The following is a 230686-nucleotide window of genomic DNA, read 5'->3' on the forward strand; positions in this document are numbered from 1 at the left end:
CCGGCAGCCAGATCTCGTCGAGCACCGTCACTTCGTTCTCGAACTCCAGCAGGCGGCGCACCTGCACGACCGGATCGGCCGGCTTCAGGTCGAGCTGCCGCGCGATCTCGGCCGGCGCGCGCAGGCGACGGCATTCGAGCAGGCGGCTCACGTGCGGATGCTCGGCACCGTCGTCGGCCAGCAGCCGCAGGAAGCGGAACTGCGCGCGATCTTCATTGTGCGTCGCAACAAAAGTGCCCTTGCCCTGCCGCCGGACCACGAGGTTTTCGGCGGCCAGCTCGTCGATCGCCTTGCGGACGGTGCCCTGGCTGACCTTGTAACGGGCCGCCAGCTCCACCTCGCTCGGGATGATCTCGCCCGGCTTCCACTCGCCGGTTTCGAGACTTTGCGTGATTAATGACTTAATCTGCTGGTATAACGGGCTGAACGTCGGCGACGGAGCCGCCGCGGGCGAAGGTGCGGGATCGCTCGCGCCCGGCTGCCCTGGGCCGCCTGCGCCGGTCTGATTCGCGGTATTCGCCTGGTTCGATGTCATGGCGCGCATTTCATCACAAACCGCACTTTTAAGTCCACTCAATTTCCGCAAAACATCTGTCTTATATAAGACATATGATACCGTTTGACTTTGAGCCGGACGGCTCCTACACTCCGGGTCGAGCAAGGGTTCGCGGGTGCAAAAGCGCGTCCCCGGCTACGTGCCACGGCCGTCTCCAGGTTCACCGCGTCTGCCATCGCGAGTCCTCCGCCCTGCTTCAATGCAACACTCCGCACAACGCGCATAGAATGGCGTTTTCGCGAGTGTCCAACGCTTTACCCGTCCTGGAGATTTTCAATGGCTAAGCCCGCAAAGCGTGTTGCCGTCACCGGCGCCGCAGGTCAAATCGCTTACTCCCTGCTGTTCCGCATCGCGAACGGCGACCTGCTCGGCAAGGACCAGCCGGTCATCCTGCAACTGCTCGACCTCCCGCAAGCCCAAGGCGCCGTCAAGGGCGTCGTGATGGAACTCGACGATTGCGCGTTCCCGCTGCTCGCGGGCGTCGTGATCACCGACGATCCGAAGGTCGCATTCAAGGATGCCGACGTCGCACTGCTGGTCGGCGCACGTCCGCGCTCGAAGGGCATGGAGCGCAAGGACCTGCTGTCGGCAAACGCCGAAATCTTCACGGTTCAGGGCGCTGCGCTGAACGAAGTCGCGAGCCGCGACGTGAAGGTGCTGGTCGTCGGCAACCCGGCGAACACGAACGCCTACATCGCGATGAAGTCGGCACCGGATCTGCCGAAGAAGAACTTCACGGCCATGCTGCGCCTCGACCACAACCGCGCGCTGTCGCAGCTCGCAGCGAAGTCGGGCAAGCCGGTCGCATCGATCGAGAAGCTCGCCGTGTGGGGCAACCACTCGCCGACGATGTACCCCGACTTCCGCTTCGCGACCGCCGAAGGCGAATCGCTGCTGAAGCTGATCAACGACGACGTGTGGAACCGCGACACGTTCATCCCGACCGTCGGCAAGCGCGGCGCGGCGATCATCGAGGCGCGCGGCCTGTCGTCGGCAGCGTCGGCAGCGAACGCAGCGATCGACCACGTGCGTGACTGGGTCCTCGGCACGAACGGCAAGTGGGTCACGATGGGCATCCCGTCGGACGGCTCGTACGGCATCCCCGAAGACATCATCTACGGCGTGCCGGTCACCTGCGAAAACGGCGAATACAAGCGCGTCGAAGGCCTGGAAATCGACGCGTTCTCGCGCGAGAAGATGGACGGCACGCTGGCCGAGCTGCTCGAAGAGCGCGATGGCGTCGCCCACCTGCTGAAGAACTAAGCATCAAGCACCTCGCCGGGCGGCCCTCGGGCAGCCCGGTTTCGGCCCGGGCCGGCAAGCCGCCGGCCCGGCCGACCGATCCGATCCGCGCACGTTTTGCCGCCCCGCGCTTGCCGCGCCCCCGCCCAGAACGCGTCCGAATCCGATTTTCTCCACGTTGACCCGCTTCCCTGACGTAGACGAGATGGCCGCGCTCACTCCCGCACAAGTGCTGTACGACGGGGCGTCCCCGCCCGCGATCCTGCCCTGCTGTGATCACTACGCGGGCAGCGAAAAGCTGATGCGCAAGTCGCTCGCGCTGCAGGCCGAGCTGGGCCCCGTGTTCGACATCACGCTCGACTGCGAAGACGGCGCCGCCGTCGGCCAGGAAGCCGCGCACGCGGCACTCGTCACCGACATCCTCGGCAGCGACGAGAACCGCTTCGGCCGCGTCGGCGTCCGCATCCACGACTTTTCCCACCCGCACTGGCGCGACGACGTCCGCATCGTGCTGCGCGCATCGCGTGCACCCGCCTACATCACGCTGCCGAAGATCGCCAGCGCCGCCGATGCCGCCGAAATGACCGCGTTCATCGAAGGCACGCGTCGCGAGCTCGGCATCGCGCAGCCGATTCCGGTCGACGTGCTGGTCGAGACGCACGGCGCGCTCGCGCAGGCGGCCGCCCTCGCCGCGCTGCCGACGGTCGGCACGCTGAGCTTCGGGCTGATGGATTTCGTCTCCGCGCACCACGGCGCGATTCCCGAATTCGCGATGCGCTCGCCCGGCCAGTTCGAGCATCCGCTCGTGCGCCGCGCGAAGCTGGAAATCGCCGCGGCCTGCCACGCGCACGGCAAGACGCCGTCGCACAACGTGACGACCGAGGTGCGCGACATGAGCGTCGTCGCCGCCGATGCACGCCGCGCGCGCGACGAATTCGCGTTCACGCGGATGTGGAGCATTCACCCCGCGCAGATCCGCCCGATCGTCGACGCGTTCGCGCCGCGCACCGACGAAGTCGCGCTGGCCGCCGAGATCCTGCTGGCCGCGCAGGCCGCCGACTGGGGCCCGACGCGCCACGGTGATACGCTGCACGATCGCGCGAGTTACCGCTATTACTGGTCGGTGCTGCGCCGCGCACGGGCCACCGGCCAGCCGGTGCCGGCCGAGGCCGCGCCGCTGTTCGGCCCGACCGCCGCGGGCAGCGCGCGGTAAGCGCGCGCCGCCGGCCGATACACGAGTTTCATGCATTCGACGACGCGTGAACCGGATAGAGGTTTGCGAAACGACAAAAAACGTAACGGAGCCCGAAAACCTGATATACACGCGGCCAAATAGGTGAAAATAGCGGCCGCTGCGCGCTTTCGGGGCGCGTGCAGTTTCAACCCGGCCGGCGGCGCAGATTGCCGGCCCTTGTCAACTGATTATCGAAAGGTTCTGACTCCATGAAGAAACTCCTGATCGCTACCGCCATCGGCGCCTTGTCCGCCACGATGCTGGTGTCGGCTCCGAGCGCGTTTGCCCAGGGTACGACCACGACGACCGCGAAGAAGGCAGCGGCCAAGCGCCCGGCGCCGGCCAAGCGCATCATCCCGCGCAGCAAGAAGGCACAGGCACGTGCCGCAGCGAAGGTCGATCCGGTACCGGACGGCGCAGTCAAGTGGTCCTGCAAGGAAGGTCTGTCGTTCGACCTCGCCGGTGACATGAAGCGCGACCAGGTCGTCACGGTTCACTGGGCGAAGAAGAACTACAAGCTGCCGCGTCAGGCCACGACGACGGGCGCCGACACGTTCTACGATCCGGCCGCAGGCTTCAAGCTGGTCGTGATCCCGACCAAGGCGATGCTGTTCTCCGACGCGAACGGCGGCGAACGCCTCGCGGACGAATGCGTGACGCCGGAAATGGCGCAAGGCACGCCGGCACCGACGCAGTCGAACGAGCTGAAGCCGGCAACGAACTAAGCGCGTTCCCATCGGCCCCTCGATGTCCGCCCCGGTCTCCAACGTCCGCCCTGCTCCGGATACGGTACTCGTCGATATCGTCGACTACGTGCTGAATACCGGCATCGACAGCGCGCTCGCGCTGGAGACGGCGCGTCATTGCCTGATCGACACGCTCGGATGCGGACTCGAGGCGCTCTCCTACCCTGCCTGCACCAAGCTGCTCGGCCCCGTCGTGCCCGGCACGATCGTACCGAACGGCGCGAAGGTGCCCGGCACGTCCTTCCAGCTCGATCCCGTCCAGGCCGCCTTCGGCATCGGCGCGATGATCCGCTGGCTGGACTTCAACGACACCTGGCTCGCCGCCGAATGGGGTCATCCGTCCGACAATCTCGGCGGGATCCTGGCGACGGCCGACTGGCTTTCCCGCACGGCCCGCGCGGCCGGCCGCAAGCCGCTCGCGATGCGCGACGTGCTGGTCGCGATGATCCAGGCCCACGAGATCCAGGGCTGCCTCGCGCTCGAGAATTCGTTCAATGCAGTCGGGCTCGACCACGTGCTGCTCGTGAAGGTCGCATCGACGGCCGTCGTCGGCCGGCTGCTCGGGCTCGCGCGCGACGAGCTGATCAACGCTGTGTCCAACGCGTTCGTCGACGGCCACGCGCTACGCACCTACCGCCACGCGCCGAACACGGGTTCGCGCAAGTCATGGGCGGCCGGCGACGCAACCTCCCGCGCGGTGCGCCTCGCGCTGATCGCGAAAACGGGTGAAATGGGCTACCCGTCGGCGCTCACCGCCAGGACCTGGGGCTTCTACGACGTGCTGTTCGACGGCAAGCCGTTCCGCTTCCAGCGCCCGTACGGCACGTACGTGATGGAAAACGTGCTGTTCAAGATCGCGTTCCCCGCCGAATTCCACGCGCAAACGGCCGCCGAGGCCGCGCTGCAGCTGCACGCGCAGCTCGCCGCCGCGGGCCGCACGACCGACGACATCAGCCGGATCACGATCCGCACGCACGCGGCCGCGATCCGCATCATCGACAAGCAGGGCCCGCTCGCCAATCCGGCCGACCGCGACCACTGCATCCAGTACATGGTCGCCGTGCCGCTGCTGTTCGGCCGGCTGACCGCGGCCGACTACGAGGATTCGGCCGCCGCCGATCCCCGCATCGACGCGCTGCGCGCGAAGACCGTGTGCGTCGAGGATCCGCAGTTCACGCAGGATTACCACGACCCGGACAAACGCTCGATCGCGAATGCACTGACGATCGAGTTCACGGACGGGTCGACGCTTGCCGAGGTGGCGGTCGAATACCCGCTCGGCCACCGGCGGCGCCGGGCCGAAGGCATCCCGCTCTTGGTCGAGAAGTTCAGGACCAACCTTGCCCGCCGCTTCCCGGCCAAGCAGCAACAAGCGATTCTCGACGTGTCGCTGGACCAGGCAAAGCTCGAAGCGATGCCGGTCGATGAGTACGTCGATCTGTACGTGATATAGCCGTCATTTACAGGACACGTAGTTTCCTAGCCTTAAACCCAGGAAAATCACCATGGCCCACAATCTCCACAAGACCCTCAAGGAATTCGACAGCGGTTCCGGCAAAGGCAAGTTCTACTCGCTGCCGCAGCTCGGCAAGGAACTGAAGACGAAGATCGAACGCCTGCCGGTGTCGATCCGTATCGTGCTCGAGTCCGTGCTGCGCAACTACGACGGCAAGAAGATCACCGAAGAGCACATCCAGCAGCTCGCGAACTGGAAGCCGAACGACAAGCGCGTCGACGAGATTCCGTTCGTGGTGTCCCGCGTCGTGCTGCAGGACTTCACGGGCGTGCCGCTGCTCGCCGACATCGCGGCCATGCGCGGCGTCGCGGAGCGTACCGGCAAGAACCCGAAGAAGATCGAGCCGCTGGTCCCGGTCGATCTCGTCGTCGATCACTCGGTGCAGATCGACTACTTCCGCCAGAAGGACGCGCTCGACCTGAACATGAAACTGGAATTCCAGCGCAACAACGAGCGCTACCAGTTCATGAAGTGGGGCATGCAGGCATTCGACACGTTCAAGGTCGTGCCGCCGGGCGTCGGCATCGTCCACCAGGTGAACCTGGAATACCTCGCGCGCGGCGTCCACAAGAAGGCGGACGGCGGCGACACCGTGTACTACCCGGACACCCTCGTCGGCACCGACAGCCACACGACGATGATCAACGGCATCGGCGTGGTCGGCTGGGGCGTGGGCGGCATCGAGGCTGAAGCGGGCATGCTCGGCCAGCCGGTGTACTTCCTGACGCCGGACGTCGTCGGCGTCGAGCTGAAGGGCAAGCTGCGCGAAGGCGTGACGGCCACCGACCTGGTGCTGACGATCACCGAAATGCTGCGCAAGGAGAAGGTCGTCGGCAAGTTCGTCGAGTTCTTCGGCGAAGGCACGAAGTCGCTGTCGCTGCCGGACCGCGCGACGATCGGCAACATGGCGCCCGAATACGGCGCGACGATGGGCTTCTTCCCGGTCGACGAAAAGACGATCGAGTACTTCGAAGGCACCGGCCGCACGAAGGCCGAAATCGCCGCGTTCGAAAACTACTTCAAGGCGCAGAAGCTGTTCGGCATCCCGAAAGCCGGCGACATCGACTACACGAAGGTCGTGACGCTCGATCTGACGACGGTCGCGCCGTCGCTGGCCGGCCCGAAGCGCCCGCAGGACCGCATCGAGATCGGCCACGTCAAGTCGACGTTCACCGACCTGTTCTCGAAGCCGGTCGCGGAAAACGGCTTCGCGAAGAAGGCGGACGACCTGGCCGCGCAATACACGACGAGCAACGGCGTCGACGTGAAGAACGGCGACATCCTGATCGCCGCGATCACGTCGTGCACCAACACGTCGAACCCGAGCGTGCTGCTGGCCGCCGGCCTGCTCGCGAAGAAGGCGGTCGAGGCCGGCCTCACGGTCGATCCGAAGATCAAGACCTCGCTCGCGCCGGGATCGCGCATCGTCACCGAGTACCTGACGAAGACGGGCCTGCTGCCCTACCTGTCGAAGCTCGGCTTCGAAGTCGCCGCCTACGGCTGCACGACCTGTATCGGCAACGCGGGCGACCTGACGCCGGAACTGAACGAAGCGATCACGAAGAACGACATCGTCGCGGCAGCCGTGCTGTCGGGCAACCGTAACTTCGAAGCGCGTATCCACCCGAACATCCGCGCGAACTTCCTCGCGTCGCCGCCGCTGGTCGTCGCCTACGCGATCGCCGGCAACATCACGCGCGACCTGATGACCGAACCGGTCGGCAAGGGCAAGGGCGGCCGCGACATCTACCTCGGCGACATCTGGCCGACGAGCGAAGAAATCCACGCGCTGCTCAAGTTCGCGCTCGACCCGAAGAAGTTCGAGGACAACTACTCGAAGCTGACCAAGAAGGGCGACCTCTGGAGCAAGATCGAGGGCGAATCGGGCCAGGTCTATGACTGGCCGAAGTCGACGTACATCGCCGAGCCGCCGTTCTTCGGCAACGACTTCTCGATGGAACCGGCTGCGTCGATCCCGACGGTCAAGGGCGCGCGCGCACTGGGCATCTTCGGTGACTCGGTCACGACCGACCACATCAGCCCGGCAGGCTCGATCAAGGAAGACTCGCCGGCAGGCAAGTGGCTGAAGGAAAACGGCGTGCAGAAGGCCGACTTCAACAGCTACGGCTCGCGCCGCGGCAACCACGACGTGATGATGCGCGGCACGTTCGCGAACGTCCGGATCAAGAACCTGATGATCCCGCCGAAGGCGGACGGCACGCGCGTCGAAGGCGGCCTGACGATCCACCAGCCGAGCGGCGAACAGCAGTCGATCTATGATGCAGCGATGCAGTACGTTGCCGCCGGCACGCCGACGGTCGTGTTCGCAGGCGAAGAGTACGGCACGGGCTCGTCGCGCGACTGGGCCGCGAAGGGCACGCAACTGCTCGGCGTGAAGGCCGTGATCGCACGCAGCTTCGAGCGCATCCACCGCTCGAACCTGGTCGGCATGGGCGTGCTGCCGCTGCAGTTCAAGGGCGCGGACAGCGTCCAGTCGCTCGGCATCACCGGTGAAGAAACGTACGACATCGAAGGCCTCGGCGACGACTTCAAGCCGCAACAGGACGTCACGCTCGTGATCCATCGCAAGAACGGCGAATCGCAGCGCGTGCAGGTGCTGCTGCGCATCGATACGCCGATCGAAGTCGACTACTACAAGCACGGCGGGATCCTGCCGTTCGTGCTGCGCTCGCTGCTCGCAGCGTAAGCGCCCTGCACCTTGCAGGTGCCGCAGCCGCCTCGCGGGCGGTTGCGGCCGATTTGGATGCCCGACCTCGTGTCGGGCTTTTTTTGCCTGCGCGCTACGCCGCGTGACCGGTCGTGCGGCGCGTCACGCCGCCTTGTCGGCCCGCGCCTTCGTGCCAGCGCCCGCTCGCCGGGTGTTCTTCTTCAGATGCGTGCGGTTGTAGTCGATCGCCGCGCGTACCAGATTCTTCAGTGCCCGCTTGTCGAGCTTGTCGCCTTCGAAGAAATCGATCGCACGCCGCGCATTGCCGTCGAGGCCGTCGTTAAAGAGCTTGTCGGGATCGGGCAACTGCGCGCCGTGCATGAAGGTCAGCTTCACCTTGCCCTTGTGCGCGTTCGCCACCGCAATCATCCCGTCGCACGACCATACGGGGCTGCCCATCCATTTCCATTCCTCGACGATGCCCGCTTGCGCGTCGAGGATCGTCTGGCGCAGGTCGGCGAAGGTCTTGCCGCGCCAGTCGGCGATGCCGGCGATCAGCGCGTCGATACGCTCCGACGGCGTGAGGTCGGTTGGGCTCATGCGCGGGCCTCCGTGCCTTCGTCGGGGCGGGCCAGCACCTGTTCGAGCGAGTCGAAGAAGCGGACCCAGCCGTGCTGCGCACCGCGGTACGCCTGCTCCTGGTCGGTCCGGAAGCCGACCTGCTCCATCCGCAGGTGCGTGCCGTGCGGTGTCGGCGTGAGCGTCCACGTGACGACGCTTTCGAGGCCGTATGCGGCCCACGTATAGGACAACGCATGCGGCGGCTCGATCGTCAGGACCGTGCAGTCGACCGAGCCCCAGTCCGCACGGAAGCTGAAGGCGCGGCCCGCGACGGGCTCGAAGTCGCTCTTCATCAGCCACGCCTCGATCAGGTGCGGCTGCGTGAGCGCGCGCCAGATCTTCTCCGGCGGATGAGGCAGCTCCCGGTCGACGACGACGGAGCGCGTTTCGGTGGTGGCCTGGTTCATTACTGGTCCATCCTTTTGAGAAGATCTTCGAGGGCATCGAACCGGGTCTGCCAGAAGCCGGCCATCTGGCTCGTCCAGTCGATCAACGGGGCCAGCGCTTGAGGCTGCGCGCTGTAGTGCGTCTGCCGGCCTTCGTGACGGTCGCTCACGAGCCCGGCCTGCTTCAGGACGCCCAGATGCTTCGAGACGGCCGGCTGCGAGACGCCCGCATGGGCCGTCAGCGCGGCAACCGTCAGCTCGCCGTCCGCGCACAGCCGCTCGAAGAGCGCGCGGCGCGTGGGATCAGCCAGTGTCCTGAAAAGCATGTCGTGTGCGTTCTGCATGTCCAAATCCATAACCCGATGGTTATGGATTGAAGCATATCCGCTGATCGACGCACGTCAAGGCGGAATCTCGCGAACGACGCCACGCGATCTTGCGCGTGCCCGCTATCCGCCGCGCCGGGGCGTCCACGCCACCGAATTCGAAGCTTTCCTCTAATCCGCAATTGCCGCATGCGATCCGAAAGACACCCGCAAGACTGCCGGAAGCACCGTTCCACAGTTCGGGAAACGTTTGCGCTCGAGCGACCCCAATTTTGTGCACGCGCGAATCCGTTCCTGCCGTGTCGCGGCGTTTGACCACATAGTGCGACGCGGCATGCGACAACGACCGGTCGCGTACGATGCGTTCACACGGCGATTCGCTCCGCGATCGCGCACGTTCCGGCGTCGCGGCGAGCGACTCGTGCGCGCGAGCGTCGCGCGCCGCTGCGCCGCCGTATCGCGAACCGGTTCCGCTCGCCGCTGCCGCAATTCGCATACGCGCATGACGCAGCACCGGCGTGCACCCGCGCCGATGTCAGAACTGACAGCTATGGAAAATGGCAGCTACCCGAACGGCACCGACGCCCTACGCTCGTCACCGCTCGCGGCCCCACAAGGGCCGGGGGTTCCAGTAACGTCGCCTCTCCTAAAAAAGGACTCCCGATGAAAAGGAACACCTGGTTTGCCCTTCCCCTTCCGTCGCCCCGCCGCCTCGCGTGCGTGGCACCGTTCGTGTTCGCCGCCGCCGCGGCGCATGCGACGACGGATTGGGTCGATACGCATACGAAGGCCTTTCTGACCGGCCCGCAGTTGATGGCGCGCAGCGCGGCGCCGTCGCTCGAACTGGCAGGCGGTGAAACGACCAACGTCGTCGTCAGCCTGAAACTGCGCAACGCCGCGCAGCTCAAGCAACTGGCACGCGACGTGAACCGGCCCGGCAGCGCGCATTACCGCCAGTACCTCACTCACGAGCAGTTCCTCGCCAACTACGCGCCGACCGATGCGCAGGTCAAGTCGGTCGTCGACTATCTGCACAAGAGCGGCTTCGTGAACGTCGAGGTTGCGCCGAACCGCCTGCTGGTCTCCGCCAGCGGCACGGCCGCCACGGTGAAGACCGCATTCAACACGTCGCTCGTGCACTTCGACTACGCGGGTCACTCGGGCTTCGCGAACACGTCGACTGCGCAGGTGCCGCGCGCGCTCGGCGACGTCGTCGGCTCGGTGCTCGGGCTGCAGAACGTTGCACACGCGCGGCCGCTGCTGCGCATCGGCAACGTGTCGAAGCCGCAGGCGCTCGCGGCCGGCACGGCGACCGGCCACTATCCGAAGGAATTCCCGGGCCTCTACAACGCAACCGGCGTGCCGACCGCAGCCGGCGTCACCGTCGGCATCATCACGATCGGCGGCGTGTCGCAGACGCTGCAGGACCTGAAGCAGTTCACGTCGAGCAACGGCTACGGCACGGTGTCGACGCAGACCATCAAGACCAACGGTACCGGCGGCAGCTACACCGATGACCAGGAAGGTCAGGGCGAATGGGATCTCGACAGCCAGTCGATCGTCGGCTCGGCCGGCGGCCAGGTCGGCAAGCTCGTGTTCTACATGGCCGATCTCAATGCGAGCGGCAACACGGGCCTCACGCAGGCGTTCAACCGCGCGGTGTCGGACAACACCGCAAAGGTGATCAACGTATCGCTCGGCTGGTGCGAGACCGACGCGAGCGCGGACGGCACGCTCGACGCCGAGGAACAGATCTTCACGACTGCCGCGGCGCAAGGCCAGACGTTCTCCGTTTCGTCGGGTGACGAAGGCGTGTACGAGTGCAACAACCGCGGCTATCCGGACGGCTCGAACTACACGGTGTCGTGGCCGGCATCGTCGCCGCACGTGCTCGCGATCGGCGGCACGACGCTCTACACGACGTCGTCGGGCGCGTTCTCGAGCGAGACGGTGTGGAACGAAGGGCTCGACGGCAACGGCAAGCTGTGGGCGACGGGCGGCGGCGTCAGCACGATCCTGCCCGCGCCGTCGTGGCAGTCGGGCAGCAACCGCCAGTTGCCGGACGTCGCGTTCGACGCCGCGCAAAGCACGGGTGCGTACATCTACAACTACGGCCAGTTGCAGCAGATCGGCGGCACGAGCCTCGCCGCGCCGATCTTCACCGGCCTCTGGGCGCGCCTGCTCGCAGCGAACGGCACGGGCCTCGGTTTCCCGGCCGGCAAGTTCTACGCCGACATTCCGTCGAACCCGTCGCTCGTGCGCTACGACGTGGTGTCGGGAAACAACGGCTATCAGGGGTATGGCTACAACGCAGGCACCGGCTGGGATTACACGACCGGCTTCGGCAGCCTGAACATCGCGAACCTCAACCAGCTGATCAAGTCGGGCGGGTTCTAAGCGAAGCGTGAAGGCCGGCGCGTGGCGGTGGTGGGCCGCGCGCCGGCTCGAGACGTTCCCGCGATCGTCGTTCGGTCATCGGCTTGCGCCGCAACCGAACCCCGCCCGCTACTCCGTCGCCCGCTCGCCTACGCGCTCCGACGCGGCCGGCACACCGGCCCGATGCGACGGCGCAAAGAGCCGCAATCCGCTCGCGATACTCGCGGCCCCGGCGAAGCCCGCGCCGAGCATCAGCGCGAGCGTCGGCCCGTGGCGCCCCGCGATCCCGAACGACAGCGCGACGAGCGCCGCGCCCGTCGCCTGCCCGATCAGCCGCGCGGTCGCGATGATCCCGCTCGCGCCGCCGCTGCGCTCGGGCGGTGCGCTCGACATCAGCGCCTTCAGGTTCGGCGACTGGAAGAAACCGAAGCCCGCGCCGCACAGCATCATCCGCCAGCCGATGTCGATGACGCCGGGCGCCGCCGGCAACGCGGCAAGCGACACCATGCCCGCGCTCAGCAACGCCAGACCGATCGCGCCGAGCAGGCCCGGCGGATAGCGATCCGACAGGCGCCCTGCGATCGGCGCGGCAAGCGCGACGATGACCGACCACGGCGTCATCAGGAACCCCGTCTCGACCGCGTTGCGATGCAGGACGGTTTCGAAATAGAACGGCAGCGACACGAACGCGAGCCCCTGTGCCGCGAACGCGCACACTGCGGTCAGCGCGGACAGCGTGAACACCGGCCGGCGAAACAGATCGACCGGCAGCATCGGCGCCGGGTGCCCCGCCTGACGGCGAATCAGCAGCCAGCCGAAGGTGAGCGCGACCGCCGCCGCCGCGAACACGATGGAAAGCGGCCCGCGCTGCGCGAATTCGCCGAGCGCGAAGATCAGCGATGCAAACGTGATCACGTTGAACAGCGCCGCGACCGGATCGAACGCATGCTTGCCGCGCGCCGTCTGCGGCAGCGACGGAATCGCCACGGCAAGCGCGAACACGCCGAGCGGCACGTTCACCGCGAACAGCCACGGCCATGCGGCGACCGACAGGATCAGCGACGCGATGGTCGGCCCCACCGCGAACGACACGCCGACGACGAGCGCGTTGAAGCCGACGCCACGCCCGAGCCGGTGCGCGGGAAACAGGCCGCGGATAAGCGCGACGTTCACGCTCATGATCGCGCTCGCACCGAAGCCCTGCACGATCCGCGCGGCCGTCAGCATCGGCAGCGTCGACGCGAGCGAGCAGCCGAGCGACGCCACCGTGAACACCGCGAGCCCGGCGACATACACGCGCTTGTGGCCGACGATGTCGCCGAGCGACGCGAACGGCAGCAGCGTCGCGACCATCGCGAGCTGGTACGCGTTGATGATCCAGACGGACGCGGCCGGCGACGCATGCAGGTCGGCGGCAATCGCGGGCAGCGCGGTGTTCGCGATCGCGGTGTCGAGCGTCGCGAGCGCGACGGCCAGCAGCACGGCGGACATCGCGCGCCAGTTGACGGCCGGCTCATGCGCGCCGGCGGGGGAAGCGAATTCGGACAAGATGAGGCTCGGCTGACGAGCGACGCGTTGCGCCGCGTCGCGGATTGGACTCGCGGCGGCGTTCCGGACGCACCGCACGGAACGCGCGCCGCCGCGCCCCGTATTGTTGCAGAGCCGCATCGAACGTGCAGGCGGCCACCTCGTCAGTCAGCGAAATGAAAGCAAATGCGTGGCCGCGCAGGATGCACGGCCACGCAGGCTCGCCGCGTCAGCTCACCGCGCGCCGCGCATTGCGACCGCGCAGCCATTCGAGCGCCAGCAGCAGGCTCGTCGAGAAGATGATCAGGATCGTTGCGAGCGCAGCGATCGTCGGGCTGATGTTCTCGCGGATGCCGGTGAACATCTGGCGCGGCAGCGTCGTCTGGTCCGCGCCCGCGAGGAACAGCGTGACGACGACTTCGTCGAACGACGTCGCGAACGCGAACAGCGCGCCGGACATCACGCCCGGTGCGATCACCGGCAGCGTCACGCGGAAGAACGTCGACACCGGATTCGCGCCGAGCGACAGGCTCGCGCGCACGAGGTTCTGGTTGAAGCCCTGCAGGGTTGCCGCCACCGTCGTCACGACGAACGGGACGCCGAGCGCCGCGTGCGCGGCGATCAGCCCCGTGTAGGTGTTCGCGAGCCCGAGCGGCGCGAAGAACAGGTACATGCCGACGCCGACCACGACGACCGGCACGATCATCGGCGACAGCAGCACGGCCATCAGCAGCCCCTTGCCGCGGAAGTCGGCCTTCGTGAGGCCGATCGCGGCGAGCGTGCCGAGCACGGTCGCGACGACGGTCGCCGACGGTGCGACGATGAAGCTGTTCTTCGCGGCCATCCGCCACTCGTCCGATGCGATCAGGTTCTCGTACCAGCGCATCGAGAAGCCCGGGATCGGATAGACGAGGAACGTGCTCGACGAAAACGACAGCGGCACGATCGCGAGCACCGGAAGGATCAGGTACAGCAGCGTCAGCACGACGAGCACGCGCAATGCGACGTACCACGCGCGCTCGACGAACGACATGTGCGGCGCGAACAGCGGCCTGGCGAGTTTCATGGTTCGAATCCCCTTCCCGTTTCGTTGCACGCGGCGCTCAGCCGAGGCTCACGTTGGTGCGCGTGAAGCGCCCGTACACCGCGTACAGCACGAGCGTCGCCGCGAGCAGCAGCCCGCCGAGCGCGCACGCCATGCCCCAGTTGATCGTCACGTTCGTGAAGTACGCGACGTAGTAGCTGACCATCTGGTCGTTCGGCCCGCCGAGCAGCGCGGGCGTGATGTAGTAGCCGATCGCAAGAATGAACACGAGCAATGCGCCGGCGCCGACGCCCGGGTAGGTCTGCGGCACGTACACGCGCCAGAACGCGGCGAACGGATGGCTGCCGAGCGACACGGCCGCGCGCTGGTAGGTCGGCGGGATCGACTTCATCACGCTGTAGAGCGGCAGGATCATGAATGGCAGCAGGATGTGCGTCATCGAGATATACACGCCGACGCGGTTGAACAGCAGCGTCAGCGGATGCGAGATCAGCCCGCTGCCGATCAGCGCCGTATTGATGAGCCCTTCGCTCTGCAGCAGCACGATCCACGCGGCGACGCGCACGAGCACCGATGTCCAGAACGGAATCAGCACGAGGATCATCACGAGGTTCGCGCGCCGCTCCGACAGCGTCGAGATCCAGTACGCGAGCGGATAGCCGAGCAGCAGCGCGAACAGCGTGACGGCGACGCCGATCACGAACGTGCGGCCGAAGATCGCGAGATAGATCGACTGGTCGGGCTCGGCCTGCACGATGTGGCCGAAGCCGTCCTGCTTGTGGTCGAGCGCGGCGAGCAGGTAGAACGGCGAATACGCGCTACCGTTCTTCGCGATCGCCTGCCAGTAGGCGGCGTCGCCCCAGCGCGAATCGAGCTCGACCAGCTTGTCGCGCGTCTGCGCGGGCGTCAGTGCCGCGTCGCCAGCCCCACCCTCGCCCTTCAGCGGCATCGCGCGCGCCGTCTTCGCGACGAGCGAGCGATAGCCGGGAATCTCGGTGTTCAGCCGCCGCGCGAGCGCACCCATTGCCTCGCTGTCGGCCACCTTCGTCATGTCGGCCGCGAGTGCGACATACGCGGCGTCGGCCGGCGGCGTCTTGCGGTCCCAGCCCGACAGCGCCCTGACCGTGTTCGGCAGCGCTGCGGCGATCTCGGGGTTCTGCACCGCGCGCGTGAGCAGCGCGCCGATCGGCACGACGAAAATCAGCAGCAGGAAAATCGCGAGCGGCGCGACCAGCAGCAGTGCCATCGTGCGCTTGCGGGCCTCGGCGGCCTTCAGCTCGCGCTTGAGCGCGGCGTTCGACGGCGAGGAAGGCGCGATCGTCATCGTATTCAACGGTTCTCTCCGGCCGGGCACGATCCGGCGGAAGGCCGCGCGACACGATCGACGTATCGCGCGGCCGGTTGCATCAGGATGCCTGAACGACGGTTACTTCGTCGCCCACGCGGCGAAACGCTGCTCGAGCTCGTCGCTGTGGTCGGTCCAGAAGCCGATGTCTTCCAGCACCGCGTTCTTGCCGTTGGCCGGCGAGTTCGGCAGGTTCGCGAGCGTCTTCGCGTCGAGCGACTTGATCGCCGCGATGTTGGTCGGGCCGTACGCGATGTGCTGCGCGTAGCCCTGCTGCGGCTTCGGCGTCAGCGTGTATGCGATGTACTGCTCGGCCAGCGCCTTGTTCGGCGAGCCCTTCGGAATCGCCCAGTAGTCGAGGTCGTAGATACTGCCGTTCCACACGACCTTCAGGTTCTTGCCTTCCTTCTGCGCGGCGTCGATGCGGCCGTTGTACGCGGTCGACATCACGACGTCCCCGGCCACGAGGAACTGCGGCGGCTGCGCGCCCGCTTCCCACCACTGGATGTACGGCTTCAGCTCGTCGAGCTTCTTGAACGCGCGATCCTGGCCGGCCTTCGTGCCGAGCACCTTGTACACGTCCTTCGGCGCGACGCCGTCGGCCATCAGCGCGAATTCGAGGTTGTAGCGCGCGCCCTTGCGCATGCCGCGCTTGCCGGGGAATTTCTTCACGTTCCAGAAATCGGCCCAGCCGGTCGGCGCCGATTTCAGCTTGTCCGCGTTGTACGACAGCGCCGTCGACCACACGAAGAAGCCGACGCCGCACACCTGCGGCGACTCCGGAATCAGGTCGGATTTCTTCGCGATCTTCGACCAGTCGAGCTTCTCGTACAGCCCTTCGTCGCAGCCGCGGTTCAGGTCGCCCGATTCGACTTCGACCACGTCCCAGTTGACGTGCTTCGCCTCGACCATCGCCTTCACTTTCGCCTGCTCGCCGTTGTATTCGACGGCCGTGACCTTGTTGCCGGTCGCCTTCTCGAACGGCTGGTTGAACGCGGCCTTCTGGGCGTCGCCGTTCGCGCCGCCGAAGTTGACGACCGTGAGTTCGGCAGCCGATGCCGATGCGCCGACGACGGCGAGCGCCAATGCCAGCGCGGTGCGCCGTGCGGTAATGCGTGCTCGGTTCATGGTGGTTCCTCTCCTCTCGTGGTGGAAGTGGGCAGTTGTTGTTGACGACGTGCTACGGAAAATCGGGAAAACCCTGCTCAAGCGAACACGCGCAGGTGTTCGGGCGAGAACGCGAGCGCGACCGGTGCGCCGGGCGAGAACGCATCGAGCGCGCCGGTGCCGAGCGGCACCTTCACGAAGCATTCGTCCTGGCCGGGCAGCGCGCAGCGCATGCGCACGTGGTCGCCGAAATAGATGAGGCTGCGCGCCTCGCCGCTCAGCTGGTTGGCGGCCGCGCCGTTCGCGTGTCCGTTCGCGCCGTGCGCGGCGAGGCTCATGCGTTCGGGGCGGATGCACGCGACGGCCGGGGCACCCTCGGCTGCATCGCCGATGCGGCGACCGACGAGCTTGGTGCCGTCGTCGAGCCGGAATTCGCAGAATTCGCCGTCGACGCGCGCGATGGTGCCGCGCAGCCGGTTGCTGTCGCCGATGAAGTTCGCGACGAATTCGTTGCACGGCGATTCGTACAGGCGGTCGACGGTGTCGAGCTGCTGTACGATGCCCTTGTCGAACACGGCGACGCGATCGGACATCGTCAGCGCCTCGCCCTGGTCGTGCGTCACGTACACGAAAGTCACGCCGAGTTTTTCGTGCAGCGCCTTCAGTTCGTACTGCATGTGTTCGCGCAACTGCTTGTCGAGCGCGCCGAGCGGCTCGTCCATCAGCACCAGCTTCGGCTCGAACACGAGCGCGCGCGCCAGCGCGATGCGCTGCTGCTGGCCGCCCGACAACTGCGCCGGGTAGCGCTTCGCGAAGCGCTCCATCTGCACCATCTTCAGCGCGTGCGCGACGCGTTCCGCGCGCTCGGCCGCCGGCAGCTTGCGCACGGTCAGCGGATACGCGACGTTCTGCTCGACCGTCAGGTGCGGAAACAGCGCGTAGTTCTGGAACACCATGCCGATGTTGCGCTTGTGCGGCGGCACGTTGTTCAGCAACTCGCCGTCGAGGCGGATCTCGCCGCCGGTCGGGAATTCGAAGCCGGCCAGCATCATCAGGCAGGTGGTCTTGCCCGAGCCCGATGGCCCGAGCAGCGTCAGGAATTCCCCGCGGTGGATATCGAGGTCGAGCGATTTGACGACCAGCGTTTCGCCGTCGTAGGTCTTCCGCACGCCGCGAAAGCTGACGATCACATCATCGGACTTCATCGTGGCTGTCCCCTTGCTTCGCGACAATTGATTTTGAGATGCGAGCCACTATACGGCGCCCACGGTTCTACAATAGGGAACCATTTCAATATTACTAGTAGGACCACTTTGGATACCGTGATCCTCGCCGACTGGCTCTCTGCCCGCCTCGACCGCAGCTCGCCCGAGCCGATGTACCGGCAGTTGCTGCAGCAGATGCAGCAGGCCATCCTGACCGGGGAATTGGGGCCAGGGACAAAGCTGCCGAGTTCGCGCACGCTCGCGGCCGACCTGTCGATCGCGCGCAATACCGTGCTGCACGTGTACGACCAGCTGACGGCCGAAGGCTACGTGCTGACGACCACCGGCAGCGGCACCTATGTGGCCGACACGCGGCCGGACGCCGCCGCGATCCACGTGCCGGGCTCCGCGCCGCCGCCGTCGAGCGCCGATGAACCACCGCTGCCGGACGCGCAGGGCGGCCTGTCGATGCGGGGCCGGCAACTGATCGAGCATGCGGGCGTGTCGCGGCGCCAGTGGGGTGCGTTCATGCCGGGCGTGCCTGACGTGTCGGAATTCCCGAGCCGGACGTGGAGCCGCCTGCAGGCGCGGCTGTGGAAGGAGGCGAATCCCGAGCTGCTGACCTATGCGCCGGGCGGCGGCTACCGGCCGTTGCGGCGGGCGCTCGCCGATTACCTGCGCGTCGCGCGCTCGGTCAAATGCTCGCCGGACCAGGTGATCATCACGACGGGCATCCACCAGTCGATCGATCTCGCGGTGCGGCTGCTGTCCGACATCGGCGATCGCGCATGGGTCGAGGAGCCGTGCTACTGGGGCGTGCGCAGCGTATTGCAGGCGGCCGGCCTCACGCTGACGCCGGTGCCGGTCGACCAGGAAGGGCTCGACCCGCGTGCCAGCGACATGCAGCATCCGCCGCGGCTCGTGCTCGTCACGCCGTCGCATCAGTACCCGCTCGGGATGGTGATGAGCCTCGCGCGACGCCGGATGCTGCTCGAATACGCGCGCCAGCACCGCTGCTGGATCATCGAGGACGACTACGACAGCGAGTTCCGCTATGGCAGCCGCCCGCTCGCATCGCTGCAGGGGCTCGACGACGGCGGCCGCGTGATCTACGTCGGCAGCCTCGGCAAGATGCTGTTCCCGGGGCTGCGGATGGGCTACATGGTCGTGCCCGAGCATCTGGTCGACACGTTCCGCACCGGGCTGTCGGAGCTGTACCGCGAGGGCCAGCTGATGCAGCAGGCCGTGCTCGCCGAATTCATCATGGACGGCCACCTGACTTCGCACGTCAGACGAATGCGCACGCTGTACGGCGAGCGCCGGCAACTGATGATCGATGCGATCCGCGCGCGCTTCGGCGACGCGCTGCCCGTGATGGGCGACGAGGCAGGCCTGCATCTCGTGCTCGGCCTGCCCGACGCCTGCGACGATCGCGCGGTCACGCAGAGCGCGTTCGATGCGGGCGTGATCGTGCGCCCGCTCACCAGCTACTACAGCAGCCTCGACACCGCGCGGCGCGGCCTGTTGCTCGGCTATGCGTGCGTCCCGCACGAAGGCATCGGCCCCGCGTTCGACACGCTCGCGAACACCATCGAGCGACACCTGCCGCGGGACCTCACGCGCGCGGCATAGCGGCGCTCATGCGCCGCGCCGCCCGCGCTTCTCACCTTACCGCGCGCTGCCCGCCCCGCGATCGAGCGATGCCGCGCGCACGGCTTCGCCGGGCTTCGTGAACACGCGCTGCCGCAGCGCGGCGATCTGCGCGTCGCGATCCTGCGGCGACAGGCCCGCCGACTCGATCTGCGCACGCTGCGCCGCATAGTCCGTATAGCGGCTTTGCCACGATGCGTCGTCCTGCTGCAACTGCGCGACGCGCGCGGCGGCTTCGGCGCCGAGCGTCTGCGTCAGTTGCGCGCGCATCGCATCGGGCGTCGCCCCGCTCTTCTGCAATTGCGCGATCTGGTCGATCGCGGCGCGCTGCTTATCGATGCGCTGCTGCGCGGCGCGCTCGTCGGCCGGCATCTGCTGTTCGAGCGCCGCGAGTCGTTCGGCCTTCTGCACATCCGTCAGCGTCCGATCCTGCGTGATCTTCAGCCGCGCGAGGTCGTAGCGCTGCCGCCACTGCTCCGCGCCGAAAAACGGCTGGCTCCAGTCACCGAGCGTGCGATATGCAATCGACGCACGCTGGTCGAGCGCGAGCTGCAGCGCGCCGAGATCGGACTTGTCGACCGCGCCGGCATCGCGCAGCTTCGCGAGTGCGTCGAGATAGGCGCGATAGCGGTGCCATACGTCGAGCGCCTCGGCCTGCGCCACGGTGCCGTCGAGTTGCGCGGCAATCTCCCGCGCGACGAACGCATCGAGCGCGGTCGCACTCAGGTCGCTCTGCGCGGTCAGGCAGTAGTCGAAGAAGTCGCGCACCGCACGCGACTTCGCGAGATGGCCGCCGACATCGAGCGGCAACCGGGGCGCGCTGGAGCCGGCGAGCGACGGCGGCAGGCCCGCGCTTGCCGGCATGGCGGCCTGCGGCGGTGCGGCAGCCACGCTACCCACCGCCGCCGCATCCGGCGACTCGCCGCCGGCGCCTGTCCCTCGATGCCAGCCCGCGCCGCTCCACATCGCCACACCGGCAATCGCCGCCAGCCCCACGACACCGTAGACCACGGCACGCCGCGCCAGCGGCGCGCGTCCTTCACGTGCCGTCATCGATTACACGCCCGCCAGCTTCAGACGGTTCGCATGCGTGCGGATCACCGCGACCGGATCTTCCGCATACGCGCCGCGCACGCCGAGCAGCTGGTTGATCTCGTCGAGATGGTTCCACTTGTAGCTCGTGCTCAGCACCTTGCCGTACAGCGCACTGCACTTCGACACGACCCCGTCGTTCTGCCCGGAGCCGCGGTTGATCATCACCGTGCCCGTGCCGAGCAGCGCGAGCGTCGACAGATCGAGTGTGTTCGCCGGATCGACGACCGGAAGGGTGCTCGTGTCCGTGGCGCCCGTGACACCCAACACGGAGAGTGTCGGCTGGATCGCCGTGCCGGCCCACGAGTACAGCAGGTGCGTGTTGCCGCCGACGGTTTCGGTCGGCGCGCCGGTCTGGCAACTGCCCGGCGCACCCAGGCCCGCACTCGGGTAGTTCTGGTTATACGTGGCGGCCCGTGCGGTGGTCAGCGTCTGCAGTGCGGCGAGCGCGTCCTGGTTCGTGTTGTGGGTGCTGCTCGTCAGGATCCCGAACACATTGACGAACGCGGCGATCACCGATGACGAAAGTCCGGTCGGATCGTACGCAAGCACGTTCTGCACGAAGTCGGCGAACTCGGAGCCGCGATGCGGCGTGCCGATCGTCGTCACCGACGCGACGAGATCGGGCGCGACGGCCGCGACATAGCGCGACGAGAGGCCGCCCTGGCTGTGGCCGACGAGATTGACCTTGGTCGCGCCCGTCGCCGCGAGCACCGTCTTCACGTAAGCGAGCAACTGCTCGCCGCGCCCGTTCGGGCCGTCATCGCTCTGGAAACCCGACAGGTTCGCGACGTAGACGGACGCCCCGTTCTGCTGCAGGTCTTCCTGGATGCCGTACCAATAATCGAGCACGCCGGCGTACTTGTCGGTACCGGTGAGCCCGTGCACGAGGATGATCGGATAACGCGTCGCCGCGTAGCCGTCGGCGGGCGCGGTCGCCGCCATCGCCGCGTGCGTCGTCGCGAGCGTCATTGCCGCAGTCGTCCCCGCGAACGGCGCGATGCTCATCGCGCATGCCACTGCCCCTGCCACCACCCTGGAACGCGTCGTATTGGCCATGCATGTTCTCCTGATTATTGTGCTGCCGGTGCGAATGAAGCCGGATCGATACGCACTATGCGTCGCCCACATCGCGACCACCGTGTGCGTCGAATGCGGGAGTGAATCACGAGTCGCGAACGTTTGCGCCCTGACTAGACACGGTTCTCTAATCGGTTGACGCGGCCCACCGGTTCGGGCGGGGCCGCGTTCATGCGTGCGCATGCTGCAATGCACACGCGCGATGCGTCAAAGCTTCGCACTCACACGCACCCATGCGGTCCGGCCCGGCTCCATCACCGGCGAGTTCGCCGGATAGCCGAAGCCCGCGTTGCCGGCGAGATTCAGGTGCTCGGTATAGGCCTTGTTCAGCACGTTGTCGACGCCGACCGAGATCTGCACGGTCTTGCTGACGTTGTATTGCGTATGCAGCGAGAGCACACCGAATCCGGCGCTCGGGCCGAAGTCCTTGCCGACCACGTTGCCCTCGTTCAGGGCATAGCGATGCTGCGGCGCAACGATGCGCCACAGCCCCCCTGCCGACCACGCACCCCGCGTGTACTCGAGCCCGATGCGCGCCTCGAGCGGCGGCATCTGCGGCAACGGATCGCCGGTTGCGACGTTGCGCCCCCACGCATACGCGAGCGACGTCTCGACGCGCAGCGGCGAAACCGGTTTCCACGACACGCCCGCTTCGCCACCCATGATCTGCGCGTTGACGTTGGTTGCCTGCGTGGTCGGGCCCATCATGCCGGCCGCGTAGTTGAACAGGATGAAGTCCTGAACATAACCCGCATACGCCGACACCCACGCATCGAGCCGTTCGCTCTTGTATTGCGCGCCGATGTCGAGCTGCGTGGTCTTCTCCGGTTGCACCGCCGAGAACGCGTTGATCGAACCGGCCGGCCCGCGCTTCGCGGAAAACAGCTCCCAGTAGTCGGGATAGCGTTCCGTATGGCCGACGCCCGCGTACCACGTGACCGGCAGCGACGCGAGATCGCGCTCGTAGCGGACGAAACCGCTCGGCAGCACGCGCGTGCGATCGTCGTCGAAGGTCGGGTTCGGCATGCGCTTCATCATGCCGCTCGTCGTCGCGCGCTTGTCGCGTGCGCTCGCATAGTCGATGCGCGCGCCGCCGATCACGCGCGACACGTCGCTCGCGTACCACGTCAACTCGCCGAACACGCCCGCGTTCCACATCGTCGCCTGCGCATCCCACGGCTTGTCGCCGTAGTTCTGCCGCCCCATCGCCGAGCGCGAGTCGAGCCGGTTCGATTGCGCATCGACGCCCGTCACGAGCTTGAAGTCGTCGGCAAAGCGGAACGTCGCGGCCGCGCGCGCGCCGAACGTGCGCCGCCGCACTTCCGACGCCATCCGCATCGGCATGCTGCTGGTCGGGTCCGGTTGCCGCAACGTATAGTTGTCCATCACGTGATCGGCTTCGTTGTAGTACACGCGCGCTTCGATCCGGTCGAGCACGTCGCCGAGATGCTGCTTGTCGAACGACAGGCCGAACGTCTCGCGGCGGAAATGCGCGCCGTCCATTCCGCGTCCCGCGTAGCGCGCATAGCCGTCGCCGGTGCCGGCGGTCAGCTCGACGCGTGTATGGTCGTCCGGCGTCCAGCCGAGCGCCGCATCGGCGTTCCACTTGTCCCACTGCGACGGCACGGTGTTGCCGTTGCCGTCCTTGTAGTCCTGCGAATGCGCGTGGTTCGCGGTCACGCGACCATAGACGTCCGGCGTGCCGGCCGTCACGTCGATGTTCTGGTCGTTGCGGCCGAACGACCCGCCGACCAGGCTGCCGTCGAAGCGCATGCCGGGCTTGTCGAAGCGCGGCGTCACGCGCTCGAACATCACGGTGCCGGCCGACGCGCCGGGACCGTACAGCACGGTCTGCGGCCCCTTCACGACGGTGACCTTGTCATGGCTTTCCGGCGCGATATACGACGTCGGCGCGTCCATCCGGCCCGGACATGCGCCGAGCGTCGACATCCCGTTCGCCAGGATGTTCAGCCGCGAGCCGAACATCCCGCGCAGCACGAGGTCGCCGTTGGTGCCGCCGCTGCGGATCGACGTGAAACCGGGGATCGTTTTCAGGTAATCCGCGCCGTCGCTGGCGGGCAGCGGCTGACGCGGAGTCTTCGGATCGGTGACGACGACGAGCGGCGTCGACAGCGGCGATGCGACGACTTCGATGGCCGGCAGCGGTGCGGCCGTATCGCCGGTCGGCGCGCCGGATGCGCGCGCCGTTTCGGCGGCCGCGGCGCTCGCGGCCAATGCGCCGACAGCGAGCGCGGGAACGGTGAGTTTCAGCACGCGCGGCATGCGCCGCGCACCGGCATTGCGTGACGCCCGCGGCGTACGCAACTGGAAAATGGTCATGATCGAAAGCCCGAGTGACGCCCTCCACGCGGCCTCGACGGGCCGCACGGATATCGGCGATGAATGGAACGGAAACAGCGCGTCAGGCGCGCTCGGGCGGGGCGCGCGGGTACGCGCGCGGATAGCGGTCGGCGCGCGCCGCGACGGCAGGCGGCGCGACGGCGGAAACGGAAACGACGGGAATGGAAGCGAGTGCCGCGGCGGCTGGCGCGCCGATCGCGGGGCTGTGCGCGAAGAAACCGCAGTAGCCGCACGCATCGAGATGCAGCGCATGATCGTGCAGGCGGCCCGCGTCGGGCGACGGGTGCGCGCCATGCTCCGTACTGCAGACGATTGCGTCGGGCGTGGCCGCCTGCGCGACGCGCCACTGCGACACCAGCGGCGCCGCGATCGCGAACCAGATCGCGAGCACGCCAAGCCAGGCGGTCAGGTGACGATGTCGGTGCAGCATGCTCGGCAACGAGTAAGCGGAATGTAAAAACAGCCGAGATGTTACAGAATGTTCAACGCGATGGCCAGCGCGGATGGCGGTAAACGAACCGGGGGCGCATGGTTGTCAACACAACCAAGCGCCCCCGCCTGCTGCATGCTTGCGGAACGTGGCGTTCAGGGCGCCATGCGCCGCAGCACGTCGTCGCGCCGGATGAAATGATGGTAAAGCGCGGCCAGCGCGTGCAGGCCGATCACGAAGTAGAACGCGTTGCCGATCAGCTCGTGCGCTTCCTTGATCGTCGGCCGCAGCGCCTTGTCGGGGCCGAACAGCGTGAACGAGATGCCGAGCCAGTCGAGCGACACCGGCTTGCCGCCCAGGTTGATCATCATGATGCCGAGCAGCGGCTGCGCGATGATGAACACGTAGAGCGCGACATGCGCGAGCTTCGACAGCCAGCGCAGCAGCGCCGCTTGCGCAATGGCCTGCGGCACACGGCTAACGGCTCGCCACAGCACGCGCAGCACCGACAGCACGAGCACGAGCGTGCCCGCGGTGAGATGCACGTTCATCCAGAACACCCGGCTGTCGCTGCCTTTCGGCCCGCGGATCTCGATGGCCAGGTAGGCCAGCGCCACCAGCAGGAAGACGGCCCAGTGGAAGAAGATCGCGGGCGAGCTGTAGCGCGTCTGTTTCGCGAGGATGTTTCTCATGCTTCGTCTCGTGTTGTATGCGGGGAGGAGCGCATGCAGCCACCGGCCGGCGCCCGGCAAAACTGCCCCGATTGTAGCCGCACGGGCGTCCGGTTTTGCACGACGCGCGCAAATATCCGACGAATCGTCCACGCGCGCCGAGCGGGGCTTCATATGGAAAGTCCGCATCGCGCGCCAGAACGGCTGTGGCACGATGAAGCTTTGGTGCGACGGCGCGCGGGCATCATGAGCAAGGCGTTCTTCGTTGCGGCCTATCGGCTGACCGCCGCGTTGCTCGCGGTATCCACCACGCTGCACAGCGTCGCCGACTACTGGCACCTGCCGGGCTTTCATCTCGGCAACTACCTCAGCTACTTCACGCAACTGAGCAGCCTCTACGCGGCCGCGATGCTCGCCGTCGGGCTCTGGCGCATCGCGCGCCCCGGCTCGGCCCGCTACGAATCGATGCGCGGCGCCGCGGTGCTGTACGTATTGATCACCGCGATCGTCTACGAACTCCTGCTCGCGCGGCTCGATGCGCTGCACCACGTCACGCCGGCGTTCAACAACTGGGTGCTGCACCGGATCGTGCCGCTCGTCGTGCTGTGCGACTGGCTGTACGTGGAGCCGCGCCTGCCGATCCCGTGGCGCAGCGCGTTCGCGTGGCTCGCCTTCCCGATCGTCTATCTCGGCTATACGTTCGTGCGCGGCTCATTCGAGAACTGGTATCCCTACCCGTTCGTCGATCCGCGGCCGCACGGCTACCTGCCGGTCGCGATCCAGTGTTCGCTGATCGCGCTGGGCGCGGTGGCGCTCGCAATGGGTATACGCTGGCTCGGCAATCACGCGAGGCAATCCGGTGCGGTGACGCTCAGGAAAGGATGAAGGCGGGAGCGTGTGCGCCGCCCGGCGCACACGGGATGAAGCGGACGATCAGCCGCCGTTGCGCGGCAGGAAGTTCATCGGATCGACGACCTTGCCGTTCTGGCGGACTTCGAATTCGAACGTCGAGCGGCCGCTCGCGTCCGTGCCCATTTCGGCGACCGGCTGGCCCTGGCGTACCGCGTCGCCTTCGTTGACGAGCAGCTTGCCGTTGTGTCCGTAGGCCGTGATGAGCCCGTTCTCATGTTTGAGGATCACGAGCGGGCCGTAAGCCTTGACGCCGGACCCGGCGTACACCACGCGCCCGGCCGCCGCTGCCCGCACCGAATGGTCGGGCCCGGACGCGACGATCACGATGCCGCGCGTCTTGCCGGCCGAGAACGGCGTCGCCACGGCACCGGTGGCCGGCCAGGCGAGCGAGCCCGGCTGTGCGGCCGCCGCGGGCGGCTGCCCGAGCGACGTCGCGGCAGGCGGCGGCGCGACACGCAGCACCTGGCCGGGATACACGGCATCGGTCGGCGCCATGTGGTTCCAGCTGGCCACGTCCTGGACGCGCTGCCCGTAGGCGTTCGCGACGCCCGCGAGCGTATCGCCCGGATTCACGCGGTAATAGCCGGCGATCACGCCCGGCGTCGCGGCCGACGTGGGTGCCGGCTGACGCGCCGGCTGCCAGCTGTCGGTCCACGGCGTCATCGTGCAGCCCGTCAGCGCGATGGCTGCGCCAACGAGCGCCGCCTGCGGCAGCCAGCGCGTCAGCGCATCGTGGATGGGAATAGTTTCTCTCAAGGGTCCTCCCGGATTTGCGTCGTTGCGCCGCCCACCGCCCCCCGGCGCGCGACGCACGATGTCCGGCCGAACGGCCGGATCAACCAGTATCCGACCGCGCTCGCGGTCGTCAGTTTCCACAGCGGGACGTGGGTGCGAATGAGCTCACCGGCCCCTTTTTCGCTTCGTCCCGACCGGCAAAGATACCATTTGTGGCGGTCGAGGCCGCGTCAGGTGCCTGATCCGGCAACAATCTTGCGGGGTCGCACCGGCGTGCCGGTGGCCTGCAAGCCGCGCCGCGCGGGCCGTCGGGCGGGGCTGTGGCGGCGCTTCCGCACGCCGTGCCGCCGTCGCGGGCGGTATCGATTCCGTCACATTCTCCCCGTCGTTCGCCACCTATACTCGGTGATGCACTGCGCGATCCAACGACAACGAGGAGCATGACAATGAACAACGCGACGTTTCTTTCCGTGCAGCTCAACGCCGACGACTTCTCCGGTTCCAGCGGCCTGGTCGAATTGCTCAACCGGCACCTGCTGTTCGCGACCGACGTCGCCGAGGCGGCCGATGCGCTCGTCCAGTTGGCGAGTGTCGCGCATATGACGGGCGCCACGCGCCACAGCGTCGAGCTGCCGGTCCTCGCGATCGAGCGGCTGCGCGACGCGCTCGACACGTTGAGCGGCTACGACGAAACGTGGCTGCAGGTACTGGAACCGGCCGAAGCGCTGTTCCGGGATATCGGGCACCGCCGGCACGCGCTGCACTGAACTGGCGGCTGGCACGATAGGCGCGCCGCCAATGAAAACAGCCCGCCGTTCCGCATGACGGAACGACGGGCTGTTTGTACTTCCAGGGTCGGATCAGGCCGCCGATGCGGCCGCACCATTAACGACCCTTGTAGATCGGGGCGTCGTCAGCGATACGCTTGACTTGCCAGCCGGTCTTGGCCTTGGCCGGCGCGCCGGATTCTTGCGCGGCAGCCGGTTGCGCGCCGTAGCCGGTCGTGTCGGCAGCGGCGACGTTCTGTTGCGGGTTCAGGCGGGCTTCAGCAGCCTGGATGCCTTCCGGGTAGTTCGTACGGTCGCTGCCCAGCTTGTAGCCGGCCTGTTGCACGGCGACCAGATCGGCCTTCACTTGTGCACGGGTGACGGGCGCGTTCTGTTGGGCGAACGAGACGGCGGGAACGGCGAGGACGGCAGCTGCGGCGAACGTTGCGATCAGCGATTTCATGATTACCTCCGGGATTTTTTTGCTCCGCCGCACACACCATGTCTGCAGCGATGGAACAGAGTTTAGTCCCGGCAGCACCTAGGGAAAACCATGAAACGACGAAAACACTATTTCCCAGGAACCAACAATCCCGGCATCCGGTATCGAAAAACCCTATCGATAGAATAGATTTTCGCAACAATGCCGCCCTCGCCAGCCGGTTACGACCAGTTCGCGTGGAAGCTGCCCGGCTTGTCGGTACGCTCGAACGTGTGCGCGCCGAAGAAATCTCGCTGCGCCTGCACGAGGTTCGCCGGCAGCCGCTCGGAGCGGTAGCTGTCGAAGTACGCGACCGCCGACGCGAACGCCGGTACCGGCACGCCGGCCTTCACCGCGGCGACCACGACGTCGCGCAGCGATGCCTGGTAATTCGCGGCGATGTCCTTGAAGTACGGGTCGAGCAGCAGGTTCGCGAGCGCCGAATCCTTCGCGTACGCGTCCGTGATCTTCTGCAGGAAACGCGCGCGGATGATGCAGCCCGCACGGAAGATCTTCGCGATCGTGCCGAGATCGAGGTTCCAGCCGTACTCTTCCGACGCCGTGCGCAGTTGCGCGAAGCCCTGCGCGTACGAGATCACCTTGCTCAGGTACAGCGCGCGGCGCACCGCTTCGACGAACGCGGCGCGATCGCCTTCGAACGGTGCGGCGGCCGGGCCCGCTAGGACCTTGCTGGCCGCGACGCGCTCGGTCTTCAGCGACGACAGCACGCGCGCGAACACCGATTCGGTGATCAGCGGCAGCGGCACGCCGAGATCCAGCGCATTCTGGCTCGTCCACTTGCCGGTGCCCTTCTGCGCGGCGCGATCGAGGATCACGTCGACCAGGTGCTTGCCGGTTTCCTCGTCCTTCTTGCCGAAGATCTTCGACGTGATCTCCATCAGGTAGCTGTCGAGCTCGCCCTGGTTCCACTCGGTGTACACCGCGCCGAGTTCGTCGTTGGTCAGGCCCGCGACGTCCTTCAGCACCGCATAGCTTTCGGCGATCAGCTGCATGTCGCCGTATTCGATGCCGTTGTGGACCATCTTCACGTAATGGCCCGCACCGTCCGGGCCCATGTACGCGACGCACGGCTCGCCGTCCGACGGCGCCTTGGCGGCGATCTGCTTGAGGATCGGCTCGACGAGGTCGTACGCATCACGCTGGCCGCCGGGCATGATCGACGGGCCGCGCAGCGCGCCCTCTTCGCCCCCCGACACGCCCGTGCCGATGAAGTGCAGGCCCGATTGCGCGAGCTCCTGGTTGCGGCGGATCGTGTCGGTGAAGTGCGTATTGCCGCCGTCGATCAGCACGTCGCCCTTCTCGAGCAGCGGCTTGAGCGACGCGATCGTCGCATCGGTCGCCTCGCCGGCCTTCACCATCATCAAGATCCGGCGCGGCGTTTCGAGCGACGCGACGAATTCCTCGAGCGTATAGGTCGGCACCAGATTGCGGCCGGGGAATTCGGCGATCAGTTCGTCGGTTTTCTCGCGGCTGCGGTTGTACACCGACACCGCGTAACCGCGGCTCTCGATATTGAGTGCGAGATTGCGGCCCATCACCGCGAGCCCGATCACACCGATTGCTTGTTTGCCCATTAGTCAATTCTCCGGAAAAAACGGGGCGCGACCCGAGCCGGGTCGCGCGCACAGGCGAAAGGATAGTGGAAACCCGGCGGCGATGCGCGCTTGCCTGTCATTGCTCCGCGTGCGGCAGCCGCCGGAACACGACGCTCAGGTTGTTCGCCGGCATCTCGACCACCTCGATGCAGTCGAGCCCGCGATCGAGGCCGAGCGCGACGACGGTCTCGAGATCGCGCACGCCCCACGACGGGTCGCGGCCGCGCAGCTGCAGGTCGAACGCTTCGTTCGACGGCGCCGTATGCCGGCCCTCGCGGCGATACGGCCCGTACAGGAACAGCACGCCGCCCGGCCGCAGCAGGCGCGACGCACCCGCGAACAGCGCGTCGGTGCAGGCCCACGGCGAGATGTGAATCATGTTGATGCAGACGATGGCATCGAGCGTGTCGACCGGCCAGGACGCGTCGCGCACATCGAACGCGAGCGGCCCGGCAAGGTTGGCGAGGCCGGCATGGGCAACCCACGCGGCGATCGAGCGCCGCGCGTGCGCATCGGGATCGCTCGGCTGCCAGTGCAGGCCCGGCAGCGCCTGCGCGAAGTGGACCGCGTGCTGCCCCGTGCCGCTCGCGATTTCGAGCACGCGGCCGCTCGCCGGCAGCACGCGGCGCAAGACGTCGAGGATCGGCCCGCGATTGCGTTCGGCCGCCGGCGCCGACAGCCGCGCGGACGGATCGGGCGAAGAGGTCGGATCGGTCACGATGCCTGCTCCGGTGCGTGGTTCGCGAGGCCCAGCCGCGCGGTCAGCGCGTCGAGCGCGGGTGCGCAGCGCGCCTCGACCTTCAGCGTCAGCATCGGATCGGCGCGCGTATGGCCGAGATTGAGCGCGGCGACCGGCTTGTTCTGTGCCTGCGCCCACACGCAGAAGCGATAGCCGGAATACACCATCAGCGACGAGCCGACGACCAGCAGCGCATCGGCCGCCTCGAGCGCCTGCGACGCGAGCGCCACGCGCTCGCGCGGCACGTTTTCGCCGAAGAACACGACCGCCGGCTTCAGCAGCCCGCCGCACGCGGGGCATGCCGGAATGCGGAAGGTGTCGAGCGCGGCCCATTCGAGGTGCGCGTCGCCATCCGCGGCCGGCTCGGCCTGCGCGCCCAGCAGTTCGGGATTGTCGGCCTCGAGCATGACCTGGATCGTCGCGCGCGCATGATGCGCGCCGCAGCCGAGGCACGTGACGCCGTCGATTCCGCCGTGCAGTTCAATCACGTCGCCGCTGCCCGCGCGCTGGTGCAGGCCGTCGACGTTCTGCGTGACGAGCCGCTCGATCCGTCCCGCGCTGCCGAGCCGCGCCAGTGCCACGTGCGACCCGTTGGGCTGCGCGCGGCCGACGACCGGCCAGCCGATCATGCTGCGCGCCCAATAGCGCCGCCGCGCGGCATCCGAGCCGAGGAATTCGTGGAGCTGGATCGGCGGCGAGCGCATCCATTGGCCGTTGCGGTCGCGATAGCCGGGAATGCCGGAGTCGGTGCTGATGCCCGCGCCGGTCAGCACCAGCAGGCGCGGATGACGCTCGACGAACGTGTGCAGCGCATCGAGTGCGGCCGGTTCGAGGCCGGCGGTTGAAGGGTCGTGCAGGGCTTTGTCGTTCATGTTGGCAACGCGTGATCGGGCGCGCCGGCAAGTACCGTGCGCCCGCACGGGCAGCCAGGCACGCCAGCACATGATACAGAACGCCGCGCGATCGGGCCGATGGCTCGCGTCGCAAACCTGCGCACAAAAAAAGACGCCCATCGCCACGTGGCGATGGGCGCTTCAACAATTGATCCATCGGGGTAGTGGATCAACTGACAGCACAATTTCGCGGCGTCCGCCTTGCTGCGGCGGGTGAACGCTTCCCCTGGACTCCATGTGTTCCGCGATGCCGAATGCATCGATGCGCTGCCGGCTTTCCGGTGCGTTCCGGTTCGGCCCCGTCGCGCCACCGCAATGCACGGCACGCACACGTCTACGCCGCACGACGACTTGCGTTGCGCGCGGCAGATTGACGATCCGGGATCCGGGCCGGGCCATCCGCAGGCATTCACGGTTCATCCCCGACGGCCGACCGGCACCAGTCGGCCTCGTGCGTCATGCCTGCACGTCGTCGTTCAGAACAAACCCGATTGCGCGGATGGAACGGAAAGCCGCGCGCTCACGTCGCCTCGATAAACGGCGAAGCGAATGGCCCGGCAGGTCGGCGATTCATGTTTGCAACACGACACGTTGCGATTCGGTCTGTTTTCATTCTCTTGTCCCCGTCTCCGATACGTCCGACCCACTGAAGCGATCGCCGGACCGACTGCGTCCGCGACCGCGCTCACGGCCTGCACAGATACGCAAGGAGCGCACCATGCTTCACGCCGCAAGGCCGCGCGGGTCAAAACGGGGCCATCGACGCGCATCGCGCACCGGCAAACAGCGCGAACGTTTCGAAACTGAAACGCCTGCCGGATCGGCTGCCGTCGGCCGGGCGAGCCGTCACGCCGCACCCGCCCGGCCCCGGCGGACAGCGCGACGTTGCATCGACGCGCGACCGCCGAACGGCTTACAATCGCCCCACAGTGCCGCATGAACCGGCGCGCGGCGCCGTCCTGGCCTTCCTCGCGCGGCGCGCACCACCCGACCGGAGCCCACTACCCGACGCATGCCTGACGCACACGACTGGCTGGATACCGACTACCGCACGCTGTTCCGCCTGCATCCGGATCGCCGGATCGAACGCGAGAACGATCCCGACTGCTCGCCCGGGCCGCGCTTCTGGCTCGGCCGAAGCGCCGACGGCAACCTGGCGGGCATACGCGCCGACGTGCCCACTGCTGTTGCAGACGAACTCGCGCACCTGGCCGGCAGCGAACCGCCGTTGGCGGACCACATGCAGCCCGCGCACCTCGATCGCTATCTCGCGCTGCTCGCCCCTGTTCCGCACTGGAATATCGGCCTTGTCTAACCGCTGCCGCACGCGCTCGGTTTCGACACCGACGCGCGCGTCGCGCTGATCGACGGCGACAGCGACGCGGGCCGCCATCTGCTGCATGCGCTGTCCAAGCACGGGATGCCCGAAGGCCTGTACTCGATGGGATTTCGAAGCGCCGCCGATCTGTGGGCGCCGTGGTGCGCGGCTGTCGTCGATGGAGAAGTCGCGTCGGTCGCGTTTGCCGCGCGGCTGTCCGAAGTCGGTGCCGAACTCGGTCTCGCGACGGCCCCTGCATTTCGTGGGCGCGGGCTCGCGGCGGCGGTGACCGCGGCGTGGTCGCGACTGCCGTCGCTTCAAACGCGCACGCTGTTTTACAGCACCGACAGCGACAACCGCGCGTCACGACGCGTGGCGTCGCGCCTCGGCCTCACGCTGCGCGGCACGACGCTGCGAGTGGCATAGCACTGGAGCCGGCGCGACACCTCAACGAAAGGCGTCGATCACCTTGATGCGACGCTCGGTTTCGTTGACGAAGCAACTGTCGACCTCCACGAGCCCGAGCGTGCCGCCCGCATCGGGCTGCCGCGATTCGGCGCACTTCGCGTCCCGCGCCTTGAGCCAGCGGCGCTCGTCGTTGCGCAGTCTCGCCTGGCCTTGCGCATCCAGGTTCGCCATCTTCGTCTTGTAGACCGCATTCAAGCGCTTGTCGGCTGCTTCGTATTTCAGTCCGAGGCAATTGCGGATGTCGGCCGTGTAGCCCGTTTCCTCGGCGGTCTTGCAAATAGCGGCGCGCTGCGCATCGTCCGCGAGCGCGTCCGACGCGACCGCGAAAAGCATCGCGCTTGCCGCCAGACCGATCGCCATGTGTCGAAGCATGTTCATCCGGATTTGTTGTTTTCAATGACGGAAGGCCCCGATTATGCCCGGCCCGCAGCCCGCATGACCTGCGTTGCCTCGACGTCAACCGGTCACCGCGCATGCCATACCGGGCAACCGTCGTGCAAACACGCTAGCATTCGAACACGCAACGTCGCGCGTTCGCTTCGCGCTGCCTCCAAGGACTCGACATGACCACGCCCGCCCCTGCCCGCCCCGATGTCGCGCATCGCGTCTTTTCGGACGGACGGTTGTCGATCGGCCTCACGCTTCCGCTGCTTCGCACCGGCCATATCGTCGCCGACTTCGACGAGCAGCTCGAACTCGCGGCGCTGGCCGACGCGCTCGGCTTTCGCGCGCTGTGGATTCGCGACGTGCCGCTGAACAGCGCCGACTACCCCGATCCGGTCGGCCACCTCGACCCGTGGGTCCTGCTCGGCGCACTGGCGGCACGCACGCGCCGGATCGCGCTCGCCAGCGGCGCGATCGTGCTGCCGCTGCGTCATCCGCTGCATATCGCGAAAGGCGCGTTGTCGGTCGCGACACTGTCGGGCGGCCGCTTCATCCTCGGGCTCGGCTCCGGCGACCGCCCGCCTGAATATGCAGCGTTCGGTGTCGATGCGGAGACGCGGCGCGACCGCTACCGCGCCCACTGGGACGTCGTCGCGGCCGCGCTCGGCGTGCCATCGCGCGTGCTGCCCGACGAAGCGCCGCCCGATGCGCCCGAATTCACGCTGCTGCCGCGCGGCACCGACGCCGTGCCGATGCTGGCGGTCGGCTCCGGCGGACAAAGCGTCGACTGGATCGCACGGCACTCGCTCGGCTGGATGACGTACCACCGCGATCCGGACACGCAGCGCGCACGCTATTCGATGTGGCGCGCGGCGGTCGACCGGCTCGCGACGCCCGCCTTTCGCGCGTTCGGCGTCTCGATGCGGCTCGACCTCCTCGCGGATCCCGATGCGCCCGCCACCGCGTTGCCGCTCGGCTATGCAACCGGACGCCGGGCATTGATCGACATCCTGCGGGACATGCACGCGGCGGGCACGCACCACGTCACGCTGAATCCCGGCTCGGACCGGCCCGTGCGCGAAGTCATCGAGGAAATCGCGGAACACGTTCTGCCGGTTTTTCACGACGAGCCCGCGTGATTCGGCAGGATTCCAGATTAATTCGATCCGATGCGTGCGTGGTGCATCGTAGTCGACGAGCCGACATTACAAATGTCTTGCGCGCCGACAATTGAAACGCCCGACCTGTCTGGCGACCCACAGTCCGCGTCGGACACATGACTGCGCAAACGCGCCGCAAACGCCCGCGCCGCGTCGGGTATGCCCGATTCGAATGATCGTCGACGGAACTATTCGGTTCCAATCGCAATCATGTTAACTTCCGTCCATCGTTCAGCCTGGCGGGCCGCGCGCCGAAGCGCGCCCGCATGCCTACTCCATGCGACATTTCCTCCTCGGCTGGCTGCTGGCCGCCGTCGTATCGGCCGCCCATGCGGCCGCTCCCGCCCCGGCCGCCGCGTCGGCCGCTTCCGGCACCGCGCCCGCGTTGACGCCGCAACAGGCGCAGCAGGCACTCAATGTGCTCGAAAATCCGCGCGATCGCGCGCAGGTCGAAACGACGCTGCGTGCGATCGCGGCCGTCGGCGCGTTGAGCGCACCCGCGATCGCGGCGAGCGATGCGGCTGCGGCCAGCGCCGCGTCGGCCGCCGCGGCTCCGGCGGCACTGACGTCGAACGGGCTCGCATCGATGCTCGTCCGGCAGGGATCGCGCTGGACCATCGAAATCGGCGGTGCGCTGAAGGAATCGCTGCACTCGCTGCTCGATGTCGGCTCGGTCGGCAACTGGTGGCACGACAAGCTGGTGCGCGCCGACGAGCGCGCGGATCTTGCACACGCGCTCTGGATCATCATCGCCGTGCTCGTCCCCGCGCTCGTCGTCGAATGGTTCGCGAAGCGGCTGCTGCGACGTGCGCTGGCCGCAGTGGCTGCTCGGCGCGCCGACACGTCGCGCCGCACCGAGTCCGAGTCCGAGTCCGAGTCCGAGTCCGAGTCCGAGTCCGAGTCCGAGTCTGAATCCGTTACGCCCGACTCCGCGACGCTCGACGACGGCAACGCACCACCGGGGGCAGCCGCCCCACCAGACGCTTCCAACGTCCCCGACGCCGCGCCCGCATCGTCGCAAGGCCGCGGCCACGCGCGCCGCCACACCACGCTGCTGCACCGGATGCCGCGCGCGCTCGTCAGCCTTGCGTTACGTGCCGTGCCGCTGCTCGTGTTCGTCGGCGTCGCGAGCCTGACGATGTCGGTGATCGGCGATACGGGCGCCCCGGTCGAATACGCACTCGAAGCGCTGATCGACATCTACGTGATCTGCCGGCTCGTCACGATCGTCAGCCGGCTGTTCTTCCAGCCGGATGCGCGGCAATTGCGCTTGCTGCACATCAGCGACGCGTGGGCCGACTTCGCGCAACGCTCGATCGCGCGGATCGTGATCGTGGTCGGCGCCTGCACGGCCGCGGTCGAGATCGCCGCGAGCTTCGGCCTCAGCGACGCCGGTCACGTCGCGCTGCTGAAAGCCGTCGCGCTCGTCGGGCACCTGATGGTCTCGGCGCTGATCCTCCAGTGCCGCTTGCCCGTCGCCGCGCGGATCCGCGCGGCCGGCGAGGATCGTCCGTCCTTCGCGATGGTCGCCAACGCGCTCGCGGACGCGTGGGCGCCCGTCTCGGTCTTCATCGTGATGGCCCTGTGGTTCGTGTGGGCGCTCGACGTCCACAACGGCTACCGCGTGCTGATCACGCTCGGCGGCCGCTCGATCGCCGTGATGATCGGCATGCGGATCGTGTCGATCGTCGTGTTCGGCGCGCTCGCGCGGCTGTTCCAGGGCCGCGACGAAGATCGCACGATCGTCCATGCGCACGCGTACCGCTACTACCCGCTGCTGCGCCAGATCGTGTCGGGCGCGATCGGCATCGTGACCATCGTGCTGCTGCTGCAGATCTGGGGTATACCGATTTTCCGCGCGTTCGAGACCGGCACGATCGGCCACCGGCTCGCGTCGGCGCTGGTGACGATCGCCATCGCGGCCATCGTCGCGCTCGTCGTGTGGGAAGCCGCGAACATCGCAATCGAGCGCCGCCTGCAGCGCTGGACGCGCGAAGGCAATCTCATGCGCGCGGCGCGGCTGCGCACGCTGCTGCCGATGCTGCGCACGCTGCTGTTCGTGATGATCGCGCTCGTCGTCGTGCTGACGGGCCTCAGCCAGCTCGGCGTGAACGTCGGCCCGCTGCTTGCCGGCGCCAGCATCTTCGGTGTCGCGCTCGGCTTCGGCTCGCAGAAGCTCGTGCAGGATTTCATCACCGGGATCTTCCTGCTGATGGAAAACGCGATGCAGGTGGGCGACTGGGTCACGCTCGCCGGTGTGTCGGGCACGGTCGAGTACCTGTCGATCCGCACCGTGCGGCTGCGCGCCGGCGACGGGTCGTTGTACACGATTCCGTTCAGCTCGGTGACGACCGTCAACAATACGAATCGCGGGCTCGGCAACGCGGCCGTCAAGATCAGCATTGCCTACGGCGAGGATATCGACCGCGCGATCGCGACGCTGAAGGAGATCGGTGCGGCATTGCGCGACGATCCGAAGTACCGCGACGGCATCCTGTCGGACTTCAGCTACTGGGGTATCGACCAGGTCGACGGCGCGACGCTCGCGCTGGCCGGGCAGATGCAATGCACGGACTCGACGCGCTGGAGCGTGCAGCGTGAATTCAACCGGCGGATCGCGGAGACGTTCCGCGAACGCGGCATCCGGATCGCCAATCCGCAGCGCAGCGTCGTTGCGTACGCGGACGGATCGCGGACGGTGGTCGATGACGAAAACGGCACCCCCGGCGACAGCAGCCATGCTGCCGAAGTGACGGCCCGCCCGCCGTCGCCGGCCGCACCGGCGCGCAAGCCGGGTTGACCGGCCGGGGCCGACGGCGCGCCGCGTTCAACGCGCGGCGGGCTTGCTCCCGCGCCGCGGGCCTTGCGCGGCGGGCGTCGACGCCCCCGCCTTCGCCGTGCGTTTCGCCGTCGCACCCGGCTCCCGCTTCGAGCCGGCTCCAGATTCGGCCGCCCATGCGTCGCGCTGCACGTGCCATTGCTGGAGCAGCACCCGAGTCTGCTCGGCAATCGTGTCGATCAGCAATTTCGCGCGCTCGCCTTCGAATGCCTCCCATTCGAGCAACTGCAGCGCCGAACGCTGCGCGATGTGGAACACCGTGATCTGCCCGAACAGGCTCAGTGCACGCAGGCGCGTGACGGGATCGTTGGCCGGCCGCCCCGAGATGCGGCCGATCAGCTCGGCGCTCACGTCGTTCAGCGGCTTGCGCATGCGCTTCATCAGGATTTCGCTCGCGCTCGCCGGCTCCTGGCCGCCTTGCTCGCGTGCAAAGAACATCCGCTGGTTCATCGTCTTCGGCGCCGTGAACATCCGGTCCGACAGCGCGCGCAGCAGCCCGACGAACGCATCGATCAGCACGTCGACGTCCGCGTCCGCATCGAGCATCGCCCACGCATGGCCGACCGCCGGCGCGAACACTTCCCAGCCGTGCTCCGCGATCGTCTCCACGCACGCGCGGTACACGCCTTCCTTGTTCTCGAAGTAGTACTGGAGCGCCGGCGCGTTCACGCCGGCCATCGCGGCGATCTCGCGTGTCGATGCCCCCGCGAACCCGCGCTCGCCGAACAGTTCGATCGCCGCCTCGATGATCCGCTGGCGCGTTTCGTCGCCGCGGGCGTAGCCGCCCGCCGACGTACGGCGCAGCTTCTTCGCTTCGTTCATGCCTTCCTCGTCATTCGATCGATCGACATTCTACTTGACACAATTTTATCAACTGGAATAATTCTTCCACTTGGAATAAATTGGATGCCAGCATGTCGACGCCGCAAGACCCGCCACAGAAAGCAGATCGTCAGGAAAACGGAACAACCCGGCGCAACGGCAACGGATCGAAACGGCGCATCCTGCTCGTCGTCGCCGTGCTTGCGGCGATCGGCGGCGCCGTCTGGCTCGGCCGCTGGTGGACGGTCGGCCGCTTCATCGAAAGCACCAACGACGCGTACCTGCAGGCGGACAGCATGACCGCCGCGCCGAAGGTCGCCGGCTACGTGACCGACGTGTACGTGCGCGACAACCAGGCCGTGAAGGCCGGCGATCCGCTCGTGCGGCTCGACGTCCGCCAGTACCAGGTCGCGCTCGCGCAATCGCTTGCGACCGTCGACGCGCGCCGCGCCGACATCGCACGCGCCGAGGCCGACATCAGCCAGCAGCATGCGAATCTCGAACAGGCCGATGCACAGGCGAAGGTGTCGCGCATCAATGCGCAGCACGCCAGCGACGAATACACGCGCTATGCGCCGCTCGCCGCGACCGGCGCGGAAACGCACGAACGCGTGGCCGACCTGAAGAGCACGCGCGATCAGGCGGCCGCGACGCTCGCCGCGAACAATGCGTCGATCGCTGCCGCCCGCACGCAGATCGCGTCGTACACAGCGCAGCTCCAGCAGGCGCGCGCGCAGCTCGAAGCCGCGCAGGCCAGCGCCGCACAGGCGCGGCTCGACCTCGACAACACGATCGTGCGCAGCACCCTCGCCGGCCGCGTCGGCGATCGCACCGTGCGCGTCGGTCAATACGTGCAGCCCGGCACGCGCCTGCTGACCGTCGTGCCCGTCGACTCGATCTACCTCGTCGCGAACTTCAAGGAAACGCAGATCGGCAACATGCGCATCGGCCAGCCCGTTGAACTGCACGTCGACGCGCTGCCGGACGGCGCGCTGTCCGGCGTCGTCGACAGCTTCGCCCCCGGCACGGGCGCGCAATTCGCGCTGCTGCCGCCCGAGAATGCGACCGGCAACTTCACGAAGATCGTCCAGCGCGTGCCGGTACGCATCCGCCTCGCCGCGGACGCCCGCGCGCAGCGCATGCTGCTGCCGGGGCTGTCGGTGACGGTCGACGTCGATACGCGCTCGGCCCGCGACGAGACGCATCATGGCTGAACCGTCCGCCACGATGCCGATGCCGCCGCACGAGGGCCGTGCGAGCGCGACCGACTGGATCGCGGTCGCGGCGGGCGCGCTCGGCGCGCTGATGGCGACCCTCGACATTTCGATCACGAACTCCGCGCTGCCGCAGATCCAGGGTGAAATCGGCGCGACCGGCACCGAAGGCACGTGGATCTCGACCGGCTACCTGATGTCGGAGATCGTGATGATCCCGCTCGCCGCGTGGCTCACGCGCGTGTTCGGGCTGCGCAATTTCCTGCTGACGAACTCCGCGCTGTTCATTGCCTTCTCGATGATGTGCGGCTGGTCGCATTCGCTGCCGATGATGATCGCCGGCCGGATCGGCCAGGGCTTCACCGGCGGTGCGCTGATCCCGACTGCACAAACCATCATCCGCACGCGGCTGCCGCTGTCGCAGTTGCCGGTCGGCATGACGCTGTTCGGCCTGATCGTGCTGCTCGGGCCGCTGTTCGGTCCCGTGCTCGGCGGCTGGCTCGCGGAGAACGTCAGCTGGAGCTGGTGCTTTTTCCTGAACCTGCCGGTGTGCCTGTTGCTGATGGCGTTGTTGATATTCGGGCTGCCGTCGGACCGCCCGCAATGGCATGCATTCCTGAACGCGGACTGGCTCGGGATCTTGGGTCTCGCGATCGGTCTGAGCTCGCTCACCGTCGTGCTCGAGGAAGGCCAGCGCGAGCGCTGGTTCGAATCGCAGATGATCGTCACGTTGAGCCTCGTATCGCTTGCCGGAATGATCCTGATCGCGTTGTCGCAGCTCTTTGCAAAGCGGCCGATCATGCGGCTGTCGCTGATGCGCAACCCGCGCTACGCGAGCGTGATCGTGATCGTGTCCGCGGTGGGCGCCGGGCTGTACGGCGTGTCCTACCTGCTGCCGCAGTTCCTGGCGATCGTCGCCGGCTACAACGCGGAACAGGCAGGCGCGATCATGCTGCTGTCGGGGCTGCCCGCGTTCCTCGTGATGCCGATCCTGCCGCGCCTGCTCGGCAAGGTCGATTTCCGCATCCTCGTGATCTCGGGGCTGTTGCTGTTCTGCCTGAGCTGCATGCTCGACATCAGCCTGACCGCGCAGAGCGTCGGCCACGACTTCGTCTGGTCGCAACTGATCCGCGGCGTCGCGCAGATGCTCGCGATGATGCCGCTCAACCAGGCCTCGATGGCGGCCGTCGCACGCGAAGACTCGGGCGATGCGGCCGGGCTCTACAACATGGCGCGCAATCTCGGCGGCTCGATCGGGCTCGCGATCATCGGCACCGTGATCGACCGGCGCACGACCTTCCATACGGCCGCGCTCCGCGAATCGGTGACGGCGAACTCGCTGATCGGGCAGGACCGGCTGTCGGCCTACGCGGCCAACTGGTTCTCGCACACCGGCGACCTCGCGTATTCGAACATGCGCGCGCTCGGACAGCTGGCGCAGCAGATCCAGATCCAGGCCGTCGTGATGACCTATTCCGAAACCTTTTATCTGCTGGGCCTCGCGCTGCTTGCCTGCGTGCCGCTCGCGCTGCTGCTGAGAACGCCGCGCGGGCCGCAGCCGATGTCGTCCGGCCACTGAACCGTCTTACGCGATGAAACCCTTCTCCCTGCCCCGCCGCCCCGCGCTCACGCTGTGCGCGGCCGCGTGCCTGCTCGCCGGCTGCACGGTCGGCCCCGACTATCGCGGCGCGCCCGCCGCGCCGGATGCGCCGACCTTCGTGCGCGCGCCGGCCACCGGCGTCGACCCCGCGGCGCCCGCGCCGAGCGCATGGTGGCACGCGCTCGACGATCGCCAGCTCGACGACCTGATCACCGCCGCGCTCGCGTACAACCCCGATCTGCACGCGGCACAAGCCCGCTTGCGCGCATCGCGCGCGCAGCTCGCGCAACAACGTGCGGCCCAGTTGCCGAAGTCGTCTGCCACCGTCGCCGCCATCCGCATGCGCGAGCCGGACGTCAGCGCACTCGGTTCGCTGCTGCCGTCGAACGGTTCGAGCCAATCGGGCGGCACCTCGCCGTCGCTGGGTGGCTCGGGCCCGCTGCAGCTCTATTCGGCAGGCTTCGACGCAACCTGGGAAATCGACCTGTTCGGCGGCACGCGCCGCGCGGTCGAAGCGGCATCTGCGCAAGCGGAAGCGGTCGACGCCGATCTCGCCGACACGCAGGTGTCGATCACGGCCGAAGTCGCCAACGCGTACATCGACCTGCGCGATCAACAGCGGCGGCTTGCGCTGTCGCGGCGCACTGCCGAGCTGCAGCAGAAGATGCTCGAACTCACGCAGCAGCGTCGCGCGCGTGGCGTTGCCGCCGATGCCGACATCGAGCGCCTGACGACGCAAGTCGAAAACACGCGCGCATCGCTGATCCCGCTCGACGCGCAGGTGACGGAATCGCTCGACCGGCTCGCGATCCTGACGGGCCGCGCGCCCGGTGCGCTCGACGCGGCACTGTCGACATCGGATGCGACGCTGCCGACGCTGCCCGGCAGCGTCGCGATCGGCGATCCGGCCGCGCTGCTGAAACAGCGCCCCGACATTCGCGCGGCCGAGCGCCGGCTCGCATCGAGCAATGCGCAGATCGGCGAGCACGTCGCCGACTATTTCCCGAAAGTGACGCTGCTCGGCGATCTCGGTTTCAGCGCGACGGACCCGGGCCACCTGTTCCGCAAGCAGAACTTCACCTGGGTCGGCGCGCCGTATCTGCAATGGAACATTCTCGACTTCGGGCGCACGCGCGGTGCGGTGCGCGCGGCCGAAGCATCGCGAGACGAGGCGGAAGCGAACTATCAGAAGGCGGTGCTCGGCGCCCTGCAGGATGCCAACACGGCATTGCAGCGTTACGGGCACCAGCGCGAACACGTCGTTGCGCTCACCAAGGTGCAGACCTCGGCCGTGCATTCCCGATCGCTGATGGACGAGCGCTATCGCGCGGGCGTCGCATCGATGATCGACCTGCTCGATACGCAACGCGAAGCGTTGGCCGCGCAGCAGAACGTGATCGCCGGGCAGGCCGAGCTGATCAAGGACTACGTGTCGTTGCAGAAGAACCTCGGGCTCGGGTGGCAGGCGGGCGCGGGTTGATGTCCGGTTGATCGGTGCCGCTCGGCCAGGTTTGTCGAGACTGCGGCGGCGCCGATGCTCGAAATGTGGATCGCAAGTCCAAAGCGCCCGCGTTCGATACTTGTGGATCGCCTCACGGCGCGCGACGCAACAACTCATTGCGCACGCAACAATATTCATCGCCTGCGTCGATGAGAGCCGCACCCACGCCGCATCGACGCCGTCGCTATCGGAAACATATCGAATATCAATTAGCCAATCGTCTGACGATCTCTTCTAATTCAGTCGGCTTCCCCACCACCGATCGGATTCAAGGAGTTCCATCGTCATGTCCTCATCCTCCCATCGCGTGCTGAGACACGCGGTCGCCGCGATCTGCGTTGCACTTTCCGCGTCCCCCATGCCGCCGAACTCACGCGAGACACGGGCGCCCCCGTCGGCGACAACGAGAATTCGCAGACGGCCGGCCCTGCCGGCCCCGTGCTCCTGCAAGACTCCGCACTCATCGAGAAACTGCAGCGCTTCGATCGCGAGCGCATTCCGGAACGGGTCGTGCATGCACGCGGCACCGGCGCATTCGGCGAGTTCGTGCCGACCGCCGACATCTCGAACCTGACGAAAGCGAAGGTCTTCACACCCGGCACCCGCACGCCCGTGTTCGTGCGCTTCTCCACCGTGATGGGCTATCGCGGCTCGCCTGAACAGGCGCGCGATCCGCGCGGTTTCGCGGTGAAGTTCTATACGCAACAGGGCAACTGGGACATGGTCGGCATCAACTGGCCCGTGTTCTTCATTCGCGACGGCATCAAGTTCCCCGACTTCGTTCACGCGAACAAGCCGAGCGCCGTGACCGGCGTGCAGGATCCGAACCTCGCATTCGACTTCTTCGCGCACACGCCCGAAGCGACGAACATGCTGACGATGCTGTACACGAATGCGGGCATGCCCGATTCGTATCGTCACATGGACGGCTTCGCGGTGCACGCGTTCAAGTTCGTCAATGCGCACGGCGACGTGCACTACGTGAAGTTCCACTGGAAGAGCCAGCAAGGCGTGCACGGCCTGCGTCCGCACGACATCAATGCATCGATCGGGCGCGACTGGAACATGATGACGAACGACCTGTACGGCGCGCTGAAGCAAGGGGACTTCCCGAAGTGGGATCTGTACGTGCAGGTGCTCACGCAGCAGGACCTGAACCGTTTCGACTTCGATGCGCTGGACGACACGAAGGTGTGGACCGGTGTGCCCGAGCGCAAGATCGGCACGATGACGCTGAACCGCGTGCCCGACAACTACTTCCAGTCGACCGAGGAATCGGCGTTCGCGCCGTCGCGACTCGTGCCCGGCATCGAGCCGTCCGAAGACCGGATGCTGCAGGACCGACTGTTCGCGTACGCCGACACGCAGATGTACCGGCTCGGCGCGAACTACATGGACCTGCCGATCAACCGGCCCGTCGTGCCGGTGGTCAACAACAACCAGGACGGCAAGATGAACGCCGGCGACCGCAAGGGCGAGGTGAACTACGAACCGTCGACGCTGCATGAACTCGCGCCGGATCCGCAATACAAGTCCGTGCGCATGACGCTCAACGGCACGACGCAGCAGGAAGCGATCCACAATAAGCTGCGGTTCCGTCAGGCGGGCGAGTACTACCGCAGCCTGTCGCAGCAGGACAGGGACGACCTGATCACCGCGCTGTCCGGCGACCTCGGCAAGGTGACGAACGCGCACAACCAGTACGCGATGCTGTCGTACTTCTACAAGGCCGATGCCGACTACGGCACGCGTCTCGCGCAGGCCGTGCACGCCGACGTCGGGCAAGTGCAGGCGCTCGCCGCGAAGCTGAGCGAGAACTGATCCCGCGACTCCGGTCGCCGTCGACGTGCGGGGTTGCGCCGCGCACGTCGACCTTACCCACCCATCAGGACATCCTCATGCAATCCGAACGCCTGACGCGCGCGATCCGCGCCACCGCAGCAGTCCTGGCGCTGGCCGCGCTCGCCGGTTGCGCGCACCTTCCCGAGCAGCCGGCGTATGCGCCGGCCGACCCCGCCGCGCTGCGCCGCTACGACGGCGACTGGTTCGACGCCGCCCGCGTCGGACGCGTCGACATCCTGCGCGCATTGCACGACGCCGGCTATCCCGTCGATGCCACCGACAGCCATGGCTTTACGGCCGTGATACTCGCGTCCTACGACGGCCGGCCCGCCGCGCTCGACTACCTGCTGTCGGCCGGCGCAAACGCATGCGCCGGCGACCGCCACGGCAACACGGCGCTGATGGGTGCCCTCTTCAAGAACGAACCCGATATCGCACGGCGCCTGATCGACACGCCATGCCCGATCGACCAGGCGAACGGCGCCGGGGCAACCGCACTGGGATTCGCCACGCTGTTCAATCGATTCGACCTGATTCCGCTCCTCGTCGCGCGTGGCGCGAATCCGAATCATGTCGATCGGCGCGGTCAGTCGCTGCTGCAGCTCGCGCGGTCGCACGACAACACGGAAGCCGTGGATGCGCTGCGGCATGCAGGTGCGAGGCAGTAGCTTCATGCCCCGCTTCCTGATGCCCGCGGACTCGCCTCGCTTCACCGCGTCCGGCGATTCGAGTCCCGCCTCGAATACGATCGGCCAATTGCCCCATTACGCATCAAACCGGAAACGATCGGCAAATCGCATTCCGCATTACTTTCTTTAGCGGCCCTGGACATTACAAAACACTGCCAATATTTTCAAAAACATTGCACCTATTCGCTTTAATTTAGTTTCATATAATCAAAAAAAGTTTGACACCTCGCTTTCGTTCTTGATACCGTCCGATGCAAGCAATCTGACGAATTGCTCACTACGCAATCGCTTCCGCTCTACGATTTTTGCTTCCGCCGTACCGCAATGCTCGCCGCCGGCCACATCGTTCGCGCGCCGACGGATGCAACATCCCGATGCATCTCATTGGACAACTGCCATCCGGCAGCGGGCCGAAGGATCGAATCAAATGAGCAGGACAACGAAACTGTTGCTCTAGCAATCTCGCCCGCGCCCCGTCCGGCGCAGTTGCGTCGTATCGCGGCGCAGCCTTCCCGTTACCGCGTTTTCCGTATTTCGCTCCCGGAGACAAGACACCTTTCCGGATCGGGCGAAAGGCCCTGTCGCGTCCGTGCCATCCGCATGCGCGCGACAGAAATCGGCGGTGCATGACCCGCACCGCTGTCGACCGTTGTAGTTCGTGCTGTTCGATGTTCAACCGGAGGGGTAATTCAAATGAATCAGGTTGCAGACAAGAATCAAAAGCACAATCGCTTCGTCAAACTCGCCTTCGCCGCCGCAGCCGCATCGTTCGGCATGGCGACGGCCCACGCCGCGCCTGCGGCCGGCTGGACGGAAACGCACACCAAGGGTTTCCTGCCGCTCGTGCAGCAAAGCGAAGCCGGTACGGCCGGCGCGCCCGCCGCGAGCACGGCGGCGGCTGCAGCAGCAGCCGTCGAGATGGCGCCGGGCGAGTCGGTGGACATCGTGCTCGGGCTGAACCTGCGCAACGAGGCGCAACTCGACCAGTATCTGCACGACCTGCATACGCCTGGTTCGCCGCACTACCGGCAGTTCCTCACGCCGGCGCAGTTCGCGTCGCAATATGCGCCGACCGACCAGCAGGTCGCCTCGGTCGTCGCGCATCTGCGCAAGGCAGGCTTCGTGAACATCGTCGTCGCGCCGAACCGTCTGCTGGTCTCCGCGTCCGGCACCGCGGCCACCATCAAGTCCGCGTTCCGCACGACGCTCAAGCGCTTCACGCGCAACGGCCGCAGCGTCTACGCGAATACCGACGCCGCGCAAGTGCCGAACGCGATCGGCGGCGTCGTGGGTTCGGTACTGGGCCTGCAGAACGTCGAGCTGATGCACACGGGCGCGGGCAGCCAGCCGCAAGGCAACACCAGCAACCTGACGATTCCGGCCGGCGCATCGGCGGTGCCGCACAACCCGACCGAATTCTCGTCGATCTACGGCGGCGACGGCACGCCGACCGCCTCGCAGACCACCGTCGGCATCATCTCCGAAGGCGACCTGTCGCAGACGGTAAGCGACCTCAATACGTTCGCCGCAAACAACAGCCTCGGCACGATCAGCAGCAGCATCGTGAAGACGGGCCCGTCCGGCAGCTCGTACACCGACACCGACGGCACCGTCGAATGGAACCTCGACAGCCAGTCGATCGTCGGCGCGGCCGGCGGCAGCGTGAAGCAGGTCGTGTTCTACGTCGCACCGTCGATGACGCTCACGGCGATCACCGCCGCGTACAACAAGGCCGTGACCGACAACGTCGCGAAGGTGATCAACGTATCGCTCGGCGTGTGCGAATCGTCCGCGAACAGCACCGGCTCGCAGGCCACCGACGACACCATCTTCAAGCAGGCAGTCGCGCAGGGGCAGACCTTCTCGGTATCCGCCGGCGACCATGGCGCGTACGAATGTGCGAGCGGCACGCCGTCGCGCTCGACCTACACGGTGAGCGAGCCGGCAACGTCGCCGTACGTGATCGCCGTGGGCGGCACGACGCTGTTCACCAATACGTCGACCAACGCGTACAACAGCGAGATCGTCTGGAACGATCCGAGCTGGCAGCCGGGCACCGTGTGGTCGACGGGCGGCGGGTACAGCAAGTACGAAGCCGCGCCGTCGTGGCAATCGTCGAGCCTCACGGGATCGACCAAGCGCGCACTGCCTGACGTCGGCTTCGACGCGGACCTGCGCACCGGCGCGATTCTCGTCGTCAACGGCCAGACGTCCAACACGCTGTGGGGCTCGGGCTACCTCAACAACGAAGGCGGCACGAGCCTCGCCGCGCCGATCTTCACGGGCATCTGGGCGCGCTTGCAGTCCGCCAACAACAATGCGCTCGGGTTTCCCGCGTCGAGCTTCTACAAGTACTTCCCGAGCAACGCGGCACTGCTGCACGACGTCACGTCCGGCAACAACGGCAGCGGCACCTACGGCTACAAGGCAAAGGCCGGCTGGGACGCGACGACGGGCTTCGGCAGCGTGAACATCTCGAAGCTGAACACGTTCATCCAGAGCACGTCGGATTTCGCACGCTGATGGATCGATGACTGCCCCGGTTCCGCGTGCGCACCGCAACGCATGCATGGAACCGGATGTGATCGCTTGAACAACCCGTGGGGGCCGCAAGGCCTTCGCGGGTTTTTTGTATTCCGCGCAGTCTCGAGGCGCAGCCTTCGGCGCGGCGATGCCCTCGCCAACCTTGCAATCGTTGCGCAAGCAACTTTCATGTCCATTACCCGGGCAGCATCGACCCGCTTACGGACTGCAAGGTACACACTGTTACACAACACGCAGACAACTTCCGCGCGTGTCGTGCGTTTAACTGGATATATCGATTCGTCGCGGGACAACCACCCTGCGAGCACGACCCTGCCGCCGGCCCCGGCCGATGCCCCCGGAGCATGCGCTGACGGCCGCGGCACAGTGCTCAAGCCGATCGCGCGGCCCGCGTGCCTGCCAACGCCGACACAACCCTGAACGAACAACATGAACAACACACGTGCACACCGCCCCGTCAGAACGCTGCTCGCGTCGTCCCTCATCGTGTCGCTGCTCGGCCTCTCGGCCTGCAACAAGAACGGCGACAGCAGCGCCGCCGCTCCGGCCAGCGACGCAAGCGCGGCCGCCGCGGCCCAGCCCGCCTCGACGCCCGTCGCCTACACGCCGCCGACTGCCGACCAGCTCTACCAGATGGTCGCGCCGATCGCACTGTTCCCCGACAAGCTCGTCGCGCTGGTGCTGGCGGGTGCAACGTATCCGGACCAGGTCACGGCCGCCAATAACTGGGTCATGCAGAATCCGTCGTTGAAGGGACAGCCACTCGCCACCGCCGCCGATACGCAGCCGTGGGATCCTTCCGTCAAGGCATTGACCGCGTTCCCAGCGGTGCTGTCGCAGATGGCATCGAACCCGGCCTGGACCACATCGCTCGGTCAGGCCTACTACAACGACCCCACCGACGTGATGAACGCGATCCAGGTGATGCGCCAGCGCGCGCAGACGTCCGGTCATCTCCGCTCGGGCGGCCAGATGCGGGTCACGCAAGTCGCGCAGGCCGCACCGACCGGCTATACGCCGGCCAACGATGCGCCCGTGGTCTACGCCGGGCCGGCGATCGTGCCGCCCCCCGCGCAGGCCATCGAGATCGAATCGGCACAGCCCGACGTCGTCTATGTCCCGTCGTACAACCCGACGGTCGTCTACGGCGAGCCGGTTTCGGCGTACCCCGGCTACGTGTACCGGCCGCCTTCATACAGCACGGGGGAAGTCGTTGCGGCCGGCGTGATCACGTTCGGCGTCGGCATCGCCGTCGGCGCGGCGATCTTCGGGCACCACGACTGGGGCTGGCATGCATGGGGCATGAACTGGGGCGCGCCGCGTCCGGAAGGCCCCCGCTGGAACGACGGCTGGGAGCGCCCGGCCGTGGTGTACAACCACACCACGTACGTGTCGAAGTCGACCACCGTGATCAACAACATCACCAACATCCGCAACACGCGAATCACGAACAACTACGGCGGCAACGTCACCAACAATACGACGAACACGACGATCGAACGCAATACGATGCAGCCGGGTGCGGCGCCGATGCGCAGGCAGGCCATGGAGCAACGCCCGGGCGCCGTGCCGATGACGATGCCGCACTTCGGCGCGAACGACGCGCGCCCCGGCACGCGCCCGTCGCCTGGCGCGTTCGCACAGAACCGTGTGAGCGAACCGCATGCCGAGGCACCCGCGCAGCATGCGCCCGGCGCGATGCGCGAAGAGCGGCAGCAGGCCATGCAGCAGGCACACGCCGCGCAGGAAAACCGTGCGGCCGCCCAGCAACAGCAATTGCAGCAGCAACAGCGCAACGAGGCTCAGCAACAACGCGAAGCGATGCAACAGCACAACGCAGTACAGCTGCAGCAACGCGAGGAAATGCAGCAACACAACGCAGCGGAGCAACAGCAGCGCGAGGCGTTGCAGCAACACAATGCGGAACAGCAACGGCAGCGCGAAGCCATGCAGCAACGCAACGAGACTCAGCAGCAAGTGCGCAAAGAGGCGCCACCGCACAACGAAGCGCAGCCGCAGGAACACGCGGCAGCGCAGCCGCGGCAACCGGCCCCCGAGCACGCACCGGCACCGCATCCGCACCCTGCGGCGTCGCATCCGCCACACGAGACGCATGAGCATCGCGCCGAGTGAAATGCACGCCAGCCGGCAGCGCGGGTTTCGCACTGCCGGCTGGCGACACCGCGTCTCGTTGGCGTGCGAACCCCGCTCGGCACGACATTCCGCGCGCCACCGTTTTCAGCGAAACCGCACGGCGGTGCCGTGCAACTTACTCCTCCCAGTTCCGGACATAATCCGGCACCGGCACGCTGCCCTCGGCATGGACCGGCGCACCGCGCGTCATCTTCAGCGGCAGGATCCCCGTCCAGACAGCAAGCGCGAGATCTTCGTCCTTGTCGGACGGCATTGAGTCGCTGACCTTCACGGCTGCTTCCGCAAGCGCAATCCGCAGCACGCTGGTCGCATTGATTTCCTTGTCGTTGCCGGGCCGCGCGTCATGCTTGCGACCCGGAGCGATCTTGTCCATCAATGCATCCAGCGCCGCCAGCTTGTCCGCACTACGCTCCACCATCTCGAACCGCCCGTAGATCACCGCGGATCGGTAATTCATCGAATGGTTGAAGGCCGACCTGGCCAACACGAGACCGTCCAGCAACGTCACCGCGACGGAGGCCGGCATGCCCGCCGCCAGCGCCTTGATCATCCGGCTGCCGTTCGACCCGTGAATATAGAGGTAATCGCCCCGTCTCCAGTGCGCGGTCGGGATGCAGTGTATGTCCTCGCCCGAACCGAATGCGATGTGGCACACGTAAGCCTCGTCCACGATGCGATGAAGCACCTCGCGATCGCGGCTTGCCAGCTCCGGCAGGCGGCGAATGGTGGTGCGGGATGTGGGGGAGATGACGGTCTGGTCTTGCATGTTTCGTTTTCCTGTTTGCACGCCCTTGCGCGCATCGAGCGGCCCGCGTTTCGGCAACGCGCAGGCGTTCACTCCAAATATATTGGCACTACGAAGTTAACGACATCGAACACTACAGCTTGCACGCGCGAATGACCGGTCGATCGGCCCATCGACAGTCGCTTTCCAAATCGATCAAAATACGCACACGCGCCTATCCGTGACGATCGCTGCACATGCCCGCGCACCGACTGGCGCCACGGGAACGTGAACGATACGACGCGCATCGGATCTTCAAAAGAACCAGCTCACCAAAAAATTCTGGAACCAGCCCATGGATCTCGCGCTGCTCGTCTCATCGCTTTCCAGACAGGACGGCACGACACGCCACAGCCAGCAGGAAGCCCTGTACCGGAGCCTGCGCAACATGCTGCTGGACGGGCACATCCCGCCCGGCACGCGGCTCGTGTCGACGCGCGTGCTCGCGGCCGAGCTGGGCATCGCGCGTAACTCGGCGGTCTATGCGTACGAGCGCCTTGCCGAAGAAGGCTTCGTGGCGGCCACGCGCAACGGGACGATCACACTATGGGACGGGTGCGACCGTTCCAGCACAGAGCCCGAACGCGGCCCGGCCTCGGTTCGATTGTCCGAGCGTGTGCACGGGCTGGAGAACGCCGACCCCGAACCCGAATGCATGCTGCCGTTCGTGCCCGGCCTCCCTTCGCTCGATGAATTCCCCGTCGCCCAATGGCGCCGTTGCATCGAGCGCGCATGGAAAGTCATCAAGCCCGCGCAGCTCGCCTACGGCCCGGTCGAAGGGCTGCCCGAATTGCGGCGTGCCGTGGCCGCCTACATCCGGGTCTCGCGCGGCGTGCGCTGCGAAACAGGCCAGGTATTCATCACCGACGGCACGCAGAGCAGCCTCGAACTGTGCGCGCGCATGCTGGCGAATCCCGGTGAATATGGCTGGCTAGAGAATCCCTGTTACAACGGCGCCCGAACCGCATTCCGGTCGACCGGCCTGGATCTCGTGCCGATCGAGGTCGATCACGAAGGCATGGCGCCAACCGACGAACAATGGCACACCCGGCCGCCCCGGCTGATCTATACGACACCGTCGCACCAATACCCGCTTGGCGCACTGATGAGCCCCCAGCGGCGCACGGCGCTTGTCACGCGCGCACGTGCGTGCGGCGCGTGGATCATCGAGGACGATTACGACAGCGAGTTCCGCCACGGCGGCCAGCCGCTGCCCGCGATCCAGGGCCTCGATGCCGACGCACCGGTCTGCTATCTCGGCACCTTCAGCAAGACGATGTTTCCCGCCCTTCGACTCGGCTTCATGGTGGTACCGCCGACGCTGGTCGACCGCTTCACCCGCACGCTGCGCGAACTCGTCCATCGCGGCCACTCGGCCGATCAACTGGCGATGGCTGAATTCATCGACACCGGCCTCTTTGCACGACACCTGCGCCGAATGAGGACGCTGTACGCCGAGCGGCGGAGCAGCCTCGAAGCCGCACTCGCCTGCCACCTCGGCGCCGTGCTGAGCGTTCGCGAAAGCCCGGGCGGCATGCATCTGTCGGCGGATCTCGCGATGCCGCTGCAGGATACCGACGTCGCCCGCGCCGCAGCCGCGCATGGCCTGCTGCTACAGCCGCTGAGCCGCTATCGGGTCGGCGACGGCCGGCCGTACAACGGCTTCGTGCTCGGATACTCGGGGCTGAGCGACACGACGATCGAGACCGCGACGAGGCAGCTCGCGGCCGTCATCGAGCAGCACGGCCGCACGCGTTGCTGAATGGTGCGCGCGGCATCGGTGCTCACAGTTGCGACTCGAGCGGAAACAGCCCGAGGAACCAGACTTCCATCCGCCGCGCCGCGGACACTTCCGGTTCGTGATCGAGCTCGGTGACCTTCCCGTCCGAATCGGTCTGCATCCACTTGAGCCGCCCTTTGCCCGCCGGATCGGTCCTCGGCTCTACCCGCCACGCGATGCGATCGAGCCGTGCCTCCAGATCGTTGGCCACCTGCGACGCAATCGCCGGACTCTCGCAGTAAACGCCGATCTCCGTATTGAGGTTCAGCGAGCGCGGATCGAGATTCATCGACCCGATGAAAATACTCTTGTGATCGAACACGTAGGTCTTCGCATGCAACGACGCACGCGACGACCCGATGATGACCTGCTTCGAAATGCTCTTGTCACCCGACGGCCGCCGCTCGTAAAGCCGCACGCCGGCGGCCACGAGATCGCTTCGGTAGTGCCGGTAGCCCGCATGGACGGCCGCTACGTCGGTCGACGCGAGCGAGTTGGTCAGCACCGTGACGCGCACACCGCGCGCCGTGAGCGCGCGCAGCCGCTCGACGACCTCCTTGCCCGGCACGAAGTACGGCGACACGATCAGCAGGTCATGTTCGGGCTGCAATGCGAGCGCCCGCAATTGCGGCATCAGGTGTCCGTCGCTGTCCTTCGGCGCGTGTGCGATCTTCGACGGATCGTCGTACAGCACCGTCGCGTGCCCCCACGACAGTTCGGTGCCCTGCCCATGAACGATCCGGTCGAGCCGCTGCCTGGCCTCGAGCACGTACGGATTGTCTTCCATGGCTCTCAGGTAGTCGCGCAACCGTTCGCGCTCGCGGTCCAGCCCGCCCGGCGCCGCATCATGCCCGACCAGCGCGCTGATCGGATACGCGTACGGGGAATTCCAGAACGTATCGAATTCGGTCGAGATGTCCTTCACGACCGGGCCGTGAACGACAACGTCGAGATCGCCGAACTCCAGCATCGACGATGCGCCGAAATACTCGTCGCCGATATTGCGGCCACCGACGATCGCCGCCTGGTTGTCCGCGATCATCGCCTTGTTGTGCATGCGCCGGTTGACGCGCGAGAACTCGAACACGGTGCCGATCTTCTTGAACCGGCGCGTGGCAACCGGGTTGAAGAGCCGGATCTCGATGTTCGGATGTGAACTGATCTCGAGCAGCTTGCGGTCGTCCGCGTTCGTGCCGAGGTCGTCGAGCAGCGCGCGGACGCGCACGCCGCGATCGGCCGCGCGGATGATCGCGTCGGCCAACTCGTGCCCGGTCAGGTCGTCATGCCAGATGTAGTACTGAAGGTCGAGCGAGCGGTCCGCGCGATCGGCGAGCAGCACGCGCGCATCCAGCGCATCGACCGGATCGGTCAGCAGATGAAACGCGTCCTGCCCGGGGTGCACACGGGCCTGCTTCTGGAACGCGACGCCCAGCCGAGTATTGTCCGTATCGGTGTACGCGTGCGTCGGCACGCGCTCGGCCTGCGGGGGCAGGCTCGCGCATGCAACGAGCGCCAGCAACGAAAGAAGCGCACCCCACGAACGCAGCATGGTCATGATTGCCGTCCCACTCCCGGCCGAAGTCTGTTTGTTCTCGCCGCCGGATGGATCGCGGGGCCGTTTGGCTTGCCTTGGGCCGCAATCGGTATCGCGTGTGAAACGGCCGCGCTACAGCATACTTCGATTGACGACGACGCGGCACCCTCTCGGTACTTTCCTGATTACGACGTTCGTCTCGCATCCGCACAAAGAAAAACCCGCGACGCATGAAGCCATCGCGGGTTTTCAGCATGCCGCGCGAACGCGCGCATGAAATCTGGTGGGCCCGGCGGGGTTCGAACCCGCGACCAATCGATTATGAGTCGACTGCTCTAACCGCTGAGCTACAAGCCCTGATGAGAAGCGAAGCGTGTCACACGCTGCCCCGACGAAGAAGCCGGGCCGGCATTGTAACAACAAAGGAGAGAAACGCCACCGGCATCACGCGGATGCCGGCGGCGTTCGCAGCAGAGACGCTGGAAATCAGTTCCCTTCGAGGAACGACTTCAGCTTGTCGGAACGGCTCGGGTGACGCAGCTTGCGCAGCGCCTTGGCCTCGATCTGACGGATCCGCTCACGCGTGACGTCGAACTGCTTGCCGACTTCCTCGAGCGTGTGATCGGTGCTCATCTCGATACCGAAGCGCATCCGCAGCACCTTCGCCTCGCGCGGCGTCAGCGAATCGAGCACGTCCTTCACGACGTCACGCATGCTCGCATGCAGCGCGGCATCCGCCGGCGCGACCGTGTTGGTGTCCTCGATGAAGTCGCCGAGATGGGAATCGTCGTCGTCACCGATCGGCGTTTCCATCGAGATCGGCTCCTTCGCGATCTTCATGATCTTGCGGATCTTGTCTTCCGGCATCTCCATCTTCTCGGCGAGCGTTGCCGGATCCGGCTCGAGACCGGTTTCCTGCAGGATCTGCCGCGAGATCCGGTTCATCTTGTTGATCGTCTCGATCATGTGAACCGGAATACGGATCGTGCGCGCCTGGTCCGCGATCGAACGCGTGATGGCCTGACGGATCCACCACGTCGCATAGGTCGAGAACTTGTAGCCACGACGGTATTCGAACTTGTCCACCGCCTTCATCAGGCCGATGTTGCCTTCCTGGATCAGGTCGAGGAACTGCAGGCCGCGGTTCGTGTACTTCTTCGCGATCGAGATCACGAGACGCAGGTTCGCCTCGGTCATTTCGCGCTTCGCCTGGCGCGCCTTCAGTTCGCCGGCCGCCATCTGACGGTTGGTTTCCTTCAGGTCCTTCAGCGGCAGCACGACGCGCGCCTGCAGGTCGAGCAGGCGCTGCTGCTGTTCGCGGATCGCCGGGATGTTACGCGACAGCACCGCGCTGTACGAATGGCCTTCGGCCATGATCTTCTCGGCCCAGTCGAGATCGGTCTCGCTGCCCGGGAAGCGCGCGATGAATTCCGAGCGCGGCATGCCGCACTTGTCGACGACGATGTGCAGGATCTGGCGTTCGACCTGACGCACTTCGTCCACCTGCGCACGCAGCGTGTCGCACAGGCGTTCGACGGTACGCGCGGTGAAGCGGATCGTCATCAGTTCGGTCTGGATCGTTTCCTGCGCCTTCAGGTAGGCCTTCGACTTGTAGCCTTCCTTTTCGAATGCGCGGCGCATCTTGTCGAACCACTCGCTGATCTGCGAGAACTTCTCGAGCGACGCACGCTTGAGGGCTTCGAGCTGGGCGGCGTTGGCCGATGCCTGCGCGGCACCGTCATCTTCCTCCTCTTCCTCTTCCTCCTCTTCCTCTTCGGCTTCCTCGTCCTCGTTCTCGATGGCTTCCGCTTCCTTCGCGGAGAAGCCGTCGGTATCGGCGGAGTCCGAAGCATTCGGATCGAGCAGGCCGTCGACGAGCTCGTCGACGCGGATCTCTTCGTTCGCGACGCGTTCGGCCATCGCGAGGATGTCGGCGATCGTCGTCGGGCACGCGGAGATGGCCATCACCATGTGACGCAGGCCGTCCTCGATCCGCTTCGCGATCTCGATTTCGCCTTCGCGCGTGAGCAGCTCGACCGTGCCCATTTCACGCATGTACATCCGGACCGGATCGGTCGTGCGGCCGAATTCCGAATCGACGGTGGACAGCGCGACTTCCGCTTCCTCTTCGACTTCATCGTCCGACGACGCGGCGGGCGCGTTGTCGTTCAGGAGCAGCGTTTCCGCGTCCGGCGCCTGCTCGTAGACCGCCACGCCCATGTCGTTGAACGTGCCGATGATGCCCTCGAGGGCTTCGGTCTCGGTGAAGTTGTCCGGCAGGTGGTCGTTGATTTCGGCGTACGTCAGGAAGCCGCGCTCCTTGCCGAGCTTGATCAGCGCGCGCAGTTTCACGCGGCGCTCTTCGAGCTCCTCGGCCGTACCCGGCGTGCTCGTCGCGAACGCTTCCTTCAGCAGCGCCTTTTCCTTGGCGCGACGATCGCGCACCTTGGATTTGCCCGGTGCAGCCGCCGCTGCTGCGGGCTGCTCGTCGCTCTGATTTGCGTCGTCTTCGACGGATACTTCGTTCAGCTTTTTGGTCATGGAGTTCGCCGTACCGGCTATATCGACTCGCGGCTGCTGGACGACAGCCGGTTGAACCGTGGGTGCATGAGTAGTACGTACTGCCGTTTCGTCCGCGGCGGCAGTCGTGTCCCTTGCGCTTTTCGCACTTGCCCGCTTCGCCGCCGGCTTGGCCGGCCCGGAGTCGGGTCTGGCGGCAGCCCGTGTTCTGGCTGCCGGCGCCGGCGCAGCCTGAGCAGTGCCGGCCGCGGTTTTCTTTCCTGCTGGGGCTGACGTGGCTGAAGACGTTGTCCTGGTGGAAGAAGCAGACTTGGCCGCTGTGACCTTTTTGGTCGGCTCCGTCGAGCCCTTGCCTGTTGCTTTCTTTCCGCCTGTCGTCTTTGCCATCGCGATTCTCGCCTCTGCTTAGAAAACAAACCGCTGGAAACCTTATATTATAGCACGCTGGGGAGCCCTCTCTAAGCTCTCCAGCCGCCTACAGCCCGAGCCGACGCTTCATGTCGGTCCGCTGCTGGTTCAATTCCGTCAATTCGGCCAATTCCTCGGGTGTGAAGGCAGATTGCCGCGCCAGCCTGTCAAGCCGGTCGCAGCAAGCGTCGTAACGCATCTTGAGTACCGCCGCCTGCAGTTCCTCCCCCGCGATCCGTTCCTGTTCACGCTGCCGCTCGGGCACCGTCTCGTCTTCCGGATTCTGTAACAGCAAGTCGCGGACGTTTTCATCATAGTCCAGAATTTCGCGGAAGATTTCCTCGTAAGTCGCTCCATTCGAGGACGTCCGCAGGACATCCGACAGCAGCCGGAACTCCGCGCCCTCGCCCAGCGCGCGCGCATGATCGACGACTTCCGCGAACAGCTCACCGATGCGCGGCAATGCGCGCAGGGTCGCCAGCTGCTCATCGTCGAGCTGCGACGCGATGCGCGGATGCATCACCAGCGTGCGCAATGCCCGCTTTTCACTGTCCGTCACGCGGCGCCGCTCGCTGCGCGGGGGCGCCTGGCGCGGCGGTGCCGCGATCCGCGTATCGACGTCGGACAGCGCCGCGACCTCTTCGAACGGGATGTCGAGGCGGTCGGCGAACATGTGCATGATCTGCGCGCGCAACGCGTTCGCGGGCAGCGCCTGCAACAACGGCTTCGCATCGAACAGCGCCTTCGCGCGGCCTTCCGGCTGATCGAGCGCCTTGCCGGCAATTGCTTCGTTCAGCAAAAATTGCGACAACGGCATCGCGCGCTCGACCTGCTCGGAGAACGCCGCCTCGCCGAACTCGCGCACATAGCTGTCCGGATCGTGCTCGGCCGGCAAAAAAAGGAACCGGATCGTGCGGTTGTCCCCCGCATGCGGCAAGCAGGCCTCGAGCGCTCGCCGGGCCGCTCGCCGCCCGGCCGAATCGCCGTCGAAGCTGAAAATGACCGTATCGGTCTGGCGCAGCAGCTTCTGCACGTGAATCGGCGTGCACGCGGTGCCGAGCGTCGCGACCGCGTTCGGGAACCCGAGCTGGGCGAGCGCGACGACGTCCATGTAGCCTTCGACGACCAGCACGTACTTGCGCTCGCGAATCGCGAGCCGCGCCTCGAACAGGCCATACAGTTCGCTGCCCTTATTGAACAGCGGGGTTTCAGGCGAATTCAGGTACTTCGGCTCGCCGCTGCCGAGCACGCGCCCGCCGAAGCCGATCACCTGGCCTTTCACATTGCGGATCGGGAACATGATCCGCTCGCGGAACCGGTCGTAGCGGCGCGCGACGCCCTGCGCATCGGTCTTCTCGCTGACGATCACGAGCCCCGACTCGACGAGCGACTCGTCGCGATAGTCAGGGAACGCGGCTTCGAGGTTCTGCCAGCCGTCCGGTGCGTAGCCGAGCCCGAAGCGCGCGGCAATCTCGCCGGTCAGGCCCCGGTTCTTCAGGTACTGGATCGCGACGGTCGCGCCGCGCAACTGCTTGCGGTAGTAATCGCACGCGGCGGTCATCGCATCGGACAACGCAGTCGCGACCGATTTCGACACGGGCGCCGGATAGTCACCGCCACCGCCGCCGCTCCCACCGCCGCCGCGCATCGACGGCTCGTGCGGCACGGTCAGCCCGACGGACTGCGCGAGATCCTGCACGGCCTCCGGGAATGTGAGCCCCGCGTGTTCCATCAGGAAGCCGATCGCCGTGCCGTGAGCCCCGCAACCGAAGCAGTGATAGAACTGCTTGGTCGGGCTGACGGTAAACGACGGGCTCTTCTCGTTATGGAACGGGCACAGCCCCATGAAATTGGCGCCGCCCTTCTTGAGCTGCACGTACTTGCCCACCACGTCGACGATATCGACGCGGTTCAGCAAGTCCTGCAGGAACGAATGCGGAATCACCGTGGGATCGAGCGAAAAAAGACAATACGACACCCCCGCGCATGCATCGCACGCGCCGGGGAAACAGGTGTTACTTCGTGAGCGCGGCCTTGACCAGCGCGGAAATGGCCGTCATGTCGGCGCGGCCGGCGAGCTTGCCCTTCAGCACGCCCATCACCTTGCCCATGTCCTGCGGGCCGGCGGCGCCCGTCTGCGCGACCGCTGCCTGGACTTCGGCGGCCACCTCGGCCTCCGACAGCTGCTCGGGCATGTAGCCGCTCAGCACGACCAGTTCGGCCTGCTCCTTCGCGACGAGGTCGTCACGGTTGGCTGCCTGGAACTGGCTGATCGAATCCTTGCGCTGCTTGATCATCTTGTCGATCACGGCCGTGATGCCCGCATCGTCGAGGGTGATCTGATCGTCGACTTCGCGTTGCTTGATCGCGGCCATCAGCAGGCGAATCGTTGCCAGGCGCTCGCTGTCCTTCGCGCGCATCGCGGCCTTCATGTCTTCGCTGATCTGCTCTTTCAAACTCATCTTTCACCCGGGAAGGAAACGTGAATCCGACGCCCGCCAAGGGCGTCAACACAAAAACCCGCTTGGGACAATGTCTCAAGCGGGTTGCTCGAATCCGGCATCGGCGGCTCGCCCGATCGGTCGCACGATCATGCTCGATCTTTCGCGATCACCTGATCGCACGGAGTCGCCGGTGCGCCGCTCAGCGAACCGCGCGGCGCCCAATCGTTCAGTACAGCTTCTTCGGCAGTGTCTGGCTACGGATGCGCTTGTAATGACGCTTCACTGCAGCAGCCTTCTTGCGCTTGCGCTCCGCGGTCGGCTTCTCGTAAAACTCGCGCGCACGAAGCTCGGTCAACAGACCATTCTTCTCGATCGTACGCTTGAAGCGACGCATTGCAACTTCGAACGGCTCGTTCTCTTTAACGCGAATGATCGTCATGATCCGACACGAATAAAGGTTTGCAAGGAAAGACTACCGAGTATAGCAGAGCGATTGCCTAAAGGCACGGGGCCCGGCCCCGCCAAAACGGCGTCGGCCCAGCCCCGTCAGGCGCCGCGCGCATACTCCGCCGCGGCCTGTCCGGCCGCCGTGCCGGACGCCCACGCCCACTGGAAGTTGTAGCCGCCGAGCCAGCCCGTCACGTCCACCGCCTCGCCGACGAAGAACAGCCCCGGTACGCGCGCGCTCATCATCGTCGTCGACGATAGATCACGCGTATCGACCCCGCCCTTCGTTACCTCGGCCTTCTTGTAGCCCTCGGTGCCGTTCGGCGTCAGCGTCCAGCCGGACAGCGCATCGCCGATCTGGCGCAGCGTCTTGTCGGGCAGATCCGCGAGCCGTGCGTCGGCCGCGACGCGATGCGTGTCGAGCCACGCATGCGCGAGGCGCGACGGCACCCAGTCCGCGAGCAGCGAACCGATCTGGCGCTTCGACGTGCGTTTCGCGTCGAGCAAGTCGGCCACCGTGTCGCGCTGCGGCAGCAGATCGACGCGAATCGGGTCGCCAGGCTGCCAGTAGCTCGAGATCTGCAGGATCCCGGGCCCGGACAGGCCGCGATGGGTCAGCAGCAGATCCTCGACGAATTCGCCGCCGCGCTTCCTGTCGCCGGTCGAGACGCGCACTTCGAGCGACACGCCGGACAACGCCGCGAACGGCTCCCAGTCCTGCTGCGCGAACGTCAACGGCACGAGCGCGGGCCGCGTATCGATGAGCTTGTGACCGAACTGCTTGGCGATCCGGTAACCGAAGTCGGTCGCGCCGATCTTCGGGATCGACAGGCCGCCGGTCGCGATGATCAGTGCGCGCGCACCGATCGTCCCGGCCTGCTGCGTGTCGAGCGTGAAGCCGTCGGACGGCGCGTGGCGCACCGCGTCGACGACGACGGGCCGGCGCCACGCGATACCGCCCGCGTCGCACTCATGCTTCAGCACGTCGATGATCGCGTCGCTGCCGTGGTCGCAAAAGAGCTGGCCCTTGTGCTTTTCGTGCCAGGTCACGTGATGGCGCTTGAGCAGCCCGAGGAAGTCGCGCGGCGTATAGCGCGCCAGCGCCGAGCGCGCGAAATGCGGATTCGACGACAGATAGTTGTCGGGGCCGGCGTACAGGTTCGTGAAGTTGCAGCGGCCGCCGCCCGAGATGCGGATCTTCTCGGCGAGCCGCGGCGCGTGATCGATCAGCACGACGCGGCGGCCGAGCTGCCCGGCCACCGCGGCGCTCATCATTCCGGCGGCGCCCGCGCCGATCACGGCGATGTCATAAGTTTCCATGGCGCGGATTGTACCTGCCCGGCATGCGGCCCGGGCCGCTGCCAGCGGGGGCGGGCCCTCGCCTGCTATACTTTCTGGTTACGTTGACCTTCCCGCGGCGCGCCCGATACGGCGTGCCCTGCCCGTACCCATGCTCGTTCTCGGCATCGAAAGCTCCTGCGACGAAACCGGCCTCGCGCTCTACGACACGCAGCGCGGCCTGCTCGCGCACGCGCTCCACTCGCAGATCGCCATGCACCGCGAATACGGCGGCGTCGTGCCCGAGCTCGCATCGCGCGACCACATCCGCCGCGCGCTGCCGCTGCTCGAGGAAGTGATGGCGCAAAGCGGCACGCGCCGCGACGACATCGACGCGATCGCGTTCACACAGGGCCCCGGCCTCGCCGGCGCGCTGCTGGTCGGCGCGAGCATCGCGAATGCGCTCGCGCTCGCCTGGAACAAGCCGACCGTCGGCATCCACCACCTCGAAGGCCACCTGCTGTCGCCGCTGCTCGTCGACCAGCCACCGCCGTTCCCGTTCGTCGCGCTGCTGGTGTCCGGCGGGCACACGCAACTGATGCGCGTGACCGACGTCGGCGTGTACGAGACGCTCGGCGAAACGCTCGACGACGCGGCCGGCGAAGCATTCGACAAGACGGCCAAGCTGATTGGCCTCGGCTACCCGGGCGGCCCGGAAGTGTCGAAGCTCGCCGAGACCGGCACGCCGGGTGCGGTCGTCCTGCCGCGCCCGATGCTGCATTCGGGCGACCTCGACTTCAGCTTCAGCGGCCTGAAGACGGCTGTACTCACGCAGATGAAGAAGTTCGAAGCGGCCAGGCTCGAAGGTGAAGCACTCGAACGCGCGAAGGCCGACCTCGCGCGCGGCTTCGTCGACGCGGCCGTCGACGTGCTCGTCGCCAAGTCGCTCGCCGCACTGAAGAAGACAAAGCTCAAGCGTCTCGTGGTCGCGGGCGGGGTCGGCGCGAACCGCCAGTTGCGCGCGGCACTGTCGGCCGCCGCGGCCAAGCGCGGCTTCGATGTGCATTACCCCGATCTCGCGCTCTGCACCGACAACGGCGCAATGATCGCGCTCGCAGGCGCGTTGCGGCTCGGCCGCTGGCCCGAGCAGGCGAATGCCGACTACGCATTCACGGTGAAGCCGCGCTGGGATCTCGCGTCGCTCGCGCGCTGAGCCGCGCCACGCACGCGACGCAACGTCGCACCGGCAAACAGAAAGGCCGCTCAAAAATGAGCGGCCTTTCTTCATCGACGCAACAAAACGCCGCGGCGTTATGCAGCCAGTCGCTTGTCGCGTTCGATCAGCGCATACGCGCTGTGATTGTGGATCGACTCGAAGTTCTCGGCTTCGAGCACGTATGCCACCACACGCTCGTCCGCATCGAGACGCTGCGCGACGTCACGCACGAGATCCTCGACGAACTTCGGGTTCTCGTAAGCGCGCTCGGTGACGAACTTCTCGTCCGGACGCTTCAGCAGGCCCCACAGCTCGCACGACGCCTCTTCCTCGGCGATGCGGATCAGCGCCTCGACCGGCAGGTCGGCCGCGAGCTCCGCGTCGATCGTCACGTGCGAACGCTGGTTGTGCGCGCCGTACTGCGAGATCTTCTTCGAGCACGGGCACAGGCTCGTCACGGGCACGAGCACCTTCAGGAACAGGCGCGTATCGCCGTTGCGGCTTTCGCCCGCGAGCGTCACTTCATAATCGAGCAGGCTCTGCACGCCCGACACCGGCGCCGTCTTGTTCACGAAGTACGGGAACGTGACTTCGATGCGACCGGCTTCGGCTTCCAGCTTCTCGAGCATCGATGCGAGCATCGCGCGAAAACGCTCGACCGTCAGCGGTGCACGGTTCTCTTCGAGCAGCGCGACGAAGCGCGACATGTGCGTGCCCTTCTGGTCGGCCGGCAGGCGGACATCGAGGTTCCAGACACCGACGGTCGGCTGCACGTCGCCGCTTTCAGTGCACACCGTCAACGGATGCCGGACCGCCTTCACGCCCACACGCTGAATCGGAATCTGGCGGGTATCCACCGTGCTCTGCACGTCGGGCATCACGAAGGCGGGATTCATCTGGTTCATCTTGTTCAATCCTTGTAAGCCGCGCGTTCGACGACGCGCACGCCGCGTCATGCGGCAGCCGGAAAAGCAACATGGGCCCGCAGGCCCATGTTTTCCGCATCAATGAAGACCGGTTGCGCCAGTCGCACCGACATCGCCCGCGGGCGGCGCCAGCTTATGCGACGCGCTTCGCCTGACCGGCGACGTCGGCCGCCGGATTCAGAAAGCGTTCGCGAATCGATTTCGCGATACCCGCGCCGTCGAGGCCGCATTGCGACAGCAGCTTCGCGGGGTCGCCGTGATCGATGAACAGGTCAGGGAGGCCCAATTGTAGTACGGGCCGGATAACCCCACTCTCCATCAGGGCTTCCACGCAGGCCGAGCCCGCGCCACCCATCACGCAGCCTTCCTCGACCGTGACGAGGTAGTCATGCGTCTCGGCGAGTTCGCGCACGAGCGCCGCATCGATCGGCTTCACGAAGCGCATGTTCGCGACGGTTGCGTCGAGCTCCTCGGCCGCGGCGAGCGACGGCGCGACCATCGTGCCGAACGCGAGGATCGCGACGCGCTTGCCTTCCGGCTGCGACGTCTGGCGACGCACTTCACCCTTGCCGAGCGGGATCTCGGTGAATTCCTTCACCGTCGGCACACCCGTGCCCGCGCCGCGCGGATAGCGCACCGCGGTCGGGTTCGGCTGCTGCAGCGCCGTGTGCAGCATCTGGCGGCATTCGTTCTCGTCGGACGCAGCCATGATCGTCATGTTCGGGATGCAGCGCATGAACGCGAGATCGTACGCGCCCGCGTGCGTCGCACCGTCCGCGCCGACGAGGCCCGCGCGGTCGATCGCGAACACGACCGGCAGGTTCTGCAGCGCGACGTCGTGGATCAGCTGGTCGTATGCACGCTGCAGGAACGTCGAGTAGATCGCGACGACCGGCTTGAGGCCTTCGGTTGCCATGCCGCCCGCGAACGTCACCGCGTGCTGCTCGGCGATGCCGACGTCGTAGTAGCGATCCTTGAAGCGCTTCTCGAACTCGACCATGCCCGAGCCTTCGCGCATCGCGGGCGTGATGCCGACGACGCGCGTATCGCGCTCGGCTTCGTCGCACAGCCACTCGCCGAACACCTGCGTGTACGTCTTCTTCGCGGGCGTGGTCGACGGCTTGATGCCTTCGGCCGGGTTGAACTTGCCGGGGCCGTGGTAGAGCACGGGATCGGCTTCGGCGAGCTTGTAGCCCTGGCCTTTCTTCGTCACCACGTGCAGGAACTGCGGGCCGCGCAGTTCGCGGATGTTCTGCAGCGTCGGGATCAGCGAATCGAGATCGTGACCGTCGATCGGGCCGATGTAGTTGAAGCCGAACTCTTCGAAGAGGGTAGCCGGCACGACCATGCCCTTCGCGTGCTCTTCGAGCTTGCGTGCAAGTTCGAGCACCGGCGGCGCGACGCTCAACACGCGCTCGACGCCCGCGCGCGCAGCCGCATAGAAGCGGCCCGACATCAGGCGTGCGAGATGGCGATTCAGCGCGCCGACCGGCGGCGAGATCGACATGTCGTTGTCGTTCAGGATCACGAGCACTTTCGCATCTTCCGACACGCCCGCGTTGTTCATCGCCTCGAACGCCATGCCGGCCGTCATCGCGCCATCACCGATCACGGCGATCGAGAAGCGGTCGTCGCCGTTCAGCTGACTGCCGATCGCCATGCCGAGCGCGGCCGAGATCGACGTGCTCGAGTGCGCGGTGCCGAACGTGTCGTATTCGGATTCGCTGCGGCGCGGGAAGCCCGAGATGCCGTCCTGCTGGCGCAGCGAATGCATCTGGTCGCGGCGGCCCGTCAGGATCTTGTGCGGGTAGGTCTGGTGGCCCACGTCCCAGACGATCCGATCGTTCGGCGTGTTGAACACGTAGTGCAACGCGATCGTCAGCTCGACCGTCCCGAGGTTGGACGACAAATGGCCGCCCGTCTTCGACACGCTGTCGAGCACGAACGCGCGCAGTTCATCCGCGAGCGGTTGCAGTTGGCGACGATCGAGGCGGCGCAAATCCGCCGGGTCGTCGATGGTTTTCAGCAAGTCGTACATCGTCGTTCCATTGTAGGAAATCAAACGCGCCCGCATTCTGATGCACGCACCGTAGCATGTGCGCGGCGGCGGGCTTTCGCGTCAGCTGACCCGGTTCACTACCAGGTCGGCAAGTTCGGCCAGACGCTGTGTGCGCGCGCCGAACGGTTTCAGCGCGTCGTGCGCTTCGGCGCGCAGTTGTGCTGCGAGCTCGCGCGACGCGTCGAGGCCGAGGATAGATACATAGGTCGGCTTGTCGTTCGCCGCATCCTTGCCGGCCGTCTTGCCGAGCGTCGCCGAATCGGTCGTGACGTCGAGAATATCGTCGACGACCTGGAAAGCCAGACCCACGGCCCCCGCGTATACATCGAGCGCCGCCATCGTTTCCGCGGACGGCGCCTCGCCGGCCAGCGCGCCCATCCGCACGGCCGCGCGCAGCAGTGCGCCGGTCTTCTTCCGGTGCATCGTCTCGAGCTGCTCGAGCGTCAGCTTGAGGCCGACGCTCGCCAGGTCGATCGCCTGCCCGCCGGCCATGCCGATCGAGCCGCTTGCCAGCGCCAGCTCGCGCACGAGCGCGGCCTGCTGCACCGGCGACAGCGCGGCGGCATCGGTCAGCGCAACGAACGCCTGCGACTGCAGCGCGTCACCGACGAGCAGTGCCGTCGGCTCGTCGTACTGCACGTGCACGGTCGGCTTGCCGCGACGCAGCGCGTCGTCGTCCATGCACGGCATGTCGTCGTGCACGAGCGAGTAGACGTGGATCATCTCCAGTGCGGCCGCCGCCGCATTGCGGGCCGCTTCGGTCGCGCCGGTCAGTTCGCCTGCTGCATGGCACAGCAGCGGGCGAACGCGTTTGCCGCCGCCGAGGACCGCATAGCGCATCGCCTCGTGGAGTTTCTCCGGCACCGCGGTTTCAGCGGGCAAATAGTGGCCGAGTGCGTCCTCGACACGGTCAAGCACGGACCGCATCCATTGTTCGAATGTCATAGATCGTCGTCTTCGCCGTCCGTGGCGGCCGTTCCGGACGAAAGCGGCTTCAGCGTCGCGCCGTCGAGCACGCGAACCTGCTGCTCCACTTTCTCGAGCTGCTGTTGGCAAAACGCAACGAGGGTCGCACCGCGGCGATATGCCGTCAGTGAATCCTCGAGGCTCAACGCGCCGCCTTCCATCCGGGCAACCAGCGTCTCGAGTTCCGCGAGCGCCGTTTCGTAATTGTCCGGCAACGGTTCGGTACCATTGCCGGGCGGCGTGGCGCCTGGGGATGCGGTTTTCGCCATGGACGAGGGTGTCAAATTTCAAAACAAGTCGGACATTCTACGGCAAAAGAGAATTTTCCGACCTGCCGTCGTGGCACGTGGGTACATATTCCGGCCCCACCTTCGACACACATTGTGCGCCTGCCGATTGTCGCCCGACAAAAAATTGACACAAATCAGGCACTTAATCCTAGCCTTGCGAGGCGAACCGGGTATAATTCCCCGTTTCCCTAAATCGATTTTTCGATGGTTGGGTTGTTCACTGCTTTCACGCTAACACCGGGAGTGGGAATGTCCAATCTGAGCGATGCGCTTCAGTTGAAGTCGGCTCACAGCCAGCTTCCAGTCACTGCATACTTCGATGAGGCGCTACTCGAGCGCGAGATCGAAACCCTCTTCAAGAAAGGACCTCGTTACGTCGGGCACGAATTGATGGTGCCCGAGGCGGGGGATTATTTTGCGCTGCCGTCCGAGCAGGAAGGCCGCGTGCTGGTCCGCAACCAGGCGAACCAGATCGAACTGCTGTCGAACGTCTGCCGCCACCGGCAGGCGATCATGCTCAATGGGCGCGGCCACACGCAAAACATCGTGTGCCCGCTGCACCGCTGGACGTACGATCTGGAAGGCGAGTTGCTCGGCGCGCCGCACTTCCCCGACAAGCCGTGCCTGAACCTCGGCAAGAGCCCGCTGCAGAACTGGCAGGGGCTGCTGTTCGAGGCCGAAGGCCGGAATGTCGCGCGCGACCTCGCCCACCTCGGCACGAAGCATCACTTCGACTTCTCCGAGTACCACTTCGATCACGTCGAAGTGCACGAGTGCGATTACAACTGGAAGACGTTCATCGAGGTCTACCTCGAGGATTACCACGTCGTCCCGTTCCACCCGGGCCTCGGCAGCTTCGTGTCGTGCGACGACCTCAAGTGGGAGTTCGGCGACTGGTACAGCGTGCAGACGGTCGGCGTGCACAACGCGCTCGCGAAACCGGGCAGCGCGACTTACCAGAAATGGCACGAGCAGGTGCTGAAGTTCCGCAACGGCGTGCCGCCGGAGTTCGGCGCGATCTGGATGGTCTACTACCCGGGCCTGATGATCGAGTGGTATCCGCACGTGCTCGTCGTGTCGTGGCTGATTCCGCAAGGCCCGCAAAAGACGACCAACATCGTCGAGTTCTATTACCCCGAGGAAATCGCGCTGTTCGAACGCGAGTTCGTCGAGGCCGAACGCGCCGCCTACATGGAAACGGCCGTCGAGGACGACGAGATCGCGATGCGGATGGACGCAGGCCGCCGTGCGCTGATGGCACGCGGCGAGTCGCAGGTCGGCCCGTACCAGAGCCCGATGGAAGACGGCATGCAGCACTTCCACGAGTTCCTGCGCCGCCACCTCGGCGACATCTGATAACCGGTGCGGCGCTTTGACGCCGCACGGTATCCGGCAGACGAAAAGACGGGCTTCGGCCCGTCTTTTTTTGTTTAGACTTGGAATGTCAGGCCATTCGCACTCCAGGGAGCCGTCATGCCACACACTCACTACACCACGCTCATCTCCGCCGCCAATCTCGCCGAGCGCCTGGCGGCGGCGCCCGGCAGCGTCGCGCTGTTCGACTGCCGCTTCGATCTCGTCGATCCCGCCGCCGGTGAGGCCGCCTATGCGGCCGGCCATCTCCCCGGCGCCCAATACCTCCATCTCGACCGCGACCTGTCGGGCCGCAAGACGGGCACCAACGGCCGCCATCCGCTGCCGACCCGCGACGCACTCGCCACGCTGCTCGCGAGCCGCGGCCTCAAGCAAGGCCAGCAGGTCGTCGCGTACGACGCACAAGGCGGCGCCTATGCGGCGCGCCTGTGGTGGCTGCTGCGCTGGCTTGGGCACGATTCGGTTGCCGTGCTCGACGGCGGCCTGCAGGCCTGGGAAGCGGCCGGCCAGCCGCTGACGGCCGACGTACCGCACCCGGCAGCCGGCGATTTCCGTGCGGCCGCGCCGCTCGAATCGACGGTCGACGCGGCAGCCGTGCTCGCCAACGTGAACGCACCCACGCGTGTCGTGATCGATGCGCGCGCACCCGATCGCTACCGCGGCGAAAACGAAACGATCGATCGCGTGGGTGGCCACATTCCCGGCGCACGCAACCGCTTCTTCAAGGACAACCTCACCGCCGACGGCCGCTTCAAGACCGGCCATGAACTGCGCGAGGCGTTTTCCGCCGTGCTGGCGGGCACCGAACCGAACCGCGTGATCCTACAATGCGGCTCCGGTGTGACCGCATGCCACAACGCACTGGCGCTGGAAGTTGCGGGCCTGCACGGCGCATCGCTGTATCCGGGCTCGTGGAGCGAGTGGAGCGCGGACCCGTCGCGGCCGATCGCGACCGGCCCGACACCGTAAGCGCCGGCGCGGCGCAGTCGCAACGAAGCGGCGGCCCATGCCGCCGCTTGCCGTTTACATCACGCCGTACTTGCGGAGCCACGCGATCGCGCGCTTCCAGCTCTCCTCCGCGTCGGCCTTCACATAACTCGGCCGGTAATCGGCAAAGAACGCGTGACCGGCATCCGGGTACACGACGATCTCCGATTCGCGCGCGAGCTTCGAATCGCTCGTCTGGATTGCCTTGCGCATGTCGGCGAGCGACGCCTGCGTGATGTTCGCATCCTTCTCGCCATACAGCCCGAGCACGGGCACCTTCAGCAACGATGCATGATCGACCGGGTTGAACGGCGTCATCTCGTCGGTCTTGCCTTCGACGAACCCGTACCATGCGACGGCCGCACGCACGTGCGGATTGTGCTCCGCATACAACCAGCTCTGGCGGCCGCCCCAACAGAACCCGACCACGCCGAGACGCGACAGGTCGCCGCCGTTCTTGCCGGCCCACGCGACGGTCGCATCGAGATCCTCGGTCACCTGCCGGTCCGGCACCTTGCTGACGATGTGCTCGACCAGGTCCTTGATCGTCGGATACTTCTCCGCATTGCCCTGCCGCGCGAACAGGTCCGGCGCGATCGCGAGATAGCCGAGCTTCGCGAAGCGGCGGCAGACATCGGCGATGTGCGCGTGCACGCCGAAGATCTCGTGGATCACGATGACGACCGGCAGGTTCGTCTTGTCCTTCGGCTGCGCGCGATACGCGGGCACGCTCGCGTCGCCCGAGCGGATCTCGACGGTGTCGACGTCCAGCCCTTCGCTGTCGGTCGTGACCGTCTGCGCCGACACGGGCAGCACGGCCGCCGCGAAGGCACCGCCCAGCGCGGCCTGCATGAACTTGCGGCGCGAGAACGGAACGTGGGGAACCAGGCTGTCGACTTCGGGTTTCAACATGAATGCACTCCTCGATTGGGGGCCGCCGTCACGATCACGGACACGGCATGACGGGGCATCGCGCCGGCGCACGGCGCGGATGTCGCAGCGGTTGGCACCCCGCCGCGAACGGAAACCCGGACAAGATGCCCAATAATCCGTTGTCGCGTCAACTGTCGGATATGTAAGACTCGATTACGGCGTGTTGAATCGCCACGTCGATCGTCGCGCCAAACACCGCGGGCACCCCGTCGAATCGCGATGCAACAGGCCGCATGCCGATCGCCGTTGCGCGATCGGATGCTTGCCGATTGAATCGAAAAACACGCGGTCGATGTTGCCCGTCACACGCCGGCACGACAGCCCGGCTGCCCGCAAGGAACAACGGGCGGAGAACGACGCCCGACCTGCGCGCTCCCCGCCCGCCTCACGCGCGAACGCGCGCTCAGTGCAGCTTGACGCGCGGCAGCGTCGTGCGCCGCAGCCAGTGCGCGACCGTGTCGAGCATCATGCGCGGATAGCCGTGCAGCGCGGCGATGTGCATCCGGTACAACGACATGTACATGAAGCGCGCGAACAGCCCTTCGATCAGCATGTTGCCGCCGATCAGCCCGCCCATCAGGTTGCCGACCGCGCTGAAATGGCCGAGCGACACGAGCGAGCCCAGGTCGCGATAGGTGAATTCGGGCAGCGGACGCCCATCGAGCCGGCAGCCGATTGCCTTCAGCAGGAAGCTCGCCTGCTGGTGCGCAGCCTGCGCGCGCGGCGGCACGTTGCGCTCGTTGCCGGGCCATGCGCATGCCGCACAATCGCCGAGCGCGAACACGTTGTCGTCGGTGAAGGTCTGCAGCGTGCGGCGCACGTCGAGCTGGCCGAGCTTGTTGACCTGGAGGCCATCGAGATTGGCGAGCACGGCCGGCGCCTTGATGCCCGCGGCCCAGACCGTCAGGTCGGCACGTATTGTCTTGCCGCTCGCCGTATGGACGGCCCCGGGCGCCACCTCGGTCACGCGCTCGGCGAGCATCAGCCGCACGCCGATCTTTTCGAGCAGTTCGGCCGTCGCCGACGACACGCGCTCCGGCAACGCCGGGAGGATCCGCGGCCCCGATTCGATCAGCACGATGCCGACGTCGTGCCGCGGGTCGAGCTTGTGCAGCCCGTAGGCCGACAACACCTGCGCGGTGTTGCGCAGCTCGGCGGACAGCTCGACGCCGGTCGCGCCGCCACCGACGATCGCGACCTGGATGCGCGGCTCGGCCGCTTCACCCGGCGCGGTCGGCGCCGGCGCCTGATGCTCGGCGCGCATGCACGCGGCGATGAGCCGCTTGCGGAAGCGCTCGGCCTCGCCCACGGTATCGAGCGCGATCGCGTTTTCCGCCGCACCCTGCACGCCAAAGAAGTGAGTCGTGCTGCCGATCGCGATCACGAGCGTGTCATATTCCAGCTCGCGCGCCGGCAACAACTCCTCGCCGTCGCTGTCGTTGACGGGTGACAGCGTGATGCGCTTCGCCGCGCGATCGAGCCCGGTCAACCCGCCCTGCTGGAACTCAAAGCCATGCCAGCGCGCCTGCGCCGCGTATTCGAGCTCCTGCGTGAACGGGTCCATGCTGCCGGCCGCGACCTCGTGCAGCAGCGGTTTCCAGATGTGGGTCGGATTGCGGTCGACGAGCGTGACAAGCGCACGCGCAGAACGATTGCCGCGCGCGCCGTAACGGTCGCCGAGCCGCGTCGCCAGTTCCAGGCCGCCCGCGCCTCCACCTACGATGATGATCCGATGCATCTGTTCCCCCTTTGCGATTCGAAACTGCTGCCGCCGGACGATGCGAACGCGATGCATTCGCGCGACCCGGTGGATTAACCGGTTCGGACATCATCGATGTGCAGTTCGAAGCACTTCGATTCGCCCAATCCGGAACGCGGGGCGCGCTGCCCCCGCGTCAATGACATGCATTGTCCGGGAGCTTGCGCGTTGACCACAAGCAAACCATCTCGATATTCAGCATCCCTGCAACAATATGCCGCAGGAATCGGGAACCGCGCAACGGTGCGTCAGTGTGCCTCTTCCCAGTTCGCGCCGGCGCCCACTTCGGCCACCAGCGGCACCTTCAGCTTCGCCACGCCGCACATCATTTCGGGCAGTTTTTCGCGCACCAGCGACAGCTCGCCGTCGGGTACCTCGAGCACCAGTTCATCGTGCACCTGCATGATCATCCGCGACGCGAGCTTGTCGCGCGTGAGCCAGTCGTCCACCGCGATCATCGACAGCTTGATCAGGTCGGCCGCCGTGCCCTGCATCGGCGCATTGATGGCCGCGCGCTCCGCCGCCTGGCGGCGCGGACCGTTGCCGCCGTTGATCTCGGGCAGCCACAGGCGGCGGCCGAAAACGGTTTCGACGTAGCCCTTCTCCTTCGCAACCGAGCGTGTGTCTTCCATGTACTGCGCGACACCCGGGTAGCGGGCGAAATAACGGTCGATATAGAGCTTCGCCGCATCGCGCGTGATACCGAGGTTCGACGCAAGCCCGAACGCGCTCATCCCGTAGATGAGCCCGAAGTTGATCACCTTCGCAATCCGGCGCTGGTCGGAATTGACCTCCAGCGGCGTCACGCCGAACACCTCGGCGGCCGTCGCGCGGTGGATGTCCTCGCCCTGCGAGAACGCGCGCAGCAGCGACGCGTCGCCCGAGATGTGCGCCATGATCCGCAGTTCGATCTGCGAATAATCGGCCGACACGATCCGGTGGCCCGGCGAGGCGATGAACGCCTCGCGGATCCGCCGCCCCTCGGCCGTGCGCACCGGAATGTTCTGAAGATTCGGATCGTTCGATGCCAGGCGGCCCGTGACCGCGACGGCCTGCGCGTAGTTCGTGTGCACGCGACCCGTTGAAGGGTTCACCATGCGCGGCAGCTTGTCGGTATAGGTCGACTTCAGCTTCGACAGCCCGCGATGCTCGAGCAGCAGCTTCGGCAGCGGGTAGTCCTCTGCCAGCTTCTGCAGCACTTCTTCGTCGGTCGACGGCGCGCCGCTCGGCGTCTTTTTCACGACCGGCAACTGCAGTTTTTCGAAGAAGATCTGCCCGATCTGCTTCGGCGAGCCGAGATTGAATTCGCCGCCCGCCAGTTCGTATGCCTGCGCTTCGAGCTCGATCAGGCGCGTCGCGATTTCGGTGCTCTGCGCCTGCAGCCGCGCGTCGTCGATCAGCACGCCCGTGCGCTCCATCTTGCGCAGCACGAGCGACACGGGCATCTCGATCTCGCGGTACACGCGCAAGAGGCCCGGTTCGCGCGCGACCTGCGGATACAGCGCGTGATGCAGTTGCAGCGTGATGTCCGCGTCTTCGGCCGCGTATTCGGCGGCCTGCGTGAGCGCGACTTCGTCGAAGCCGATCTGCTTCGCGCCCTTGCCGGCCACGTCTTCGTACTTGATCGTCTTGACACCGAGATGACGCAGCGCGAGGCTGTCCATGTCGTGCGTGCGATGCGATTCGACCACGTACGATTCGAGCAGCGTGTCGTGCTCGATGCCGTTCAGCGCGATGTCGTAGTTCGCGAGCACCTGCGCGTCGTATTTCAGGTGCTGGCCGACCTTCTTGCGATCAGCCGATTCGAGCCACGGCTTCAGGCGCGCGAGCACTTCGTCGAGCGGAAGCTGTTCGGGCATGTCGGGGCCGCGATGCGCAACCGGCAGATACGCCGCCTTGCCCGGCTCGACCGAGAACGACAGGCCCACGAGCCGCGCGAGCATCGGGTCGAGCGCGGTCGTCTCGGTGTCGAATGCGGTGAGCTCGGCCGCGTCGATCTTCGCGAACCACGCGTCGAATTGCGCCCAGGTCTGGATCGTGTCGTATTCGCGCACGATGTCGGCCGCCACCACCGGCGCCGGCTCGCCTTCCGGCGCGTCGGCGCCGCCGCCTTCCGCCGGCGCGCTGTCGACTTCGCGCAGCCAGGTCTTGAAGCCGTAGCGCGCGAAGATGTCGCGCAGCAGGTCGCGTGCCTCGCCGTCGGTCTTCAACGACGCCTCGATCGATTCGAGATGCGGCGCGAGATCGCAGGCCGTCTCGACGGTCACGAGCTTGCGGCCGAGCGGCAGGAAGTCGAGCGCGCGGCGCAGGTTGTCGCCGACCACGCCCTTTATCTCGCCCGCGTGCGCCATCACACCGTCGAGGCTGTCGTATTGCGCGAGCCATTTCACGGCCGTCTTCGGCCCGCACTTCTCGACGCCCGGCACGTTGTCGACGGTATCGCCGATCAGTGCGAGGTAGTCGATGATGCGCTCGGGCGGCACGCCGAACTTCGCGATCACGCCATCGCGGTCGAGCGTCTCGTTGGTCATCGTGTTGACGAGCGTGACGTGGTCGGTGACGAGCTGCGCGAGATCCTTGTCGCCGGTCGACACGATCACGTTCATCCCATGCCGCTCGGCTTCGCGCGCGAGCGTGCCGATCACGTCGTCGGCCTCGACGCCTTCGACCATCAGCAGCGGCCAGCCGAGCGCGCGCACGGCGCCGTGGATCGGTTCGACCTGCAACGCCAGGTCGGGCGGCATCGACGGACGGTTTGCCTTATAGTCGGCATAAAGGTCGTCACGGAACGTCTTGCCCTTTGCATCGAACACGCAAGCGCTATACTCTGCACTGACTTCCTTGCGCATACGGCGCAGCATGTTGATGATTCCGTAGAGCGCTCCGGTCGGCTCCCCGCCAGGGCCACGCAAATCAGGCATCGCATGGTAAGCCCGATACAGATAGCTCGAACCGTCAACCAATAGCAGGGTCTTACCTTCCAGATTTCGTTCTTCAGGCATTATGAACAAGAGAAAAGTGATTCCGAGTCTGCGTTCGCTCGCAGATCAAGAACGCGCGACGGCCAAGAAGGCGCGCGCATCGTGGCAGATGTTCACGATTATGGCAGAGTTTATCGAGGCGACCGAGTACCTGTCGGAGATCCGCCCGGCTGTCAGCATCTACGGTTCTGCCCGCCTCAAACCCGACACGCCGCACTACAAGCTCGCCGTGCAGATCGCACGCAAGCTGTCCGACGCCGGCTTCGCCGTGATCTCCGGCGGCGGCCCCGGCATCATGGAAGCGGCGAACAAGGGCGCGCACGCCGGTAAAGCACCGTCGGTCGGCCTGAACATCGAGCTGCCGCACGAGCAGGCCGGCAACCACTATCAGGACATCTCGCTGCGCTTCCGCCACTTCTTCACGCGCAAGGTCACGTTCGTGAAGAATTCGGATGCGGTGATCGTGATGCCGGGTGGCTTCGGCACGCTCGACGAACTGTCGGAAGTGCTCACGCTGATCCAGACGAAGAAGTCGCGCCTCGTGCCGATCATTCTCGTCGGCAGCGAGTTCTGGAAGGGGCTGCTGCAGTGGTTCCGCGACCAGTTGATTCCGATGGGCCTCATCAATCCGGAAGACATGGACCTGATGCAGGTGATCGACGATCCCGACCAGGTGCTCGACGCGGTGCTCGCGTTCTACGAGGACAGCGGCGAGGAAGAAGGTTCGGACGATGAAGGCCATCCGCCGCGCCCCGAAGAAGACCGGATGTTCTACCTGTAATCCATCCATGACGACCGCCGGCCCGACGGCCGGCGCGCCCCTCCCGCGCGGCAGACGTGGCGATTCCGCCGTCTGCCGCGTGTCACTTTGTAACGCGCCATTAATCGCGCTTCGTGGCCTCGCGCCGCCGAATGTCAAATCCGCGCAGCCGGTGCCGTGCGGCGCGCGCCGTCTTCCGCACACGCAGGCCGCCATTGTCAAATGACACGGCCCGACGCCCGCATCCGGCGCCTGCCGACCGCCAATCCTCCGTAACAACCCCGCCTCGCATTTTCCGTCGCGCGCCAGCACACTGCATGTGTCGGTGCGGCGTTCCCCCGGTGGAACGGTCCCCCTCGCTTCCATCGCGTCGCGCCGGCCTTTTATAACGACACCACGGAAAAGAACATGCAACGCTCGCTGATCGCCCTTGCCTTCGCCGGCCTCGGCCTTTCGCTGTCCGGCCTCGCCCACGCCGTCAACGTCGACGTCAATATCGGCACGCCCGCACCGGTCGTCGTCGCGCCCGCGCCCGTCATGGTCGCTCCGGCACCCGCGGTGATCGTCGGCTGGCATGGCGACCGCTACTGGGACGGCCGCCGCTACTGGGAACGCCGCGAGTGGGAAGATCACGAACGTCATCACGGCCACGGCGATCGCGGCTATCACTGCCCGCCGGGACACGCGAAGAAGGGTGAATGCTGAGCGCATGACCGCCGGGCCGTTCGGCCCGGGCACTGAAGCACTGGCAAAAAACAAAAGGCCGCACGCGAACCAACGTTCGCGTGCGGCCTTTGCCGTTGCGGGCGCTACGGCGCGGTGCCGTCGACGTTACTGGAACGCCACTTCCGCAAAGCTCCGCAACTTCCGGCTATGCAGCTTGTCGAGCCCGTTCGTGCGCAGGATCTCCATCGCCTTCACACCGATCTGCAGATGCTGGTCGACCTGCCCGCGATAGAACGTATCGGCCATGCCCGGCAGTTTCAGCTCGCCGTGCAGCGGCTTGTCCGACACGCACAGCAGCGTGCCGTACGGCACGCGGAAACGGAAGCCGTTCGCGGCGATCGTCGCGCTTTCCATGTCGAGCGCGATCGCGCGACTCTGCGACAGACGCTGCACGGGTTCGCGATGGTCGCGCAGCTCCCAGTTGCGGTTGTCGACGCTCGCGACCGTGCCCGTGCGCATCACGCGCTTCAGTTCGACGCCATCGAGCTGGGTGACCTCGGCCACCCCGCGCTCGAGCGCGAGCTGCACTTCGGCCAGCGCCGGAATCGGCACCCACAGCGGCAGGTCGGCATCGAGCACGTGATCCTCGCGCACGTAACCGTGTGCGAGCACGTAGTCGCCGAGACGCTGCGTGTTGCGCAGCCCCGCGCAGTGACCGAGCATCACCCACGCGTGCGGACGCAGCACCGCGATGTGATCGGTGATCGTCTTCGCATTCGACGGGCCGACGCCGATGTTGACCATCGTGATCCCGCTGCCGTCCGCGCGCTTCAGGTGATACGCGGGCATCTGCGGCAGGCGCGGCGGCGCGTTGCCCTCGGCCGGCTCGCTGCCGAGGTTCGCGTTGTAGGTGACGACATCGCCCGGCTCGACGAACGCACTGTACTGGCTCCGGTATGCACGCACCTCGGGATCGTCGCTCTCCGTCATCACCGTGCGGCCCAGCTTCACGAACTCGTCGATGTAGAACTGGTAGTTCGTGTAGAGCACGTAGTTCTGGAAATGCGTGGGTGACGTCGCCGTGTAGTGGCGCAGCCGGTGCAGCGAGAAGTCGACGCGCGCGGCCGTGAACAGCGCGAGCGGGTGCGGCTCGCCCGGCGCCGGCTCGAACGTGCCGTTGACGATGCGATCGTCGAGATACGACAGGTCGGGCGTGTCGAAGATGTCGCGCATCGCGAGCAGGCGGTCGCGGTCGAGCTCGCCCTCGAGATGGATGCCTTCCGGAAACGCGAAATGGATCGGAATCGGCTGCGACGACACGCCGATCTCGATCTTCACATGGTGGTTCTTCGCCAGCAGGCGCAGTTGCTCGCGATAGTAGTTCGCGAAGAGATCGGGGCGCGTGACCGTCGTCTCGAATACGCCGGGGCCCGCGACGAAACCGTACGAGCGCCGCGAATCGACGTGCGTGTTGACGTCGGTGCGGATCCGCACGAACGGGTAGCACGCGCGCACGTGCTCGGTAATCGATTCGTGGCGGCGATAGCGTGCGAACGCATCGCGCAGGAAGCCCGTGTTCGTGTCGTAAATGGCGGACAGCCGCGCGACGGCGGCGATCGGATCGTCGAAAGCCTCGACCGACGGGCTTTCGGGCGTCAGCACACGGTGCCGGCGGCTCAAGTCGTTCTTCATTTTGATTACCTCGTCTGATCCGACGACATTACCACGGAACCCGGTCGCCTTTATGGCTGCCCCTACGCACGCGAGGGCCGGATGGGGCGCAGTATTTGCTAAAATCGGTGGGTTCACTGGAGACTCATCATGAAGCCGCTCATTCTCGTCGTCGCTGCCGCCGCGTTTGCCGCCGCCAGCGCCGCTTACGCCGCCGGCGGCACGCCTGACGCCGACGCGCAGGCTCGGGCCGAGGCCAACGAGGCCGCCGGCCTGCCCGATCTCCGCAAGATCAACCGGCCGGGCGCCGAAGTCACGTCGAAAGTCGACTTCGCCGACATCCGCCGCACGCCGAGCTTTCACGAAAAGAGCAAGAACGGCACCGAAGTCACCGAGTACCGCGATCGCGGCAAGCCGGTCGAGATCGACGTGAAGTCGAACTTCGGCACGCGCTACCAGATGAGCTCGACGCCCGACACGTCGCCGAAGCCGCACGACGCGGGCATCCCGATCACGCGCCTGCCGTCGCTGAACCTGCGCTACTGATTCCGTGGCGCGCGGCACCGAACGCCGCGCGCCGCCTCCCTTCACCCGATGTCGCGACGCACGCCGCCCGCGTGCCGACACCCTGACCTGACGCATCCCGCATGGCCGTTTTCACTGCTGTTTCCGACTCCGATCTCGCGCAATGGATGCGCCACTACGAACTGGGCGACGTGCTTGCGTTCCGCGGCATTCCGTCCGGTATCGAGAACAGCAACTTCTTCCTGACGACGACGCGCGGCGAATACGTCCTCACGATCTTCGAAAAGCTCACGGCGGAACAGCTGCCGTTCTACCTCGACCTGATGCGCCACCTCGCCGGCCATGGCGTGCCGGTGCCGGATCCGGTCCCGCGCGACGACGGCGCGCTGTTCGGCATGCTGCACGGCAAGCCGGCCGCGATCGTCACGAAGCTCGACGGCTCGGCCGAACTGGCGCCGGGGGTCGAACACTGCATCGAGGTCGGGCAGATGCTCGCGCGCCTGCACCTCGCCGGCCGCGACTATCCGCGCAACCAGCCGAACCTGCGCAGCCTGCCGTGGTGGCAGGAGAACGTGCCGGCGATCGTGCCGTTCATCACGGATGAGCAGCGCGCGCTGCTGGAAGGCGAACTCGCGCACCAGGCCAGCTTCTTCGCGTCGGACGACTACGCGGCGCTGCCGGCCGGGCCGTGCCATTGCGACCTGTTCCGCGACAACGTGCTGTTCGCGCACGCGGCGCCCGGCACCGGCCACGCCGTGCGGCTCGGCGGCTTCTTCGACTTCTATTTCGCGGGCTGCGACAAGTGGCTGTTCGACGTCGCGGTCACGGTCAACGACTGGTGCGTCGACCTCGCGACCGGCGTGCTCGACGTCGCGCGCGCCGACGCGCTGCTGCGCGCGTACCAGACGGTCCGGCCGTTCACGGCCGAGGAGCGCCGCCACTGGAGCGACATGCTGCGCGCGGGCGCGTACCGCTTCTGGGTGTCGCGCCTGTACGACTTCTACCTGCCGCGCGCGGCCGAGATGCTCAAGCCGCACGACCCCGGCCATTTCGAACGCATCCTGCGCGAGCGTATCGCGCATACGCCCGCGCTTCCCGAGATCCACACCGCATGCAACTGATCGAAGTGCCCGCCAAAACGGGCTATGTCTGGTTCCGTCAAGGCGTCTGGCTGTTCCGCCGGAACCCGCTCGCGTTCATCACGCTGTTCTTCACGTACCTGCTGGCGATCACGCTGATATCGATGGTGCCCGTGATCGGCTCCGCGCTGCCGCTGGTATTCATTCCCGGCGTCGCGGTCGGCTTCATGGCCGCGTGCCGCGACACGGTGGCCGGCAAGCCCGTGATGCCGACGATCCTCGTCGACGGCTTCCGCTCGTACGGCACCGTCGCAACCCAGCGGCTGCTCGTGCTCGGCGTGATCTACGTCGCGTCGATGGTGATCGTGTTCGCCGCGTCGTCGTTCGTGGACGGCGGCGCGCTGTTCCACGTGATGATGGGCGCGGCCGACGAAGCCAGCACGACGCCGGAAGCGCTTGCCGCGCAAGGCACGCTCGGCGCACTATTCTTCGCGACGCTGCTGTACCTGCCGGTCGCGATGCTGTTCTGGTTCGCGCCGGTGCTGGTCGCGTGGCATGACGTCCCGCCCGCCAAGGCGCTGTTCTTCAGCGTCGTGAGCTGCTGGCGCAATCGCGGCGCGTTCGTCGTGTACGGCGTGCTGTGGTTCGCCGTCGCGCTCGGCACGTCGCTCGCGCTGTCGCTGCTGCTGCAGGCGCTCGGCGCCGGCGCCTATGCGCTGACGATCATGATGCCGGTGACGATCATCATCGTCACGATGCTGTACTGCTCGTTCTACGCGACCTATCGCGGCTGCTTCGGCGTACAGGAACCCGGCGCGACGACCACCACGTCGGGTCGCTGAAGTCTCTCCGGCCGGCGCGCGGCGCCGGCCCGCCGTTCTCCGCAGCGGGTGGCCTCCCGGCGCCCCCGCCCTTCCCCCGCCTCCGGCAGCCCCCGCTCGCCCCTGTTCATCCGGATCTTTTGCGCGCAAAATAATTTGCGTACAAATTGTTCGCGCGTTCGCCGCGCCGCCCGAATCATGGACCGCCTGCCTCCGCTGCCTCAGACACTCGACGAGCAACTCTGCTTCGCGCTCTACTCGACTTCGCACGCGATGACGAAGGCGTACAAGCCGCTGCTCGACAAGCTGTCGCTGACCTATCCCCAATATCTCGCGATGCTCGTGCTGTGGGAACGCGACGACATCGCCGTGAAGGACATCGCCGCGCGGCTCGACCTCGACCCGGCCACGGTCACGCCCCTGCTGAAGCGGCTGGAGGCGCTCGGCTACGTCGAGCGTGTGCGCAGCGCAGCCGACGAACGCATCGTGAACGTCCTTGTGACGCCGGAAGGCCGTGCGTTGAAGGAGCGCGCGCGCTCCGTGCCCGCCGATCTCTTTTGCGCGATGCAGCAATCGCCCGACTTCCTGGTCAGGCTGCGCGCCGATCTTCAGCAGTTGCGCGACGCACTGTCGGCTGCCAACGAACGCTGACGGCCGAGCCTCGATCAACCGGCCCGACACTGTCGTGCCTTTTCTTCAAAAATTCATTTGCACACAAATGATTTGTGTTCTATTGTTTGTGCGTGGCCGGCGACACCCCGTTCGACCGGGCCGCTTTTCCTCCCTTTTCCAGACAGGAGCTGCACGATGAACATTCTGTACAAGACCAGCGCCACGAGCACGGGTGGCCGCGACGGCCGCGCGGTATCCGCTGACAACAAGCTGGAAGTGAAGCTGGCCGCACCGCGCGAACTCGGCGGCACGGGCGCGGAAGGCACGAATCCGGAGCAGCTGTTTGCCGCAGGTTACTCGGCCTGTTTCCTGAGCGCGATGAAATTCGTTGCCGGCCAGGACAAGAAGGCATTGCCGGCCGACACGCAGGTCACGGCGGAAGTGGGCATCGGCCCGAATGACGCAGGCGGCTTCGGTCTCGACATCGAACTGCGCGTATCGCTGCCAGGGCTCGACAAGGCCGACGCGCAAGCGCTGGTCGAAAAGGCGCACCACGTGTGCCCGTACTCCAACGCGACGCGTAACAACGTGCCGGTGCGCCTGACGGTCGTCTGACGCGACACACGGCCTGGAATGCAAAAAGGGCGCGTGCGGCATGGTGCCGCACGCGCCCTTTTCTGCTGCGTGACTCGCCGGAGCGGCGGACCTGACTGCCCGCCCCGCGCTCCTTAGCGCGAACCGAACGTGTACGGGCGGTTCATCGCCGCTTCGCGATCGATCTTGCGCATGCGGAATTCGAGATCATAGATGTCGGTGGCTTCGGCCAGGTACGCGTCGGCGCGCTCTTTCGAGGCCTTTTCAGCGTTCTTGGTCAGCATCAGGAAGAGGTGGCTCAGCAGGTACATGGTTGATCTCGCAATCCAAAGGTTCTTTGACTAGGGTTTTCCCGAATTATAGGGAAAACCCTAGGCTTTGGCCAGCGTCGATCAGACGGTGCGTCGTTCGGTCGCCACAGTGCGGCGCTGGGTCTCGAAAAAGGCCCAGATCATCGCGCTCGCATCGGGGCCGACCGCCGCGTGGAACGGCACGGCTTCGTCGCCGCCGGCCCACGCATGGTCGAGCCCTTTCACATGACAGAGCCGGACGACCGGCTCACCGTCGCGGCAGACATCGGTGATCTGCGCGCCCGCGTCGCGCGTCTCGACCCGTTCGCCGCCGCGCAACGCGCCGCGGCTGTCGGCAAGCCCGTTCAGGCGCATGAACTGCACCGTCAGCTGGTCGGCATTTTTCGGCGCGACCACGTGGTCACCGTCGCCCTGGACGACCAGCGCCGGCATGCCCGGATACGCGGCGGCATCGACCAGCGCGTCGACGGCCGCCGCCGGGTTCTGGCGCACGCCGCGCCGCATCACATCCATCGCGGTAATGCCCGAGGTTGCCTCGCCGAGCGCCGGGCCCGAATGCAGCGCCACCGCCGCGAAACGATCCGGACGGTGCAGTGCAAGAAGCGACGCGAGACCCGCGCCGGCCGACAACCCCGCGACATAGACACGCGACGCGTCGAAACCGTGTTCGTCGACGAGGGCGTCGACGAGCGACGCCACCGCGTTCGCCTCGCCGCGGCCCGCGCGGTCGGTGTCTTCATACCAGTGCCAGCAGCCGTGCGCGTGCGCGCGCAGCGACTGCTCAGGGTACAGCACCGCAAAGCCGTGCTTGTCGGCCAGCAGGTTCATCCGCGTGCCTTGCACGAATTCGTCGACGGACTGCTGGCAGCCGTGCAGCATCACCACGAGCGGTATCGCGCCACGCCGGCGGCCGGGCGGCACATAAAGGCCGTACGCGAGATTCTGGACGAGGCGCCCGAGCGCGGGCGCCATCGGATGTTCGCCGCGCGTCCATTCGCCGGCCGCCCATGCGGCCGCGCGCGGTCGCACGCGCGATTCGCGCGGCGGGGACGGATCGGGTACGGCGGCGGAGGCCGCGGCCTCGAGTGCATCGCGTGTGATGCGCTGCGCATCGCGCGCCGAGCGCTTGGCGACAGGAGACAGCATGCGTTTCATGCCGCCCAGCCACACCTTGGTCAGACTTTTGGTCATCGATCGGGCTCGCAGTCAGGAAAAATAGGGGCACCACAGCGGATGCATCGTTCGTCTTTGTGCAATGCACCATAACATTGTTTCTCGGACTTTTCCTGCATGCGGATCGTTCCCGGCCGCGCAAAAAACGGGGCTCATGCGCACGCGGCGCTATACTGGGGCTTCGCCGCTTGTATCCGTTGTAGTCGTTCTTTCCGGCTCGCGCGTTGATTTAAGCATCCTCCCGCCTTCGTTCGCCCCCTTCCCGATGTTCGACCTGTCGTCTCACCTGTGGATCATGATCACCGCGTTCGGCGGCGCCGGCCTGACCTTGCCGCTCGCGATCACGATCGCCGTCTGGCTCGCGCTCGGCTATTCGTGGGAGCGCGCGGCCGCGTGGCTCGGCGTGCTCGCGGCCGCGATCGGCGTGGTCGCGCTCACGAAGATCGCGTTCCTCGGCTGGGGGATCGGCATCCGCAAGTGGGATTTCACGGGGTTCAGCGGCCATGCGATGCTGTCGACGTCGGTTTATCCGGTCGCGATTTTCCTGGCGCTGATCCGCACCCGCACACCGGTGCGACTCGCCGGCATCGCGCTCGGGCTCGCGGCCGGCGTCGCGGTCGGCGTGTCGCGCGTCGCGCTCGATGCCCATTCGCCGTCCGAATCGATCACCGGCTGCATCGTCGGCGCGATCGCCGCGATCGCGTTCATCGCCGGTTCGTGGCGCGCGGTGCCGCACCGCTGGTCGGTGCCCGCGGTCGTCGCGAGCCTCGCGCTCGTCACCGTGGCGCTGCACGGCATCACGGTGCCGTCACATCGCTGGGTCACCAAGGTGGCGCTGCAACTGTCGGGCCACGAGCGTCCGTTCGTCCGCGCGCGCTGGAAGGCCAACCCGAACTACCGCCCTGCTTCGCAGCCGTCGTCGCTGCAGCGCACCCAGTCGTCGCCGCACACGCTCCGTACGTGACCGGCCACCCGGCCGCCGCGTTCGCCGCTTTTCACGTCTGACCATTACATGCGCGCCGTCGCATGAGCGGTATGTCGAGCGTTATAACCCGCCCTATATTACGATTACGGTTTCCACCCATTCAACACGAATCCACCATGCGCTCAACCGTCCGCTCGCTTCGCCGCACCCTGCTTCGCCTGCTGCCGATCGCCACGCTTGCCGCTGCCGGTATCACGGTCAGCGCGCCCGCGTCCGCTGCCGACGAACTGGTCGTGTCGGCCGCCGCCAGCCTGACGAACGCGTTCAAGGCCGTCGGTGACGCGTACGAGAAGCAGCATCCGGAGACCAAGGTGCTGTTCAACTTCGGCGCGTCGGACGTGCTGATGCAGCAGATCGCCAAGGGCGCGCCGGCCGACGTGTTCGCGTCGGCCGACCAGAAGGCGATGGATCGCGCGGCGGACGAAAAGGTGATCGTGCCCGCCACGCGTCGCGATTTCGCGGCGAACTCGCTCGTGCTGATCGTGCCGGCGGACAGCAAGGCCGCCGCGCCGACGGCGCTGAACGACCTGACCGCGCCCGGCGTGAAGCGCATCGCGTACGGCGACCCGGCATCGGTGCCAGTCGGCCGCTACACGGAAGGCGCGCTGCGCGCGGCCGGCGTGTGGGATGCCGTCAGCGCGAAGGGCGTGCTGGCCGCCAACGTGCGCCAGAGCCTCGACTATGTCGCGCGTGGCGAAGTCGATGCGGGCTTCGTGTTCGGCACCGACGCCGCGATCATGCCGGGCCGCGTGAAGGTCGCGCTGACGGTGCCGACGAAGACGGCCATCACCTATCCGATCGCCGTGGTCAAGGACAGCCGCCACGCCGCGCAGGCGCAGTCGTTCATCGACTTCGTCGCGTCGCCGCAGGGCCAGGCCGTGCTGTCGACGTTCGGCTTCAAGCCCGCGGGCAAGTGAGCGTAGCGCGATGCAAGACGCCTGGGTACCGCTGCTGCTGTCGCTGAAGGTTGCCGGCTGGGCCACCGCGCTCGACATCGTGCTCGGCGTCGCGGCCGCGTTCATGCTCGCGCGCTGGCGCTCGCCGCTGCGCGACGTCGTCGATTCCGTGCTGACGCTGCCGCTCGTGCTGCCGCCGACGGTGCTCGGGTATTACCTGCTCGTGCTGCTCGGCCGCCGCGGCGTGTTCGGCGCGTGGCTCGACACGCTCGGCATCGAACTGGTCTTCACGTGGCAAGGCGCGGTGATCGCGTCGATGGTCGTTGCGTTTCCGCTGATCCTGAAATCGGCGCGGGCCGCGTTCGAAGGCGTCGATCCGCATCTCGAGCGCGCCGCGCGCACGCTCGGGCTCGGCGAAGTCGCGGTGTTCTTCCGCGTGACGCTGCCGCTCGCCACGCGCGGCATTCTCGCGGGCGCGCTGCTCGCGTTCGCGCGTGCGCTCGGCGAGTTCGGCGCGACGCTGATGATCGCGGGCAACCTGCCCGGCCGCACGCAGACGCTGTCGGTCGCGATCTACGCGGCCGTGCAGGCCGGCGACGACAGCACCGCCAACTTCCTCGTGCTGGTGACATCGATCACCTGCGTGCTCGTGCTGCTCGCGACCGGCTGGCTCGTGCCGTCGCGTGCCCGGCGGGGCCAGCTGACATGATGCACTCGCCTCGTTCATCGTCTTTCGTTATCGGGCGGCTTCGACGGAGGCACGCATGAGCCTCGTCGTCGACATCCGCAAGACCTACGCGAACGCCGAGCGCCGCTTCACGCTCGACATGTCGTTCACGGCAACGACGCAGCGCGTCGTGCTGTTCGGGCCGTCCGGGGCGGGCAAGAGCATGACGCTGCAGGCGATCGCCGGCCTGCTGTCGCCCGACGAAGGCACGATCACGCTGAACGGCGAGCCGCTGTTCGACGCCGCGCGCCGCATCGACGTGCCGACCCGCGAGCGGCGCGTCGCGTACCTGTTCCAGGATTACGCGCTGTTTCCGCATCTGAACGTGCGCCAGAACATTGCATTCGGGCTCACGTCGGGGCTGCGCAACCCGCGCGCGAAGACGGTGCCGCCGGAAGTCGCGTACTGGCTGCAGGCGTTCGATCTCGAGGCGCTCGCGGGGCAGTATCCGTCGCAATTGTCGGGCGGGCAGAAACAGCGCGTCGCGCTGGCGCGCGCACTGGTCGCGCAACCGCGGATCCTGCTGCTCGACGAACCGTTCGCGGCGCTCGACGGCGCCATGCGCCAGCGCATGCGTCACGAGCTCGCCGAGCTGCAGGCGCGGCTCGATATCCCGATGGTGCTGATCTCGCACGATCCCGACGACGTCGCCGCGTTCGGCGACCAGGTCGTGCAGTTGAGCGAAGGACGCGTGCAGGCGGCTCCGCCGCACGCCGAGTGGCCGACGCGCGTCACCTGAGCGCGCGAGGCCGTGGTCGTGGCAGGCAGGTTGGAGCCTGGGAGAAGCCGCGCATAGCGGCATTTGCTGAAAGCGGAAACGAAGCCGGTGCCGTGCGAGCGCTGTGCGATGCCGGCTTCGCCCCGCCCGTCACACGATCGTCGACGCGCGCCGCCCGGCCTGCCTCGTCAGCCCGTCACCGCAAGAATCACGCTCGACGCCTTGAACAGCGCGATCGCCCGCTCGCCGGCGTCGAGTTGCAACGCCTCGACGCTGTCGTTGGTCACGACGGCCGTCAGCGTCCCGCCACCGTCGAGCGCCAGCGTCACCTCGCTGTTCACCGCCCCCGCCGCGACGGTTTCCACACTGCCGCGCAGTTGATTCCGTGCGGACACCTTCAACTCGGGTTCGCCATCGTCGACCGCGAGCACGACCCACGATGCCTTCACCAGCGCGCAGGCGTCCGCGCCGACCTGCAGGCCGAGCGCATCGGCGCTCTCGTGCGTCAGCACGGCAACGATCGGCTGCCCGCCGGGCAGCGTGAGCGTGACCTCGTCGTTGACGGTGCCGCGCACGATCGATGCGACCTTGCCGAACCACTGGTTGCGGGCGCTGGTCTTCATCCCGATCCGGCCGATCAGCGCCCAGTCGACGTCGAACCCGGCCACGGCCGCGCTCGCGGCCTCGATGAACCGGCGGTGCTCGCGCTCGATCGTGCGGAACGCGGCGATCAGCGACGTCGCACGCTGCGTCAGCGTCGTACCGCCGCCGCCCTTGCCGCCCGTCGAGCGCGCGACGAGCGGTTCGCCGGCCAGATTGTTCATCGTGTCGACCGCATCCCACGCGGCCTTGTAGCTGAGGCCGACGGCCTTCGCCGCGCGCGTGATCGAACCGGTGTCGCCGATCGCCGCGAGCAACGCGATGCGCGTGGCGCCGCCGAGCGTCTGCTCGCCGGCGCGCAGCCACAGCTCGCCGCCCAGTTCGAGCGGTTCGGCGGACGGGAAGGAATGCGGTGCGTCGGTCATCGGGATGCGTAGGGAAATCGGGCGGCCATTATAGTCAGCGCGTGCGGCTCAACCCGGCTTGCCGTCGAGCTTCGGCGGCCGCAGGCTGGCCAGCAACGTCTCGGCGTCGCGCGCCGCGCGCTGCTCGAGCGCCGCGCCGTAGCCGCGCACGAACCCGAGCTGGTACGGCGGCGCAGCCAATTTTTCGAGGTGCTGCAGCGCGACCATCGTGTCGTTCGCTTCGCCGAGCACGCTCTGCACGCGCGCGAGTGTCTTGACCGTGTCGGTGCGCGTGCGGCGCGACGCCAGCGACGCGAAGAATTCGAGCGCATAGCGCAGCCGCTTCGCATCGATCCGCACCTGATGGCGCGCGGCCGTGTCGAGCGACGTCAGCGACGGTGACGCGTACAGATGACCGAACAGCCGCCGCACGCGCTTCGTCGCGTGGCGCCGCAGCGAAGGCGCGTCGCCGTCCTCGGCCGGCGGCAGCGCAAGCGAGCTCAGCCACTCGAGCCAGCCGAGCGTCAGCCGCGCATAGCGAGCCGAATGCAGCGCCTGGCGCAACTCGGCCCGCGCGGCCGCGCACTGCGCACGCGCGGCGTCGAGCGTACCGTTCCACTCGCCGTCGCCGCCGTCGGCCGCGATCAGCGCGGGCAGGCTTTCGGTCGCGAACACGTCCCAGTCGCGCACCGTGCCGAGCAGCGACGCAAGCCAGCGCAGGTCGACACCGAGCGTGTCGCGCCACTGGCGGTCGGTAAAGCGCGGAAAGAAGCGCATCAGCGTACGCAGGCGGCGCAGCGCGACACGCATCTGGTGCACGAATTCGGGATCGTCGTGCTCGAGCACCCCGCCCTCGTTGCCGAGCCACTGCGCGGTGATGTCGCCGGCCAGCGCGAACAGCGCGGTGCGCTGCGAGCGCACGCCGGTCAGGTCGACGGGCTTGGCCTTGACGGGCCCGTCGGCGGCCGGCTCGGCCGCGCATGCGCGATCGATCACGCTCGTCAATTGCACGAATGCGGGCCACGCGCCGCTCAATTCGCGCGCGGCGGCAAACAGCGCATGCAGCGCGGCGGTACGCGCGGGCAGCGTCTCCCAGTCGGGCGCCGCAAGGCGCAGCTCGACGAAGCGGCGCGGCGGCTCGCTGCCGCGATGCAGCGTGACGTCGTCGAGCGTCATCTCGACCACGACGCCGCTGTCGTCGGCCCAGCGCCCGCGCCGCCGTTCGCTGACGACACGCAGCGCCGACGATTCCGGCTGCACGCTCGGGGCCGGGGGCACTGCGGCGTCGGGCGCGACGGCATCCACTTCATCTGCCGGTGCATCGGCAGCGGCCGCCGCGGGCACGGGCAGCGGCATCGCGACGGCGATACCCGCATGCTCCGCGTCGAACAGTTCGCGCGCCGTGACGCCTGGCGCAAATGCCGTCGTGCGCGACGCGACCACCCGCCTGCCGTGCGCATTCGACTCGACCCACGTCCACCAGCTCGCGCCGGGGCTCGACTCGGCCTCCTCGATCTGGCACGGCTCGATCGTCACGCGCTCATGGCCGCGGCGCATCCGGACCTGCGGGCAGATCCGCCACGCCCGCACGAGTTCGGCGCCGAAATCACGCTGCGCCCCCCGGGCGCGACTCGCGGCCTTGACCGGCCACCCTTCCAGCGACAGCGACAACACGATTTCCAGCACACGCGACATGGAGGCTCCTGCACATGAAGAATCGCCGGCGCATCATCCGCGCCGGCGTCGACCGTGAAGCTGCTTCCATAGTACACGTCGCCCAAACTCGCCGGCGACGATCCGGCCCTGTCGTGCTGTCGCAGGTCAAACGGCGTATTGCGCGAGGCCGTTGCCGAACGACCAGTCCTCCTTCAGCACCTCGACAAGACTGATGAATACGTCCTGCTGCCGCACGCCCGGTTGCTGCGCGAGGTTGTCCGCGATCGCCCGGTACAGCGCCCGCTTTTGCTCGAGCGTACGCGTGTTGTTCGCGGTGATCTGGATCATCACGAGATTGTCGCTGCGTTCGATATCGAGGTAGTGACGACCGAACACGAAGTTCTCGGCCGCATGCTCGGTGACGACCATGAAGATGTCGTCCTCGGGCACGTTGAACGTGTGCATCAGCGCGCGATGCACGCCGTCGACGAGCGCCGCACGATAAGCGGCCGGCTTGCCTTCGCGCACTGCGATACGGGTGAATGGCATGGTCCTGCTCCTGTCGGTGAAGTTGACGTTGAAGAACGGAAACACAGCGTCAGGCTAGGCGCGCCGAACTATAATGAACAGTCATCGATGAATATTTCATCCATTTACATCGAAAATGAAAGTCCTTGATCTCGATGCCGTCCGTGCGTTCGTGCTGGTCGCCGATCTCGCCAGCTTCACGCGCGCCGCCGATGCGCTCGGCACCACCCAATCGGCCGTCAGCCTGAAGCTGAAGCGGCTGGAGGCCCACCTCGGCAAGCCGCTGCTCGCGCGTACGCCGCGCGTCGTCAAGCTGGCCGCCGACGGCGAGAATTTCCTGCCGGCCGCCCGCGCGCTGCTCGATGCGCACGATCACGCGCTGGGCGCGATCTCGGCCGGTACGCACCGGCTGTCGCTCGGCGTCAGCGAGCACGTCGCCGTGCCCGACCTGCCGGCCGTGCTCACGAGCCTGCATCGGCAGGATCCCGGGTTGTCGCTCGAAATGCATCTCGGCACGTCGACGAACCTGCTCGCGCAATACGACGAACGCCGGTTCGATGCGGTGATCGTGCGGCACGAGCCGGGCGAAGACCCGCCGCGCGAAGACGGCACGCTGCTGTTTTCCGAACCGCTGGCCTGGCTCGCCGCGCCGGACTGGGTGCCGCGCGCGGGCGAGCCGCTGCCGCTCGCGGTGCTGGCCGGCCCGTGCGGCGTGCGGGCCGCCGCGCTGCGCGCGCTCGACCATGCGGGGCGGCCGTGGCGCGAGCGCTTTACGGGCGGCGGCGTGGCGGCGGTCACGGCCGCCGCCGCCGCGGGGCTCGCCGTCTGTCCGCTGGCGCGGCGGGTCGCGCCGCGCACGCTGGTCGACGTCGGCGCGAAATTCGGGCTGCCGCCGCTGCCGCTGTCGCAGGTCGTGCTGTATTCGCGGGTACGCGACGCACGTGCCGGCGCCGCGTTGCGCAGGTTTGCCGACAGCCTTGCAATCTCGGCGTAAACTAACGGGTTTCGCCGCCCGCAATCTCCAGAAGAATTCCGATGACGCCCGACGCCCGCAAGCACCTCCGAGCCAACCTGCTGATGCTCGCCGCCGCCGCGATCTGGGGTTCGGCGTTCGTCGCCCAGCGCCTGAGCCTCGACGTGATCGGGCCGTTCCTGTTCACGGGGCTCCGTTTCCTGCTCGGCGCGCTGGTGCTGGTGCCGCTGCTGATGCTGAACACGGCGTCGCGCACGCAACTCGTGGCGATCCGCCGCGAGCCGACGCTGCTGCTGCCGGGCCTCGCGCTCGGCGGGCTGCTGGCGGTATCGATTTCGCTGCAGCAGATCGGCCTGCAGTACACGCGCATCGCCAACGCGGGCTTCATCAGCTCGCTGTACGTCGTGATCGTGCCGCTGATGGGCGTGTTCGCCCGTCACCGGATCGGCCCGGGCACGTGGTTCGGCGCGCTGCTCGCGGCGATCGGCCTGTATTTCCTCAGCATCAACGAGCAATTCTCGGTGCTGTACGGCGACTGGTTCCAGCTCGCCGGCGCCGTGATCATCGCCGCGCACGTGATGGCCGTCGGCCATTTCGCGAAGCGCCACAATCCGCTCGTGCTCGCGTTCATGCAGTTCGTCGTGTGCGGCGCGGCGTGCCTCGCGATCGGCCTCGTCATCGAGCCGGTCAGCGGCACGATGCTGCGCAACGCGCTGCCGACGCTGCTGTACGGCGGCCTGCTGTCGGTCGGGGTCGGCTATACGATGCAGGTCGTCGCGCAACGCGACGCGGCGCCCGCGCACGCGGCCGTGATCTTCAGCATGGAAGGCGTGTTCGCGGCGATCGCCGGCTGGGCCGCGCTCGGCGAAACGCTGACGCTGCGCGCGCTCGTCGGCTGCGCGCTGATGCTGGCCGGCCTGCTCGCGTGCCAGCTGCTGCCGAACGGCGACGCCCGGAAAAAGGACGAAGACGCGCTGCCGGCGTGACACGCACCGTCCCTATAATGACGGTTCGCGTGACTTCCACGCCAACCGCTTCCGACAGGCCAGCTCCGTGACGTCCACTACCGTCGATCCCGCCGCCGACCTGCTGCGCGAACGCGCAGCGCATTACGCCACCCAGGCGGCGCTGTTCCTGCGCGACCAGGCGCTCTCCACCGCCTCGCACGACCTGCGCAGCCCGCTGAACGCGATGCATAGCTGGGCGTACGTGCTCGAGCGCCAGCTCGCCAACGCCGATCCGAACCTGCAGCGCGCGCTCGCGGGGATCCGCACGGGCATCGACCAGCAGGTTGCGCTGATCGACGACGTGCTCGACGCGCCGCGCGCCGAAACGCGCACGCTCGCCGTCAGGCCGCAGCCGTTCGCGCTGCGCGCGCTGCTCGACGACACGATCGCGCTCGCCCGTTTCACGCTCGCCGACGCCCGGCAGGTCGCGCTCGACGCGACGCTGCCGGCCGGCGACCTGCCGCTGACCGCCGACCGCGAACGCATCGCACAGGCGCTCTGGACGATGCTCACGGCCGCGGTCGAAGCCAGCGCCGCCGGCAGCCGCGTGACGTTTGCGTGCGCGCGCGACGGCCTGCAGTTCACCGCGCGCGCCACGTGTACCGTCAACGCCGACGCGCTCGCCGATCCCGCGCAACCGCATGCATTCGAATCGTTCGCGCGGCGCGAGATGCTGCGCGAGCGCGACGCCAAGCGCGTCGCCTGGACGCTCGCGCTTTGCCAGCGCGTCGCGCTCGCGCACGGCGGCACGTTCGCGCACGACGCGTTCGCCGATGGCGCCACGGCCACCATCACGCTCTCCGTTTCCGGTGAGGCGCCGGTGTAAGCAATCGGCCGCCCGACACATTACAAATTCCTTTCTGGCTCTATACTGACGGGCCTGTCATAACCGGAGTGCTTCTTTGTTACAGATCTTCGCGCTCATCGGCGCGTTGTTCCTGGTGGCCCTGAACGGGTTCTTCGTCGCGGCCGAATTCGGCCTCGTCAAACTGCGCGCCACGCGCGTCAAGACACTGGCCCGCAAGCACGGCCTGCGCGGCCGCATCCTCGGCATCGTGCACGGCCGGCTCGACGCGTATCTTTCCGCGTGCCAGCTCGGCATCACGCTTGCGTCGCTCGGCCTCGGCTGGGTCGGCGAACCGGCCTTCGCGCAACTGCTCGGCCCGTTGCTCGACCTGATCGGCGTGGAATCCGAACGCGTCGTGCACCTGATCTCGCTGGTGTTCGCGTTCTCGCTGATCTCGTTCCTGCACATCGTCGTCGGCGAGCTGGCGCCGAAATCGATGGCGATCCGCCAGCCGGAAAAGATCGGCCTGTGGGTCGCGCTGCCGCTCTATGCGTTCTACTGGGCGATGTACCCGGCGATCTGGGTGCTCAACAACAGCGCCAACGCAGTGCTGCGGCTCGCGGGGCTCTCGGCCGACCACGGCAGCGACGCCCACTACTCGACCGACGAGCTGAAGCTGATCCTGCGCAGCCGCCGCAGCACGGCCGGCAATCCGGCCCAGCCGGCGCGCGGCACGTACAGCAACGACGAGTGGAACACGCTCGCGCATTCGCTCGATTTTTCGTCGATGACCGTGTCGGACCTGATGCGGCCGGCCCATGAAATGATCGGTCTGCGCCGCGACCTGCCGCTGCCCGACAACATGGAGATCGTCGCGCGGCACCGCTTCAGCCGCTATCCGCTGTTCGAGGATGCATCGCGCGAACAGGTGAGCGGGCTGATCCACCTGAAGGACCTGCTGCTCGCGCGTCACGCGGGCGCGGCGCTGGAAGACCTGTCGGACTACGTCCGCCCCGTGCAGTACGTGAGGCCCGACACGCCGGCGCTCGACCTGTTCCGCCGCTTCCGCAAGGGCGCGCCGCACTTCGCGCTGGTCGGCAACAAGGGCGAGAAGCCGATCGGCTTCCTGACGCTCGACAACCTGCTCGGCGCGCTGGTCGGCCAGATCCACGACGAATTCCGCCAGGGCGACGCCGACTGGAGCCGCCTCGACGACGGCACGCTGATGGGCAAGGGCAGCCTGCCCGTCGTGTCGCTCGAGCAGGCGCTCGGCATCGACATCGACGAAGGCCGCGCGGAATCGGTCGGCGGCCTCGTGATCCAGGCGCTCAGCGACCTGCCGACCGAAGGGCAGCGCGTGTCGTTCGACCGCTTCGACGTCGTCGTGAAGAAGATGAACGGGCCGCGCATCGTGCTCGTGCGCGTCTACCCGAAGATCTCGAAAGAGGCCGACGAATGACGGCCGCGCTGCGCCGCACGCGATGAACGCCACGCTGCCGCGCTGCTGCGTGATCACGCCGGAGCCGGCGTCTGCGTCGGCGGCCGATTGCGCGGCGTTCCTCGACCGGCTGTCGGCCGTGCTCGCGCGCGGCGAGACGCTCGTGCAACTCCGCGTGAAGTCGCTCGATGCAGCCGCGTTCGCGCGACTCGCCACCGAAGCGCTCGCGCGCTGCGACGCGACCGGCGCGCACCTGATGCTGAACGGGCCAATCGATGCGGCCGGCGTGATGCGACTCGGCGGCGCCGGCTGGCATCTCGACGGCACCGCGTTGCGCGCGGCCACGCAGCGGCCGTTGCCGGCCGGAAGATGGGTGTCCGCCGCCTGTCACACGCGCGACGACCTGCTGCTGGCCGCGCGCGCCGGTGCGGATTTCGTCACGCTGTCGCCCGTGTTGCCGACGCTCAGCCATCCCGGTGCGCCGGCGCTCGGCTGGACACGGTTCGGCGCGCTGGCCGCCGAGGCCGCCATGCCCGTCTTCGCGCTCGGCGGCATGACACGTCTCCACCTCGACGATGCACGCCGCCACGGCGCCTACGGCATCGCAGGCATTCGCGGGTTCTGGTAGTTCGGAGATTGCCCTGCGGTGCAGCCGGGCGCAGATGCGCCCGGCTGCTCAAACGCTTGCCCGCTCACGTCGTCATGCGTTCAGGTTCGGACGCATGCCGCGCCAGGCACCGTCATCGATGCGGCGCGCGTCGTGCGTGAGCGCATACCGGTTGACGTCACCCGTCAGCCACGCGACGAGCGCATACGGCGGCAACACGCCTTCATCGACCCGGTCGCGCGCACGCGCCGGCGTCTCGAACACGACTCGCCCGCTCGGCGCATCGAACGGCACCGCGTCGGGCGACAGGTTCAACGCGATCGTCAGCGTCTCGTCGTCGGCGAGCCGCCAGGATGCGAGCAGCGCGTCGGCATCGCCGTCGCCGTCCGACTTCAGCGCACGCGCTTCCTGCGGCCGGCAATCGGACAATCGCGGCGCGATCAGCTTCGCGCGCACCGCGAGCGCCGACTGCACGAAATGCGCGCGATCGGCATCGCGCGCGGTTTCGTCGAATATCAACGGGATCTGCGGCGTGAGCAGCGACAGCGCCAGTGCGGCCAGACCGGCCGCCTGCCCGTGGTCGCCCTGCCCGCAGTCGCGCCACGCGCCATCGGACAGCACCAGCGACGTCAACGACAGCCCGCTGTCGGCGGCCATGCCTTCCCCCGACCCGGCCGGCTGGAATGCGGCTCCGGCCGCGGTCAGCGCGCGGGCGAGCGTGTGGATCGACTGGTGCGTGGAAATGCCTTCGTGGGCCGACGTATCGCGCCCCGTCAGCCGGTGCAGCGCGCGTTCGCCGCACCCGTTCCACTGTGCATCGAAATGGGTATCGGCAAGATGCGCCGGATGCCGCTCGCTGCCGAGGACGAGATGGATCAGCCGGTCGGCCGGCACGGCCGCGCGCACGCGATCCGCGATCTCGCGCAGCCAGGACACGCCGATCCGGTCGGCTTCGCGCAGGCGCAGCCCGTCGCAACGGTATTCGTCGATCCAGTACAGCGCGTTGTCGCAGAAGAAATCGCAGACTTCCGGATGATCGAGCGCGAGCGGCGGCGCCTGGAGCGGATCGTCACGCGTATGGAAGAACGGCGCCGCGTAGTGGCGCAGCGCCTCGGTGCCGCTGCCGAAGCGCGCGTAATCGAGCTCCAGCAGCACCGCGAGACCGTAGCCGTGCGCGTCGTCGATCAGCGCCTTCAGCGCGTCGGGGCCGCCTTCCGCCGCGAGCGGCGCGAACGGCAGGCTGTCGTGCGGCGACGCGAGCAGCTCCAGCGCGGTCACGCCGAGCCGCGCGAGTTGCGGCAGGCGCCGGCGCACGCCGTCGAAGCCGCCCACCGCGTGCGGGCGAATCGCATAGAGCGCGATGTCTTCCCATGCGCGCCCGTGCCAGAACGTGTTGCGCCACGTGAACGCGCGCGGATCGATGACCTCGCTCGGGCCGTTGAGCCCTTCGGGTTGCGAGCGCGACGCGGGATCGGGAATCGATACCGCATCGTCGAGGCGATAGCGATAAAGCGCACCCGCACCACAATCGGCAAAGACTTCGAACCAGTTCGTGCCGGCCGCCGTCATCGGGACGAGCAACGGGCCGAAGCCGGTATCGAGTTCGAGCTGGACCTGCGCGCTGCCCGGCGCCCACACGCGAAAATGCGTGCGCGGCGTCGCGCAGAGCGCGCCACAGGGCTGGGCGCCGAACGGCAAGCAGTGAATGTAGTGCTGCGCATACGGATCGTGCGGACAATCGGACATCATGCGCTCCTCGTGCGTGCCGAGCGGCATGGCCGCGCCAGCGGGGCGCGGCGCATCGGGGCCCGGCATGCGACGGCCAGGCGGGGGGAGAGAAACGAGTATGCGCCGGATTCGCTACCGCGATGCATCGCACCCGGACATTTTTAAATACGAATCGACCCCGGGAAAACCCGTAATCCCGCCGGTCCCGACGAGTCGGGTAGCCGCCATACCGGAATGGTTGCTCGCCTTGTTGCACCGGCCGCGCACGCTTACGCTCTGCGCCATGCTCGCGGACACGACGTCCGCGCCCGACCCGAGGAACCCGCCATGTCGCTTCCCGCCAGCGCCGCCAAATTCGATCCGGCACGCGCGCATGAATACGCCGAGCAATCCCGCATCGCACTCGCCGGCTACGATGCCTGCCACGAACTCACCGCGTGCATGCTCGCGTCGGCGATCGCGGCGCCCGACGCGCGGATCCTCGTCGCCGGCGCGGGCGGCACCGGGCAGGAAATCTGCGTGGCGGCCGCGCTCGAGCCGGGCTGGCAATTCACGGCCGTCGACCCGTCCGCGCCGATGCTCGCGCTCGCGCGCTCGAACGTCGAGGCCGCGGGTTTCGGCGCACGCACGGCATTCGTCGAGGACAGCGTCGAGGCGTTGCCCGACACGCCCGCGTTCGACGGCGCGACGCTGATCGGCGTGCTGCACCACGTCCCCGGCGACGAAGCGAAGGCGGCGCTGCTGCATGCGATCGCGCGGCGCCTGAAACCCGGCGCGCCGCTCGTGCTCGCCGGCAACCATCGCCGCTACGCGGACCACCCTCGCCTGCTCGGCGCGTGGCAGCAGCGCTGGCGCATGAAAGGTGCGACGCCCGACGCGGTGCGCGCGCAACTCGCGAAGATCCTGCAGGGCGCCGATCCGCCCGCGTCAGAGGAAGCCGTGTTCGGCCTGCTGCGCGATGCGGGCTTCGATGCGCCGCTGCGCTTTTTCGCGAGCCTGTTCTGGGGTGCGTGGATCGCGGTGCGGGGCGGCTGACCAGACGCGGTCGTCTAGACGCCGTTCGTCACGGCGCGCGGCGCGTTTCGCGTACGCGCCCTATGCGCTGGGTATGATGTCGTTCCCGCCCCCACTCCCAGCGTCGACATGCTCACCGTCCATCACCTGAACAACTCGCGCTCGCAGCGCGTGCTCTGGCTGCTCGAAGAACTGGATGTGCCGTACGAGATCGTGCGCTACGCGCGCGACCCGAAAACGATGCTCGCGCCGCCCGAATTGCGCGCGATCCATCCGCTCGGCAAGTCGCCGGTCGTCACCGACGAAGGCCGCACGTATGCCGAATCGGGCGCGATCATCGAATACCTGGTCGAACGCTACGGCAACGGGCGCCTGGCGCCGCCGCCCGGCACGCCCGAGCGGCACGACTTCACGTACTGGCTGCACTACGCGGAAGGGTCGGCGATGCCGCCGCTGCTGCTCAAGCTCGTCGCGCTGCGGATCGCACACGCGCCGATGCCGTTCTTCGCACGGCCGATCGCACGCAAGATCGCCGACACGCTGCAATCGAGCTTCGTCGATCCGCAGATCGCGCTGCATCTCGGCTATGTCAACGACACGTTGAGCCGCACCGGCTGGTTCGTCGGCGACGGTTTCAGCGCAGCCGACATCCAGATGAGCTTTCCGCTCGAAGCCGCGACCGCGCGCGGGGGCGGCAGCCGCTATCCGGCAATCGCACGTTTCCTCGATGCGATCCACGCGCGGCCCGCGTACCAGCGGGCGCTGGAACGCGGCGGCCCGTACGACCTGCTCAAGTAACGCGGCGAATCGCCCTGGCCTGCATCAGCTCAGCAGGCCCGCCGCGACGTTGATCGACAGCCCGAGCACGGCCATGTTGAAGTAGAACGACAGGATCGACTGCGCGAGCACCGAGCGCCGCGCGGAGCGGTTCGTCATCGACACGTCGGCCGTCTGCGACGCGACCGCGATCGTGAACGCGAAATACAGGAAATCCCAGTAATCGGGCTCCGGGCTCCGGTCCGGGAAACGAAGCGCGCGGTCGTTGCCGGGCGAGCCGTAATAGAGGCGCGCATAGTGCAGCGTGAAAATCGTCGGAATCATGAACCACGCGCCGAACAGCGTCGCGCCCGTGATCGCGTAGTGGCTGAGCCCCGCGCGAAAGCCGACGCTTTTGACGGTCGCGAGCTCGATCGCGATCGCGGCCACGCTCGCGACGGTCGCAAGGGACACGATGGTCAGCACGGTCGTCGCGTTTTCGTCCTCGCGAATCGCGATGTCGCGCACCTGGTCATGATGCGCGGTGACCATGCGCACCCACATCAGCGCGAGATACAGCCAGACCGCGCAATCCCAGCCGATCAGCGCCCGTACGGTCGGACGCAGCGGAAACGGCAGCAGTACCGCGCACAGCAAGCCGGCGACGAACGCCGCGACCATGCGCGGCCGGTTGCGTAATACCTGCGGATAAATCGTCATCATGTGATTCCGAAAGCAAATGGAAAGGGTTCGGCCGGCGCGCGGGACTGCCCGCCGCGCCGCACCGGCGGGTATTGTCCCGATTATCGCCATTCCATCGTGACGTGGCGATGGGGACGCAAGCGCCTAAGATATTGGGATGACTGCCATCGCCCCCCTCTGCCGCCATCCGGCGAACACGGTCGGCCGCGACTTCGTCGTTGGCGACCTGCACGGCTGCGTGGATGTGCTGCGCGCGCTGCTGCACGACATCCGCTTCGATCCGGCCCGCGACCGCCTGTTCTCGGTCGGCGACCTCGTCGACCGCGGCCCGGCCTCCGAAACCACGCTCGACCTGCTCGACCGCCCGTGGTGCCACGTCGTGCGCGGCAATCACGAGGAAGTGCTGAGCCTCGTGGCGCGCGGCAAGCTGTCGCCCGACGCGTGGCGCGGGATCGGCGGCGACTGGGGTGCCGACCTGCCGCCGGAACGGCTGCACGCGCATGCGGCACGCATCGACGCGCTGCCACTGGTGCGCGTGATCGGCGACGGCCCCGGGCGCTTCAACGTACTGCACGCGGAATTCTTCGGCTCGGACGCCGATCTCGACACCGGCAGCTATGCGCACGACGTGCGCGAGCGGCTGATCTGGGGCCGCGATCTCGTCCAGGGGCTCGCCGATCCGGCGCGGCAGGCCGGGCTGTCGCTGACCTGCACCGGGCACACGCCGGTGCGCGCGCCACAGCGGATCGGCGCGCAGTGGTTCATCGACACGGGCGCGTTCGCACCGGCCGGGCGGCTCACGCTCGCCGAGCCGCGCACCGGGCGCACCTGGTCGATGACGCAGGCCGAGGCACGCGAGCGCCATGCGGGCGACTGGCCGCTGCCTTGAGGCGGCTGATATGCGCTGATAGATGCTAATAGGTGCTGACGCCCGCGAGCAGGCCCTAGCCCACCTGGTTCAGTTCGAACACCGCATCGACGGCCGAGCCGTTCCAGTTGTATTCGAGGTAGGCCGCGTGATGGCAGTCGCGCAGCAGCGCGGTGCGGAACGCCGCCAGGCACTCGCCGCGCGGGTCGCGCACCGACGGATAGACGATGCCCGCGCCGCCCGCATTGCGCACCGCGCGACCGAGCGCCTGCCCGGCGCTGTAATCGAGCGGATGCAGCAGCGCCGGATCGCGTTTGGGCCACACGCGTATGTCGGCCACGTCGCCCTGCGCGATCACCGTATAGAGCCGCATTTGCTGGCGCATCGGCGGCTCCCTCGTCGCTTCCAGGAACAACGCGCTGTGATACCGCGTTTCGGCGATCGCCGTATCGCGCGAACGCGCGCAGTAGAACACGCCGTAGCTGCCGTCGGAAAAGCGGCTGCCCTGCGGATTCAGATGCGTGAACGCGGCCATGATCGGTCCCCAGCCCTGCCCGTAGCGGCGCTCGGCGGGCGGCACGAGGTCGAGCGTGCCGACTTCGTTGCGGATGCGGTCGTTGGTCAGCGATTCGAGTGCGTAAAGCGCGTCGAAATCGTCCGCCGAGGCCACGCGGTCGAAGAGGTTGATCGCCGGGAAACGGGTGGGGATCACGCGATAGGCTGGCGCCCAGTCGACCGCGGTCGTGGGCCATTGTTGTGCTTGGATCGGCATGGTCACGCCCAGCCACCTCGCATCGCGTCGAGATATTGCCGGACGGCGACCAGATCGCCGACGTTGCCGGCGAGCATCCGGTCGAGTGCGCGCTTGCCGCCGAACGGCGCCGCGTCGTTGGGCCGCTTGACCCACGCATCGGCCGCGGCCGGCTGCGGCAGCAGGATCTGCAGTGCCTTGTAGATGCCGAGCAACAGCGATAGCCGTTCGAGCGTATCGCGCGGCAGCCGCGCCGATTCCGGCGTGGCCTTCCACTTGAAGAACGTCGAACGGCCGGGCGACCCGAGCAGCACGATCTGCTCGTCGATCGTCAGTTCCCAGTCGCGCGCGATGTTGAAAAACGCGCGCAGGCCGGCCGCCGACATCTGCGCGACCGAGGCCTGCGGCGGGGCGGAGTGCGATTCATAGGCGGGCTGTGACATGATCGTTAGTCTCGAAACGAATTTACTAACAAGATTAGTCCATTTTCGTATTTTTGCAAGGGTCGACACCCGCCGATCGATCCGCCCATCCGACAAAACGATATTTTTTGTCCATTCTGGACTCTTATTTTATTTTCTGCGTTAATGGCCGTGCGGACACCGCGCGCAGACGCGGTTCGTATCCGTGAAACCGTGTCGCACAGAAACCGGAAGCACCCCGCCAAGGAACGCACCATGAAGAGACTGATTGCCGCTGTTTCGATCGCCCTGCTCGCGGTATCCGCAGGCCCCGCCGTCGCGAAGGACTGGACCACGATCCGCTTCGGCACCGATGCCAGCTACGCGCCGTTCGAGTCGAAGGCGCCCGACGGCAAGCTCGTCGGCTTCGACATCGACCTCGGCAACGAGATCTGCGCGCGCCTGAAGGCGAAGTGCGTGTGGCTCGAGAACGATTTCGACGGGATGATTCCGGCGCTGAAGGCGAAGAAGTTCGACGCGGTGCTGTCGTCGATGTCGATTACGCCGCAACGTGCGCAGCAGATCGGCTTCACGACGAAGATCTACAACCAGCCGACGCGGCTCGTCGTGAAGAAGGGTTCGCCGCTGCTGCCGACGGCCGAATCGCTGAAGGGCAAATCGATCGGCGTCGAACAGGGCACGACGCAGGAAACGTATGCGAAGGCGTACTGGGGCAAGCAAGGCGCGAACGTCGTGTCGTACCAGAACCAGGACGGCGTGTACGCGGACCTGACGTCGGGCCGCCTCGACGCGGCGTTGCAGGATGAAGTGCAGGCGGCCATCGGGTTCCTGAAATCGCCGCGCGGCGCGAACTACACGTTCGTCGGCCCCGAGCTCGTCGACGAGAAGGTGCTCGGCATCGGCGCCGGCATCGGGCTGCGCAAGGAGGACACCGACCTGAAGGCGAAGATCGACGGCGCCATCCTCGATATGGTCAAGGACGGCACCTACAAGCGGCTCGCGTCGAAGTACTTCGACTTCGACATCTACGGCGGTTGAAACGGCGTCGCGCGCGTACGGGCGCCACTCCCGTCGCGCGCGTCCGACCGCCCCTCCCCTCACCACCGGACGGCACCGGCGCTACACCGTTTGCCGTCGCATCGAATGCTTCATCCGTCGCACACATCGCACGACGCTGCGCATTTCATTCGGATTGCAGATCGATCGTTCACGGGGACGATGCCTCGCGCGAACGGATATCGTGCGGCTTCAGTCAGTAGGCGAAGACCGGGCGTCGAGGGACCGGCGCCCGTGTGCACATGCCCTTGCGAATCGGGTTCGGGTGCAGGAAAGTGCCGACCCGGCGCGGATGACCGGCAATCAGCCGGATCCGCCTCGCACCGGGCGCGGAGAGATGGCCTGTCGATGCATGCCGGCCGGCTGCAAGAACGGCGTTCGACCGGCGATGCTCCGACTCACTGCGATCGCGGCCTGCCGGCCGCGGCGTGTGGCGATCGATCATTTTTCTTCCCCGTTTCAATCTGATGGTTGTTCCGGCAACCGGACGAGACCGGTGCCCCGACGATCAGGCGACGACACGCCGTGCTCGCCGGAACGCAGCTGTCGTGCCGCGCTCCGCCGCCGCATCCCCGCGGACCGTGTCCAGGCCGGTACTGACAGGGTTCGCTGCCGAACCGGACGGACCGTGCATCGTCGACTTTCGCACGCTCACTATTGCAAGGAGCGGGCCAGCGTCGCGCGAGCCCGTCCGGACAAGGGGTTGACCCGGCAGCGTGGTGGCCGGAACGGGTGCGGAAGGCGGGAAGTTACGAAACTGAAACACACGGCGCGCGGCCTGCGCTGGCCGTGTCGCGGCGCTGCCTTGCCGGATAAGGCTGAACAATGCGCCGCGACATTTTTACCGACGGGTAGCCGGCCGTTCACCCCGATTTGCCGCGCCAATTTGCGTGACTGCCGAGGCGAAAATGTTTCATGCGCTTTACATGGCGCAGGCGGCACGGGAGCCGCAGGTTGTCCGCACATCCATCGGCCGACGGCATCGCTATACTGCGAAACCGGCGCGCGTCATGTTTGCGCCGGCGCCCTTCGCCGGCGCGTGACGCACCTCACGACACCGCCCCACACGCCGCCCCATCACCCGAACGACCGCCCCCGATGATCCGCACCCTCTATACCGCCGAACGCGCCAGGCTGATTCGCTTCGGGGTGTCGGGCGTCGGCTCGACCGCGCTGCATGCGCTGATCGCGGCCGCGATGTTCGCGCTGTTCGACGCGACGCCGGTGAGCGCGAACGCGGTCGCGTTCGCGTGCTCGACCGCGTTCTCGTATCTCGCCAACACTCTGTGGAGTTTTTCGTCGCCGGTGACGTGGGGCAACTTCGTGCGCTTTCTCGCCGTCGCACTGGCCGGCCTCGGCATGACGATGCTGCTGGCGCACGCCACCGAGACGCTCGGCCTCGCCCGCGCGTGGAGCATCGTCGCGGTCGTGCTGTGCGTGCCGCCGGTCACGTTCGTGCTGCACCGGCTCTGGACCTATCGCTGAACCGGCTCACGCGTCACGCATGCGCCGCTCAGCCGACCCGCTGATGCCCCGCGTCGCCGGACGGCGTGCCGTCGTGGCCGCCGTTGTCGCCGTTCCCGCCGTTGTTGTCGTGATCGTTCAGCCCGTGCTCGATCATCATCCGGTAGAGCGTCACGCGTGAAATGCCGAGTTCGGCCGCGGCCTTGTTGATGCGGTGATCGTTGCGCAGCAGCGCATTCTCGATCGCGGTGCGCTCGGCGAGCGCCCGCGCCTGTTCGAGCGTCACGGGTTCGGTTTCGCCCGGCGTCTCGAGCCCGAGATCGTGCGGCGTCAGCAGCCGGCTCTCGGCCATCACGATCGCGCGCCGCACGCGGTTGATCAGCTCGCGCACGTTGCCCGGCCATTCGTAGCGGCGCATCGCATCGAGCGCGGCCGACGTGAAGCCGCTGATCTTGCGGCCGCTGTCGGACTTGAATTTCTGCAGCACGTAGTGCGCGAGGATGTCGATATCCTTGCCGCGCGCGCGCAGCGGCGGCTCGTGGATGCGCAGCACGCACAGGCGGTGATACAGGTCGGCGCGGAAGCGCCCGGCCTCGACCGCGCCGTCGAGATCGACGTGGGTGGCCGAGATGATCCGTACGTCGACCGGAATCGATTCCTGCCCGCCGAGCCGCTCGATCTTCCCTTCCTGCAGGAAACGCAGCAGGCTTGCCTGGCTTTCGACCGGCATGTCGCCGATTTCGTCGAGAAACAGCGTGCCGCCGTTCGCCGATTCGATCCGGCCCGCGCGCCGCTGGTTCGCGCCGGTGAACGCGCCGCGCTCGTAGCCGAACAGTTCCGACTGCAGCAGGTGATGCGGAATCGCGCCGCAATTGATCGCGACGAACGGCCCCTTGCCGCGGCCGGAGCGCTCGTGAATCGCGAGCGCCGTCAGCTCCTTGCCGGTGCCCGACTCGCCCGAGATGAACACGCTCGCGTCGGTCTTCGCGACCTTGCGGATCGTGCTGAACAGCTGCTGCATCGCCTCGCAGTTGCCGATCATCCCGTGTTCGCCGATCGACGCCGCATAGGCCGCGCCATCGACGCGATCGAGCGCGGCCATCCCGCGCGCATGGCCGAGCACGTGCGAAATCCATTCGTAGGGCAACGGAAGGGTCACGTAATCGAAGCAATAGCTGCGGATCAGTTCGCGCACCGCGGGGCTGATCGTGATGCCGGCCTGCGCGATGGAAATCCAGCCGATCGACGGCTGGCTCAGGCACGCCTTCAGCGCGGGATAGTCGCGCGACGTGAACCCGGTGAAATCGACCAGACCGGCGGCGACGCTTACGCCGGAGGTCATGTTCTGCGCGGCGCCGGCCGTCTTCGCGACGGCGATTTCCCAGCCGAGACCGCGCAGTTGCGCAAGCAACGGCTCATCGGGCGAACGCATGATCACGAACAGCTTGCGTCCGTCCTCGGGCGCGGTGACGGACACATGCGACATCTCGGGCACCGCATGCCCGTTTGCGTCAGGTGACCTAGCAACCATCGTTGTTCCCCGCTTCGCGTTGGTATCGCGCCGGCTCGCCGTCTCACGCGACGGACCTTGGTCGAACCGACATATTGGCCGCATTTCCGTCCGAATAAAATCCCCCCGTGCAGGAATCGCGCGTGAGGTGGACATTGTCATGAACGGTATATCGATGCGGCCGGCGCGCGGCTAGATGGGTGTTATCCCGGTGGCGTACGCGGCGGGCCCCCTGAAAGGATGGCTGCGCGGCGCGCAAAGCCGCGCCGGTGCTGGCGCATGGCGTTCCCGGGCGATGCCGCGCACGCCGGATCGGCTCGCTCGCGCATGCGTGCGCAACCGGTCGACGGGCCCGCAGGGCGCCCGTGCTGCCGGTTCGAATTGATTTCGGTCAATCGTCAGAAGAAGCCGGCTGATGCACGAACGCAACATGCGCGGCCCGATGCCGCGCATGCCGGCGCAGCGGCGATCTCAGCGGCCCGATGCGAGCGGCGCCGGCGCGTTGGCGCGGCCGCGGCCGGCCGGTGCGTCGCCCTGTTCGCCATAGGCGGCGGCGAGCGCATCGACCCGCGCCAGATGGTGGTGATTGTCGTGATCCCACGGATGGAAGCCCGGCCGGAAAAAGCTCAGCCATTCGCCGGCGATGCGCGGGAACAGCCCCCGGCGCGGCCCGTACAGGAACGCGATCATCCGCAGCATGCCGCGCACGTGATGGCCGGCGCCGCGATCGCGCCACAGCAGCGTCGCATGCATCAGGAATACGGTCGGCCAGAACGTCAGCGTCGTCAGCAGATACACGCCGATGCGGATCAGGTAACGGCGCAGGCCCGGCTCCATCGCGGTGTTCCATACGTCGAACGACACGGCCTTGTGCTCGGTTTCCTCGAGCGCGTGCCAGATCCACATCTGGCGGTAGCCCTCGACCGAGCCGTCGAGGCGCGTCGGGTCGCGCAGCAGCCAGTCGGCGAGCATCGCCGTGTAGTGCTCCGCCGCGACCGTATGCGCGAGCTGCACCGAATGCGGCAGCTTGCGCTTCATGTAGCCGAGCACCGTCCACACGCGCTTGTCGAGCTTGCGCGCGGGCAGGTGGTTCGCCTGCATCAGCTCGTTGTACTCGATGTGCTCGCGCGTGTGCATCGCCTCCTGGCCGATGAAGCCGAGCACCTGCTGCTTCAGCACGGGATCGTCGATCCGGTCGCGGTAGTTGCGCACCGAATCCATGAAGAAACGCTCGCCGGCCGGAAACAGCAGCGACAGCGCGTTGAAGAAATGGGTCACGTGCGACCCGAGGCCATGCCAGTCCTTCGCGCGTTCGACCGGCAGGTCGAAGCGCAGGTCGCGGCGCACCGGCATGATCCCGGCTGCGGTGGCGGAAGCGGCTGACTTCATGTTGATCGTTCTCCTGGTTCCGGAGCGGCCCGGCGCGTCGTCCGACGCAGCCGGCGCAGGCCCGGGCGGCGCATCGCGCACCGCCAAAATCTTGACATCGGCAGCTGTAAAGATAGGCCGCCCGCGGCGGCGCACGCAAGCCGCGCGGTAGATGCGCGCTTCCAAACAGGGCACGGTCGAAAAGGCGGAAAAGACGGCGCTCGAACAGCGTCCGGACGGGGCGGGATTCGAACGCGCGCGGTGGCTCGCGAGCGCTACGCGCCGCGCCGTGCCGCGTCACGTCGACAGTCTGAAAGCCCCGTGCGGCGGGCGTTTCACGGAAGTCGGCGACACCACGCGGCACGCAGCGGCGCGCCCCGGTAGCACCGATTCATACACGCGTCGCACGCGCACGGTGCAACCGCGGTCGCGAGGCGCGCGAAAAATTCAAACGCGCGTTCCATTTGCGTTTCGGACGATCGCGGCCACGGTGGCCCGGTGCCGCCCGCGACACGCGTGCGAGCGGCCGACAGCCCCGAGCGCCGACCCGTTGCGCGCTCGCCTACAATAGCGGTTTTACCCATCCTTTTTCAGGAGAAGTCATGTCTGTCATCACGACCGAATCGGGCCTCAAATACGAAGACCTGACCGAAGGCACCGGCGACGTAGCGCAAGCCGGCCAGACCGTCAGCGTCCACTACACGGGCTGGCTGACCGACGGTCAGAAATTCGATTCGAGCAAGGATCGCAACGACCCGTTCGCGTTCGTGCTCGGCGGCGGCATGGTCATCAAGGGCTGGGACGAAGGCGTGCAGGGTATGAAAGTCGGCGGCGTGCGTCGCCTGACGATCCCGCCGCAACTCGGCTACGGCCCGCGCGGCGCAGGCGGCGTGATTCCGCCGAATGCCACGCTCGTGTTCGAAGTCGAGCTGCTCGACATCTGACAACGCACGCGAGCCGCCTGACGCCTGCCCCATGGCACACCTTGCGTCCCCCACCATCGCACTGCAACGCTACGACACGCTCGAAGCGTCGGACGTGCACGACTTTCACCAGATCGTGCTCGGCATCGACGGTGCGATGGTGATGGCGGTGGACGGCGTCAGCCAGCGGCTCGACCGGCACGGCGCGTGGCTGGTTCCGGCCGGCGCGCGCCACGATTACGCGGGCCTCGGCGAGAACCGCCAGCTCGTACTCAATCTTCCCCTCGCGTCGCTCGCGGTGCCGCAGCGGCTGTTCGACAGCGCGCGCGCCGTGGCGATCGATCCGGCACTGACGTCGCTGGTCGCGCAGATCGCGGCCGCCGCCGCGCAACTCGACGCCCCCGCCGACGACGCGCGGCACGCGGCCGCGCATCGTTTCCAGTGGCAGGCCGCCGCGCGGCTGTGCGGCGCGCTGCTCGACGAACGCGCGATCGCCGCGCCCGCCTCGGGCCTCGATTTCGCGCGCATCGACCGCTGGCTGCGCGCACGGCTCGAGGAGCCGCTGCGCATCGCCGATCTCGCCGCGCACTGCGGCTACGGGATGCGCCGCTTCCATCAACTGTTCGTCGACGCGTTCGGTGAAACGCCGCATCGCTACCTGCAGCGGCTCAGGCTCGACGCGGCCGTGATCCTGCTCGCGGACGGCCGGTATCCGCTCGTCGATATCGCCGGGAGGGTCGGCTTCGCGGATCAAAGCACGTTCACCCATGCGTTCACGAAACGCTTCGGCGTGGCGCCCGGACGCTGGCGCGGCGAGCGGCATTGAACGCAGCCGCTGGCCCGCGCTGAGCGCGCATCCCGGCACGTAGCGGCACGCTTCTTCGATAAATGGCGTTCGCGACGGCCCGGACGCAGCCTGTTCCGTTCCCGCTTCGCGCCCCCTGCTCCGCATCCGGCGTTTCGACGTTTCACGTCCCGCTGAAACATCGCGGGCCGGCCGCGTCCTACGATTGACGCATGGATACGACCACCCCCACGCCCGCCTTCCCGTCCGCGCTCGCCCGCGTCGTCGCGACCGTCAGCACCGGTTTCGTCGTGACGCAGCTCGACGTGACGATCGTCAACATCGCGCTCGCGCATCTCGCCGGCGACCTGCGCTTGCCGGTCGCCGGCCTGCAGTGGGTCGTCGACGCATACACGCTCGCGTTCGCGGTACTGATGCTGTCGGGCGGCGCGCTCGGCGACCGCTTCGGCGCGCGGCGCCTGTACATTGCTGGCCTCGTGCTGTTCGCGCTGGCGTCGCTCGCGTGCGGCGCCGCGAGCGCGCCCGCGATGCTGATCGCGGCGCGCGCGCTGCAGGGCGTCGGCGCCGCGGCGATGCTGCCCAATTCGCTCGCGCTGCTCAACGACGCGTGCCGGCACGACCCGCACCTGCGGGCGCGAGCCGTGGGCGGGTGGACGGCGGCCGGCTCGATTTCGATCGCCGCCGGCCCGGTGGTGGGCGGCGTGCTGATCGCGGCATGGGGCTGGCGCGGCATCTTCCTCGTGAACCTGCCGCTGTGCGCGGCCGGGCTGGCGGCTGCGTTTGCATGGATCCCCGCGCGCCGTGCGGCGGCGCCGGCCGCGCCCTCCCGTTCCATCCGCGCACTCGACCTGCGCGGCCAGTTCATCGCGATCGCGATGCTGACCGCGCTGACCGGCGCCGTGATCGAATGGCGGCCACTCGGCTTCACGCATCCGGTCGTCGCCGGCGGCTTCGCGCTGGCCGCCCTCGCCGCGCTCGCGTTCGTCGCCGTGGAAACGCGCACGGCCACGCCGATGCTGCCGCTCTCGCTGTTCCGCCATCGCACCTTCAGCGCGGCCGTGCTGTTCGGGATCTGCGTGAACCTCACGTACTACGGCACCGTGTTCGTGCTCGCGCTGTACCTGCAGCGCGCACGCGGCGAAACGGCGTTGCAGGCGGGCCTTGCGTTCCTGCCGCTGACGGGCGGCTTCCTCCTGTCGAACCTCGCCAGCGGCCGTGTCGTGGCGCGTCACGGCCCGCGTGCGCCGATGCTGGCGGGCGCGCTCGTCGCCGCGCTCGGCTACGGGTCGCTGCATGTCATCGACGCGTCGACGCCGCTGGCCGTCCTGCTCGTGCCGTTCCTGCTGATTCCGACCGGCATGGGCTTCGCGGTGCCGGCGATGACGACCGCCGTGCTCGCGTCGGTCGCGCCCGAACGGGCCGGCATCGCGTCGGCCGTGCTGAATACCGCGCGGCAGGCCGGCGGCGCGATCGGCGTGGCTGCGTTCGGCGCGCTCGCCGGCGGTGGCGGCGCGGCGCAGGTCGTGGACGGGTTGCGGATCGAAACGGCCGTGTCGGTCGCGCTGCTCGTCACCGCCGCGCTGCTCGCGACGCGGGTGCGGCCCGATGCGGATCGTGGCGCGTCGTCCGCGCGTCAGGCCGTCAGGTCGTGACGGCGGCCGATTGAACCACGCGTGCGGTCACGCGTCGCCGATCTTCCTCACGACCGTCTCGGCCGCCTTCAAAGGCCGGCCGTCGTCATGCCGCAGCGCGAGCTTGCGGACCGCCCGCCCCGTGCTGCGGTCGACCAGCACCGAATGCGGCTCGCCGCGCGCGAACAGGTTCGCCTCCCCCCACTGCCTCAGCATCACGATCACCGGAAACAGCCCTTCGCCCTTCTTGGTCAGCACGTACTCCTGATACGCGGTGCCGTCGGATGCCGGCACGACGTCGAACACGCCGGCGTCCACCAGCATCTTCAGCCGGTCGGACAGGATGTTGCTCGCGACACCGAGGCTCGCGCGGAAATCGCCGAACCGGCGCACGCCGTCGAACGCATCGCGCACGATCAGCAACGCCCAGCGATCGCCGACGATATCGGTCGCCCGCGCCACCGGGCACGGCGAATCCGCAAGACTTTTCTGCCTGGCCATGTTCCTCTCCGCAATCTTGCCGGCCGCCTCCGCGGCAACGCCGGCCATCCGTGCGCGGACATTTCGCCTGCCGCACAACAGGTTGCATTTTAAAACTACTTTTCCTACACTCCACGCTAGTTTCAATTTGCAACTACATTGCACGAGGGAACCCATGGCGTCTTCCTGTCATTCCGGCACCGTTGCGTCGACCGCGCCAACACATGCCGCGCATCCGCCCGACGGCGGCCGCCTGTCCGCGGCGCGCGTCGCGTTGCTGGCCGTCTGCTGCGCGGCCAGTGTCGCGAACGTCTACTATGCGCAGCCGCTGCTCGATTCGATCGCGCGGGATTTCGGCGTGTCGCAGGCGGCCGTCGGCGGCGTCATCACCGCGACGCAACTCGGCTGTGCGCTCGCGCTGCTGTTCGTCGTGCCGCTCGGCGACCTGCTGAACCGCAAGCGCCTGGTCACCGTGCAGCTACTGCTGCTGACGGCGGCCTGCATCGGTGTCGCCGCCTCGTCGACGCGCGTCGCGCTGCTGGCCGGGATGGTCGCGGTCGGGCTGCTCGGCACCGCGATGACGCAAGGGCTGATCGCGTGCTCGGCCGCGCTCGCGGGCGCCGGCGAACGCGGGCGCGTGGTGGGTGCCGCGCAAGGTGGCGTCGTGGTCGGGTTGCTGGCCGCGCGCTCGCTGGCGGGCGTCGTCACCGACATCGCGGGCTGGCGGGCCGTCTATCTGGTGTCGGGTGCGCTCGCGATCGCGATGCTCGTCGTGCTGTCGCGGCTATTGCCGGACGAGATCGGCCCGCGCGAGCGCATCGGCTACGCGGCGCTGCTGCGATCGATGGCGTCGCTGCTGCGCGATGAACGCGTGCTGCGCGTGCGTGGCGCGATCGCACTGCTGATGTTCGCGGCCTTCAGCATCTTCTGGAGCGCGCTGGTGCTGCCGCTGAGCACGCCGCCGCACGCGATGTCGCATACGCAGATCGGCGCGTTCGGCCTCGTCGGCGCACTGGGCGCGGCGGCGGCCGCCCGCGCGGGCCGGCTCGCCGATCGCGGGCGCGGCGAAGCGACGACCGGCGCCGCGCTCGCGCTGCTCGCGTGCGCGTGGCTGCCGCTCGCGTTCGGCGCGACGTCGATTGGATGGCTGATCGTCGGCATCGTGCTGCTCGATGTCGGCGGGCAGGCCGTCCACGTCGTCAACCAGAGCATGATTCTCGGCGCGCGGCCCGATGCGCATGCGCGCCTCGTCGGCTGCTACATGCTGTTCTATTCGGTCGGCAGCGGACTCGGCGCGATTGCGTCGACGATGATGTATGCGCGCGCCGGATGGATGGGCGTCTGCGTGCTCGGCGCGGTCGTGAGCGTGGCGGCGCTTGGCGTGTGGGCCGCCACGCTCAGGCGCGCGTGACACGTGCCGGCGCCACATATCGGAGGGAGAAGGCCCGCCTGCCCTTCGCGGGCGCCGGCTTGCGAACCGGCCGCGAACGCGCCGCCGGTTCGGCTTTCGGTTCGGCTTTCGGTTCGGCTTTCGGTTCGGCTTTCGGTTCGGCGCGCAGGTCGCGCGCCGCGGCACACTCAACCTGCCGCCTGGATCGCCTCTTCGTACACGCCGGCCACGCGCCGCGCGATCACCGCGTTGTCGAAATGGTCACGTGCATAACGCTTGCACGCGGCTTCGTCGGGCAGCGTGATCGCACCCGACAACGCGGCACCGAGCCCTTCCGCGATCGCGTCCGCGCCCGTGGACGGCAGCACGAGATCGTCGGACAGCCCGGCCACCGCCTCCGGCAGCCCGCCCACCGGCGTGACCAGCACGGGCGTGCCGGAGGCGAGCGATTCGACGGTGATCAGCCCGAAGCCTTCGAGCGCGACCGTCGGCACGACGCTGACCGTCGCCGCGCGGTACAGCGCCGCGAGATGGTTGTCGGGCACGAAGCCGAGCAGCTTCACGTTGTCCTGCAGCCCGGCGGCATCGATGCGCTGCTGCAGTTCCTCGCCGATCTTGCCCTTGCCGGCGATCAGCAGCAGCACGTCCGGGTGGCGGTGCTTGAGGAGGCCGATCGCGTCGATCAGGTCCTCCAGCCCCATGCGCCGCACGAGCCGGCGCACGGCCAGCACGATCGGCCGGTCCTGCGGCAGCTGCAGCTTGTGCCGCGCCTCGGCCGGCGTGAGCGGCGTATCGAACTGCGCGGTATCGACGCAGCCGGGAATCACGCGCACGCGCGACGGATCGATCCCGTAGCGGTTCGTCAGGATCTGACCGAACGCCTGCGACAGCACGATCAGCCGCGACGAACGCGTATAGACGGCCTGTTCGAGATAGCGCTTCGCGCGCTGGCCCAGCGACGCGGCACCCTCGACCTGGCTTTCGTCGGCCCACGGCCCCTGGAAATGCGACACCTGCGGAATCCCGCGCGTGACGTCGAGGCCCGGGAACGTGTACAGCGCGAAGTGCGACGAGATCACGTCCGGCCGCTCGCTGCGGATCTCCTCGCGCAACGCGCGCCGCGCGGCGAGCATCCGGCGTGCAAGCGACTCCGATGCGGGGCCGAAGCCCTGGATCGCGCCGTCCGTGTCGTCGGCGACCTTCGGCGAGCCGGCAACGAGCCCGCGCACCTCGACGCCCGCGCCCGGCAGCGCGCCGACGAGCGAGTAGTACATCCGGTCGAGGCCGCCCGCGCGTTCGGGGAACCAGTGCATGCCGATCTGCAACGATTTGATCGGCCGGGAAGAGTGGGACATCACGTTTGCTCCTGCGTGACTGCATGCTCGGCCCGCTCGAATGCGGACGGCTGCGTGGGTTGGCCGATGCGCCGGTAAAGCGCGACATACTGGGCGCCCATGTGCGCCCAGCCAAAACGGGTCATCAGTTCGCGGGCGGCTTCGCCCATCGTGCGACAGGTGTCGCGCGATGCCGCGAGCGAGCCGATCGCCTGCGCGAGCGCCGCCGGATCGTCCGGGTCCTCCAGCACGATCCCGCATTCGCGCGTGATGATTTCCGCGCCGCCCGCCGTGCGCGCGGTGACGACCGGCAGCCCGGCCGCCATCGCCTCGAGCAGCGACAGGCTCATCGCTTCGTAGCGCGACGGGAACACGTACGCGTCGACCGAGCGCATCAGCGTCGGCATGTTTTTAACGAGGCCGAGGAAATGCACGCGCGAATCGATGCCGAGCGCGCGCGCCTCCTCCGGATACGGGCTGCCGGGCAGGTAGCCTGCCACCGCCAGGTGCACGTTCGCCGGCAGCTTCGTCAGCGCCTTCAGCACGGTGCCGAGGTTCTTGCGCGGCGTGCGCAGGTCGCCGACGAACAGCAGCAGGAACGCATCGTCCGGCAGCTTGAATGCCGCGCGGTCGGCCTGCGCCCCCGCGAACGCGCTGGCGTCGACACCGTTGTAGATCACGCTGATCTTGCGGCTGTCGATGCCGAGCCCGGCGATCTCGTCGGCCACCTTCTGCGACACGGCCGTGATCGCGCGCGAACGCCGGTACGCCCAGCGCTCGAGCGTGGTGTTCACGCGCGTATAGACGTACTGGTAGGCCGACCACAGCCCCTTCGTCGGCCCGAACGGATAGTACGGACTCTTGAACCAGCCGCCGTGCACGAAGTGCGCGGTATTCACGTCGGCCTTGATCCACGAAATGAAGCCGTTCACGTGCAACACGTCGTACTCGCTGCGGTGCGATCGCAGCCAGGCCGCGCTCTTCAGCGCGAACACCTGCTGCTTGACGAGATTCGACGGCCAGAAGCCGCCGACCTTCACGGGCACCCAGCGCACGCGCGGGTCGGCCAGCAGCTCGGGCGCGACATGCGACGCGACCAGCGTGACCTCGTAGTTCTCGGCCAGCGCCGCGCGCGCGATTTCGTAATTGACGCGGCCCTGCCCGTCGTTATGTCGCACGACGTGCGTGACGATCGCGATTCTCAATGGTCGCCTCCCCGTAAACGCGCGGCGGCCAGCAGGCGTTGCGCCTTTTGCCAGTGCGCCGCGGAAAGAATCGAAAAAATGGCTGTGAACATCAGCAGGCCGCCCGTGCCGATCAGCGAGTTCGTGAACACGAGCATCGCGAAGGTCGACAGGCACAAGCTCAGGCACGCGCCGACGAACTTGTCCTTGCGCAACTTGAACGCCGCGCGCAGCGTGCGGCCGAACAGCATCACGACGCCCGAGAGGTACAGCAGCGTGCCGGGCCAGCCGAGCACGAACGGCACGTTCATCACGCCGCTGTCGAAGCTGCCGTACTTGCCGAGCTCGCCGCTGTCGCTCGACAGCTTCGTGGATGCACCCGTCGCGCCCATCCCTTCGCCGGCGACGTCGGTGAACGCCGTCTGCGCGAAGGTGGCGTAGAACTTGTTGCGGTCGTCGTAGCTGCGGTCGTCCTTCAGGTTCGTGATCGACTGCAGGCGCGCGCCGAGACGGTCGGCCACCGGCCCGACGGTCAGCAGCGGCACGCACAGGCCGACCAGCACGACGCCGCTGATCAGGATCCGCATCCGCACGCGGTTGTTCGACTGCGCGAGCTGGATCGCGAGCGCGATCACCCAGCCGCCCCACGTCGAGCGCACGAGACACAGGGCGAACGACACGAAGCCGGCCGCCCCCGCGAACCAGCGGATCTTCTGCGGCGCGGCGAACACGAACACCAGCGCGCCCATGATCGCGAACGCGAACGGCCCCGACGAGTTCATCGTGCTGAACACGCGCACGCCGTACGGCACCGGCTCGCCCTGCGAGCCCATGTCGGAGCCGATCATCCACAGCACGTCCCACTGCGGCATCACGAAATACTGGACGACGCCGTACAGGCCCATCACGAGCATGCCCCACATGAACGTGGACAGCAGCACGTCGCGGTACTCGGGGTAATCGCGCGCGTTGACCATGATGTGAAAGCCGATCAGCACCGGGTACACCCAGTTCGCGAGGTCGTAGGTCGCGGCCATCACGCCGCTCGACACGATCCCGACGAGGTATGCGTACGCGAGCCCGAACAGCATCAGCAGGATCGGAATCCCGCGTCGCTGCGCGAGCACGCGGTAATGCCGGATCAGCCCGAGGCCGGCGATCATCGTCACCGCGAGCGGCGCGACCTGGATCAGGCTCGTCGGCGTGAACGCACCCTTCGACCAGTCGGCGAGACGCCGCACTTCCGGGCTCAGGAACCACACCCACCACATGAAGCCGACGTAGCGCGCCGGACTCTTGAAATACAGCCAGAGGCCGACCGCGATGGCCAGCACCGGGAACGCGAGCGTCAGCACCTTGCCCTGGTGAATGGCGATCAGCGCGGCCGTGAACGTCCACAGCCCGGCCTGCCCGACCCAGTGCTTCGGCTCGGGAAGCCAGTTGCGTTTGCGCGACGGTGCGCGTTCGGCGGCAATCGTACTCATCGATCCGCTCTCACCGCGACGACGGGCGCGAATCCGCGAGCGGCATCGCGAGGCCCGCGGCGGACGGCGTGCGGCGCCGGCGCAGCATGTCGCGCGTGATCCGCACGTGCTGCTCGGCGAACGCCTGCGTGGTCAGGTCGCGGTCGCGCAGGCACGCGGCGGCGGCCTGCGCGCAGGCGAGCGCCGCGACCGGGTCGGCCACGAAGCGATCGGCGGCCTGGCGCATCGCCTGCGCGTCGAACGCCGGCACATAGGCGGCCGTATCGTGCGGAAAGTAGTCGCTGAGCCCGCCGACATCCGACACGATCATCGGCTTGCCGACGGCGGCGGCCTCGAGCATCACCGTGATGCCCGACGCATGGAAGTTCGGCCGCAGCGGCACGACGATCACGTCGGCCCACGCGTACAGCTCGTGCTGCTTCGCGAGCCCCGATGCCGAGCCGATCTTCACGTTCGGCGCATGCCACTCGCGCGGCACGCGGCGGCGCGTCGCGAGCCGCACGTCGTAGCGCTCGTCGCCGCCGAACGCGGCGAGGAACGTGCGCCAGTCACGGTCGCGATCGTTGCCGATCGCCGCGATCCGCAGCGGCCGGTTCGGTTGCCATTGCCGCGGCTCGGCGATCGGGAAATCCTGCGTGTTCAGCCCGTAGTAGACGAACTCGGCGTCGCGGCCGAGATAGCGGCGGCACAGGTCGGCGTTGGCGCGGGCCAGCGTGGTCAGCGCGTCGGCGCGCGAGATCAGCTTGCGGTACAGCCAGCGGCGCGGGCCGCCGAAGCTGTTCCACTTGTCGAACAGCCATACGCTCTGCGCGAGCAGCAGCGGGCGCTTGCCCTGCGCGCCGGCCAGCTTCAGGATCAGCGCAGCGGCCAGATGCTCCTGTTCCGTGTGCGTCCAGATCACGTCGGTGTTCAGCAGCGCGGCGCGGTTGCGCCACGCATGCACGACGTCGAAGCCGAGCGCCGCCTTCAGCGCGCGGCGCGCTAGGCTGGCGACGCGGTTCTCGCCGCCGTCCTGCGAATAGGTCAGCCGGAATTCGTCGGATTCTGCATGGTGATAGCCGTACAGGCAGCCGATGTTCTCGCCTTTCCGGTAGGTACGCGGATCGGCGCCATAAAACAGGTGAACGTGGACGTTCGTCGCAGCTTTCGTTGCAGTCATGCGAGCCCTCCGTGGGGGGTCGCGCGCGAGGCGCGCAGACCGTTCAAGACGTCACCGGCGGCATCGCCGCACGATGGGGGGCAAGGTTCGCGCGGCGGGCATCGCGCGCGCCGCGGCGCACCGCGCGCCAGTGCTCGCGGATCCGCTCGCGCTGCGCCGTATGCAGCGACAGCAGCACGTGCGCGAGGCCCGGGTAGACGCGCGTGCCGACGAGCGTCCACCACCACCACGCGATCTCGCGCCGGACCGGCGGCAGATGCTCGCGCAGGATCAGGTGCATGTTGTACGCGCCGTTGCTGATCGCATTCAGCGACGCGGCATCGCGCCGGTCGTCGTCGAAGCGCTCGGCCGGGAAATGATCGACCGCGATCGCCGGGTCGTAGACGAGCTTCCAGCCGTCGCGCTGCACGTGCATGCTGAAACCCATGTCGTTGTGCATCTGCGCGCCGGCGCCGCGCAGCCGCGTGTCGAAGCGCAGCCGCTCGATCGCCGCGCGGCGGTAGCTCATGTTCGCGCCTTTCAGCATGTCGACTTCGCGCAGGCCGCCGACGCCGAGATGATGGTTGCCGACGATCTTGCCGGACAGCGTGAGCTGGCCGACGCGTTCGCGCGATTCGTCGAGCACGCGGCCCTTCTCGTGCACCCAGTCGCGCCCGCCAACCGCGCCCACGCGCGGATCGGCCTCGAACACCGACTCGACGCGCGCGAGCCAGTCGGGGTGCGGCGCCGCGTCGTCGTCGGTGATCGCGACGATGTCGCCGTTCGCCGAGTCGAGCCCCTTGTTCAGCGCGGCGACCTGGCCCGGCACCTCGACCGGCACGATGCGCAGCGGCAGCGTGCCGCCGACCGCCGGATCGGCGAGCCGTTCGTGCGTGGCGTCATCCTCCGGGCGCGCGACGACGATCACCTCGTCGGGCAGCCGATGCTGCCGCTGCAGCGCCAGCAGGCAGCGCGCGAGGTCGGCGGGCCGCCGATAGGTCGGAACGAGCACGGAAATTTTCATCGTTGATTCTCCTGTCGGCCGGGCAGGCAACACGCGCTGCCCGCCCGGTTACGTGCGATGCGGATCAGGCGCTCAGGTATTCATGCACGGCCGCATAGCCGCGGCCGTAGCCGCGCGCCTTCGGCGGCACGCCGTTGAAGATCCCGCCTTCCAGGTCGACGCCCGCGGTGCGCAGGCGCTTGATCGCGTCGGCGATCTCGCCTTCGGTATGCATGCCCGAGCGCAGCACGAGGAACGTCGAGCCGGCCATGCGGCCGATGATGGTCGCGTCGGTCACCGCCAGCACCGGCGGCGAGTCGATCAGCACGACGTCGTAGCGCTTGCCGAGCCCTTCGAGGTATTGCGGCAGGCGCGTCGACATCAGCAGCTCCGACGGGTTCGGCGGGCGCGTGCCGGCCGAGATGAACGACAGGCCCTGCACCGGCGTCTCGCGCACGGCGTCCTCGAGCGCCGACTGGTCGCTCAGCAGCTCGGACAGGCCCGGCTGCGACGTGAGGCCGAAGTAGCGGTCGAGCAGGCCGCGACGCATGTCGGCGTCGATCAGCAGCACGCGCTTGCCCGAATGGGCGAGGAGCACCGCGAGGTTGACCGTCAGGAAGCTCTTGCCGATGCCCGGCGTCGGGCCCGTCAGCACGATCACGCGGTTCTTCGCATCCATCATCGCGAACTGCATCGCGGTGCGCAGGCTGCGCAGGCTCTCGACGCTGAGATCCTTCGGACGCAGGCTCGCGAGGATCGGCCGGGTACGGCTGCCGCTCTTCTCGGCCTGCGCGTCGAGCTTCACCTGCTCGGCGCTTTGCGGCACCAGCCCGTACAGCGGCAGGTTGAACGCGCGCTCGATGCGGTCGGGATCCTCGATACCCTGGAACATGTTGCGGCGCAGGAACACGACGCCCGTGCCGAGGATCAGCCCGAGGAACACGGCAGCCGACAGGATCAGCACCTTCTTCGGCTTGACCGGATCGCCCGGACGCAGCGCCGAATCGACGAGGTGGATGTTGCCGCCCGTGCCGGCCTTCTGCACCGACAGCTCCTGCACGCGGTTCAGCAGCAGCACGTAGATGTCCTCGGCCACCTTCGCGTCGCGCTGCAGCTGGACGGCCTTCACTTCGGTGGCCGGCAGGCTGCGGAAGCGGTTGCTGAACTTGTCCTTCTCGCCCTGCAGCTCCGCGAGCTGCTGCTTCGCGGCGATCACCATCGGGTGCGAATCGGTGAAGCGCTGCGCGAGCGACGCGAGCTGCAGGCGCTGCGCGGCGATCTGCTGCTCGTACTGCACGCTGCCCTCGAGGTAGACCTTCGCCTCGTCGCTCGCGTTGATCGAGCCCGACGTGCGCTGGTATTGCGTCAGCGCGGCTTCCGCGCGTTCGAGGTCGGCCTTCAGGCGCGGCTCCTCGCCCTTCAGGAAGTCGAGCATCTTGGTCGCTTCGGCCTGCTTCGCGACCACGTGCTGGTTCAGGTACGACTGCGCGAGCGCGTTCGCGATCGCGGCGGTCTGGTCCGGGTCCTTGCCTTCGAGCGAGATCTGCACGACGCCCGTCTGCTTGCCCTGCTCGGTCACCTGGATGCCGGTCTGGAAGCCGCTGATCGCGTCGAGATCGTTGTAGCGGACCACCGTGAACTGCGTGCCGGGGCGCGCGACGAGCTTCGACACGAGCAGCGTCACGCCGCCGCCCTGCGCCGATTCGCCGACATGGCCCGACAGCAGCCGCATGCCGTTCGGGTCGACGATCGAATAGGTGCCGTTCGGGCCGGCCGTCAGCGTCAGCTTCTTGCCTTCGAGCGCGGGCACGACGTTGATCGAATCGACGTCGGCCACTTCACCGCCCCATGCGTACGACTTCAGGCCGAGCCACGGCTTCGCCGGCTCGCCCGGCGTCGCGATGCGCGCGGCGAGGCTGCCGATCACCGGCAGCGTCTTCGGCACGATCGAGAAGTTCAGCTTGAACTGCTCGACCACCGGCGCGACCACGCCGCGGCTCTTGATGATCTCGATTTCCGCGTCGGTCGGCGCCTGCTGCGGGCCGCTGTTGATCATCGCGCCCGTCTGCGTCTGCGTGAGCGCCTGCGACGTGTTGTCGTTGCCCTCGACCCGCACGTGCACGTCGGCCTGGTAGACCGGCTTCGCGATGTAGCAGTAGAGGCCGGCGAGCGCGACGACCGTGACCGCGATGCCGAGCAGCAGCCAGATGTCGTCCATGATCACCTGGAGCAACTGGCCGAGGACGACGTCCTCTTCCTCGGTTTTCGCGGACAGATCCGCGTAGGAGTGTTTCGCTTGCGTGTTCACCATTCGTTCCCGCTTGAGTGGTGCCGGGGGGCAGGCGCCGCCCCGGCGGGCTATCAGCGCGTGATTTGCCGCATGTAGAAGATCGTCTGGATCGTCGGCAGCACCTGCTGCAGCACACGGTTGAACTGCACCGAGCTGGCCGTGCTGACGTAGACGACGTCGAGCGGTTGAAGCGGGAAGCGGCTCGACAGCATCAGCGCATCCGGCTGCGTCATGTCGAGGCGGAACACTTCAGGCTTCGTCGGGTTGTCGCGCATCCCGCGCATCACGTAGATCTTGCGCGGGTTCGCGTCGGTGTCGAGGATGCCGCCGCCCGCGGTCAGCGCGTCGGCGATGGTCAACTTGCCCTTGAGCATCGGCACCGTGACCGGCGTCTTGACCTCGCCCATGATGAACACGCGGCTGTCGCTGCGGTCCGGCACGTTGACGATGTCGCCCGGCTGCAGCATCACGTTCTGCTTCACCTCGCCGCGATCGAGCACGCCGTTCGCGTCGAGCGTGTAGAGCTTGCCGTCGCGCGTCAGGCGCACGCGCTGCAGGTCGGCCTCGTTGGTCGAGCCGCCCGAGCGCGAGATCGCGTCGACGAGCGTCAGCGGCACGTCGCTCACCGCGAGCGGGCCCGGCTGCTTCACCTCGCCCGTCACCTGCACCTTCTGGCTGCGGAACGACAGCACGCGCACGTCGAGCTGCGGATTCTTCACGTAGCGCGACAGCGTGGTGGCCATCTGCTCGCGGATCTGCGCGACCGTCTTGCCGGCCACCTTGATACGGCCGACGAACGGGAAGAAGATCGTGCCGTCCGAGGCCACCGTCTGGCCGTACGGATCGGCCTGGCCCGGCAGCGCGGTCGTATACGGCTGCTGCAATGCACCCGCGACCGACTGCGTCGTGTTGCCGCCGCTCGAGAACGACTGGCCCTGCGGCGTCGTCAGCTCGGGGTGGTCCCACACGGTGACGCCGAGGATGTCCTGCGGGCCGACGCGGTACACGTACTCCGACGGATCGGTATAACGTCCGGGCGGCAGCGGATGGTCCACCTGCGCTTTCTGCAGCTGGTCCATCACCACTTTGGCGTCGATGTAATGAACCGGATAGGTTTCGGCCGCTTGCTGCCGGCCTTCGTCCTTCAGGTTCGACGAGTCGAGGTAGTTGCCGGGCGCGGTTGCACAGGCTGACAGGAAAGTCGTCAGCGCGACGGCAAGCGCCACCGGGCGCATCGGGCGTTTCAGCATAGTTTCTGTAGCCATCCTTGAACCAGACGTTCGATCAGTGAGTAGCTCTCGCGGTAATCGGCCTCGGGGCCGCCGTGCGGGTCGGCAATCTCGGCCCCTTCCCACTTGCCGAGCAGGTGGACCTTGCCGCGCGCGAACGGATCGACCGATTCGACGGCCTTGATCTGTCCGCGCTCGCTGACGAGAATCAGGTCGGCGTCGCGCACGATCCGGCGCGACAGCCGCCGCGAGCGGTGGGTCGTCGCATCGACGCCCCGCTCGGCGAGCAGCTGACGCATCACCGGATCGATGCCGTCGCCGTCGTTCGCATGCACGCCCGCCGAGTGAAACGTCGGGCGCGGGCCGCCGCGCGACGCGGCGTGCGACTTGAACAGCAGTTCCGCTGCCGGGCTGCGGCAGACGTTCGCGTGGCAGACGATCAGGATGTTCCGGAACATGGCGTCTCGTAACGAGTGACGGGAAACGGGTTACGCGCTCGCGGGCGCGGTGCCCGGCACACGGGCGGCGACGGCCTGGCGCGAGCCCGGCCGGCCGATCGGGTGGTATTCGATGCCCTGCTCGCTCATCGTCTCCGGCTCGTACAGGTTGCGGCCGTCGAAGATCACGGGCGTCTTCCACAAGCGGCCGAGCGCGACGAAGTCGGGGCTCTTGAAGATCTTCCATTCGGTGACGATCACGAGCGCGTCGGCATCGCGCGCGGCCTGCGCCTCGTCGTCGACGAAGCTCAGGCGCTCGAGCCAGCTCGGGTGATCGGCGAGATCGAGCGCGATCACGCGGCGCGCTTCCTCCTGCGCGACCGGGTCGTACGCGGCGATGCGCGCCCCGCGCGACAGCAGCTCGGCGATCAGCTCACGGCTCGGCGCTTCGCGCATGTCGTCGGTGTTCGGCTTGAACGCGAGGCCCCAGAGGGCGAACGTGCGGCCGCTCAGGTCCTCGCCGAAGCGCGCGACGATCTTCTCGGCGAGCACGCGCTTTTGCGTGGCGTTGACCGACGACACCGCCTTCAGGATCTGCAGTGCCTGCCCGTGCTCGTCGGCGGTGCGGATCAGCGCCTCGACGTCCTTCGGGAAGCACGAGCCGCCGTAGCCGCAGCCGGCGTACAGGAAGTGATAGCCGATGCGCGGATCGGAGCCGATCCCGCGGCGCACAGCCTCGATGTCCGCGCCGAAGCGGTCGGCAAGGTTCGCCAGCTCGTTCATGAACGAAATGCGGGTCGCGAGCATCGCGTTCGCCGCGTATTTCGTGAACTCGGCCGAGCGCACGTCCATGTACAGCGTGCGCTCGTGGTTGCGGTTGAACGGCGCGTAGAGCTTCTTCATCAGCTCGCGGGCGCGCTCGCCCGGCACGTCGTCGTCGCAGCCGATCACGATGCGGTCAGGCCGCGTGAAATCGTCCACCGCCGCGCCTTCCTTCAGGAACTCCGGGTTCGACACGACCGAGAACATCTGGTCGCCGCCGCGCTTCGCGAGTTCTTCCGCCACCGCCGCGCGCACGCGCTCGGCCGTGCCGACCGGCACCGTCGACTTGTCGACGATCACCTTGAAGCCGGTCATGTAGCGGCCGATGTTGCGTGCGGCCGCGAGCACGTATTGCAGGTCGGCCGACCCGTCTTCGTCGGGCGGCGTGCCGACCGCGATGAACTGCACGTCGCCGTGCGCGACCGCGGCCTCGATATCGGTCGAGAAGCGCAGGCGGCCGGCCGAGCGGTTGCGCGCGATCACTTCCTTGAGGCCCGGCTCGTGGATCGGCACGCCGCCGTTGTTCAGGATGTCGATCTTTGCCTGGTCGACGTCGAGACAGAACACGTCGTGCCCGATGTCGGCCAGACATGCGCCGGTGACCAGCCCTACGTAACCGCTGCCGATGATAGTCAGATTCATGATGTGTCGGACCTCTTGACCAATGATTCGAAATTCGTAAAACCGGAATGCCTGCGCCGCGCGATCTCGGTGCTCAGTACGCGTTGCTGCCGGTGAAGCCTTTCCAGAGCGTCAGCACGACGATCTTGATGTCGAGCCAGAACGACCAGTTCTGCATGTAGTACAGATCGAGCTTCACGCGTCCCATCATCTTCTCGATCTGGTCGGTCTCGCCGCGAAAGCCGTTGATCTGCGCCCACCCGGTGATGCCCGGCTTGATCCGGTAGCGGAACATGTAACCCTTGACCAGATCCTTGTAGATGTCGTCGTGCGCGAGCGCATGCGGGCGCGGGCCGACGACCGACATCTCGCCCTTCAGCACGTTGATGAACTGCGGCAGCTCGTCGAGGCTCGTGCGGCGCAGGAACCGGCCGACCGGCGTCACGCGCGAATCGTTCTTCTTCGCCTGCGTGACCTGCCCCGCCACTTCCTGGTGCACCTTCATCGAGCGGAACTTGTAGATCTCGAACTCGTGCCCGTCGATGCCCTTGCGCTTCTGGCGAAAGAACACCGGCCCGCGCGACGTCAGCTTGATCAGGCACGCGATCAGCAGCATCACCGGCGCGAGGCCCGTGAGCGCCACCAGCGCGAACGCCCGGTCGAACACGAACTTCGGCAGGATCCGCACGTCGGTGATCGGCGACGCCGCGAGGTTGATCGCCGGCACGCCGAGCACCTCGACCACTTCCTGGTTGAAGAACGACAGCGTGCGCACGTCCGGGATGAAGCGGATATTCACGAAGTCGTGGCGGAACACCGTCACGATCTGGTGAATCCGGCGCTCCTCCGTGATCGGCAGCGTGAGCCACAGCTCGCTGATCGCGCGGCTGCGCACCAGCCACACCAGCGATTCGAACTGCCGCTCGATGCGCACGTCGTCGAGCGCGACTTCGCCCGGCGCTTCGTTTTCGTCGTACACGCACACCGGGTTGAAACCGGCTTCCGGCCGCGCCCGCATCTGGGCGATCAGCCGCCGCGCCGCCGGCGTCCCGCCGACGATCGCGACCGCCTTCAGGTTGTAGCCGCCGCGGCGCAGTTGCCGCAGCACGACGTGCACGCAGGCCTTCGAGCCGGCGAGCAGCGCCATCGTCACGAGCGCCCAGTACCCTAACCACAGCCGCGACAGGTCGCCCGACTGGTGAAAGCTGAAGCTCAACAGGATGCCCGCGAGCTCGACCACCAGCCATGCGAACGCGACCCGCCCCACCAGCCCGACGAGACGCTTGCCGCGCCACGACTGGTAGATGCCGAACGCGGGAAAGCACACGACGACGAGCAGGCAATCGAACAGCATCATCGTGCGCTGCAGGTCGTTGAGCCAGATGCCGCCACCGTGCAGCGCGGCGGCGATCAGCGCCCCCGTCACGACCATCGCGATATCGATGACTCTCGCCAGCACGCTCAACATGTCTGCTTCCTCTTTGAACAGGCGTTTGCCGAACAGCTCCTTGTGCGACCCGTGCCGCACATTCGATTCAAACGTTGCATGACGCTATTGAAGCGGTAAGAAATTGTCGCCTCAAGCGTACAAGTATTTCGAAAAATAATCGGAAATTCTTGCCGAGATGTTTTTGAATTAATTCGGCACGTTTTCCCGAAATACCCGGGAATCGGGAATTTTTCAGAAGCTTTACGATTTCCGCTCACCCTTTGCGGGCGGTCAAGACCAGCCGATTCACCGATTTATTTCTTATTTTTTTATTTGCATCGGATGCCGGCGCGGAAAATTCTTCCCGATGAATGCGTGGCAAATATCCGGCAATGGATCCGGTTTTATTGTCGATTTACTTCATGCTACAACGACAGGCATTGACTTCAACCGTGGAGAGTGTCCTCATGAATGCTCCGGCCGTGGCTGCCGAAACGCGCCATTCTTCTTCCACCGCGCCCGCCGCCGGCACGCGCGTCGCCGTGCAGCCGGTGATTCTCGCCGGTGGGTCCGGCACGCGCCTGTGGCCGATGTCGCGCGAACGTTTTCCGAAACAGCTGATCGGCCTGCTCGGCGAACATTCGCTGCTGCAGTCGACCGCGCTGCGCCTCGACGGCCTGGCGGCCGACCATCCGCTGAACGACGACGTGCTGATCGTATGCGGCGAGGATCACCGCTTCACCACCGCCGAACAGCTGCGCCTGACCGGCAAATCCGCGTCGATCATGCTCGAGCCGATCGGCCGCGACACCGCGCCCGCGCTGACGCTCGCCGCGTTTCGGCTGGTCGCCGGCGGCAACGATGCGGTGATGACCGTGATGCCGGCCGACCATGCGGTCGCCGACCTGCCGCGCTTCCATGCGGCCGTCGCGGCCGGCGTGCACTGCGCGATGCAAGGCAAGATCGCGACGATGGGCATCGTGCCGCAGCACGCGGAAACCGGCTACGGCTACATCCGTGTCGGCGCGGCGCTCGGCGACGCCGCCACGGGCTCACTCGACGTGCGCCGCCTCGACCGCTTCGTCGAGAAACCGCATCTCGAACTCGCTCAGCAGTACGTCGCATCGGGCGAATACTGGTGGAACAGCGGCATCTTCATCGTTCGCGCGTCGGTCTGGCTGAAAGCGATCCGCCAGCTCGAACCGGCGATCTACGCGGCCTGCGAACAGGCCGTCGCCCAGGGCAAGGCCGATGGCGATTTCTTCCGCATCGATCGCGAAGCGTTCGCCGCGTCGCCGTCGAACTCGATCGACTACGCGGTGATGGAGCCGCTCGCGAGCCTGCCGCAACTGTGCGAAAGCGTCGTCGTGCCGCTCGACGCGGGCTGGTCGGACGTCGGCTCGTGGGACGCGATCTGGCAGATCTCGCCGAAGGATGAGGCCGAGAACGTCGGCCGGGGTCACGTGCTGTTCGAAGGCGCGGAGTCGACGTTCGCACATTCGGAAAGCCGGCTCGTCGCCTGCGTCGGCACGCAGAACCTCGTCGTCGTCGAAACGCCGGACGCCGTGCTCGTCGCGGACAAGTCGCGCGTGCAGGACGTGAAGAAAATCGTCGGGCGCATCAAGGCGCAACGCGGCGCGGAAGCGACCGATCACCGCAAGGTGCATCGCCCGTGGGGCCACTACGACTCGGTCGACATGGGCGAGCGCTTCCAGGTGAAACGCATCGTCGTGAAGCCGGGCGCGCAACTGTCGCTGCAGATGCACCACCATCGCGCCGAACACTGGATCGTCGTCTGCGGCACTGCGCGCATCACGCGCGGCGATGAAACGTTCCTGCTGTCCGAAAACGAATCGACGTACATCCCGCTCGGCGTGTCTCACCGCCTGGAGAACCCGGGCAAGATGCCGCTCGAGTTGATCGAAGTGCAGTCGGGCGCGTATCTCGGCGAGGACGACATCGTCCGCTTCGACGATACCTACGGCCGGCAGTAACGCACGTGCATAGCGAGGCGCCGCTTCGACAGCGGCGCCTCGGGCAAGACAGGCATGGAACGACGGGACTTCCGCGCGGGCGTCGTGGCACACGACGGCCCGCGCGTTTCACCAGGTCGGCGATCAGCCGACGCGGTACACGTACTCGCGGCGCTCCGGCTGCACCGGATCGTTGCGGCTTTCGGACAGCGCGCCCGCATGGCGCTCGGCGATGAAGCGCTGGATGTCCGACTCGGCACGCGCGAGCGCGGACAAGCCGGCCAGCACCTCGCCTTGCGGCTCGCGCGCCGGTTCGTCGCTCGCGCCATGGCGATCGATCCACTGGCGTGCCCAGTCGAGCGCGAACTGCTCGGCTTCCTCGGCATCGGTGAAGCGCGGGCCGATCAGGCCCGAGCGTTCGACGCGCCGGTCGTCCTGCATAATCTCGGCCCACGCGCGATACATCAGGTTCTGCACCGGCTGCGCAATGCCGCAGATCGTATAGCCGCGATATCGGTCGACTTGCGGTTCGGCCGCGGCGAAGCTCGCCGACGACGCATGCGCATGGCGCAGCGTCGTCGACGACGCACCGGGCACCGCGAACGACACGGCCGACGGATCGACCACTTCGTCGACCGGCCGCGCGCTCATCGACGCGCCCTCGCCCTCCCAAACGTTTGCCTGAGCGACCGGCAATTGCCACGACTCGGGGTTCTGCCAGAACACGCCGCGCAAGCGATCGTTGTCGGGCACGGGCTCGGCACGGCGCGCGGGCACGACCGGCACCGGCGGCGGCGGGATATACGCGAACGTGCGCCCGCTGAACTGGGTCAGCACGTCGATCATCTGCAGCAGCGTGCCGGACGCAAGCCACTCCTCGTAGCGGCGACGGCACGTCGGCCCGGACGGATAACGACCGGGCAGCTTCGACCAGGCTTCACCGGTCGTCAGGATCCAGAGCACCGCGTTGGCAACGACGCGCGGTTCGGCTCGTGGACGCCCACGGCGGTTCAGCCGGATGGGTTCATCGGCGATCAGCGTTGAAAGACGAAACCACTCTTCATCGGTAAGCTCATCGAAGAACATAGTAGATCTCTCCACGCAGCCAGGCCGGGGCTGCGATTGGCGGCGCCGTCGCGACACATCGCGTCGCGGGGCGGCCAGGTTGCACATTATGGTTATCCGCTGTTGTGCATGCCGGTGCGGCACCGCACTTTCACGGTGCCGAGATTCCCGGCAATGACGCACAAATCACGGTCTCACTCCAATGTGGGAATTTTTGTGCACGAAGCATACCATCCCTAGGGTTTATCTCAATATGACAATGACTTAATGTTACGCACTGAAACAACCTGCCATGGGTGCGTAATGTATTTACGCTTGAATTTTTTTGCGGGATCTTTATGCCCGTCGCTGCAAAGGCCCGTCTGGCGGGGCTCTGCAGCGTATGAAGAATGCCTTTTGATGGGCATTTTCGGGCTGCCCCGACCCCGGCCGGCAACAATCCCGCGCATTGCTTCCCGATATCGGTAAATCAGGGAAAAAAGCGTAACAAGATATTCACGAATCGGTAAATCATTCAAATTCGGCCGATTTAAATTATCTCCATGCACAATCTTTTTATTGTTTCTCTGCGAGTGATGAAAGCACGGTGACGTGCGATGCACATTTTTCGCCACGCGCAAACTCGTGACGTCTGTTACATCTTCGGGGGCGACGCGCGGGCGATCGCGCCGCATCGGGGGCGGGAATTGTGTTTCGGGTCGGAACGGAAAAAGGAAAACCGGTGACTGGGAGTGCCGGACGTTGCAGCGGACGCGTCAGCGCAGATCAGCAGCCAGCGACGCGGTCACGTCCGCGTCCACGCGCTGCGGCGGCATCGTGTACGCCGGGTGATCGCAACCGATCGACAGCGCCGCCCCGCCCTTGAGCGCCGCGCGCATCGGCGCGTCGAGCTCGAAGCGCACGAAGTGCACGGCCGACGTCTTCTCGGCGGTATCGCGGTCGAGATCCTCGTCGGCGATCGCGTAGACGCGCGCGTGCCCGTCGACCTGCAGGTACACGCGATCCTCGACCCCGATCAGCCGCGCGAGCGCCGCGCGCCGTTCGATCTCGTGCTCGTACTCGATCTGCATCGTCGCCTTCAGGTTCGTGCCGTCGGGCACGAGCGGCAGATACGCGTCCAGCTCCCCTTCGATGCCGGCCTGGTCGAAGATCTTCTCGATGTGCAGCATCTCCTGGATCTGGTAGCGGATCGTCGTCTCGTCCTCGAACAGGAAGCGCAGGTGGTTGCCGAGCGCCACCGCGCGGCGGCGCTTGTATGCGACCAGCCGCGCGTGTTCGGCCTTGCGGATCTTCGCGTACGCTTCGAGCGTCAGCAGGGAGTCGCGGGTCAACGTCATGGGAGGTCCTCGTGAGTCGGCCGGCGGCGGCTCAGATGCCGTACGCGCGGCGCAGCAGCGTAAGCGGATGCGCGAGCGGCGCGGACGGCAGCCCCTTCTCGTCGATCCCCTGCACGATGTGATGGCCGGCCAGCGCGCAGTCCGACGACACGACATCCGGCCGCGGCTCGGCCATCGCCTTGAACACGGGCCCGCCGATCCGCATCGCGTCCGCGTGAAATGCCTTCTTCACGCCGAACGTGCCCGCATGGCCCGAGCAGCGTTCGACGACGTTCACCCGCGTATCGGGCACGAGCGACAGCGCGTCGGCCGTCTTGCGGCCGATGTTCTGCACGCGCGCATGGCACGGCACGTGATACGACACGGTGCCGAGGCCGGTCTTGAAATCGGTCTTCAGCAGTCCGTCGCGATGCCGCGCGATCACGTATTCGAACGGATCCCAGAATGCGTCGGCCACCGCGCGCACCGCTTCGTCGCCGGGGAACATCAGCGGCAGCTCGCTCTTGTACATCAGCACGCAGCTCGGGATCGCACCGATCAGCGCATAGCCTTCGCGCGCGTAGCGTTCGAGCACGGGCAGGTTCACGTCCTTCTTCGCGGCCACGCCGGCGAGATTGCCCTGCTCGAGCAGCGGCATCCCGCAGCAGGCTTCGCGCGTGACGAGTTCGTACGGGATGTCGTTGTGCGCGAGGATCGCGAGCAGGTCGTGGCCGATGCCGGGCTCGTTGAAATTCACGTAGCAGGTTGCATAGATCGCGACCTTGCCGGGCGTGCGTTCGCCGTCGCGCACGGGCAAGCCGTCCGACGGCCTCGCCGTGCGCCGGAACTTGCGCGGCGCGAATTCCGGCAGCCACGCGTGGCGATCGACGCCGAGCGTCGCCTCGAGTGCATGGCGCGCGGGCGGCGTGCGGTTCACCGCGTTCACCGCCTGCGTGACGATCGGAATGCCGGCGAAGTGGCCCAGCGCGTCGGTGTTCGACAGCACCTTGTCGCGCAGCGTCGCTTCGCCGCGCTTGTAGCGCGCGGCCTTGCCGCGCAGCATCAGGTGCGGAAAGTCGACGTTCCATGCATGCGGCGGCACGTACGGGCATTTCGTCATGTAGCAGAGGTCGCACAGGTAGCACTGGTCGACGACCTTGCCGAACGCGGCCTTCGGCACTTCCTCGAGATCGCCCATCGGCGTGTCGTCGACCAGATCGAACAGCGTCGGAAACGCGCCGCACAACGACACGCAGCGCCGGCATCCGGCGCAGATGTCGAACACGCGCGTCATTTCCGCATCGATCGCGGCCTGGTCGTAGAACGCATCGGACTGCCAGTCGAGCGGATGCCGGGTCGGGGCTTCGAGACTGCCTTCCTTGTGGGGCATGGAGCGCTCCATCCAGCGTGGCGCGCATGCGCGCCCGCGCCGCCCGCGCGATGCGGGCAGCGATGAACGAACAGCCGGCCGCTTGCCGGTCGCACGGGCTGCCGTGCGGCCCGCGGCGGCCCGTCAGTCGACGAGACTGTCCAGCGCCTTCGTATAGCGGTTCGCGTGGCTGCGTTCAGCCTTCGCGAGCGTCTCGAACCAGTTCGCGATTTCGTCGAAGCCTTCCTCGCGCGCCGCCTTCGCCATGCCCGGATACATGTCGGTGTATTCGTGCGTTTCGCCGGCGATCGCCGATTCGAGATTCTGCCGCGACGAACCGAACGGCAAACCCGTTGCCGGATCGCCGACGGCCTCCAGGTATTCGAGATGGCCGTGCGCATGGCCGGTTTCGCCTTCGGCGGTCGAGCGGAACAGCGCGGCGACGTCGTTCTGGCCTTCGACGTCAGCCTTCGAAGCGAAATACAGATAACGCCGGTTCGCCTGCGATTCGCCCGCGAATGCGGCTTTCAGGTTCTCTTCGGTTTTGCTGCCCTTGAGTTGAGCCATTTGCGCCTCCGTTCGAGTCGGCGCGGCCGCGTGCGACGCCGGGCCGATCAGGTATGTGGGGAACGATGCGCTTGCCGGGGCGCGCGCGTCGTGCTCTTCAATCTAGGCGCTCGCGTTCACATCCCCCAATAGGCTTTTTCAATCCGGGCGATAGTGCTTGGGGGGCGGCGCGCCGGCGGGCGCGCTCGGTACTCGGGGGCTCGGTACTCGGGGGCTCGGGGGCTCGGGGGCTCGGGGGCTCGGGGGCTCGAGGGCTCGAGGGCTCGGTACTCGGGTACTCGGGGGCTCGGTGCCCGGCATTCACGCGTGCCGCGTGCGTCACGCGTCCGTTGCGCGCCTGAGCAGTAATTCGCGTTCGCGCTCGTTGCGCGTCAGTTCCGCCGCGCGGCGGAATTCGGCCTTCGCCTCGTCGGCGCGGCCCAGCTTCGCCAGCAGGTCGCCGCGCACGCTCGGCAGCCAGTGATAGCGCGCGAGCGCGGGATCGTCGCGCAGCGCGTCGACGAGTTCGAGCGCCGCGGCAGGCCCGAACGCCATCCCGACGGCCACCGCACGATTCAGCTCGACGACGGGCGACGGCGCGACTTCGGCGAGCGCGTCATACAGCGCGACGATCTGCGCCCAGTCCGTATCCGACGCGTGCCGCGCACGCGCATGGCAGGCTGCCAGCGCGGCCTGCAGCGCATACGGCCCGCGTACGCCGCCGAGCTTCGTCGCGCGTTCGAGCGCCGCGAGGCCGCGCCGGATCAACAGCGGATCCCAGCGGCTGCGATCCTGGTCGAGCAACAGCACGGGCCGACCCTGCGCATCGGTACGCGCATGCATGCGCGACGCCTGCAGCTCCATCAACGCGACGAGCCCGAGCACCTCGCTCTCGTCCGGCGCCAGCCCGGCCAGCACGCGGCCGAGCCGCAACGCCTCGTCGCACAGCGCCGGGCGCGTCCAGTCGTCGCCCGAGGTCGCCGCATGGCCTTCGTTGAACACGAGATAGATCACTTCGAGCACCGACGCGAGCCGCGCGGGCCGCGCGTCGGCCGCCGGCACCTCGAACGGCACGTGCGCCGCCGCGAGCGTGCGCTTGGCGCGCACGATCCGCTGCGCGATCGTCGGCTCGGGCGTCAGGAACGCGCGCGCGATCTCGCCCGTCGTCAGCCCGCCGAGCAGCCGCAGCGTGAGTGCCACGCGCGCATCGGTCGACAGCACCGGATGGCACGACGTGAAGATCAGCCGCAGGAGGTCGTCGCCGATGTCGTCGCCGCTCGCGTCGGCAAGCGCCTCCGCGATGTCGGGGACGACATGCGTTTCGAGCGCGTCCATCTCGTGGCCGAGCTGGTCGCGCTTCGCCGCGTGGAGCGACTCCTGCCGGACCCGATCGAGCGCGCGACGCTTCACGGCCGTCATCAGCCATGCGGCCGGATTGTCGGGCACGCCGTCGACGGGCCAGTGCTCGAGCGCCGCGACGAGCGTGTCCTGCGCCAGCTCCTCGGCCACGCCGACGTCGCGCACCACGCGCGCCGCGCGCGCGATGATCTTGGGCGCCTCGATCCGCCAGACCGCTTCGATCGCACGGTGAGTCGCCTCACGCGTCACGACGCCTGCCCCTCGGCGGACGCGTCCAGCGGCATGGCCATCAGCTCCCATGCATGGCCGTCCGGATCGTCGAACCCGTGGCCATACATGTTCGGGTACTCGCGCGGTGCCTGAGGCGCGGACCCGCCCGCCGCCAGCGCCTTCGCGACGATCGCGTCGACCTCGGCGCGGCTGTCGCACGACAGGCACGACAGGACCTGCACCTGCGTCGCCGGATCGATGATGGTTTTGCCGGTGAACGTCTGGAAGAACGGCCGCACAAGCAGCATCGCGAAGATCGTGTCGCTGATCTTGATGCAGGCGGCCTGGTCGTTGGTATAGGCCGGTACGACCTCGTAGCCGAGCGCCTGGTAGAACGCCTTCGAGCGCGGCAGGTCGGCCACCGGCAGGTTGATGAAGACCATCTTGTGCATGTCGGGTACTCCCGGTGAGGGTGGATTCAGGTGGGCAATCAATCAGGCGACGGTGCGGCCGACGTGGAGTTCGCGGAACCGCTCGACCGCATCGCTCGGCGTGAGGTCGTCGAGCTCGAACAGCGGCCGCACCTCGATCTCGCAATCCATCTCGGCGCCGAACGGCGCGGGGAACCGGCGCGTCCATTCGAGCGCTTCATCGCGCGAACGCACCTGGATCAGCGTATAGCCGGCAATCAGTTCCTTCGTTTCGGCGAACGGGCCGTCGACCACGGTGCCCTTGCCGCCCGTGTAGCGCACGCGCCAGCCACGCGCGCTCGGCCGCAGCCCGTTCGCGTCGAGCAGCACGCCGGCCCTGGCCAGTTCCTCGTGATAGACGGTCATGGCCTCGACCAGCCGGTTGTCCGGCAACGCGTCGGATTCGCTGACGGCGTTCGCCCGGATCATGATCATGAATCGCATCGTTCACTCCTTGTCGTCGGTGGAAGGCAGCGCCCGTTCATCGGCGCCTTATCCGGACGACGGCCGGAAGACGGCCGGATCGACATATTCCGCGACATGCCAGGGTAAACACCGAGTCGCGACCTTCACAGGAAGCACGGACCGACCGCCCGAACCTCGACCGTGCACCATTGCGCGGCCGGGCACTGGCGCGCGATCTCGATCGCTTCCTCGCGCGTGGCGACGTCGACGAGGAAAAAGCCGCCGACCATCTCCTTCGCCTCCGCGAACGGGCCGTCGAGCAGGCGCGTCTCGCCGTCGCGCACCTGCACGCGCGTCGCGCGCTCGGCGCGCTCCAGCGACTCGACGCCGCGCAGCACGCCGCGCGCCTTCAGCGTCTCGGCGAAATCGACCATCCGCGCGTACAGCGCCTGACCTTCGTCGAGGGTGCGTTCGGCGCGCTGCTCGGTCGGCTCGACGATCAACAGCATGTAAGACATGGATGACTCCTGTAGGAACGGGGCGCGGCAGCGTTCGCTGCGCGATCGGGATGCGCCGGCCGATGCAAAAGCGTAGCAGCCGCCGTGCGGCTTGCATCGTCGGCCGATCGGCAACTGGCCGGACGGCCATTTCGGCCGCTTCCTGACATTTTGCCGTCAAGATGCCTTCCCGAACCGTCGGATTTTCTTCCTGTGGACCGCCCCATGTCACGCCTGCTTGTGCCGCTTGCCGTTGCACCGTTCATCACGCTCGCCGCCCTCCCTGCCCGGTCGGCCTCGGCCGCGCCGCCCGTCAGCGCCGGCTGCGGCGGCGCAACCACGCCGATCGCCGACCTTCGCGGCGCCAGCGGCCCGTCGCCGCTGGCGGGGCAAACGACCTCGATCGAAGCGGTCGTCACCGCGGCATTCGGCGGCGCCGACGGCCTCGGCGGCTTCTTCGTCCAGCAGGCCGACGCGCAGCGACGGCACCGGCCGGGCGTCCCCGAAGGCGTGTTCGTGTACGCGCCGAGCGCGCGAGCGCAGGCCGGCGATCGCGTGCATCTCACGGGCCGCGTCGACGAGCGCTACGGTCGGACGCAATTCACGCTGTCGGGCGGCGTGACCGTCTGCGCCCGCGGGCAACAGGTCACGCCTGCCACGCTCACGCTGCCCGTCGCCACCCCGGCGGTGCTGGCCGCGCTTGAAGGCATGCGGGTGCGCCTGCCGCAAACGCTGACGGTCAGCGATACCCGCGAACTCGGCCGCTACGGCAGCGTCGTCCTCAGCCACGGCCGGCTGCGCATCCCGACCCACGTCGCTCCGCCGGCCGAGGCCGCCGCGATCGCGACCGCCAACGCACGCAACCGCATCGTGCTCGACGACGGCTCGACCCGCCGCGATCCCGCGACCGTGCGCTATCCTCCGCCCGCGCTGAGCGCCGCGAACACGCTGCGCGCGGGCTACACGGTACGCGGCGTCGAAGGCGTGCTCGAACTGCGCTACGGCGCGTGGCGGCTCCAACCGGTCGCCGGCGCGGCGCCGGTGTTCGATGCCGCCGCGAACCCGCGCACCGAGGCGCCGCCCCGGCACCCCGATGCCGACGTGCGCATCGTGTCGTTCAACGTATTCAACTATTTCAACGGCGACGGGCGTGGCGGCGGTTTCGATGCCCCGGCCAACCGCGGTGCGAAAACGCCTGCCGCGTTCGCGCGACAGGAGGCGAAGATCGTCGCGGCGTTGCGCGCGCTGCGTGCCGACGTGATCGGGCTGATGGAAATCGCGAACAACGGCCACGGTGAAACAAGCGCCGTACGCCGTCTCGCCGCGCAACTTGGCGACGGCTGGCGTGCGGTCGAGCCCGGCACCGCGCGTCTCGGCCGCGATGCGATCGCAGTCGCGCTGCTGTACGACAGCCGCACGGTCGAGCCGGCCGGGCGCGCCGCGACCGTCTCACTCGGCGGCCGGCACCGCCCGCCGCTCGCGCAGACATTCCGGCGCGCCGGCGGCACGCGCGCCTTCACGGTCGCGGTCAATCACCTGAAATCGAAGAACTGCCCGAACGCGACCGGCGCCGATCGTGACCAGTCGGACGGCCAGGGCTGCTGGAATGCGGCGCGCACGCGGGCCGCCGCGCGCATCGCCGACTGGCTCGCCGCGTCGCCGACCGGTGCCACGGCCGATGGCGTCCTGCTGATCGGCGACCTGAACAGCTACGCGAAGGAAGATCCGGTGCGCGCGCTCGAGTCGCGCGGCTACGCGAACCTGGTGGCCCGCTTCGTCGGCGATGCTGCGTACAGCTACGTATTTCGCGGCGAAGCGGGCAGCCTCGACCACGCGCTGGCCACGCCGGCGCTCGCCGCGCGCGTGAGGGCCGTGCACGTCTGGCACATCAACGCCGACGAGCCGGTCGCCCTGCAACCGTTGCCTGATTACAAAACGGCCGCGCAACGGTCGATTTATTACGCACCCGACGCGTACCGGTCATCGGATCACGATCCCGTCGTGATCGACGTCGCGCTTGGCGATGGCCGCACGTCAGCCACCCCGGGCACGAACCATGCTTCTCGACCAACGGTTGATTAGTGCATTTGCATCAGCACAAGGCCTGCAACGGCACTATTTACCTGATGGCCCCGGTGACGCGATATTTACCGGGCCTTCACCGCGTACCGCAGCCCGATACGCCGCTTCGCCCGGAATGCGAATTTTTTTCAATCGCCGCGCAGCCCCGTGCGGCGGGGCTTCGCGGCAATCCTGCCGACGAATTGAAAATTTGTCTCGAAACAAAATCGGGCCAAGTGAATCACACAGGTTGCTGGGATTCGTCTTATCTTCAAATTTGCCTTGAATCGAAGGAGGATAAACACCATGGCGCTCACTGACTCGATCGAACACAAGCTGGACCGCGGCCTGTCCGACATTCGTCGCACGGGCCGGCGCGTGGGACGCACGACGCGCTCGGCCGCCCGCGACCTGCATGACGACGTCACCGACGATCTGCGCGGGCTGGTCGACGAACTGGAAGATCTGCTGAAAAACGACGGCGACGGCGATATCGCCGCGCTGCGCAAGCGCGTGCAATCCAAGCTGGATGAAGCGCGCGGCGCACTCGACCATGCGTCGGGCAGCGCGGCCGCCCGGCTGCGCGATTCGGCCGAACGCGTGTCGCAGGTCGTGCAAGACAACCCGTGGCAAACCGCCGGCGTCGTCGCCGGCCTCGCGTTCGTTGCGGGCCTGCTCCTTGCCCGCCGTTGAGCGGAGCCGGCCGCCACGCGCCCGCCCCGTCCGTCCTCAATCAGACAAACGAAGGAGAAACGCCATGCAGAAGACCTTTGCCATGAAAGCCGCCGCCGCCGTCCTGCTCGGCAGCCTCGCGCTCGCCGGTTGCACGACCACCCCGGACAAACCGGAAGGCGCCGCGGCCAGCGCGTCGAAGCGCCAGTCGATCGACGCCAGCGTCAACGCGACGCTGTCGCGCCTCTATTCGACGGTGCCGGGTTCGCGTGAACTCGTCGCGAAATCGCGCGGCGTGCTCGTGTTCCCGAACGTGCTGCAGGCCGGCTTCATCGTCGGCGGCCAGTCGGGCAACGGCGCGCTGCGCGTCGGCGGCAGCACGGTCGGCTACTACAACACGTCGTCGCTGTCGGTCGGCCTGCAGGCCGGCGCGCAGTCGAAGGCGATCGTGTTCTTGTTCATGACGCAGGATGCGCTCGACTCGTTCCGCAAGTCCGAAGGCTGGGCCGCGGGCGCCGACGCGTCGGTCGCGGTCGTGAAGGTCGGCGCGAACGGCGCGGTCGACTCCAACACCGCCACCGCCCCGGTCGAGGTACTGATCCTGACCAACGCGGGCCTGATGGGCGACCTGTCGGTGAACGGCACCAAGGTCACGAAGCTCAACATCTGACGATGCGGCACGCGGCATCGCGCCGCGTTTGCTTCCCGGCAGCGCCGCGGCCCCGGCCGCGGCGTTTTCGCATGGGCCGCGCGCAGCGGCTATGATGGCGGCGCCTTTGCGGGCATACTCCGCATCGGGCCGCCCTGCGTCGCATTTCGCCGCGAACCCGTGACGATCGAGAACCGATCGCGCGCGGGGCAACGAGATTCAATCAAACCACGCATCAATCTGCGCGAACGTCATCCATGGAAAGCGGACACGACCACCAAAAATTCTTCTATTTCCTGCTGGCCGCGGTCACCGTCGGGCTCTGCTGGATCCTCGCGCCGTTTTCCGGAGCCGTGTTCTGGGGCACCATTCTCGCGATCCTGTTCCAGCCCGTGCAGCGCTGGCTCGCCGCACGCTTCGGCAAGCGGCGCAACCTGGCCGCGCTCGTGACGCTGTCGCTGATCGTCCTGATCGTGATCCTGCCGCTCGTGTTCGTCGCCGCGACGCTCGTGCAGGAAATCGCGTACGTGTACCAGGAGCTCAAGGACGCCCAGCCGAACTATTCGCAGTATTTCCACGACATCATTCACGCGCTGCCGACGTCGATCCAGAACCTGCTGCAGAAATACGGGCTGACCAACATCCCGGGCATCCAGAAGAAGCTGACCGACGGCGCCGCGCAAATCAGCCAGTTCGCGGCCACCCAGGCGCTCAGCATCGGCCAGAACACGTTCCAGTTCGTCGTGAGCTTCGGCGTGATGCTGTACATGGTGTTCTTCCTGCTGCGCGACGGCGGCGAGATCGGCCGCCGCGTGCGCCGCGCGCTGCCGCTCGACGAGGAGCACAAGAACCTGCTGCTCGCGAAGTTCACGACCGTCGTGCGCGCAACGGTGAAGGGCAACATCGCGGTCGCGCTCGTGCAGGGCGCGCTCGGCGGCCTGATCTTCTGGATCCTCGGGATCGAGGGCGTGGTGCTGTGGGGCGCGCTGATGGCGTTCCTGTCGCTGCTGCCCGCGATCGGCGCGAGCCTCGTCTGGGTGCCGGCCGCGCTTTACTTCCTGATGATCGGCGCGGTCTGGAAGTGCGTGATCCTCGTCGCATTCTGCGTGGGCGTGATCGGCCTCGTCGACAACCTGCTGCGCCCGATCCTCGTCGGCAAGGACACGAAGATGCCCGACTGGGTCGTGCTGATCTCGACGCTCGGCGGGATGGCGCTGTTCGGCATCAACGGCTTCGTGATCGGGCCGCTCGTCGCCGCGCTGTTCATGGCGAGCTGGGACATCTACGCACGATCCGAACAGGGCGAATGACGCATCGCGTGGCCGCGTGCCACGCACCTGCCGGCACGCGCCGTCACGGATGGCGAATGCGGATCACGACGGGCGCCTCGGCGCCCGTTGCTTCATCCGCCGCCAGCGACATCACGCCGCCATACGGACCCACGCGATACGTGCGGCCCGATACCAGCGGCACGCTTCGATCGTCGTGCGCATCGCGCCACGTTGCACGCACGCGCGAAGCGACATCGGGCGAGAACGGCGCACCGTCGGGCCCGATCAGCGCCACCTGGGCGCCCGGCAAACGCCGGCCATGGGCATCGAATCGCAGTGTTGCCGCCGCCCCGCCGCTCGCCACCGCTCGTCCTTCGACCACCACGCCCGACGGTGCGTCGAGCGTCACGTCGTAGAGATCGACGAGCGCCCCCGTGAACCGTACGATGCCGTCCGACGCGGCATGCCCGGCCGCCACCGCATTCGACATCGCGAACGCCACGCCAAGCCCGATTGCGATCTGCCGTACGGCACCGGCACACCGCACCGTTCGATTGCGCATCGCCACCGATGCCGCCCGCTTCGCGTCGTTTCGCATGCTCCCTCTCCTCTGCCGTGACCAGAAAAAAAGGCGGCGTGACGCGTCGGTCACGCCGCCTGTCTGCTGGCAATCACTTTAGGGAGAGACGTCCGGACAAGATATGGGACTAGTCCGAAACTAAAGCTCGGTCGTTCGAACGCACCGCGTTCGGCACCCGCTCGCGGCAGCGTACGAACGGCATCGCACGCTGCGCGGTGGGCCGGTCACGCGCCGGGATCGACGCGCAGCACGAGCTTGCCGCGATGGTCGCCGTCGAACAGGCGATTCAGCACGTCGGGCGCATTCTCGAGACCGTCCGCAACCGTCTCCTCGGCCTTGAGCCGGCCGTCGCGCAGCCAGCCCGCGAGCGTCTGCACGGCTTCACGGCTCTTGCGATAGTCGAGGATCAGGAAGCCGCGCATCGTCAGCCGCTTCGAGATCAGCACGCCGACGTCGTCTGCCGCGCGCCCGCTGTTGTAGTTCGAGATCACGCCGCACAGCGCGACGCGGCCGCCGATCACCATTCGCGACAGCACCGCGCGCATCACCTCGCCGCCGACATTTTCGAAGTTCACGTGCACGCCGTCCGGCGTCGCCGCCTTCAGTTGCTGACGGAAATCGTCGGCCTTGTAGTCGACGGCCGCGTCGAAGCCGAGCGTCTCGGTCAGGTAGCGGCACTTGTCCGCGCCGCCCGCGATGCCGACCACGCGTGCGCCGTGGATCTTGCCGATCTGCCCGGCGATCGAGCCGACCGAGCCGGCCGCCGCCGATACCACGAGCGTCTCGCCCGGCTGCACCGGCGCGATATCGGTCAGCCCGTAATACGCGGTCAACCCGCTCATCCCGCACGCGCCGAGCAGCGTCGGCAGCGGCAGGCCCGACGCCGCGGGCAGCTTCACGAGCTGCGCGGCCTGGTCGGCCGGCACGACCGCGTAATCCTGCCAGCCGACGAGCCCCTGCACGAGATCGCCTTCCGCGAACCCCGCGTTGCGCGACGCCACCACGCGCCCGATGCCGAGCGCGCGCATCACCTCGCCGATCGCGACGGGCGGCAGGTACTGCGGCACGTCGCTCATCCACACGCGGTTGGTCGGGTCCATCGACAGATACAGCACGCGCACGAGCACCTCGCCGTCCGCGAGCGCCGGCACCGGCGTCTCGACGAGCGAAAAGTGTTCGCGGCCGACCCGCCCTTCCGGGCGCGTTTTCAGCAGCAGTTGGCGGTTCACGGGTGTGGACACGATGTTCTCCTCCGGTCGTAGTAGTTCGGGATGCGCGTCAGACCGCGCACATGCCGCCGTCGATCACGAGTTCGGCGGCCGTCACGAAGCGGCTCTCGTCGGACGCGAGATAGACGGCCGCGTGCGCGACGTCGTCGGGCTCGCCGAGCCGGCGCAGCGGAATGCCGCGCGCGAGCTTGCGCGTCGCGTCGCGTTCGCCGAGCGACTGGAACAGCGGCTCGACGATCCCCGTGCGGATGAACGCCGGGTGAATCGAGTTGCAGCGCACGTCGATCTCGCGGCGCGCGCAGTCGATCGCGACCGACTTCGTCAGCGACGCGACCGCCGCCTTCGACGCGTTGTACGCGGTGAAATCCGGCTCGACCTTGAACGCGGCGACCGACGAGATGTTGATGATCGACGCGGGATGGCTCTCGGCCAGATACGACAGCGCATGCTTGCAGCCGAGCACGATGCTCTCGACGTTGATCGCCATCACGCGCCGCCATTCGTCCAGCTCGATCTGCGCGGGCGAGCCGATCGAGCCGACGCCCGCGTTGTTGACGAGCACCGACAGCCCGCCCATCGCGTCGACCGCCTGCGCGAGCAGCGCCTGCCAGCGTGCTTCGTCGCGCACGTCCTGCGTCGCGGCGAACGCGACCGGCGTCGCATGGCCCGCGTTGAGTTCCTGCGCGAACGCGTCGAGCACCGCCGCGTCGGCGATGTCGGTCACGAACACGCGCGCGCCCTGCTCGACCATCCGGCGCGCGATCGCGCGGCCGAGGCCGCCCGCGGCGCCCGTGATGTATGCGCACTTGCCGGCAAGGCGCGAAGAAACGACTGTCATGTGACCTGCTCCTATCGTGAATCGTCGTCGCGGAACGCTGCCGCGACGGGTGGGCCGTGCCTGTTCCGGCCGACGCGGGCCGGTCGACCGTGCCTCGACATCACGAGGCGCCGCACGGTTTCGACGAGTATATCGAGATGAACCTGACGCGTGCCGGACGCGCCGGGCAGCCTGCCCCGGTTGAACGACAGCCAGCGTACGCGAATGCCGCCAATCGATGAAATGAATAATCGTTATGCCCAGTCATAGGCTTTGTTCATGACCTTAGCGTGCCGGCGCACAGGCGCGGGCCGGTGGCACACGCGGATCATGCAGACCGGGCGGATCGTGGATTCAGGCAATGACGAAGCGCGGCGTTCCGCGCGGACGCGAAAGCACTCGGGAAGATGAGCGGTGTGAAATCGTGCAACCGCCGGGCGAATGCCGGCGGCAAGAAGGCGGCGCCGGGGCGCGGCGACGGCTACCGTCAGAATCCGTCGCCCGACGGCGCGCGCACGAACGCGCAGAGTTGCGGCGAATGGGTGTCGATCATCTGCTGGAACGGCGCACGGTGCCCGTACGCGATGCCCGACACGAGCAGCAGGCAGGCGGCCGCGACGCGCGGCGAGAAGGCACGCTGCCGCGCGCTGTCGTAGCCGCGCAGGAACACCAGCGCGACCAGCGCGCCGAGCATCCAGCCGACAATTACCTCCGGCACGGTATGCGAATGATCGAACACGCGCGCGACGGCCGTGATCGCGCCGACGGCCAGCCCGGCCGCGATGCCGGGCGCCTTGCCCGGCCGGAACGCCTGCCAGAGCATCGACAGCGCGACGGTCCACACGGACGTCGACAGCATCGTATGGCCGCTGATCACGCGGAAATCGAATTGCGGCAGCTCGATGCCGCACCCGGCATACAGGATCTTGGTGGCGCCGACGAGGCCCATGCCGGCGGCGAGCAGCACGCCCCACCGGACGGCGAGGCGCCAGTCGGTGAGCGCGAACCATGCCGCGCAGGTCAGCGCGATCGGCAAGGTCAGCGCGGCATCGCCGATGTTGCTGATTTCACTCCACATAACGGACTTCGGACGACGATCGAAAGGCCGCAGTTTACCGCATGCGCGCCGCGCGGCTGTGTCAGCCTGTGTCAGGCTGTATCAGCCCGCGACACCGGTAATCAGCAGCAGGTTCGTGCCGGTGATGACGGCGAACAGCGCCCACGCGGCAATCTGCATCCCGCGCCCGATCGTGTGCTCGCCCATCGTGTTGCGATCGCTGACCGAGCGGATCAGCGGCCACATCGCGAACGGCAGCTGCAGGCTTAGCAGCACCTGGCTCCATACGAGCAACTGCCCCACCGAGCTGTCGCCAAGCCACAGCACGCCGATCAGCGCCGGCACGAGCGCGAGCCCGCGCGTGATCAGCCGGCGCTGGTAGCAGGGGATCTTCGTATGCAGGAAGCCGTCCATGATCACCTGGCCGGCGATCGTGCCGGTCAGCGTCGAGCTCTGCCCCGACGCGAGCAGCGCGATGCCGAACAGCAGTGCCGCCGCGCCGCCGGCGATCGGCGTAATCAGATTGTAGGCCTGCTCGATGTCGGTCACGTTGTGCTGGCCCGTCGCATGGAAGGCCGCGCCCGCGACGATCAGGATCGCCGCGTTGACGAGCATCGCGACGAACAGCGACACGCAGGTATCGATGCGCACCAGCGCGAGCGTGTCGCGGATCATCCCGCGCGCGCCGCCGACCACGTGCCGCGTCTGCACGACCGACGAATGCAGGTACAGGTTGTGCGGCATGATCGTCGCGCCGACGATGCCGAGCGCGAGCACGATCGCGTCCTTGCGGTCGTGGTCCGGATCGCCCGGCACCAGCCCGCCGACCACCGCGTGCCAGTCGGGCGGCGTGATCGCGACCTGCGCGACGAAGCAGAACGCCATCGTCGCGATCAGCGCGAGCACGATCGCCTCGATCTGCCGGAACCCCTTGCCCTGCAGGCCGAGCACGATCACCGTGTCGAGCGCGGTCAGCACGATCCCCCACGCGAGCGGCACGCCGAGCAGCAGCTTGAACGCGAGCGCGCAGCCGAGGACTTCCGCGATGTCGCACGCGATGATCGACACTTCGGCGGTCACCCACTGCACGATGCGGCCGAACCGGCCATAGCGGTCGTAGCTGGCCTGCGCGAGATCCCTGCCGGCGACGAGGCCGAGCCGCGCCGCGAGCATCTGCAAGAAGATCGCCGCGAGGCTCGAGAACGCGACGACCCACAGCAGCGAATAGCCGAACTGCGAGCCGGCCTGGATGTCGGTCGCCCAGTTGCCGGGATCCATGTAGCCGATCGCGACCAGCAGGCCGGGGCCGAAGAAGCGCTTGAGCTTCTGCCAGCGCGGCGCGCCGGCATCGATCGTGATGCTGCCCTTGACTTCCGACGGGCAGAACGGGGCGGTGGCGGTGGTGGGGAGGAAGGACATGGAAACCGGGGCTCGAGATCGGGACAGGACGATTCTACGGGTATCCGCCCGATTTTCTCCCGCATGGCCTGTCACGCGGCGCGATGCCCCTCGGTGCCGTCGCCGGCGCCTTCGCCCGCATCGGCCGGCCTCGCGCCGCGGGTGAGGATCCTTTCGCGCTCGGCGATGCGAAATTCGGTCGGCGACATCAGCATGCGCTGGCGAAACAGCTTCGCGAGCCGCTCGCCGCTGCCGAACCCGGTGCGGCGCGCGACCTTGTCGGCCGGCAGCGTCGTGTGGACCAGCATGTGGCACGCGCGCTCGAGCCGCACGTGCTGGACGAATTCGGTCGGCGTCACGCCGATTTCCTTCTTGAAGCGCCGCAGGAAGTTGCGCTCGCTCATCGCGGCGGCCTGGGCCGCGTTCGCGATCGAGATGCGGTTCACGCTCTGCGCGCGCAGCCGCTGCGCCGACATCCGGATCGACGGGCTCGCGCTCAGCTCGCGAAAGGCCCACATCGACTGCGCATAGCGCTGCTCGACCGGCCGCAGCAGGTTGCTGGCGATCTCCTGCGCGGCAATGTCGCCGAGCTCGACGCGGAACAGGTCGAGCACGGCGGCGAACACGTCGGTTTCGCCGGCCTGCAGCTCGACCGTCGCGGCGACCCGTCGCCCGCCCCGGCCGGGCCGCCCGTCGAGCGCCGCCGACGGACGCTGCATGGCCGCGAGCGTGGGCAGGTCCATCCCGTCGACGATCCAGCGCGCATGACGGCGAATGTCGGCGAGGCGACGCTGCAATGCGTCGTCCCAGTTGACGACCGCGCGGTCACCGTGAAGATGAAAGAACGCGAGCGCGCGGCGGCCGTGCTCGTCACCGAGCGGATCGGCCGCGATGCTCACGCCGGAGGACGACTGCACCAGTCCCCCGCTTTCGGATACGTACTTCAACTGGTAGTCAGCACTGTATGCGTGCAGGCGATTCGCCAGGTTGAAAGCCTCGCCAAGACGCGCGGCCTGGGCCAACGAAAATCCCGTACTCAAATAGATAACGACCCATCTCTGATCTGCTGCATTCACTGGCCAAGCCCCCGACTTGTTCGACTTCTTCTAATACCGTCGAACTGTCAGGCTTATATTTGGTTTGAATGCGTGCGACAGGACGGCTATCCCGAAATATGAAGCGACGGCATCTTAGCCGAACGGGTCGCGCCTTTGGCGCGAAATGGCCGACGTGGACAGCATGATGGCGGATTACTACAGGCTGTCACGGTTTGCCGGCGGCCCCGTGTGGAATTGCCCGGGCCGATATTGCTCATTATTACGATTGCATGCAGCGCAATCCGCGCATTTTCATTGCGACTTATTGCGTCGGATATCCGGATAAATGCACAACCGAATATCGGCTCAAACGATATCGATTCGTATCCCGTGCCATCGATCGCCACGCAGGAAGCTCGCCGTATCCGTTGCCTGCGCATCCTTTAGAATCGGTCCACCCTTCACCACGCCACCCGCGCCCCGTGCCCGCCGATCACCGTCTCGACCTGAACCTGTTTCGCGTGCTCGACGCCGTCTACGTGCATGGCGGCATCGGCGCGGCCGCCCGCGCGCTGCACCTCACGCAGCCGGCCGTCACGCATGCGCTCAACCGGCTGCGCGCGCATTTCGACGATCCGCTGTTCGTGCGGCAGGGCAACCGCGTCGTCGCAACCGAGCGCACGCGCACGATCATCGCGGACGTGCAGTTGCACCTGAAGGGCCTGCAAGGCACCGCGCGCGCGCCGTCGGCATTCGATCCCGCGACGCTCGACCTGAGCATCGCGGTCGGCATTCGCGACGTGCTGGAATCGATCGCGCTGCCGCGGATCGTCGCCGCGTTCGCCGACGAAGCGCCGGGCCTGCGGCTCGTGAGCCGCCGCATCGCGGTGGCCGACATCGAGCGCGAACTCGCATCGGGCAATCTCGATCTCGCCGTCGATCGCCGCGTGCCGACCGGCCCGCGCATCGCCACCGACCACCTGCTCGACGATTCGCTCGTCGTCGCGCTGCGCTACGATCATCCGCTTGCGCACGAACCGCTGCGGCGCGGCGACTATTTCGCGGCGCAGCATGTCTCGGTGTCTTCGCTCGGCGAGCCGCAATCGCTCGACGTGCTGCTCGGCAACGACGGCCGCTTCCGCGATATCCGGCTCACCTGCCAGCACTATTTCGCCGCCTGCCAGATCGCCGCGACCGGCAACCTGCTGGTCACGCTGCCGCACACCTATGCGGTGCGGATGGCCGCGCTGCTGCCGATCGTCGTGCGGCCGCTGCCGTTGCGGCTCAAGCCGTTCCCGCTCCTCGCGTACTGGCACGAATCGCGCGACGCCGATCGCGCGCACCAGTGGGTGCGCGAACGTATCGCCGCGCTCGTGCGCAGCAGCGCCGGCGTCACCGACGCCTAGCCGCGCGGCGCACGCCGTCCCGATCGGGGCGGTATGCTGGCAGCTGCGCGCCGCCACGCGGCACCCGCTTCCTTTTCCCTCTTTCCGCTGACCGGAGACTTGCCATGTCGCTCATCCATGCCGCCGCCGTCCTCGACGCCGATGCACCCGACTACGTCGTCCAGCTGCAGGCCGGCACGCACGCGTTGACCGGCGACGAAGCGCCCCGCGAAGGCGGCAAGGATCGCGGGCCGGCGCCGTACGAGTTCGTGCTGGCCGGCCTCGCGCAATGCACGGCCGCGACGCTGCGGATGTACATGCAGCGCAAGACGTGGCCGGCCACGCGCATCGACGTGCGCACCGAGCTGCATGCCGATCGCGACGGCACGCAATACGTGCGCCGCGTCGTGACGCTCGACGGCCCGCTCGATGAAGCGCAACGCCAGCGCCTCGCCGAAATCTGCGAGAAAACGCCGGTCACGCAGTTCATCAAGCGCGGCACGCGGATCGACACGACGTTGAACTGACACGCCACGCACGAAAGCACACGGCGCACGATCGCCGCGCAAAAGGAAACGGGGGACCGCGCACGATGCGCGGCCCCCCGTTTCGTCGACCCCGTCAGGCGCTTACAGTCCGAGCGCGGACAGGTCGAGCTTGCCGTCCTTCAGCGGCGGGCACCAGAAATACGCGCCCGTCAGCGGCCGCGTGAAGCGAAACAGGCCGTCGACGATCCCGTCATCCGCGCCGCTCATCCGGCGCATCTGCACGTCGAACGCGCGGAACGAGCAGCCGAACGCGACGAAGTAGAGGCCCGCGCGACGCGCGTCCGACCACGGCGACGAACGGCGCAGCATGAACGCCTCGGGCTCGAAGCTTTCCTGCGCGGTGCGCTTCACGTGCGCGAATTCGGGCGCGTCGTCGAGTTCCTCGTTGTCCGAGCGGCGGCGCCCGACGATGTTGTCCATGTCGCCCGACGGAATGCGTTCCATCTGGTCGAAGTCGTGCAGCCATTGCTGGACCGCGACGAAGCTCGCCCCGTCGAGCCCGGCACCCTGCCCCGTCACGATCGCCGCGGCCACCGCGTCGTCGCCCTCCGGGTTCTCCGTGCCGTCCTCGTAGCCGGACAGGTCGCGATCGTTCGAATAGCGGAAGCCGTCGACCGCATCCTGCAACGCAAACGCCGGCGCCAGCGCGCGTTCGATCGCCCGTGCGCGCAGCACGAGCTCGCCGCGATCGTCGCCGCGCAGCCAGACCCACACGTCGGCCGGCGTCGCCGGCAGCGTGCGGTCCTTCACCGCGAACGCCGGGAATTCGGTCAGGCCCGGCACCGGGCGCCCAAGGTACGCCGCCAGCGCATGCCCGAACCCGACCACCGTGTCGCGTCCGTCGACGATCCCGCGCAGCGCGGCCAGCGCCGCCGCCACATTGCCGTCATTCGACATCGTGAAAGTGAGGTATCGGGCCGCCGAATCGATCGGGGTCAGGATGCCTTGCTGAACGTCGCTCATCGTTTCCTCAGGAATGTATCGTGGTGAATCTGCGAGGGCCGCGGCGGCGCGCGCCGCAGACGCCGAAGTGCAATCGACGCGCGTGCCGGCTGCCGCACTGCGGAAAGGCCGCAAAAGAAGGGCCGAAACCCGGAATATTAACCGTATCGACGCTGCCACGCCGCATTCGTCAGACGTTGCGGCGCGCCCTTCACTGCTGATAGAATCTTTTCACGTCTTTTCGGCGTCCTTTCAACCGTTCACTTCAGGGGAGGTGCAGATGTTCCGAATGCCAGCCACCTTCCCGAACGTGGTCCCACGGCGCGGCTGATCCAGCCCGCCGTTCGCGCCGGCTCCCGAGTTTTCCGCTAACCCGTCAGCCGCGCCGTTTCCCGACAGCCCGTTTCGTTTTTCCGCCCGCGATGTTCGCGCGGTCCGGCTGTTGCGTTTTCGATGTTCTCCGAACCGGAAAGTCCCGTCGCGCGATGCGCCGGGCAACGATAAATGACCAGAAAAACCTCCCATCTGGGCGGCCAGGCATTCCAGGCCGTCTTCGGCTTTACCTTCCGCTACTGGCGCAAGCAGCCGGCGCGCACCGCCACGGTCGCGAGCCTGGCCCTGCTCGCCGCGCTCGCCGACGTGCTGACGCCGCTGTTCGCGGGCCGCCTCGTCGACGCGCTGTCGACCGGCCTGACCGACCGCGCCGCCGCGTGGCATGCGGCCCTCGTCGCGTTCGGCACGCTCGCGGCGCTCGGGCTCGGCGCGACGGTGCTGCGGCAAGGCGTCTACCTGAACATCATCACGCTCACGTTGAAGATGATGAGCGAGATCGCGGCCGCGTCGTTCCATCGCGTGCAGCGCTTCTCGACCGACTGGCACGCGAACAGCTTCGCGGGCTCGACCGTGCGCAAGATCACGCGCGGCATCTGGGCGCTCGACCTGCTGAACGACACCGTGCTGATCGCGTTGCTGCCGTCGGTCACGATGCTGGTCGGCGCCACCGTGCTGCTCGGCACGCACTGGCCCGTGATGGGGCTCGTCGTCGGCGCGGGTTCGCTGCTGTACATCACGGTGACGGTGGCGGTATCGCTCGGCATCGTCGCGCCGGCCGCGCGGCTCGGCAACCTGTGGGACACGCGCATGGGCGGCGCACTCGCCGATGCCGTGAGCTGCAACGCGGTCGTGAAGGCGTTCGGCGCGGAAACCCGCGAGGAAGCGCGGCTCGCGCGCGTGATCGGCAAGTGGCGGCAACGCACGCGCCGCACGTGGGTGCGCGGCACGCTCAACGGCGGGTTGCAGGGCGCGATGCTCGTCGCGATGCAGGCCGCGATGATCGGCGTCGCGCTGCGGCTGTGGGTGAACGATGAAGCGAGCGTCGGCGACATCGCGTTCGCGCTGACGATGTTCTTCATGCTGCAGGGCTACCTGCGCGACGTCGGCATGCACATCCGCAACCTGCAGCGCTCGGTGAACGACATGGAGGAACTCGTCGCGCTCGAACGCCAGCCGCTCGGCATCGACGATCGTCCCGGCGCGCCGGCGATCCGGATCGGGCAAGGCGAGATCCGCTTCGAGCACGTGACGTTCCGCTACGGCAACCATCCGGTGCCGCTGTACGACGACTTCTCGATGCGCATCGCGCCGGGCGAGCGCGTGGGCCTCGTCGGCCACTCGGGATCGGGCAAGACGACGTTCATCAAGCTGATCCAGCGCCTGTACGACGTGTCGGGCGGCCGCATCACGATCGACGGCCAGGACATCGCGCAGGTCAGGCAGGATTCGCTGCGCAGCCAGATCGCGATCGTCCAGCAGGAGCCCGTGCTGTTCCACCGCACGCTGGCCGAGAACATCGCGTATGCGCGCCCCGATGCAAGCCGGGCCGACATCGAGCGCGCCGCGCGGCTCGCCAGCGCGCACGACTTCATCGCCACGCTGCCGGACGGCTATGACACGCTCGTCGGCGAACGCGGGATCAAGCTGTCGGGCGGCGAACGCCAGCGGGTCGCGATCGCACGCGCGTTCCTCGCCGATGCGCCGATCCTGATCCTCGACGAAGCCACGTCGAGCCTCGACAGCGAAAGCGAGCTGCTGATCCAGCAGGCGATGGAGCGGCTGATGGTCGGCCGCACGACGCTCGTGGTCGCGCACCGGCTGTCGACCGTGCGCGCGCTCGACCGGCTGCTGGTGCTCGATCGCGGCAAGGTGATCGAGGAAGGCAGCCACGACGCGTTGATCCGGATCGAAGGCGGCATCTATCGCCGGTTGTTCGAGCGGCAGGCGCTGGAGCTGGCGAAGGGCTTGATCGAGACGCCGCGACGCATGGTGAACGGTGACGCCGGCCCGCTGGGGGAGCCGGCGGAGGCTTGACGGAAACCCCATCGCATCCGGGCGCGCGGCACACCGCCACCGCGCGCCCGGATGCGCTGCACGGGACATCGATGCGATCGTCAGGAATTCACCAGTCCGGTGCGTCCGTCATCGGCTTCGTTGCGGGGCGCCACGCGTTCCACCGTACGCTGGCTGGCAAACCACTTGCGAACGAGATAAATCAGCAGTACGCCGATCACGATCCCCGACAACACATCGCACAGGTAATGGCCGCCCTGCGTCGGCGTCGACACGATCATCATGCCGTTCAGCACGATGCCGACCGGGAAGACGAAGCGCACATGCCGCAGCGAATACGCGAAGCACAACGCAAGGATCGTGTGAAGCGACGGAAAGGAAATGAGCCCCTGGGACGACGCGAATGCCAGCTCCCGGACGACTCCGCTTCGCAACGGCGCGAAGTCCGATACGGTGGAAATCGTTCCGGGATCGCGAACGTCGAAGTGGAGAAACGCACTCTCGGCCGGCAGCCAGGCAGCAATCAGGATCGACATGATGACTGCGACGATAAATTGCACCGCAAACTCGGCGTAGTCTTCCGAGTTCGACGTCAGCGTAAGGATGATCGGGATCGCAAGAAGCTGGACACTGCCGGATGCATACGCGAATTGGAGCACGGCATGCCAACCCGGATTTGCCATCACCCATCCATACGTTTGCAGCCAGTGAAATCCGAGCGCGGCATCGATCGATACCAGCGCATCACTCACGAGCGGCAGATCGGTTGCTACAGCCAGATACTGAAGGAGCGCGCCGGCATGCATGAATACCGACATCAACGCGATCCACTGGATCGATTGCGCGACATTCTCGTAGAACGCCTTTCTGGCCGGCACTTTGTATGATGGGCGCGATGCGAGCCCGGACGCGACGGCGACGGCGAGGACAGCGGACAGCACTTGGGCGCTTTGCACCAGACTGCCCTTCGCAATCCGGAAATCGACGCGGCATGCCCAGATCACGTCGACGATTATCAGGCTGATGGTCACCAGCCACGCGGTCACGTAGATTTTCCGCATATTGTTCGACATACCCCTTTTCTCGTTCTATTCTGCCGACCCTCGCAATCGCTCGCCGCGGCTTCGTGCCGTATTCCAGCGAGCGCTAGAGAATGACACGCCGCCGTCCGTCAGGCGACGCCGACCCATCCGGCCCCCGACGCCCCCTCTCCGGATCACTTATCATACCGGCTAGGCAATTTGCGACGAAAGGCAGATCATGTTTACAGGCATTGTTCAGGGTGTTGGCGTCATCAAGGCCATCAAGGATCACGGGGAACTGAGAACCTTCAGCATCGAATTCCCGGAGCGCTTTACCGACGACATCGAGATCGGCGCCAGCGTGTCGGTCGACGGCGTCTGCCTGACGGTGACGACCATCCATTCGCCGGAGCTGATCGACTTCGACGTGATGCTGCCGAGCCTGCGGATCACGACGCTGGCCGATCTCACGACGGGCGCGCACATCAACGTGGAGCGGGCCGCGAAGGACGGCGCGGAGATCGGCGGGCATCCGCTGTCCGGCCACGTCGATTTCACCGGGACCATCCGGCACATCGCGGTGTCCGAACACAACCGGATGGTGCGCATCGGCGTGCCGGAGGCGTTCAAGCGGTATGTGTTCGCGAAGGGCTATATCGCGATCAACGGCTGCAGCCTGACGGTGTCCGACGTCAACCGCGACGAAGGCTGGTTCGATGTCTGGCTGATTCCCGAAACGCGGCGCGCGACGACCTTCGATGCGAAAGGCGTCAACGACACGGTCAACATCGAGATCGAGCGCAGCACGCAGGTGGTCGTCGATACGATCCGGGAAGCGGTCAAGGAGACGCTCGGCGAACTGAACGGTGTCGTCACCGCGCTGCTGGCGGAGAAGGGCATCGATATCGAGGAACTGCTCGCGCGGAACGTCGCGAAGCTGCCGAAGGCGTGACGGAGCGGGAGTTTCAGGTCCGTCGCCGAAGCACCGGGATCAGCCGCCCGCTCGCGACCGGATCCGGACGGCCTTCACTCGACGGCATCGACGCCACGAAATAGCGTTCGATGTCGGCCGCCACGTGTTCGGGTGGGCCGTCGCTCGCAAACCGCCTGCAGTTCAGGCGCATGAACGCGGGGAACCGATCGCGGATCTTGCGCATCTCGTCGGCGTCATTCGCATTCAGATACGGCCGAGACATTTGCCGGCCCACGATCAGTTTCGCGCAGCGTTCGAGATCGAACGAAGGCAACAGGAGCGCGGTGAACCGGTCCGCCTCGATGCAATGGCGAAGCGCGGGATAGGCCGGCGCGACATCGTCCGGATACAGCATGAAACCGGACGAAACCGCGCAGATCGTGGGCACCGAAGTACTGCGCTTGAGTTGCTCGTACAGCCGAACGTTGTGCGACGCGTACGCGGCATAGCCGCGGTCCCGGATGAAATCGGCGATGTTCCCGTGCGCGGCCAGGAAGCATTGATCCACGTCGACGAACCGCCAATTCAGGCGCGCCGCGACGATCGCCCCGACCGTGGTCTTGCCGGCGCCGCCCGGCCCGATCAGATGTACCAGCAACGACACGCCCTCCCTCCGACATCGCATGCATCGCGCGCCCGGAGGAGCCGCGACAAATCCGCCTTCCGCGCACGCATCACTCCACCTCCACCCGCGCCCCCTTCCCCACCGCCACCCGCTGCGACCGGTAAATCCCCGCGTGCCCGGAAAACAGATAAGCGACGACACACGCGACGATCGCATACACGCCGATATCCGCGCCGAACAGTTCGATCGCCATGATCGTCGACGCGATCGGCGTATTGGCCGCGCCGGCGAACACCGCGACGAAGCCGAGCCCCGCGAGCACGGGCACCGGCAATGCCAGCACCTGGCCGAGCGCGTTGCCGAGCGTCGCGCCGATGTAGAACAGCGGCGTCACTTCGCCGCCCTTGAACCCCGACGCGAGCGTGACGACGGTGAACGCGAACTTGCCCGCGAAATCGTAGAGCGGCAGCGGGCCGTGAAACGCGGCCTCGATCGTCAGGATGCCGAGGCCGAGATACTGCGGCACGTTCAGCGCGGTGGCGGCCGCAGCCACCAGCAGGCCGCCGAGCACCGGCTGCAGCGGCGCATAGCGAACCACGCGCCTGAACCCCGCCGTCAGCGCATGCGTCGCAAACGCGAACAGCCGCCCGACCACGCCGAACGCGATGCCCGCGACGACCGTCACGGCCAGCCCCGTCGCCGACACGGCCGGCACGAATGGAATCGCATAGGCCGTGTGATGCACGCCCCACGCGCGACAGACGACGTCCGCGACGATCGCCGATGCAACGCAGGTCAGCAGCGCGTCGTACCGCACGCGTCCGATCGCGAGCACCTCGAGCCCGAACACGGCGCCCGCGAGCGGCGTGCCGAACACCGAGGCGAAACCGGCCGCGATGCCGCCCATCAGCAGCACGCGGCGATGTTCGCGATCGAGGCGAAACACCTGCGTGACGCGATCGGCGAGCGCGCCGCCCATCTGCACGGCCGTGCCCTCGCGGCCGGCCGAGCCGCCGAACAGGTGCGTGACGACGGTCGCGACGAGCACGAGCGGCGCCATCCGCTTCGGCACCAGCGCCTTCGGGTCGTGAATCTCGTCGATCAGCAGGTTGTTGCCGCGCGCGACGGACTGGCCGAAGCGATGGTAGATCCAGCCGGTCGCGAAACCGGCGGCCGGCAGCCCCCACAGCAGCCACGGATGCGCGACGCGCGTGCCGGTCGCCCAGTCGAGCGCGATCAGGAACAGGGCGGAAGCCGTGCCGGCCAGCGTGCCGAGCAGGGCCGAGAGTGCGAGCCAGCGGCACACATAGCGCACGGTCGCGAGAAGATCGGCAGAAGTCGTGAAAAACATGATTTCCAGATTCGACGGAACATCAAAACCTGGGCGGCAGAAATCCGCATGGACGGCCTGCGACCTCCTGACGACCCAGGAACACGCAGGCATCATCAGCCGGGCGAACCGGCGGTTGAGGGCCGCACCGTGCGCAACAACGCGCCGAATACGACCGCAGGGAGGTATGCCATCTCCGCTGGCCGCCATTGTACGCGACGCCCCGCGCCGCCCGCAATGCGACTACGGCACGGGACGGCGCCGCCCGCCCCTCGGCGCCGTCAGTCGCGCAGCGGACGCGCGATGCGCGAGATCAACTGGGGCGCGATCCGCTCGAGCGGCAGGATCGCCGACGCCGCGCCGATCGCCGCGGCCGCCTTCGGCATCCCGTAGACGGCGCTGGTCGCCTCGTCCTGCGCGATCGTGTAGCAGCCCTTCGCGCGCATCGCCTTCAGGCCGAGCGCGCCGTCGCGCCCCATGCCCGTCAGCAGCACGCCGAACGCCTCGCCCTGCCAGCCGTCGGCGACGCTGTTGAAGAACACGTCGATCGACGGCCGGTACGGCGTCTCGACCGGATGCCGCGTATAGCCGAGCACGCCGCGCGGCGACAGGGTCAGGTGATCGTTGGTCGCCGCGAGCAGCACCTCGCCGGCCTGCGGCATGCTGCCCTGCCGCGCGACGCGCACCGGCAGCCGCGTATAGCCGTCGAGCCACTCGGCCATCCCGAGCGCGAACGCCTGGTCGACGTGCTGGACGATCACGATCGCCGCCGGAAAATCGGCCGGCAGCGCCCGCAGCAGCGCGGTCAGCGCGGTCGGGCCGCCCGCGGACGCGCCGATCGCAACGAGCGTCGGCTGGCCGCGCTCGGGCGCCGGCCCCGGCGGCACGAGCGCCGCGGTGCGGCTTTCGAGCAGCCGGCCGATCTGGTCGATCTTCGCGAGCAGAGCCTGCGGCGACGCATCGGTCGACAGACCGAGCGCGAGCGTCGGCGTATCGACCGCATCGAGCGCGCCGGCGCCCATCGCTTCGTACACCGACGATGTATTCGCGCTGACGCTCGCCGTCACGATCAGGATCGCGCACGGCGCGCGCGCCATGATCCGGCGCGTCGCGGCGACGCCGTCGACCTTCGGCATCACGAGATCCATCAGCACCACGTCGGGCGGATGCGCAACGCAGAAATCGACCGCCTCGTCGCCGTCGGTCGCGACCCACAGCACGCGGTGGTCCGCGCGCAGCGCGATCACGCGGCGCAGCGCCTCCACGGCCAGCGGCAGGTCGTTGACGATGCCGATGTTCATCCTCGCGCGTCCCCGATCAGGTCATGCACGGCGTCGAGCAACGCCTCGTCGTGGAAGCTGCTCTTCGCGAGGTAGTAGTCGGCGCCCGCATCGAGCCCGCGACGGCGATCCTCGTCGCGATCCTTGTACGACACGATCATCACCGGCAACCGCTTGAGCATCGGATCGCCCTTGATCAGCGTGACGAGCTCGATGCCGTCCATGCGCGGCATGTCGACGTCCGTGACGACGAGATCGAACCCATCGCTGCGCACCGCGTTCCAGCCTTCCATCCCGTCGACCGCGACCGTCACGTCGTAGCCGCGCTTTTCCAGCAGCTTGCGTTCGAGCTCGCGCACCGTCAGCGAATCGTCGACGACGAGCACGCGGCGGCGCCGGTCGGCGAGCGCGAGTTGCGGATCACGCGTGAGCCGCGCGAGCTGCCCGCCGCGCACGAGCTTGTCGACCGAGCGGATCAGATCCTCGACGTCGACGATCAGCACCGGGTCGCCGTTCTCGAGCAGCGCGCCGGCCGCGATGTTCTGGATCTTGTTCAGGCGGCTGTCGAGCGGCTGCACGACGAGCATCCGCTCGCCGAGGAAGCGGTCGACCGCGACGCCGTACAACTCGGGCTCCCCGCCGACGACCACGACCGCCGTGCTCGTGCGCGCGACGTCGGGCTCGCCCGCGTCCAGCAACTGGTGCGCGGCGACGAGGCCCGCGCGCCGGCCGTCGAACGGGAAATGCGGCTGCCCTTCGAGCACGTCGATGTCGTCGTGCGCGAGTTCGAGCGTGCGGCGCACGTGCGCGAGCGGAAACGCATACGGCTCGCCGCCCACTTCGACGAGCAGGCTGCGGATCACCGACAGCGTGAGCGGCAACTGCAGCACGAAGCGCATGCCCGCGCCCGGCTCGTTGAAGATCCGCACCGCGCCGCGCACGCCGCGCACCATCTCCTGCACCGCGTCGAGCCCGACGCCGCGGCCCGACACGTCGGTCACCGCATCGCGCATCGAGAAGCCCGGCAGCAGCAGGAATTCGAGCAGTTCCGGATCGGACAGCCGCGCGGCCGTCTCGTCGTCGGTCAGGCGCTGGCGCACGACGGCCGCGCGCAGCGCGTCCATGTCGACACCGGGCCCGTCATCGATCACGCTGACCAGCAGCGAGCCGGCGCTGTGGCGCGCCTCCAGCGTCACGCTCGCCTCGGCCGGCTTGCCGCGCGCACGCCGTGCGTCCGGCGAATCGACACCGTGGTCGATCGCGTTGCGCAGCAGGTGGCCGAGCGGCGCGTCGAGCAGGTCGAGGATGTCGCGGTCGACCTGCGTGCCCTCGCCGACGATCGAGAAACGCACCTGCTTGCCGAGCGAGCGGGCGAGATCGCGGACGATGCGCGGATACGCGCGTGTCGCGTCGCCGAACGGCCGCATCCGGCACTGCAGCGCTTCGTCGTACAGCTGCTCGGCGATATGCGTGCTGCGCCGCTCAAAGCGGTCGAATTCGTCCATGCGCTCGGCGAGCGAACGCTGCAGGTCGTTGAGCATGTGCCGCACTTCGTTCATCGACGCGAGCATGCCCGCGTCGAGATCGTCGGCGAATTGTTCGTACATCAAATCGAGCGACCGGGCCGCGTCGCGCTGGGCGCGCTTCACGCGCAGCATCGATTCGGCGAACGGCTTGAGCCAGCGCGATTCGACCAGCGATTCGCCGGACAGGCTCAGCAGCCGGTTCAGCGTATCCGCACGCACGCGGCGCATCGCGCCGGCGCCGGCCACGCGGCCGGCCTGGGCCGGATCGGGCACGCCGCCCGATACCGCAAGCGGCGGCACCGCGGCGCTGGCCCCGACGGGTTCGTTCGCGGCACCGTCGTGCTCCCGAAACGGCACGACCGACGGCGGCACCGGCGGCGGGGCCGCGACCGCCGCCTGCATCGCCTGCGCGCCGTCGGCGCCGGTCAGCGCCGCCGCGAACACGTCGATCTCCGTCTGCGTGACGGGCTGCCCTTGCGGATCGCCGACGCGCACGAGCAGATCGACGCCCGCCAGCAGCACGTCGACGTGCGTGGCCGTCAGCGCGATCGTGCCGGCCTGCGCGGCGACGAAGCACTCTTCCATCCGCCCCGCGATATCGACGCCGAGCGGCACGCCGACGATGCGCGCGGCGCCCTTCAGCGAATGCGCGGCGCGCATGCATGCCTCGAGCGCGACGGAATCGGGTTCGCCCGATTCGAGCGCGAGCAGCCGCTCGGACAGCGCCTGGGTCTGCGTGCGCGTCTCCTCGCGATACAGCTCGAGCAGCGACAGGTGGCTCAGGTCGTCATCGCCGCTCATCGCATGCTCCGTGTGACTGCGTCGAACAGGCGGTCGTCGTCGAGCAGGCCCACCGACTTGCCGCGCCACGACAGCACGCCGCGCGACAGGCCGGCGCTCGCGCGCCCGACCGTCGCCGGCACCGGCACCCAGTCGGCGGCGCCGAAGCGCAGCACGCCCTCGACTTCGTCGACCGGAAACACGACCGGCTCGCCCTGGTGCGCCGCCACCAGCAGCCGCGTGAAGCGGCCGTCGTCACCGTCGCTGCCGCCCTTGCCGGCATCGAGGCCGAGCAGCGCGCCGATCGAGATCGCGATGCGCAGCGTGCCGCGGATATTGACCACGCCGCGCACGGCCGAATGGCGGCGATGCGGCAGCGAATGAATCGGGCGCGTGCCGGCGATCTCGCGCAGCACGCCGATCGGCAGCGCGAGCCATTCGTCGGCCACGCGGAACGCCAGCGCCGCGTGGTGCGTATCGGCATCGGCGTCGTGCACGTGCGGCGCGCCGGGTGCGCTCATCCGGCGCGTGGTGTCGGCCATCTCGGCGCCGTCGAGCGGGCGCTCGAGCAGCTTCGCCGCGTGATACGCGTACACCGGGCAGTTCAGGCAGCGCAGGCAGTCGTTCAGCCGCTCGCACGTGCGGTCGCCGCGCGTGCCGATCCGGTTCCAGCAATCGTCGACGTCGATCGTCGTCTCGTCAATGGCAGCGGCGGCGCGGTTCATGGATTCCTCTGGTCATCGCGGTATCGTTCCCAACCCATCGTCTTGTCAGCCGGCCGAGCGCCGTGCGCGCTCGAGCAGCCATTGCGCGCCCGCACGATCGCCGCCGACGTCGAGCAGCGTCGCGAGATGGGTCAGCGCTTCGTGGTGCGTGGGCCGCAGGTACAGCGCCTTCCGGTAGAAGTCGCCGGCTTCGGCGGCGCGTCCGCGCGCGTCCGCGATCAGCCCGTTCAGGTAGAACGCATCGGCATGCGGCCCGACGCGCGCCGAGAACTGCGCGAGCACGCGCTCGGCCTCGTCGAACGCGCCGGCATTCGCCAGCGCCTGCGCGTCTTCCAGCGTCGGCGCGGCGCGCTCCGCAACCGGTGCGTTCGACGCGGCCGGTTCGGCCGCCGTCACCGGCAAGTCGCCCCGTGCGTCGAACGCGGCCGCGTGCATGGCGGGCGGCGGCGCCGCGAACGGCTGACGCGTGTCGCCGAGCCACGCCGGCGGCGCGACCGCCAGCACCGAGCGCGTCGCCGCGAGCGGCGCGACCGTGAAACGCTCCGCGCGCCGATACGGCGCGGCCGCCGCCAGCGGCGCCGCCGGCCGGGCCGCGAATACATCGCCCGCCGCCGCGGCGGGCTCGCGATGAAACGCGAACGCCAGCGGCACGCGCGCCGAGCGCATTCCGTGTCGCATCGCGACGCCCGTTTCGGCGGGACCGACGAACAGCATGCCGTCGTCGGCCAGACGCGCGTCGAGCGAGCGGATCACGCGATCCTGCGCGTCGCGATCGAAGTAGATCAGCACGTTGCGGCAGAACACGAAATCGTAGCGAATGCCGGTATCCAAGGCCGGTTCGACGAGATTCGACTGACTGAACTGCACGCACGCGCGCACGCGCTCGTCGAGCAGCCAGCCGTCGCGGGTCGGCGTGAAGTGCCGCGCGCGAAACTCCGTCGCGGTGCCGCGGAACGCATTGCGCCCGTAGCAGCCGAGCCGCGCCTGCTCGATCGCGCGCGTGCTGAGGTCGATCGCGTCGATCGTGAAGCTGGCCGGGTCGAGCCCCGCGTCGAGCAGCGCCATCGCCGCCGAATACGGCTCCTCGCCCGTCGAGCACGGCGCGCTCAGCACGCGGATCACCCGGCCCGGCAGCGCGGCGAGCCGCTCCGTCGCGAGCCGCGCGAGCGTCGCAAAGGCCTCGCGGTCGCGGAAGAACCAGGTCTCGGGCACGACGAACAGCTCGATCAGCGCACGCCGCTCGTCGGCCGACGCATTGAGCTGCTGCCAGTAAGCGTCGAGCGCGTCCTGCGTGACGGGCGGCCGCGCCGCCGACGGCAGACGCTCGCCGTCCGCCTGCAGCGCGTGCACGCGTTCCGTCAGCGCGCGGGTCAGGAAATCGTTGCCGAGCGAATCGGGGTCGATGCCGGTCTCGCGCAGCAGCCAGCCGCGAAATCGCGATTCGGACTCTTTCATGCGGACTCTCCCCCGTGGCCCGGCAGGCCGTCGAACAGATACAGGCGCGCGACGTCGTCGATCAGGTCGGACACCGATACCTGCTGCACGACGCCATCGGGCGTATTCGCGACGGGCCCGAGCCAGCGCGTGCGTGCGGTCGAGATGCCGCTCGAGCGGAACGCCGCGCGGTCGATCCGCATCGTCTGCGTCGCGCGCTCGACGATCAGCCCGATCGTGCGCTCGCCGCCCGCTTCGTCCGCTCGATAGCGGACCATCACGAGCCGCGTCGAGCGCAGCGCATGGGCGCGGCGCCCGAGCGCCAGCATCGGCACGTCGATCACCGGCACCGGCTGGCCGCCGCGCATCAGCAGCCCGGCGATCCAGTCGGGTGCGCCGGGCACGGCCTTCGTGACCGCGAGCGGCAGCACCTCGTCGATGCCGGCTGCGTCGAGCGCATAGCGCCCGCCATCGAGCTCGAACATCAGGAACAGCGCGTGGACGCCGTTCTGCGGGTCGGCGCGCGTCACGCGTCGACCTTGAAGCGCGACACGCTGGTGCGCAACTGGTTCGCGACGAGCGTCAGGTCGTCGATCGCCTGCGACGACTGGCGCAGCGACTCGGCCGTCTGCTGCGCGGCCTCCGACAGCTGCGACAGCGCCTGCGTGATCTGCTCGGCGCCGTTCGCCTGCGTCTGCATCCCTTCGTTGACCATCTGGAAGCGCGGCGCGAGCGTCTGCACCTCGGCGATGATCTGCGACAGCTGCCCGCCGACCTGCTGCACGTCGAGCATCCCGCGGCGCACTTCCTCGGAGAACTTGTCCATCCCCATCACGCCCGCCGACACCGCCGACTGGATTTCCTTCACCGTCTGCTCGATGTCGTAGGTCGCCACCGCCGTCTGGTCGGCGAGGCGGCGGATCTCGGTCGCGACGACCGCGAAGCCGCGGCCGTATTCGCCGGCCTTCTCGGCCTCGATCGCCGCGTTCAGCGACAGCAGGTTGGTCTGGTCGGCCACCTTGGTGATCGTCGCGACCACCTGGTTGATGTTCAGCGCCTTCTCGTTGAGGATCGCGAGCTTCGCGTTCACCGAACCGGCCGCGTCCATCACGCTGCGCATCGTCTCGCCCATCCGCGTGAGCCCGCTCTGGCTCACGCCCGCGAGCGTCGCCGACTGCTCGGCCACGCCGGCCACCTCGTTCATCGTGCGCAGCAGGTCGCGCGACGTCGCGAAGATCTCGCGCGAGGTCGCGCCGATCTCGGTCGTCGTCGCCGCGGTTTCGTTCGCGGTCGCCTGCTGCTCGCGCGACGTCGCCGCGATCTCGGCCACCGACGTCGTCACCTGCAGCGACGATTGCTGCGCGCGGGCGACGAGCTCGGTCAGCTCGTCGGCCATCCGGTTGAAGCCCGTCTCGAGCGTGCCGAATTCGTCGCGGCGGCGCAGGTCGAGGCGGCGCGTCAGGTTGCCGGTGCGCATCACGTCGTGCACCTCGACGAGCCGCGCCATCGGGACGGTCACCGACCGGTACAGCAGGTAGCCGAGCCCGAGCGCGGACAGCAGCATGATCGTCAGCGCGCCGACGAGCACGACCTCGGTGTCCTGCACGGATTCGCGGATCAGCTTCGCGGACTGCTCGGCGAACTTGCGGTTTTCCTGCACCAGCACGTTCGCGTTGCGCACGACCTCGGTCCACGCGGGCAGCACTTTCCCGTACGCGGCGACGGCCTCCTCGCGCGACACGCGGCTCTTCTGCACGGCATCGTTCAGCAGCGGCACGTAGTGGTCGAACGCGCCGCGGAACGCCGCGAAGCGCTGCCGGTCGTCGTCGCGGAACGTCGTGCTCTGATAGTCGACCGACAACGCCTCGACTTCCTTCAGCGCATCGGCGATTTTCGCTAGATCGCGATGCACGCTGTCGGGATCGGTTTCGACGAACGTCGCCTGCTGCAGCAGCATGAACGATTCGTTGACCGAACCGCGCAGCGACGATGCAAGGTAGACGCCGGGCAGCGAGTCGCGCTCGATGCTGACGGCTTCGCTGTTGATCGCGCGCAGTCGCTCGTAGGACACGCCGGCTGTCACCAGCATCAGCACGAACAGCACGCCGAAGCTGAGCAGGATGCGATTGCCGAGCGTCAGCCGGGCAGCGCCGATCGTCGGATGCAGGCTTTCATTGGTCGCGCGGGGCGTCACGGTGGCCATGTTCGTTATGGGCTTTATAAAATCAGCGTTGAAAAAATCCACGCCCGCCGGCGCGCCGGACGGCGCACCACGAGCACATCAGGGTCTCTCGGGCAGCACGGCGCCGGCAGGCCGCGCCGCGACATCACCGCTCCGCTTGCGCCGGCAGCCGAAGCGCGACCATGAAGCCGCGCGCGGTATTGCGCATCAGGATCTGGCCGCGATGCCGCGCCGCCGTCGCGCGGACGAACGCGAGCCCGAGGCCGAAGCCGCCGCGCGCCGCGCCATGCGCGGATTCGAGCTGCACGAACGACTCGGTCGCGGCCGTGCGCTGCGCCGGCGCGATTCCCGCGCCGGTGTCCTCGACACCGATCAGCCAGGCGCCGTCCTCGCTGCCCAGCGTGCAGTGCACGTCCGTGCCGGCCGGGCCGTACTTCAGCCCGTTGTCGATCAGGTTCGCGACCGCGCGCGTCAGCATCATGCGGTCGCCCATCGTCACGCATTCGGTATCGGGCACGTGCGCGGCGACCCGGCTGCCGAGCCCGGCCGCCTTCTCCCACAGCTGGTCGACGGCGTCGAGCACGATCTCGTTGAGACTCACGACCTCGTGCGCGCGGCGCTCGGACTGCGCGCGGGTCAGGTGGATGAAGCCGTCGGCGAGCGCGAGCGCGCGCCGCGCATGGCCGGCAATGCGCTCCATGATCGCCGGCATCTCGCCGTGCTCGGTCCGGTAGACGTCGAGCAGCGCGAGGATCGACGTCTGCGGCGAACGCATGTCGTGCGACAGGAAATCGAGCGCCTCGTCGCGCTGCCGGGACATCAGGTAGGAATTCGAGTGATAGCGGATGCGGGCAGCCAGCTCCATCGCGTCGGGGAGCTTCACCAGATAGTCGTTCGCGCCGGCGATGAACGCCTCGCGCTTGACGATCGGCTCCTCCTTCGCGGACAGCACGATGATCGGCACGCGAGCGGTGCCGGCGTCCGCACGCCACGCGCGGACCAGATCGAGGCCGTCGATCTCCGGCATCACGAGATCCTGCAGGATGACCGTCGGCTTCACGTCGCGCGCGACCGCCATCGCCCGGTGCGCGTCGGTGCACACGTGCAGGTCGATGTCATGTTCGCTGCGCAGCGCGCGGCGGATCACCTCGCCGACGAACGGTTGATCGTCGACGAGAAGGACCGATAACCCCGATTCAAGACAATCCGAGGCATTATCACCGCTCGATTCTTTCATAAATACAGTTTCAAACGCCGATTCTCCAATCGATTCTTTCATAGGAGTTGCTTATCAGACTTGGACGCTATCTTATTTCAGCGGTTGAAAACCCCGCCTGATTCCGCCGAATTGGCCTGTCGGCACCGCCTTGCAGGGTTTTGGACGCCGATTTCTCCCCGTTGGCGGCCGTATTACCTCCGCATCCTTTCTCTCAATAAACATAACCGGCTGATTCTAAATGAAATTAGAACACAGCATCTATCTCAATCCGGTTTAGTTTTGCCAAATATGCAGAAAGAGACGGAAACAGTTAAATCGGATCATTTCCGCATTCGAAACACGATAACGTTTGCGAGACCCGCGCGATAAGGCTTGCATGCGCTGCAAGGCTGCCTGCCGCCGCATTTGAGGGCCGGATGAATATCCGTCGAATCGGCGGGCGCGCGAAAGAAAAAAGCGCGCCGGGCAACGATCGACCGGGCGCGCTTCGGGCCGGCTGACGCCGGCCGCTCGATGGCGACGTGACGAAGGTGTGCGGCCCTACCCGCGCGCGTGCTGCGCGGACACTTCCTGCAGGTCGAGGTCGCGTTCGAGCGCGTGCAGCATCTCGTCGTGGATGCGCCCCGAACGGTGCAGGCGCAACAGTTCCGCGCGCCCGGCCCGGATCGCGGCCAGCACGACGTCGTAGTGCGCGGCACGCACTTCAGCCGGATACGTGGGCTCGTTCTTGGTCCTTTCCGTCAATTCCGCGCGATACGTGTACTGCTCGAGCAGGCGCGGATGGATCACGACCCCGTTCTCGTCGCGCACGAGCGGCTGGATCGCCGCGAGCTGCGCCGCCTCGACGTATGCCCACGTCTGCGGCTCGGTCAGGTGGTGCGACGCGCGTTCTTCGCGCTGCGGCAGGCGCAGCAGCCGGATCAGCGGCCCGATCGTCGTGCCCTGCAGCAGCACGGTGACGAGGATCACCGCGAACGACGCGACCAGGATCACGTCGCGGCCGGGCATCGCCTCGGGCAGCGACAGCGCGATCGCCAGCGTGACGACGCCGCGCATCCCGGCCCAGCTCATGATCGTCGCGGCCTTCCAGTCGGGCGCTTCGCCGCGCCGCGCGATCCCGCGCACCGGCCACTTCAGCGCCTCGACCGCGTAGATCCACACGAAGCGCGATACGATCACCGCCGCCAGCACCGCGAGCATCGGCGGCACCATCGTGGCGAGCACCTGCTCGAAACCGCCGAGCCGGTGGATCGCGCCGCGCAGCGACAGCCCGATCAGCACGAATACCATCGCTTCGAGCAGGAACACGATGACCTGCCAGAACGCGGTGCCGCGCGTGCGCACCGCCGCCGAGAACACCTCGTGCTGATGCCAGCCGACGATCATGCCGGCCGTGACCGTGGCGATCACGCCGGACACTTCGACCATTTCCCCGGCGATATACGCGATCCAGCCGGCGATCACCGCGACGGTGATCACGAGATAGTCGTCGTCGAGCAGCTTGAGGAACCACACGACGAGCTTGCCGACCGCGAAGCCGACCACCACGCCGCCGAGCCCGAGCTCCGCGAAACCCACGACCGCGTGGCCGAGGCTGAAGGTGCCCGACAGCGCCGCGACGACCGCGAAGCGGAACAGCACGAGGCCGGCCGCATCGTTCAGCAGGCTTTCGCCTTCGAGCAGCACCATCAGCCGGCGCGGCAGCGCGACGCGCTCGAGCACGGCCTTCGCTGCCACGGCGTCGGGCGGCGACACGATCGCGCCAAGTGCGAAGCACGCGGCCCACGGCAGCGACGGCGCCACCCAGTGCACGGCGAAGCCGACCGCGAACGTCGTGAACACGACCGCGCCGATCGCGAGCAGCAGGATGCCGCCGACGTTGCGCTTGAACTCCTCCCACACCGAGAAGTACGCGCCGTCCATCAGCAGCGGCGGCAGGAACACCAGCAGTACCAGTTCCGGATCGAGATTGATCGGCGGCAGGCCGGGAATGAACGCGATGCCGATGCCGCCGATCAGCAGCGCGGCCGCGGGCGGCAATCGCAGCCGCTTGGCGATGCATTCGAGCGCGACAATCGCGAGAAATGACAACAAAACCAGCTTGAATGCCGAGACGGGGGACATGAATCGACCTCGTGAAGAATGAATTCGCGCGTTCCGGTGTCGTACCCCGGTCGGCAGTTTCGCGCGATTACATCACGAGGCGAGGCCCGCAGTCGAGCGCGTTCGGGCCGCCCGCCGTGCGCGGCGGTCACGGTGCGGGCCCGGCGCCTGCCCAATGCGCGCGGCGCCATGAAAAACGGCACGCGGGCCGGCCCGATCGCCCGCCCGCGTGCCGTCGCGGCACCGCGCCGCCTGCCCGCGCGTTACCGGCGCCGCACGACCATCAGCCGCGGCTCGGTCATGTCCTCGATCGCGTAGCGGATCCCTTCGCGGCCGAGGCCCGAATCCTTCACGCCGCCGTACGGCATGTTGTCGACGCGGAACGACGGCACGTCGTTGATCACGACGCCGCCGACCTCCAGCTCGTCCCACGCGCGCTGCGCATGCGCGAGCGAATCGGTGAACACGCCGGCCTGCAGCCCGAAGTCGCTGTCGTTCACGCGCGCGAGCGCCTCGTCGAAGCGGACGAACTTCTCGAGGATCGCAACGGGGCCGAATGCCTCCTTCCGGTACAGGTCCTGCTCGTGCCCGACGTTTTCCAGCAGCGTCGCCTCGAACATCGCGCCATCGACCTTGCCGCCGGCGACGATCTTCGCGCCCGCCGCGACGGCCGCGTCCATCCAGCCCGACAGCCGGCGCGACTCGGATTCCGAGATCATCGGGCCGACGAACGTCGACGGATCCTTCGGGTCGCCCATCTTCAGCGAACGCGTCTTCGCGATCAGTTTCTCGCGCAGCGCATCGTACAGGTCGGCATGCACGAGGATCCGCTGCACGCCGATGCAGCTCTGGCCCGACTGGTAATACGCGCCGAACGCAAGGCGCTCGACCACGTAGTCGAGCTGGTCGCGCTGATCCGCATCGACGATCGCGGCCGCGTTGCCGCCGAGCTCCAGCACGACTTTCTTCTTGCCGGCCTTCTCCTTCAACGCCCAGCCGACGGCCGGCGAACCCGTGAACGACAGCAGCTTGAACCGCTCGTCGGTCGTGAACAGGTCGGCGCCGTCGCGATGCGCGGGCAGCACCGAGAATGCGCCCTTCGGCAAGTCGGTTTCCGCGAGCACCTCGCCGATGATCAGCGCGCCGATCGGCGTGCGGCTCGCCGGCTTCAGCACGAACGGACAGCCGGCCGCGAGCGCGGGCGCCACCTTGTGCGCGGCGAGATTCAGCGGGAAGTTGAACGGCGAGATGAACGAGCACGGGCCGACCGGCACGCGCTTCGTGTAGCCCGTATAGCCCTGCGCACGCGCGGAGATCTCGAGGTTGATGATTTCGCCGTCGATACGCACCGATTCCTCGGACGCCACGCGGAACGTGTCGATCAGCCGCGTCACTTCGCCCTTCGAATCGTTGATCGGCTTGCCGGCCTCGATGCACAGCGCCTCGGCCAGCTCGTCGAAGCGCTCGCGAAAGCGCGCGACGCAATGGTCGAGCACGGCCTGCCGCTTGTAGGCCGGCAACTCGCGCATCGGCTTCGCGGCATCGACCGCCGCGCCGATCGCCGCGTCGATGGCCTTCGCGTCGGCCAGCGCGACGCGTGTCGCGACCTTGCCGCTGAACTTGTCGGTCACCTCCAGATCGGTGTTCGCGTAGACGGCCTCGTTGGCGAGGTAGTACGGATAGGTTTCCTTCAACATGGAACGACTCCTTCCTGTGAACGTGACATTCAGAGTTGCGCCGACAGGCGCTTGATCTCGCGGTTCAACACGCGCTCGTTGTCCGAATAGTCGATCGGCACGTCGATCACGTGCACGCCCGGCGACGAGAAACACTCGCGCAGCAACGGCTCGAGATCGTCGGCCGATTCGACGCGGTGCCCGTGCGCGCCGTAGCTTTGCGCATACGCGACGAAATCGGGGTTCTGCAGCGTCATCGCGAAATCGGGGAAATTCATGTTCTCCTGCTTCCAGCGGATCATCCCGAACGCGTCGTCGCGCAGGATCATCACGACGAGGTCGAGCTTCAGCCGCACCGCGGTTTCGAGCTCCTGCGAATTCATCATGAACCCGCCGTCGCCGCACACGGCGATCACCTTGCGCTGCGGATGCACGATCTTCGTCGCGATCGCCGACGGCAGCCCCGCCCCCATCGACGCGAGCGCGTTGTCGAGCAGCAGCGAATTCGGCTCGTGCGCGCGCCAGTAGCGCGCGAACCAGATCTTATACATCCCGTTGTCGAGACAGACGATGCCGTCGACCGGCATCGCGCTGTACAGATCGTTGACGATCCGCACCGGGTACATCGGGAAGCGCGAGTCGTGCTGCCCTTTCTGCAGATGCGCGTCGAAATGCGCCTTGATCATCCGGAAGCGCTCGAAATCCCAGTGCGATTGCGGCGTCACCGCTTCCTTCATCTGCCACACCGCGTTCGCGATGTCGCCGACCACCTCGATCTGCGGGAAATAAACAGGATCGACCTGCGCGCCGAGGAAGTTCACGTGGATCACGGTCTTGTCGTCGGTACGCATGAAGAACGGGGGCTTCTCGATCACGTCGTGACCGACGTTGATGATGCAGTCCGCATGCTCGATCGCGCGGTGCACGAAATCGCCGTCGGACAGCGTCGCGTTGCCGAGCCACAGCGGATGCGTCTCGTCGATCACGCCCTTGCCCATCTGCGTCGTGAAGAACGGGATGCCCGTCTTGTCGACGAATTCGAGCAGCATCTTGCAGGTGGTCTTGCGGTTGCCGCCCGCGCCGATCATCAGCAGCGGATGGCGCGCGGCCTGGATCGCGTCGACCGCATGCGCGACCGCCTTCTCCTCGGCCACCGGCCGCCGGCTGTAGCTGCGCGGGATCGGCTTGCCGTCGCCCTCCTCGTGCGCGATGTCTTCCGGCAGCTCGAGGTGCGCGGCGCCCGGGCGCTCTTCCTCCGCGCGGCGGAACGCCTCGCGTATGGCCGACGGGATATTGCCGATCGACACGATCTGCCGCGTGAACTTCGTGAGCGGCTGCATCATGTCGACCACGTCGACGATCTGGAAGTGGCCCTGCTTGCTGGACTTGATCGGCTTCTGCCCGGTGATCATCAGCATCGGCATGCCGCCGAGCTGCGCATAGGCGGCGGCCGTCACGAAGTTCGTCGCGCCGGGCCCGAGCGTGGCGATACACACGCCGGTGCGGCCCGTCAGGCGGCCGTAGGTGGCGGCCATGAACCCGGCCGCCTGCTCGTGCCGGGTCAGCACGAGCTTGATCTTCGATCGCCGCAGCGATTCGAGCAGATCGAGGTTTTCCTCGCCGGGAATGCCGAACACGTACTCGACGCCTTCGGCTTCCAGCGCCTTCACGAACAGATCCGATGCTTTCATGGGGGACTCTCGGTTGATGCCGCCTGCCCGGCCTACGGACACGCAGCGTTCAGAACGCGCGCCGGCCTACGGCACGCGGACGCTTTACCTACTGGACACAAACCACGGCACTGCCCGCCGCGCAGCGCGCGCTGCACGGCGGCGCCTCCGGCTACCGGAGGACAAACGGATCCACCCGCGCGCGGCAAACACGCACGGGCGGCAAGAACGTTTTTGATTGTAGACGGATTCGGAAGATCCCGACTTCGGCCGAACGGCCATTTGGCACACAAGCGAAGCGCGTGGCCCTACTGTGGCGGCATCGAAATTCGACCCATCAGACTTGTGAACCATGGTTGACACACTGCAATCCATGCCCTACAGTGCGCCTACGTTCAGCATCCGGACCACCGACGTCTTCGACGCCTGGTTTGCCGGCCTGCCGGATCGCGTCGCGAAGCGCCGCATCCAGGCACGCATCGACCGCCTCTCGATGGGCAATCCGGGCAACTGGAAGTCCGCCGGCTCGCCGGTCGTCGAGATGCGGATCGACCACGGCCCCGGCTATCGCGTCTACTACGTCCGGCGCGGAACGATCTGGGTCATCCTGCTCTGCGGCGGCGATAAATCGACGCAACAGGCCGACATCCGCGCCGCGCACGCGATGCTCGCGCATCTCGACATGGAGTAACCAATGGACAAGATCAGCACCCGGCCGTGGGATTCGGCCGATCATCTGAAAACCGAAGACGACATGGCCGACTACTTCGAAGCGTGCCTGCAGGAAGGCGGCGACGATCCGGCCTTCATCGCGCATGCGCTCGGCGTGATCGCACGGGCACGCGGCATGTCGCAGGTCGCGCGCGATGCGGGCCTGTCGCGCGAAGGGCTGTACAAGGCACTGTCGCACGACGGCAACCCGAGCTTCGGCACGATCCTGAAGGTCATCAAGGCGCTCGGCCTGCAGCTGCACGGCTCGAAAGCGCACGCATGATGCGCGGGCGCGGCCCGTCTCGCCCGCCGCGCGATACCCATGGCCGCGTCAGTGCAGCCAGCCGGCCGCCCAGCGCGGCACCAGCGACACCAGATACAAGCCGAGCCCGATCAACCCGCCGACCAGCGTGCCGTTGATGCGGATGTATTGAAGATCCTTGCCGATGTTCAGCTCGATCTGCCGCGACATCTCGCGCGCATCCCAGTTGCGCACCGTGTCGCGGATGTGACGCATCAGGAAATCCGCGAAATCCGGCGCCATCTCGTGCACGGCCTTCTCCACGTGCTCGTTCAGCGACGCACGCAATGCCGGGCTCTCCGCGAGCCGCGCACCGAGCCAGCCGCCGAGCATCGCGGCCTGCCGGTGCAGCGCCGAATCGGGGCGCGCGAGATCGGCCTTCAGCCACGCGCGCAACTGATCCCACAGGTCGCGCACATAGTCGTTGAACGCGGCGCCGTCGCGGACATAGCGCTTGATCTCCTCGCCCTTCTCGATGAACGCGGGATCGTGCTTCAACCGCTCGGTCAAGCGCAGGACCGTCCGGTCGAAACGTTGCCGCAGTTCGTGCTCGGGATCGGCCGCCACGCCTTCCAGCACACGGCTCACCGCGCTCGCGAGCATCCGCGCGCCGTTCTCGCCGAACCACTGCGTCGGCATGATCTTCTCGACCTTCGGGTACTGCGTCTTCAGCCATTCGACGATGAAGCCCGCGATCACCTCGCGGTTCTCCTCCTTGTCGAGCACGTCGACCACCTGTTCGATCGCGTCGTCGAGCAGCACCTGGTGGCGGCCGTCCTTCGTCAGCGTGTCGAGGATCGCGCCGGCCGATTGCGACAGGTCGATGCGGTCGATCACCGCGCGAAACGCGTCGTGCACGAACGACTGGATCCGCGCGTCGTCGGTCATGTCGAGCGCGAAACTCATCAGCTTCGTCACGTAGCCACCGAGCGCCTCGGTGTTCGCCGGCTCGCCGAGCCACGCGCCGAGTTTCTGCGCGGGATCGTGCTGGCGGATCTGCGCGGCGAGTGCGTCGGGGCCGAGGAATTTCTCGCGCACGAACACCGCGAGGTTGTCGGCGATCTTGTCCTTGTTCTTCGGAATGATCTCGGTGTGGCGCGACACGAACGGGATCGGCACGCGGCGGAACAGCGCGACGACCGCGAACCAGTCGGCGAGCGCGCCGACCATCGCAGCTTCGGCCACGGCCTTGACGCCGTCGACCCACGGGCCGCGCGGCAGCAGGATCGTCGTGACGAACACTGCGACGGCGGCCAGCAGCAGCCACAGCGCGCGGCGCTTGCTGCGTTTCAGTTCGAGGGCTTTGTCTGGCGTCATGGGCAACCGGTCGGGCGAACGATGCCGCTAATATGCACCGGTTGCGGGGCTGCCGACAAACATTGCTGCCCCCTTCGCGCGGGGCAGCGCCCCGCCGGAGCCGACCGACGGAGCGCGCACGACGCCGGCCGGCATCGCTGCCGTAAGCCGCCCCGGACGACCGAACGCCCGCTACATGAACGTCTTCAGGTTCACCCCCGGATCCGCAAGCTTCACCGGATCCGGCACCGCCCCCGCCGCGATCAACCGGCGCGATGCGCCGATGTCGCGCCCCAGGTTCGCCGCCGCCACCGCGACGATCCTGCCGTCATCCCCCAGGCCGAACACCGTGAACGGCCCGCTCGCCGGATCGCCGCGCACGACGATCGTGCGCTCGCTGCCGAACAGCCCGAGCATCTGCAGGTTGCAGTCGTACTGATCGGACCACAGCCACGGCAGCTCGGCATAAGTCTCGTCGGCGCCGAGCAGGTTCGCGGCCGCAACCGCCGGCTGGTTTTCGGCCACCTGCCACGATTCGATCCGCACGTGACGCCCGAGCAGCGGATTGAAGTGCATCGTCACCTCGCCCACCGCGAAGATCGCCGGATCGGCCGTGCGGCAGCCCGCGTCGACGCGAATCCCGTTGTCGACATCGAGCCCCGCTGCTTGCGCCAGCTCGACATTCGGCACCACACCGATGCCGACCACGACGAGATCGGCCGGCACGTCGCCGTGATCGGTCTCGACGATCGCGCCGCCGCCCGGTGCGCGACGGATCGCGCGCGGCAGCGTCGCCATCTGGAAGTCCACGCCGCGCGCATCGTGCAACTGATGCGCATACGCGCCGACCACTTCCGGCAACGCGCGCTGCAGCAGGCGCGGCGCCGGATCGATCACCGTCACGTCACACCCGAGCTGGCGCGCCGCCGCCGCGACCTCCAGCCCGATGAACCCGCCGCCGAGCACCGCCACGCGGCGGCCCGGCGCAAGCTGCGCGCGCAACGCACGTGCATCGTCGACCGTGCGGACGTAATGCGGCGTGACGCCTGCGTCGATCTCACCACCGAACATGCGCACCCGCGAGCCCGTCGCGAGCACGAGCCGCGCATAAGCCAGCGTCGTGCCGTCGTCGAGCCGCACGCGCTGCGCATCGCGCTCGATCGCATCGACACGCGTACCGAGCCGCAGCTCGATGCGCTGCACGTCGTACCACGCGGCGTCGCGCACGAACGCACGCTGCTCGCCGCCGTCCGTCAACAGCGCGTCCTTCGACAGCGCAGGCCGGTCGTACGGCAGCGCGCGCTCCGCGCCGATCATGACGATGCGCGCCGCCGCGTCGCGCTCGCGCAGCGCTTCGGCCGTGCGCCGCGCGGCATGCCCGGCGCCGACGATCACGAACGGATCAGCCGACATTGACTTCCACCTGCCCGTCGACGATCCGGATCGGATAGGTCCGCACCGGCTCCGTGATCGGCGCGCATTTCGGCGCGCCGGTGCGGATGTCGATCAAACCCTGGTGCAGCGGGCATTCGACGCAGCCATCCTCCACATAGCCTTCGGACAGCCGCGCGTGGCCATGCGTGCAGAGATCGTGCATCGCGAACAGTTCGTCGCCGATCCGGAACACGGCGATCGGTTTCTGGCCGGCGACGCGCGCCGCCGGTTCGTCTTCGGAGAATTCGTCGAAAGCGCCGAGCGGATGCCACTCGGCGAGCGTTGCTTCGGTCATGTCGGTTCCTTGCTTCCGTATCAGATCGGGGTGGCGAGCAGCGTCTGCACGCGCGACGTGTCGTAGATCACCCGCTTGGTCTTGTAGCGCAGCCCGTCCGGCGTGCGCACGACCGTGTCGTAGTACTTGCCGGCCTGGTACACGTTCGACTCGCCGTTGCTGCGCGTCTGCACGACGACGTAGTTGCTCTCGGTATCGATCTCGCCGTCGCGTTCCGCGACGATCGTGAGGCCCGACGTCATGTGCCGGTACGTGTGCTCTTCGTAGATGTTCGCGTGCCGCAGCGACACCACGCGGTCGCGCAGCATCCGCTGGTTCGTGCAGTGGACGATCCCGACCGGCAGCCCGAGGTCGGCGTTTTCCTTCGGCACGATTTCGTACGTGCAGTCCTCGGTGAACATCGTCGGCCATGCTTCGAGCCGGTCGTTGTCGAGGTGCCCGATATAGCGGTTCTGGAGCATGTAAATCTCGAACCACGTCTTCATGTCTTCCGTCAGGTTTTCCATCGTTCCGCGCTCCCGCTTCAATAGCCCATCAGCTTCTGGTAGCCGACCCAGAACTTGCGGATCAGGCTTTCGGTGATCACCGTGTCCTGCTGGTCCGGATTGCCGCGCGACATCTCGATCACCGACGTCGCGTCGCCGTCGCGCACCGTGCCGCGCTGCACGAGCTCGGTCGCCTCCGTGTCCTCCATCGAGATGTAGCCGGCCGGCCCGACGAGGTTCGCCTGCTTGATGCGCAGCGCGCGCAGCTCGGGCGTATCGTCCGCGTAGCCGAAGAAGTGGAAGATCAGTTCGAAGTTGTCGGGGCCTTTCGGCAGGATCTGCCGTGCGACCAGCGTGTTGTGGATCTGCTGGATCACGAGCTGCGGGAAGATCGGCTGGATATGGTTCGTGCAGTCCTCGTCGTATTCCGACACGAGGTCGAGAATCGATTCGTCTTCCAGATGAAAGCCTTCGTCGAACGAACGGATGTTCTGCTGCTTGTACGCGGCCGACGTATCGTCGCACGTCTTCGTCACCGTGATGATGCTGTGCAGCCCGTGGTTCGCATCCGGGATCGAGCGCGCCTTCATCCCCACGCGGAAGATGTTGAAGGTCGTATGGAACAGGTGCAGCATGCTCGCGTGATACGGATCCTTCACGTTCTCCATGTACAGCTTCCAGTTCGACTTCGAATACTGGCGCGTACAGCCGAGATACTCGATCGGCTTGTGGAAGATCCGGTCGATCCACGGGCGCATCTGCTCGCCGAGATAGTCGGGCAGCGGCATCACGTCGTCGCTGAAGGTGGCGAACACGAGCCCGCGGTAGCTGTCGACGCGCAGCTTGCGCAGCCCGTGCTGCTTCGGGTCGAAGTCGGCCGGCATCCCGGACATCCCCTTCTGGCCGCGCCGGAACGGCACGCCGAGCAGGTTGCCGGAATTGTCGAAGCTCCACTGGTGATAGACGCAGGTGTGCGAGCTCGCGTTGCCGCGCGACTTGCGGCACACCTGCGCGCCGCGATGCGCGCAGCGGTTCACCCAAGCGGACAGCGCGCCGTCCTCGGTGCGCGTGACGACTACCGGCGTGTCGCCGACGAACGTGCTCTTGAAGTCGCCGGCGTTCGGGATTTCCGCTTCCAGCGCGACGAAGTTCCACGTCGGGCCGCGGAAGATGCGTTCCTGCTCGCGATCGTAGACCGCGCGCGAGCTGAACACCTTGTACGGCACGCGCGAGCCGTCGTCGTGCGGAAAATCCACGTCGGACGCGTCGCCGCGCGCGGCGAAAACGACGGGCGATTCTGTCTGCTCCATGTCGGACTCCTTGTCGATCCGTTGCGTTGAATGCATGGAGCCGATTTTTGAAAAGCTAATATTCGCCGTCTATCCGGAAAGTGCGATTGCGGCGGTGCAATATCCACTTTCGGCGGATTTCTGCGCTAGCATGACGGCACACACGACCCGGCGCACGATCGCGACCCATTGATCGGATCGACGCGCACGCCGTCCACACCAAGGCTGATGCCCATGTCCCCAACGTCGTTCGAGCCGCTCGCGCTGCGCGCGCACCGGCTGTTCGAATCCCGCGATCTCGACGAGACGCGCGAGCGGATCTCGCGCGTGATGCAGCCGCATGCGCTGCTGCCGAGCGGCCGCACGCGGGGTGCGTCGCACATGGATTTCGTCAGGCTCGGCGGGCTCGGGATCGGCACGATCGCGTTCGGCGATGCAATGCGCGTGCAGGTCGACGCGGTCGACGGCTACTACCTGCTGATGTTCTGCCTGTCCGGCCAGGCCGAGGTGCGCGCGATGGGGCGGCAGCTCGGCGTCGACGGCCAGACCGGCGTGCTGTGTGCGCCCGGCGAACGCTTCGACGCGGTGCTGTCGGCCGATTGCGAGCAGTTCGTGCTGCGCATCGACGCGGCGACCGTCGGCTCGCTGACCGGCGACCCGCGCGCGACGCTCGATCCCGTGCTGCACGTCAGCGACGCCGCGCTCGCCGCGTGGCGCCAGCAACTGATGCTCGTCGCCCGCTCGCCCGAACTGCTCGAACGCGCGAGCGCGAACCCGCGCGTCGCCTCTCAGCTCGAGCACCTGCTGATCGACCTGCTGATCGAAGGCCACCCGCCGTCCGTGCTGCAGGCGTCGCACCGCGACCCGGCGCCGGGCTTCGTACGGCGCGCGCAGGAGTTCGTGAACGCGCACTACGCGCAACCGCTGCAACTCGCCGATATCGTCCAGGCCGCCAACGTGCCGGAACGGACGCTGCGCGACGCGTTCCTGCAGTTCCGCGGAATGAGCCCGATGCAATACCTGCGCGCGACGCGGCTCGACCACGCGCGCGAGCTGCTGCGCGGCGCGGTGTCCGACCGGCGGATCGCCGATGTCGCGCTCGATTGCGGGTTTACGCACCTGGGGCGGTTCGCGATCGCGTATCGGGAGAAGTTCGGGGAATCGCCGTCGGAAACGCTCGACGGGAAGCGGTGACGTCGTCGCGCATGCGCGCGCGGCCGGCGTGCTTGCACGGCTGGCCCGCGACGTTGAACGAAACGGCATGAGATCACGATGCCCTCTCGGCGTTTGCCGGCGTTCGCCGAAACCGACCGTTAGTTGCGATTTATAGCGGCGACGACGATCGTCACCCCACCGGCACGATCATCTCCCGCGCAATCGCGCAAAACGCGGCCGTCGCCGCGCTTTCTCCGTGCAGCCGGCGGCTCATGATGATCGGCGACGTCGCGGCCGGCTCCGGCAACCGCCGGTAGACCACGCCCCTCACGCGCACGCCCTCCACGCTCTCCGGCACCAGCGACACGCCGACCTGCGCGGCCACGAGCCCGAGCGCCGTCTGCAGCTCGCGCACCTCGTGAACGGCTGCCGGCACCAGCGCGCCGTCGCGCAGCGCCGACAGCTGTTGATCCGCGAAGCTCGGCCGCGGCGTGCTCGGATAGACGATCAGCGTCTCGCGCGCGATATCCGCGAGCGTCAGCGGCCGGGCCGGATCCGCGAGCCGATGCCCGACCGGTAGCGCCGCGATCAGCTTTTCCTCGATCAGCGCCTCGCGCACCAGCTGATCGTCGTCGAAGCGCAGCCGGCCGAAGCCCACGTCGATCCGCCCGCCCTTCAACGCGCCGAGCTGCTCGAGCGTAAACATTTCGATCAGCGACAACTCGACGTCCGGCTGCGCCTCGCGAAACGCGCGGATCACGTCCGGCAGCGCGCCGTACAGCGTCGACGGCACGAAGCCGATCACGATCCGCTCCGACAGCTGCGCGAGCCGCCGCGTCAGCGGGCCCAGTTCGTCGGCCTGATCGACGAGGCGCTTCGCCTGCGCATAGAACACGCGCCCCGCATCCGTCAGTTTCAGCGGCCGCGCGCCGCGCTCGAACAGCGGCAGTCCGATTTCGTCCTCGATCGCCTGGAGCTGGCGGCTGAGCGGCGGCTGCGTCATGTGCAGCCGCTCCGCCGCCCGCGTGATGTTCATTTCCTCGGCGACGGCGATGAAGTAGCGGAGCTGACGCAATTCCATTTCATGCCTCAAAGGTATGGAAGTAGTCGGAAAGAGTGTTGGACGACGCGGGGCGGGAATTCCTACCATGTGCACCAACAGGAGGAATCGCATGATAGCAACTGCCGCCACCATCGAACGCATCGAGACGCTGCTCGTCGACGTGCCGACGATCCGGCCCCACAAATTGTCGGTCGCGACGATGAATTGCCAGACCCTCGTGCTGGTGCGTGTTCGATGCACGGACGGTATCGAAGGTGTCGGCGAGGCGACCACGATCGGCGGTCTCGCGTACGGCGAGGAGAGCCCCGAAAGCATCAAGGTCAACATCGACACCTACTTCGCACCGCTGCTGCAGGGCATGGACGCGACCCGCCCGGGCGCTGCGCTGGCGCGCGCCCGCAAGCTGTTCCAGGGCAACCGCTTCGGGAAGTGCGCGATCGAGACCGCGCTGTTCGACGCGCAGGCGCGCCGCCTCGGCGTGCCGCTGTCCGAGCTGTTCGGCGGCCGCCGGACCGATGCGGTCGATGTCGCCTGGACGCTCGCGAGCGGCGACACGCAGCGCGACATCGCGGAAGCCGAGGCGATGCTCGACGCGCGCCGCCACCGAGCGTTCAAGCTGAAGATCGGCTCGAACGCGGTGGCCGACGACGTCGCGCACGTGATCGCGATCAAGCGCGCGCTCGGCGAACGCGGCGATGTGCGCGTCGACGTGAACCAGGCATGGAGTGAAACAGACGCGATCTGGGCCGGCGCACGCTTGGCGGAAGCCGGCGTGAGCCTCGTCGAGCAACCGATCGCCGCGACCAACCGCGCGGGGCTGAAACGCCTCACTCAACTGGCGCAGGTGCCGATCATGGCCGACGAGGCGCTGCACGGCCCCGTCGATGCATTCGCGCTCGCGCAGGATCGCGCGGCCGACGTGTTCGCGGTGAAGATCGCGCAATCGGGCGGGCTGCAGGGTGCGGCGAGCGTCGCGTCGATCGCGGCGGCGGCCGGCATCGAACTGTATGGCGGCACGATGCTCGAGGGCGCGGCCGGCACGATGGCGTCCGCGCAACTGTTCAGCACGTTCGACTCGCTGAAATGGGGCACCGAACTGTTCGGCCCGTTGCTGCTCACCGAGGAGATCCTCGTCGAGCCGCTGCGCTACGCGGATTTCAAGCTGCACCTGCCGGCGACGCCCGGCCTTGGCATCACCTTCGACTGGGCGCGCATCGAACGGATGCGACGCGACGCCCGCTGACCCCACACGACAACCGAAACCGGAGACACAGATGAACAAGCAAGCTATCGACGCACTGCTGAAGACCTTCGACGACGCCGCCGAAAAGCCGGGCAATCCGCGCGTGCGCGCGATCGTCAACCGGATCGTGAAGGACATCTGCTACACGATCGAGGACTTCGACGTGCAGCCGAGCGAATTCTGGACGGCGCTGAACTACCTGAACGAAGCCGGCCGCGAATTCGGGCTGATCGCCGCGGGCCTCGGCCTCGAGCGCTTCCTCGACGTGCGCATGGACGAAGCCGAGGAAAAGGCCGGCATTCAGGGCGGCACGCCGCGCACGATCGAAGGGCCGCTGTATGTCGCCGGCGCGCCGGAATCGGTCGGCCATGCGCGTCTCGACGACGGCACCGATCCCGGCCAGACGCTCATCATGCGCGGCCAGGTGCTGGGCCAGGACGGCGCACCGATCGCGAACGCGCTGGTCGAGGTGTGGCACGCGAACCATCTCGGCAACTACTCGTATTTCGATCAATCTCAGCCCGCGTTCAACCTGCGCCGCTCGATCCGTACCGATGCCGAAGGCCGCTACAGCTTCCGCAGCGTGCTGCCGGTGGGCTACAGCGTGCCGCCGGGCAGCAAGACCGAGCAACTGCTCGACCAGCTCGGCCGCCACGGCCATCGTCCGGCGCACATTCACTTCTTCGTTTCGGCGGACGGTTATCGTAAGCTGACGACGCAGATCAACATCGATGGCGATCCGCATCTGTGGGACGACTTCGCCTTCGCGACGCGCGACGGGTTGATCCCGCCGGTGAAGCAGGCCGAAGGCGCGGAAGGCAAGCCGTATGGCGTCGACGGGCAGTTCGCGCTGATCGACTTCGATTTCTCGCTGCTCAAGGACAAGCAGGACGTGCCGGGCAGCGAAGTCGAGCGGGCCCGCGCGCAGGCGTGAGTGGCCTGCCGATTCGACGAACCGATAACGCAAGGAGTGCAGGATGCTGTTTCATGTGGAAATGACCGTCCGTCTGCCGACGGACATGGATCCGGTCAAGGCGGCCACGCTGAAGGCGGAAGAAAAGGCGATGTGCCAGCGGCTGATGAACGAAGGGACCTGGCGGCATCTGTGGCGGATCGCCGGGCAGTATGCGAACGTCAGTATTTTCGACGTGGAAAGCGTGCAGCAGCTGCATGACCTGCTGAGCCAGCTGCCGCTGTTCCCGTATATGGAGATGGAAGTGCGGGCGCTGTGCCGGCATCCTTCTTCGGTGCGGGAAGACGATCGGTGATCCCAGTGCGCCCCATGCCGCCGATTGTCCGGCGCATGGGTCGCAGAACATGGCGTCGTAGTGACGCCACGCACCCCAGCATTGACGACTATTCGACACTCGGCAGCGACCGGGAAAACTCGAAGCCGTCGCCAATCTGGTCCAGCGTCCAGCGACGCTGCGTATGCAGCTTTACCCATCGTGTACGCTCGCGGTCGTCGGACACATTTCCGACCGATATCTTGGCCTTGCCTGTCGAGTAGTTCACACTGAGGTTTCGTACGACGCCCGTATTGCGCATCGTCGAGAAGTTGTCATAGCCGATCAGCATGAAATTCCGGTCTTGCCATCGGAATGTATAGGTGGTGGATCCCATTTCCCAACTCCCTGCACTGGAAAAACGACCCAGCGTGACCCGCAACGCGCCTCGGTCGACAATCACGCTCCCTTCTTCCAGAGCATCCGCGAGACAGGGGGATTCCCGGGCCGGTATGAGCGTATCGTTTCGCAACGCGACAGCGTACCGGCCATCCAGCTGCGCAAAGGCAACGACAAGAACACGCGGATTCGCGTCGAACGGGTTCTCGCACATGCCGTCATGCGATATCACGTTCGCAGGATCATTGCCACGCAAGACCAGCATAAGATCGTCGCGGCCATCACCGTTCAGGTCACCCTTCGTCTGAAATTCCAGCTTCCAGCCTTTGGGAACGAAACCGTCCGGCTTTCCAGCGAGCGGCGCAATGGATGGAGACTGCACATCTCGAGCCACCGCGTGAGCGGACACGATAATGCCAAGCAAAACTGCCAGCCTGAGTCGTTTAGATAGCGTGAATGGCTTGTTCCCGCTCCGAATGGGTTGCACGACTTTCATTTCGACCTATCCCCCGCCATCTGCAATCCATTCGACGTCAAACCGAGACGTAGAGGCTTATCCGGATCGAGCTTCTTTTTCTCGACGACCCGCTTCCAGCCTGCCGGAGCTCCGGGGACGCGGTACCACGCGACGATCGCCACATATTCCGTCTCGCGTTGCATCGGTTGAGACAAGCTCGACGAAGCGCCGGGGTTCACGACGGCCGACATATCCGCCCGCAAATCCTGGGCCAGCATGGTCCGATCGTTCTTCAGCAGATCGTCGTACGACGCCGCATCGAACGCCTTGCGATCCTTCAGTTGATAGACGCGCACGGCGACCGACGTGGGCCGTCCCAAGTCGTCCGGATTCAATGCGGCGCGCGCAGCCAAATCGACATCAAGCACCTTCACCTGCTTGAAAAACACCGCCCGATACGCATTCGACGAGGCATCCGACACGGATTGCCACGCGCCGCAACCCGACAGCAGCAATACGGCAGCGGCAGTGGCCGCACTCATTCGATAGAACATAAACACTCCGGAGTCAGATCGTGCGCGGCACGAGATGCGGATTGGGTCGCGGCGCGGGCAACGCCTCATAGACACCCAAGGCGATATCGATCAGTCGTTCATCGACTGACGGCAACACAGTCGTCCAGCCGAGACGTGGCGCGGGGGCGGCACGTTCGACTCCCACGGCCAGCTTCGGAACGAACCGTGTCGACACTTTCATCCGCAAATGCACGTCAGCCTTGATGCCGACATACAGCTGGATGAATGCCATCACCTCTCGATGCAGCCACGCACCCGGCAGCAGGTCCTGAGCCTGCTGCGCATCAACGGGCCACAACGTCAAACGCACGGCTCGACTGCGATACGCGAGACGCCTGCCGAGCACGTAACCACCGCCGAGCCCGCTGCGCTGCCCGTTCGACAACACGCCGGCATCCGGCTTCGCCGACGTCAACGGTGTCGGTCGACCGGTACTCGTCGTCACCGCCCAAAACTCGTCGACACGAACATCGGCTCCCGGTGCGGCAAGCGCCACCACGCCGGCCAGCCCTTCCGACGTGCGTGTCCGCTGAATCAACAGCCCCAGCAACGCAAGCATCCGTGAATTCGGCAAGCCCGCCCGATACGGCTTGTCACCCCATCCAAATCCCGCCAGGCACAACAGACTCTGCGAATAATCGTCGACACCGCCGGCCCGGAAGCGCTCCGGATAACGATATTTCTTCCACGCGCGATAAAGCAGCGTCGCCATCCGGTGGTTGAACGGATCGAGAAACGCCTCGACCGCTTCATGTCCCTCCTCCCGCAACACGATCTCGTCGATCATGTGCGACGGCATGGCCGCATCGACGCCATAGAGACCCATGAAGGTCGTGCGCACAGTCGGCGGCGCATCGAGGTGCTCGTCGTCGAACTCTACTGCGGCCACCTCGCCCGCCGGAAAACCCAACCTGGGACGCGGCCGGAACCGCACCGGCTCATGCTCCGGCGTATCACATGTGCCGAGGCCGGGGCGTCCGGGCACACATGCCTCCAGCAGACGACAGAACTGCATGAATGTCATCCTCGGCGCTCGCTCGAACAATTTCACGGCCACAGCCGGCAGGCTTTTCGGCTCACCGGCTTCAGCACTCATCCGATCGATCGAAAGACTCATAGCGGCGCCCGCTGAGCCTTGCTGCGCGGCCACTCCGTCCGCGAGCGGGACGGCAGGCTGACGATCGCCAGCTTCGTGAACAGATTGATCTCCGCGTATGCGCCAAAGAACCGGTGCAGCAGTTCGCCGAACAGCATCACGTCGCCTTCACCGGAAAACGCATGCGCATCGAGCGTGACTTCGATCAAGACACCTCTCTCGACCGCTCCTCCCGACACCTCCTCGATCATTTCCTGCGACACATGCAGGATGCCGGCGAGCCGCCGCCGGTTCAGCTCTTCGTTCGTCCAGTCATACAGCGCCAAAGCGCCGCGCAACACCTCCGCATTCATCATCGACAGGTAGTTCGGCGCGAGATGCGACAGCACGCGCCACTGGAAGCGGTCTTCTGTCGGTGGATACAGCGGCAATGTCGGCGACACGAGATTGCGCACGCGTGCAACGTTCGGCGTGCTGGCCGCCAACTCGTCGAGACTCGCTTCGCGCAACCCCTTGCGCGGCAGCAACCCGTTCGTGCCCGTCACACGCAGCGACAGGCTTTCCTCAGGCAGCGTATCCATCGTTTCCCACGCATGCCCGCCGAGAATCACCCACATTTCGTGCAGCCCCGATACGCCCGCACGCACGCGCGTATGGAAATAGCGCTCCGGCGCCTCGTGCCGCAGCATGCCGCCGCGGTGCCGGAACGTCGCGAACGGCACGTATTCGTACCGCTCGGCCGAGTCGTGATCGAACGTCGCGATCGCATCGACCGAATACGTCTCGACATGCTCGCCCTGATGGCCGGCCGGCACCACGCGATATTCGGTTTCGTGATGGTCGATCTCGATCGGTTCGGCATCCAGTTCGAACAGGTTGATGACCGGCGAACAGAACAACCGCACGTTCTCCGCGTTGAAACGCTGATCCGACGGATACGCTTCCGTCAGAAGGATCTCCAGCTCGAAGCGAGTCGATTTCTCGGGCAGTGTCGAGATATCCAGTCCGCATAGATCGACGAACAGGAATTTCTCACGGAACGTGAAGTATTCGAGCAGCAGCTGATATCCGGAGAACGCCGCATCGGCCTTGGGCCACAGCCGTTCTTCCGTCGAAAAACCCGCCGGCTCGATCGTCACGCCCGTAAGCGCCACTGGTTCGCCGTCGCGGACTTCCGGGACACGCCAATAAATCGCATCGACCTGCCGCGTCAGCGCAAGATGCATAGCGAATGCGGTCGGCAGATCCGCATTCAGATGCAGCCGAAGCCGCGACAGGTTCGTTTCGCTACGCAGCGCCGACCCTTGCAGCGAGAAGCCGAGACGGATCACCGAGCGACCGTCGTGGCGCACGGTCGGCCCGGCATGCGTGATCGACACGGGCTGCAGCGCAACGGCCTGCGTCGTCCGATACAGACATTGCACCGTCCGCGGCGTCATACCTTCCGCGCCGCCGGGCGACGGCACGTTGATCGGCGCGGACCGCACCGGCACGCCGGCTGGTACGACTTCCGTCTTCTGCAGTTTCTCCGAGAACGGCGTCAACTCGACGATCGACAGCGACGGAATCATCCGAAGATAATGCGGCCACAGCAGGCTGACGAGCCCTTCAGTCAGTTCGGGCAATTCGTCGTCTAGTTTCTGCCTGAGCCGGCCCGTCAGGAAAGCAAAGCCCTCGAAAAGACGTTCGACGTACGGATCGCGATCGCCGACGCGTTCGAGATTGAGCAGGCGCGCGCGGTCGGGATGCGCCTTCGCGAATTCCTTGCCGGACTCGCGCAGGTAACGCATTTCCGCTTCGTAGTAGCGCAGGATGGGATCGTTGTTGTCCATGGGAATCCGTTACGAAAGGGTCAGTGCGCGCGCGGGATCGAGTACCGTGAGTTCCGCATGCAGTTCGCCGATACGGCGGGCGAGTGCCGGCTTGTCGGCATCCTTGCGGCTGCTCATCGCTTTCAATGCCTTGACCAGTTGATGCTTGACCTCGAACGTCAGCGCCGGCTCCCAGCGCATAAGCGGCAGCGAGCGTGACGCTCCGTCGAGTTCGGCGAGCAGTGCGAGCGCCGCATCGTGACGGCCGGCATGATCGGCCAACCGGGCCATCACGAGCCGCTGCAAGTAGCGATGTCGATCGGTTTTCATGCCGGGCAGCGCTTCAAGCCACGCGAAAGCCGTCTCAATGCCCTCACGGGTAGCCAGTTCGCGAGCCTGGACTTCGATCTCCGGCCAGTCGCCGGTCGAATCGCTCTCGCTATCCGCCGAGACCGGCAGTGGCGCAATCGTCTCGCCCGCGTCCAGGTCGCGTACAACCGCATGGCGAGCAATCCATTCGAGTGTCGTGTCGTCGGCAAATGGCGTACCGTCGTTGAACGCCAGCCGTTCGATGCCCGGCAATCGTTCGAGAAACAGTGCAAAGTCGGCACGCAGCAATTCTCGCCACGCGCTGTACGGCGTACCGACGTGATCGAGCGCCGCGTGCTGGAAGTACTGCAGATCGAACCATAAGTGATTCACGCCTTCCATGAAGGCCCCTTCGACACGCTCCAGCAACTCGTGCCAGTGCTTCTGCAGCACGAGGCGCTTCATCTGCTGCCGCAACTCGGCGCGTGGCGGCGCCAGACGCGTGTGCGACGCGGTGTCTGTAGGCGGCACGTCGTGCAAGGTGTCCCACCGAACGCTTCGCACGAGGCGTACCGACGGCAAGTAGCCGTTTTCCTGATCCCGGAGCCACGCCGACATCGCGCGTGCCTGATCGAGCAAATCGCGTGTGGACGCAATCGACCCCGCCGACGTTCTGCCCGGCGCAGTCGCTGCCGGCATCGCCTTGCCGGAATCGACGCTGCGCGCTGGCGCTTCCTTTGTCTCGAAGCGAGAAACGAGTGGCTGCAGATTCGGACGGGCAGCATCGGGCCACGCGGCCGTATGCGCCACGAGCACGTCGAGCGCGGCCAACGTACGTTCGAGATCAGCGGGCACAAAGTCGCCACGACTATCCAGCGTCTCGATCACACGCGCAGTCGCCAGCATTTCAAGCGCAGCCTTCTTGGCTTCGTGACGGACGGGCAAAGCCGCTTCGCCAAACCGGTCGACGAGTGCAGCGGCCAGCTCAAGTCCGTCGGCGAACCCGGCCGGGCCGTCCTGCCGCAGGCGTGCGAACGCGTAGTAGCCGGCGAGCCGCAAATCCTTGCCGGTCTCCTTGAGCAGGTGTTCGCATGCACGGACGATCAACCCGTCATCGATTCCCGACAGCTTTCCGGCTTCGTCCTTCAGTTCGAAGAATGCGTCTTCGTAGCCGGGATCGCGTCCGTATGCATGCTCGCCCGGTATCGGTGCAATCCATGTGGCCCAGGTATCCGTCCGTGCCCGCTGAAGCGAATCGATACGGGAGCCGCCGACGAGTGTCTTCACAAAATTAGCAAGCGTCATGGAGGATCTCAAAAAACGAATGCGTCGCCCAGCAGGCTGAGGGCGTGTCCGAACGGACTGGAGGAGGATTCGGAACGTCCCGACGTGGTCGCCAATGGCGAAATCGCGACCTTCGGCACAGTCGTTTGTTTCGCCATTCCACGCTCCGTGACCTGCGCTTTCGCCTGAGCAAGTTCGAGCGCGGTACGCTGACCGGATGCCTGCTCCGTCGTCGCCTGCATGACGGCGTCCGGCAAGGCGCCTCCGACCGGCACCCCCGGTGGCAATGGCACGGCTGCATGCTTCGCGGCCTCGATCGCCGACATCGGCAGCGGCGGCGGGCCGCTTGCCGATACCCGACCCCCGGCATTTGCCGATCCCGTCACGAAAATACGTGCCGGCAACACGAAATTCCGCAACTGGAGAACATCGAGCGGACCACCGCCGGCTTCGCTGCGCAATTGCACCTTGAGCGGGATACCCTGGCTCGTGTCCGGCGTCCAGGTCAGCAAATAGCGCGCGTTGTCCTGCTGTACGACCTTCGCGCGCTCCAGCAACCGAACGAGACCGAAGCGCCCCTGCGAATCGAGTGCGGTGCGCAACCCGCCCTGCTCCGTCTGCCATTCGATATGTGACAGGTTCTCGAGCGATTGTCCCGGCCATTCGAACGGCGTCCACTCCTGTTTCTGGTTGAAGTAATGCAGTTCGCGGCCGGACAATACGAATCTCATGTCGGTGACGCCCGGCGTCGGCTCGGCCCGCAGTTCGTAACGCACGCGTGCATCGCCGGACGGGAACAGGACCGTCGACGTGCGCGTGAGCTTGTTCAGGCCGCTGAGGAAAGCCGGATCGATCGTCAACGCGCCGGAATCACTTCCCTGCGAAGCGACCCATCGGTCACCCTGCCGTTCGACGACACCGGCCAGTTGCGACGTCACGAACTGCGCGATCACGCCACTATCCGGACGCATGAAGCGCGCCATCTCGGGCAGCGATGCGTCGTTGTCGGAATCCGCGAACGGATAGCGGCCGCCGAATGTCTTGTTCCAGTCGGCAAGGATCGCTGTGCGCCAGATTTCGTTCAAACTCGACGCGGCCGGCTGCACGATGACTTGCCAGGACTGGTCGAACGGTGCGCGAAACAGCGCGCCAAAGCCTGACCATTGTTCGCCGAGACTCGCGGCGACACGGCTCGCGTAATCGCGGCTGTCGGCAATATCGGATGTCTTGCCTTGCAGCACGGATTGCGCTGCCAGACGCGCAATTGCGTCCGGATCCGGGCTGGAGACGATCTGCGATGTCTTCAGGCGCATTGACGTGATCCGCTCAAGATAGCGTGCCAGGCTCAGGTCGCCGGTTGCTGCCGGCGGTGTGTTCCCCTTGCCGCCGGATGGCGCTCCGGAAGCGAGATCGCTGCCGGTCAAACGCAGGATCGGGCCGAATGCGGCGGCAAGCGGTGCAAGCTGAGGTTTTGCCTGCTTCGATGGGTCCTTTTCGTCCGTGCCGACCAATTGTTGCGCCTTGCTGATCAGCGTATCGGACAGCGACTGTGCGTTGGCTCCCGTGCCTGCCTGATAGACGATCGCATTCATCAACGCGACGAGCGGCGAGCGTTGCGGATCGCCCAGCAAAGTCAATTGGTCGGCCGTGGCCGACAGCGTCGGTGCAGGTTGCCAGCGCAGGCTGTTGAGGAAGAGCGCCCATGCCCGCGCATAGTCGTCGAAATAGCGCTGGCGCAGTTCGGCTTTCAATGTCGAGGGTGACGCGTTGGCAACCTTGGTGTCGGAAAGCACCCAGTCGCTTGCCACATCGCGTTGCTCGCCGGCTTCGTCGATGGCCTTCGAGATTCGCTCTTCCCACGCAGCACGTGTGAATACACCGGGAACGGTCGTGGTCGTGCCGAACAGGCCACGGCTCGTTGCGCTGCCGGCGGAGGATTGCGACGCCGCGTCGCCGAGCAGCGTCGCGAGTGAGAGCGGCGGGTATTTCGGTGTCGCTTCGTCGATGATCTGCTGGTAGATCGCGTCTCCTGAATTCTGGATGCCTCGGACACCGATGATCGTCTGGCGGGTCGACGCGATCAGGTTGCCGTCCGGGGTAATCACCAATGCGGCTTGACCGAATGCAGCGCCACGGCCAACGTGATTGGCGAAGAATGCGATCGCTTGCTGGCGCAGGTCTTCCCAACCGCCCTTCGACAGTTGCGAATGGGTCGAGCGCTCGGGGGCAGAAGTTGCGACGAGTTGCGGTATCAGGAACGTGGCCACAGCGCGCTCCGGTTTGGCAAGCATCATGTAGGTCTTGAGCGTGTCGTAAGCGGCCTGCACCTGAGCATCGCCGCCACTGGCGATTTCCGCGTCGGACAGCGACGCCAGTTGATGCAGCCTCGCTTCGAGCTTCTGGCGAATCGGGCTGACGAGGATGCGGTTGGCGGCATCGGCGTAGTAAGGCCAAAGGGCGCCGAGTAGCGCGTGGTCGCGGTTCAAGCCGAAACGGGCGATCAAAGGCGCACCGGTACGCTGGCGGATTTCGAGCGTATCCATTTGCCGGCCGAGGTCGGTAAGCGTTTGCAGCGACTGCGTTGGGTTCAGTGGCCCGGTGAGCTTCGCAGCCGTATCCGTTGCGCTTCCGATCGTTGTACGGTTGGCGAAACCGGACAGCAACGTGCCGGCAAAGCAGCAGCCGATCAGGGCCGTCGTCATCCAGGCTGCGGTGGTCGACAGTGAAAAACCAACGCGGCGGCCGTGGACCTTGCCGCTGTGGTCGGCGATAGTTTGCCAGAGGGTTCGGTGTTGAGGATTGCCGGGCGTATCGTCGTCGTTCTCAGGATCGGAACCCGGTGGCGTTAAGTCACGCTCCTTGAACAGCGGCGCAAACATCAGACCGTGGACCGCATGCCGCCAGACGCGGGATTCAGTGGCTTGCTGTATCAGATTCGATAGTGCATCGTGCAGCCTCGAAACATGCTGAGACAGTTCCGCAGGATAACGATCACGGGCATCCGCCGCGAGACGCACAACACCCGCATCCGCGAGGTTGTCGACGAGGCTTCGCAGCGATGCATCGATCGTCTCTTCATTCATCCGCGTATTGGCCCACGTCAAGCCAATGGCTTCGTCTGGATCCTGCCACTCGCTACCAAAATCCGTGGCGTTCAGAAGATACGCAGGCGCAGCCCAGCGTAGCGTGCGCGCATGGCGCGCAAGGCGTGTCGCGAGCTCATCGGTGTCAAACGGGGTATTCACGACACTACGGTCCCGTGTCACAGCTACGATCGCGTCAACAGGGCGACGACGTCGCAAGCGTCGGACTTGATCGAGCCATTCGGTGTCAAGCTTGTCGCGAATCTGGTTGGCGTGCAATACAACTGTGTTGCCGAGAACGACGTACCCGATCTCGGCCAGTTCGGGGGCGAGACGTTTGACGAGGGGGGTGTCGCCGGCAACGAGCACCCAGCGGTCACGGTAGCGCCAGCGCCAGCCGTGGCGGTCACTCAGGATGTCGCGAAGCGCCGTAGCACGATTGACCGGTTGTGGTAACTCGTCCGAATCGTCGCATTCGGCAGATTCGGCGCGTTTTCCGGCATCGAAACGAGCGAACCACCTGAACGCCCTCAGCGTCGCAATCTTCAGCAATACCAACTCGAAGAACTTGACGGCCAAGATCGCTAACAGAAACGCGCATGCCAATGAAAGCTCGGCGATGATCCGGGTCTCGAGCGACCACCCACGACGAGGCCCCTCTACCCACACCGCGAGACTGAGTGCAAGGAATACGATGACGGCCGCGATCCCGATGAAAAAGCCGGCCGACCGGGTTTTGTTTTCGTTCTTGTTGTCGTTCATGTCTGCTTTCTGCACATGAGGGCGTTCAGTTCTTGACCTTCGCCACAAAGCACCAATTGCGGATCGCCCGTAGTTCGAGCCCTTTCCGCGGCAAGGGCTACGGCCAACCATGGCCCTGCGCCCGAACAGTCGCCCACTGACGTCTCGAGTCCGATCCAGCGTGCCTCGTCCGGCAATGACGCGGCTTGTCGGACACAACTGATATCGTCGCCGATCAGACCGTGCGTCCATACCGTGCGTAGACGATCGGATGAGGATTGTCCCCACCGGGCAGCAAGTTCGAACGTCACGGCAGGAGCTTCAAGCGAGCCCTGGGCCGGTCGATGTAAAAGGAGTCCGGCGGACTTGGACGGTGACGCAAGGCGTGGGCGTCCAACCAGAAGGGCGACGCCCGCCTCCGCAACGCCGTTGGACAAGACGGCACTGATTGCGTCACGAAGCTCAATCGCTATCAGAAGGTAGGCGCTTTTGGCGTCCCGGTTGTCGTGCCATGCATCCGTTCTGAAGATGGTGGGCGCCGGGTCGCTGGCACTGATATCCACTTGCAATGCAGGTACTCGTTCAGCGAGTAATTCCTGTATTTGAGTTTCGACGACCTCGGCCTTCAGCCTCGATCGATGACATAGTTCGACATGAAGTCTTGTTCCCGGCGGTAGCGCCCGGCACTGTGGCGACAAGTTGTCTATCAAGCGCTTGAGCAACCATGTACACACGGCATGATGGCGTGCATGTTCCGTGAGTTCGTTACCGGGGAAAAAATGGACATCGGGAAGGGTGAGCCAGCGTGCGTTCACTTCTCTATCCGCTACTGCACCACTTTGTCGCAACATCGTCCCTTCGGCCCCCGTCAGTATTTGTGTGAGCGAGTTTTCCGAATCATTCGTGGAGACGAACCAGGTATGGCCCAGGATCGCCAAAGGTCTGGCTGCCATTGCATGGCACGACTGCTCCGCGTCGTCGCTAACGCGATTCGTCGCAATCGCCTGATCGCGGCAGGCATAGCCATATCCGAGCCACGCGAACAGCAGAAATGCCCAGGCCAGAAATGGGTAACCCACGAGGCAGAACCAGAACCATGAGGTATTCGTAGGTCGGTCAGTCGGCCAGAGCGTGATCGTCAGCCCTGCTCCCGCTCCCATCACGAGGACAAACAGGATTGTCCAGATGATCATCGAAACCTGGGGGGCAGCCGGTACATTCACGCGCGGCGGCACACGATTGAAATCGATAGGCATCGCTTACCGGACCTGCGCTCCGCAGGACGAAGCAATCAGAACGGCCCCACAGCGTGTGTGATCACCGTCTCGCGACAGCGGTATCGTGCCGTCCTTCATGCTGAAGCTGCCTTCGACGATTTCGTTGTCGCCGTGGATCGGGCATGAGACTTTGTCGCCAATGCGAGCAGCCCGGCGGCCCTTCACTTTGATGCGATCCGAGCCGGTCAGGATCTTGCCGCCGTGGCTCGTTGCGTCACCTTCGTATGCGAGATTTTTCATTTGGCTTTCTCGTCAAAATTGGAAAACATCAACTACTCCGGATGCAATCATTTGGCACAAAAATCAATGCTCAAACAATCAATCCATCCAGCAAAACGGCGCCCGTTCTTCGCTAAAAATTCTATTTTCCAGAATTTTGAATCAGATGAAACGTCAACCAACTCAACGAAATCATCCTTTACCAAAAAGATAGGACCCACCTTCGAACTTGATGGGGCATCATGTAAAGATACCCTATCCACCACCACACTTTTCTTACCAGGGTGGCGCCTCGAAAAATCACTTCTTCGCATCTCGATACGGACAGGCCCGTAATAGTCTCCACCTGTCGGTTGCTTGATAACATTCCACAACAACCGATCACCATTTATCGTCATCTCCGCCACCCCACCGACAGCACCAAAAAATGAATAAAAATTCACGGCTGCCATTTTTTATTATTTACAATTCGACCACTTATATTAAAATCCCCATCCGAGCCACAGTCGATTCTGTTTCCAGTTCGTGTGATGAAGCAGTACGCCCCACGAATCTCACCCCTTTCGTTTTCGCTAGCTGTAATCGTGAACGTGGAGTACGGTTTACGTTGCCCAGCAATCATCTCCGTGGAACTCCATCTTCCTGAGAACAGCGACTCCTTTCCCAAAACAAGGAGAGGCATCATCAGCAATAAAGTTCCGGAAAGCTCAAGCAAGAACTTAACTCTAACGTATGCCAACAGCCTACTTTGCATGCTAGTCAAGCCAACCAACTGCATCGATCACCTCATACGTTAGGCTGCACCGAGCAGCACTATTAATTAAATATGCATGCCCCTCACAAACCCAATTTTTATGCAAGCCATCAAACCCACACACCACTGCCATTTATTTCGTTATTCCCCAGCATGCCCCGACAATATTATAAAATACAAAATTACCAACACCATCCATCAGACGCTACCGACCATCGACTCCCTCCCTTTCTTTAGACTCGGCATCCAGCACACTACACATCAACCACATCCCCGTTGATCTAGCACCTCCAGAGTAACGAATCCGACACCACCCTGCACCGACCTTTTCGACCATTGCCCGATCACCCCTTATCAAATATTTTTTTGTCAACCCTTTAATATTAGGCATATCAAAAAGAGCGCTCTTAAACTTCAATTTAACAGGGATTGGCCTATCATCGCCCATCAGCGTCGCAAAAGGAGAGCCTATTGCCAGCCGAACATCCTCTTTCGTCCGATAAGGGAATCTGTAAACCAAACCTTCCCCATTTGACACAAAACCATACCCCGACCCAAACCAATCAGAAGCACGATCATCACGACGCAAAGTGTCTCCAACCAAGTCAAATACATCAACAGAATAAAACAACCCGGATGAATTCGGCTCGACGAGCGAACCCCTGACACTCACCGAATGAATAACAAACATCTTGTCTCGACCACTACGCCTATCATTCAACAAAAAAGCATCAATAATTTCACCGGGAGCATCATCATAAAGCAGCCCCCTTCCCTCCGCTCTTATTGGAAATCCATTTCCGGATAAATAATATAGCGAAATCGAATCAGCACCGACCGGCATCCCAGTCTTAGGGTCCAACACTGGCTCTTGAACAAAACAGACGGCTCCACCTCCCACGCTCAATGGCGGATAACTCTGCTCTCCAAGGAAATCCACACACGTATTCTTCGCCCAGACTGATGCACTTACAAAAGCAGAAATCAGAACAATAAAAATATTAATCATCCAAACACCCCGAAATTAAATATTCGTTAAATATCGGAGAAATTTCCTTCTTGAACTCTCGCCGCTCAGGCAGGCCTGCCAACCCGGGATTTATCGGATAGGTAACTTTTTTTACCCCATTATCACCAACGTTCAACGGATTATCAGCAATCGCGCCAATTCGCCTACTCTTCCAAAACCACAGTCCAGTCTCGATGATAATTCGGGGATCACTCTCAACAAGCTCCGGCTGGCTATCTATTGGAGAAGCAATCTCCTGTGCGCAAATCCTATAAGTTTCATAGTGTGTCAAATGAAGCAAACCACGACCACGAAAATCTTTTCCAGGCTGCTCATTTGCACCAAAACAGTGCTCCGCATAACCAGCATCATTCGCAACCAAATGATCTTGAATCCATTTTATTTTTTCGGAAGAGCTCGAGAAAGATATATTCTTTCTTTTAAATCCGCTATCGATCACCTTTGGGGCGAGATCATACAAACTCTGCCCAGAATAACTTGCATAATTAAGAGATTCTCTAAAAGCAGTAAAGCGTTGAGTTTCGTGCTTTGCCTGCGCTAAAAGATGCTTAATTTGACGACAAGTTTCAACACCGTACTTAGGAAACAAATCAACCGAAGCGCGCACTATTTCCGAGACAAAGTCCGCGCTAGCTCCGGGAGCTATTTTTCTCAAGAATTCAGCAGTCAATGTGATTATTGAACCGCATTTCTTACATACAAGATTATTACCTGACAAATTCGCAGCGATCGCAATTGGGTTGACATGGTGCACTTCAGACCCCGGAAAATCCGATACACCTGATTTCACCTCATCCCACCACGCGAGCTTCTCGATCCGTTTCTGTTCCTCCTCATGCTGCGGCTTCGGCCCCGTCCGCTTTTCCAACTCAACAATCAACTGCTTCCACTTCGACGGATTCGCCCACTCGCTCTCGTGCTTGACGATCAACCGTGACGCCGCTTGCATCAACCATGGATATCCTTCCCGTTCGGTCTTCGACAACGTACAGAGTTCGTCAGCCGCGCGGCTACCATCGCCCTTCGTAAACAGCGCGTCGTACGCCTTGAGCATCAGCGGACTGAGCTTCGAACACGAAGCGCGATCCGGCACATTTTCGCCACTCGCGTAATCAACCCACGCTTGGGTCTCCGCAAAGATCGTATGTGCCGGATCATGCGCATCCGAAACACACTGAAAGTCGATCCACTTTTGTGCGAATTCCCGCGTAACTCGCCCCCCTCCTGAGTGGTTAAAGTCACGCACCCAACCGTCGATCGACTGCCCTTGTTCGTTCACGCCATCAACGTGCCACCAACTTACGGGGAAACCTGGATCGGGATTCGGGCGAGGCTCCGGCACGCGCCGTTCCGAGTTACGTGCCAACTCGGCAAGCGAATACACCTGCACGCGGTCGGTTTTTCTCGATTGCGGATCCGCGCCCTGTACAAATTTGTTGGCCGCCGCACGCTGATACAGCACCGTGCCCGGCTCAATTCGCAGAATCGTTGGATCGGAAGGGAGCCCTAGCGCGACCCAGTCTTCCTTGCGCGGACCGTGTTGGTTGACCCATGCGCGCCCTTGCTCGACGAACGACTCGATGCTGTCGTCGCAAAAGACTTCGATGTGTGCAATTCGAGCACCCGAACTACGTTGATTCAACGAATCGTATCGCCCCAGATGCCCGACCAGGTCTCCCGCCTTGATTGGAATGCCGGGTGTGTCGCCTAGCTTGGCCTGATCTGTAACCACCACAACCTGATCGAACATTGAGTCCTGGACCGTCTCCTGGACGACAGGCCCTCCGTTTCCCTGCCCGAGAAAAACCCACCCGCCGATCGCACTCAACGGCTCGACATATCCACCCGCTTCCTGCGGATACAGCGACGACCCGTGGAGATCCGTCAGTTGTCCCCACGGCTTCCCGTTCTTCGTCTCAATCTTCCCGATGCCGACATGGGCTCCCTGGGGAAGAATAGCAATCGGCACACCGTTCGGCGTCTTGCGAACTCGCAGCCCCTGCTGCGTCGGATCGGGGGCTTGGCCGTTTTTGCCTGACACTGATTTATCCTGCGCATACTGCGTCACCAGCCATTGCCGCGGCCAATACGACGGCTTCTCCCGTTTCGGGAAGTTTGCGTAGTCCTCCCAGGACATCAGGTGCATGTACAAGCTGTAGAACGTCAGCTCCGTGTCGCGCGGGAACTCCATCGTATGCCGCACCAGTGCGAAGCCCGTGCTGTACGGCGCCTCGTACGGCAATCCGTTATCGGTCAGGGCAAGCTTGCTGATTGGATAGGCCTTGTTGGCGCGATACGCGATCAGCACGCCATCGGCGATACAGCGCAATCCCCCATCGAGGTCCAGAGACTGCCCCGCGCCAGCCTCCGTGATATGAATTCCGCCGTGCCACATTCCACTGCTGCTTGCGAGGTATGTCCCGGATGGCTCACGCTCAGCCAGCAACCGATAGATGTCGTGCTCATCGGTGAATCGCGTCGAAGCATCGGACTTGCCGTTCCCTTTGCGCAAAAACGGAAACGCAAACGACAATTGCTTCAGAGCAGGCTTGGCGGGCGCCGGTGCGGGCTTGGGCGGTGCGGGCTTGGGCGGTGCCGGTTGCTTCGGCGTCTTTTTCGGTGTGGATTTGGTCGCCATAGTCGGGCTTACTCCGAGAATCCGAAATTCAATGTGCTCTTCACTTCGTTGAGCGGCGCAGCGGACCACGTCGGGAATTTGAAACTCCCACCGTCGGCGTCGTTCACTGTCAGATTGCCTTTCAGCTCGATCTCGCCCGCAGGACTCCCGAGAACGATCTTTCCGCCTGACAGCTTGATATAGGCGCCCGAGCCGTCCCCGATCGTGACGCCTTTTCGCCCGGTTATCGTGATTTCACCGTCCGACGAACTCATTTGCATGTCCCGCATCGCCATCAGTTCCATGCCGTCGCCTTGCGCCTGAATCTGGACCTTGCCCTTTGCTGCGAAGAGTCGAATCCCGAGCTTTGCCGCAAGGAACGAAATCGCCTCACCGGCAGCCACCGTGATTCGCTTCATGACGCCGAGATCGAATCCGTCGCCCGCCGTGACGAACATCTGCCTGCGTGCAGCGACCTGAACGTGCTGCCCACTTGCGATGCCAACGCCTTCGGGTGCGCTTGCAACAATGACGGGCTTCTGGAGACGGCTCAGCTTCTTCTCGATGAGCTCGCGTTGCTGGTTGGCCTCGGCTTCGAGTGCCTTTGCTGCGTTCGCGGCGTCATTGAGCGAACGCAGAATTTCTTCGGCCTGCGCGAACGTTGCGTCCGCGTCTTGCATCGCAAGCTGATCGCCGGCCGCGCCTGGTTGTGCCTCGGCCGATACGAGCACGCCGTCTGCTGCCCGAATCGACGCATGTCCGTAGGTAGCGAGTTCGGCTCCCATTCCTCGCGCCTTACGATCGGTGTCCACCATGAACCCGAGATTCAACTGACTGGCCTGGAACGGCGTTACCAGGTGGACATGCTCGTTGCCCTCCTTATCCTCCATCCGCAACTCATTCTGCGCAGCCGTCCGAATAAGGTTCCGCGTATGGTTCAGGTTGTTGACCAGATCCGGATTCACACTGTCATGCATCGCGCCGATGATCACCGGCCGGTTCGGATCGCCATCCGTATGGACGATCGCCACCTCCGCCCCGTCGATCAACGGAAAGTGATGCCCGTAGTTGTCGCCGCTATAAGGCTTCGCGAACCGCACCGGCCGGCTCGTGCCTCCCGGGCTCCATTCATCGAGATCGAATGGCAGCTTGATCACATACCAACCCTGCTCGGTCAGATACGCATACTTGTAGTTGCCCGGCGACGTAATCCGCGCCGGCAGAATCCCGTCGACCACCGGCCGCGAAACCGATGCCACCGGCGTACGCCATACACGATCCGACGGAATCCCCTCGAACGCCACCCAGTACGACTCGTTCCGCCCGCCGTGTGATTCGACCGACGTCACGAAAACCCCGTGCTTCGCGTCGACCGGCTTCGGCTCGACCCGCATCACCTCGCCGGCTTCGAGCCAGAACGGATTGCCCGTCCCCTTGAATGTAATCTGCTCGGCCAGATACGCTTCATGCCTCAACCGAGCAACCCGCTTCCCCTCTTCGGGCGTCTCGTAATGCTCGCCCCAGTGGTAATCGACGGCATTCGTCGTCTTGTCGTCGCGCGCCGTGTTTTCCTCGACCAGCAGCGATACCCCGGCCTGCCGATGGTTGTAGTCATGCAACCGCACGGCCTCCGGCACACGCTTCATCTCTCGCCCGAGCGCCTTGATCGCATCGGCGCCAACACTTTCGAGCCCCGAGTCACGCCGATATGGCACCGTGCGCTGCTTGCGCGCATACGCATCCAGATCGTCGCCGAACACGACCACCGCGCGATCCTTCTTCTGCTCCCAGCGAAACCAGATCCCCTCTTCCGCACAAATGCGCTGAATGAAGGCGAACGTCGTCTCGTGATACTGCGTCACGTACTCCCGACGCTTGTACTGCCCACGCAACTGAAACTGAAAATCGACACCCGCGCGATACCCGTAATGCCGCAGCGTGTCGGTCACGATCTCCTCGACCGACTGCTTCTGAAACAGCCGGCTGGTCACGCCACGATCGAGATCCGCCAGCGTCGGTTCCAGCACGACCCGGTAGCGCGTCTCGTCCGCCGACGTCCCAAGCTCGTCGAACTGCGTGATGACACCGTGAACCGTATAAGCCATCGGTTTCGCACTGAACTGCGCCGCATTCTCTCCGAACATCTTCCGCAGGTAATCCATGTCCGGATCGACCGGATCGGCAATGAACTTTGCCGGCCGACCCAGCACCTGGTTCATCGGAATCCCCGCTGTCGGGCTTGTGAATTCGATCTCGTATCGATAAAGCTGGCTCACGCGGTCCAGCCCGGTGAACTTCAGGATCGAGAAAGGCGCCGGATGCGGCGCCAGCTTCAATTCATAAGCCTGCGTAGGCAAAATCATCGACATCGACTCTCTCGGTTGCGCAACCACACGCCGCCGGGACAACAATCGTCACCCCGGCGGATCCTGCTCAAACGTCGGATCAGTTCTTGGCCTTCGGCATCTGCGACACGAGCGACAGCCCGATATCCATCCCTTCGACCTGGAAGTGCGGGACGATGAACAACTTGATCCGGAAGAAGCCCGGGTTGTCCTCGATATCCTCGACCGTGACCTTCGCCTCGCGCAGCGGATGCGACGCCTGCAACTCGTCGCCCGGATCCTTCATCTCGGTCACGAGCCCCTTGATCCAGTTGTTCAGCTCGAGTTCGAGCAGACGACGATCCTTGGTCGTGCCGATGTTCTCGCGCTGGATCAGCTTCAGGTAGTGCGCGATGCGCGACAGCAGGAAGATGTACGGCAGCCGTGCATTGATGCGGCTGTTCGCGGTCGCTTCCTTGGTCTCGTACAACGCAGGCTTCTGCGCCGAGTTCGCGGAGAAGAAACACGCAAAGTCGTGGTTCTTGTAGAACGACAACGGAATGAAACCGAGATTCGCGAACTCGAACTCGCGCGTTTCCGGGATCAGCACTTCGGTCGGGATCTTCGGCTGGTAGCCGGTGCCGAGGTCGTACAGGTGGACCGGCAGATCCTCGACCTTGCCGCCCGCCTGCGGCCCGCGGATCTGCACGCACCAACCGTTGCTCACGAAGCTGCGCACCATGTTCGCCGCGAACGCGAACGACGCATTCATCCACAGGTACTTGTCGTGATCGGGGCCCTTGACGGCCTCCTCGTAGTTGAACGCCCGCACCGGCGCCGTGTCCTTGCCGTACGGCAGACGGCCGAGCACGCGCGGCATCGTCAGGCCCACGTAACGGGCGTCGTCGGTATCGCGGAAGCTCTTCCACTTGATGTATTCGGCGCGATCGAAGTAGTTGCCGATGTCCTGAATCGCCGCGACTTCCTCCATCGACTGCTTGCCGAAGAACGCCGGCCCGACCGAGCCGATGAACGGCATGTGCGCCGCGGCCGCCACCTTCGAAATGTTGCGCAGCAGTGCGACGTCCATCGGCGAATTCGCGAACTCGAAGTCGCTGATCATCGCGCTAATCGGCTGGCCGCCCGGTGTGTCGTATTCCTCGATGTACGTCAGGCGGTACAGGCCGCTCTGGATCAGTTCCGGTGTATCTTCGAAGTCGCGCTGCAGCGCATCCTTCGACACGTCCAGCACTTCGATGCGCGCGTTCTTGCGGAAATCGGTGCGGCTCACGAGCATCTTCAGGCCTCGCCAGCGCGCTTCGAGCGCCTGGAATTCCGACGTATGCATTACGGCGTCGAGCTGGCGGCCGATCTGCCGGTCGATCTGGCCGATATGGAAGTCGAGCAACGATTTGTCGAGACGGTCCACCGGCTGGCTCGCCTTTGCGACGAGTTCGAGGAAAGCGCCCATGCCGCGCGCGATCCGTTCGTCGGCCGATGCCTCGGACAGCATGTCGTTGTCGCGGAACGCCTCGAGCGGGCGCGCCTCGCTGATGGGCTTCAGGTTGATCTTGCTGCACAGCGACGCATAGACGCTGTCGATATCCCCGTGCGGGGCGTCCAGCACGACGGTCTCGGTCGCGCCGCTCTGCTGGGTTTCAGTGGGTTTCATCTCGGGTCCTGTCTGCGATCGAATCGCTACGATGTTGCGGAATGCGCTGAACGCGCGTTTTGCCCAGCGGCGTTCACGCATGCCCTTCCGGCTGCGTCGCGGCGGTCGCGATCTGCGCGAGCTCGCCGCGCAGCTTCGCGGACAGGCGGTCGTCCTTCAGCACCTTCTCGAACTCGCGGCGGAATGTGCCGTTGTCGAGCAGATTCGATTTCAGGTCGCGCAGCAGATTGCGCATCGCGAGAAGCGCCTGCAGTTCGGGAATCTGGCGCGCCACCTGCTCGGGTTCGAAGTCCTTGATCGACCGGAACGACAGGTTGACGGGCAGTTCCGAACCGTCACCGGCCAGCGTGTTGTCCGCGACGATCTTGAGATCCGGCGCGTAGTCGGCCAGCACCGCATCGAAGTTGTTCTTGTCGATGTTGACCTTCTTGCGCTCGGCCAGCGGCGCCTGTTCGCGCCCGGCGCTGAAGTCGCCCGCCACCAGCAGCTTCAGGGGCAGCTCGACCTTCTTCTGCGCCCCGCCCGTATGCAGATCGAGGGTGATCGACACCCGGCTCTTCGGGATCTCTCGCTGAAAGCTATCCAATTCGTTCTCCTTATCTCAGGAAGCTTGAAGACTCCGCGACACGCACCCACGACCACGGATGCTCCGTCGTCCGCATCGCCCATGCCGAACCCCGCAACGTGCATCGACGGACGACCGAGTCGGATATTCGCGGCCCGATATCCGACTCAGGCGGCAGAAAATATCACGGCCTTTATCAACGAGTAAACCAGAAACACAAAAAATCGGAAATTAACGACGAGACGATTTTTTATAATGAGACTGGTCCTATTTTTTGCCCGACCTCCCGACGTAACCCGAAGCGTGCGCACACCATCTGCGACCGCTATCCAATAAAATTTATACCCCCATACAAGCAATTGATTTTCATAAATAAATGCGAACACAACAAGGTCGAAGAATCTTGATAAAAAGCCGCATCGCACAACCCGAACGCCGAAAATCATACTCACCCCCCATAATCTCAAAATAAATTCATCATTTATCTCAATTTAATAGACACGATTTACAACAAATTCCAATTACCCGGGGTATACGAAATCGCAAAACGATGTATAGAATCGGCGCCTCATAATTCCTGGATCATTACAACCACACCATGCGGATCGACAAACCGCTCTGGCATGAAGGGCTGATTCTTACGCAGCAGCATTTCCAGCAGCAGGAACGCTGGAACGGGTTCGCGCTGCAACAACTGGCTTCGGCGATTGCCGTTGAGCCGTGGGGGACGCTGAACGTCGACGTCGACGAAGAGGCTCTTGCCGCCGGTCGCCTGAAGCTCACCCGGCTGCAATTGCGCTTCCCCGACGGCACGCCGATCGACACGACCGTCGCCGATGCGTTGCCGCCCGCGCGCGACCTGACCAGCGAAATTCCTGTCGATGCCCAGACCATCGACGTGCTGGCCGCGCTCGCGCTGCCCGATGCGAACGGCAACAACTGCCGCTTCGACGAAACGGCGCTGGCCCGCCCGCGGCGCGCGTATCGCGAATTCGTCAAGGTGACAGACCTGAACGGCGCAAGCGAAACCGAAATCGCCGCCGAGCGCCACGCCGTCCGGTTGCTGTTCGGCTTCGAGTCGCACGCGGACGACACGGCATGCGCGATCGCACGACTGATACGGACGACAAGCGGACAGTTCCAGGTCGATCGCCGATATGTCCCGCCTTGCCTGACGTTATCCGGTCACGCGCTGCATATCGAGCGCGTCCAACGGATAGCCGATATCCTCGCCGCCAAAAGCGCGATCCTCGGTGCACGCCGCAGCGAGCGCATCGAGCAGGTGGCCGAATACGGCGTCGCCGACGTCCAGCTCTTCTGGCTCCTGAACTGCATTCATCAGGCGTGGCCGCAATTGCGCTTCCTCGCGTCGCACCCGGGGCAGCCGACCGATCGCCTGTACCAGGTACTCACCCAATTGGCCGGCTCGCTGACCACGTTCTCGACGCGTGTCTCGCTGACTGATATTCCCCCCTACGATCATGCGAGCGCCCATGACGTGTTCACAACGCTCGAATCGCTGATTCGCGATCTGCTCGACGCGATCATCCCTTCGCGTGTCGTCTCGATCGGGCTTTCGCATACGACGCCGACCACCTGGGTCGGACAGTTCCTCGACGAGCGCATCGTCGACGGCGCGGCTGATTGGTATCTGTCCGTCAACGCCGCACTACCGGCATTCGAGCTCGTCGAACAGTTCCCGCGCCTGTGCAAGATCGGCGCACCGGACGACGTCCAACACATCGTCAATTCCGCCGTGGCGGGAATTCCGCTCAAGGCTGTGCAGCGGGTGCCCGGCGCCATTCCGGTCCGGCTGGACAACCACTATTTCGCGCTCGATGCGCACGACGCCGCGCATGCGAGGATGCTCGCCGCGCGTGCCTGCCAGATCTATCTGCCGGCGTCGGTTCCCGACGCGTCGATCGAACTCTATGCGGTGCTGCGCTGATGAATACCCTCGTCTCCACGCGTCACGAATCCGCGCTGCTCGCCCGGGAGCCGTCGTCCGGTCACTCGCCTCGAGCGCCGATACGTGCGCTGCTGCGCGATACGGCGCTGCTCGTCTCTCACCTGTCGAACGGCGGTCAGGTCGACAACCATGAGAACCTGCGTCGGCAATGCCTCCGGCTCGTCGCCCAGTTCTCGACAGCGCTCGATGCGCAAGGGATTGCCGCTGACGTCCGGGACGATGCCGTCATCGCCCAGTGCGGGCTGATCGACGAAGCCGCCCTGCGGTATCTGCCGGCCGCCAGCAAGGGGGACTGGGAGTCCCGACCGTTGCAGGTCGACCGATTCGGCACGCACGACGCCGGCACGCGCATTTACGAACGGCTCGAGTTCCGGATGCGCGAACCCGCACCGAACGTCGACTTGCTCGAATGCTACGCGGCCGTTCTCGGCCTGGGATTCCGCGGCCGCTACGCCGCCCGCTCGGGCGCATCGACAGACGCGCACGACGGCGAAGCGAAACGTCAGGCACTGATCGCAGCACTGGTGGCGCAGATAGATCAGTTTCGGCCGGCCACGCGGCCGGGCTTCGTCACCGATCGCTCGAACACGCGTCTGATCGACCGTCTCAGAAGCCTGTCGCCATGGGCGATCGCGGGAACGGCCTGCGTGATCGCGATACTCGTCTGGTTCGCGTGGGATCGCATCCTCGATGCGGAACTGGCACAACTCGTTCAGAAAGTGAAACGGCCGTGACTTCGGACACCACGCTCCCACCTGCCGCCACCCACACCGATTCCGATGCGGCACGCGCGGCCCTGTCGGGCCTGGGCTATCCGCTACGCACGGTCGTGACGCTGTCCGCGGCACTGGCGCTGGCCGTCATCGGTTGGGTGTTGCCCGTCGATCGCGGCGTCATGTGGGGATGGGTGTCAATCGACGTCTTACTCTCCGTGCTGATCCTCTGGCGGCATTCGCGCAGATTGACGCGGGCTCGCGAACGGAACGTACACGTGATCGCGCAGCTCGGCGCAGCGACCGCCGACCTGCCCGTCGCTCTGCGCACGAGAATGCCGCTCGCCCTCGTCACCGGTGACGGCCTGCCGGCCTTGTTCGATCGCGATGCGGCAAGCTCGCGCTTCGTCCATGTCGGCGACGGTGCAATCTGGTTACGCGCAGATCGGCCCCAGGATCTCCCCCGGCTCGCCGTCGCGGTTCGCCAGTGGCGGGACGGCCATGCGCCGGATTGCGTCGTGCTGTCGGTCGCGCCGGGCCTTCATGCGAACGACGATACGCTGTCGCAGTCGCTGCGCGTGATCCGTCAGGCCGTTGCGGATGCGTCACGCATGCTCGGCACGTCGCTGCCGGGCTACGTCGCCCTCTATCAGCGACTCTCGAACGCGGATGCCGCGACGATGTCGGCGGCCGGTGAATCGGCGGCCCAGTGGTATGGCATGTCGACGGGATCTGCAATTGTCGATCTACACCGCTTCGACGCCGCAATCGACGCAGCCGAGTCGGATGCGTTTCATGCCGACGGAAGCCTGGCGGTCGCGGCGCGCGCCGCCAGAATCGCCTCGATGATCGGGTGGAGCCGCCGTGTCGTGTTCGACCCGCTGACGGATCGACGCCAGCCCGCCTCGCCCTGGCCGCTGTTCGGCGCCGGCTGGATCGACCATGGCCCGGCAACGGGCCCCGGCAAACCGTGGGAACGTGAAGTACGCAGCCTGACGGGTATCGCTCCCGCTGCCCTGCCTGCGTCGCCGCTGCCCTGGCCCTTGCCGCAGCCGCTGATCGACGCGACGCCACGCCGGTCGTGGCGATCGCCGCGCATCACCGCCGTCGCGCACGTCATTGCGATCGTTGCCGGTGCTGCGATCGCCGCCATCTGCGGCGCCGGGAAGAACAACGAGGCGTTGATGGCTCGCATCGGCGAGCACCTCGAACGCTACAACGGTATCCCTGCCACGCAGGACGCGGCAAAACGCGACGCGCTCCGAGTCCTTGCGTCGGATCGCGATCAGCTCGACCGGTACGCGCGTGTCGGCGTTCCGCTCCGGCTGTCGTTCGGCACTTATCACGGTACACCGCTGCTGCCGGTCCTCAACGAAGCCATCGCCTCGTATGAACCGCCCCTACCGCCGCCCGCCGTCGTCACGCTGGACAGCATGTCGCTGTTCGACAGTGGCAAAGCGCAGCTCAAGACGGGCACCACGCGCGCGATGGTCGATGCGCTCGCACTGATCAAGGCGCATCCCGGCAAGCGCGTGCTCGTCGCCGGCTATGCGGACGATCAGGGCCGGCCCGATCGCAATCTGAAGCTGTCGATCGATCGTGCGTCGGCCGTGCGCGACTGGCTCGTCGAGGCATCCGGCATCCCACCGACACAGTTCGCGATCCAGGGCTATGGCGATACGCGACCGGTCGCGGATAACGCCACACCGGAGGGGCGAGCAAAGAATCGTCGGGTCGAGATCACGCTCGTTCCCGATACGCCGGTGCCTGCCGTCCCGACCGGTGCCGCGAAGTAATACGCGTTTGGGTTCCCGAGGCGGTCGCCTCGGGTTTGTCAACGCCGGAATCCGATTCCGGCGATTCGTAGTACGAAGAAGAAGGAGTGAACAAATGGCAATTCCGGCCTACATGTGGCTCAAGGACGACGGCGGTGCGGACATCAAGGGTTCGGTGACCGTCCAGGATCGCGAGGGTAGCGTCGAACTGGTTGCATTCGATCACGGTGTGCACATTCCGACTGACGGCAATACGGGCAAGCTGACCGGCACGCGCGTGCATAAGCCGATCACGCTGACGAAGGAGACGGACGCATCGACGCCGTACCTGTACAAGGCTGTGACGAGCGGCCAGACGCTGAAGTCGGTCGAAATCAAGTGGTACCGGATCGACGACGCGGGCAAGGAAAAGGAATACTTCAACACGAAGCTCGACAACGTGAAGATTGTCGCGGTGAAGCCGAAGATGCTCGACATCAAGAACCCCGACTACGAGAAGCACAACCATCTCGAAGACGTGGAACTGCGTTACGAGACGATCACGTGGGCGTACAAGGACGGCAACATCATCCACAAGGACACCTGGAACGAACGTTCCTGATGTGCTGACCGGCTGGCGGAATCCGGCGCGCGTGCGCGACAGGATTCCGCCGCTTTGCGCGCCCGCCCGCTTCCCTTCCTGATCCGCTACCGACATGACGCCGCCTCTCCGGGACGCCTCCCATCTCATTCGTCGCCTCAATCCCCACTGCACACGCGCGCTCGAGGCCGCCGCGAGTCTTTGCCAGACCCGGCTCGCCGACGAAATCGCGGTCGAGCACTGGGTGCTGAAGCTGATCGAAGCGGACGACGGCGACATCCCCGCCCTTCTGCGACACTACGACCTCGATATCGATGCCGTCTGGGATGCCATGATCGATGTGATCGACCGCATGCCACGCACGTTGCGCGGCATGCCGTCGCTGTCGCGACAGCTCGCCACCGTGATCGAGGATGCGTGGGCGCATGCAATGGCCGACGATCCCGGCGGCGCCATTCGCTCCGGGCATCTGCTGCAGGCCATCGTCGATGCGCCATACGTGCTGCGCACCCAGCGGGCGTGGCCACTGCTGTCGATCTCCAGCGTGCAGATCCGGCGCGTGCTGCCCCGGCTCGGACGACGGTCCTGCGAAAACGCAGTGGATGAACCCGTATCGACGCACGAAACCGACCCGGTCGACAGGTTGCCCACCGAAGGAACGACGACGTCGGCCCACGCCGCACCACACCCGCCCGCGCGCGCGATCGAGCATGACGCGCTCGCCCGCTTCGCACTCGATCTGACCGAAAAGGCGCGTCGTGGCGAGATCGACCCCGTCTTCGGACGCGACCGCGAGATCCGGCAGATGATCGACGTGCTCGCGCGCCGCCGCAAGAACAATCCGATTCTGGTCGGCGAGCCGGGCGTCGGCAAGACCGCGCTCGTCGAAGGGCTCGCCTTGCGCGTGGTCGGCGGCAGTGTGCCTGACACGATCCGTGGCACGCGCATCCTGACGCTCGATCTCGGCTTGCTGCAGGCCGGGGCCGGCGTGAAGGGCGAATTCGAGCAACGACTGAAGAACGTGATCGACGAGGTACGCGCTTCGACGACGCCCATCCTGCTGTTCATCGACGAAGCGCATACGCTGATCGGCGCGGGCAACGCGGCAGGCGGCGCCGATGCGGCCAACCTGCTGAAGCCGGCGCTCGCGCGCGGCGAGTTGCGCACGATCGCGGCCACCACGTGGGCCGAATACAAGGAATACTTCGAACGCGATGCCGCGCTCGAGCGGCGCTTCCAGGTCATCAAGGTCGACGAACCCGACGACGAAGCTGCCTGCCTGATGCTGCGCGGGCTTGCGAGCCGCTACGCGAAGCATCACGACGTCCACATCCGCGACGAAGCGATCGTCGCGGCCGTGCGGCTGTCGCGCCGCTACATTCCAGCCCGGCAGCTGCCGGACAAAGCCGTCGACCTGATCGATACGGCCGCCGCACGCGTGAGGATGGCGCTCGACGTACCGCCTGCGGAACTGCAGCAGGCGCGCGCCACACTGGAGGCGCTCGAACTGGAGCGCGCCGCACTCGATGCGGACGCCAGCGCCGGGATCGTCGACATCGCCGAGCGGCGCGCCGCGATCGACAGGGAACACGAAGACATGCGCGACACCGCCGATGCGCTGCTCGGCCAGTACGCGCGGGAACAAGAACTTGTCGGCAACTTGCGCGCCCTCCGTGGCGCAACCGATCAGGCGCCCGACCCGGCAGCCGTTTCCAACGCGCTCGACGCGTTATGGACCGCTCAGGGCAAAGCACCCATGATCTCTGCCGACGTCGATGCGCAATCCATCGCGCGAGTCGTCGCTGAATGGACGGGCGTGCCGGTCGGCAATCTCGTCGAGGACGAATTGCGCAGCCTGCTCGCGCTCGAAGCGGCGCTCACCACACGCGTGGTCGGACAGGATGAGGCGATCGGCGCGTTGGCCGAGAGCCTGCGCACGGCCAAGGCAGGCCTGAAAAGCGAACGTGCGCCACTCGGCGTGTTCCTGCTGGCAGGGCCGTCCGGCGTCGGCAAGACCGAGACCGCGCTGGCGCTCGCCGATCTGCTGTTCGGCGGCGAGGCCGCGCTGACGACCATCAACCTGTCCGAGTACCAGGAAGCGCACACGGTGTCGCAACTCAAGGGCTCGCCGCCCGGTTACGTCGGCTATGGACGCGGCGGCGTGCTGACCGAAGCAGTGCGCCAGCGCCCGTACAGCGTCGTGCTGCTGGACGAGGTCGAAAAAGCGCATCGCGACGTACTCGACATCGTCTATCAGGTGTTCGACCGGGGCACGATGCGCGACGGCGAAGGGCGCGAGATCGATTTCCGCAACTGCGTGATCGTGATGACGTCCAATCTCGGCAGTGTGGAAATCGACGACGCGACAGCCGACGGCGCGTCGATTACGCAGGCAGGCCTGCGAGAGGCCATTCACTCGCAACTGGTCGCGCACTTCCAGCCGGCGCTGCTCGCACGCTTCCAGACGCTCGTCTACCGGCCGCTCGACGCCGCCGCGCTCGCGTCGATCGTGCGCATCAAGCTGGGCAAGATTGCCCGGCGCCTCCATCGGCAACATGCCGTGACACTGACGTACGCCGACGACCTGATCGAATCGATCGCGCAACGCTGCGTGTCGCGGCAATCCGGCGCACGCAGCGTCGACGCGTTCCTCAATCAACGCGTGCTGCCGGTTGTCTCGCACGAACTGCTTGCCCGGATGGCTGAAGGGGTCACGCCGAGTGAAATCCTGCTGTCGGCAGCGCCCGACGGTACGATGACAATCGATTTCACCGACGTACCGCGGGCCATCAATGAAGGCGCAGGCCAACGGAGCCATCGATGACCGCCGGCCCGTCCCTCTACGACATGCTGCTTGGCCAGATCGGCGGCGAACCGATCGGCGCATACGACGACCGCACACTCGAATGCCTGAGCGTTCAGCAGAACGTGCGCCGCATTCTCAACACGCGGGCAGGCGCGCTGAAACACCTGCCCGACTATGGCCTACCTGACCTGACGAACATCTACAAGGCTCTGCCCGCGTCGTCGCATTTGCTCAAGCAGCAGATGGAGGCGACGCTGCTGAAGTACGAGCCACGCATTCGCGCGATCGACGTCGGAATCGTCGATAACCGCGATCCGGGCATCCTCGTCAGCTTCGAGATGACCTGCCACCTGAAGAACGCGGGGCTCGTGCGTTTCGGCACTTACTTTGAACCGCCCGGTCGCCTGCGCATCGAACGGTACGTCGCCCGCTCATGATCACGCGCGATCAGCCCTCGTGCGCCAGATGCACCGCATACCCCGCCTTCCCCGGCACGATTTCTTCCTTCAGCGTCAACGCCGGAATCTGGTAATCGCCCGCATTCTGCCGCCGGAACGGAATCGGCTGCGTGGTCCACAGTTCATCCAGACGCTTGCCGAGCGCCGCGCGCGTTTCGTCGAAGCGCGCGTCGTTCATCTTCCCCGTCCGATAGATCACGAACGGCGGCAGCACGTCGAAGCCTGGGTAATACAGCATCCCGTGCTGGATCGGGAACAGCACGTCGTCGATCGGCCCGTTGATGCCGCGCGGGCTGTAATGCGACTCCCACCCGCCTGCCGTGACGATCACCATCGCGCGCTTGCCGGCAAGCGAACCTTCGCCATAGCGATCGCCCCAGTGCGTGTCGGAATGCTCGCCCACGCCGTAAGCGAAGCCGCACGCATACACGCGCTCGAACCAGCCCTTCATGATCGCCGGCATCGAGAACCACCACAGCGGGAACTGCAGGATCACCGCATCGGCCCGCTTCAGCTTCTCCTGCTCGCGTGCGATGTCTTCGCTTTGCGTACCCGCCGCGAACGCCCGCTTCGAGTCGAGCGACGGATCGAACCGCGCATCGGGCGCACGATCAGTCACGTCGTCCGCGTCGAACGCCGCCTTCCAGTTCATCGCATACAGGTCGGTCACCTGCACCGTGTGGCCGGCCGCTTCGAGATGGGCGACGGAGAAGTCGCGCAATGCGCCGTTCAGCGAACGCGGTTCGGGATGGGCATAGACGATCAGCACATTCATGTTCGGTACTCCGTTGATTGAATGACTGCAGGATGCCACCGCCAACGGTATATTTGAAATGAATTCCTGATATTCCAGGTATATCCATGAATAATCTCAGACGACTCGATCTCAATCTGCTCGTCACGCTGGACGTGCTGCTCGCCGAGCACAACGTCACGCGCGCGGCCGAGAAACTGAACATGTCGCAGCCGTCGGTGAGCGTGCAATTGCAGAAGCTGCGCGACGTGTTCGGCGATCCGCTGCTGCTGCCGGGGCCGCGTGGAATGCGGCCGACCGCGCGCGCGGAAGCGCTGCGCGAACCGTTGCGCGATGCGCTCGAAGCGGTCGAGCGCGCGGTCATTCCGGCCACGCCGTTCGATCCCGCGACCGCGACGAACACGTGGCGTGTGGCCGCGACCGACTACGGCGAATCGACGATCGTGCTGCCCGCGCTGAACGCGCTTCGTTCGGCCGCGCCCGCCACGCGCCTCGCCGTGGTCGAGCTGGTACCGCCGCGCATCGAGCAGGATACCGAACGAAACGGCATCGATCTCGTCTTCCACATGACCGAAGCGTCGCCGCCCGGCATGCGGCGCTTGCCGCTGTTCGCCGAGCGTTACGTGCTCATCGGCCGTGCCGGGCACCCGAAGCTGAAGCGGCGCCCGACGCTCGCGCAGTTCGGCACGCTCGAGCACGTGATCGTGTCGCCCGACGGCGGCGGCTTCTTCGGCGTGACGGACGAAGCGCTCGCAAAGGTGGGCGCCACGCGGCGCGTCGTGCTGTCGGTGCCGCATTTCCTGTTCGTGCTGTCGGCCGTGGCCAGCACCGATCTCGTCGCGATGGTGCCCGAGCGGCTGGTGCGCGACGTGCCCGCGCTGCGTGTCGTGGCAGCGCCCGTCGACGTGCCCGGCTATGAAATGTCGATGCTGTGGCACGAACGCGTGCATCGCGATCCGGCGCATCGGTGGTTGCGGGAGACGATCGCGGCAGCGGTGTAGATCGGTCGCGTGCCCGGGGCGGCCGCCCGCTTCGATCGCCATCGCACGAAATCCTTCATCCGGGGCTTGAAACCGCGCCAAACACTGTATATATTTACAGTGCTTTTGCACCATTTGACCCGAATTCCGTCATTCACAGACGAACGGACTTTTGTGAGGCGACCATGTTCCAGGCATCCGCATTCGATCCCGAGCAACCCGGCTTCAACCCCGTCCACTTCGAGCGCGCCGCGCAGCGGGCGGTCGTCGATCTGCAGCGTGTCGCGGGCGGCCCCGCGCAGCGGGCGCTCGGCCTGCGGCGCCGCACCCATCCCGCGGCCGTGCGCACGATGAGCTGGCAGGCGCTGCTGAATGTCGAAGAGCTGGCATTCTCGAATGCCGGCTTCCTGAGCCGCAACGACCCGGCCGTCGTCGACGCGTTCATCCGGCTGCGCGACAGCCGCCTGGTCGCCGCGGATGTCGAGGAACCGGTCGACTGGCGCCGCGACGATGACGACCTGCCGGCCATCTACCTGATCGTCAAGGCGATGCTGGAAGCGGAAGAGGAAGAACGGGCCGAAGCGGCCTGAGCCGTGTGATGGCCAATCGCCGTCACGGTCTGTCGGGGTAGCGCCGCCACGTTACGTGGCGACGCGGCCGGCGTTGCGGCTCGTTTCAGTCCTGCGCCGGCGAATCGGTGCAGCAGACGGTGAGCCACGAACGGCCGCGCAGGCGGATCATCGCCACGCGGCGTACCTTCTCGGGTGGCCGTCGCAGCGACCGTCCGTTACAGCCGCGCGGCGAGCCGCGAGCCCTGATCGATCGCGCGCTTCGCGTCGAGTTCGGCGGCCAGTTCCGCGCCGCCGATCAGGTGCACCGAGCGCCCGGCCGCCTGCAGCGGCGCGAGCAACGCGCGCTGCGGCTCCTGCCCCGTGCAGAGCACGATCGTGTCGGCCTCGATCAGTTCGTGATCGGTGCGCTGCTCGCCGTATGACACGTGCAGCCCGCGCGCATCGATCAGTTCATAGTTCACGCCGCCGATCATCTTCACCTGCTTCATCTTCAGCGTCGCGCGGTGAATCCAGCCGGTCGTCTTGCCGAGCCCCTTACCGAGCGGCGCGGCCTTGCGCTGCAGCAGCGTCACTTCGCGCGCGGGCGCCGTCACCTGTGCACGCGTTACGCCACCGCGCGTCGCGACCGGGTCGGTCACACCCCACTCCGCCTTCCACTCTTCCAGATCGAGCGCCGGCGATTCGCCCTCCTGCACCAGATACTCGGCGACATCGAAGCCGATCCCGCCGGCCCCGACCACCGCGACACGCCGGCCGACCGGCTGCTTGCCCGCGAGCACGTCGATGTAGCTGAGCACGTTCGGCCCGTCCTGCCCCGGGATCTTCGGGTCGCGCGGCGCGACGCCGGTCGCGAGCACGATCTCGTCGTAGCCGCCCGCGATCAGGTCGCTCGCGTCGACGCGGCGGTTCAGGTGCAGGTTCACGCCGGTCAGCTCGACCTGGCGGCCGAAGTAGCTCAGCGCTTCATGAAACTCTTCCTTGCCCGGAATCCGCTTCGCCATGTTGAACTGGCCGCCGATCTCGGCCGCGCCGTCGAACAGATCGACCTGATGGCCGCGCTGCGCGAGCACGGTCGAGCATGCGAGCCCGGCCGGCCCCGCGCCGACCACCGCGATGCGCTTCGGCTGCGCGGCGGGCGTGTATTTCAGTTCCGTCTCGTGACACGCGCGCGGGTTCAGCAGGCACGACGCGATCTGGTTCTTGAACGCGTGATCGAGGCACGCCTGGTTGCAGCCGATGCAGGTATTGATCTCGTCGGCACGGCCCTGCGCGGCCTTGACCACGAACTCGGCATCCGCGAGCAACGGGCGCGCCATCGACACCATGTCCGCGCAGCCGTCCGCGAGGATCTGCTCGGCCACTTCGGGACGGTTGATCCGGTTGGTGGTCACGAGCGGAATGCCGACCTCGCCCTTCATCTTCTTCGTCACCCACGCGAACGCGCCGCGCGGCACCGATGTCGCGATCGTCGGCACCCGCGCCTCGTGCCAGCCGATCCCCGTGTTGATGATGGTCGCGCCCGCGCGCTCGACGGCCTTCGCGAGCTGCACGGTTTCGCTCCAGTCGCTGCCGTCCGGAATCAGGTCGAGCATCGACAGCCGGTAGATCAGGATGAAATCGCGGCCGACCGCTTCGCGCGTACGCTCGATGATCTCGATCGGCAGCCGGATGCGGTTCTCGTACGAACCGCCCCACTGGTCGGTGCGCTTGTTCGTATGCATCGAGATGAACTGGTTGATCAGGTAGCCTTCGGAGCCCATGATCTCGACGCCGTCGTACCCGGCTTCCCGCGCGAGCTTCGCGCAGCGGACGAACGCGCGAATCTGCCGCTCGACGCCGCCTGCGCTCAGTTCATGCGGCGCGAACGGCGAGATCGGCGACTTGATCTTCGACGGCGCGACCGCGAACGGGTGATAGCCGTAGCGTCCCGTATGCAGGATCTGCAGCGCGATCTTGCCGTCCTCCGCGTGCACGGCCTCCGTGATCTCGCGATGCCGCCGCGCGGCGGCCGACGTCATCAGCGTGCCGCCGAACGGCTTGGTCCAGCCGGCCACGTTCGGCGCGAAACCGCCCGTCACGATCAGGCCGACGCCGCCGCGGGCGCGTTCGGCGAAATATTCGGCGAGCCGCGGCAGCGTCTTGCGGCTGTCCTCGAGGCCCGTGTGCATCGAGCCCATCAGCACGCGGTTCTTCAGCGTCGTGAAGCCGAGATCGAGCGGGGCCAGCAGGTGGGGAAAGGTCGTGGTCATGATGAGCGTGCCGATTCGTGCCAGTAAGCGATGCGTGACATCGTAGGCGCGCGCCGCCTTGAACGTGAGGGGGCAAACAGCCATAATGCTTGTCATTTCCGGCCAAGACGACATGACTTCCGCTCTCGCCAAGGACCGCCTCGGGCTGCGCCGGCCGACGATTCCGGTCGCCTATACACGGCTGTTGCTGCAGGCGCTGGCCGCACGCGGGGTCGATCTGGCCGCCGTGCGCGCCGGCACGGGCCTGCGCGATGCGGTATTGGCCGAACCGGACGCGCGCGTCGCGCCGTCGCAATGGGGGCGGCTCGTGCTCAACGCGATCGAGATCGGCGGCGATCCGGGCATCGGGCTCGCGTTCGGGCTGCTGCTGAAGCCGACCGTGCACGGCTTTCTCGGCTACGCGACGCTGACCGCGCGGGACATCCGGGAAGCGCTCGCCGTCACGCAGCGCTACTTCCGGATGCGCAATCGCCAATACCGCCTGACCTATGAAGAAGACGAACGCGGCGCGACGCTCGAACTGCACGGCGTGCAGGCGAGCCCCGTGCTGCAGCATCACGTGATGTTCGAATTCGTGTTGACCGGGCTTGCGCAGAACATCTCGCAATGGGCCGGACGCGTGTCGCCGCCGATCCGGCTGCAATTCGCGTGGCCGGAGCCGCCCTATTTCGCGCGCTATCGCGATCAGTTGCCGCCGGTCGAATTCGGCTGCACCGCCAACGCGCTGTGGATCGCGCGCGACGTGCTCGACTGGCCGCTGCCGCTCGCCGACGAAGTCGCGCACCGGCAGGCGCTCGTGCAGGTGGAGCGCGAGTATGCGCAGGTGCGTCAGGAGGAAGGCGATCTCGTCGAACGCGTGCGCGCGGAGCTGGCACGCGGGGCTGGCGACTACCCGGGACCGGAGATGCTCGCCGACGCGCTGCTCGTATCCACACGCACGCTGCGGCGCCGGCTCGAGGAAGCCGGCTCGAGCTATCGGCAATTGCTCGACGAAGCGCGGTTTCGCGACGCGAAGCAGTTGCTCGCCGCGTCGGATCTCGACCTGAAGACGATCGCCGAGCGGCTGCAATTCACCGACCCGGCGAATTTCACGCGCGCGTTCCGGCGCTGGGCCGGGCAGACGCCGAGTGCGTATCGCGAAGCGGCTGCCGGGTTGACGGGACAGACGCCGGACAGCGCACGCTAGTCCGATTCGGTCGTCGCATCCAGGCTCGTCGACGCACGCGCCGTCAGGACTTCGACGAACATCCCGACGAGCGGCTCGACGACGGGCTGCGTGGTCGGGCCCTCACCGATCACCGCGACTTCGGACGCGGGCAGCGCCGGCCATTGCGCGGACGTCGGCAGGATCTTCATGCCGGGCTGCAGGAACGACTTGCCCAGCGCGGTGACGCCCAACCCACCCGCCACCGCAGCCTGCACGCCGGCGAGATTGCTGGCCGTGCAGCCCACCGACCATTCGCGGCGTGCCGCATCCAGGCTTTCGGTCATCACTTCGCGATAGGCGCAAGGCGGCGGCATCATGACGAGGCGCGCAGGGCGGCCCGGGTCGTTCCGGTAGTTTTTCGCGGCCAGCCACACCAGCGGCTCGCGCCAGATCACGCGGCCGCGCAATGGCGTGCCTTCCTGCTTCTGTCGAGCGAAAACCACGTCGAGCAGGCCGGCCCGATGCGCGTCGGCGAGTTCCGGGCTCGATCCGGTGACGAGTTCCAGCTGGACGGCCGGGAAGCGCTCGCCGAAGCGCGCCAGGATGTGCGGCAATTGTGCGTGCACGAGATTTTCGGAGACGCCGAGCCGCAACCGTTCGACTTGCGGCGGCTCCCGCCATTCGTGCATGAACGCGTCATACTGCGCCAGCAACCGCCGCCCGCCGGCGAGCACGCGCTCGCCTTCCTGCGTCAGCCTCAGCGAGCGGCTCGTGCGCTCGAACACGCGCACGCCCAGCGCCTCCTCGAGCCGCAACACCTTCTGGCTGACGGCCGATTGCGAACGGCCGACGACATCGGCAGCCGCCGTGAAACTGCCCGTCTCGGCCACAGCGACGAACGCGTGCAGCAAATCCAGATCCAGCATCGTGCCCCATCCATTCGATAATCTTCTAGATCCAAGAAAGATTATTCGTTTGTCATCTTGTTCGCAAGTTCACACAATGACTGCCTGTCAGCCGGACTCGATCGTGAATCGCGGCAGGCAACGGATCAATGACGCTGTTTCAACGGAGCAGGAAGATGAGCAAACGCAATTCGGTCGAGATCGTCGAGCACTTCTGGCGGGAAGTCTGGCAGGCGCGCAACCCCGACGCGGTGGACGCACTCGTCGCCGAGGATTTCGCGATCACGTCGGGGGGCGTGGTCATCCGCTCGCGCGCGGCATTCAAGACGTGGGTCGCGGCGTTCCTCACGAGCATCGACGACTTCCGGTTCGAAGTCGTCGAAACGTTCCAGAACGAAGCCGGCGACCGCGTCGCGAGCCGCTGGCGCGTGACGGGGAAGAACAACGGGTTCATGGGATCGGCGCCGTGCGGGTCGCCCATCGACATGACGGGCACGGCCGTCTGGCACGTGCGCGACGACGGGCTGCTTCAGCACAACTGGGTCGAACGCAATGCGCTTGAGGTGCACCGGAGCCTGAAGGGCGCGCAGTTGTAACGCTCGGGTGCGGCGAGCACGCGCTCGCCGTGCCGTACTCGGATCGATCAGGCCGAACGCGCCGCGTCGCCGAGGTCAATCCGCGCGCCGCCATCCCCCTCGCCCGCTTCGATCCGCACCTCCCCCGTCGCGGCGACGATCGCGTCGTACACGTCATCGGTTACGCACACCACCGGCACCGCGATCGCATACAGCTCGGCCGCCACGATCGCGCCGATCGAGATGATCAGGTCGCGCTCCTTCAGCACGATCGCGACCGGCCCCGTGCCGTTGCGCACGGCTTCCGCCAGCACGCTGCTGCTCGAACTCGAGCCCTTCGCGTGCGGCATCACCATCACCTTGCCGGCGAGGCTCGCGCCGGCCTGCGGATGCCCGCGATCGACGATCTTTCCGGCGCCCGAGTCGTAGCCGCCCCAGAAGCTGAGCGGCTTGTCGAGCACGAACGGGCGCGCGCATGCGCTGCCCGGCACGAGCGTGTCGCCCGTCATCATCTTCCCCGTCGCCTCAGTCATCGAATCGCACCTTTCCTTCGTACGCCGAACGCACGCATTCGCGCATGCTGCCGTACGCGACCGTCACGCCGATGTTCGCCGGCGCATACGATGCCCATTTCCCCGAATTGGTCATCACGAGCCCCGACAGTTGCTTCATCACCGGCGTGATGTACGTGCAGGTATCGACGACGATCTGGATGCCGCGTGCAGCGAATTTCTCCGCGAGGCCGGCCTCGTCCAGTTCCCACAGGATGAACCGGCTCGTGTTCACGTAGAAATCGCAGGCCGGCTGGCCGTCGAATGCATCGAGCAAGGTATCGAGCGTGCGAAATTCGGCCAGCGAGAAATGCGGCGTGCCGAGCGCCACCGCGACGAGTGCATCGCCGGCCACGCCATGGTTCAACGTGCGACGAATCTCGTCGAGGTCGGCCATCGCGACATCGACCGTCCGTGGCGCCGCTTGTCCGTGCAACGCGGCGTCGAGCGTGGGCGCTTCCGGCGTCACGCCGACCGCATGGAACAGCGCGACAGCGCCACTCGACGCGGCAGCCGCGCCCAGCGCCTTGAGTTCATCTTCCGTGGTGTCCGCCGGCAGCCCGACGATCGCCGGCACGACCGCGCCCGCGATTCTGCCGATCAGCAGCCCGAGCGCGGCGAAATAGATGTCGCGCGACAGCAGGCGACTGAAATCCGGTGCGTTGAACACGATCCGCGCGGCGCGATTCGCTTCGACATGCAGCCCCGCATACGGCGCACGCCCGGTGATCGCGGCAGCCAGGTCGAGAAAATCGCCGTACCGGCTCGTCCGCGCGCCGAGCACCGAGTTCGCGAACACGATCGCGTTCGATTCGGCCCACGCGATCTGCTCGCCTTTCGCGGGACGGTTCTTCAACTGATAGGGCGCGCACGTGAAGCTCGATTCGCAGCCGAGTTGCAGATGCGCGTCCATCAGGCGCTGCGCATCGCGCTGGATCGTGCGGTCGCCGTGGTACAGCTCGGGATGGATCAGGTCGAGCGACCCGACGTTCAGCGTGGTCGGCACCGCGACCTTCGCGCCGGTGTCGACGAAATACTCGACGAAGTCGAGGCTGGTCTGGCCGTGGTAAAGGCAGCCGTCGATATGGGCGGACGTGATGTCGATCAGGTGCGGCGCGGACATCACGTGCGCCGTGCGCGCGACGATCCGCATCGCGCGCGCGACGCCCTCGCCGAAATCCCCGCGCAGCATGGCGCTGTCGCGGTCACTCAACTGCAGCATCGATCGCTCCTCTGGCGCGTGCCGGCGGCGCCGGCTCGTGAAATCCGTCAGGGGACTCTACAACTGGAAATAAAAACTGTCCAGATCGCCATGAATCCGGACAATTTAAAAACCAATTTCCGCAATTGAGCGCGACTGAAGCGACCAATGGATCGAATTCCGCTCCAGTTTGCCGCCAGCCCGCCGCCTAGCGTTCCGCGGTCACACTGAACAGTTCGCCGCGCAGGGCCTTCGCGCGGTCGCGGCCGAACTGCGTCTCGAATTCGTCCTGCGCGGCCTGCCAGGCGACTTTCGCTTCAGCGAACGTGCGCTCGCCCAGCTTCGTGAGGCTCAGCGCATGCGCGCGCGTGTCGTGCTCGGACGCGGCCGTCGCGACGAACCCGTCGCGCTGCAGCGGCTTCAGTGCGCGCAGCAGCGTCGTGCGGTCCATCACGAGCGTATCGGCGAGTTCGCTCATCAGCAGGCCGGGCTGCCGCGTCAGGTTCGCCATGATCGAGAACTGGGCGGGCGTGACGCCGACCGGGGCCAGATGGCGCTCGTACAGTTGCGTAACGAAGCGCGCCGCCTGACGCAACGCGAGGCAGTTGCACGCCTGGGCAATCGAGGTGTCGTTCATGTTTCGCAATTTATATGTGCATATGCATAAAGTCAATGTACACTCCGCCGTAACCAGGCCGGCGGCCGGCCCTCGCGTCAAGGAGACGGACATGGACTACATCGACAAGCTGCGGATTTTCCGGTCGGTGGTGGAAATGCGCAGCTTCACGCGCGCCGCCGACATGCACGGGCTCGCACGACCGGTCGTGTCGCGCGCGGTCGCGGATCTTGAGGCACGCTTCGGCAGCCGGCTGCTGCACCGGACCACGCGCCAGGTATCGCTGACCGAAACGGCCGAGCGCATCTACGAGCGCTGCGCGGCCGTGCTCGACGAACTCGACTCGCTCGAAGCGGAAGCGCAGTCGCCGACGCGCGAGCCCGAAGGCCTGCTGCGGCTCGTCGCGCACACGACGGCCACGCTGAACCGGCTGGTGCCGCTGATCGCCGGCTTCAAGGCCGCGCACCCGAAGGTGCGCCTCGACGTGACGCTGACCGAGCGCCCCATCGATCTCGTCGGCGAAGGCTACGACATCGGTATCGTCGTACCGTACATGCTGACGAACGAATCGACCGTCGTGCGGCTGATCGAGCGGATTCCGCTCGTGATCGTCGCGACACCCGCGTACCTGCGCGCCCATTCGCGCCCGGTCGCGCCGGCCGATCTCGCCGACCACCCGTTCGTGCCGATGTCGCCGTCGCTGCGCCGGCCCGCGCTGTCGTTCCGCGTCGACGGCAATACGCTGACCGTGCCGTTCCGCTTCGACATCTCGTCGAACAGCCCCGTCTTCAACCGCGAAATGGTGATGCACGACTTCGGCATCGGCGTCGTGCCGAAGACGCTCGTCGAGGCCCAGCTTGCGTCGGGCGCGCTCGTGCAGTTGCTGGCCGACGCCGATCTCGTCGATGCGTCCGTCGAGATCAAGCTCGCCTACGCGAACCGCGCGCTGCTGCCCGCGAAGGTCAAGACGTTCATCGACTACACGGCCGCTTATTGCGACCGCGAAGGCTGGATCGTTCCGGCGGCAGCCTGACGCCGATTGGTACAGCCGCGACAACAATCTGATCGTGCCCCGCCGCTCGCTTCGCGCCGCATTGCCTCCTAATATGTGTACATGCACAAGATGACGCTCACCGATGACGATTGCTTCGCGGTCCGGCAAGCCGCCCGCCGGATCTCGCAGTTCTACGAGCGTTATCTGTCGCGGGCGGGCGTGACGCCGTCGCAGTACAGCATTCTCGCGCTGCTGCGCGACCGGCCCGGCTTGACGATGGCGACGCTGTCGACCGTGCTGGTGATCGAACGCACCGCGCTGCTGCGCGCGCTCAAGCCGCTCGTCGGTGCGGCGCTGGTGGCCGGCCGGATCGAGCCGCGATGCCGCCGCCAGACGTTCGCGCTGACCGCGCACGGCGAAACGAAGATCGCCGACGCGCACGTGCACTGGCTCGCCGCGCAGGAAGCGTTCGAGCAGCGGTTCGGGTCGGCGCAGGCGGCCCGCCTCAGAGACGAATTGTTCCGGATCACGCACAACCTGCCGGAACGCTAGCCCCTTCCCCGATCGACGACATGCCGTCGATCGACTTGATAAGTGCATATACATAGGTGAATCGATGGATACGACCCAAGCCGCTGCCTCATCCCGTGAAGCAGCCACACTCGACCAGCCCGCGAAGCAACAGCGTCGCGTGCCGTGGATGCGCATCGCGGTGGGTGCCGTCGTCATCGTCGTCGCCGCCGCCGCGCTCGACTGGCTGTTCGTGCTGCGCTTTCAGGAAAGCACCGACGATGCGTATGTCGGCGGCGACGTGACCGTGCTCGCGCCGAAGGTCAACGGCTTCGTCGACAAGATCCTCGTGACCGACAACCAGCGCGTGAAGGCCGGCGACGTGCTCGTGCAGCTCGATGCGCGCGACTACGACGCGAAACTCGCGCAGGCCAGCGCCGAAGTCGACAGCGCCCGCTCCGCGGTGACCGAACTCGAGGCGAAGCAGCAACTGCAATTCGCGGTGATCGGCCAGCAGGCGGCCGAGAAGAACGCGTCGTCGGCCGAGCTGACCCGTGCCGCGTCGGATCGCGTGCGCTATCGCGAGCTCGTGAAATCCGACGCCGTGTCGAACCAGATCGTCGAACGCGCGGACGCCGACTATTCGAAGGCCGGCGCCGCCGTCGACCGCAGCGACGCCGCGCTGCTCGCATCGAAGCGGCAGCTCGACGTGCTCGGCGCGCAGCTCGCCGACGCGCGGGCCCGCGTGAACACCGCGCTTGCCGCGCAGCGCGTCGCCGCGCTCAACGTCGAATACACGACCATCCGCTCGCCGGTCGACGGCTACGTCGGCAACCGCACGGGCCGCGTCGGGATGCTCGCGAACGTCGGCGTGCCGCTGCTGACTGTGGTGCCGGCGTCCGGCCTGTGGATCGACGCGAACTTCAAGGAAGACCAGCTGCGCAAGATGCATGCGGGCGATCGCGTCGACGTGTCGCTCGATGCATCGAACACGAAACTGCACGGCCGTGTCGACAGCCTCGCGCCCGCCACCGGCGCAACCTTCAGCGTGCTGCCGCCCGAGAACGCGACCGGCAACTTCACGAAGATCGTCCAGCGCGTGCCCGTGCGCGTGCACCTCGATCCGCAGCCGGGCCTCGACCACGTGCTGCGCCCCGGGCTCTCCGCGGTCGTGACCGTGCATACCGACCACGCGAACTGAGCGGGAGACGACGATGACCACCGCGTTTTCCGGCGACCCGGCGTCGCAACCCACGAAGCAGCGCGTGTTCGCGTTCGCGCTGATGTGCATCGGTTTCTTCATGGCGACGCTCGACATCCAGATCGTCGCGTCGTCGCTGCGCGACATCGGCGGCGGCCTGTCCGCCAGCCAGGACGAATTGTCGTGGGTGCAAACCGCCTACCTGATCGCCGAGATCATCGTGATCCCGATGTCGGGCTGGCTGTCGAAGGTGATGTCGACGCGCTGGCTGTTCGCCGCATCGGCGGTCGGCTTCACGATCACCAGCATGCTGTGCGGCGTCGCGTGGGACATCAACTCGATGATCCTGTTTCGCGGGCTGCAGGGTGCGCTCGGCGCCGCGATGATCCCGACCGTGTTCACCACCGCGTTCGTGCTGTTCCCCGGCAAGCAGCGGCTGATCGCATCGACGACCATCGGCGCGCTGGCCTCGCTCGCCCCGGCGATCGGCCCCGTGATCGGCGGCTGGATCACCGATCAATGGTCGTGGCACTGGCTGTTCTACCTGAACCTCGTGCCGGGCATCGCGGTGGCCGCGCTCGTGCCGCGCTACGTGCACATCGACGAACCCGACCTCAGCCTCATCAAGCGCGGCGACTATCTCGGCATCGTGCTGATGTCCGGCTTCCTCGGCTGCCTCGAATACGTGCTGGAGGAAGGCCCGCGCAAGAACTGGTTCGGCGACGACGCGATCGTGATCTGCGCGTGGATCTCCGGTATCTGCGGTTTCCTGTTCATCGTGCATGCACTGACCGCGAAGGATCCGATCGTCGACCTGCGCGCGCTCGTCGTGCGCAACTTCGGGATCGGCAGCCTGCTGTCGTTCGTGACGGGCATCGGGATTTTCGTGACCGTGTTCCTCACGCCGCTGTTTCTGGCGCAGGTGCGCGCGTTCAGCTCGTTGCAGATCGGCATGGCGCTGCTGTCGGTCGGCGCGTTCCAGCTGATCGCGCTCTGTGCGTATGCGTTCGCCGCGCGCTACTTCAGCCTGCGCGCGCTGCTGGTGTTCGGGCTGATCTGCTTCGGGCTCGGCTGTTACCTGTACACGCCGATCACGCACGATTGGGGCTGGCGCGAACTGCTGCTGCCGCAGGCGCTGCGCGGCATCGGCCAGCAGTTCAGCGTGCCGCCGATCGTGACGATGGCGCTCGGCTCGCTGCCGCAGTCGCGCCTGAAATCGGCAAGCGGCCTGTTCAACCTGATGCGCAATCTCGGCGGGGCGATCGGCATCGCGGTAAGTGCGACGATGCTCAACGACCGGCTGAACTTTCATTACCTGCGCCTGAACGAGCACGTGAGCGCCGGCCAGCCGCAGATCGCCTCGCTGCTCGATCGGCAGGCCGCGTACTGGACGTCGGTGGCCGGCAACACGCTGGACACCGCGCAAGCCGGGCTCGCGAACCTGCATCACCTGATCTATCGCGAGGCGCTGACGCTCACCTATGCGGATGCGTACTACGCGCTGTCGCTGTGCTTCGTCGTCGCGCTGCTCGCGGTCGTCTTCTCCAAACCCATTTCCCTGAACGCGCCGCCGCCGGACGCGCACTGAGGTTGAGGTCATCACCATCATGAAAAAACTTCTCGTCGCCCTCGCCATCAGCGCACTCGCCGCAGGTTGTGCGGTGCAGCCCGCGCAGCATCCGGCGCTTCAGGATTCGGTTCGGACGCTCGCGCCGGATGCATGGGACACCGATGTGCCGCGCGCGGACATCGACGCCGCCGCGTGGTGGGCGCAATTCCACGATCCCGCGCTCGACCGGCTGATCGCCACCGTGCTCGACGGCAACCTCGATCTGCAGGCAGCAGCCGAACGCGTGAAGCAGGCGCAGGCGCTGACCGTGCAGAAGCGCGCGGTGCTGCTGCCCGAACTCGACGCGACCGCGCATGCAGCCGACGCACGCCAGAACACGCCGCCGCCGCTCGGCTATGTGCGTCAGGCTGGCGCGGGACTCGCGCTGAGCTGGTCGCCCGATGTGTTCGGCGGTGAACGGCTCGACCTGCTTGCCGCGCAAGCCGAGCTCGTCGGGCAAAAGCATGCGGAGGATGCGATGCGGCTCGCGCTCGCGGCCGATGCGGCTTCCGCGTATGTCGATCTGCGCTGGGCGCAGCAGGAACTGAAGATCCTGCAGGACAACGCGAAGATCCGGCAGCATGCGCTCGAACTCACGCGCAAGCGGCAGGCGTTCGGGCTGTCGACCGAGCTTGACGTCACGCGTGCGCAGAACCAGCTCGATGCACTCGAAGCGCGGATTCCGCCGACGCAGGCGCAGATTACGCATCAGCTCAATCTGATTGCCGTGTATTCGGGGAGGACGCCGGAATCGGTTGATCGGCTCTTGCTGGTACAGGCCGGGGAGATTCCTGCGCCGCCGGTTGGCGCGCCGGGGACGTTGCCTTCGCAGGCGTTGCTGCGGCGGCCGGATGTGCTGACGGCGTATGCGCAGGTCGAGCGGCGTGCGGCGCAAGTCGGCGTGGCGAAGGCCGAGCGGTATCCGAAGTTTTCTTTGAACCTGACGGACGGGATTCTGGCGGCTTCTTATCTCGGGTTGCCGACGTTGACCGATAACCTGTTCAGTGCGGCGTTGAGTGCGACGAGCCCGATTTTCAATGCGGGGCGGATTACGGCCGATATCTCGCAGAGCGAAAGCCGGATGCGCGAGTCGGAACTCGGGTTGCGGCAGACGATGCTGCAGGCGTTGCGGGAAGTCGAGGATGCGCGGGCGAATCTCGTCAGTTCCGATGAGGCAACGCGCAGGCTGGGTAGTGCGCTGGCTGCATCGGACAAGGCGCTTGGGTTGGCGAATCAGCTCTATAAGGGCGGTGCGACGGATTTTCTGGATGTGCTGTCCGCGCAGGAGGTTTATCTGCGGGATTCGGATTCGCTGAATCAGGTCAAGCGCGAGCATGCGCTGGCGGCGGTGGCGCTTTATCGGTCGCTTGGGGGTGGGTGGAGCAGGAATGACGCGGCGGGTGGGCCGGAGGTGGAGGCGGTGGCGAAGAACTGAGCGCGATCACGATACGGCGCCGGCTTCCACGCTTGCCGGCGCCCCGCTCGTCAGCCGCACGATCCCAGGCATTTGACCGATGACAACGCGATCAGATAGACCGCCGCCCACGCGATGCCCAGTCCCGCGATGACGGTAACGATACGCGTGACGGGCTTGTGCCAGAACCGGATCGCAACGAACACGCCGGCAGCCAGCAGGAGCACGATGAGGATCGGGCCGAGCACATTCATTGCAAATTACAGCGGCGGCCGCTTCAGCTTCACCCAGCGCTGCACCGACGGCCGCTCCCACTGCGCCCGTGCATAGTCGGCGAGGCGCTGCGGCACCGGATCGTCGTTCAGCACCAGACGGTTCAGCATGCCGTGATCACGCGGCGTCGGGCCAGCGGTAGCCGATCACTTCGTTCAACGGGTACGCGAGTTCGCGGACTTCTTCCAGTTGGTTGCCGCCGAAGAGATACACCTGTTCGTCGTCGTGACGCAGGTAGAAACCAACATGCCCTTTCCAGCTCGCGGGATCGTCGCGCGTCAGGATCGCGATGCAACCGTAGACTGGCCGTTCCAGCGGCCTCCCCCATTCGAGCCACGAACGCGCAAGCGCCGATCCCGTGCCACGAATGCCGGCGTGCGTCATGCACCAGTTCACGAAGGACGAGCACCAGGAAATCTTGTCGTCGTAGCCAACCAGGTTCGTCTGGTTGTTGTATTCGACGATGCGCGGGTTGATGCTGCCGGGCGGATGGCGGCGGATGCCGAGTTCGGCCATCGCGACGGGCATCCACGGCGGATGGGCGGTGTCCGGTTTTCTCTCAGGGTTGAATAGGGTCACGTCGTTCTCGGGCGAGTGTGTTGTGCGGTCAATCTTCGCATGAATACGGCAGCTGACGGCACCCTGCTTCCTTGTGATTTCCTTTCGATCCGCTCGTATCATATCGGCAGCCTCCTCGACCTCCCAAGCTGCCATGCGCATCACGCCCCTGCCGCCCCTTCAGTGCCTCATCGCGTTCGAAGCCGCCGTGCGGCACGCGAGCTTCACGCGCGCGGCCGCCGAACTGCACCTGACCCAAAGCGCGATCAGCCGGCAGATCCAGCAGCTCGAGGAATTCCTCGGCCGCTCACTGTTCGTGCGCGAACATCGTTCGCTGCGGCTGACGATCGCCGGTGAGCAATACGCCGCGCAGGTGCACCATCTCCTCACGCAATGCGCGGAAGCCACGCACGATGTGATGAAGCCCTACGGCGATCTCGAACTGACGATTGCGTGCTCGTCCGGTGTGGCGCTGCTGTGGCTCACGCCGCGCCTGCCCGAGTTTCGCGCCGCCTATCCGGACATCAAGCTGCGGCTGATCGTGCGCGACGGGCTCGCGTCGATGTCGCCGGCGGAGTTCGACGTGGGTGTGTACTACGTGCGCCAGCAGGCGCCGGCCGAATACACCGCGCGCCGCCTGTTCGACGAGGAAGTGTTTCCTGTCTGCGCGCCTGGCTATCTGGCCGGCCGCACGCTCGACGCGGCCGATCTTGCGAACGAGACGCTACTGCGTCTCGAGGATGGCCAGCGTCAATGGATGTCGTGGTCCGAATGGTTCGACCAGAACGATATCGACCGGCAGAAGGCACGGCCGCAGGACATCACCATCAACTCGTATCCGCAGATCGTGCAGATGACGATTCTCGGCCAGGGCGTGTCGCTCGGCTGGCGCTACATGATCGACGCATGCATCGAGGCCGGGCTGCTCGTGCGCGTGACCGACGCATCCGCGAGCCACGGCGGTGGCTACTACGTGATCTCGCCGAACGACCGCGCGCAGAACCAGGCCGCGCGCCTGTTCACACGCTGGCTGTTCGAACAGGCGGAGCGGCAGACGGCGCCCTGACCCATCCGACACGCAACGCATGCGTCCAGCGCATGCGTGCATGCAAATCTTTCGTTTCAGAAAAAAATCGCGCTGTCCTTAGCATGGGGTTCACGCGGGGCAGCCGTCCCGTCTTGATTCCGATAGAGGAAGAGACCATGCAAGGAACGCTTTCCCCGCGCGCCGCGCCTGCCGTCGATGCGGCAGTGCAGCAGCGCCGCCGCGCCATCGTCGCGACCGTGATCGGCAACGGTCTCGAATGGTTCGATTTCACCGTCTACAGCTTCTTCGCGGTCATCATCGCGAAACTGTTCTTTCCGACCGGCAACGAACTGACGTCCGTGCTGCTGACCGTCGCGACGTTCGGCGTCGGGTTCTTCATGCGGCCCGTCGGCGGCATCGTGCTCGGCATCTACGCCGACAAGGTCGGGCGCAAGGCCGCGCTGTCGCTCACCATCCTCATGATGGCCGCCGGCACCGCGCTCATCGGACTCGCGCCGACCTACGAACAGGCCGGTATCGCCGCACCGCTGCTGATCGTCGTCGCGCGGCTGCTGCAAGGCTTCTCGGCCGGCGGCGAGATGGGCGGCGCCACCGCGTTCCTCACCGAATACGCGCCGCCGGAGAAGCGCGCGTACTACTCGAGCTGGATCCAGTCGAGCATCGGCTTCGCGGTGCTGCTCGGCGCCGCGACCGGCACCTTCGTCACGACGTCGCTCGACACGCAGGCGCTGCATAGCTGGGGCTGGCGGCTGCCGTTCCTGCTCGGGATCATCGTCGGGCCGGTCGGCTACTACATCCGCAGCCATATCGACGAGACGCCCGCATTCAGCGCCGTCGAAGCGCAGGCGAAAGAAAGCTCGCCGCTGAAGGAAGTGCTGTCCATCTACCCGCGCGAGACGTTCGCGAGCTTTTCAATGGTCATTCTGTGGACCGTCTGCACCTACGTGCTGCTCTTCTACATGCCGACGTATTCCGTGCGCACGCTGCACCTGCCGCAATCGACCGGCTTCGTGGCCGGCATGGTCGGCGGGCTGATGATCATGTGCTGCTCGCCGATCGTCGGCCGGCTCGCCGACGTGTGGGGACGGCGCGTGTTCCTGTCCGGATCGGCGCTCGCCATCTTCGTGCTCGCGTGGCCGATGTTCGCGTGGATCAACCATGCGCCCGGGTTCACGTCGCTGATCGTGTTCCAGGCCGTGTTCGGCGTGCTGATCGCGACCTACACTGGGCCGATCCTCGCGGCGTTCGCCGAACTGTTCCCGACCAAGGTGCTGTCGACCGGGCTGTCCGTCGCCTACAACTTCGCGGTCACGATCTTCGGCGGCTTCGCGCCGTTCCTGATCACGTGGCTCATCGCCCGCACCGGCAGCAACATGGCGCCTGCTTTCTACGTGACGCTCGCGGCGGCCGTCAGTTTCATCGGGACGCGCTTCGTGAAGGATGCGAAGCGCGGCGCTTCCGTCAATCGATAAGGATCTCTATCCATGACCATTACCGTGCTGCAAGGCGGCAACGTACTCGATCTCGAACGGGGCGTTCTGCTCGAACACCATCATGTCGTGATCGACGGCGAACGGATCGTCGAAGTCACCGATCGGCCGGTGGATTTTCCGAATGCGCAGGTGATCGACGTGCGCGGCAAGACCGTGATGCCGGGGTTCATCGATTGCCATGTGCATGTGCTGGCTTCGAATGCGAATCTCGGTGTGAATGCGACGCAGCCGAATATTCTTGCCGCGATTCGGTCGTTGCCGATTCTCGATGCGATGTTGTCGCGTGGGTTTACCAGCGTGCGGGATGCCGGGGGTGCGGACTGGAGTTTGATGCAGGCGGTCGAAACCGGGCTGGTGTCGGGGCCGCGGATTTTTCCGTCGGGAAAGGCGTTGTCGCAGACCGGCGGGCATGGGGATTTTCGGCCGCGCGGGGATTTGCTGGAGCCTTGTTCTTGCTGCTTCAGGACGGGGGCGATTGCGCGGGTGGTGGACGGGGTTGAAGGTGTGCGGCTCGCCGTGCGTGAAGAAATTCAGAAAGGCGCGACGCAGATCAAGATCATGGCGTCAGGTGGCGTGGCTTCGCCGACCGACCCGATTGCGAACACGCAGTATTCGGAGGATGAGATTCGGGCCATCGTGGATGAGGCCGAGGCCGCGAATACTTATGTGATGGCGCATGCGTATACGGGGCGAGCGATTGCTCGGGCTGTGCGCTGTGGGGTTAGGACGATCGAGCATGGAAATCTCGTGGATGAGGCTGCGGCGAAGCTGATGCATGAGCATGGCGCGTTTGTGGTGCCCACGCTTGTCACTTATGACGCGCTGGCCAAACACGGGGCGGAGTTCGGGATGCCGCCAGATTCGGTGGCAAAGGTGGCTTCCGTTCAGCAGAAAGGACGCGAATCGCTGGAAATCTATGCGAACGCCGGCGTGAAGATGGGGTTCGGGTCGGATCTGCTCGGGGAAATGCACGCATTTCAAAGCGGAGAGTTCCGGATCCGGGCGGAGGTGCTGGGGAATCTGGAAGCGCTTAGGTCGGCGACGACGGTGGCGGCGGAGATCGTCAATATGCAGGGGCAGCTTGGAGTCGTGGCGGCGGGGGCGATCGCGGATCTGGTCGTGCTCGATGGGAATCCGCTTGAGGATATTGGGGTGGTGGCTGATCAGGGGGAGCGCGTTGAATATGTGTTGCAGCGGGGGAAGGTTGTGAAAGCGCGAGCGGATTAGGGTTCGCGGTTGCGCGGGTCCCTCCGCGTACAGCGGTCGTGACAATCGAACCTGTCCGCATTTTTGTGGGCGAGGCGATTGAACAGAACGTTATCCGCGCGCCTGCATAAATCGCTCTCCGAACAGGATAGCAAACTGGTTCATCGCCGATTTCCAGTCTAAGGCGGACCGCACAGTCTTGGCCAGCACGTTGCGCAGCGCCAGCCAGAGCAGCTTGATCGCCGCCTCGTCATTCGGGAAGTGGCCGCGCGTCTTGATGATCTTGCGCAACTGCATGTTCAGACTTTCTATGGCGTTTGTCGTATATACGACCCGTCGAATTTCCGGCGGGAACACGTAGAACGGTACGACGTGCTCCCACGCGCGTTGCCATGATTGCACGTGGTCGGGTGCTTCGCGCCCCAAGGTCCGTCGGCGAAGTCTTGCAGCGCCTGTCTTGCCGCCTCTTCGCTGGCGGCCGCGTAGATCGGACGCAACGCCGCAGCCAGTACCTTCCGGTCCTTGTAGCTGGCGTACTCCAGACTGTTGCGGATCAGATGCACGATGCAGGTCTGAACGGTGGTCCGTGGATAGGCCGCGCTGATGGCCTCGGTCAGCCCCTTCAAGCCGTCCACCACGGCGATCAGGATGTCCTGACAGCCGCGCGTCTTCAGTTCGTTGAACACCTTGAGCCAGAACTTGGCGCCCTCGGTCTGCTCGATCCAGAGGCCCAGCACGTCGCGCTGGCCGTCGGCCTGGATGCCCAAGGCCAGATAGACGGCCTTGTTGCTGACCACGCCGTCGTCGCGGATCTTGACCCGCAGCGCATCGAAGAACACCACCGGATACATCGTCTCGAGCGGGCGGCTCTGCCAGCTCAGCGCTTCGGCCATCACGTCGTCGGTGACCGAGCTGATGAAGTCGGGCGAGACCTCGGTGCCATAGTGCTCGGCCAGAAATCCCTGAATCTCGCGCACGCTCATGCCGCGGGCGTACATCGCGATGATGCGTTCGTCGAAGCCGGTGAAACGGCGTTCGTGCTGCCGCCATGCCGTTCCCGTCGGCAGGCGGCGGCATATCGGGACAATCGGCTGTCGTTGGTTTGTCGGCAATCCAACGACAGCCGACTTCAAATTCTCACTTCTTAAAGAGCTTCGTCAATCGATCGAGTTCAATGGACGCGCCGCCTTGCTCTAGGTGCTTGATCAGACCGTGGTAGGAAGGATGGATCCGATATTGCTTAAGCGTTCCCTTTTCCGAATCTGAATACTCCTCAATCACCCGATTCTTCAGCAACAAGGGAAGATATGCCCCGGTGAAAACTTTGGCCCGAATGTACTCTTGCTTCTGAGGATAGAAATTTCCCCGCATGTAAAATAGGCGGAAGATACGAATTAAGTCCGCGCGTGCCTCGCTGGCTGCCTGAGACGTTGCTTCTTTCTCTTGACTCAAAAGGTGCGAAATTCCAGCGAGGTCGCACGTTCTTTCGTCGAATGTATTTTCGAAGAAGCGCGGTCTCACGTCTTTTCTGGGCTCAAGTGACCTAAAGGTGCTGGAGAAGAAGCGCGTCTCGTCGTCGATAGGGCAATCCCAGAAAAACTCATACCGCTCGAAGTAGCAGTCACGCAAAGTGAGGTTGCGCCAATCGAAGATTGGTCGTGTAGCAGTGGTGCTACTTACATTAATCAACGATAGCTTACGAATCTCTCCACCGTCTTCAAAGAAATTCTTGAGGAGATTAGTGCAACCCTCGACATCAAATTTTTGGTCTGGTGAATCTCTCAGGAGCGCGAGGAACATGCAGAAAATTGATGAGCATGCTCGTTTCGCGAGATATGCTCCCTTAGAGTCAAGGCTAGCGCTGCTCGCTTGAATATTCGAAACCGTGGTCATCCCGAATATCAGTAGATCCTCATCTAACGACAACCTACGGCATAGATCACGCATGAACTCACTATCGAAGCGCAGGTAGTTTGCAGAAACCTCGATCACATCCTTGTTCAATGCACTCAAATCCATCGATGAAAAATAACTATAAAGGTATAGCGTCCTGAAGTAGTCGGTGAAAAAATCGTAACGGAACATGATTTTGTTCCCCACGGTAATGAGCAGTGGGTGTCCCTGCAACCGCTCAATAGCATCGTCGCCGAAAGACTCTTCTTGACTGGAGCCTCTATTCAATAAATCCTTAACGTCATAAGACGATACGTGGCCGTCCTTCGCAACAGATAGTCGAATGAAAAATTGCAATTGTTTCTCTACGGGCAGGCTGTGTAACTTTCGTATCTCTCGCTCACAAACGCTTGCCACTAGAAAGTCGTTAGAAAAGTCTGCATTGAGCAATCCTCCCACATCTGGCAGCCTCAGTGGCTCATCCGAGAACTCAACCTTATGCTCGATGAGATAAACAATGATATCCAAAATATAGGGCACATAGACCACATCGCTCTTGTTCGAGCCAGGGCTCATAGCAAGTCGATTCGCTATTTGCAGTGCATTTTCGACTTTTGCTGGAATATTATTCAGCGACTTTAGGAAGAACTCTTGCGCCATTCGCTCTGTAAAGGGCTGCAAGTCAATAGTCTGCACGCTACCCGCGTTCTGCAAAGAGTTCCAGAAATAGTCCCTGCACGTGATGATGATTTTCGCACGCTGAAGGTTTGCCGAATAGATTGTTGAAATTGATCTAATGAAGTTGACAGCATCAAACTTGGCACCCAACTTCGCGATGACTTCATCGATACCGTCTAGCACGACGAGCAAACTGCCGTTGTCCACCGATAGCGAAAGGAGATCTTTGCTGAAGCTTTTGGCATCCGTCAAGTTGACAACCTGTGCCTGATAAAAGTCGTAGATGTCGTCAATCTTCTGGCGCACGCGCGTGATCGTCTCCAACTCGCCGATTATCTCATTGGAATCGATAAATAGGATCCCAGTTTCCTTGTTCTCGGCATGAACATCGTCTAGAAACCGTTTGACGAGTGTCGTCTTACCAAGACCGCCGTATCCCCGCACGACCATTAGAGGGGCAGAGATCGACGAATACCATGCCTTTAAGCTGGATAGTGCAGACTGAGTCTCCCCGTTGACGCTACTATCGGTTACATTTTCAACATAAACGGCCAAGTTATATGGCCGGTACTCGCTGATATGTTCTTTGTACAGATATTGACGACCGAATTCGTCGATAAAGAATACGTTCGGCGTAGAGAAGATTTGCTTCAAATTCTCCTTGCGGCGGTCGCTATCCTTAAGCGCGGCTGGTTTTTCGGTTAACACTACGATCGGTGTACCAGGGGAAAGATGGCCACCTCGCTTCAGATAGTCGAATGTTTTTTGCTGACTAGCAGATTCATGCACATAGAGGAAGTATCGAGAGTTTCCAAGCTCCTCGGTCAATCGATAGAGTTCGAAAAATATATTTTCATCCCAGTTTTTATGGATCACGGGAAAGCCAAGATCCAATGAATAGCTTGAATTCTTACTGATATAAAGCTGTACAGTCTTATCGATACTCCGTTCCCTGGGTGCGGCAATGTGAGTTGTCGCCAAGGCTGACGAGGAAGTTAAGGGTGGTTGAGTATCGGCAGGTAATGTTTCCTGCTCGGTTGACTCTTGCTCCACGTTCACAAGCCGATAGCGCCTGAGCGTTTCGACGCAAAGCTTCGCAGCATGGCGCGCGGCCAGCGCTTGGTCGTGCTCTTTCTGGGTGGCATCCACGTTCTTCTTGAAGCCCCAGTCGCAAATTCCCTTGACGACTATCCAACGCACCGGAGCACCCTTGGCCCTCCTCAAGGAGAACAGGACTCCACTAGCTTCCATTTCGCCGCCAATCGGCTGACCGTCATCCATTGCTATAAAGCGGTTCCGTTCCGCTTCGTCGTCAAAGAGCGTCTCGATTGAGACCAGCAGACCGTCGTGGACGCGGACCCCACTGTCATTCGCCGCCGAGATGAAAGTCTTCAACAGCGTACCATCAGCACTTTGCAAATCACCTCTCGGAATGATGCGGCCGTCGGCAGACTTATGATGCTGCGCATCGCGCAGACGAGTAGACAGCAAGACATCGCCAATTTCCTGACCTTGGTCGTTCTTTGCGCCCCATGCAATCCCGACACAAACGAGAACCTTCGGTGCGAGGTCGCTTATGACATTGAGGACTGTGTCAATGGATGCACCGGAGCCAGTCGCCCCCATCAGGGACCT

At 66.1% G+C, this 230686-nt stretch carries 197 protein-coding genes, 1 tRNA gene, 4 pseudogenes and 1 riboswitch (2 of these 203 only partly in view); of the genes and pseudogenes, 83 read left to right on the plus strand and 119 right to left on the minus strand.

Annotated features, from left to right (window positions below):
• A protein-coding gene (locus CFB43_RS27540) for a GntR family transcriptional regulator (protein ID WP_039358249.1) crosses the window boundary here: on the minus strand, positions 1 to 544 show its 5' portion. The gene continues 281 nt to the left of window position 1, outside the view; only the first 544 of its 825 coding nucleotides appear in the window; its start codon is at positions 542 to 544; its stop codon lies beyond the left edge, outside the window.
• A 288-nt stretch (positions 545 to 832) separates the two neighbouring features.
• Here CFB43_RS27540 and CFB43_RS27545 point away from each other — a divergent pair, with 288 nt between their 5' ends.
• From CFB43_RS27545 to acnA, 5 genes are all read left to right on the plus strand, one after another.
• Positions 833 to 1819, plus strand: coding sequence for a malate dehydrogenase (locus CFB43_RS27545; RefSeq protein ID WP_006479357.1), 987 nt, complete (start codon positions 833 to 835; stop codon positions 1817 to 1819).
• A 184-nt stretch (positions 1820 to 2003) separates the two neighbouring features.
• Entirely contained in the window at positions 2004 to 3011 is a 1008-nt protein-coding gene (locus CFB43_RS27550) for an HpcH/HpaI aldolase/citrate lyase family protein (RefSeq protein WP_089497372.1), read from the plus strand.
• Between the two features lie 230 nt (positions 3012 to 3241).
• Entirely contained in the window at positions 3242 to 3757 is a 516-nt protein-coding gene (locus CFB43_RS27555; protein ID WP_089442945.1) for a hypothetical protein, read from the plus strand.
• 22 nt (positions 3758 to 3779) lie between these two features.
• Positions 3780 to 5231: a bifunctional 2-methylcitrate dehydratase/aconitate hydratase gene (locus CFB43_RS27560; RefSeq protein WP_089497373.1), complete on the plus strand. Its 1452-nt coding sequence runs from the start codon at positions 3780 to 3782 to the stop codon at positions 5229 to 5231.
• Between the two features lie 52 nt (positions 5232 to 5283).
• Positions 5284 to 8001, plus strand: a complete 2718-nt coding sequence (gene acnA, locus CFB43_RS27565) for an aconitate hydratase AcnA (protein ID WP_089497374.1) — start codon at positions 5284 to 5286, stop codon at positions 7999 to 8001.
• 123 nt (positions 8002 to 8124) lie between these two features.
• Here the strand turns inward: acnA and CFB43_RS27570 are convergent, their stop codons facing one another.
• The 3 genes from CFB43_RS27570 to CFB43_RS27580 are packed head-to-tail and all read right to left on the minus strand — an operon-like array spanning position 8125 to position 9313.
• The gene (locus CFB43_RS27570) at positions 8125 to 8562 is read right to left on the minus strand and encodes a DUF1801 domain-containing protein (protein WP_089497375.1); all 438 of its coding nucleotides are present in this window, start codon (positions 8560 to 8562) and stop codon (positions 8125 to 8127) included.
• Positions 8559 to 8990 carry an SRPBCC family protein gene (locus tag CFB43_RS27575; RefSeq protein WP_089447379.1) on the minus strand — a complete coding sequence of 144 codons (432 nt, stop codon included), beginning with the start codon at positions 8988 to 8990 and terminating at the stop codon, positions 8559 to 8561. Before CFB43_RS27575 ends, CFB43_RS27570 begins: the two co-directional genes overlap by 4 nt.
• Positions 8990 to 9313 carry an ArsR/SmtB family transcription factor gene (locus CFB43_RS27580; RefSeq protein ID WP_069252885.1) on the minus strand — a complete coding sequence of 108 codons (324 nt, stop codon included), beginning with the start codon at positions 9311 to 9313 and terminating at the stop codon, positions 8990 to 8992. Before CFB43_RS27580 ends, CFB43_RS27575 begins: the two co-directional genes overlap by 1 nt.
• Before the next feature lie 645 nt (positions 9314 to 9958).
• Here CFB43_RS27580 and CFB43_RS27590 point away from each other — a divergent pair.
• The gene (locus CFB43_RS27590) at positions 9959 to 11692 is read left to right on the plus strand and encodes a S53 family peptidase (RefSeq protein WP_089457838.1); all 1734 of its coding nucleotides are present in this window, start codon (positions 9959 to 9961) and stop codon (positions 11690 to 11692) included.
• 108 nt (positions 11693 to 11800) lie between these two features.
• On the opposite strand, the gene CFB43_RS27595 is transcribed toward CFB43_RS27590, so the two are convergent.
• From CFB43_RS27595 to CFB43_RS27615, 5 genes are all read right to left on the minus strand, one after another.
• Positions 11801 to 13219 (minus strand): MFS transporter, encoded by a 1419-nt coding sequence (locus CFB43_RS27595; protein ID WP_089498165.1) that lies wholly within the window; start codon positions 13217 to 13219, stop codon positions 11801 to 11803.
• 208 nt (positions 13220 to 13427) lie between these two features.
• The gene (locus CFB43_RS27600) at positions 13428 to 14264 is read right to left on the minus strand and encodes an ABC transporter permease (protein ID WP_027791109.1); all 837 of its coding nucleotides are present in this window, start codon (positions 14262 to 14264) and stop codon (positions 13428 to 13430) included.
• A gap of 37 nt (positions 14265 to 14301) precedes the next feature.
• Positions 14302 to 15567, minus strand: a complete 1266-nt coding sequence (locus tag CFB43_RS27605; RefSeq protein WP_179254944.1) for an ABC transporter permease — start codon at positions 15565 to 15567, stop codon at positions 14302 to 14304.
• A 102-nt stretch (positions 15568 to 15669) separates the two neighbouring features.
• Positions 15670 to 16716 carry an ABC transporter substrate-binding protein gene (locus CFB43_RS27610; RefSeq protein ID WP_089462920.1) on the minus strand — a complete coding sequence of 349 codons (1047 nt, stop codon included), beginning with the start codon at positions 16714 to 16716 and terminating at the stop codon, positions 15670 to 15672.
• 77 nt (positions 16717 to 16793) lie between these two features.
• Positions 16794 to 17900: an ABC transporter ATP-binding protein gene (locus tag CFB43_RS27615; RefSeq protein WP_089427971.1), complete on the minus strand. Its 1107-nt coding sequence runs from the start codon at positions 17898 to 17900 to the stop codon at positions 16794 to 16796.
• A 108-nt stretch (positions 17901 to 18008) separates the two neighbouring features.
• Here CFB43_RS27615 and pdxR (CFB43_RS27620) point away from each other — a divergent pair, with 108 nt between their 5' ends.
• Complete coding sequence (gene pdxR, locus CFB43_RS27620; RefSeq protein ID WP_089497377.1) at positions 18009 to 19532, plus strand: MocR-like pyridoxine biosynthesis transcription factor PdxR; 1524 nt, start codon at positions 18009 to 18011, stop codon at positions 19530 to 19532.
• A 36-nt stretch (positions 19533 to 19568) separates the two neighbouring features.
• On the opposite strand, the gene CFB43_RS27625 is transcribed toward pdxR (CFB43_RS27620), so the two are convergent.
• The 5 genes from CFB43_RS27625 to CFB43_RS27650 form a co-directional block, all read right to left on the minus strand.
• Positions 19569 to 20603 (minus strand): lipase secretion chaperone, encoded by a 1035-nt coding sequence (locus tag CFB43_RS27625; RefSeq protein ID WP_089497378.1) that lies wholly within the window; start codon positions 20601 to 20603, stop codon positions 19569 to 19571.
• Positions 20604 to 20606: 3 nt separating this feature from the next.
• Positions 20607 to 21701 carry a triacylglycerol lipase gene (locus CFB43_RS27630; protein ID WP_089497379.1) on the minus strand — a complete coding sequence of 365 codons (1095 nt, stop codon included), beginning with the start codon at positions 21699 to 21701 and terminating at the stop codon, positions 20607 to 20609.
• A gap of 228 nt (positions 21702 to 21929) precedes the next feature.
• Entirely contained in the window at positions 21930 to 24062 is a 2133-nt protein-coding gene (locus CFB43_RS27635) for a TonB-dependent copper receptor (protein ID WP_089497380.1), read from the minus strand.
• Between the two features lie 82 nt (positions 24063 to 24144).
• Complete coding sequence (locus CFB43_RS27645) at positions 24145 to 24513, minus strand: DUF2946 domain-containing protein (RefSeq protein WP_089497381.1); 369 nt, start codon at positions 24511 to 24513, stop codon at positions 24145 to 24147.
• A gap of 155 nt (positions 24514 to 24668) precedes the next feature.
• Positions 24669 to 25205, minus strand: coding sequence for a cytochrome b (locus CFB43_RS27650; protein ID WP_089497382.1), 537 nt, complete (start codon positions 25203 to 25205; stop codon positions 24669 to 24671).
• Between the two features lie 225 nt (positions 25206 to 25430).
• Between CFB43_RS27650 and CFB43_RS27655 the strand changes: the two genes are divergently transcribed.
• Entirely contained in the window at positions 25431 to 26069 is a 639-nt protein-coding gene (locus CFB43_RS27655) for a Pr6Pr family membrane protein (RefSeq protein WP_089498166.1), read from the plus strand.
• A 48-nt stretch (positions 26070 to 26117) separates the two neighbouring features.
• Here the strand turns inward: CFB43_RS27655 and CFB43_RS27660 are convergent, their stop codons facing one another.
• Entirely contained in the window at positions 26118 to 26852 is a 735-nt protein-coding gene (locus CFB43_RS27660) for a peptidoglycan DD-metalloendopeptidase family protein (RefSeq protein WP_089497383.1), read from the minus strand.
• A 425-nt stretch (positions 26853 to 27277) separates the two neighbouring features.
• Here CFB43_RS27660 and CFB43_RS27665 point away from each other — a divergent pair, with 425 nt between their 5' ends.
• Positions 27278 to 27598, plus strand: coding sequence for a hypothetical protein (locus CFB43_RS27665; protein ID WP_089497384.1), 321 nt, complete (start codon positions 27278 to 27280; stop codon positions 27596 to 27598).
• Between the two features lie 118 nt (positions 27599 to 27716).
• Here the strand turns inward: CFB43_RS27665 and CFB43_RS27670 are convergent, their stop codons facing one another.
• From CFB43_RS27670 to CFB43_RS27685, 4 genes are all read right to left on the minus strand, one after another.
• A complete protein-coding gene (locus CFB43_RS27670) occupies positions 27717 to 28061 on the minus strand; it encodes a DUF4148 domain-containing protein (RefSeq protein ID WP_043177725.1) in 345 nt (114 codons plus the stop codon).
• 200 nt (positions 28062 to 28261) lie between these two features.
• Positions 28262 to 29674 (minus strand): NADP-dependent phosphogluconate dehydrogenase, encoded by a 1413-nt coding sequence (gndA, locus tag CFB43_RS27675; protein ID WP_089474452.1) that lies wholly within the window; start codon positions 29672 to 29674, stop codon positions 28262 to 28264.
• A 97-nt stretch (positions 29675 to 29771) separates the two neighbouring features.
• Complete coding sequence (locus tag CFB43_RS27680) at positions 29772 to 30413, minus strand: DUF938 domain-containing protein (protein WP_089497385.1); 642 nt, start codon at positions 30411 to 30413, stop codon at positions 29772 to 29774.
• Positions 30410 to 31306: an NAD-dependent protein deacetylase gene (locus CFB43_RS27685; protein ID WP_089497386.1), complete on the minus strand. Its 897-nt coding sequence runs from the start codon at positions 31304 to 31306 to the stop codon at positions 30410 to 30412. The genes CFB43_RS27680 and CFB43_RS27685 overlap by 4 nt, the downstream gene beginning before the upstream one ends.
• A 1033-nt stretch (positions 31307 to 32339) precedes the next feature.
• Between CFB43_RS27685 and CFB43_RS38950 the strand changes: the two genes are divergently transcribed.
• A complete protein-coding gene (locus CFB43_RS38950) occupies positions 32340 to 32642 on the plus strand; it encodes a hypothetical protein (protein ID WP_256990125.1) in 303 nt (100 codons plus the stop codon).
• A 126-nt stretch (positions 32643 to 32768) separates the two neighbouring features.
• Positions 32769 to 33071, plus strand: coding sequence for a GNAT family N-acetyltransferase (locus tag CFB43_RS38955; protein WP_256990126.1), 303 nt, complete (start codon positions 32769 to 32771; stop codon positions 33069 to 33071).
• 21 nt (positions 33072 to 33092) lie between these two features.
• On the opposite strand, the gene CFB43_RS27700 is transcribed toward CFB43_RS38955, so the two are convergent.
• Positions 33093 to 33491, minus strand: coding sequence for a lysozyme inhibitor LprI family protein (locus CFB43_RS27700; RefSeq protein WP_089497387.1), 399 nt, complete (start codon positions 33489 to 33491; stop codon positions 33093 to 33095).
• Positions 33492 to 33676: 185 nt separating this feature from the next.
• On the opposite strand from CFB43_RS27700, the gene CFB43_RS27705 reads away from it, so the two are divergent.
• Positions 33677 to 34636 (plus strand): LLM class oxidoreductase, encoded by a 960-nt coding sequence (locus CFB43_RS27705; protein WP_089497388.1) that lies wholly within the window; start codon positions 33677 to 33679, stop codon positions 34634 to 34636.
• A 298-nt stretch (positions 34637 to 34934) separates the two neighbouring features.
• A complete protein-coding gene (locus CFB43_RS27710; protein WP_089497389.1) occupies positions 34935 to 37457 on the plus strand; it encodes a mechanosensitive ion channel family protein in 2523 nt (840 codons plus the stop codon).
• Positions 37458 to 37484: 27 nt separating this feature from the next.
• Here the strand turns inward: CFB43_RS27710 and CFB43_RS27715 are convergent, their stop codons facing one another.
• Positions 37485 to 38318, minus strand: a complete 834-nt coding sequence (locus CFB43_RS27715) for a CerR family C-terminal domain-containing protein (RefSeq protein WP_089497390.1) — start codon at positions 38316 to 38318, stop codon at positions 37485 to 37487.
• 92 nt (positions 38319 to 38410) lie between these two features.
• On the opposite strand from CFB43_RS27715, the gene CFB43_RS27720 reads away from it, so the two are divergent.
• The 7 genes and pseudogenes from CFB43_RS27720 (at position 38411) to CFB43_RS27750 (ending at position 49841) form a co-directional block, all read left to right on the plus strand.
• A complete protein-coding gene (locus CFB43_RS27720; protein ID WP_089497391.1) occupies positions 38411 to 39532 on the plus strand; it encodes an HlyD family secretion protein in 1122 nt (373 codons plus the stop codon).
• Positions 39525 to 41111, plus strand: a complete 1587-nt coding sequence (locus CFB43_RS27725; RefSeq protein ID WP_089497392.1) for an MDR family MFS transporter — start codon at positions 39525 to 39527, stop codon at positions 41109 to 41111. The genes CFB43_RS27720 and CFB43_RS27725 overlap by 8 nt, the downstream gene beginning before the upstream one ends.
• A gap of 13 nt (positions 41112 to 41124) precedes the next feature.
• Positions 41125 to 42612 carry an efflux transporter outer membrane subunit gene (locus tag CFB43_RS27730; RefSeq protein WP_089497393.1) on the plus strand — a complete coding sequence of 496 codons (1488 nt, stop codon included), beginning with the start codon at positions 41125 to 41127 and terminating at the stop codon, positions 42610 to 42612.
• Positions 42613 to 42919: 307 nt separating this feature from the next.
• A pseudogene (locus CFB43_RS27735) lies at positions 42920 to 44454 on the plus strand (catalase).
• 77 nt (positions 44455 to 44531) lie between these two features.
• The gene (locus CFB43_RS27740; protein ID WP_089497394.1) at positions 44532 to 45143 is read left to right on the plus strand and encodes an ankyrin repeat domain-containing protein; all 612 of its coding nucleotides are present in this window, start codon (positions 44532 to 44534) and stop codon (positions 45141 to 45143) included.
• A 714-nt stretch (positions 45144 to 45857) separates the two neighbouring features.
• Entirely contained in the window at positions 45858 to 47687 is a 1830-nt protein-coding gene (locus CFB43_RS27745; RefSeq protein ID WP_089442976.1) for a S53 family peptidase, read from the plus strand.
• Between the two features lie 450 nt (positions 47688 to 48137).
• Positions 48138 to 49841 carry a DUF3300 domain-containing protein gene (locus tag CFB43_RS27750; RefSeq protein ID WP_089497395.1) on the plus strand — a complete coding sequence of 568 codons (1704 nt, stop codon included), beginning with the start codon at positions 48138 to 48140 and terminating at the stop codon, positions 49839 to 49841.
• Between the two features lie 136 nt (positions 49842 to 49977).
• Here the strand turns inward: CFB43_RS27750 and CFB43_RS27755 are convergent, their stop codons facing one another.
• Positions 49978 to 50628, minus strand: coding sequence for a pyridoxamine 5'-phosphate oxidase family protein (locus tag CFB43_RS27755; RefSeq protein WP_089497396.1), 651 nt, complete (start codon positions 50626 to 50628; stop codon positions 49978 to 49980).
• A gap of 313 nt (positions 50629 to 50941) precedes the next feature.
• On the opposite strand from CFB43_RS27755, the gene pdxR (CFB43_RS27760) reads away from it, so the two are divergent.
• Complete coding sequence (gene pdxR / locus CFB43_RS27760) at positions 50942 to 52408, plus strand: MocR-like pyridoxine biosynthesis transcription factor PdxR (RefSeq protein ID WP_089497397.1); 1467 nt, start codon at positions 50942 to 50944, stop codon at positions 52406 to 52408.
• A gap of 22 nt (positions 52409 to 52430) precedes the next feature.
• Here pdxR (CFB43_RS27760) and CFB43_RS27765 read toward each other — a convergent pair whose 3' ends face one another.
• The 7 genes from CFB43_RS27765 to CFB43_RS27795 all read right to left on the minus strand — a co-directional run bounded on the left by CFB43_RS27765 (position 52431) and on the right by CFB43_RS27795 (position 61099).
• Entirely contained in the window at positions 52431 to 53981 is a 1551-nt protein-coding gene (locus tag CFB43_RS27765; protein ID WP_089497398.1) for a phospholipase D family protein, read from the minus strand.
• Positions 53982 to 54241: 260 nt separating this feature from the next.
• Positions 54242 to 54317, minus strand: a tRNA-Ile gene (locus CFB43_RS27770).
• 129 nt (positions 54318 to 54446) lie between these two features.
• Positions 54447 to 56867, minus strand: a complete 2421-nt coding sequence (rpoD, locus tag CFB43_RS27775; protein ID WP_089427997.1) for an RNA polymerase sigma factor RpoD — start codon at positions 56865 to 56867, stop codon at positions 54447 to 54449.
• Positions 56868 to 56955: 88 nt separating this feature from the next.
• Positions 56956 to 58833, minus strand: a complete 1878-nt coding sequence (gene dnaG / locus CFB43_RS27780; RefSeq protein WP_089497399.1) for a DNA primase — start codon at positions 58831 to 58833, stop codon at positions 56956 to 56958.
• A gap of 70 nt (positions 58834 to 58903) precedes the next feature.
• The gene (locus tag CFB43_RS27785; protein WP_089497400.1) at positions 58904 to 59350 is read right to left on the minus strand and encodes a GatB/YqeY domain-containing protein; all 447 of its coding nucleotides are present in this window, start codon (positions 59348 to 59350) and stop codon (positions 58904 to 58906) included.
• Positions 59351 to 59558: 208 nt separating this feature from the next.
• Complete coding sequence (gene rpsU / locus CFB43_RS27790) at positions 59559 to 59771, minus strand: 30S ribosomal protein S21 (protein WP_006479415.1); 213 nt, start codon at positions 59769 to 59771, stop codon at positions 59559 to 59561.
• A gap of 107 nt (positions 59772 to 59878) precedes the next feature.
• Positions 59879 to 61099 carry an NAD(P)/FAD-dependent oxidoreductase gene (locus CFB43_RS27795; protein WP_089497401.1) on the minus strand — a complete coding sequence of 407 codons (1221 nt, stop codon included), beginning with the start codon at positions 61097 to 61099 and terminating at the stop codon, positions 59879 to 59881.
• 130 nt (positions 61100 to 61229) lie between these two features.
• Between CFB43_RS27795 and tsaD the strand changes: the two genes are divergently transcribed.
• Positions 61230 to 62270 (plus strand): tRNA (adenosine(37)-N6)-threonylcarbamoyltransferase complex transferase subunit TsaD, encoded by a 1041-nt coding sequence (gene tsaD / locus CFB43_RS27800; protein WP_089497402.1) that lies wholly within the window; start codon positions 61230 to 61232, stop codon positions 62268 to 62270.
• A gap of 98 nt (positions 62271 to 62368) precedes the next feature.
• On the opposite strand, the gene folE2 is transcribed toward tsaD, so the two are convergent.
• The 4 genes from folE2 to CFB43_RS27820 form a co-directional block, all read right to left on the minus strand.
• Positions 62369 to 63178: a GTP cyclohydrolase FolE2 gene (gene folE2, locus CFB43_RS27805; protein WP_089428001.1), complete on the minus strand. Its 810-nt coding sequence runs from the start codon at positions 63176 to 63178 to the stop codon at positions 62369 to 62371.
• A gap of 154 nt (positions 63179 to 63332) precedes the next feature.
• A complete protein-coding gene (dxs, locus tag CFB43_RS27810; RefSeq protein ID WP_089474432.1) occupies positions 63333 to 65237 on the minus strand; it encodes a 1-deoxy-D-xylulose-5-phosphate synthase in 1905 nt (634 codons plus the stop codon).
• 81 nt (positions 65238 to 65318) lie between these two features.
• Positions 65319 to 66203, minus strand: coding sequence for a polyprenyl synthetase family protein (locus CFB43_RS27815; RefSeq protein ID WP_089497403.1), 885 nt, complete (start codon positions 66201 to 66203; stop codon positions 65319 to 65321).
• A complete protein-coding gene (locus tag CFB43_RS27820; RefSeq protein WP_027791079.1) occupies positions 66200 to 66493 on the minus strand; it encodes an exodeoxyribonuclease VII small subunit in 294 nt (97 codons plus the stop codon). The genes CFB43_RS27815 and CFB43_RS27820 overlap by 4 nt, the downstream gene beginning before the upstream one ends.
• Positions 66494 to 66763: 270 nt before the next feature.
• Here CFB43_RS27820 and CFB43_RS27825 point away from each other — a divergent pair, with 270 nt between their 5' ends.
• Positions 66764 to 67870, plus strand: a complete 1107-nt coding sequence (locus CFB43_RS27825; RefSeq protein WP_089497404.1) for an aromatic ring-hydroxylating oxygenase subunit alpha — start codon at positions 66764 to 66766, stop codon at positions 67868 to 67870.
• A gap of 117 nt (positions 67871 to 67987) precedes the next feature.
• On the plus strand, positions 67988 to 68857 hold the full coding sequence (locus tag CFB43_RS27830; RefSeq protein WP_089497405.1) for a sulfurtransferase: 870 nt from the start codon (positions 67988 to 67990) through the stop codon (positions 68855 to 68857).
• 54 nt (positions 68858 to 68911) lie between these two features.
• Here the strand turns inward: CFB43_RS27830 and CFB43_RS27835 are convergent, their stop codons facing one another.
• The 3 genes from CFB43_RS27835 to polA form a co-directional block, all read right to left on the minus strand.
• Positions 68912 to 69787: a dienelactone hydrolase family protein gene (locus CFB43_RS27835; RefSeq protein ID WP_069251089.1), complete on the minus strand. Its 876-nt coding sequence runs from the start codon at positions 69785 to 69787 to the stop codon at positions 68912 to 68914.
• Between the two features lie 424 nt (positions 69788 to 70211).
• The gene (locus CFB43_RS27840) at positions 70212 to 71546 is read right to left on the minus strand and encodes an NAD(P)/FAD-dependent oxidoreductase (RefSeq protein WP_089474427.1); all 1335 of its coding nucleotides are present in this window, start codon (positions 71544 to 71546) and stop codon (positions 70212 to 70214) included.
• Positions 71547 to 71815: 269 nt separating this feature from the next.
• Positions 71816 to 74569, minus strand: coding sequence for a DNA polymerase I (gene polA / locus CFB43_RS27845; protein WP_089497406.1), 2754 nt, complete (start codon positions 74567 to 74569; stop codon positions 71816 to 71818).
• A gap of 1 nt (position 74570) precedes the next feature.
• Here polA and CFB43_RS27850 point away from each other — a divergent pair, with 1 nt between their 5' ends.
• Both CFB43_RS27850 and CFB43_RS27855 read left to right on the plus strand, forming a co-directional pair.
• Complete coding sequence (locus CFB43_RS27850) at positions 74571 to 75329, plus strand: TIGR00730 family Rossman fold protein (protein ID WP_089497407.1); 759 nt, start codon at positions 74571 to 74573, stop codon at positions 75327 to 75329.
• A 387-nt stretch (positions 75330 to 75716) separates the two neighbouring features.
• Entirely contained in the window at positions 75717 to 76013 is a 297-nt protein-coding gene (locus CFB43_RS27855; RefSeq protein WP_089497408.1) for a hypothetical protein, read from the plus strand.
• Between the two features lie 126 nt (positions 76014 to 76139).
• Here the strand turns inward: CFB43_RS27855 and CFB43_RS27860 are convergent, their stop codons facing one another.
• The gene (locus CFB43_RS27860) at positions 76140 to 77666 is read right to left on the minus strand and encodes an AMP nucleosidase (protein ID WP_089428010.1); all 1527 of its coding nucleotides are present in this window, start codon (positions 77664 to 77666) and stop codon (positions 76140 to 76142) included.
• Positions 77667 to 77795: 129 nt separating this feature from the next.
• Between CFB43_RS27860 and CFB43_RS27865 the strand changes: the two genes are divergently transcribed.
• From CFB43_RS27865 to CFB43_RS27885, 5 genes are all read left to right on the plus strand, one after another.
• Positions 77796 to 78191, plus strand: a complete 396-nt coding sequence (locus CFB43_RS27865; protein ID WP_021160838.1) for a hypothetical protein — start codon at positions 77796 to 77798, stop codon at positions 78189 to 78191.
• 101 nt (positions 78192 to 78292) lie between these two features.
• On the plus strand, positions 78293 to 79291 hold the full coding sequence (locus tag CFB43_RS27870) for a homoserine kinase (RefSeq protein ID WP_089497409.1): 999 nt from the start codon (positions 78293 to 78295) through the stop codon (positions 79289 to 79291).
• On the plus strand, positions 79282 to 80091 hold the full coding sequence (locus tag CFB43_RS27875) for a BPSS1780 family membrane protein (protein WP_069251080.1): 810 nt from the start codon (positions 79282 to 79284) through the stop codon (positions 80089 to 80091). Before CFB43_RS27870 ends, CFB43_RS27875 begins: the two co-directional genes overlap by 10 nt.
• A gap of 177 nt (positions 80092 to 80268) precedes the next feature.
• A complete protein-coding gene (locus tag CFB43_RS27880; protein ID WP_089428013.1) occupies positions 80269 to 80721 on the plus strand; it encodes a MarR family winged helix-turn-helix transcriptional regulator in 453 nt (150 codons plus the stop codon).
• Between the two features lie 156 nt (positions 80722 to 80877).
• Positions 80878 to 81297: an organic hydroperoxide resistance protein gene (locus CFB43_RS27885; RefSeq protein WP_039358076.1), complete on the plus strand. Its 420-nt coding sequence runs from the start codon at positions 80878 to 80880 to the stop codon at positions 81295 to 81297.
• A gap of 113 nt (positions 81298 to 81410) precedes the next feature.
• Here the strand turns inward: CFB43_RS27885 and CFB43_RS27890 are convergent, their stop codons facing one another.
• Positions 81411 to 81587 (minus strand): DUF3563 family protein, encoded by a 177-nt coding sequence (locus CFB43_RS27890; protein ID WP_069251078.1) that lies wholly within the window; start codon positions 81585 to 81587, stop codon positions 81411 to 81413.
• An 81-nt stretch (positions 81588 to 81668) separates the two neighbouring features.
• On the minus strand, positions 81669 to 82778 hold the full coding sequence (locus CFB43_RS27895; RefSeq protein ID WP_089497410.1) for an extracellular catalytic domain type 1 short-chain-length polyhydroxyalkanoate depolymerase: 1110 nt from the start codon (positions 82776 to 82778) through the stop codon (positions 81669 to 81671).
• Between the two features lie 247 nt (positions 82779 to 83025).
• Here CFB43_RS27895 and CFB43_RS27900 point away from each other — a divergent pair, with 247 nt between their 5' ends.
• The 4 genes from CFB43_RS27900 (at position 83026) to CFB43_RS27915 (ending at position 86107) form a co-directional block, all read left to right on the plus strand.
• The gene (locus tag CFB43_RS27900) at positions 83026 to 83724 is read left to right on the plus strand and encodes a phosphatase PAP2 family protein (RefSeq protein ID WP_089497411.1); all 699 of its coding nucleotides are present in this window, start codon (positions 83026 to 83028) and stop codon (positions 83722 to 83724) included.
• 137 nt (positions 83725 to 83861) lie between these two features.
• Complete coding sequence (modA, locus tag CFB43_RS27905) at positions 83862 to 84662, plus strand: molybdate ABC transporter substrate-binding protein (RefSeq protein WP_089497412.1); 801 nt, start codon at positions 83862 to 83864, stop codon at positions 84660 to 84662.
• Positions 84663 to 84672: 10 nt separating this feature from the next.
• Positions 84673 to 85350, plus strand: coding sequence for a molybdate ABC transporter permease subunit (gene modB, locus CFB43_RS27910; protein WP_089457806.1), 678 nt, complete (start codon positions 84673 to 84675; stop codon positions 85348 to 85350).
• Positions 85351 to 85405: 55 nt separating this feature from the next.
• Positions 85406 to 86107 carry a sulfate/molybdate ABC transporter ATP-binding protein gene (locus tag CFB43_RS27915; RefSeq protein ID WP_089428017.1) on the plus strand — a complete coding sequence of 234 codons (702 nt, stop codon included), beginning with the start codon at positions 85406 to 85408 and terminating at the stop codon, positions 86105 to 86107.
• Between the two features lie 167 nt (positions 86108 to 86274).
• On the opposite strand, the gene CFB43_RS27920 is transcribed toward CFB43_RS27915, so the two are convergent.
• From CFB43_RS27920 to CFB43_RS27930, 3 genes are all read right to left on the minus strand, one after another.
• The gene (locus tag CFB43_RS27920) at positions 86275 to 87111 is read right to left on the minus strand and encodes a TOBE domain-containing protein (RefSeq protein ID WP_089497413.1); all 837 of its coding nucleotides are present in this window, start codon (positions 87109 to 87111) and stop codon (positions 86275 to 86277) included.
• 48 nt (positions 87112 to 87159) lie between these two features.
• Positions 87160 to 88785, minus strand: a complete 1626-nt coding sequence (locus tag CFB43_RS27925; RefSeq protein ID WP_089497414.1) for a CHAD domain-containing protein — start codon at positions 88783 to 88785, stop codon at positions 87160 to 87162.
• Positions 88786 to 88911: 126 nt separating this feature from the next.
• Positions 88912 to 89295 carry a tautomerase family protein gene (locus tag CFB43_RS27930; RefSeq protein ID WP_089497415.1) on the minus strand — a complete coding sequence of 128 codons (384 nt, stop codon included), beginning with the start codon at positions 89293 to 89295 and terminating at the stop codon, positions 88912 to 88914.
• Positions 89296 to 89410: 115 nt separating this feature from the next.
• Between CFB43_RS27930 and CFB43_RS27935 the strand changes: the two genes are divergently transcribed.
• The 5 genes from CFB43_RS27935 (at position 89411) to CFB43_RS27955 (ending at position 94107) form a co-directional block, all read left to right on the plus strand.
• Complete coding sequence (locus tag CFB43_RS27935; RefSeq protein WP_039358052.1) at positions 89411 to 90268, plus strand: LysR family transcriptional regulator; 858 nt, start codon at positions 89411 to 89413, stop codon at positions 90266 to 90268.
• Between the two features lie 41 nt (positions 90269 to 90309).
• A complete protein-coding gene (locus CFB43_RS27940) occupies positions 90310 to 91233 on the plus strand; it encodes a DMT family transporter (RefSeq protein WP_089497416.1) in 924 nt (307 codons plus the stop codon).
• 67 nt (positions 91234 to 91300) lie between these two features.
• Complete coding sequence (locus CFB43_RS27945) at positions 91301 to 92080, plus strand: sensor histidine kinase (RefSeq protein ID WP_089497417.1); 780 nt, start codon at positions 91301 to 91303, stop codon at positions 92078 to 92080.
• A 76-nt stretch (positions 92081 to 92156) separates the two neighbouring features.
• Positions 92157 to 93500 carry a hemolysin family protein gene (locus CFB43_RS27950; protein WP_089497418.1) on the plus strand — a complete coding sequence of 448 codons (1344 nt, stop codon included), beginning with the start codon at positions 92157 to 92159 and terminating at the stop codon, positions 93498 to 93500.
• A 22-nt stretch (positions 93501 to 93522) separates the two neighbouring features.
• Positions 93523 to 94107: a thiamine phosphate synthase gene (locus CFB43_RS27955; protein WP_089497419.1), complete on the plus strand. Its 585-nt coding sequence runs from the start codon at positions 93523 to 93525 to the stop codon at positions 94105 to 94107.
• 72 nt (positions 94108 to 94179) lie between these two features.
• On the opposite strand, the gene CFB43_RS27960 is transcribed toward CFB43_RS27955, so the two are convergent.
• Positions 94180 to 95832: a DUF3459 domain-containing protein gene (locus tag CFB43_RS27960; RefSeq protein WP_089498167.1), complete on the minus strand. Its 1653-nt coding sequence runs from the start codon at positions 95830 to 95832 to the stop codon at positions 94180 to 94182.
• 309 nt (positions 95833 to 96141) lie between these two features.
• Between CFB43_RS27960 and CFB43_RS27965 the strand changes: the two genes are divergently transcribed.
• Both CFB43_RS27965 and CFB43_RS27970 read left to right on the plus strand, forming a co-directional pair.
• The gene (locus CFB43_RS27965) at positions 96142 to 96849 is read left to right on the plus strand and encodes a class I SAM-dependent methyltransferase (protein ID WP_089497420.1); all 708 of its coding nucleotides are present in this window, start codon (positions 96142 to 96144) and stop codon (positions 96847 to 96849) included.
• A 108-nt stretch (positions 96850 to 96957) separates the two neighbouring features.
• Positions 96958 to 97626, plus strand: a complete 669-nt coding sequence (locus tag CFB43_RS27970) for a glutathione S-transferase (protein WP_089497421.1) — start codon at positions 96958 to 96960, stop codon at positions 97624 to 97626.
• Between the two features lie 24 nt (positions 97627 to 97650).
• On the opposite strand, the gene CFB43_RS27975 is transcribed toward CFB43_RS27970, so the two are convergent.
• A complete protein-coding gene (locus CFB43_RS27975) occupies positions 97651 to 98304 on the minus strand; it encodes a DUF1345 domain-containing protein (protein WP_039360521.1) in 654 nt (217 codons plus the stop codon).
• A gap of 139 nt (positions 98305 to 98443) precedes the next feature.
• On the opposite strand from CFB43_RS27975, the gene CFB43_RS27980 reads away from it, so the two are divergent.
• On the plus strand, positions 98444 to 99175 hold the full coding sequence (locus CFB43_RS27980) for a metallophosphoesterase (protein WP_089497422.1): 732 nt from the start codon (positions 98444 to 98446) through the stop codon (positions 99173 to 99175).
• Positions 99176 to 99230: 55 nt separating this feature from the next.
• Here CFB43_RS27980 and CFB43_RS27985 read toward each other — a convergent pair whose 3' ends face one another.
• The gene (locus CFB43_RS27985) at positions 99231 to 99926 is read right to left on the minus strand and encodes an RES family NAD+ phosphorylase (RefSeq protein WP_089497423.1); all 696 of its coding nucleotides are present in this window, start codon (positions 99924 to 99926) and stop codon (positions 99231 to 99233) included.
• Between the two features lie 2 nt (positions 99927 to 99928).
• Positions 99929 to 100348 carry an MbcA/ParS/Xre antitoxin family protein gene (locus tag CFB43_RS27990; RefSeq protein ID WP_011355846.1) on the minus strand — a complete coding sequence of 140 codons (420 nt, stop codon included), beginning with the start codon at positions 100346 to 100348 and terminating at the stop codon, positions 99929 to 99931.
• 234 nt (positions 100349 to 100582) lie between these two features.
• Between CFB43_RS27990 and CFB43_RS27995 the strand changes: the two genes are divergently transcribed.
• Together CFB43_RS27995 and CFB43_RS28005 are read left to right on the plus strand one after the other, a co-directional pair.
• Positions 100583 to 101365 carry an ABC transporter substrate-binding protein gene (locus tag CFB43_RS27995; RefSeq protein WP_069251060.1) on the plus strand — a complete coding sequence of 261 codons (783 nt, stop codon included), beginning with the start codon at positions 100583 to 100585 and terminating at the stop codon, positions 101363 to 101365.
• Between the two features lie 1116 nt (positions 101366 to 102481).
• Entirely contained in the window at positions 102482 to 102868 is a 387-nt protein-coding gene (locus CFB43_RS28005; RefSeq protein ID WP_089497425.1) for a GtrA family protein, read from the plus strand.
• A 28-nt stretch (positions 102869 to 102896) separates the two neighbouring features.
• On the opposite strand, the gene CFB43_RS28010 is transcribed toward CFB43_RS28005, so the two are convergent.
• Positions 102897 to 104378, minus strand: coding sequence for a sigma-54 dependent transcriptional regulator (locus CFB43_RS28010; protein WP_089497426.1), 1482 nt, complete (start codon positions 104376 to 104378; stop codon positions 102897 to 102899).
• A 450-nt stretch (positions 104379 to 104828) separates the two neighbouring features.
• Positions 104829 to 105746 (minus strand): metal-dependent hydrolase, encoded by a 918-nt coding sequence (locus CFB43_RS28015; protein ID WP_089497427.1) that lies wholly within the window; start codon positions 105744 to 105746, stop codon positions 104829 to 104831.
• A 581-nt stretch (positions 105747 to 106327) separates the two neighbouring features.
• On the opposite strand from CFB43_RS28015, the gene CFB43_RS28020 reads away from it, so the two are divergent.
• From CFB43_RS28020 to CFB43_RS28030, 3 genes are all read left to right on the plus strand, one after another.
• Positions 106328 to 106669 (plus strand): FKBP-type peptidyl-prolyl cis-trans isomerase, encoded by a 342-nt coding sequence (locus CFB43_RS28020; protein ID WP_011355854.1) that lies wholly within the window; start codon positions 106328 to 106330, stop codon positions 106667 to 106669.
• A 31-nt stretch (positions 106670 to 106700) separates the two neighbouring features.
• Positions 106701 to 107474 carry an AraC family transcriptional regulator gene (locus CFB43_RS28025; protein WP_089497428.1) on the plus strand — a complete coding sequence of 258 codons (774 nt, stop codon included), beginning with the start codon at positions 106701 to 106703 and terminating at the stop codon, positions 107472 to 107474.
• Positions 107475 to 107665: 191 nt separating this feature from the next.
• Positions 107666 to 109105 carry an MFS transporter gene (locus CFB43_RS28030; RefSeq protein WP_089497429.1) on the plus strand — a complete coding sequence of 480 codons (1440 nt, stop codon included), beginning with the start codon at positions 107666 to 107668 and terminating at the stop codon, positions 109103 to 109105.
• A 27-nt stretch (positions 109106 to 109132) separates the two neighbouring features.
• On the opposite strand, the gene CFB43_RS28035 is transcribed toward CFB43_RS28030, so the two are convergent.
• On the minus strand, positions 109133 to 109585 hold the full coding sequence (locus tag CFB43_RS28035; RefSeq protein WP_179254914.1) for a winged helix-turn-helix transcriptional regulator: 453 nt from the start codon (positions 109583 to 109585) through the stop codon (positions 109133 to 109135).
• Between the two features lie 154 nt (positions 109586 to 109739).
• Between CFB43_RS28035 and CFB43_RS28040 the strand changes: the two genes are divergently transcribed.
• Positions 109740 to 110975 (plus strand): MFS transporter, encoded by a 1236-nt coding sequence (locus CFB43_RS28040; RefSeq protein ID WP_089497431.1) that lies wholly within the window; start codon positions 109740 to 109742, stop codon positions 110973 to 110975.
• A gap of 167 nt (positions 110976 to 111142) precedes the next feature.
• On the opposite strand, the gene CFB43_RS28045 is transcribed toward CFB43_RS28040, so the two are convergent.
• The 10 genes from CFB43_RS28045 to CFB43_RS28090 form a co-directional block, all read right to left on the minus strand.
• Positions 111143 to 112309 carry a glycosyltransferase family 4 protein gene (locus CFB43_RS28045; RefSeq protein ID WP_089497432.1) on the minus strand — a complete coding sequence of 389 codons (1167 nt, stop codon included), beginning with the start codon at positions 112307 to 112309 and terminating at the stop codon, positions 111143 to 111145.
• Positions 112309 to 113493, minus strand: a complete 1185-nt coding sequence (locus CFB43_RS28050) for a glycosyltransferase family 4 protein (protein ID WP_089457790.1) — start codon at positions 113491 to 113493, stop codon at positions 112309 to 112311. The genes CFB43_RS28045 and CFB43_RS28050 overlap by 1 nt, the downstream gene beginning before the upstream one ends.
• Positions 113490 to 114956: a glucose-6-phosphate isomerase gene (locus CFB43_RS28055; RefSeq protein ID WP_089486255.1), complete on the minus strand. Its 1467-nt coding sequence runs from the start codon at positions 114954 to 114956 to the stop codon at positions 113490 to 113492. Before CFB43_RS28055 ends, CFB43_RS28050 begins: the two co-directional genes overlap by 4 nt.
• Before the next feature lie 10 nt (positions 114957 to 114966).
• Complete coding sequence (locus CFB43_RS28060) at positions 114967 to 116115, minus strand: glycosyltransferase family 4 protein (protein ID WP_089497433.1); 1149 nt, start codon at positions 116113 to 116115, stop codon at positions 114967 to 114969.
• Between the two features lie 43 nt (positions 116116 to 116158).
• Positions 116159 to 117118, minus strand: coding sequence for a glycosyltransferase family 2 protein (locus CFB43_RS28065; protein WP_089497434.1), 960 nt, complete (start codon positions 117116 to 117118; stop codon positions 116159 to 116161).
• Between the two features lie 64 nt (positions 117119 to 117182).
• Positions 117183 to 119408 carry a polysaccharide biosynthesis tyrosine autokinase gene (locus CFB43_RS28070; protein WP_089497435.1) on the minus strand — a complete coding sequence of 742 codons (2226 nt, stop codon included), beginning with the start codon at positions 119406 to 119408 and terminating at the stop codon, positions 117183 to 117185.
• A gap of 50 nt (positions 119409 to 119458) precedes the next feature.
• Entirely contained in the window at positions 119459 to 120637 is a 1179-nt protein-coding gene (locus CFB43_RS28075; RefSeq protein ID WP_069251045.1) for a polysaccharide biosynthesis/export family protein, read from the minus strand.
• Positions 120631 to 121074 (minus strand): low molecular weight protein-tyrosine-phosphatase, encoded by a 444-nt coding sequence (locus CFB43_RS28080; RefSeq protein WP_089428042.1) that lies wholly within the window; start codon positions 121072 to 121074, stop codon positions 120631 to 120633. The genes CFB43_RS28075 and CFB43_RS28080 overlap by 7 nt, the downstream gene beginning before the upstream one ends.
• A gap of 30 nt (positions 121075 to 121104) precedes the next feature.
• Entirely contained in the window at positions 121105 to 122517 is a 1413-nt protein-coding gene (locus CFB43_RS28085) for a UDP-glucose dehydrogenase family protein (protein ID WP_089497436.1), read from the minus strand.
• Between the two features lie 73 nt (positions 122518 to 122590).
• Positions 122591 to 123964 carry an undecaprenyl-phosphate glucose phosphotransferase gene (locus CFB43_RS28090; RefSeq protein WP_089498168.1) on the minus strand — a complete coding sequence of 458 codons (1374 nt, stop codon included), beginning with the start codon at positions 123962 to 123964 and terminating at the stop codon, positions 122591 to 122593.
• 428 nt (positions 123965 to 124392) lie between these two features.
• On the opposite strand from CFB43_RS28090, the gene CFB43_RS28095 reads away from it, so the two are divergent.
• Positions 124393 to 125919: a mannose-1-phosphate guanylyltransferase/mannose-6-phosphate isomerase gene (locus CFB43_RS28095; RefSeq protein ID WP_089497437.1), complete on the plus strand. Its 1527-nt coding sequence runs from the start codon at positions 124393 to 124395 to the stop codon at positions 125917 to 125919.
• A 123-nt stretch (positions 125920 to 126042) separates the two neighbouring features.
• Here the strand turns inward: CFB43_RS28095 and CFB43_RS28100 are convergent, their stop codons facing one another.
• From CFB43_RS28100 to CFB43_RS28135, 8 genes are all read right to left on the minus strand, one after another.
• Positions 126043 to 126984, minus strand: coding sequence for a transposase (locus CFB43_RS28100; RefSeq protein WP_089497438.1), 942 nt, complete (start codon positions 126982 to 126984; stop codon positions 126043 to 126045).
• A 734-nt stretch (positions 126985 to 127718) separates the two neighbouring features.
• Complete coding sequence (locus tag CFB43_RS28105; RefSeq protein WP_089497439.1) at positions 127719 to 128300, minus strand: DUF3501 family protein; 582 nt, start codon at positions 128298 to 128300, stop codon at positions 127719 to 127721.
• A gap of 31 nt (positions 128301 to 128331) precedes the next feature.
• The gene (locus CFB43_RS28110; protein ID WP_089497440.1) at positions 128332 to 129669 is read right to left on the minus strand and encodes a heterodisulfide reductase-related iron-sulfur binding cluster; all 1338 of its coding nucleotides are present in this window, start codon (positions 129667 to 129669) and stop codon (positions 128332 to 128334) included.
• 123 nt (positions 129670 to 129792) lie between these two features.
• Complete coding sequence (locus CFB43_RS28115; protein ID WP_089428047.1) at positions 129793 to 130215, minus strand: rubrerythrin family protein; 423 nt, start codon at positions 130213 to 130215, stop codon at positions 129793 to 129795.
• A 318-nt stretch (positions 130216 to 130533) separates the two neighbouring features.
• The gene (locus CFB43_RS28120; protein WP_089497441.1) at positions 130534 to 131802 is read right to left on the minus strand and encodes an RNA polymerase sigma factor; all 1269 of its coding nucleotides are present in this window, start codon (positions 131800 to 131802) and stop codon (positions 130534 to 130536) included.
• Positions 131799 to 132215: a VOC family protein gene (locus tag CFB43_RS28125; protein ID WP_089428049.1), complete on the minus strand. Its 417-nt coding sequence runs from the start codon at positions 132213 to 132215 to the stop codon at positions 131799 to 131801. The genes CFB43_RS28120 and CFB43_RS28125 overlap by 4 nt, the downstream gene beginning before the upstream one ends.
• A gap of 42 nt (positions 132216 to 132257) precedes the next feature.
• Positions 132258 to 132677, minus strand: coding sequence for a YciI family protein (locus CFB43_RS28130; protein WP_089497442.1), 420 nt, complete (start codon positions 132675 to 132677; stop codon positions 132258 to 132260).
• 125 nt (positions 132678 to 132802) lie between these two features.
• Positions 132803 to 133156, minus strand: coding sequence for a YciI family protein (locus CFB43_RS28135; protein WP_089497443.1), 354 nt, complete (start codon positions 133154 to 133156; stop codon positions 132803 to 132805).
• 204 nt (positions 133157 to 133360) lie between these two features.
• Between CFB43_RS28135 and CFB43_RS28140 the strand changes: the two genes are divergently transcribed.
• The 5 genes from CFB43_RS28140 (at position 133361) to CFB43_RS28155 (ending at position 137827) form a co-directional block, all read left to right on the plus strand.
• Positions 133361 to 135217 carry an ExeM/NucH family extracellular endonuclease gene (locus tag CFB43_RS28140; RefSeq protein ID WP_089497444.1) on the plus strand — a complete coding sequence of 619 codons (1857 nt, stop codon included), beginning with the start codon at positions 133361 to 133363 and terminating at the stop codon, positions 135215 to 135217.
• A 5-nt stretch (positions 135218 to 135222) separates the two neighbouring features.
• Positions 135223 to 135516, plus strand: coding sequence for a hypothetical protein (locus tag CFB43_RS38040; protein ID WP_144023118.1), 294 nt, complete (start codon positions 135223 to 135225; stop codon positions 135514 to 135516).
• Positions 135503 to 135889: a DUF883 family protein gene (locus CFB43_RS28145; RefSeq protein WP_089428053.1), complete on the plus strand. Its 387-nt coding sequence runs from the start codon at positions 135503 to 135505 to the stop codon at positions 135887 to 135889. The genes CFB43_RS38040 and CFB43_RS28145 overlap by 14 nt, the downstream gene beginning before the upstream one ends.
• A 64-nt stretch (positions 135890 to 135953) precedes the next feature.
• Positions 135954 to 136538: a BPSL1445 family SYLF domain-containing lipoprotein gene (locus tag CFB43_RS28150; RefSeq protein WP_089497445.1), complete on the plus strand. Its 585-nt coding sequence runs from the start codon at positions 135954 to 135956 to the stop codon at positions 136536 to 136538.
• Between the two features lie 236 nt (positions 136539 to 136774).
• On the plus strand, positions 136775 to 137827 hold the full coding sequence (locus CFB43_RS28155; protein WP_089428055.1) for an AI-2E family transporter: 1053 nt from the start codon (positions 136775 to 136777) through the stop codon (positions 137825 to 137827).
• Between the two features lie 43 nt (positions 137828 to 137870).
• Here the strand turns inward: CFB43_RS28155 and CFB43_RS28160 are convergent, their stop codons facing one another.
• From CFB43_RS28160 to CFB43_RS28185, 7 genes and pseudogenes are all read right to left on the minus strand, one after another.
• The gene (locus tag CFB43_RS28160; protein WP_089497446.1) at positions 137871 to 138386 is read right to left on the minus strand and encodes a thioesterase; all 516 of its coding nucleotides are present in this window, start codon (positions 138384 to 138386) and stop codon (positions 137871 to 137873) included.
• 206 nt (positions 138387 to 138592) lie between these two features.
• The gene (locus CFB43_RS28165) at positions 138593 to 139609 is read right to left on the minus strand and encodes an NADP-dependent oxidoreductase (protein WP_089432337.1); all 1017 of its coding nucleotides are present in this window, start codon (positions 139607 to 139609) and stop codon (positions 138593 to 138595) included.
• 37 nt (positions 139610 to 139646) lie between these two features.
• Positions 139647 to 140435: an SDR family oxidoreductase gene (locus tag CFB43_RS28170; RefSeq protein ID WP_059521513.1), complete on the minus strand. Its 789-nt coding sequence runs from the start codon at positions 140433 to 140435 to the stop codon at positions 139647 to 139649.
• 466 nt (positions 140436 to 140901) lie between these two features.
• Positions 140902 to 141492 carry a phosphatase PAP2 family protein gene (locus tag CFB43_RS28175; protein ID WP_089497447.1) on the minus strand — a complete coding sequence of 197 codons (591 nt, stop codon included), beginning with the start codon at positions 141490 to 141492 and terminating at the stop codon, positions 140902 to 140904.
• Positions 141493 to 141573: 81 nt separating this feature from the next.
• Positions 141574 to 142890 (minus strand): Nramp family divalent metal transporter, encoded by a 1317-nt coding sequence (locus CFB43_RS28180; protein WP_089497448.1) that lies wholly within the window; start codon positions 142888 to 142890, stop codon positions 141574 to 141576.
• Positions 142842 to 142949: pseudogene (locus CFB43_RS39220) on the minus strand (helix-turn-helix domain-containing protein); the annotation flags it as partial. The pseudogene CFB43_RS39220 and the gene CFB43_RS28180, both read right to left, overlap by 49 nt.
• Positions 142950 to 142961: 12 nt before the next feature.
• The gene (locus CFB43_RS28185; protein ID WP_089497449.1) at positions 142962 to 143891 is read right to left on the minus strand and encodes a helix-turn-helix domain-containing protein; all 930 of its coding nucleotides are present in this window, start codon (positions 143889 to 143891) and stop codon (positions 142962 to 142964) included.
• Between the two features lie 497 nt (positions 143892 to 144388).
• Between CFB43_RS28185 and CFB43_RS28190 the strand changes: the two genes are divergently transcribed.
• A complete protein-coding gene (locus CFB43_RS28190; protein ID WP_089497450.1) occupies positions 144389 to 145312 on the plus strand; it encodes a LysR family transcriptional regulator in 924 nt (307 codons plus the stop codon).
• Between the two features lie 104 nt (positions 145313 to 145416).
• Positions 145417 to 145818: an OsmC family protein gene (locus CFB43_RS28195; RefSeq protein WP_089497451.1), complete on the plus strand. Its 402-nt coding sequence runs from the start codon at positions 145417 to 145419 to the stop codon at positions 145816 to 145818.
• Positions 145819 to 145920: 102 nt separating this feature from the next.
• Here CFB43_RS28195 and CFB43_RS28200 read toward each other — a convergent pair whose 3' ends face one another.
• Complete coding sequence (locus tag CFB43_RS28200; protein WP_089497452.1) at positions 145921 to 146802, minus strand: Dyp-type peroxidase; 882 nt, start codon at positions 146800 to 146802, stop codon at positions 145921 to 145923.
• 483 nt (positions 146803 to 147285) lie between these two features.
• On the opposite strand from CFB43_RS28200, the gene CFB43_RS28210 reads away from it, so the two are divergent.
• Positions 147286 to 149148, plus strand: coding sequence for an ABC transporter ATP-binding protein (locus CFB43_RS28210; protein ID WP_089497453.1), 1863 nt, complete (start codon positions 147286 to 147288; stop codon positions 149146 to 149148).
• Between the two features lie 80 nt (positions 149149 to 149228).
• Here the strand turns inward: CFB43_RS28210 and CFB43_RS28215 are convergent, their stop codons facing one another.
• Positions 149229 to 150200, minus strand: coding sequence for a phosphatase PAP2 family protein (locus CFB43_RS28215; RefSeq protein ID WP_089497454.1), 972 nt, complete (start codon positions 150198 to 150200; stop codon positions 149229 to 149231).
• Positions 150201 to 150387: 187 nt separating this feature from the next.
• Between CFB43_RS28215 and CFB43_RS28220 the strand changes: the two genes are divergently transcribed.
• Positions 150388 to 151101: a riboflavin synthase subunit alpha gene (locus CFB43_RS28220; RefSeq protein ID WP_089497455.1), complete on the plus strand. Its 714-nt coding sequence runs from the start codon at positions 150388 to 150390 to the stop codon at positions 151099 to 151101.
• Positions 151102 to 151114: 13 nt separating this feature from the next.
• Here CFB43_RS28220 and CFB43_RS28225 read toward each other — a convergent pair whose 3' ends face one another.
• From CFB43_RS28225 to CFB43_RS28285, 12 genes are all read right to left on the minus strand, one after another.
• Positions 151115 to 151888, minus strand: coding sequence for a shikimate kinase (locus CFB43_RS28225; protein WP_256990127.1), 774 nt, complete (start codon positions 151886 to 151888; stop codon positions 151115 to 151117).
• A complete protein-coding gene (locus CFB43_RS28230) occupies positions 151797 to 153038 on the minus strand; it encodes a voltage-gated chloride channel family protein (protein WP_089497457.1) in 1242 nt (413 codons plus the stop codon). The genes CFB43_RS28225 and CFB43_RS28230 overlap by 92 nt, the downstream gene beginning before the upstream one ends.
• Positions 153039 to 153117: 79 nt before the next feature.
• Positions 153118 to 153224: riboswitch (Fluoride riboswitch) on the minus strand.
• Positions 153225 to 153298: 74 nt separating this feature from the next.
• The gene (locus tag CFB43_RS28235) at positions 153299 to 154318 is read right to left on the minus strand and encodes a chemotaxis response regulator protein-glutamate methylesterase (protein ID WP_089497458.1); all 1020 of its coding nucleotides are present in this window, start codon (positions 154316 to 154318) and stop codon (positions 153299 to 153301) included.
• The gene (locus CFB43_RS28240; protein WP_089497459.1) at positions 154315 to 156624 is read right to left on the minus strand and encodes a hybrid sensor histidine kinase/response regulator; all 2310 of its coding nucleotides are present in this window, start codon (positions 156622 to 156624) and stop codon (positions 154315 to 154317) included. Before CFB43_RS28240 ends, CFB43_RS28235 begins: the two co-directional genes overlap by 4 nt.
• Positions 156621 to 157328 (minus strand): chemotaxis protein CheW, encoded by a 708-nt coding sequence (locus tag CFB43_RS28245; RefSeq protein ID WP_089497460.1) that lies wholly within the window; start codon positions 157326 to 157328, stop codon positions 156621 to 156623. Before CFB43_RS28245 ends, CFB43_RS28240 begins: the two co-directional genes overlap by 4 nt.
• A gap of 45 nt (positions 157329 to 157373) precedes the next feature.
• Positions 157374 to 158783 carry a CheR family methyltransferase gene (locus CFB43_RS28250; RefSeq protein ID WP_089497461.1) on the minus strand — a complete coding sequence of 470 codons (1410 nt, stop codon included), beginning with the start codon at positions 158781 to 158783 and terminating at the stop codon, positions 157374 to 157376.
• Positions 158780 to 159247 carry a chemotaxis protein CheW gene (locus tag CFB43_RS28255; protein WP_373452568.1) on the minus strand — a complete coding sequence of 156 codons (468 nt, stop codon included), beginning with the start codon at positions 159245 to 159247 and terminating at the stop codon, positions 158780 to 158782. Before CFB43_RS28255 ends, CFB43_RS28250 begins: the two co-directional genes overlap by 4 nt.
• Before the next feature lie 41 nt (positions 159248 to 159288).
• Entirely contained in the window at positions 159289 to 160965 is a 1677-nt protein-coding gene (locus CFB43_RS28260; RefSeq protein ID WP_089497463.1) for a methyl-accepting chemotaxis protein, read from the minus strand.
• A 124-nt stretch (positions 160966 to 161089) separates the two neighbouring features.
• Positions 161090 to 162223 carry a hybrid sensor histidine kinase/response regulator gene (locus CFB43_RS28270; RefSeq protein WP_089428075.1) on the minus strand — a complete coding sequence of 378 codons (1134 nt, stop codon included), beginning with the start codon at positions 162221 to 162223 and terminating at the stop codon, positions 161090 to 161092.
• Between the two features lie 480 nt (positions 162224 to 162703).
• Positions 162704 to 164287 carry a Na+/H+ antiporter gene (locus CFB43_RS28275; RefSeq protein ID WP_089497465.1) on the minus strand — a complete coding sequence of 528 codons (1584 nt, stop codon included), beginning with the start codon at positions 164285 to 164287 and terminating at the stop codon, positions 162704 to 162706.
• A 242-nt stretch (positions 164288 to 164529) separates the two neighbouring features.
• Positions 164530 to 165963, minus strand: a complete 1434-nt coding sequence (locus CFB43_RS28280) for an aldehyde dehydrogenase family protein (protein ID WP_089497466.1) — start codon at positions 165961 to 165963, stop codon at positions 164530 to 164532.
• Between the two features lie 29 nt (positions 165964 to 165992).
• Positions 165993 to 167633: an acetolactate synthase large subunit gene (locus CFB43_RS28285; protein ID WP_089497467.1), complete on the minus strand. Its 1641-nt coding sequence runs from the start codon at positions 167631 to 167633 to the stop codon at positions 165993 to 165995.
• A gap of 352 nt (positions 167634 to 167985) precedes the next feature.
• Here CFB43_RS28285 and CFB43_RS28295 point away from each other — a divergent pair, with 352 nt between their 5' ends.
• Both CFB43_RS28295 and CFB43_RS28300 read left to right on the plus strand, forming a co-directional pair.
• The gene (locus CFB43_RS28295; RefSeq protein ID WP_089498170.1) at positions 167986 to 168303 is read left to right on the plus strand and encodes a type II toxin-antitoxin system RelE/ParE family toxin; all 318 of its coding nucleotides are present in this window, start codon (positions 167986 to 167988) and stop codon (positions 168301 to 168303) included.
• A gap of 3 nt (positions 168304 to 168306) precedes the next feature.
• On the plus strand, positions 168307 to 168606 hold the full coding sequence (locus CFB43_RS28300; RefSeq protein ID WP_069251007.1) for an addiction module antidote protein: 300 nt from the start codon (positions 168307 to 168309) through the stop codon (positions 168604 to 168606).
• Between the two features lie 48 nt (positions 168607 to 168654).
• Here the strand turns inward: CFB43_RS28300 and CFB43_RS28305 are convergent, their stop codons facing one another.
• From CFB43_RS28305 to andAc, 5 genes are all read right to left on the minus strand, one after another.
• On the minus strand, positions 168655 to 169941 hold the full coding sequence (locus tag CFB43_RS28305) for a DUF445 domain-containing protein (protein ID WP_089497468.1): 1287 nt from the start codon (positions 169939 to 169941) through the stop codon (positions 168655 to 168657).
• 171 nt (positions 169942 to 170112) lie between these two features.
• Positions 170113 to 171333, minus strand: a complete 1221-nt coding sequence (andAa, locus tag CFB43_RS28310; protein ID WP_089497469.1) for an anthranilate 1,2-dioxygenase system ferredoxin--NAD(+) reductase — start codon at positions 171331 to 171333, stop codon at positions 170113 to 170115.
• Positions 171323 to 171649 (minus strand): anthranilate 1,2-dioxygenase ferredoxin subunit AndAb, encoded by a 327-nt coding sequence (gene andAb / locus CFB43_RS28315; protein WP_006479527.1) that lies wholly within the window; start codon positions 171647 to 171649, stop codon positions 171323 to 171325. The genes andAa and andAb overlap by 11 nt, the downstream gene beginning before the upstream one ends.
• A 20-nt stretch (positions 171650 to 171669) precedes the next feature.
• Positions 171670 to 172155, minus strand: coding sequence for an anthranilate 1,2-dioxygenase small subunit AndAd (gene andAd / locus CFB43_RS28320; protein WP_089443060.1), 486 nt, complete (start codon positions 172153 to 172155; stop codon positions 171670 to 171672).
• A 17-nt stretch (positions 172156 to 172172) separates the two neighbouring features.
• Positions 172173 to 173444: an anthranilate 1,2-dioxygenase large subunit AndAc gene (gene andAc, locus CFB43_RS28325; protein WP_089497470.1), complete on the minus strand. Its 1272-nt coding sequence runs from the start codon at positions 173442 to 173444 to the stop codon at positions 172173 to 172175.
• 213 nt (positions 173445 to 173657) lie between these two features.
• On the opposite strand from andAc, the gene andR reads away from it, so the two are divergent.
• Positions 173658 to 174617: an anthranilate 1,2-dioxygenase regulatory protein AndR gene (gene andR / locus CFB43_RS28330; RefSeq protein ID WP_089497471.1), complete on the plus strand. Its 960-nt coding sequence runs from the start codon at positions 173658 to 173660 to the stop codon at positions 174615 to 174617.
• Positions 174618 to 174768: 151 nt separating this feature from the next.
• Here andR and CFB43_RS28335 read toward each other — a convergent pair whose 3' ends face one another.
• Positions 174769 to 175659 carry a LysR family transcriptional regulator gene (locus CFB43_RS28335; RefSeq protein WP_089497472.1) on the minus strand — a complete coding sequence of 297 codons (891 nt, stop codon included), beginning with the start codon at positions 175657 to 175659 and terminating at the stop codon, positions 174769 to 174771.
• Positions 175660 to 175750: 91 nt separating this feature from the next.
• Here CFB43_RS28335 and CFB43_RS28340 point away from each other — a divergent pair, with 91 nt between their 5' ends.
• From CFB43_RS28340 to catC, 3 genes are read left to right on the plus strand one after another with little or no spacing between them, the layout of a single operon-like run.
• Positions 175751 to 176884, plus strand: a complete 1134-nt coding sequence (locus CFB43_RS28340) for a muconate/chloromuconate family cycloisomerase (RefSeq protein ID WP_089497473.1) — start codon at positions 175751 to 175753, stop codon at positions 176882 to 176884.
• 31 nt (positions 176885 to 176915) lie between these two features.
• Complete coding sequence (gene catA, locus CFB43_RS28345; RefSeq protein WP_089428087.1) at positions 176916 to 177818, plus strand: catechol 1,2-dioxygenase; 903 nt, start codon at positions 176916 to 176918, stop codon at positions 177816 to 177818.
• Positions 177819 to 177861: 43 nt separating this feature from the next.
• The gene (gene catC / locus CFB43_RS28350) at positions 177862 to 178152 is read left to right on the plus strand and encodes a muconolactone Delta-isomerase (protein ID WP_011355923.1); all 291 of its coding nucleotides are present in this window, start codon (positions 177862 to 177864) and stop codon (positions 178150 to 178152) included.
• An 88-nt stretch (positions 178153 to 178240) separates the two neighbouring features.
• Here the strand turns inward: catC and CFB43_RS28355 are convergent, their stop codons facing one another.
• From CFB43_RS28355 to tssB, 14 genes are all read right to left on the minus strand, one after another.
• Positions 178241 to 179005, minus strand: coding sequence for a hypothetical protein (locus CFB43_RS28355; RefSeq protein ID WP_218828072.1), 765 nt, complete (start codon positions 179003 to 179005; stop codon positions 178241 to 178243).
• Positions 179002 to 179520 carry a type VI secretion system lipoprotein TssJ gene (tssJ, locus tag CFB43_RS28360; RefSeq protein WP_089497474.1) on the minus strand — a complete coding sequence of 173 codons (519 nt, stop codon included), beginning with the start codon at positions 179518 to 179520 and terminating at the stop codon, positions 179002 to 179004. Before tssJ ends, CFB43_RS28355 begins: the two co-directional genes overlap by 4 nt.
• 13 nt (positions 179521 to 179533) lie before the next feature.
• Positions 179534 to 180637 carry a type VI secretion system baseplate subunit TssG gene (gene tssG / locus CFB43_RS28365; protein WP_089498172.1) on the minus strand — a complete coding sequence of 368 codons (1104 nt, stop codon included), beginning with the start codon at positions 180635 to 180637 and terminating at the stop codon, positions 179534 to 179536.
• A 17-nt stretch (positions 180638 to 180654) separates the two neighbouring features.
• Positions 180655 to 182469: a type VI secretion system baseplate subunit TssF gene (gene tssF, locus CFB43_RS28370; RefSeq protein ID WP_089497475.1), complete on the minus strand. Its 1815-nt coding sequence runs from the start codon at positions 182467 to 182469 to the stop codon at positions 180655 to 180657.
• Positions 182470 to 182478: 9 nt separating this feature from the next.
• Positions 182479 to 184062 (minus strand): type VI secretion system protein TssA, encoded by a 1584-nt coding sequence (gene tssA / locus CFB43_RS28375; protein WP_089497476.1) that lies wholly within the window; start codon positions 184060 to 184062, stop codon positions 182479 to 182481.
• An 8-nt stretch (positions 184063 to 184070) separates the two neighbouring features.
• Entirely contained in the window at positions 184071 to 187886 is a 3816-nt protein-coding gene (locus CFB43_RS28380) for an ImcF-related family protein (RefSeq protein WP_089497477.1), read from the minus strand.
• Positions 187883 to 189121 carry a hypothetical protein gene (locus tag CFB43_RS28385; RefSeq protein ID WP_089497478.1) on the minus strand — a complete coding sequence of 413 codons (1239 nt, stop codon included), beginning with the start codon at positions 189119 to 189121 and terminating at the stop codon, positions 187883 to 187885. The genes CFB43_RS28380 and CFB43_RS28385 overlap by 4 nt, the downstream gene beginning before the upstream one ends.
• Positions 189122 to 189124: 3 nt before the next feature.
• Positions 189125 to 189382, minus strand: a complete 258-nt coding sequence (locus CFB43_RS28390) for a PAAR domain-containing protein (protein WP_089497479.1) — start codon at positions 189380 to 189382, stop codon at positions 189125 to 189127.
• Between the two features lie 47 nt (positions 189383 to 189429).
• Entirely contained in the window at positions 189430 to 189813 is a 384-nt protein-coding gene (locus CFB43_RS38045; protein ID WP_144023119.1) for a hypothetical protein, read from the minus strand.
• Between the two features lie 507 nt (positions 189814 to 190320).
• Positions 190321 to 191124 carry a hypothetical protein gene (locus tag CFB43_RS38050; protein ID WP_144023120.1) on the minus strand — a complete coding sequence of 268 codons (804 nt, stop codon included), beginning with the start codon at positions 191122 to 191124 and terminating at the stop codon, positions 190321 to 190323.
• On the minus strand, positions 191117 to 193783 hold the full coding sequence (locus CFB43_RS28395) for a glycoside hydrolase family 19 protein (protein ID WP_089497480.1): 2667 nt from the start codon (positions 193781 to 193783) through the stop codon (positions 191117 to 191119). The genes CFB43_RS38050 and CFB43_RS28395 overlap by 8 nt, the downstream gene beginning before the upstream one ends.
• A gap of 8 nt (positions 193784 to 193791) precedes the next feature.
• On the minus strand, positions 193792 to 196131 hold the full coding sequence (locus tag CFB43_RS28400) for a type VI secretion system Vgr family protein (RefSeq protein ID WP_089497481.1): 2340 nt from the start codon (positions 196129 to 196131) through the stop codon (positions 193792 to 193794).
• Between the two features lie 76 nt (positions 196132 to 196207).
• On the minus strand, positions 196208 to 197758 hold the full coding sequence (gene tssC / locus CFB43_RS28405) for a type VI secretion system contractile sheath large subunit (RefSeq protein WP_089432315.1): 1551 nt from the start codon (positions 197756 to 197758) through the stop codon (positions 196208 to 196210).
• A gap of 73 nt (positions 197759 to 197831) precedes the next feature.
• Positions 197832 to 198344: a type VI secretion system contractile sheath small subunit gene (gene tssB / locus CFB43_RS28410; protein ID WP_089497482.1), complete on the minus strand. Its 513-nt coding sequence runs from the start codon at positions 198342 to 198344 to the stop codon at positions 197832 to 197834.
• A gap of 577 nt (positions 198345 to 198921) precedes the next feature.
• On the opposite strand from tssB, the gene tssK reads away from it, so the two are divergent.
• The 6 genes from tssK (at position 198922) to tssE (ending at position 206603) form a co-directional block, all read left to right on the plus strand.
• Complete coding sequence (gene tssK / locus CFB43_RS28415; RefSeq protein WP_089497483.1) at positions 198922 to 200271, plus strand: type VI secretion system baseplate subunit TssK; 1350 nt, start codon at positions 198922 to 198924, stop codon at positions 200269 to 200271.
• Positions 200271 to 201026, plus strand: coding sequence for a DotU family type IV/VI secretion system protein (locus tag CFB43_RS28420; protein ID WP_179254916.1), 756 nt, complete (start codon positions 200271 to 200273; stop codon positions 201024 to 201026). Before tssK ends, CFB43_RS28420 begins: the two co-directional genes overlap by 1 nt.
• Entirely contained in the window at positions 201023 to 202801 is a 1779-nt protein-coding gene (locus CFB43_RS28425; RefSeq protein ID WP_256990128.1) for an OmpA family protein, read from the plus strand. Before CFB43_RS28420 ends, CFB43_RS28425 begins: the two co-directional genes overlap by 4 nt.
• Before the next feature lie 94 nt (positions 202802 to 202895).
• Positions 202896 to 203381 carry an Hcp family type VI secretion system effector gene (locus tag CFB43_RS28430; RefSeq protein ID WP_089497485.1) on the plus strand — a complete coding sequence of 162 codons (486 nt, stop codon included), beginning with the start codon at positions 202896 to 202898 and terminating at the stop codon, positions 203379 to 203381.
• A 94-nt stretch (positions 203382 to 203475) separates the two neighbouring features.
• Complete coding sequence (tssH, locus tag CFB43_RS28435) at positions 203476 to 206184, plus strand: type VI secretion system ATPase TssH (RefSeq protein ID WP_089497486.1); 2709 nt, start codon at positions 203476 to 203478, stop codon at positions 206182 to 206184.
• Positions 206181 to 206603, plus strand: coding sequence for a type VI secretion system baseplate subunit TssE (tssE, locus tag CFB43_RS28440; RefSeq protein WP_089497487.1), 423 nt, complete (start codon positions 206181 to 206183; stop codon positions 206601 to 206603). Before tssH ends, tssE begins: the two co-directional genes overlap by 4 nt.
• A 10-nt stretch (positions 206604 to 206613) precedes the next feature.
• Here tssE and CFB43_RS28445 read toward each other — a convergent pair whose 3' ends face one another.
• Complete coding sequence (locus CFB43_RS28445; protein ID WP_089497488.1) at positions 206614 to 207399, minus strand: NAD(P)H-dependent oxidoreductase; 786 nt, start codon at positions 207397 to 207399, stop codon at positions 206614 to 206616.
• A gap of 86 nt (positions 207400 to 207485) precedes the next feature.
• Here CFB43_RS28445 and CFB43_RS28450 point away from each other — a divergent pair, with 86 nt between their 5' ends.
• Positions 207486 to 208379 (plus strand): LysR family transcriptional regulator, encoded by an 894-nt coding sequence (locus tag CFB43_RS28450; RefSeq protein WP_089443068.1) that lies wholly within the window; start codon positions 207486 to 207488, stop codon positions 208377 to 208379.
• A gap of 164 nt (positions 208380 to 208543) precedes the next feature.
• Entirely contained in the window at positions 208544 to 208948 is a 405-nt protein-coding gene (locus CFB43_RS28455; RefSeq protein ID WP_039344831.1) for a DUF2471 family protein, read from the plus strand.
• A gap of 197 nt (positions 208949 to 209145) precedes the next feature.
• Here the strand turns inward: CFB43_RS28455 and CFB43_RS28460 are convergent, their stop codons facing one another.
• Entirely contained in the window at positions 209146 to 211179 is a 2034-nt protein-coding gene (locus CFB43_RS28460; protein WP_089498174.1) for an NADPH-dependent 2,4-dienoyl-CoA reductase, read from the minus strand.
• Positions 211180 to 211264: 85 nt separating this feature from the next.
• On the opposite strand from CFB43_RS28460, the gene CFB43_RS28465 reads away from it, so the two are divergent.
• Positions 211265 to 212365: an AraC family transcriptional regulator gene (locus tag CFB43_RS28465; protein WP_089497489.1), complete on the plus strand. Its 1101-nt coding sequence runs from the start codon at positions 211265 to 211267 to the stop codon at positions 212363 to 212365.
• Here CFB43_RS28465 and CFB43_RS28470 read toward each other — a convergent pair.
• Positions 212362 to 213252, minus strand: coding sequence for a LysR family transcriptional regulator (locus CFB43_RS28470; RefSeq protein WP_089497490.1), 891 nt, complete (start codon positions 213250 to 213252; stop codon positions 212362 to 212364). The two genes, CFB43_RS28465 and CFB43_RS28470, sit on opposite strands and share 4 nt — an antisense overlap.
• Before the next feature lie 155 nt (positions 213253 to 213407).
• Here CFB43_RS28470 and CFB43_RS28475 point away from each other — a divergent pair, with 155 nt between their 5' ends.
• Positions 213408 to 213827, plus strand: a complete 420-nt coding sequence (locus CFB43_RS28475) for an ester cyclase (RefSeq protein WP_089497491.1) — start codon at positions 213408 to 213410, stop codon at positions 213825 to 213827.
• A gap of 47 nt (positions 213828 to 213874) precedes the next feature.
• Here CFB43_RS28475 and CFB43_RS28480 read toward each other — a convergent pair whose 3' ends face one another.
• From CFB43_RS28480 to CFB43_RS28490, 3 genes are all read right to left on the minus strand, one after another.
• Positions 213875 to 214339 (minus strand): aconitase X swivel domain-containing protein, encoded by a 465-nt coding sequence (locus CFB43_RS28480; RefSeq protein ID WP_089497492.1) that lies wholly within the window; start codon positions 214337 to 214339, stop codon positions 213875 to 213877.
• Entirely contained in the window at positions 214332 to 215579 is a 1248-nt protein-coding gene (locus CFB43_RS28485; RefSeq protein ID WP_089497493.1) for an aconitase X, read from the minus strand. The genes CFB43_RS28480 and CFB43_RS28485 overlap by 8 nt, the downstream gene beginning before the upstream one ends.
• Before the next feature lie 187 nt (positions 215580 to 215766).
• On the minus strand, positions 215767 to 216195 hold the full coding sequence (locus CFB43_RS28490) for a MarR family winged helix-turn-helix transcriptional regulator (protein WP_089497494.1): 429 nt from the start codon (positions 216193 to 216195) through the stop codon (positions 215767 to 215769).
• Between the two features lie 91 nt (positions 216196 to 216286).
• Here CFB43_RS28490 and CFB43_RS28495 point away from each other — a divergent pair, with 91 nt between their 5' ends.
• The 5 genes from CFB43_RS28495 to CFB43_RS28515 all read left to right on the plus strand — a co-directional run bounded on the left by CFB43_RS28495 (position 216287) and on the right by CFB43_RS28515 (position 221923).
• Positions 216287 to 217207 (plus strand): LysR family transcriptional regulator, encoded by a 921-nt coding sequence (locus CFB43_RS28495; RefSeq protein ID WP_089428110.1) that lies wholly within the window; start codon positions 216287 to 216289, stop codon positions 217205 to 217207.
• Positions 217208 to 217288: 81 nt separating this feature from the next.
• Positions 217289 to 217720, plus strand: a complete 432-nt coding sequence (locus tag CFB43_RS28500; protein WP_069250988.1) for a MarR family winged helix-turn-helix transcriptional regulator — start codon at positions 217289 to 217291, stop codon at positions 217718 to 217720.
• A 64-nt stretch (positions 217721 to 217784) separates the two neighbouring features.
• Positions 217785 to 218879: an HlyD family secretion protein gene (locus CFB43_RS28505; RefSeq protein ID WP_089497495.1), complete on the plus strand. Its 1095-nt coding sequence runs from the start codon at positions 217785 to 217787 to the stop codon at positions 218877 to 218879.
• A 13-nt stretch (positions 218880 to 218892) separates the two neighbouring features.
• On the plus strand, positions 218893 to 220467 hold the full coding sequence (locus CFB43_RS28510) for a DHA2 family efflux MFS transporter permease subunit (protein WP_089474360.1): 1575 nt from the start codon (positions 218893 to 218895) through the stop codon (positions 220465 to 220467).
• A gap of 19 nt (positions 220468 to 220486) precedes the next feature.
• Positions 220487 to 221923: an efflux transporter outer membrane subunit gene (locus CFB43_RS28515; RefSeq protein WP_089497496.1), complete on the plus strand. Its 1437-nt coding sequence runs from the start codon at positions 220487 to 220489 to the stop codon at positions 221921 to 221923.
• Between the two features lie 50 nt (positions 221924 to 221973).
• On the opposite strand, the gene CFB43_RS28520 is transcribed toward CFB43_RS28515, so the two are convergent.
• The 3 genes and pseudogenes from CFB43_RS28520 to CFB43_RS28530 form a co-directional block, all read right to left on the minus strand.
• On the minus strand, positions 221974 to 222156 hold the full coding sequence (locus CFB43_RS28520) for a hypothetical protein (protein WP_089497497.1): 183 nt from the start codon (positions 222154 to 222156) through the stop codon (positions 221974 to 221976).
• A 6-nt stretch (positions 222157 to 222162) separates the two neighbouring features.
• A pseudogene (locus tag CFB43_RS28525) lies at positions 222163 to 222285 on the minus strand (glutathione transferase); the annotation flags it as partial.
• A 7-nt stretch (positions 222286 to 222292) separates the two neighbouring features.
• Positions 222293 to 222703, minus strand: coding sequence for a TIGR02594 family protein (locus CFB43_RS28530; RefSeq protein WP_089428115.1), 411 nt, complete (start codon positions 222701 to 222703; stop codon positions 222293 to 222295).
• Positions 222704 to 222887: 184 nt separating this feature from the next.
• Between CFB43_RS28530 and CFB43_RS28535 the strand changes: the two genes are divergently transcribed.
• From CFB43_RS28535 to CFB43_RS28545, 3 genes are all read left to right on the plus strand, one after another.
• Complete coding sequence (locus CFB43_RS28535; RefSeq protein WP_089497498.1) at positions 222888 to 223799, plus strand: LysR substrate-binding domain-containing protein; 912 nt, start codon at positions 222888 to 222890, stop codon at positions 223797 to 223799.
• 137 nt (positions 223800 to 223936) lie between these two features.
• Complete coding sequence (locus tag CFB43_RS28540) at positions 223937 to 225253, plus strand: MFS transporter (RefSeq protein WP_089497499.1); 1317 nt, start codon at positions 223937 to 223939, stop codon at positions 225251 to 225253.
• 12 nt (positions 225254 to 225265) lie between these two features.
• Positions 225266 to 226501, plus strand: coding sequence for a metal-dependent hydrolase family protein (locus CFB43_RS28545; RefSeq protein WP_089497500.1), 1236 nt, complete (start codon positions 225266 to 225268; stop codon positions 226499 to 226501).
• Between the two features lie 90 nt (positions 226502 to 226591).
• On the opposite strand, the pseudogene CFB43_RS28550 reads toward CFB43_RS28545, so the two are convergent.
• Together CFB43_RS28550 and CFB43_RS28555 are read right to left on the minus strand one after the other, a co-directional pair.
• A pseudogene (locus CFB43_RS28550) lies at positions 226592 to 227523 on the minus strand (IS256 family transposase); the annotation flags it as partial.
• A gap of 94 nt (positions 227524 to 227617) precedes the next feature.
• Positions 227618 to 230686 carry the 3' portion of a phosphorylase family protein gene (locus tag CFB43_RS28555; protein ID WP_089497501.1) on the minus strand. Its footprint extends 189 nt past the window's final position, so 3069 of the gene's 3258 nt are visible here — the last part of the coding sequence; the start codon falls outside the window, past its right edge; its stop codon occupies positions 227618 to 227620.

Origin of the sequence: Burkholderia sp. AU15512 (assembly GCF_002223325.1) — a bacterium.
Lineage (GTDB): Bacteria > Pseudomonadota > Gammaproteobacteria > Burkholderiales > Burkholderiaceae > Burkholderia.

What these genes read in the sequence shown, in the direction of transcription:
- CFB43_RS27920 (WP_089497413.1), bottom strand. Translation starts at nt 87,111, where the DNA reads ATGACCGACGCACCGCATTCCTTCCCGTCCGCCGAACCGCTCGAACTG.
- andR (WP_089497471.1), top strand. Translation starts at nt 173,658, where the DNA reads ATGTCCCCAACGTCGTTCGAGCCGCTCGCGCTGCGCGCGCACCGGCTG.
- tssE (WP_089497487.1), top strand. Translation starts at nt 206,181, where the DNA reads ATGACCGCCGGCCCGTCCCTCTACGACATGCTGCTTGGCCAGATCGGC.
- CFB43_RS27710 (WP_089497389.1), top strand. Translation starts at nt 34,935, where the DNA reads ATGCGACATTTCCTCCTCGGCTGGCTGCTGGCCGCCGTCGTATCGGCC.
- CFB43_RS28180 (WP_089497448.1), bottom strand. Translation starts at nt 142,890, where the DNA reads ATGTCCTTCCTCCCCACCACCGCCACCGCCCCGTTCTGCCCGTCGGAA.
- andAd (WP_089443060.1), bottom strand. Translation starts at nt 172,155, where the DNA reads ATGGAAAACCTGACGGAAGACATGAAGACGTGGTTCGAGATTTACATG.
- CFB43_RS27725 (WP_089497392.1), top strand. Translation starts at nt 39,525, where the DNA reads ATGGCTGAACCGTCCGCCACGATGCCGATGCCGCCGCACGAGGGCCGT.
- CFB43_RS28335 (WP_089497472.1), bottom strand. Translation starts at nt 175,659, where the DNA reads ATGGAATTGCGTCAGCTCCGCTACTTCATCGCCGTCGCCGAGGAAATG.
- CFB43_RS27900 (WP_089497411.1), top strand. Translation starts at nt 83,026, where the DNA reads ATGTTCGACCTGTCGTCTCACCTGTGGATCATGATCACCGCGTTCGGC.
- tssH (WP_089497486.1), top strand. Translation starts at nt 203,476, where the DNA reads ATGACGCCGCCTCTCCGGGACGCCTCCCATCTCATTCGTCGCCTCAAT.
- CFB43_RS27730 (WP_089497393.1), top strand. Translation starts at nt 41,125, where the DNA reads ATGAAACCCTTCTCCCTGCCCCGCCGCCCCGCGCTCACGCTGTGCGCG.
- CFB43_RS28535 (WP_089497498.1), top strand. Translation starts at nt 222,888, where the DNA reads ATGCGCATCACGCCCCTGCCGCCCCTTCAGTGCCTCATCGCGTTCGAA.
- CFB43_RS28075 (WP_069251045.1), bottom strand. Translation starts at nt 120,637, where the DNA reads ATGCTGAAACGCCCGATGCGCCCGGTGGCGCTTGCCGTCGCGCTGACG.
- tssK (WP_089497483.1), top strand. Translation starts at nt 198,922, where the DNA reads ATGCGGATCGACAAACCGCTCTGGCATGAAGGGCTGATTCTTACGCAG.
- CFB43_RS28080 (WP_089428042.1), bottom strand. Translation starts at nt 121,074, where the DNA reads ATGTTCCGGAACATCCTGATCGTCTGCCACGCGAACGTCTGCCGCAGC.
- CFB43_RS27740 (WP_089497394.1), top strand. Translation starts at nt 44,532, where the DNA reads ATGCAATCCGAACGCCTGACGCGCGCGATCCGCGCCACCGCAGCAGTC.
- CFB43_RS28090 (WP_089498168.1), bottom strand. Translation starts at nt 123,964, where the DNA reads ATGTTGAGCGTGCTGGCGAGAGTCATCGATATCGCGATGGTCGTGACG.
- CFB43_RS28030 (WP_089497429.1), top strand. Translation starts at nt 107,666, where the DNA reads ATGGATACGACCACCCCCACGCCCGCCTTCCCGTCCGCGCTCGCCCGC.
- CFB43_RS27795 (WP_089497401.1), bottom strand. Translation starts at nt 61,099, where the DNA reads ATGGAAACTTATGACATCGCCGTGATCGGCGCGGGCGCCGCCGGAATG.
- dxs (WP_089474432.1), bottom strand. Translation starts at nt 65,237, where the DNA reads ATGTACGACTTGCTGAAAACCATCGACGACCCGGCGGATTTGCGCCGC.
- CFB43_RS28380 (WP_089497477.1), bottom strand. Translation starts at nt 187,886, where the DNA reads ATGAACGACAACAAGAACGAAAACAAAACCCGGTCGGCCGGCTTTTTC.
- CFB43_RS28400 (WP_089497481.1), bottom strand. Translation starts at nt 196,131, where the DNA reads ATGTCGATGATTTTGCCTACGCAGGCTTATGAATTGAAGCTGGCGCCG.
- CFB43_RS28055 (WP_089486255.1), bottom strand. Translation starts at nt 114,956, where the DNA reads ATGAGTACGATTGCCGCCGAACGCGCACCGTCGCGCAAACGCAACTGG.
- CFB43_RS28490 (WP_089497494.1), bottom strand. Translation starts at nt 216,195, where the DNA reads ATGAACGACACCTCGATTGCCCAGGCGTGCAACTGCCTCGCGTTGCGT.
- CFB43_RS28100 (WP_089497438.1), bottom strand. Translation starts at nt 126,984, where the DNA reads ATGTTCTTCGATGAGCTTACCGATGAAGAGTGGTTTCGTCTTTCAACG.
- CFB43_RS28455 (WP_039344831.1), top strand. Translation starts at nt 208,544, where the DNA reads ATGTTCCAGGCATCCGCATTCGATCCCGAGCAACCCGGCTTCAACCCC.
- CFB43_RS27875 (WP_069251080.1), top strand. Translation starts at nt 79,282, where the DNA reads ATGCAACTGATCGAAGTGCCCGCCAAAACGGGCTATGTCTGGTTCCGT.
- rpsU (WP_006479415.1), bottom strand. Translation starts at nt 59,771, where the DNA reads ATGACGATCATTCGCGTTAAAGAGAACGAGCCGTTCGAAGTTGCAATG.
- CFB43_RS27970 (WP_089497421.1), top strand. Translation starts at nt 96,958, where the DNA reads ATGCTCACCGTCCATCACCTGAACAACTCGCGCTCGCAGCGCGTGCTC.
- CFB43_RS27600 (WP_027791109.1), bottom strand. Translation starts at nt 14,264, where the DNA reads ATGAAACTCGCCAGGCCGCTGTTCGCGCCGCACATGTCGTTCGTCGAG.
- CFB43_RS27570 (WP_089497375.1), bottom strand. Translation starts at nt 8,562, where the DNA reads ATGAGCCCAACCGACCTCACGCCGTCGGAGCGTATCGACGCGCTGATC.
- CFB43_RS28505 (WP_089497495.1), top strand. Translation starts at nt 217,785, where the DNA reads ATGGATACGACCCAAGCCGCTGCCTCATCCCGTGAAGCAGCCACACTC.
- tssJ (WP_089497474.1), bottom strand. Translation starts at nt 179,520, where the DNA reads ATGTTCTATCGAATGAGTGCGGCCACTGCCGCTGCCGTATTGCTGCTG.
- CFB43_RS27590 (WP_089457838.1), top strand. Translation starts at nt 9,959, where the DNA reads ATGAAAAGGAACACCTGGTTTGCCCTTCCCCTTCCGTCGCCCCGCCGC.
- andAc (WP_089497470.1), bottom strand. Translation starts at nt 173,444, where the DNA reads ATGGAGCAGACAGAATCGCCCGTCGTTTTCGCCGCGCGCGGCGACGCG.
- CFB43_RS28135 (WP_089497443.1), bottom strand. Translation starts at nt 133,156, where the DNA reads ATGTCTTACATGCTGTTGATCGTCGAGCCGACCGAGCAGCGCGCCGAA.
- modA (WP_089497412.1), top strand. Translation starts at nt 83,862, where the DNA reads ATGCGCTCAACCGTCCGCTCGCTTCGCCGCACCCTGCTTCGCCTGCTG.
- CFB43_RS28220 (WP_089497455.1), top strand. Translation starts at nt 150,388, where the DNA reads ATGTTTACAGGCATTGTTCAGGGTGTTGGCGTCATCAAGGCCATCAAG.
- CFB43_RS27935 (WP_039358052.1), top strand. Translation starts at nt 89,411, where the DNA reads ATGAAAGTCCTTGATCTCGATGCCGTCCGTGCGTTCGTGCTGGTCGCC.
- CFB43_RS28385 (WP_089497478.1), bottom strand. Translation starts at nt 189,121, where the DNA reads ATGCCTATCGATTTCAATCGTGTGCCGCCGCGCGTGAATGTACCGGCT.
- CFB43_RS28515 (WP_089497496.1), top strand. Translation starts at nt 220,487, where the DNA reads ATGAAAAAACTTCTCGTCGCCCTCGCCATCAGCGCACTCGCCGCAGGT.
- CFB43_RS28275 (WP_089497465.1), bottom strand. Translation starts at nt 164,287, where the DNA reads ATGTCCCCCGTCTCGGCATTCAAGCTGGTTTTGTTGTCATTTCTCGCG.
- CFB43_RS27885 (WP_039358076.1), top strand. Translation starts at nt 80,878, where the DNA reads ATGAACATTCTGTACAAGACCAGCGCCACGAGCACGGGTGGCCGCGAC.
- CFB43_RS27645 (WP_089497381.1), bottom strand. Translation starts at nt 24,513, where the DNA reads ATGCTGCACCGACATCGTCACCTGACCGCCTGGCTTGGCGTGCTCGCG.
- andAb (WP_006479527.1), bottom strand. Translation starts at nt 171,649, where the DNA reads ATGACCGAAGCAACGCTCGCCGAGTGGCATCCGCTCGGCGCTTTCGAC.
- CFB43_RS28140 (WP_089497444.1), top strand. Translation starts at nt 133,361, where the DNA reads ATGTCACGCCTGCTTGTGCCGCTTGCCGTTGCACCGTTCATCACGCTC.
- CFB43_RS28465 (WP_089497489.1), top strand. Translation starts at nt 211,265, where the DNA reads ATGCTTGTCATTTCCGGCCAAGACGACATGACTTCCGCTCTCGCCAAG.
- CFB43_RS28155 (WP_089428055.1), top strand. Translation starts at nt 136,775, where the DNA reads ATGGAAAGCGGACACGACCACCAAAAATTCTTCTATTTCCTGCTGGCC.
- CFB43_RS28045 (WP_089497432.1), bottom strand. Translation starts at nt 112,309, where the DNA reads ATGTCCCACTCTTCCCGGCCGATCAAATCGTTGCAGATCGGCATGCAC.
- CFB43_RS27840 (WP_089474427.1), bottom strand. Translation starts at nt 71,546, where the DNA reads ATGCATCGGATCATCATCGTAGGTGGAGGCGCGGGCGGCCTGGAACTG.
- CFB43_RS28255 (WP_373452568.1), bottom strand. Translation starts at nt 159,247, where the DNA reads ATGTTCGAGCTCGATGGCGGGCGCTATGCGCTCGACGCAGCCGGCATC.
- CFB43_RS28520 (WP_089497497.1), bottom strand. Translation starts at nt 222,156, where the DNA reads ATGAATGTGCTCGGCCCGATCCTCATCGTGCTCCTGCTGGCTGCCGGC.
- rpoD (WP_089427997.1), bottom strand. Translation starts at nt 56,867, where the DNA reads ATGGCAAAGACGACAGGCGGAAAGAAAGCAACAGGCAAGGGCTCGACG.
- CFB43_RS27785 (WP_089497400.1), bottom strand. Translation starts at nt 59,350, where the DNA reads ATGAGTTTGAAAGAGCAGATCAGCGAAGACATGAAGGCCGCGATGCGC.
- CFB43_RS28020 (WP_011355854.1), top strand. Translation starts at nt 106,328, where the DNA reads ATGTCTGTCATCACGACCGAATCGGGCCTCAAATACGAAGACCTGACC.
- CFB43_RS27850 (WP_089497407.1), top strand. Translation starts at nt 74,571, where the DNA reads ATGAACAAGAGAAAAGTGATTCCGAGTCTGCGTTCGCTCGCAGATCAA.
- CFB43_RS38045 (WP_144023119.1), bottom strand. Translation starts at nt 189,813, where the DNA reads ATGGCAGCCGTGAATTTTTATTCATTTTTTGGTGCTGTCGGTGGGGTG.
- CFB43_RS28495 (WP_089428110.1), top strand. Translation starts at nt 216,287, where the DNA reads ATGGACTACATCGACAAGCTGCGGATTTTCCGGTCGGTGGTGGAAATG.
- CFB43_RS28015 (WP_089497427.1), bottom strand. Translation starts at nt 105,746, where the DNA reads ATGAAGTCAGCCGCTTCCGCCACCGCAGCCGGGATCATGCCGGTGCGC.
- CFB43_RS27685 (WP_089497386.1), bottom strand. Translation starts at nt 31,306, where the DNA reads ATGAACGACAAAGCCCTGCACGACCCTTCAACCGCCGGCCTCGAACCG.
- CFB43_RS28445 (WP_089497488.1), bottom strand. Translation starts at nt 207,399, where the DNA reads ATGAATGTGCTGATCGTCTATGCCCATCCCGAACCGCGTTCGCTGAAC.
- CFB43_RS27990 (WP_011355846.1), bottom strand. Translation starts at nt 100,348, where the DNA reads ATGTCACAGCCCGCCTATGAATCGCACTCCGCCCCGCCGCAGGCCTCG.
- CFB43_RS27580 (WP_069252885.1), bottom strand. Translation starts at nt 9,313, where the DNA reads ATGCAGAACGCACACGACATGCTTTTCAGGACACTGGCTGATCCCACG.
- CFB43_RS27865 (WP_021160838.1), top strand. Translation starts at nt 77,796, where the DNA reads ATGAAGCCGCTCATTCTCGTCGTCGCTGCCGCCGCGTTTGCCGCCGCC.
- CFB43_RS28530 (WP_089428115.1), bottom strand. Translation starts at nt 222,703, where the DNA reads ATGCCCGTCGCGATGGCCGAACTCGGCATCCGCCGCCATCCGCCCGGC.
- CFB43_RS27975 (WP_039360521.1), bottom strand. Translation starts at nt 98,304, where the DNA reads ATGACGATTTATCCGCAGGTATTACGCAACCGGCCGCGCATGGTCGCG.
- CFB43_RS28390 (WP_089497479.1), bottom strand. Translation starts at nt 189,382, where the DNA reads ATGAAAAATCTCGCATACGAAGGTGACGCAACGAGCCACGGCGGCAAG.
- CFB43_RS28115 (WP_089428047.1), bottom strand. Translation starts at nt 130,215, where the DNA reads ATGGCTCAACTCAAGGGCAGCAAAACCGAAGAGAACCTGAAAGCCGCA.
- CFB43_RS28095 (WP_089497437.1), top strand. Translation starts at nt 124,393, where the DNA reads ATGAATGCTCCGGCCGTGGCTGCCGAAACGCGCCATTCTTCTTCCACC.
- CFB43_RS27700 (WP_089497387.1), bottom strand. Translation starts at nt 33,491, where the DNA reads ATGAACATGCTTCGACACATGGCGATCGGTCTGGCGGCAAGCGCGATG.
- CFB43_RS28235 (WP_089497458.1), bottom strand. Translation starts at nt 154,318, where the DNA reads ATGAACATCGGCATCGTCAACGACCTGCCGCTGGCCGTGGAGGCGCTG.
- CFB43_RS27755 (WP_089497396.1), bottom strand. Translation starts at nt 50,628, where the DNA reads ATGCAAGACCAGACCGTCATCTCCCCCACATCCCGCACCACCATTCGC.
- CFB43_RS27765 (WP_089497398.1), bottom strand. Translation starts at nt 53,981, where the DNA reads ATGACCATGCTGCGTTCGTGGGGTGCGCTTCTTTCGTTGCTGGCGCTC.
- CFB43_RS27655 (WP_089498166.1), top strand. Translation starts at nt 25,431, where the DNA reads ATGAGCAAGGCGTTCTTCGTTGCGGCCTATCGGCTGACCGCCGCGTTG.
- CFB43_RS27930 (WP_089497415.1), bottom strand. Translation starts at nt 89,295, where the DNA reads ATGCCATTCACCCGTATCGCAGTGCGCGAAGGCAAGCCGGCCGCTTAT.
- CFB43_RS28005 (WP_089497425.1), top strand. Translation starts at nt 102,482, where the DNA reads ATGATCCGCACCCTCTATACCGCCGAACGCGCCAGGCTGATTCGCTTC.
- CFB43_RS27665 (WP_089497384.1), top strand. Translation starts at nt 27,278, where the DNA reads ATGAACAACGCGACGTTTCTTTCCGTGCAGCTCAACGCCGACGACTTC.
- CFB43_RS27615 (WP_089427971.1), bottom strand. Translation starts at nt 17,900, where the DNA reads ATGAAGTCCGATGATGTGATCGTCAGCTTTCGCGGCGTGCGGAAGACC.
- CFB43_RS28450 (WP_089443068.1), top strand. Translation starts at nt 207,486, where the DNA reads ATGAATAATCTCAGACGACTCGATCTCAATCTGCTCGTCACGCTGGAC.
- CFB43_RS28215 (WP_089497454.1), bottom strand. Translation starts at nt 150,200, where the DNA reads ATGTCGAACAATATGCGGAAAATCTACGTGACCGCGTGGCTGGTGACC.
- CFB43_RS28355 (WP_218828072.1), bottom strand. Translation starts at nt 179,005, where the DNA reads ATGAAAGTCGTGCAACCCATTCGGAGCGGGAACAAGCCATTCACGCTA.
- CFB43_RS27980 (WP_089497422.1), top strand. Translation starts at nt 98,444, where the DNA reads ATGACTGCCATCGCCCCCCTCTGCCGCCATCCGGCGAACACGGTCGGC.
- CFB43_RS27955 (WP_089497419.1), top strand. Translation starts at nt 93,523, where the DNA reads ATGAACGCCACGCTGCCGCGCTGCTGCGTGATCACGCCGGAGCCGGCG.
- CFB43_RS27855 (WP_089497408.1), top strand. Translation starts at nt 75,717, where the DNA reads ATGCAACGCTCGCTGATCGCCCTTGCCTTCGCCGGCCTCGGCCTTTCG.
- CFB43_RS27880 (WP_089428013.1), top strand. Translation starts at nt 80,269, where the DNA reads ATGGACCGCCTGCCTCCGCTGCCTCAGACACTCGACGAGCAACTCTGC.
- CFB43_RS28085 (WP_089497436.1), bottom strand. Translation starts at nt 122,517, where the DNA reads ATGAATCTGACTATCATCGGCAGCGGTTACGTAGGGCTGGTCACCGGC.
- CFB43_RS27715 (WP_089497390.1), bottom strand. Translation starts at nt 38,318, where the DNA reads ATGAACGAAGCGAAGAAGCTGCGCCGTACGTCGGCGGGCGGCTACGCC.
- CFB43_RS27750 (WP_089497395.1), top strand. Translation starts at nt 48,138, where the DNA reads ATGAACAACACACGTGCACACCGCCCCGTCAGAACGCTGCTCGCGTCG.
- catA (WP_089428087.1), top strand. Translation starts at nt 176,916, where the DNA reads ATGAACAAGCAAGCTATCGACGCACTGCTGAAGACCTTCGACGACGCC.
- CFB43_RS27925 (WP_089497414.1), bottom strand. Translation starts at nt 88,785, where the DNA reads ATGTCGCGTGTGCTGGAAATCGTGTTGTCGCTGTCGCTGGAAGGGTGG.
- CFB43_RS28160 (WP_089497446.1), bottom strand. Translation starts at nt 138,386, where the DNA reads ATGCGAAACGACGCGAAGCGGGCGGCATCGGTGGCGATGCGCAATCGA.
- CFB43_RS27895 (WP_089497410.1), bottom strand. Translation starts at nt 82,778, where the DNA reads ATGACCAAAAGTCTGACCAAGGTGTGGCTGGGCGGCATGAAACGCATG.
- CFB43_RS27555 (WP_089442945.1), top strand. Translation starts at nt 3,242, where the DNA reads ATGAAGAAACTCCTGATCGCTACCGCCATCGGCGCCTTGTCCGCCACG.
- tssG (WP_089498172.1), bottom strand. Translation starts at nt 180,637, where the DNA reads ATGAGTGCTGAAGCCGGTGAGCCGAAAAGCCTGCCGGCTGTGGCCGTG.
- CFB43_RS28070 (WP_089497435.1), bottom strand. Translation starts at nt 119,408, where the DNA reads ATGGTGAACACGCAAGCGAAACACTCCTACGCGGATCTGTCCGCGAAA.
- catC (WP_011355923.1), top strand. Translation starts at nt 177,862, where the DNA reads ATGCTGTTTCATGTGGAAATGACCGTCCGTCTGCCGACGGACATGGAT.
- CFB43_RS27890 (WP_069251078.1), bottom strand. Translation starts at nt 81,587, where the DNA reads ATGTACCTGCTGAGCCACCTCTTCCTGATGCTGACCAAGAACGCTGAA.
- CFB43_RS28195 (WP_089497451.1), top strand. Translation starts at nt 145,417, where the DNA reads ATGTCGCTCATCCATGCCGCCGCCGTCCTCGACGCCGATGCACCCGAC.
- CFB43_RS27870 (WP_089497409.1), top strand. Translation starts at nt 78,293, where the DNA reads ATGGCCGTTTTCACTGCTGTTTCCGACTCCGATCTCGCGCAATGGATG.
- gndA (WP_089474452.1), bottom strand. Translation starts at nt 29,674, where the DNA reads ATGGGCAAACAAGCAATCGGTGTGATCGGGCTCGCGGTGATGGGCCGC.
- CFB43_RS28010 (WP_089497426.1), bottom strand. Translation starts at nt 104,378, where the DNA reads ATGGTTGCTAGGTCACCTGACGCAAACGGGCATGCGGTGCCCGAGATG.
- CFB43_RS28125 (WP_089428049.1), bottom strand. Translation starts at nt 132,215, where the DNA reads ATGCACAAGATGGTCTTCATCAACCTGCCGGTGGCCGACCTGCCGCGC.
- CFB43_RS28025 (WP_089497428.1), top strand. Translation starts at nt 106,701, where the DNA reads ATGGCACACCTTGCGTCCCCCACCATCGCACTGCAACGCTACGACACG.
- CFB43_RS28240 (WP_089497459.1), bottom strand. Translation starts at nt 156,624, where the DNA reads ATGAGCGGCGATGACGACCTGAGCCACCTGTCGCTGCTCGAGCTGTAT.
- CFB43_RS27610 (WP_089462920.1), bottom strand. Translation starts at nt 16,716, where the DNA reads ATGAACCGAGCACGCATTACCGCACGGCGCACCGCGCTGGCATTGGCG.
- CFB43_RS28305 (WP_089497468.1), bottom strand. Translation starts at nt 169,941, where the DNA reads ATGACGCCAGACAAAGCCCTCGAACTGAAACGCAGCAAGCGCCGCGCG.
- CFB43_RS27995 (WP_069251060.1), top strand. Translation starts at nt 100,583, where the DNA reads ATGAAGAGACTGATTGCCGCTGTTTCGATCGCCCTGCTCGCGGTATCC.
- CFB43_RS28510 (WP_089474360.1), top strand. Translation starts at nt 218,893, where the DNA reads ATGACCACCGCGTTTTCCGGCGACCCGGCGTCGCAACCCACGAAGCAG.
- CFB43_RS27625 (WP_089497378.1), bottom strand. Translation starts at nt 20,603, where the DNA reads ATGACGGCACGTGAAGGACGCGCGCCGCTGGCGCGGCGTGCCGTGGTC.
- CFB43_RS27650 (WP_089497382.1), bottom strand. Translation starts at nt 25,205, where the DNA reads ATGAGAAACATCCTCGCGAAACAGACGCGCTACAGCTCGCCCGCGATC.
- CFB43_RS28300 (WP_069251007.1), top strand. Translation starts at nt 168,307, where the DNA reads ATGGACAAGATCAGCACCCGGCCGTGGGATTCGGCCGATCATCTGAAA.
- CFB43_RS28545 (WP_089497500.1), top strand. Translation starts at nt 225,266, where the DNA reads ATGACCATTACCGTGCTGCAAGGCGGCAACGTACTCGATCTCGAACGG.
- CFB43_RS27825 (WP_089497404.1), top strand. Translation starts at nt 66,764, where the DNA reads ATGTCCAATCTGAGCGATGCGCTTCAGTTGAAGTCGGCTCACAGCCAG.
- CFB43_RS27940 (WP_089497416.1), top strand. Translation starts at nt 90,310, where the DNA reads ATGACGCCCGACGCCCGCAAGCACCTCCGAGCCAACCTGCTGATGCTC.
- tsaD (WP_089497402.1), top strand. Translation starts at nt 61,230, where the DNA reads ATGCTCGTTCTCGGCATCGAAAGCTCCTGCGACGAAACCGGCCTCGCG.
- CFB43_RS28295 (WP_089498170.1), top strand. Translation starts at nt 167,986, where the DNA reads ATGCCCTACAGTGCGCCTACGTTCAGCATCCGGACCACCGACGTCTTC.
- modB (WP_089457806.1), top strand. Translation starts at nt 84,673, where the DNA reads ATGCAAGACGCCTGGGTACCGCTGCTGCTGTCGCTGAAGGTTGCCGGC.
- CFB43_RS28480 (WP_089497492.1), bottom strand. Translation starts at nt 214,339, where the DNA reads ATGACTGAGGCGACGGGGAAGATGATGACGGGCGACACGCTCGTGCCG.
- CFB43_RS27985 (WP_089497423.1), bottom strand. Translation starts at nt 99,926, where the DNA reads ATGCCGATCCAAGCACAACAATGGCCCACGACCGCGGTCGACTGGGCG.
- andAa (WP_089497469.1), bottom strand. Translation starts at nt 171,333, where the DNA reads ATGTCGGCTGATCCGTTCGTGATCGTCGGCGCCGGGCATGCCGCGCGG.
- CFB43_RS28060 (WP_089497433.1), bottom strand. Translation starts at nt 116,115, where the DNA reads ATGACTGCAACGAAAGCTGCGACGAACGTCCACGTTCACCTGTTTTAT.
- CFB43_RS27965 (WP_089497420.1), top strand. Translation starts at nt 96,142, where the DNA reads ATGTCGCTTCCCGCCAGCGCCGCCAAATTCGATCCGGCACGCGCGCAT.
- CFB43_RS27815 (WP_089497403.1), bottom strand. Translation starts at nt 66,203, where the DNA reads ATGACATTCGAACAATGGATGCGGTCCGTGCTTGACCGTGTCGAGGAC.
- CFB43_RS28200 (WP_089497452.1), bottom strand. Translation starts at nt 146,802, where the DNA reads ATGAGCGACGTTCAGCAAGGCATCCTGACCCCGATCGATTCGGCGGCC.
- CFB43_RS28460 (WP_089498174.1), bottom strand. Translation starts at nt 211,179, where the DNA reads ATGACCACGACCTTTCCCCACCTGCTGGCCCCGCTCGATCTCGGCTTC.
- pdxR (WP_089497397.1), top strand. Translation starts at nt 50,942, where the DNA reads ATGGATCTCGCGCTGCTCGTCTCATCGCTTTCCAGACAGGACGGCACG.
- CFB43_RS27830 (WP_089497405.1), top strand. Translation starts at nt 67,988, where the DNA reads ATGCCACACACTCACTACACCACGCTCATCTCCGCCGCCAATCTCGCC.
- CFB43_RS38050 (WP_144023120.1), bottom strand. Translation starts at nt 191,124, where the DNA reads ATGATTAATATTTTTATTGTTCTGATTTCTGCTTTTGTAAGTGCATCA.
- CFB43_RS27550 (WP_089497372.1), top strand. Translation starts at nt 2,004, where the DNA reads ATGGCCGCGCTCACTCCCGCACAAGTGCTGTACGACGGGGCGTCCCCG.
- CFB43_RS27720 (WP_089497391.1), top strand. Translation starts at nt 38,411, where the DNA reads ATGTCGACGCCGCAAGACCCGCCACAGAAAGCAGATCGTCAGGAAAAC.
- CFB43_RS28280 (WP_089497466.1), bottom strand. Translation starts at nt 165,963, where the DNA reads ATGTTGAAGGAAACCTATCCGTACTACCTCGCCAACGAGGCCGTCTAC.
- CFB43_RS38950 (WP_256990125.1), top strand. Translation starts at nt 32,340, where the DNA reads ATGCCTGACGCACACGACTGGCTGGATACCGACTACCGCACGCTGTTC.
- CFB43_RS27705 (WP_089497388.1), top strand. Translation starts at nt 33,677, where the DNA reads ATGACCACGCCCGCCCCTGCCCGCCCCGATGTCGCGCATCGCGTCTTT.
- CFB43_RS28395 (WP_089497480.1), bottom strand. Translation starts at nt 193,783, where the DNA reads ATGGCGACCAAATCCACACCGAAAAAGACGCCGAAGCAACCGGCACCG.
- CFB43_RS27960 (WP_089498167.1), bottom strand. Translation starts at nt 95,832, where the DNA reads ATGTCCGATTGTCCGCACGATCCGTATGCGCAGCACTACATTCACTGC.
- CFB43_RS27670 (WP_043177725.1), bottom strand. Translation starts at nt 28,061, where the DNA reads ATGAAATCGCTGATCGCAACGTTCGCCGCAGCTGCCGTCCTCGCCGTT.
- CFB43_RS27630 (WP_089497379.1), bottom strand. Translation starts at nt 21,701, where the DNA reads ATGGCCAATACGACGCGTTCCAGGGTGGTGGCAGGGGCAGTGGCATGC.
- CFB43_RS28210 (WP_089497453.1), top strand. Translation starts at nt 147,286, where the DNA reads ATGACCAGAAAAACCTCCCATCTGGGCGGCCAGGCATTCCAGGCCGTC.
- CFB43_RS27860 (WP_089428010.1), bottom strand. Translation starts at nt 77,666, where the DNA reads ATGAAGAACGACTTGAGCCGCCGGCACCGTGTGCTGACGCCCGAAAGC.
- tssC (WP_089432315.1), bottom strand. Translation starts at nt 197,758, where the DNA reads ATGAAACCCACTGAAACCCAGCAGAGCGGCGCGACCGAGACCGTCGTG.
- CFB43_RS28475 (WP_089497491.1), top strand. Translation starts at nt 213,408, where the DNA reads ATGAGCAAACGCAATTCGGTCGAGATCGTCGAGCACTTCTGGCGGGAA.
- CFB43_RS28145 (WP_089428053.1), top strand. Translation starts at nt 135,503, where the DNA reads ATGGCGCTCACTGACTCGATCGAACACAAGCTGGACCGCGGCCTGTCC.
- CFB43_RS28420 (WP_179254916.1), top strand. Translation starts at nt 200,271, where the DNA reads ATGAATACCCTCGTCTCCACGCGTCACGAATCCGCGCTGCTCGCCCGG.
- CFB43_RS27635 (WP_089497380.1), bottom strand. Translation starts at nt 24,062, where the DNA reads ATGACCATTTTCCAGTTGCGTACGCCGCGGGCGTCACGCAATGCCGGT.
- CFB43_RS28105 (WP_089497439.1), bottom strand. Translation starts at nt 128,300, where the DNA reads ATGACGTTGACCCGCGACTCCCTGCTGACGCTCGAAGCGTACGCGAAG.
- CFB43_RS28340 (WP_089497473.1), top strand. Translation starts at nt 175,751, where the DNA reads ATGATAGCAACTGCCGCCACCATCGAACGCATCGAGACGCTGCTCGTC.
- CFB43_RS28040 (WP_089497431.1), top strand. Translation starts at nt 109,740, where the DNA reads ATGGCGTCTTCCTGTCATTCCGGCACCGTTGCGTCGACCGCGCCAACA.
- CFB43_RS28035 (WP_179254914.1), bottom strand. Translation starts at nt 109,585, where the DNA reads ATGGCCAGGCAGAAAAGTCTTGCGGATTCGCCGTGCCCGGTGGCGCGG.
- CFB43_RS27605 (WP_179254944.1), bottom strand. Translation starts at nt 15,567, where the DNA reads ATGACGATCGCGCCTTCCTCGCCGTCGAACGCCGCGCTCAAGCGCGAG.
- CFB43_RS28250 (WP_089497461.1), bottom strand. Translation starts at nt 158,783, where the DNA reads ATGAAAGAGTCCGAATCGCGATTTCGCGGCTGGCTGCTGCGCGAGACC.
- CFB43_RS28270 (WP_089428075.1), bottom strand. Translation starts at nt 162,223, where the DNA reads ATGAAAGAATCGATTGGAGAATCGGCGTTTGAAACTGTATTTATGAAA.
- CFB43_RS27745 (WP_089442976.1), top strand. Translation starts at nt 45,858, where the DNA reads ATGAATCAGGTTGCAGACAAGAATCAAAAGCACAATCGCTTCGTCAAA.
- folE2 (WP_089428001.1), bottom strand. Translation starts at nt 63,178, where the DNA reads ATGAACCAGATGAATCCCGCCTTCGTGATGCCCGACGTGCAGAGCACG.
- CFB43_RS28175 (WP_089497447.1), bottom strand. Translation starts at nt 141,492, where the DNA reads ATGTGGAGTGAAATCAGCAACATCGGCGATGCCGCGCTGACCTTGCCG.
- tssF (WP_089497475.1), bottom strand. Translation starts at nt 182,469, where the DNA reads ATGGACAACAACGATCCCATCCTGCGCTACTACGAAGCGGAAATGCGT.
- CFB43_RS28540 (WP_089497499.1), top strand. Translation starts at nt 223,937, where the DNA reads ATGCAAGGAACGCTTTCCCCGCGCGCCGCGCCTGCCGTCGATGCGGCA.
- CFB43_RS28150 (WP_089497445.1), top strand. Translation starts at nt 135,954, where the DNA reads ATGCAGAAGACCTTTGCCATGAAAGCCGCCGCCGCCGTCCTGCTCGGC.
- CFB43_RS27575 (WP_089447379.1), bottom strand. Translation starts at nt 8,990, where the DNA reads ATGAACCAGGCCACCACCGAAACGCGCTCCGTCGTCGTCGACCGGGAG.
- CFB43_RS27560 (WP_089497373.1), top strand. Translation starts at nt 3,780, where the DNA reads ATGTCCGCCCCGGTCTCCAACGTCCGCCCTGCTCCGGATACGGTACTC.
- CFB43_RS28485 (WP_089497493.1), bottom strand. Translation starts at nt 215,579, where the DNA reads ATGCTGCAGTTGAGTGACCGCGACAGCGCCATGCTGCGCGGGGATTTC.
- CFB43_RS28470 (WP_089497490.1), bottom strand. Translation starts at nt 213,252, where the DNA reads ATGCTGGATCTGGATTTGCTGCACGCGTTCGTCGCTGTGGCCGAGACG.
- acnA (WP_089497374.1), top strand. Translation starts at nt 5,284, where the DNA reads ATGGCCCACAATCTCCACAAGACCCTCAAGGAATTCGACAGCGGTTCC.
- CFB43_RS28285 (WP_089497467.1), bottom strand. Translation starts at nt 167,633, where the DNA reads ATGAAAGCATCGGATCTGTTCGTGAAGGCGCTGGAAGCCGAAGGCGTC.
- CFB43_RS28230 (WP_089497457.1), bottom strand. Translation starts at nt 153,038, where the DNA reads ATGTTTTTCACGACTTCTGCCGATCTTCTCGCGACCGTGCGCTATGTG.
- polA (WP_089497406.1), bottom strand. Translation starts at nt 74,569, where the DNA reads ATGCCTGAAGAACGAAATCTGGAAGGTAAGACCCTGCTATTGGTTGAC.
- CFB43_RS28430 (WP_089497485.1), top strand. Translation starts at nt 202,896, where the DNA reads ATGGCAATTCCGGCCTACATGTGGCTCAAGGACGACGGCGGTGCGGAC.
- CFB43_RS28110 (WP_089497440.1), bottom strand. Translation starts at nt 129,669, where the DNA reads ATGCCCCACAAGGAAGGCAGTCTCGAAGCCCCGACCCGGCATCCGCTC.
- CFB43_RS27820 (WP_027791079.1), bottom strand. Translation starts at nt 66,493, where the DNA reads ATGGCGAAAACCGCATCCCCAGGCGCCACGCCGCCCGGCAATGGTACC.
- CFB43_RS28170 (WP_059521513.1), bottom strand. Translation starts at nt 140,435, where the DNA reads ATGACAGTCGTTTCTTCGCGCCTTGCCGGCAAGTGCGCATACATCACG.
- CFB43_RS28500 (WP_069250988.1), top strand. Translation starts at nt 217,289, where the DNA reads ATGCACAAGATGACGCTCACCGATGACGATTGCTTCGCGGTCCGGCAA.
- tssA (WP_089497476.1), bottom strand. Translation starts at nt 184,062, where the DNA reads ATGACGCTTGCTAATTTTGTGAAGACACTCGTCGGCGGCTCCCGTATC.
- CFB43_RS28130 (WP_089497442.1), bottom strand. Translation starts at nt 132,677, where the DNA reads ATGCGATTCATGATCATGATCCGGGCGAACGCCGTCAGCGAATCCGAC.
- CFB43_RS27545 (WP_006479357.1), top strand. Translation starts at nt 833, where the DNA reads ATGGCTAAGCCCGCAAAGCGTGTTGCCGTCACCGGCGCCGCAGGTCAA.
- CFB43_RS38955 (WP_256990126.1), top strand. Translation starts at nt 32,769, where the DNA reads ATGGGATTTCGAAGCGCCGCCGATCTGTGGGCGCCGTGGTGCGCGGCT.
- CFB43_RS28260 (WP_089497463.1), bottom strand. Translation starts at nt 160,965, where the DNA reads ATGGCCACCGTGACGCCCCGCGCGACCAATGAAAGCCTGCATCCGACG.
- CFB43_RS27835 (WP_069251089.1), bottom strand. Translation starts at nt 69,787, where the DNA reads ATGTTGAAACCCGAAGTCGACAGCCTGGTTCCCCACGTTCCGTTCTCG.
- CFB43_RS28065 (WP_089497434.1), bottom strand. Translation starts at nt 117,118, where the DNA reads ATGAAAATTTCCGTGCTCGTTCCGACCTATCGGCGGCCCGCCGACCTC.
- CFB43_RS28245 (WP_089497460.1), bottom strand. Translation starts at nt 157,328, where the DNA reads ATGAACCGCGCCGCCGCTGCCATTGACGAGACGACGATCGACGTCGAC.
- CFB43_RS27915 (WP_089428017.1), top strand. Translation starts at nt 85,406, where the DNA reads ATGAGCCTCGTCGTCGACATCCGCAAGACCTACGCGAACGCCGAGCGC.